We start from the raw sequence: 222,472 nt of genomic DNA, 5'->3' as shown, positions 1-222,472 counted from the left end.
TCGTCTTGGAAGTCTTCCACATGCCTGGTGACCCGCTTCATGATGCGAAGGCACAAGTAGGGATGGGCTAGGGCGAGGTAGGCAGCAAACTTCCGCGACGAGAGCAAACTTGTCAGGATGCCTTGAGCCCGGCCACGAACCTTATCCGAAGGCGTGATGGCGTCGGCCGCTTTTTCCCGTGCGGCCCGCCACCGCTTGGCGAGACCGGACATCGGAGCATCCACCGTGGAAATGGTTCCGTTTGCGTCACGGGTGAACATCGGCAGCACTAGGCTTGGACGCAACCAATCCGCAAGACGGCGCCGAACGCCTTCGCGGGAGGCTAGCTCCAACACAGAGTCGAGATGGCGATCGAGAAGACCAGCTAGCTCTTCGAAACGCCGCGCATGCAGGAGCGCCGCCGCCAACTTCGCGAAAAGCGGCAGCTTCCTGCGACTCACCGTGGTCCGACGCGACCTGATGTAGACGAAGGCCGCCAAGCCAAGGAAAAGCGAATACTGCAGTGCGCTCTTGTCGAAGCCCCACTTCCATGGCCCGAGCACCGGGAAAAGATGCAGGGATCGGAGGACGGCCTCAAAGAAGAAGGTATGGATAAGGCCCAAGAAGGACCAGATAACGGCCCAGTCCAACCAAGAAAGGCTGAGCCGGAATCCGAGCTTTGTGGTGGCGGGAACGACGGACCATACGGCGGCGATGAGCCCCGCCATGGTGAGCATTGCGCTGGTGTCAATGCTTGGTAGGACTACCGGCAGTGCCGCACAGGATGCACAGGCGCTCATGACTACTGCAGCAGCAACACGAAGGGCGTCACGACTCCAGAGACCGTCGCCCCGATAGCGACGACGTCCTCAACGCCTTTCTTCACCTTTGACGTGTTGTCGGCGAACTTGGCCAGCTTATCCACCGCCGTAGCGATCCGGGAGATTGCGCTTTTCGCAGGTGCTGTTCCCGACTCCAGGTTCTGCTTAAGGACTTGGTCCTTCACCATGAACTCTCCGGCCACCGTTGCCAACGCCTCCCGAATGGGCGCCACGCCCCTCACGCGGTACATCCGTAACGCATTTCGGATGGTCTTGATCTGCCTGTCGATGAAAGCGCGGAGGTGGCCCGGCACGCTGGCGTCCGCGAGCGCGTTCTCCAGATCCTTCAACTCTTCCACGAGGGCTCTCATGGCCTCGGTCTCCATGTCCGCCTCAGCTTCTTCCCGGAGCGCCCAAGCCACCCAGTCAAATATCTTCCGGCACTCTGGAGGCGTAAGGTTTCCTCGATGGCTTCGCCATGGAGCGAGGAACTGCGTAGGCGACGCGACATCGTGCAGCCTGCCAAACGCCGGCTGAGTGAGGTCGGCCGGTACATCCAGAAAGTCGAGTCGCTCCCTGGCCAGAGCGATCTCTCGCCTTAAACCGAGAACCAGGAATGACATCTCTTCTTCTAGGTGAGGCGTGTCAGTTTCGACTTCGAACACTGCAGCCCACGCGTGCAGCATTTGCAGGTCATCGAGCTGCCGCATCAGCGAGTCATAGATGTGCAGCAACCTATCTCCAACGTTCATGGTTTCTCCCTCACATTTCCGATAGCGTATCCGGCTTCATCCCTCCGGCGCACCACGGGCCGGGGTCCCGCTTGCTCATCGTCCATGCTCGGCGATCAGCCTTGACCGGAAGGCGATGGAGTCCACGAGGGCGTGATATCGACCCAAGCATGATGGCCGCATCCCGCCAGCTGTTTAAATGAGGGCCGCGATGGTTCCCAAAATGATCACGGCCTCCATGTAAGTGTCTTGTGGATCATGACGTGAACCATCCATAAGCCTCGACAAATCAGGTCACCTCGGGATGACCCTCTCCCCCGTAAAGGGGAATAGGGCACGACCTGTGCGATCAGCGCAACAACTTGTTGCACCTCGTCGGTGCTCTACCGCACAGTCGGACAGGCGCTCTTGCGCGCTCCGTTCCGCCTGTTGGAGAAGGTCTGTATGTCTGGAGAGAAGGAAGCCATCGCGATGATGGCTAAGTACGTCTCGGATGAATTGTTTAGCTGGTTCAAATGGCAGCGCGTTGAACTTCAAAACTTCAACTTCGCATGCGTAAAGCAGACGGCTCATGCGCCTACCAAAGCCGCAGAACATACCCATCCCGTAGATGCTGTGTTCCATTACCACGACCCTTACCAGAATAAGGACGTTTTTCTAAATACTGATCTGAAGAGCTACGCGAAGGGAAGTATCACCGTCGCGCAGATCGTTCCTGCTCTTCGATCTCTGGCACAAACAATCGACTGCGCTCGGGTGTCTGAGGAATGGCATGATCGTTATGTACCTCATGACTCCGCATATGAAGTTCGAGGCCTGCTGTTCGTCTACAACCACGACAACGAATACGACAGATCGTTTTACGATCTCTTGTTCGAACCGGTTAAGGGCCGCGGCAATAAGGAGCCCAAACAAGTCAAGCTCGAAGCGCTACCGATTGCCGCCGGACAATCAGTTCACATATACGAACCTCAACTCATCAGTTACTTGAGTTCGATGGTGGTAGACGCCGCGATGCTGCATAAAAACGGAACCTTTCCGGAAACACAGTACGAATTTGTGTATCCGGAAATGCGACTTCATAAAACTAGCGGCGAAAAGTACAGTCGCGCGGCAACCGTGGAGATGCTAGCAGGTCCTTATCTGATAATTCGCCACGACAAGGTGGTGAAGTACAACGAGAAAACCGGAACACCCGAAGAACGGTACCCGGAAGGATACGTAATCTACTACCATCGGAGCGGTGCGAGCTCCGAAGAATTTTCGTATTTTCTCGATATTCTGTCAGGCTTTCAGATTCTAGATGGCGGCCATAAGATCCGGGTTCGAATGATCCATCACGAGCCCGCTTCGGATCCGAAAAGCAACTTCAAGAGGGCGATTCACAACTATGCGCAAGAATGGGGCTATGACAAGTACAAACTGGATCGCTTGAAAGAAATTGAGTTTGAATTGGTAGAGATGACCAAATACTCATTCTCACAAACGCCCATCGCGTGGGAGCGGGAATGATGATGGGGAAGATTTACAGTGCGAGCGACAAGTCGCTCTTTGATGCACTGAATCAAAAGAAGGTCACTAATGCCGACTTACGGGAACTGTTTATTTCCCGGGGGATCTTAGTTTCGAAAGAGACAAGTCGTAGGGAATTGGCAAAACACTTTGCGCGACTCTTTCATGATTACTACGATTACGACGCTCTGGCCAAGCTATTCGGCAACAACAGCAGCCAGCGCGACAAACTATCGAGCGTACGACTGAACACTGCCGCCACCCTCGCAAATTTCGAAGAGGGAGCCCTAGAACTGAGAGCCCAACTGCAAGAGAGCGGCGGTGCTGAGGTGAAGGTTCACACTGCCAAGGGCACTCGGCTTGATATCGAATTTAGGTACAGCAAGACGGAGTTTAACCGTAGCGAATTTCGGCAGGTTAGAACGCGCACCGCCCTCATTTCCATATATCAGGAGAACGGTGGATTCGTGGTCCACGCCCCGCATTCTGAAGAATCAGATGAATGGATTAATGAGATCGTCAAGTCGGTAATTGAGAAAACCGAGATGCCGGTTGACTTTGACGAAATCAGACTACCGCCCACAATGGAACCAAAGGTCAAAACCAAATTCTTTACTCATCTCATTCGCGCCCTGCCGGGATTAAAGTTGCGCGACGTGTCGGACGTGTACGTCACCAAGCCGAAGGTGGAAAAAAGCGACGGCGATGACCCGGACGACAACGGGAATCCAGAAATCCGGATCGACAAAGCCTCGCTGAGAGGTCAGGGAGTTTTGGAATCGGATGAGCTAGATCTCCTTCAAAAGAAGGGATTCTATGTCTCGAGGATTATCTGGACTTGTAAGGAGGACCACGACACAGCGGACCTCCTTGAATTCGAGGCGCAATTTGCCTCGCCAGACGACTGCTCCGAATTCACATTCCTACCTAGAGGCTTCTACCGGAGTATCGAGCTTAATCGTTATAACGAGAGCAGGACGGGCTTCTCGGGCGAGCAAGAACGCACTTTGGGCAAGCTCGTAGAAGAAGCAGCTAGGGCAACTTTGAAAACTCTGCCTGGACACAATGCTTAAGTCGAAATGGCTTCAAATCCGGAGCGATGTGGCGCCAAAGGAGGCACTCCGTCTTCTTGGTCAGGCGCAGTTCACCGCTGAAAGCGGGAGCGGATTTGATCCAGTTTCGCGCGAGCCAAGTTTTCTCCACTGCCGATACATCGAGCGAGTGACCACGACAGAGAAGGTGGTTGACCCTTTTGGCGAGACCAGTGAACTGCAGACGGTGCGGTACGCCATCACCATCTTTCGTTTGCACCATTCAATCGACACGCCCGGCGCTTACCTATTAGAGATTTCAAACCCTCCAAGGACTGTCCGACCGCTCATTTCGGCTTTGAGCGGCGCTTTCGACGGCATATCTGTAGTTGAGCCGGAGTGGCCCGTCCTCGATCTGTACAAGGTCGTAAAACGGAGTTCCCCGCGAGCTCGCGTCGTGCGTCTGCGTGCGTGCGGAATTCCTCTCAGCGAAACCACCATCAGTAAGGTTGATCTCACGTCGTCCGACAACGCCGTGGCCGACTTTCGCGCCGTCTTTCCGAAGTCGCTCGGCAAGATCGACCGAATCCGCATAGATCGTCCATTTGCGGGTGAAGTGGGGGCGCTTGACTTGTCGGCGAGTGGAGTTTGTGGCTTCGAGGAGAATGCGGAGCACCTAGTGCGCGCGTTGATCCTGAGCGCTGCCACCAGGCCACTCGAACCTTAAGCTTCGCGATAGGCGAGGGTGCTTGGCGCGCGCCCGAATTGACTGCTCGGTCCGTTGAAAGCGCGGTCACGTATGCGTTTGGCGTGCGACGGTCAAGAGTTGGTGAAACTCTAGATCTTCGCGCGAATTGTTCATGCAATTCAACGACTTAGTATTTCACCAAAAGCCGGTCAACAGACGGTGTAAATCTGAAGCCCAAACCTCCGATAAGGACGGGAAACTGCCATCGGAATCCGGACTCCACAAAGCGCCTCACCCGGCCAGACAGCCCGGCAACGCCCGGGCTTTTTTGCGCCTGGACGCGCGCGGCCCGCGTGTCGCATTTTCCTCACCTGGATGAGGATCGGCACGCCGCGATGAAGGCACACTCAGCAGACACCATGGCAGCAACCGCGCTCTTCACCTTCGGCTATGAGGGCCTGACCATCGAGGCGTTCATCGCGCGCTTGAAGCAGGCGCGCGTCCAACTGGTCGTGGACGTGCGTGAATTGCCGCTGTCGCGGAAGAAGGGGTTCTCCAAGACGGCGTTCCGCGAGGCGCTGGCCGCAGCAGACGTCGCCTACGAGCACCGCCCTGCATTGGGCTGCCCCAAGCCCGTTCGGAACCGCTACAAGGCCGACGGCGATTGGCAGGCGTACACGGATGGCTTTCATGCGCACCTGGCGCTTCAGACGGCCGTCATCGAAGACCTGGCCCTGACGACGTCGGCGCAGACAACCTGCCTCGTCTGCTTCGAGGCGGATTTCGGCTTCTGCCATCGCACCTACGTCGCGCGCGCGGCACACGAGGCGGGGGCGCCGTCGGTGCAGCATCTGACTGCCAAAACAGTGATTGCTGACGTGCCAACGCGTCTGGCAGCCTAGGCGGATACAGCACGCTGACGATCAGCCACTGCTTGGGAAAGCGGTGAATGGTGCTGGACGAACCACGGCCACATCTACCCGAGAGATCCCCCATCGGCGGGCCCACCGACACGCAAATTCGCTCATGCGGGTGCCGCCATTTGTGCGATTGCTCCGCGAACGGATTTCCCTAGAGTTCCTCACCTCTGCTCCAGCGCGACGGCCAGGTCAGCGCCTCGCTGGAGCTGGCTTCACGCCCGCCAAGAGGTCTTCGGATGGAACTGCTCAAAGAGAACTGGATCAGGCTCGCCTACGGCGCGGCCAGCATCGGCATCGTGTGGGCCGCGTATCACTTCCGCGTCGAAGTGCTGTCGGACAAGGACACCTTCGACCGCTTCAGCTACGTCGGCGGTGTCGCGACCTTCATCGGTCTGCTGATCACGGTGTCTGAAGTACTGCAAGCGATCAGCATCTCCAAGGGCATCCGCGCCGAGGCGCGGGCGCTGCTCGCCGAAGCGCGGAAGGTGGATCGCGCAGCGCTCCTGAGCGAGTGCCTGTTGTTGATCGATCGCATCAACGACGACCTCATCGACAACCGGAGGTCCACAGCCCTGCAATGCGTCCAGCAGGCTCGGCGGTCTTTCTTGCGGGCCGTGCCGCCTGGCCCTGAGACCGACGAGTTGTCCATCGGGCTTGTGGGACTTGAGGCGCATCTTCAGGACGCCATCCGATCCAACGATCGAGACGAACGTCTCTCCAAACGCGTTCTGACCGACATCCAGGAGCGTTCCCTGGATGTGAAACAAGCCCTTGAACAACTCATATCCGGAAGGAGCAAACCCCATGTTTCCTGAGAAGGTCCGACACTTTGTGTCCGAGCTCGTGCAGCGCACTGAAGCCGGAGAGCTCCCGTGGACGTACGACTATTTCGACGCTGTCTTCTGCACGGCAAAAAACTTCTCTGCGAGGCTGCTCTTCTCCCAGAACTCGCGGGAGTCTTGCACCCAATTCGTCCTGGTCTATCGCGACGCCGAAGACAACCTCTACGACTTCTGCGTCACAAGCCTTGCCAGTGACATCACCGATTACCACCTCGCGAAGCAGCTCTTCGACACGGCCCGCGCCAGCGGGATGGCGCTCCCGTTCTGACATCCCGAAAGATGGACACTGAGGCGACCCCTTCCAAGGAACAGAACGCCATGCGCCTGCTCATCCTCGGCGGCACCGTCTTCCTCGGTCGCCACGTCATCGACGCCGCGCTGGCGCGCGGTCACACGGTCTCGATGCTGAATCGCGGGCGGCACGGCCCGGGTCTGTTCCCCGAGGTCGAGCGCCTCATCGGCGATCGCGACGGCGACATGAGCGCGCTGCGCGGTCGCGAGTTCGATGCGGTCATCGACTGCACCGCCTTCAACCCCGCGCAGATCGAGCGCACCCTCGCCGCGCTCGACACAGGCGCGCCGCACATCGTCCTCGTGTCCTCGATCTCGGCGTACGGCGTGTTCCCGCCGCATCGCGTCTTCGACGAATCAACGCCGCTTGCTGAAGGCAACGAAGGCTACGGTCCGCTGAAGGCCCGTGCCGAGGAAGCACTCGCCCGCGCCCTGCCCGACCGCCACGCGATCGTGCGCCCGGGGTTGATCGTCGGCCCGCATGACCCGACCGGTCGATTCACCTATTGGCCGACGCGCGTCGCGCGCGGCGGCGAGGTGCTCGCGCCGGGGCGGCCCGAGCGGCCGGTGCAGGTCATCGATGTCCGCGACCTCGCCGCGTTCTGCGTGACGCTCGCGGAGTCACGGACCACCGGCGCGTTCAACGCGGTCGGCCCGCAGCTGGCGATGCAGACGCTGCTCGACGCTTGCCTGCAAGCCGCGCCGGGCAGCGATGCCCGCTTCCACTGGAAGCGGGACGCCATGCTGCTCGTGCTCGGCGTGGCGCCGTGGACCGGGCTGCCGCTGTGGCTGCCCGAAGAGGATCCGACCCACGGCGGCATGCTGCTGGGCGACGCATCCCGCGCCGTCGCCGCGGGTCTCATGACCCGCTCGATCCGGGACACCGCGGCGGACACGCTCGCCTGGGCGAGAGCGCCGCGCGAGCCGGGCTGGGATGCCAGCAAACTCGTCACGACGCTGGCGCCGGAGCGCGAGGCCGAGATCCTCGCCGGCCACTCCGCCACGAGCCGGCCGAGCGGCCCGGGCGGCGCCGGCCACATCACGTCAACCTGAACACCCCGATCGCCGTCGACAGACGCAGCGACTGGTCCTTGAGGCTCTCCGCCGCCGAGGCCGCTTCCTCGACCAGCGCCGCGTTCTGCTGCGTCATCTGATCCAGCTGACCCACCGCGGCGTTCACCTGGTTGATGCCGTCGCTCTGCTCCTGCGACGCCGCGCGGATCTCGGCAATGATGTCCGTCACCCGCTGCACGCTGGTCACGATGTCGTTCATCGTCGAACCCGCGTCGCTGACCAGCCGCGATCCGGATTCCACGCGGTCCACGCTCGTGGCGATCAGCGTCTTGATCTCCTTGGCCGCCTGCGCGCTGCGCTGCGCCAGCGAGCGCACCTCGCTCGCCACCACCGCGAAGCCCCGGCCCTGCTCGCCGGCCCGCGCCGCCTCGACCGCCGCGTTCAGCGCCAGGATGTTGGTCTGGAACGCAATGCCGTCGATCACGCCGATGATGTCGGCAATGCGCCGCGAGCTGTCGCTGATCTCGCCCATCGTCGCCACGACCTGACCCATCACCGCGCCGCCGCGCTGCGCCGTCTCCGCCGCCGATCCGGCCAGTTGATTGGCCGTCGTCGCCGCGTCCGCGGTCTGCCGCACCGTGCCCGTCAGCTGCGTCAGCGACGCCGCCGCCTGCTGCAGGTTGGACGCCGTCTGCTCCGTGCGCGCCGACAGGTCCATGTTGCCCGTGGCGATCTCCGCGCTCGCCGTGCTGATGCTGTCCGTCGATCCGCGCACCTCGCCGATCAGGCGGACCAGCGCGCCCTGCATCTCGCTCAGCGACCGCAGCAGCTGGCCCGTCTCGTCGCCGCCCGTCGTCTCGATGCGGCCCGTCAGGTCGAAGCGCGCGATGGCATCGGCCACCTCCGCCGCCTGGGCGAGCGGACGCGTGATCGATCGCGTCAGCCACACCGCCAGGGCCCCGCCCGCCACCAGCGCCACCAGCCCGAACACCACCAAGGCGGTCCGCGCCCGCGCGTTGGTCTCCGCCAGCGCCTTCAGCGCCGAGTCGAGCTGATCACGCTGCTGCTGCGCGATCACGCGGATGCTCTCCAGATACGCCGCCGCGGCCGGCTTGAACTGCTCGTCGAAGAGCTGCTTCGCCCGCGCCGGATCGCCTTGCTTCTTCGCCTCGGTGATCGTGTCGCGCACCTTGATGTAGGTCTTGCGCAGATCGATCACGCGGTCGAAGGCGGCGCGTTCCTCCGGCGAGTTCAGCAGCTTGTCCATCCGACCCTGCAGCTCCGTCGAGGACTTGGTCGACTCCGCCGCCTGCTCGGCGAAGAAGGTCGCCAGGGCCGGGTCCGCGCTCACGGCGATCGCCGTCGTGCGCGTCCCGCCGTTGAAGACGTTGCGGTACCAGTCGGAGGCCACCCGCTCGGTGACGATGGTCTCCTGGTACATGGACTCCGTCTGCGCCGCCACGCGGCTCAGACCCAGATATCCCATCGCCGATCCGATCAGCGCAATCACCAGCACCAGGGCCTGCACCAAGCCCAGTCGCCGGCCGATGGACCCGCGGACGTTCACGTTGGACGCCATGTTTTTTCTCCTCGGTCGCCGGCCCGAAGGGAGATCGGACCCCGCGCGGCACGATGTTGGCACCCCCACCGTACACCCATCTCAAGCCGCCGTTAAGAGGCGTCGGCCCTGTGGAAAGCTTGGCACAGGTGTGGGCGATGCTCAGATCCGGGGCGTCAATCGCACCTGAGGGAGGGGCTTGAGCGAGCCGACATCCAGCGTGCGCGGCTGACCCGAAAGCTTGCGCGGCGTCGCGGCGCCGATGCCGTCCAGGCCGGTGAGGAACCGCGCCGCCTCGGCCCGCATCGCCGACGAGCGCTGGTAACGCGTATCCGTGTCGAGCAGCACCAGCCAGTCCGCCACCGTCCCCGACCCGGTGCTCCTGCTCGTGCCTGTCGCCATCACCGACGCCATCACCGACGCCAACTCCACGGTCGCCGGCTGCATCACGCCGAGGAAGGTCGTCAGCCTGGCGCGCCGATGGCTGTCCCAGCCTGCCCCGCCCTCGGCGCCCGACGGGTGGAAACGCGCCACCAGGCGCCGAGCCGCCATGTCGCCCGCCTCCGCCAGCGCGGCGATCGTGCCGGCGGGCATCGCGAGGTTGAGCCCGCCCTCGTCGGCCTTCTGGCTGATCTGGACGATGCGGTCGCGGAAGCCCGGCGTGGGGAACAGGATCTCGTCGCGCCAGTTCTGCATCGTCGCGACGATGCTCCACAGGAAGCCGGCCAGGCCCGCCAGCGGCGCCTTCTCCCGCGCCTGCGGCGGGTGTTGCTCCCAGCCGTCGACCAGGTCCGGCTCCGGCCAGTAGCGCAGGCGGCCGCCGCGGTCGTCCTCGGGCAGGTAGATCCGCCCGCCCTCGTTGCCCGGATCCTCGGGTCGGATCACGTGGTCCGGATGCGGGCGCTTCAGGTTGACCGCGAAGGTTGGATGGCGCGGCAGCATCGCGTCGAACAGGTGCAGCGGCAGGTTGCTGCCGATGCCGCCGTCCGAGAACCAGATGCGCGTCGCCCGCAGTCTCAGGCCGCGGCGCTCCTCGGCCGTCACCGCGGCGCGGACCGCGGCCTGCGTGCGCTGGTTGGCCGTGCGCGACCAGTCCACGGCGTACAGCGGTACCGCCGACAGCAGCAGCGGAAAGCTGAGGCTCATCCGGATCGCCACCACCACCGGCAGATCGCCATGCCGGGGCAGCGGGCGCAGCTCGCGGCCCTGGGCGCTCTCGATCACCGGACCGTCATGGCCATTGCCGAACGGGGCCGCCAACGCCGCCATCACCGCGGGCGGGAACAGCCGCGACCACTCCGCCGGGTCGTAATAGAACATCGGCGTCCCGGGCCGGAACGGGATGCTGTAGACCATCTGCTGGCTGACCGCGCTGGTGATCACCTCGAGGTTGATGCGCCGCGTCGCCGGGTCCGGTCCCCACAGCTCGCCGAAGCTCAACGGCGGGCCATCGACGCTCTTGCCGGCGAGCTCGTTGAAATAGACGTGGAGCCAGTCGGTGAGCGCGGCTGGTCCCTCGTGGCCCGGCTGGGTCTGGCCGCTGCACAGGCCATAGCCGTTGTCCTTGAGCCCGCGGAGCAAGCCTCGGGTGAAGAGCAGCAGCACGGTCCCGGCAACGGCTGCCGCCACGAGTGCCACGATCACCGCCAGCCCCGCGACCGCGAGCAGCTTCTGCCAGGGCCCGGTCCCTGCGTCCGGCATGAGCAGCCCGGCATAGGGCACGAGCAAGGCGGCGCCAATGCCGGCGATCGCCAGTGCCGCGAGGCCGTGCATCGCGACCATCCCGCCGAGGACCGACGCCACCGCCGCGCCCACCGGCTTGCCGAGCGCCCGCGTCAGCACATCGAAGTGGCGGCGCAGCGCGGGGACCGGCTGGAAGAGCGTGAACAGCCGGCTGCGAGCGGGGCCACGTCTTGCCCCCGGGAGTTCGGCGCCGAGTTCCTCCGGCAGCCGGGCCAGCCGCTCGAAAGCGCCGGCATGGCCGCGCTGACGGCCGAATTCCGCCGCGGCGCTCGCCCCGGCCGCGATCGCGCCGGCCGAGGTGCCGCCGATGTTCTTGAACCGGTATCGATCGGAGAGCCCGGCCACCAGCCGCGGATAGATGACGCCGCTGGTGACACCGCCCTTCATGACAAGGTCGCAATGACTGACCCCGTCCGCCTCCGGCCCCGCCTCTGACTGCCGCATGTCGTCGCTTCCCACGTCGCCCTCCATGACGCCTGATTCTCAGGGTCCGGACGACGAGCGCTGTCAGGATCCTTCGGACTCGGCCTCGCGCACCCTGCCGTCGCGGAGCATCACGCGGTGGTCGCCGAAGCGCGCCAGATCCTCGGGGTCGTGCGTGATCATCAGCATCGGCACGCCGACGCGCTCGAGCAGCGTATCGAGCTCCGTCCGCATGCGGCCGCGCAAGGCCGGATCCAGCGCGGAGAACGGCTCGTCGAGCAGCAGCGCGCGCGGCTCGTTCACCAGCGCGCGCGCCAGCGCGGTGCGCTGACGCTGTCCTCCGGACAACTGGTGCGGTCGCTGCTGCGCGACGCGTTCCAGCTCGAAGGCCTGGATCCAGCGGTCGACCGCCTCGCCGCCCTCGTGGCGTGACGGGTTCCGCCAACCGCGCTTCAGGGCGAAGGCGATGTTCTGCCGCACCGTCAGCCGCGGGAACAGCGCGTAGTCCTGGAACAGATAGCCCAGCCGCCGCTCGCGGGCCGGCACGTCGATGCGCGATGCGCTGTCGAAGACCGGATGACCGTCGATGTGGATCGTGCCGGCGTCGGGCTTCAACAGGCCCGCGATCGCCTGCAGCGTCAGGCTCTTGCCGGCGCCCGAGGGCCCGTAGATCACCGTCCGCCGCGCGTCGGTGCGGAAGGCGACATCGAGCTCGAAGCGACGCCCGCCGCCCTCGACGTGCTTGCGGATGCGCACCTCGAAGCTCATGCACCGCTCCTCGGTCCGGCCAGCCGGCCGGCGGCCAGCAGCACCACGACGCAGGTCAGCGACACGATCAGCACCAGCAGGTTGGCGGTGTCGTCCTGCCCGGCCTGCACCGCCTCGTAGACCGCGACCGACAGCGTCTGCGTCTTGCCCGGGATGCTGCCCGCGACCATCAGCGTCGCGCCGAACTCGCCCAGCGCGCGGGCGAAGGCCAGCAGCACGCCGGCCAGCACGCCGCGCCACCCCATCGGCAGCGTCACGCGGAAGAACAGCGCCCATTCATTGAGCCCCAGCACCCGGCCGGCGCGCTCCAGCTGCGGATCGACGCCCTCGAACGCGGCACGCGCGGACTTCATGACCAGCGGGAAGGCGACGATCGTTGCCGCGATCACCGCGCCCTGCCAGGTGAAGATCAGGTTGATGCCGAAGGTCTCCCACAGCCACGCGCCCAGCCAGCCGCGCTTGCCGATGACCACGAGCAGGTAGTAGCCGAGCACCGTCGGCGGCAGCACCATCGGGAGCGTCAGCACGGCGTCGAGCAGCTCCCGGCCCGGAAAGCGCAGACGCGCGAGCGCGAAGCCGGCGACCACCCCGAGCACCAGATTGAGCGCGGTCGCCCAGCCGGCGACCTTCAGCGACAAGGCGAGCGCGATCCAGGCAGGTTCCACGGGGGTGCCGCTCCTCAGCCGGATATCAACGGCCGTTCAGGGCTTCTGGAAGCCATGTCTGGCCAGCACCGCCTGACCGGCGGCCGAGGCGACGAAGTCCAGGAACTGCCTGCCGCCCTGGGCATTCGTGCCGCCGTTGGTGACGGCGATCGGATAGGAGATCGGCGTCTCGGTCGGCACGCTGAACAGGATGCGGACCTTGTCCTTCAGCACGAGGGCGTCGGTCGCGTAGACGAAGCCGGCCTCGGTCTCGCCGCGCGACACGTAGTCCAGCGCCTGGCGCACGTTCTGCGCGTAGACCGCCTTCGGCTCGACGGCCGTCCACAGCTTGGCCTTCTCCAGCGCGCCCTTGGCATAACGGCCGGCAGGCACGCCTTCCGGCTTGCCGAGGGCGATGCGCTTCACGCCCGGCTGCTGCAGATCGGCGAGCGTCTTCAGCGCGACACCGTTCTCGGCCGGCGTGATGACGACCAGCGCGTTGCTGACGAAGTTGCGCCGCGTGCCGTCGACCAGCAGCTTCTGCTGCTGGGCCTTGTCCATCGTCTCCTGGTCGGCCGACGCGAAGACGTCGACCGGCGCGCCCTTGGTGATCTGTGCGAGCAGCGCGTCCGACGCGGCGAAGTTGAACTGGACCTTGGTGCCCGGATGCGCAGCCTCGAAAGCCGGGGCCAGTTCCTTGAACGCGTTGGTCAGGCTGGCGGCGGCGGAGACGGTCACGTCCGCTGCTTGCGCGAGGCTGGCGGCCATCAGCGCGAGGCCCAGCACGGCGGCTCGGCGAGCGATCTGGACGGGAAGAATCGAGCGCATGGCGAGTCCCTCGAAGGGCGGACACGGAGGAGGCTCGCAATATATCCCAGGATATTGCGCCTCAGGCGGCTAGGAGCTTCATCAGCTGCTTGATCTCGCCTTTGCAGGCTGCCAGTGCGGTCTCCTCGATCTGCCGATAGAGCGAGATCAGCGCCCGACCGGACTCGGTGAGCGCGCTCCCGCCGCCTTTGGCGCCACCGGCGGCGGTGGCAACGGCGGGTTCCTTGAGCGCGCGGTTGGTCTCATCGATCAGCAGCCACGCGCGGCGATAGGACATGTCCAGCGACTTCGCCGCCGCGGTGATGGAGCCGGTGTCGTCGAGCGCTTCCAGCAACGCGATCTTGCCCGGCCCGATGGCGATGACTTCGCCGATGGTGACGCGCATGCGGAACTTGAGCGCTGGCTTCAGCGCCGGTTTGGGCGTGGACGGAGCGGGAGTCGAGCGGGCAACCATGTCGCGCATTACACCCGAAGCCGCGCCCGGAGCGCGCGCTCAGTCCGCCAACTTCCAGCAGCCTCGTCCGGCCGCCTTCGCGGCATAGAGCGCGTTGTCGGCGCGGCCCAGCAGGGCCACGTCGCCCTCGGCGCCGCCGTCATGGCAGGCGATGCCGATGCTGGTCGACAGCTGCAGGTCCTGCCCCTGCAAGGTCAGCGGCGCCTTCACCACCGCGAGCACCTTCTCCGCGACGAGCGCCGCCTCCTGAGGGGCATGCAGGTTCTCGATGATCAGGACGAACTCGTCGCCAGCCAGGCGGCAGAGCTGGTCGGTCTCGCGGATCGCGCCGCGCACGCGGTCGGCGAAGGCCCTCAGCACCACGTCCCCCGCCGCATGCCCCATCGAATCGTTCACCTGCTTGAAGTGGTCCAGGTCCAGGAACATCAGCGCCATCGTGCGCTCGTTCCGACGCGTGCGGGCGATGGCGTCGGCGAGGCGGGACTCGAACTGGCGCCGGTTCGGCAACCCGGTCAACGGGTCCACGCGGCTGAGCTGGTCCAGTTCCCGCTCCACCTGCTTGAAGGGCGTGATGTCGGTCGCCAGCGTGTACACGCCCGCGACGCTGCCGTCGGGACGCAGGTCGGGCACGTACTCGGCGAGCATGTCGCGCACCACGCCGTTGGATTCGGAGCGCGTCTCGAAACGCTGCCGCGCACCGGCCAGCGCCGCCTTCAGGAAGGGTTGCCGCTGCGCATGCAGCACCGGCCCGATGACCTCGGCCAGCGGCCGGTCCAGCGCGGCCTCCGGCTCCATGCCCATCCAGGTCCGGAAGGTCGCGTTGAGGAAACGCAGGCGCTCCTCCGCGTCGATGTAGGAGATCAGCACCGGGAGGTTGTCCGCGATCGTGCGCAGCCGGCGCTCGCTGGCCTCCTGTCGCAGCATCGCATCGTGCAGCTCCAGCGTGCGCGCCTCGACGCGCAGCTCCAGCGACGCGTTCAGCTCCGCCAGCGAGCGGTCCTGCGCCACCTGCCGTTCCGCCAGCTCGTTCAGCGCGTGCGACAGCACCGCCGCCTCGCGGTAGCCGCCGACAGTGGGGAGCGCGTCCTCGCTCAGGTGACGGCGCTGCGCGATCGCCTTGGCCAGCTGGTGCAGCGGCCGGCTCATGCGCCGCGCCAGCCACCAGCTCAGCGGCACGGCCATCGCCAGCAGCAGCAACGCGCTGAGCATGATCTGGCGCCGCAACCCGTAGTAGTCCGCCAGCGCCACCGCCACCGGCTGCCTCACCAGCACCGTCCAGCCCAGGCCGGGATAAAGGCCGTAACCCTGGCTGGGCACGCTGACGGCGAAGTAGTCGACCCCGTCGGCCTCGTGGTGCCGCAGGCCCTGGCCGTGCTCGGTGCCGATCGGCATCGGCTTGCCCTCTCGGTCCGACGGCCCCAGGATCACCACGCCATCCTTGCCGAGCACCAGTGCATCGGCCTGGTGGGAGGCCATCGTCGCGTCGATCAGCTCGCTCTTGATCTGCCGCGCCCAGCCCCAGCTCAGGTGAACGCCGAACACGCCCTGCAGCTGGCCGCGGCTGTCGAGCAACGGGATCGCGAAGTCGACGAAGCGCCACGGCTCGTTCTGGCGCGGCAGCAGCTTCTCCAGCAGCAGGGCCGCATGCACGTCGCCGACGAAAGGCTGGCCGCCCTTCGCCCCCTGCCACCATGGACGCTTGGAAACGTCGACACCGTCCAGCAGCCCCCCGGCGGCCGCCAGCACCTTGCCCTGCCCGTCGGTCACGCCCAGCCACGCGAAGTGGTCGAAGCCCACCTGCACCTGATCCAGCGCGCGGCGCATCGCCTCGGGATCGTCGAATCGTCGGAAGGGCTCCAGCTGGGCCAGCACCCGGACTTCCTTGAACTGCTGCGCCATGCCGCGATCCAGCGCGTCGCGGAAGTCGACCGCGACCTGCCGCAGCGACTCGACCGCGCGGCGCTCGGCATGGGCGCGGGCGAAGTTCTCGATCAGCACCGCGGAGGTCAGCAGCGCCACCGCCACCGCCGCCAGCACCATGGCGGTCAGCCAGCGGCCCAGCGAGGCGCGCGAGCCGCGCGGGGGGACGAAGCCGTCGGCGTTCACGCCGCCGGAACCGGGGGACCGCCAGGGGCTGGCGGGGAGGTCAGGACCTGCGTGTTCTGATGCATTGCGACAGTTGTAGCGAGAGCCGGGCCGACCCGCAACGCGGGATAGTGCCACTGCACCAGCGGCGGGCAAAGACCGACCCTGTCCGGGCACCGTCGCGGGGCGGGCTTTGCAGGCGCACCAAAAGCGATCAAGCTGGAGGCGTTGCCCGCCCGTCCGCCGGACCGGGGTGGGCACGAGGCTTGCAACCTGCCCTTCCCGACCGCCAACCGGAGGCGGTCCGTCCCCTGGAGACCTCATGCATGCGCTGACCCTTCCGGCCGCTGGCCACTATGACGAGATGCTGCTGCAAAGCGGCGCGATCCGGCCCAGTTACCAGGACTTCGCGGACTGGCTGCACGCGCAGACGCCCGACGCCCTCGCCAAGAAGCGGGCCGAGGCCGACCTGCTGTTCCACAAGGTCGGCATCACCTTCGCCGTCTACGGGGACGAGGCCGGCGCCGAGCGCCTGATCCCCTTCGACACCGTCCCGCGCATCGTGCCCGCCGACGACTGGCGGATGCTGGAGCGCGGTCTGCGCCAGCGCGTCACCGCGCTCAACCGCTTCCTGTGGGACATCTACCACGACCATGAGATCGTGAAGGCCGGCCTGATCCCGGCCGAGCAGGTCTTCGCCAACGCGCAGTACCAGCCGGCGATGCAGGGGCTGGACCTGCCGCTGGGCGTCTACGCCCACATCACCGGGGTGGACCTGATCCGGCACTCCGATGGCGGTTATTACGTGCTGGAGGACAACCTGCGGGTGCCTTCCGGCGTCAGCTACATGCTGGAGAACCGCAAGATGATGATGCGGCTCTTCCCGGAGCTGTTCGCGAAGTATCCGATCGCGCCGGTCGCGCACTACCCGGCGCTGCTGCTGAACACGCTGCGCCAGGCCAGCCTGGCGGACAACCCGACCGTCGTCGTGATGACGCCGGGGCCGTTCAATTCCGCCTACTTCGAGCATGCCTTCCTCGCGCAGCAGATGGGCGTGGAGCTGGTGGAGGGCCAGGACCTGTTCGTCAAGGACGGCTTCGTGTTCATGCGGACCACCGTCGGCCCCAAGCGCGTCGACGTGATCTACCGCCGCATCGACGACGCCTTCCTCGACCCGCTGGCCTTCCGGTCGGATTCGATGCTGGGCGTGCCGGGACTGCTGTCGGTCTACAAGCAGGGCCACGTGGTGCTGGCCAACGCGGTCGGCACCGGCGTGGCGGACGACAAGTCCATCTACCCGTACGTGCCGGACATGGTCCGCTTCTACCTCGGCGAGGAACCCATCCTGCACAACGTGCCGACCTGGCAGTGCCGCAAGCCGCAGGACCTGGACCACGTGCTCGCCAACATGGCCGAGCTGGTGGTGAAGGAGGTGCACGGCGCCGGCGGTTACGGGATGCTGGTCGGACCGGCCTCGACCGCCGCCGAGGTCGCGGCCTTCAAGGAACGCGTCAAGGCCGACCCCTCGAACTACATCGCGCAGCCGACGCTGTGCCTCTCGAGCTGCCCGACCTTCGTCGAGCGCGGCATCGCGCCGCGTCACATCGACCTGCGGCCCTTCGTGCTCTCGGGGCGCGAGGTCAACATGGTCGCCGGCGGCCTGACGCGCGTGGCGCTGAAGGCAGGCTCGCTGGTCGTCAATTCGTCCCAGGGTGGCGGCACCAAGGACACCTGGATCCTGGAGAACTAATGATGAAGCCCCCACGCTCACTTCGTTCGCTGCCCCCCGAGGGGGCGCACGCCCCCCTTGGGTCGGCCCGGCGGGAGGCTTGAATGCTCAGCCGTACCGCCGCACAGCTCTACTGGATGAGCCGCTACATGGAGCGCGCCGAGAACCTGGTGCGCATGCTCGACGTCACGCATTCGCTCTCGCTGCTGCCGCAATCGCGCGGCGCGGCAACGGAACTCGCCGCGCCGCTCGCCGTGACCGGCACGCTCGAGGCCTATCAGGCGCGGCACCCGCAGTTGAGCGCCGCGCAGCTCTTCCGCTTCATGGGGATCGACCTGGAGAACCCGGCCTCGGTGCTGTCCTGCATCCGGCAGGCGCGCGAGAACGCGCACGCGGTGCGCGGCCAGATCACCGCCGAGATGTGGGAAGCCATCAACACCAGCTGGCTGGAAGCCCGCGAGCTCGCACGCAAGGGCGTGGCCGAGCCTTCGTCGTTCTTCGACTGGGTGAAGGAGCGCTCCCACCTGTTCCGCGGCGCGACCTACGGCACGCTGCAGCGCAACGACGCGTACTGCTTCATCCGGCTGGGCACCTTCGTCGAGCGCGCGGACAACACCGCGCGGCTGCTGGACGTGAAGTCGCAGCTGATCGCGCCGGCCGTGGACACGCTGGCGCCGGTCGACGCGCCGAGCGAAAGCGCGCCCGACTTCTACGCCTGGAACGCGCTGCTGCGCTCGCTGTCGGCCTTCGAGGCGTACCACGCCGCCTATCGCGACAGCTTGAACGGCCGCCGCGTGACCGAGCTGCTGATCCTGCGTCCGGACGTGCCGCGCTCGCTGCGCGCCTGCTGCGACGAGATCCGCGCGGTGCTGCCGCAGATCGAAGCGCGCGAGGGCGCCGAGGACGCGGGCCGCAATGTCAAGCAGAGCGCCGGCCGGCTCGCGCTGCGGCTGGAGTATGGTGCGGTGGATGAGATCCTCGACCAGGGGCTGCACCCCTGGTTGACGGGCTTCCTGCAGGATTCGGCACGGCTGGGCCGCGACATCCAGCAGGCCTACTTCGAGGCGCAGTGACGGCAGGCGGGCGACCGCCCGGCCGCACGACCCCTTCGATCCTCCGGATCCGAGGGCCCCACCGCACAGAAAGAGCGCCATGCATCTGCACATCTCGCACGAGACCGTCTACGCCTATGACTCACCCGTGGCGCGCAGCACGCAGTACCTGCGGCTGACGCCGCGCCCGACGCGCGGTCTGCGCGTGCTGCACTGGCAGCTGGAACTGCCGTCGCCCGCCAGCGCCTGCAAGGACGCCTTCGGCAACACCATGCACGTGCTGAGCCTGGACGGGCCGCGGCGCGACATCGTGCTGCGCGCGATCGGCGAGGTCGACACCGATGACGCGCCGCCCACGCCGGACCCCGAGGAAGAGCTGCCCTCCCCGCTGTTCCTGCGCGACAGCGCGCTGACGCGGGCGGACGAGCAGTTGCGGCAGTTCGCCGGCGGCTTCGCGGACGCGGCGAAGGCCGACGCGCACGGCGCGCTGCTGGCGTTGATGGCGGCCATCGGCGAGCGCATGCCTTACGTGCGAGGCTATACCGATGCCGCGACGCCCGCGGCGGAGGCCTTCGAGACGGGTCACGGCGTCTGCCAGGACCATGCGCAGGTCTTTGTCTGCTGCGCGCGGCTGCTGGGGCTGCCGGCGCGTTACGTGTCGGGTTACCTCGCGACGGATTTCGAGCATGTGGCGAGCCACGCCTGGGCGGAGGTGCGCCTGCCCGCGGCCGACGCCACCGCCCCCGCGCACGGCATGGCCGGAGGCTGGCTGGGCTACGACATCAGCAACCAGTGCCTGGCGGACGGGCGCTACGTGAAGCTGGCGACCGGCGCGGACTACCTGGACGCCTGCCCGGTGCGCGGTGTGCGCACGGGGGGCGGACTGGAGACGATGCGGGCGGAAGTGCACGTGAAGCCCGGCACGACCGACCAGCAATGAGCATGCACCACGACGGCGCGCCGCCAGCCTGATGCGCTAACCTTCCGCCCATGACTTACTGTGTTGCCATGCGGCTGCGTGCCGGCCTGCTGTTCGCGTCGGATTCGCGGACGAATGCGGGCGTGGATCACATCGCCACGTTCCGCAAGATGAATCTGTTCGAGCAGCCCGGCGAGCGCCTCGTCACGCTGCTCACGGCCGGCAATCTGGCGACCACGCAGAGCGTGGTGAGCCTGCTGCGCCAGCGCGCCTCGGCCGACGGCCGGCACCTGATGAACCTGACGTCGATGTACGACGTCGCGGAGCTGGTGGGCAAGACGCTGAAGGAAGTCGTCGCGCGCGACAGCGACGGCGTCGGCCAGCTGAACCAGGGCGTGGACTTCGGCGCCAATTTCATCGTCGGCGGGCAGATCCGGGGCGAAGCGCCGCGCGTCTTCCACGTCTATCCGCAAGGCAACTTCATCGAGGCGACGGAGGACACGCCCTACGTGCAGATCGGCGAGTCCAAGTACGGCAAGCCGATCATCGACCGCGTCATCGACTTCGACAGCTCGCTGGCCGAGGCCACGAAGTGCGCGCTGATCTCGTTCGACTCGACGATCCGCAGCAACCTGTCCGTGGGGCTGCCGATCGACATGCTGCTCTACAAGACCGACAGCTTCGCGCCGGCCGAACCGCATCGGATCACCAAGGACGATCCCTACTTCAAGACGATCAGCCAGGGATGGGGCGGCGGCTTGAAGCGGGTGTTCGAGCAGCTGCCGGACGAAGACTGGTTCGCGTGAGCGGACCGGGCCGCTGCTGGCGGCTCAAGAGCGAGAGGCTGTCGACGCCGCCTTGCAGCGGATCGCGAAGTCCACGTGGTAATGCTCGTCATGGCGCACCCACGGCTTGCTTCTCATGAAGCTGAGGTGCTTCTCCAGCCACGGGCCTCGTTTCGTGGCGAAGAGCTTCGGCAGATAGGCACGGTCGAAGATCACCTGCACGATGCCCGTGCCCTCCGCTTTCGCGGCGGCATCGAGCTGGTAGAGATGCTCCGCCATTGCCTCGAAGTCGATGCGGTACTCGCCGTGTCTCGCCTCTTTGTCGAACTCGATGTCGTAGCCGAAGCGCTGCGTGACGGGCGTGGGCAGCGGCACTGACCGGTCCTTGCCGTCCCTGACGGGGACGAAGAAGTCCACCGAGGTGCCGTTCTGATGGGTGCGATGCGGCTTGAAGCGCCCACCGTCGGCGAGGCCGGTTTCGCCATAGACGAAAACGGTGCCCGGGAGCGCGGTCTCCAAGGTCCGGTAGCTGCGCTCGACGATGCGTGCCACCGACGAGTGCACGTAGGTTCGGCCCGCACCGGCGGCGATCGTGCTGTACGCCGAGAAGTTCGGACCGCTCAACGGGAGGCGGACGCTGTCGGCGATGTGCCCGTTGGCCACGGTGCCGAAACAACGGCTTTCGGCGGCGGCTCCGATCGACGGGAGGAAAGCGATCGCCACCGAGACGCCAAGGAGCCACGGCGTCGGTCGCCGCAGTGCTGTCGTGCGATTCAAGGCGCGGACGGTCCGGATGTGGCCGCGCCACCCTCGGCCGCCGGCGGGACCGGCTTCGCGAGCTGCGCGTTGATCTCTTCGAGGATCCGTTCCAGCGAGTCCTCGCCGTAGCCGCGGTGCATCGCGGCGATGCGGCCGTCGCGGTCGATGATGAACAGATGCGGCAGCGCGTTCACGCCGTAGGCCCGCTGCGCAGACTTGTCGGCGTCGTTGACGAGCTGGAGCTTGAAGTCCTTCATGATGCCGGCCACGCGGCGGAAGACTTTCTTGTCCTCGGTGTTCACCGCGATCACCCGCAGACGCTCCTTGGCGACGCCCTGCAGGCTTTCGAGCTGAGGCAGCTCCTTGAGGCAGTACGGGCACCAGGTCGCCCAGAAGGTGACGACGACGATCTGCCCGCGATGCTTGGCGAGGTTCAGCTCGTCCCCGTCCAAGGTGCGGCCGAGCCGTTCAGGCGCGAGGTCGCCGCGCTTCAGGCCTTCGGCATGCACAGTCCCTGCGATCAAGGCGCACGCGGCCAGCAAGGTTCCCGCCAGACGGCGCGCTCCGACCTCGAATCTCATGGGTGACTCCCTGTCACGGCTCGCGGTCGATACGCCGCGTGCGTGGGGAGTGATGCTAACGCGGCGGCTTGCAGTCGCAGACCTCGCTGCCGTTGTCGAAGACGACCCGCCAGCGGCCGTCGGCGTCGAGCCGCCATGTGGAGGCGAAACGCGCGACCAGCTTGTCCTTCACATGCACCGGTCCGGTGGAGTACCCGAGCTTGCCGTCGGGCAGCACTTCGACGAGATCGGGCGCCCAGGAGAACGGCGCTTCTGCGCCGTCGAAGAAGCGCTTCCAGTGCGCCAGCACGGCGGCCCGGCCGCGCAGCGGCTGCTTCCCGTCGATGAAGACGGCGTCCTCGGCGATGAACTCGGCGAAGGCCTTGAAGTCCCGCTTCGCCATCGTGGCCGCAAAGGCGACTTCGGCGGCGCGCACAGGATTGCTGTCGCCGACGCTGGCTTTGGCGGAAGACGCCTCAGCCGTCGAGGAGGTCATGGCGGTCGCACTCAACGCACCGGACGTCAGCGCAAGCGAGGATCGAAGGATCAAGCGGCGGTCGGGCATGGCAGGGCTCCTCGGAGTTCGAGGCGAAGTCTAGGCACGAACCGATCTTCAGCAGGAAGTCAGCTGACGCGCCGTGCCCTTCTTCCAAGGAACGCGGTAGACGCCAGCGCTCGCGGTGCGCGCATGCAGGACGATGAGCGGCCACCAATCGACCAACCGGGAGGCCATCGGCCAGAACGTCTGGGACGCCCATTGGTTGTCGAGCACATAGGCGATCAAACCGTTTCGTCGTATCGCCTTGCGCTCTTCACCCGCCCGCTTGTTCAGCTGATCGCGCGTGATCACGACCCAGCAAGATCCCTGCACTCCGAGTCCATCCATCCATGCCGTGTCGGCCATGTGCGCAGGAAACACTTCCTGCAGATGCACGACCCGCTCCGCGAGATGCTTCTCCTCGGACAGAACCGCCATCGCGCGAGCAATGGTCTCCGAAAGGTTGTTGTCGAACATCACCTTCATGCGGCGACCCTTTGCTCGAACTCGACGGCCGCCATGACTTCCTGAGGTGTCGCACGCCAGAGCCTCGAGACGAAGTCCAAGGCGCCCTTCTCTGCCATGTAGGACTGGTGGACGGTGATGGTCGGAACGCCGGTACGCTCGATGATGGGATGCCCGAACTGGCGGGACGGATCAATCACGATCAGTCGCTTCCTCGGCAACGGAAACCATCGCAAAGGCTGACCGTTGCCGTCGAAGTCGATCTGATCTTTCAAGGCCGGCCTGACGATCCGATCGAAAACGTACTGACGCCGCCGAACATCCACCAGCCGTCGATCCTGCGCGGAGGCGCCGACCACATCCATGAAGATGCGCTTTCCATCTGTCAGGAAGCGCTTGGACTGCAATGGGTATGGACCCAGGTCTTCCCGGGCCACTTCAATCGTCGCGCGGACCGCCTGCAAGGACACGCCTTGCCGGATCAGCTGCGTGACCATCCGCAGTTCCATCAGGTCCTTGAAACCCAGCACGTAGTCGCCGCCGATCTCTTCATCGTCGGCGTACTGGAGAAGCCACAAGGGCTGGGTGATCGACGTCCCTGAGGCCGTCCGGCGCGAATAGCCTTTCAGCCATCGGCGCACGTTGCGCACATCGGCGCCGACCAATTGGGCAGCGCGAGGAATGCGGTAAAGACCGGTACCGACAAGCGAATGACGTTGACTCATGACGAAGCAGTTTAGGAACGCCTCGTGAGTCCGGCATCGAGCCGGCGGGGGATGTTGCCGCTGGGACACGCCCCATCGGGCGCCCCCCTTCAGTGGGTACTCAATCGTCGAGTGATTTCAGGAACTGCTTCAACTCCGGCGTCCTCGGCGAGCCGAACACATCGGCGGGTGTGCCGATCTCGTGCACCCGGCCTTGATGCATGAAGATCACCCGGTCCGCGACCTTGCGCGCGAAGTTCATCTCGTGCGTGACCATCAGCAGCGTCATGCCCTCGTCGGCCAGCGACTCGACGACGCGCAGCACCTCGCCGACCAGCTCCGGATCGAGCGCCGACGTGATCTCGTCGCACAGCAGCACCTGCGGCTCCATGGCCAGCGCCCGCGCGATGGCCACGCGCTGCTGTTGGCCGCCGGACAGCTGGTCCGGCATCGCGTCGAATTTCTCCGCCAGGCCCACGCGCGCCAGCAGCGCGCGTGCCTGCTCGGCGGCGTCCTTCTCGGAACGCCGCTTCACCAGCGTCGGCGCCAGCATCACGTTGCGCCCGACGCTCAGGTGCGGGAACAGGTTGAAGCTCTGGAAGATCATCCCGACCTGCTGCCGCAGCGCGCGCATCGCCATCGCGCTGTCGTGCAGCAGCGGTTTGTCGGCCACGCGCAGCGAGCCGTCCTGGAACTGCTCCAGCCCGTTGATGCAACGCAGCAGCGTGCTCTTGCCCGAGCCGCTCTTGCCGATCAGCGCGATCACCTCGCCGCGCATCACGTCCAGGTCGATGCCCTTCAGCACCTCGTTCGTCCCGTACGACTTGCGCAGCGCGGTGATGCGCACGATCGGCACGCCCGGGGCGGGCATCGTCGTCGGTGCAGTCTCGCCGTCGATGGCGTTGTCGACGGCCCCGTCCATGGCGTGGTCGATCACGTGATCGATCGTCTTGTCAGGCAGTGCGGCCATGCTGCTTCCTTTCGAGGTGTTGGGCGGCCAGGCTCACGGGGAAGCACAGCACGAAATAGAACAGCGCCACGCAGCCGAAGACCAGGAAGGGCTTGAAGCTCGCGTTGGCGATCATCCCGCCGGCCTTGGTCAGTTCCACGAAGCCGATCACCGACGCCAACGCGGTCCCCTTGATGACCTGCACCAGGAATCCGACCGTCGGCGCGATCGCCAGGCGCGCGGCCTGCGGCAGGATCACGTGGCGCAGCTGCTCGCCGAAGCTCATCGCCAGGCTCCGCGCGGCCTCCCACTGGCCGCGCGGCACGGCCTCGACACAACCGCGCCAGATCTCGACCAGGTAGGCGCTCGTGTAGAGCGTCAGCGCCAGCGAGGCCGCCGTCCAGGCCGAGACTTCGATGCCCAGCAACGAGACGCCGAAGTAGGCGAGGAACAGCTGCATCAGCAGCGGCGTGCCCTGGAAGACCGCGACGTAGGCGCCGATCACGCGCTGCGTCTTGGCCCCCAAGCCGATGCGCAGGCACAGCAGCGTCGCGCCGACCAGGCCGCCGCCGATGAAGGCGATCAGCGACAGCGCCACCGTCCAGCGCAAGGCGAGCGCCAGGTTGCGAAGAATGTCCCAGAGGGTGAACTCAATCATGGGCGCCTCCCGTTCCGGTGCCGGCACCTGCCAGCCGTCGCCACAGCGGCGGCTTCGGGGCGACCGGCGTGCCGCCGAACAGCCACTTCGGCCCCGCCCAGAGCAGGAAGCGCCGCGTGATCATCGACAGCGCCAGATAGATGGCCAACGCGACGAAGGTCGCTTCGAACGCGCGGAAGTTGCGGCTGTGGATCAGGTTGGCGGCGTAGCTCAGCTCCTCGGTGGAGATCTGTCCGCACACCGCCGTGCCGAGCATCACGATGACGATCTGGCTGGTCATCGCCGGCCACACGCGCTTGAAGGCCGGCGGCAGGATCACGCGCGTGAAGACCTGCGTCGGACCGAGGGCCAGGCTTTGCGCCGCCTCCCACTGACCCTTGGGCGCGGCCTGGATGCCGGCGCGCAGGATCTCGGTGCCATAGGCGCCGAGGTTCAGCGTCATCGCGATGAGCGAGGCGGCCTCGGGCGACAGCTTCACGCCGAGCGCCGGCAGGCCGAAGAACACGAAGAACAGCTGCACGATGAAGGGCGTGTTGCGCAGCAGCTCGACATAGACGCCGACGCCGCGCCGCAGCGCCGTCGACCCGCAGGCGCGGGCCCACGCGCCCAGCGTCGCGATCAGCAGGCCCAGCGGCACGGCGATCACCGTGAGGCCCACGGTCCATGCGAGGCCACGCAGCAGCAGCGGCCATTCGGCAAGGACGGCACCGAAGTCGAACTCGATCATGGGCGGCTCCCGAAGTGCCTGCTATGCGCAATCAATGCCGGAGGGCAGCAAGCTCACCGCTCAGAGCGGCAGTTCGCCCGCGCCGCGGCCCAGCCACTTCTTGGAGAGCGCCTCGAGTTCCCCGCCCTGCTTGGCCGCCGCGACGATCGCATTGACCTTGGCGAGCAGGGCGTCCTCGCCCTTGGCCACGCCGATGAAGCACGGGCTGTCCTTGAGCAGCAGCTTGTATTCGATGTTCAGGCCGGGCTGGCGCTGCATCAGGTTGCCGGCGACGGCGGCGCTGGTGGCGACCACCTGCGTCTGGCCCGCGGCGAATGCGGCGATGGTGGCGTTGTTGTCCTCGAAGCGCTTGAACTCCAGCGTAGCCGGCGCGACCTTGGCGAGTTCCTGGTCCTCCATCGCACCGCGCGTCACCGCGACGGTCTTGCCGGCGAGGTCGGCGAAGCTCTTGATCGCCAGGCTCTTCGGCGCGAAGACCGCTTGGTAGAACGGCGCATAGGCCGAGCTGAACGAGATGACCTTCTCGCGCTCCGGGTTCTTGCCGAGCGTCGAGATGACGAGGTCGGCCTTCTTCGTCTGCAGATAGGGGATGCGGTTGGCGCTGGTGACCGGCACCAGCTCGACCTTCACGCCAAGCTTGGCGGCGATCAGCTCGGCCATCGCGACATCCAGGCCTTGCGGCTTCATGTCGGGACCGACGAAGCCGTAAGGCGGGTAGTCGGTGGGGATCGCGATCTTGATGGTCTTGGACTTGGTGATCGTGTCCAGCGCGGTCTGCGCGTGCGCGCCCGGCGCCATGACACCGATGCTGAGGCCGAGGCCGGCGGCCAGCAGCAGGCGACGCGGCATGAGGGTGCGGACGGAGGGACGGGCGGCGTGGCTCATAACAGGGCTCCTAGGTAGGGGGCGGGGGCGGAATCGGCGGCGTCGGCCGCCACCGTGCGCGCGCGGGAACGGCGCGCCGGCGCGGCGGGGGAAGCTGGGGAAGACGCGGAGGCACTCGACGCCATTGGCGTGAGCGCCTGCCGCAGGTGATGCAGCGGGTCGTCGGTCTGTGTCTCGAGCTGCAGGCCGGCCTGCACGCTGGCGAGGTGCTCGGCCATCAGCGCCTCGGCGCGGACGGCGTCGCCCTGCTCGAGCGCGGCCACGATGGCGACGTGCTCCTGGCAGGACTGCGCCGCGTCGTGCGACGACTGGTAGAGCATCGCGATCAAGGTGGTGCGCGCGGTGTAGTCGCGCAGCGTGTCGGCGAGCAGGCTGTTGCCGAGGCACTCGGCCAGACAGACGTGGAAGTCACCCAGCAGGAAGCTGCGCGCGCCGATGTCGTCGCCGCGCAGCGCGGCCTTCTCCTGCGCGAGGTGCTTCTTCAGACGCGTGAGCGCGGGCTTGTCGAGCGGTCGCCGACCGCGCAGCAGGCCGAGCTCGATGACGCGGCGGGCCTCGAAGGCTTCACGGGCTTCGTCGCGGGAGGGGGCAATGAGGTACCAGCCGCGGCGCGCGCTGACGGTCACGATGCCGCGCGCGGCGAGCCGCGTCAGCGCCTCACGGACGATGGTGCGGCTGCAGTCGAAGAGCAGCGCGAGCTGCTGCTCGCCGAGGCGGGTGCCCGGCGCCAGCTTCTGCGCGAGCACCGCATCGATGATGCGCTGGCTGATGTCGGTGGCGGTGATGCCCATGCACGGGGCTTTGCAGCTTCCGTGCCAGCGCGGGTACTCCCGACCTTCCCAGGCTCATCTGTCTTGTATGCAAGCCAGAACGACACCCGCGCACCGCCGTTGCGCACAAGATTGGTGTGGTGGGCACTGTCGCAGTGCCTGCCTGGCCGTCAATGCGGCCACGGGGCTTCAATTTCGTTCATTGCAGGCGGGCGAGGACGCTGGTCTTCTTCGGACCGTTCCGTCTGGTCCATCAAGAATGGAGCGTGCTTGATCTTCTCGTACAGATTCAGCAGTCGACTCTCCGCCCTCTCGAGAAGGGTGTCGTAACGCATCAGCGTGACAGTGGTCTGGGGCCCACTACTCCAGGCCTCCTCTTCCCCGCGTTCGATGTCTTCCCCGAGAACATAGCAATCGATCTTCGTATGCGCCTTGAAGCATCCGCGATTCCGAAGCTCCTTCACGTACTTCAACACCTGCGACCGCTCGGTATCCCCGATCTCCGTGCCGGTCGTCTTCAGTTCAATGATTGCGAGATGCTTGATGCCGTTGACCTCATGGGTGCCGTCAAAGGACGGGCAGGCATAGAGCCCGATGCTGCTCTCGGGTAGAACCACGAAATCAGGACGATTTCGGGAGCCGACTGCCATCGGATCCTTGAGGAATTTCCGGATCACTCGCGTCATGCCGACGTTCGCCGTGAATTCAGCCGACTCGAACTCCGGGCCGAACATCCACAACCCGTGCGCGAAGAGCGGCTGCAGTTCGTGGACTTCATCGACGCCCACCACGTCGAGCTTGCCGCGAAGCTCGGCCATCAGTCGCAGACGGCACTCGACCTCATTGAGCACCAGCATCGCCATGCTGGCCGGCCAGCGGCTCAGGATGTCGCGGAGCGCGCCCGCATTCGCATTGGGCACGTGTTCATCGTTGCAAGCTTCCATCAATACTGTCTCCTTCGGTTGGGAAGGAAGCCAGTGTCAGAAAGAAGTTCGGCGCCGAAAATGGCGCCGAATTGCAGGAGTCGCTGATATCTGAGTCAGCGTCAGCCGTCGACCCGCATCGAGTAGTCAACCGCCTTCGCGTCTTTGGTCAGGCGTCCGACCGAGATGCGGTCGACGCCCGTCGCCGCGATCCAGCGCAGCTGGTCGATGGCCACGCCGCCGGAGACTTCCAGCAAGGCCTGACCCCCGGCGATCGCCACCGCCTCGCGCATCATCGGCTCGCTGAAGTTGTCCAGCAGCACGCTGACCGCGCCGGCCTTCAGGGCTTCGCGCAGTTGCTCGATGGTCTCGACCTCGACCTGGATCGTCACGCCGGCGTCCAGCGCCTGCGCCTGCTGCAGCGCCTGCGTCACGCCGCCGGCCGCGGCGATGTGGTTCTCCTTGATCAGGATCCCGTCGTACAGGGCCAGGCGTTGATTCGCCCCGCCGCCCACACGCACCGCGTACTTCTGCGCCAGTCGCAGGCCCGGCAGCGTCTTGCGCGTGTCCAGCACCGCGCAGCCGCGCGGGTTCGGGCTGGCGCCTTCGATCGCGCGCGCATGCGCGCGCGTCGTCGTCGCCGTGCCCGACAGCAGCTGCAGGAAGTTCAGCGCCGGCCGCTCGGCCGACAGCAGCGAACGGCCTTCGGCCTCGATGCGGCAGACCACCGTGTCGGGCGCCATGTCGGCGCCTTCCTCATACGACCACTCGATCCGCGACGACCCGTCCAGCGCCAGGAAGACGCCCTCGAACCAGTCGCGGCCGCACAGCACCGCCGCCTCGCGCACGCGGACATGCGCCGTCACGCGCCGGCCCGCCGGCACCAGCCGCGCGGTCCAGTCGGCGACGCCGATGTCCTCGAACAGCGCATCGCGGATGTTGCGCGCGCGGGCTTCGTCCAGGGTCTCGTTGTGATCGAACATCGTCGCGGGTCTCTGACTGGCGCCGGGTTACTCGGCCTCGCCGATCGAGATCGACAGCTCGCCGAAGCCCTCGATCACGCCGACGATCTTGTCGCCCGGCTTCACCGGACCGACACCTTCCGGCGTGCCCGTGTAGATCAGGTCGCCCGGCTCCAGGTGATAGAACTGCGACAGGTTGGCCACCAGCTCCGGAATGCTCCAGATCATGTCCGACAGGTCGCCGCGCTGCTTCTCCACGCCGTTCACCGACAGCGTGATCGCGCCCTTGCTCAGCTCGCCCTGCTCCGAACGCGGCACCAGCTCGGTGATCACCGCCGAGTGCTCGAAGCCCTTGCCCAGGTCCCAGGGCCGGCCGATGGCCTTGGCCTCGTTCTGCAGGTCGCGGCGCGTCATGTCCAGCCCGGCGGCGTAGCCCCAGACCGCATCGCCGGCCTGCTCGGGCGTCGCCTTGAACACCGGCTTGCCGATCGCGACGACCAGCTCCATCTCATAGTGCAGGTTCTTCGTGCCCGGCGCGTAGGGGATGGTGCCGCCCGACGGCGCCAGCGCGCTGGCCGGCTTGGTGAAATAGAACGGCGGCTCGCGATCCGGATCGCTGCCCATCTCGCGGGCGTGGGCGGCGTAGTTGCGGCCGACGCAGAAGATGCGGCTGACGGCGTAGAGCGCGTCGGTGCCGCGCACGGCCACGGCGGCCTGCGGCGCTGGGGGGAAGAGGTAGTTGCTCATGACGGTGCGGACGTAACGATCGAAACGAACATGAAAGGAAAGAAGGGTGCGCGCAGCATAACCTTGGCAAATCCGCGCCGCATTGCTAGGGTTGCGGCCATGTTTGAAGCCCGCCCCGCCGGTCAGCGCCTGACCGTCCTGACGTGTGCCCTGATCCTGGCCGCCTGCGCCAGCCCTGGCCCCTCCTCCACCCGTCCCTCCTCCGGCGGCGCCAAGGTCTCCTCCTGGCCCGACCGGGACGGCCCCGACGCCGTCGTTCCCCCCGATCTCAAGAAGGTCCCCGATGCGGTGCCCCGCCTGGAGTCCATCCGCAAGGGCGGCCCCAACAAGCCGTACGAAGTGCTCGGCGAACGCTACGAGCCGATCGCCGAGGACAAGCCGCTGGTGCAGAAGGGCCTGGCGTCCTGGTACGGCCGCAAGTTCCACGGCAAGCCGACGTCCAGCGGCGAGATCTACAACATGTACGCGATGACCGCCGCGCACGCGACGATCCCGATCCCGAGCTACGCCCGCGTGCGCAACCCGAAGAACGGCCGCGAGATCATCGTGCGCATCAACGATCGCGGCCCCTTCCACAAGGGCCGCATCATCGACCTGAGCTACACCGCCGCGCTCAAGCTGGACGTGCTCAACGGCGTGGCGCCGGTGGAGATCGAACGCATCACCTACGAGGACATCCGCACCGGCGCGTGGACACGCGACCGCGACACCCTCTCGCCCGATCCGAAGGTCGCCCCCGACACGCCGGTGTATGCCGCCGCCACGCCCAGCGGCGCGCCCGACCTGACGACCACCGCCCAGATGCGCCCGCCGGTCACGCCGGTGCCGGCGCAAGTGCCGCTGCCGGCGCCGCTGATCCCGCCGGTGGCCAAGGCGGACCGGCCCGCCGCGTCCTCGACTTCCTCGACGGCGACGGCCTCTCCGTCGACGCTTCCTTCGACGTCTCCGTCAGCGGCGCCCGATGCGGGCATGACGCCGATTCCGATCACCGCGCTGCCGCCCGGCAGCGACCTGCCGCCGTCCGGCCAATCCAAGGCCGACGCGATGGCGACCGCCACCGCCGGCGCGATCGCCGCGACCGACTCGCAGGCGCCGGTGCCCGCGCTGAAGATCGCCGCCGCGCAGGGTTACTGGCTGCAGTTCGGCGCGTTCTCCCGCATGGAAGGCGCCGAGCAGCTGCGCGAGCGCTTCACGCGCGGCATGGAAGAACTCGCGCCGATGCTGACGATCTTTAAGGACAAGAACCTGCACCGCCTGCAGGCCGGCCCGTTCGCGAGCCGCGAAGATGCCCGCGCCGCCGCGGACCGCGTCCGCACGTCGATGGCGCTGACGCCGATCCTGGTCGAGCGGCGCTGAGGACTCAGCGCCCGCCGGCCACGTCCAGCGTGGCACCGACGGTGTAGCTGGCCGCGTCGGACATCAACCAGACGATGACTTCGGCGATCTCCTCCGCGCGGCCGAGCCGGCCGATCGGAATGCCCTTGGCCGCCTCCGCCAGCCGGGCCTGCAGCGTTTCCGCCGGAAGGCTGTCGGCATGGATGTCGGTCTCGATGACGCCGGGGCGTACACCGTTGACCCGGATGCCCTGTCCGATCAGCTCATGCCCGAGGCTCAAGGTCAGCGTGTCCACCGCGCCCTTGCTGGCGGCGTAATCCGAATAGAGATTCGCCGATCCGCGCTGCGCCGCGCGCGACGACAGGTTGACGATCGCGCCGCCGCGTCCGCCGTGCGCGGTGCTCATCCGCACGGCGGCCTGCTGCGTGCAGTAGATGAGCCCGAAGACATTGACCTCGAAGACACGCCGGATGCGGTCGGGGGTCAGGTCGGCCAACGAGGCCATGCGTCCCACCATGCCGGCGTTGTTCACCAGCCCGGTGAGCCGGCCGAGCCGCGCATCGACCTGCGCGAACATCGTCGACACCTGCTCCGGATCGGCAACGTCGGCGCGGATCGTCACCACCCGCCGTCCCAGCGCCTGCACACGCCGCGCCGTGTCTTCGACGGCATCGACGTCCTGCCGATAGTTGAGTGCGAGGTCGTGGCCACGCGCCGCCAGCAGCAGCGCGGTCGCCGCGCCGATGCCGCGGCCGGCGCCGGTGATCAGCGTGATCGGGCGATCGGCCTCATCGGTCGTCGCGGCGGGCCCGCCGGCCCCCTCGGAGTCAGGGACATCATTCGTCATGCGCGCGATTGTGCGCGCGGCATCGCTTTGCGATGATGATCCGCATGCCGCCGCTCGACGCCGCCACGCTGCTGATGGTGATCGCCGTGATCGACGCCGTCGCGTGTGTCGTCTGGCTCGCGCTGGGCGAGGCGCTGCGCATCGCGCCGCGGGCCTCACGGCGGATCTCGGCGTATCACGGCCTGCTCGCACTGGCCTGGTGGCCGACGCTCCCGGACTCGATGGAGCGGCTGGTCGCGCTGCCGCTGGACCTGGTCTCCGCGGGCCTGCTCACCGCCGGCGTGCGCGCGCTGACACGGGTCCGCGACGGCGCCTGGGACATCGTCGCCATCGTCGGCCTCGGGCTCGTCGCCACCGCCTTCACGGCCGGCGATCCGGACCTGGCGACCGCGCGCGCCATCTCCAACCTCGTCGGCGGGGTGCTGGCGCTGATGGCCGCATGGGACGTCGCCATCGGCGCGGGCTTCCGGATCGGACTCACCAGCGTCGTCGTGCTGCCGTACGGCGTGCTGGCCGCCGGCTGCTTCTGGCGCGCAGGCGGACTGCTCGGCTGGCTCCCGGCGGGACTGAGTCCCGCGGGCCTGGGCGCCAATGCGCCACTCGCGCTGTTGCGCCTGGTGGTGGATCTGTCGATCGCCACCGGCCTGGTCGCGCTCGTCATCCAGCGCCTGATCGCGCGGGTGCGCCATCTGACCCGCCGCGATGCGTTGACCGGCCTGCTCAACCGCCGCGCGCTGGAAGAGCACCTCGCCCGCCTGCAGGCGCAGGCCGAGCGCGGCCGCCGCCATGCCGTGCTGGTGCTGGACGTCGACCACTTCAAGCGCATCAACGACGAGCTCGGTCACGCCGGCGGCGACGCCGCGCTGCAGCACCTGGCGGGCGTGCTCGGGGCGACGCTGCGCGACACCGACTGTTTCGGGCGTCTGGGCGGCGAGGAGTTCGCCGTGTTGCTGCCGGACTCCGACCTGGACGGCGCGATGCTGGTCGCCGAGCGCCTGCGCGAATTGCTGCAGAAGCAGCCGCTGGCGTGGGGCGACAAGCTCTGGCCGATCAGCGCGAGCTTCGGCGTCGCAACCATGCATCCGGGCGACGCCAACGGCCACGGCGCGCTGTCGCGGGCCGACGCGGCGATGTACGCGGCGAAGGCGCGCGGACGCAATCGCGTGCTGCGCGCCGCCGGCGAGCCGGAACTCGCCTGATGCTGCCCGTCGCCGATCCCGTCACGCTGATCGCCGCACTGGTGGCGCTGTTCGGCGTCGCAGCGGTGGTCTGGCTCATGCTCGCCGTCGGTCTGCGCGAGTCGCCCTGGGCATGCGCCAGCGTGGCCGGCGCGAACGCGGCGCTGGCGGGCTCGTTCCTGCTGCATGAGGCGCTGGGTCTCGCACCGCGCATGAACGACGGGTGGTCGGACTTCCTGTCGCTGGCGGCCTTCGGCCTGGTCCGCGTGACGGTGCCGCTGGTCGGCGAGCGGCCCGCGCCATGGCGTTCGACCGCGCTGCTGATCGTGGCTGTCGGACTCGGCACGGCGCGGTTCACGGGCGGACCGGGGACGCTGCCGCACACGCTGGTGCTCTTTGGTGCCATGAGTGCGCTTGCGCTGCTGTCGGCCTTCGACGCCTGGCGGCTGATGCGCGCACGCGGGCTGAATGCACGGGCGGCGCTGGTGCTCGCCTCGCCGCTGGTGGTCGTCGGGTTGCTGCTGCTCTCGCGGCCGGTGGAAGCCTCGCTCGCGCCGGGCCGCACCGGGGACATCGACGTCGCCAGCGCCTTCAACATCGCGTGGTTGTGGGCCTCGTTGGTGCTGGCGCTGTTGATCAACGGCTGGATCGCGTTCCTGCTGCTGATGAAGCTGGTGCTGGAGATCCGCCGCCTGACCGAGCGCGACCCGCTGACCGACGCGCTGAACCGGCGTGCGCTGTCCGAGGCCGTGGACCTCGAGCATTCGCGCCAGATGCGCGGGCACGGCTACGCGCTGGTGCTGCTGGACATGGACCGCTTCAAGCAGCTGAACGACACGCTCGGCCACGCGGCCGGCGATGCGGCGCTGAGGTCGCTGGTGACGCTGCTGAAGCCGTGCCTGCGCGAGGTGGACCGCTTCGCGCGCCTGGGCGGCGAGGAGTTCTGCGTGCTGCTGCCCCACACCGGCATCGCCGGCGCCGCCCTGGTGGCGGAGCGGATGCGGACGCTGCTCGCGGAACACCCGTTCGCCTGGGAAGGACAAGGCTGGCCGCTGACGGCCAGCTTCGGCATCGCCGAGTCCATGACTGGAGACGCCACCGCCGCCGACGTGCTGCGACGCGCCGATCAAGCGCTCTACCGCGCGAAGGCGCAGGGGCGCAACGTGGTGCAGGCGGTGGAACTCGAACTGGCACAGAGGCCGGAGCGCTGATCTGCTCCGGCGATCCGCTTCAGGGGTCCGCTTCAGGGATCCTCTCTCGGCCCCCTTCAGCGAAGTGCCAGTGTGAAGCGCTCAGGTGCAGCCCCCGTCAGAACCGGCCGCGCACGCTCAGCATCACGCTGCGCGGATCCCCGTAGTTGGGATAGTCGAGGTTGGCCCAGTAGGTCTTGTCCAGCGCGTTGCGGACCGACAGGCCGAGGCTGAAGTGGTCGTTCAACTGGTAGTTGGCATGCAGGTTCAGCAGCACGTAGCTGCCCTGCGTGACGGTCACCGTGCCCAACGTGGGATGCGGGATGCCGTAGCCCGCCACCGTGCTCTGCGCGTTCACGCCGGCGCCGACGGTGAGCCGCTCCCACGCGCCGCGCAGGCGGTAGCTGGTGCTGATCTGCACCGTGTGACGCGGCAGGTTCGCGTAGATCAGGTCCAGCGCGTTGCGCGTGATGCGCGTGTTGGCGTAACCCGCGTTCAAGGTCCAGCCCGGCGCGAGCTGGCCGGCAACGTCGAGCTCGAAGCCCTTGGTCTTCGTCCCGTTGACGCCGATGTAGGCGGAGCCGCCGTCGGGCAGCGTGCCCTCCGGCACCGACGAGTCGCGCACCGCGTAGTGGTCCTGCTTGGCCTCGAACACCGCGGCCGACACCGCCAGGCGCTTGTCGAGGAACTCGCCCTTGATGCCGAACTCGGTGTTGCTGCCGCGGATCGGCGCGAGCAGGTTGTCGTTCTTGTCCTTGTAGTTCTGCGGCTTGAACAGGTCGGTGTAGCTCGCGTACAGCGAGACCGCGTCGTTGATGTCGTAGACGACGCCGAAGTACGGCGACACCTCGTCGGTCACCTTGTAGGCGCCGGTCCGGGCCGTGAAGTTGCCGGCCGCGTTGAAGGCGTCGGTGCCGGTCTTCCAGTAACTCAGCCGCGCGCCGGTGATCACCGACAGCGGCTCCAGGATCTTCCATCGGCCCATCGCGAAGACGCCGCTCTGTTCGGTCTCGGCGACGCGCTTCGCGCCGGTGGCGCTGAAGGTCGGCGCGGGCGCGTTGCCGTCCCAGTTGTGGATGTCGGGGATGTTGTAGCTCCACGAGGCGACCGAGGTCAGCGTCGGCGTGGTCGTCGTCGTCTTCACGCCGTTGGCACCGATCACCAGGTCGTGCTGGCGGCCGAACAGCGTCAACGTGCCCGAGGCGTAGAGATCCAGGCTGTCGCGCTTCTCCCAGCTCTTGCCGACGGCGGCGAGCAGCTTCAGCCCCGCGCCGGTCTTCGGGTCCGGATAGCCGCTGGCATAGGTGCGCAGGCTGAAGGTGTTGCCTTCGCTGTGGTTGGCGATGGCCTTCAGCGTCCAGTCGCCGCCGAGCTTCTGCTCGAGCTGCGCGTAGCTCGTGCCGTTGTGGCGCGACCAGCGCGTCCACGGCGGCGAGAAGCTGGTCTCGCGTGGCAGGTCGGCGAGCGAGCCGTCCGACGCGAAGCGCGGGATCGTGCCCCAGATCGGGCCCTTGGGCACGTTGTTCTGGTCCTGGTAGCCGAGGGTCAGCGTCGTGCTGTCCGTCAGGTCGGCTTCGACGGTGGCCATGAAGGCGGTCTTGGTCTCGCTGTGCCGATCGCGGTAGCCGTCCTTCTCCTGCGCCGAGGCGATCAGGCGTGCCCGCACGCGGCCGTCGCGGGTGATCGGCGTGTTGAGGTCGGCCTCGACACGATGGAAATCCTCGGAGCCCATCACCAGCCCGCCGTAGGCCGAGAACGCCTTCTCCGGCCGCTTGCGGATCATGTTGACCGTCGCGGACGGAATGCCGGCGCCGGTGGTCAGGCCGTTGGCGCCGCGCACGACGTCGATGCGGGAGTAGAAGACGGTGTCGTACTCCTGCTGCGTGCCGCCGCTGTAGGTGGGCACGCCGTCGATCTGGAAGTCGGTGATCTGGAAGCCCCGCGCGAAGTACAGCGGACGCTGCGTGTCGTAGAAGGACACGTTCACGCCGGTGATGTTCTGCATCACGTCGTTGATGCTGATCAGCGTCTCGTTCTCCAGGCGGCTCGCGTCGAGGCTGCTCATCGACTGCGGCGTCTCGCGCGCGGTCAGCGGCAGGCGCGTGCTCGCTCCCTCGAGCTTCTTGCGCGCGGCGCTGATGGTGACGCGGTCCAGCGCACGGCGGCGATCGGCGCGGGTCGCGCCCTCGCCGGTGGATTCATTGGCAGCTTCGGCGGCAGGTTCAGCCGCAGCTTGGGCGGCATCAGCGTCGACATGCGGGACATCGGCATCGCGGCCGGACGCCGGCATCGACTGGGCCATGGCGGCACCGGCGGACAAGAGCAATGCGACCGCAGCCGCAACGGGGGTTCGAGAGGAGCGTGACATGGGAAGGAGCAGCAGCAAGCAGGCGTGAGCCCGCATACCGGCGCGCGCAAGCGCACCGGCCCCGGGAGGGAGGTGAATGACGGAGGCTTGCGGGATCGGCTCCAGCGTCGCGCGGCGTGTGCAACGGACGTTGCCAGGCGCGGGGAGCAGAAGATCAGGCTGGCGGGAGGTTCATCGGCGGGGATTTACCCGACAGATGAGAACTGTTCTCATTGTAGAAACAGATTCGGCCAGCAGTCGGGCAAGACCTGTCACCGTGTGCGGGCTTCAGGCTGGGCCTCATTCGAGTCGCCAAGCGCGGGCTCTCCACGGGGCATGGGGGATCCCTCCAGGACCCCCAAGCCCCATTCCGGCCCCAGTGACGTTCGAGCGTTCGAGCGTTCGAGCGTTCGAGCGTTCGAGCGTTCGAGCGTTCGAGCGTTTGTGGCGTTCGTGGCGGCAGGTGTGTTCGTCGACGGCCGTGCTCAGGCCAGGGCGACACGGTTGCGGCCCAGGTGCTTGGCGCGTTCGACAGCGGCGTTGGCGCGCGCGATGAGCAGGTCGGTCGCGTAGGGCGGCGCGCTCGCCAGGCCCATGCTGAGCGTCACGTCCAGGCCCGGTGCGAGCTCATGCCACGGGTGCACGGAGACGCTGGCGCGGATGCGCTCGCAGACCTCGAAGCCGCGGTCCGCGATGGTGTCGGGGAACACGACGAGGAACTCCTCGCCGCTCCATCGCAGCAGCAGGTCGGAGCCGCGCGTGTTCTCGCGCAGGAGTTCGGCGAGCTCCTGCAGCACACGGTCGCCGATCTCGTGGCCGTGGCGTTCGTTGATGTTGCGCAAGCCGTCGGCGTCGATCAGGGCGACGGTCAGCGGACGCGCCTCCTGCTCCGCCGTGCGCAGCAGCGGCGGCAGGCGGGTTTCCAGGCAGCGCCGGTTGCCCAGGCCGGTCAAGGGATCCTTGAACTCGGCGGCATCGCGCGCGGCGACACTCGCCGGGTCGGTGGCGAATTCCGCCTCCATGCGCGAGACGAAGTACTGCGATTGCGCCATCAGCTGCGAGACCGCGCGCCGACGCTCCAGCGTGCGCGCCTGTTCGAGGTGGAACAGCGACGGCCCGAGCAGCGCGAGCGCCTTCGCGGCCCGATAGCTGGCCTGGTGCAGCCGCACGCGCAGGAACAGCGGCACGTCGTGAAGCGCGGGACTCGTCGCCGCTGCCGGTGCATCGGCGGTCGCGACGTGCTCGGTCTCCGCGCACAGCACCTGCAGTTGCTGCCAGGCCATGCGGGCCTGTCCGCGCGCGAGCTGCAGCTCGGCGAGCATGCAGCGCAGGCGCCAGTCCAGCAGCCGGAAGCCGGCGCGCTCGCATTCGTCGCGGGCCTCGATCAGCATCGGCTCGGCCTCGTCGAGGCGCCCCATCAGCAGCAGCACCTCGGCGAAGTTGGACGCGGTCAATGCGATGCCGTAGCGGTCGCCGAGCTGCAGCGAATGGGGACGCGCCTCGCGGGCGAGTTCCAGCGCGCGTTCGAGCGTGCGCGTCGCCTGCGCCGGCGCGGCGCCGTCGCGTTGCAGGTGGTAGGCGCCGAGCGCGACCGTGCACAGGTTGGTCAGCGTGACGACCTGCTCGAACGGCGTGGCATTGCTGCGGAGCAGGCCCGCGGCCTCGCTCATCAGGCGCTCGGCCTGCCAGGGATCGCCCATGCGCTCGAAGCAGGCGCCGAGGCCGTTCAGCGCGACCGCATGCAGCCGCATGTCGCCGAGCTCGCCGGCGAGCTTGAGCGCCTCATGCGCGCAGGCCAGCCCTTGTTCGTACGCGCCGAGCTCGCAGGCGGCGAGGCTCATCCAGCGCAGCAGCTCGCACATCGCGGGGCTCGCGCCCAGCGGACGCATCAGGCGCAGCGCACGCTCGCCGACATCGAGCATGCCGGGCAGATCGCCCATGCGCAGCCGGAAGAAGCTGCGCAGCTTGCCGGCCTCGGCCTGCTCGTTGATGAAGCCTTCGGCTTCGGCGCGATCCCAGATCGCATCGGCCAGCGCAACGCCGTCGTCAAGCCGCGCCTGCTGCTGCGCGAGCCGCGCGCGCTCGAGCAGCTCGCTCAGCGGAACGCCGTCGAAGGCGGGCGCCGGAACCGGGACGGAAGAGGAAGCACCATGCGGAAACATCCGGCAAGGTTAGCCGATCAGGCGGCATGCGACGGCTGCTGGCCCTGCGGGGCCTACTTGCTCGTGGGCATCACGAACTCGGCACCCTTGGCGATGCTGGCGGGCCAGCGCTGCATGACGCTCTTCTGCTTCGTGTAGAAGCGGACGCCCTCTTCGCCGTAGGCGTGCATGTCGCCGAAGAGGCTCTTCTTCCAGCCGCCGAAACCGTGCCAGGCCATCGGCACCGGGATCGGCACATTGATGCCGACCATGCCGACCTGCACGCGGCGCGCGAACTCGCGCGCGACGTTGCCGTCGCTGGTGAAGCACGCGACGCCGTTGCCGAACTCGTGCGCGTTGACGAGGTCCAGCGCCGCGCCGAAATCCTTGACCCGCACGCAAGCCAGCACGGGGCCGAAGATCTCTTCCTTGTAGATGCGCATCGACGGCTGGACGTGGTCGAACAGCGTGCCGCCGGTGAAGAAGCCGTCGGGCAGGCCGTCGACGCGGTGGCCGCGGCCATCGACGACCAGCGTGGCGCCTTCCTCGACGCCATGGGCGATGTAGCCCTCGATGCGGTCGCGCGCTTCGCGCGTGACGATCGGCCCCATCTCGGCGTCGAGCGCCATGCCGTTCTTGATCTTGAGCGCCTTCGCGCGCTCGGCGAGCAGCGGCACGATGCGGTCGGCGACGTCGCCGACCAGCACGGCCACCGAGATCGCCATGCAGCGCTCGCCGGCCGAGCCGTAGGCGGCGCCGATCAGCGCATCGACGGCCTGGTCGATGTCGGCATCGGGCATGACGACCATGTGGTTCTTCGCGCCGCCGAGCGCCTGCACGCGCTTGCCGTTGCGGGCGCCGGTCTCGTAGATGTACTGCGCGATCGGCGTGGAGCCGACGAAGCTCAGCGCCCGCACGTCGGGGTGATGCAGCAGCGCATCGACGACCTGCTTGTCGCCCTGCACGACCTGGAAGATGCCGTCGGGCAGACCGGCCTGCTTGAAGAGTTCGGCAACGGCGAGGCTCGGCGACGGATCGCGCTCGCTGGGCTTGAGGATGAAGGCGTTGCCGGTGGCGATGGCCAGCGGGGCCATCCACATCGGGACCATGAAGGGGAAGTTGAACGGCGTGATGCCGGCGACCACGCCCAGCGCCTGGCGCGTGGTCCAGTTGTCGATGCCGGTGGAGACCTGCTCGGTGTAGTCGCCCTTGAGCAGTTGCGGCACGCCGCAGGCGAACTCGACGACGTCGATGCCGCGGCTCACCTCGCCCTGCGCGTCGGTGAAGACCTTGCCGTGCTCGGCGGTGATCATCGCGGCGAGGCGGTCGCGATGCTGGTTCAGCAGCTCGAGGAACTTGAACATCACGCGCGCGCGGCGCAGCGGCGGCGCATCCGCCCAGGCGGGGAAGGCGGCCTGCGCGGCAGCGACGGCGGTGTTCACGTCCTCGACGTTGCCGAGCTGGAGCTGGCGGGCGACCTGGCCCGTGGCGGGATTGAAAACCGCTTGGCTGCGACCCGATGTCGCCGGGACTCGCTCACCAGCGATGAAGTGGGTGATGTCGGCGCTGTCGGTGAAGGCGGCGGGGGCATGGGCGGACGAGGTCACGGCGGTCTCCTGCTTCTTGGGGGTTGGGATGAGTCTAGGCACCGGGCCCTCCCCTGCCTAGCCCAGATCACCAATCACATTGTTCGATAGACTGAACAATCATGGCCACCCGTCCCTCCCCCCGCTCCCCCGCTCCTGCTGTGCCCGCCCCCTCAAGCCCGCCCTCGAAGGGTGTTGGTCCTTCGTCCATACGGGGGGACGCGCGCGATGAATTGCTGTGGTCGCAGCTGCAGGCGCTGATCGCGGTGGCGCGGCTCGGCAGCTTCACCAAGGCAGCGCAGCGGCTGGGGCTGTCGAAGGCGGCGATCAGTCAGCGGGTGGCGGAGCTGGAACGCCACCTCGACCAGCAGCTGGTGCAGCGCACGACGCGCTCGGTGCGCCTGAGCGAGGCGGGGTTGCGGCTCGTCGAGCAGGCGGAGCCGGGCCTCGTCCTGCTGAACCGCAGCCTGAGCGAAGCGCGCGAGGCGGCCGGCGCGCCACGAGGATTGCTGCGCGTCACGGCGCCGGTGGCACTGGGACGGCAACACGTGGCCCCGGCGTTGCCCGCCTTCTTCGAGCGCTATCCGGAGTTGCGGATCGAGCTCGACTTGTTGGACCGGCTGGTGCCGCTGGCGCAGGAGGGCTTCGACCTGGCGATCCGGCACACGAGCGCGCCGCCGGAGACGCATGTGGCGTTCAAGCTGTGCGCGTCGCGGGCGCTGCTGACGGCGAGTCCGGCCTATCTGGAGCGGGCCGGCGTGCCGCAGCATCCGGCGGAACTGGCGCAGCACCGCTGCCTGCCGTATCTGCGGTCGGGCCCCGCGCAGTGGTTCTTCGAACGCAGCGCGGGCGACGCAGAGCCCGAGCGCATCCGCGTGCCGGTCCAGGGTCACTTCCGTGCCAGCAACAGCGAGGTGCTGCGGGACGGCGCGCTGTCGGGGCTGGGCATTGCGCTGTTGCCCGACTTCAGCGCGCGCGATGCGATGCGGGAGGGTCGGCTGGTCGAGGTCCTGCCCGACTGGCGCGCGGTCGGCTTCTTCGGTGATGCGATCTACGCGATCCACCCGTGGAGCAGCCACACCCCGCAGGGGGTGCGATTGCTGATCGACCACCTCAAGGGCGTCATGAGCGAGGGGTATTGACCGCGGCCCCGATCCCCGAAAGGGCATCCAGCCGCGCGCGGAGGTCGGCGATCTCGGCGGCGAAGTTGTCACGGGCGGTGGTGGCGCCGACGAGCTCCATCTCGGCGGCGAGGCGCTTGTCGGATTCCGCGGCGGAGGTCGCGACCTGGCGCTCCAGCTGCTGGCGGAGGTCGGCGAGTTGCCCGTCCTTGCCCGCGATGGCGAGCTGGTCCTTGGCCTTGCCGACGAGCGCGTCCGAGGCGATGTCGCGCGCGTGGCGCAACTCGATGGTGAGGCGCTCGATGCTGGCGTCGCGTTCGGCGACGCGGGAGAGCGCTTCGTCCCGGTCGGCGGCGGCCCGGTCCAGATGCGCCTGCAGCTCGTCGCGCTCGGCTTCCGCGCGCTCGTTCAGGTGCAGCAGCGCGGCGAGGTCCGTCTCCGTCCGCGCGAGGCTGTCGCGCCAACGGGCGGCGACGTCCTCCATCAGATGCCGGGCATCGCGGAAGGTCGCGGAGATGCCGGAGGTGGCGGCCGGCGCGGCGACGGCCGCGTCGTCGAGTGTCGTGTCCATGTCGGTTCCCAATGAGATCCGTGAGCCGGAGGGATCACGGCGGCGACCGAGTCGTGTGTCGGGCGCCCATGGACGTGAAGGCGACCGTGGGATGTCGATGCTTTAATCGCCCCCTCCTGGAGGCTGACGTTTGGTTGGCGAGCCCGTCACTGCCAAGATGACGACCAGCCGACGCCCGTCGCAGGCCGACCGCCAAGGAGTGACCGACCATGAGCACCGTCTCCATCCTGTCGAAGCTGTTCCGCCACCAGGCCTGGGCCCATGACGGGTTCCTTCAGGTCCTCGAGACGCCCGACGCCGGGCAGCACCCCGAAGAGCGCCAGACGGCCCTGCGGATCCTGAATCACTGCTACGTGGTCAACCAGATCTTCACGGGGCACCTGACGGGCCGGCCGCACGGGTACACGGCCAGCAACACCGTCGAGACGCCGACGCCGGAGGCGCTGCGTGCGGCGCACGCGGCGTCGGATCGATGGTTCCTGGACTACGTCGCGTCGGTCACGCCGGAGCAACTGGCCGAGCGCATCGCATTCACCTTCACCGACGGCGATCGTGGCGCGATGACGCGCGAGGAAATGCTGTTCCACGTCGTGACCCATGACGGGTTTCATCGTGGCGAGGTCGGGCGCCTCCTGAAACAGATCTCGTTGTCGCCGCCGCGGGACACCTTGGCCGTGACGCTGCACCGGGAAGAGCCGGAGCGGCGCGAGCACGGCTAAGCCGCGATGTCCCGGTCCAGCGGGCGGAGGTAGTAGCAATCGAACTCGCCTTCGTCGACGAGCTCGAATCCGTGCCGCTGGTAGAAGCGATTCGAGTCGCTCTGCTTCAGTGCCCCGACCCGCACCGGCAGGCCGAGCCGCCGCGATTCATCGAAGACGTCCGCCAGCACCGCAGCGCCGATGCCGCGACCTTGGCTCGACGGATCGATGTAGAGGTGATCGAGCGACAGCCATTCCGCCTGCGGCGTCGTGACGACGAAGCCGACGCGATGTCCGTCGACGACGATGTGCCGCGTGCGCGTCGGATCGAAGCTCGACAGGAAGCGCTCGCGGGCGCGCTGGGGATCGAAGCGCCCGATGCGCTCGAGGCTTTCGCGCATGGCGGCGATGCGCAGGGCCACCAGAGCATCGGCGTCCGTGGACTCAGCGCGCTGGAACTGAACGATTGGCAGGGAGCCAGGAGCGTGGATCATGGCGACGGATTCTCCGCGCGTCCTCAGCGGTCATCCGGTCATCCGGTCATCGCGGAAGAACAGTCCGAGCCGCCTCCCCAGGCTCGCGATCCACAAAAAAGGACGCCCGACCAGCAGAGCTGACCGGGCGTTGCAAGTCCTAGAAAGGACGTCGTTGGGATCGGTGCCGTCCATCGGGGCCTTGCGGGCCGCGCCGTTGGAGGGCGTAGATGCACTCTAGGGCGAACCCTGAGCATGCGGCATCCCCTCAAGGTGGGATACATGCGAAAAATGGTCAGCAGGTGTAAGAGCGACTCCGCATTACGGAAAACTGCACGCTACCGCCTTGTTCGCACCATGACTTTCGTGCGGTGGCGAACAGAAGCCACGTGACAGACCTGCCGTGACGGGCCCACCCGGATAATCGCCCCCATGACCGCGCCCAAGCACCCCAACAAGTCCGCGCCTCGCCGGCCCGCTCCCAAGACTTCCGGGAGCCCCGCCAAGGCTGGCACGCCAGCGCGGGGTCCGCGGCCGCAACAGGGATTCGCCGGCCCGGGCCCGTCCGCTCCGCCCGCCGCAGCGCCTGGCGCGCCGCCCGAGGCCTGGAGCGATGCCGATCTCGAGGAGCTGCAAGCGCTGCTCGACGAGGTGCCCGCGCCGCTGGAACCGCTCGACGTGTCGATGCTCGACGGCTTCCTCGTCGCCGTGATCCTGCAACCCAAACCGGTCCCGCTGTCCGACTGGTGGCGCTGGGTGCTCGACTCCGAGGAGGGCCGGCCCGCCCCCGCCCGCTACGACGCGCGGCCGCTGCTGCAACTCGTCCAGCGCCGCGAGCACGACCTCAAGCAGGCCATCGCCGATCGCCAGTGGTTCGATCCGTGGGTGTTTGAACTCGACGAGGACGCCTCCGCCTCGGAGACGGTGCTGCCCTGGGTCGCGGGCTTCGCGCTCGCGGCCGATCTGTTCCCGGCATTGATGAACCTGGACGAGACCGAACTCACCGAACCGCTCGCCCAGCTCTACATGCATCTGGATCCCGAGGACCTCGAGGACGCCGATGCGCTGCTCGAGGAGATCGAGAGCCTGGAGCCGCCGGAAGAGCTCGACGACGCGGTCGAGAGCCTGGTGCGAGCCAGTCTGCTGCTGGCCGACGTCTCCCGGCCGCAGCCCGCCCCCAAACCGCAACGGCCAGGCGGCCATCGCGGGGGGCCCGGCGGTCCGGGCGGCCCGCGCCGCGGCGGACCGCCGCCCCGTCGCCTGCGCTGAGGTCGTCAGCGCAGCGCGACTTCAGCGCTCAGCGCTGAGGAATCGCCGCGCCGGGTCCGACCTGGCGTTTCATCCACTCGCTCATCTCCCAGAGCGTGTGTCCCACCGATTCGCGCGCCGAATAGCCGTGCGACTCGAACGGCAGCGTGACGTAGCGCACCGTGCCGCCCGTGCCCGCCAGGGCCTGGTACAGCCGCGCGCTCTGGATGGGGAAGGTGCCGGAGTTGTTGTCCGCCTCGCCGTGGATCAGCAGCAGCGGCTCCTTCAGCTTGTCGGCGTAGTTGAACGGCGAGAGCTTCTGGTAGACGTCCTGCGCCTCCCAGTAGGTGCGGCGCTCGCTCTGGAAGCCGAACGGCGTCAGGCTGCGGTTGTACGCGCCGCTGCGCGCGATGCCGGCCTTGAACAGGTGGGTGTGCGCCAGCAGGTTGGCCGTCATGAACGCGCCGTAGCTGTGTCCGCCCACGACCATGTGCTCGCGGTCGCTGACACCCAGCTCCACCGCCTTGTCGATGACCGCCTGCGCGTTGGCCGTGATCTGCGCGATGAAGCTGTCGTTGACCGTCTTCGGGTCACCGACCACCGGCATCGTCGCGTCCATCAGGACCACGTAACCGTCCAGCAGCAGCATCAGCGGGCTGGTGGCTGCGAAGCTGTTGAAGCGGTTGCCGGAGCCGCTCACCTGACCCGCCGTCGACGCGTCCGTGTACTCCAGCGGATAGGCCCAGACAAACGTCGGGCGACGCTCGCCGGCCTGGTAGCCCGGCGGCTTGTAGAGCCAGAACGACAGCTCGACGCCATCCGCGCGCTTGAAGCGGACGAACTCGCGCTGGATGTCGCGCAGCTGCGGCGACGGGTCCTTCACCTCCGTCAGCGCCTGCGCCGTCGCGAGCGCAGCGCCGCCGCGCAGCATCACGTTGCCGGGCTCGCTGACGCTCTCGCGTACGGTCAGGACGCGGGCGCCTTCGGTGTCGAGCACGGCCAGCGGGCGCTCGTAGTGCGCGCTGTCGCCACCGTTGGCCTCGGCGCCGGACTGGAACACGCGCGTCCTCTTGTTGTCCGCGAGCACGAGCCGGTCGATGAAGGGCTTGTCGCCTTCGGGGCTCGCACCCGTGCCGAAGTACCAGATCGCATCGCCGTCCAGGCGCACCACCGCGCGACCCGTCGGCTGCATCCGATGCACCGGCGTGCCCGGATCGCGATAGCGGTCGCGCACCGAGCGCTCGACCAGGCGTTGCGCCGGCGACGTGCCGTCCGTCGTGACGAGCTCCGTCGACGTGCGCATCTTCGTCAGGTCGAAGTCCTGCACCAGCGCTTGCTTGCCGCCTTCGAGGAACTCAAGCCGCGACAGCCGCTGCGGGACGCGATGCACCTCGCGCGCCTCGCCGGTGTAGGGCGCATCCAGGCGCATCAACCGGTCGCGATGGGGCACCTGCGCGCGGTTGTCGCCGCCGTCCAGCGCCTCGACCCAATAGACCGCGCCGTCCGCGCCGGGCGATGCGAAGAAGTGGCGCGGGCCGGTGATCACGCCTTCGACCGGCACGCCTTCCTTCAGCTTCACCTTGCCGATCGCCGCGACCTTGCCGTCGATGCCGCGGACCTCGGCCTGCGCGGCGAAGTCATCCCAGCCGACCTGGTAGCTGAACGGGGGCAGCAGCCGCATCGTCAAGACCTGACCCGGCGTGCCCAGCGCCTCGAGGTGACTGAAGAGGCCCGGCTCGCCGACCGGACGCACCGCGCCGGTGTTCAGGTCGATGCGCGCCAGCTGCGAGGTCGCGTGATGCGCGAAGACGGTCGCCTCCTGCGCATTGGTCAGCAGGTCCTGCTGGGTGCGCTCCGGCGAGTTGCGTGCGATGGATTCCTGGATAGCCGGACCCGACGGCGCGGCGAAGGTCGGCGCCGGACCGCGCCTGGCCGGCACCGTCAGCGTGACGAGCTCATGATCATTGAGCCACACGACGTCGTTCTCGAGCATCGTGTGCAGCTTGAGCTTGGGCACGGCCTTGAGCTTGCCGGTCGCGATGTCGCCGACCCACAGCTCGACGGCCGTGTCGGTGCGCCGGTTCAGCAGGAAGCGCTTGCCGTCCGGCGAGAAACGCAGGTGATGGAAGGCGCCGCCCGCGGGCAGCACGACGGGACGCGCGACGCCGTCCGCGCCGTTCTGGAGCGGGCGCAGCGACAGCGATTCGATCGTGGTGATCAGCTGCGGGCTGTCGGTCGCCGGGTCGTAGCGCAGGCCGGCCTGACGCAGCACCGGCCACGCGAGCTCGGCGATCGCGCGCGACTTGCGGTTGACGACGATCGCCAGCGTGCGCCGGTCCGGCGAGACCTGGAAGACCGGCAAGGCCTTCGCGTCGAGCACCGCGCGGATCGCCTCGGACGGCTGCTGATAGATCTGCGCCAGCGTCGCGGCGGAGGTCAGGGCCGAGGTCGACGCGGCCTCGTCCGCCGGCGCCGCGATCGCGGAGAGACCGCCGAACGCGGCGGACAGGGACAGGGTCAGCGGGATCAACGACGAGGCGCGAGGCGTGGGCATGTGTCGGCACCGTTAAGCAGAGGAAGGCGGCAATCTAGCAGCGCCCTCCCCCGATGTCCGACGTCAGCCCCCCGGGTGATCCCGAGGTTTCAGGCTCCCGGCCTCACGTCCGAATCACGCAGCGAACAGACGCGCCGCATGCAGGCCCAATCCGGTCGCGACTGACGCGAAACGGTCGCCGCGCACCGTCTTGGCGTCGGGGTAGTCCGCCGCGATGCGGTCGGCCAGCACGGTCAGGCCGGTCGAGCCGCCGGTGAAGTACAGCGCATCGATGTCCGACGGCTTCAGCCCCGCGCGCTCGACCGTCTCGCGACCCGCCTGCGCGATGCGCTCGATGTCGCCGCGCAGCGCATCCAGCGCCACGGCTTCCGAGAGCGGCACCGTCAGGCCGGACTCGATCAGCTGCAGGTCGATCGTGCAGTCGCCGCCGCCGGCGACTTCGATCTTGGCGTCTTCCGCGCGGTTCGCGAGCTCGTGGCCGAGCCGCTCGTCCAGCACCGTCATCAGTCGCTGGTGATGGCGCGGATCGCCGTAGAAGCCCTTCATGTTGCGCAGCTCCAGCACGCGCTGCGGGCTGTAGCAGGTGTTGATCAGGTGCCAGGTCGCGAGGTCGAAGTAGACGCCGCTGGGCACCTCGCGCGGCGTTTGGCCTGGCTTGGCGGGGCCGAGCGCGCGATAGCCGAATTCACGCAGGATGCCGGTCAGCTCGATGTGGCGGTCGAAGTCCGTGCCGGCGATGTGCACGCCGTGGTTGGCGAGGATGTCGTCACGGCGATCCAGCCGCTTCGCGCGGTCGGGGCCGACGCGCACGAGCGAGAAGTCGGAGGTGCCGCCGCCGATGTCGGCCACCAGCACGAGCTGCTCGCGGTCGGCCTGCTGCTCGAAGTCGAACGCCGCCGCGATCGGCTCGAACTGGAAGTGCACGTCCTCGAAACCCACCGCCCGCGCGGCGGCGGCCAGCGAGGCCTGCGCCGCGGCGTCGCGCTCAGGCTCGCCGTCGACGAAGTAGACCGGCCGGCCGAGCACGACGCGGCGCGGTTCGTGGCCGTGCGAATCGGACAGGCCGGCCTGCTTGCGCAGGCGCTTCAGGTAGCCGCTGAGCATGTCGATGTACTTCACGCCGCGGCCGCCGCCGACGTCGGTGACCTGGTCGATCAGGCTGGTGCCGAGGATGCTCTTCATCGAGCGCATCAGCCGGCCGTCGACGCCCTCGACATAGGCGTTCATCGCCGCGCGGCCGAAGGCGCGCGGCGGGCCGTCGGCGTCGTGGCGCCCCTCGGCGAAGTAGAAGACCGCCGTCGGCATGGTCACGTTGCCGCCTTCGAGCGGCACCAGGCGCATCGCGCCGGGGCGTTCGATGTCGGGCACGGCGACCGCCGAGTTGGAGGTGCCGAAGTCGATGGCGCAGAAATCGCGCGGCAGGTCGGAAAGCAGAGAGGACATGGCGGCGCGGCGGAAATGCGAAAAGGGCGCGGATTCTAGCCGCGCCCTGGTTTCGGGGCTCCGGCGCTCCGATGACGCCGGGAGGGGTTCCGCCGGATCAGGCGGGCTGCAGGCTCCGCACGGCCTGGGCAGGCAACGCGTCGCCATAGAAGCCGAAGTCCAGTTCGGGCCGCTTGCCGCTCATCAGTTCCGCCAGCGCACGGCCAGAGCCGGCGCCGTGCGTCCAGCCCAGCGTGCCGTGACCGGCGTTGATCCACAGGTTGGACGCCTTCTGGCTGCGGCCGATGTAGGGCACGTTGGTCGGCGTGCTCGGGCGCAGGCCGGTCCAGAAGTTCGGCTCGGACAGGTCGGCGACGCCCGGGAACAGCTCTTCATAGCGACGCACCAGCGACTCGCAACGGACCTTGGAGGTCGGGCTGTCCAGGCTCGTGTCCAGGCCCACCAGTTCGGCGGTCCCGGCGATGCGGACGAAGTCGCCCAGACGCGAGATCGCGATCTTGCGCGCGTCGTCCAGCAGGCTCACGGTGCTGGCCTGCTCCGGCTTCTTCAGCCGCAGCGTGGCCGAGTAGCCCTTGGCCGGATAGATGTTGAGGTGCTCGCCCAGGGACTTCGTCAGGGCCGGCGCATACGACGCCAGCGCCACGACGTAGGCGTCGCCCTTGAGCCATTGCGTCTGGCCGGTCTCGCGCGACTGGATCTGCACGCCCGCGATCTCGGTCCCCTGCGCACCGCCTTGCGACTGCAGGGTCACGATGTCGTGGTTCCACAGGAACTGCGCGCCGCGCTTCTCGGCCAGCTTCGCCAACGCCTGCGTGAAAACGCGCGCGTCGCCGGATTCGTCGCTCGGCGTGTAGGTGCCGCCGAACACCGCATGCTGGGCCGAGCGCAGCGCGGGCTCGATCGCCAGGACTTCGTCGCGGCTCAGCACGCGACGGTCGACGCCGTGACGGCGCATGATCTCGGCGCCCTGCGCGCCGGCCTCGAAGTCGGCTTCGCTGCCGAAGAAGTGCAGGATGCCCTTCTGGAGGCGGTTGTATTCGATGCCCGTTTCCGCGACGAGCGATTGCAGCGACTCATGGCTGTAGCGGCCCAGGCGCACGAGCTGCTCGACGTTGCGCTCGAACGCGGCCGTCGTGCACTGGCCCAGGAAGGACAGGCCCCAGCGCCACTGCGCCGGATCCAGCCGCGGGCGGAACAGCAGCGGCGCGTCGTCCTTCAACAGCCACTTGGCGACCTTGAAGGGCGCCCCGGCGTTGGCCCAGGGCTCGCAGAAGCAGACCGAGATCTGCGCGCCGTTGGCGAAGCTGGTTTCCAGCGCCGCATCGGGCTGGCGGTCGACGACGACGACATCGTGACCCTGGTCCAGCAGGTACCAGGCGGTATGGATGCCGATGATGCCGGCGCCGAGAACGATGACCTTCATGGAGAGCTCCAGGTGAACTTGTGGTTCTGCTGCGGTTCAGCGTTGGACATGCATGCTTCAGGCCAGCGGGCGCAGGATCAGCTGCAGTCCCAGCACGGCCATCACGACGGCGATCAAGGCATCGATGCTGCGCCAGACCGCCGGCCGGCGCAACGCCGGCGCGACCGCCGCCGCGCCGAAGCCCAACAGCGAGAACCACATCCAGGACGCCACCGAGGCGCCCGCCGCGAACGGCAATTGCAGGCCCGCCGGCTGCTGCGCACCGACGGTGCCCAGCAGCACCACCGTGTCCAGGTAGACATGCGGGTTCAGATACGTCATCGCCAGCGTGCTGCCCAGGACCGTCGGCAGCGAGGCACTGCCCGCCTGCGCCTGCAGACCGGCCCGGGGGGACAGCGCGCGCAGCGCCGCCTTCGCGCCGTAGGCCAGCAGAAAAGCGGCACCACCCCAGCGGAAGGCTTCCATCAGCAGCGGGCTGGCGGCGATCAATCGGCCCAGCCCGAACACGCCCAGCCAGATCAGGAGCATGTCCGACAGCGCGCACACCACCACCACCGGCGCCACGTGCTGGCGCATCAGGCCCTGCCGCAGCACGAGCGCGTTCTGCGCGCCGATGGCGACGATCAGACCGGCTCCGGTGAGCCAGCCTTGCAACAGGGCTGCGCTGGACGATGACATCGGAGGGATCCGCCTGAAACGGAGCGGGAGAAAGAAGGTGTTGGGGCGAGCGTTGCCACCCGTCCGAAGGAACGGTTCGCCGGATTGTCGGGAGCACACCCGCTTTCATGAAGCGGGATTAATATCTCAGCGTCTCCATTAGGAACGCTTATGAAAGACCTGGACGCCGCCGGCCTGGATTGCCTCGCCGCGCTGGCCGACGAACGCAGCTTCGAACGGGCGGCAGAGACGCTGGCCATCACGCAGAGCGCCGTGTCGCAGCGGCTGCGCAGTCTGGAAGCGCAGGTCGGACAGCTGCTGGTCGTGCGCTCCCGGCCGTTGCGGCTTACCGAACCCGGCAAGCGCCTGCTGCGTTATGCGCGCCAGCTGGCGGCGCTGCGCTCCGACGTCGTCCGGGAACTCGGCGTGCAGGCGGCCCAGGCCGAGCGGCTGCCGATCGCGGTGAATGCCGACAGCCTGGCGACCTGGGTGCTCCCGGCGCTGGACCCGCTGGTGCAGCGCGGGATGCGGGAGGGGTTCGGGCTGGAGCTGGTCGTCGACGACCAGGACTTCACCCATGACTGGCTGCGCCAGGGCGAGGTGCTGGGCTGCGTCACGACCGTGCCCCAGGCCCTGCGCGGATGCATCGCCCAGCCGCTGGGCGTGATGCGCTACATCGCCGTCGCCAGCCCCGACTTCGTCGCGAGGATGCTGCCCGACGGCCTGGGGGCGGCCAACTTCGCGCAGGTGCCCTTCCTGGTCTTCAACCGCAAGGACGACGCCCAGCAGCAGTGGGTCCGCCAGGCAATGGGGCTGCGCTCGGCGCGGCTGAACGCCCGATACGTGCCATCCAGCGAGGGCTACGTGAACGCGGTGCGGATGGGCTGGGGGGTCGGCGTCGCGCCGGAGCTGCAAGTCCGGCCGCTGCTCGCGAGCGGGGAACTGGTGGCATTGCGACCGGAGGTGCAGGTGGAGGTCGCCCTGTACTGGCACCAGTGGAAGCTCGGCGGGGAGACCGCCGCCGGCGCCGCGGGCGTCGCCAACGCCGCAAGAACCGGGAAAGCCGGACAGGCCTCAGCGCCGGAAGGCGGTGCGCCTCCGGCGTTGCTGGACCAGATCGGAGAAGCGCTGGCCCGGGGTGCCCGGGACGCCTTGATCAGCGCTTGAGCGACGCGACCTGCACCTGGGTGTCGGCTTGCGCCTTCAGATGCGCGGGGACCACGGCCGGCGCCGCCGATGCGGGCGTGGCGCGCTGCTCGGCCAGACGCAGCCGGTAACCGCCGCGCTCGTGCTTGTCCTGCACGGAATTGGCCAGCCAGGCGGAAGTCAGCACGACGCTGCTGACGATCGCCCAGGTCATCGATTTGTGAATCAGTGGAGACATGAGAAAGCAATGGCTTCCACGAACTAGGGAAGGTCCGGAGCATAGTCACCCCTGAATGAGGGGGGCATCACACCTAAGAGGGGCGCGTGGTTATTTCGCCGCACCTGTGGTGGGCACGCCCCAATCTGTGTGTATTTGTGAACGCGATTCCACCGCACCCGCGATCTGGGGATTTGCCTGAAGACAAAGACGCGCAAACTGTGTTTCACCGCGCGGCGCAGCATCGGCACCGGGCGGCGGTCACACCCCGTGCTTTTCGACGAGGTCCATCATGCGAATCACGTCCGCCCTGCGCCTTTTCCGTCGCAACTCGTCCGGCACTCACGAACCGGAGCCGGCCGACATGGGCACCGCCTTCGGGATGGAAGCCAGCTTTGGCGACGACAGCGAGTACGAGGACTTCCGGCGCAGCGACTACGGCCTGGAGTCCGAATCCGCCCCGCCGGCCACGATCGAGTCGCCCCTGTCCTGGATGGCCGCCCGGCGCGGCTGACGCGGCAAGGCGCCCTCTGCGGGCGCCTTTTGCATTCCAGTGACGCCGCCCATGCGGCTCTGGGCGCGGATCAGCGGATCAGCAGCACCGGCACGTCGCTGTGGGCCATGACCTTCGTGGCGACCGAACCCAGCACCAGCTTGCCCAGCGCCGTGTGGCCGTGCGAGCCCATCATCAGCAGATCGAAGCGACCCTTTTCGGCAACGGCCGTGATCGCTTCCGACGCATGCCCGGTCTTGACGACGTACTGGGCCTTGATGCCGCGCTTGTCCATGAACGTGCGGATCGGTTTGAGGACCTTCGCGGCCTCGTCCTCGTAATACTCGGCGAGCACGGCCTTGTCGAGGACCGCGGCGGCGCGCGGCGGCACGCCCGGGACCACGTGCACCACCGTGTAGTCATGCGATCCGCCCAGCCACTCGTCGTGGGCGGAGAGATAGGCCAGCATGCGCTTCGAGTACGTGCTGCCATCGACGGCGACGAGGATCTTCATCGTGGGGTCCCTCTCTGACGGCCGACGTCCGGCCACGGAACAGTGTGGCACAGGGTCGGTTCCGGAAAGCCGCTTGCGAGCCGCAGGTTGCTTCGTCCTTGACGTTGGACAATCGCGCTTTCCGCCCTCCGCTGATCCGCCGTGCGCCTGCAACTGATCTCCGACCTCCATCTCGAGCGCCAGACCGACTTCCAGACCGTGGCCGCGCCCGACGTCGACCTGCTGGTGCTGGCCGGCGATGTCGGCTCGTACCAGGCCGGCTCGCGGCTGGTGACGGACGACTTCGGCCTGGGCCGCTTCTCGCCGAAGCGCGACGGCACGCCGTGGTCGCGGGTGCTCTACGTGCCGGGCAACCACGAGTACGACGGCATCGACTTCGCCACCGCCCATGCGCGGCTGCGCCAGACCTGCGCCGATCTCGGCATCGAGTGGCTGGACCGCGAGGAGATCGTCATCGGCGACGTGCGTTTCCTCGGGACGACGCTGTGGGCGGACTTCGACGCGCTGGCCGCGCGCGAGGCGACGCCGACCAAGCAGCTCGCGGCGCGCGAGAAGGCCTTCCGGGCGGCGAATCATTACCTGCGCCGGTTCTCGACGCTGGTCGACGGGCAGCACATGCTCGCCGAGCGGCAGCGCGACCTGGCGCTGGAATGCCAGGCCTGGCTGCGGGAAGCGCTGGCGCGGCCTTTCGACGGCCGGACGGTGGCGGTCACCCATTACGCCCCGACCCTGCGCAGCGCCGACCCGCGCTACGGTCTGACGCCGGGCACGGCCGGTTTCTGCAATTCGCTCGACGACCTGCTGCCCTTCGCGGACCTGTGGCTGCACGGCCACCTGCATTGCGGCCACGACTACGTCGTCGAATCGCCGTCCGGGCCGCGCGGCGAGGTACCGCATCGCTGCCGCGTCGTCGCGAATCCGCTGGGCTACGCCAACAAGGGCGAGCAGGAGGACTACCGGCCGGACCTCGTCATCGAGGTCTGAGCCCAGGCCTCAGCTCGCCGAGCCCGACCGCACTCGGCCGGATGTGGCTCAGCCTCAGCGCTTGGCCGGCGGACCATCGTAGGTCCACAGGTACTCGCGCGGCATCGGGCCCTTGTTGCGGCCGCCTTGCTGCGTCTGTTCCCACGCGTGCGCCAGGATCCCGACCGAGCGCGAGATGCAGAACAGCCCCCGCGCCAGGGGCGCCGGGAAGCCGAGTTCGGCGTAGATCACGGCCGTCGCGCCGTCGATGTTCATCGGAATGCGGCGGCCGTCCTTGCGCCTTCGCAGTTCCGCCTCAACGGCCCGGCCGATGGCCGCGAAGCGGCCCGACACGACGCCGAGCTGGGCCGCCTCGTCGACCAGTTCCAGCAGACGGGGCGCGCGCGGATCCACCGGATGAAAACGGTGCCCGAAGCCCGCCACGAACTTGCCGCGCAGCTCGATCGCCTCGTCCAGGCCCGCGACGGTCGCGTTCTCGAGCGAGGCGCCGGCGTCCATCCGCGCCGCGATCGACTGCAGCATCTCCACACACTGCTCGCCCGCGCCGCCGTGCACGTCGCCGAGCACGTTGATCGCCGACGCCATCGCGTTGTTGAGTCCGATGCCGCAGGTCGCCGCCATGCGCGCGATGGCGATGCTCGGTGCCTGCGGGCCGTGGTCGACCGCGGCCATCAGCGCAACGTCCAGCAGCTTGGCCTGCTCCGAACCGGGCAGCTCGCCGCGCGTCATCAGCCAGATCATCTGCGCGAAGCTGACCTGTCCGATCAGGTCCTGGATGGCGTGGCCGCGATAGCGGATGACGCCCGGCGACATCTCGATGATCGAGGTGCGCCACCAGTCCGGCACGCGTTGGTCGTGCACCGGCCCGTCGCCTGCGGGCGCCTTGTCGTCGTTGGTGCTCATACGGCTTTCTCCTCTTTCAGCGCGGCGCGCTCGGCGGCGCCATAGCCCAGTTCTTCCAGGATCGCTTCCGTGTCCTGACCGAGCCGCGGTGGCGGCGTCGACACCGACGGCGCGTGGCCATTCAGCTTGAAGCCGGTGCGGAGCACGCGGACGTCCCGGCCGACGCCAGGCACGTTCTCGAAGTGGGCGACCATCCCGCGATCGGCCACCTGCGGATGCGCGAGCGCCTCCTTGACCGAGTACACCGGCCCCGCCGGCACGCCCGCGTCGTTGAAGCGCTGCCACCAATCCGCAGCGGGGCGGTCGCTCATCGCGGCCTCCAGCAGGTGCTTGAGTTCGGCGCGGTGCTTCAACCGCGCGTGCCGATCGACGAAGCGCGCATCGGTCCTCCATTCCGGATGACCGACGGTGTCGCAGACCGCCTCGAACTGCTCCTGCTTGTTGGCCGCGATGTTGAGCAGGCCCTGCCCCGTCCGGAAGGTGCCCGAAGGACTGGCCGTCACGTTGTCGTTGCCCATCGGCTGGGGCTCGCGTCCTGCGACGAGCAGGTTCGACACCGCCCACCCCATCGTCGCCATCGCGGCCTCGAGCATCGACACGTCGATGAAGGTCGCCTCGGCGCGTTCCTTGTCGGCCAGCGCCGCGGCGATGGCCATCGCCGCGGTCAGGCCGCCGATCGTGTCCGCCACCGGATGGCCGACGCGATAGGGCGCGGTGTGCGGATCGCCGGTGATGCTCATCATCCCGGACATGCCCTGGATGATCTGGTCGTAGGCGGGCAGGTCGCGCAGCGGGCCGTCCTGGCCGAAGCCCGAGATCGCGCAATAGACCAGCCGCGGATTCACCTGTCGCAGCTCGTCGAATCCGACGCCCAGGCGCTGCATCACGCCGGGTCGGAAGTTCTCGACGACGACGTCCGCCGTCGCCACCAGCTTGCGGAACACCGCCTTGCCGGCGGGCCGCTTGAGGTCGATCGTGATCGAGCGCTTCCCGGGGTTCTGCGCCAGGAAGGACACGCCCATGTGCGCCTGGTTCAGCGCCGTGTCGGCGCCGAGCTGGCGGGCGAGGTCGCCGGTCTCGCGCGCCTCGACCTTGATCACGTCGGCGCCCAGGTGAGCCAGCTGGTGGCAGGCGAAGGGGCCGGCCAGCACATTGGTCAGGTCGAGGACGCGGACGCCGCGGAGCGGAGATTGACTCATGCGAGGCTCCGTCGCGCGCTCAGTCGACCTTGACGTTGCCGTTGCGCACCACGTCGCCCCAGCGCTTCTGCTCGCGCAGCAGGAACTGCGCGGCCTGCTGCGGCGTGCCGGCCATCGGCACGCTGCCTTCGGACTGCAGCTGCCCGATCATGGCCGCCTTCGAGAGCGCCTTCTGCACCTGCGCGTTCATCCGTGTCACGACTGCTGCCGGCGTGCCGGCAGGCGCGACGATCATCTTCCAGTCCGAGGTGTCGAAGCCCTTGAAGCCGCTCTCCGCCACCGTGGGCACGTCGGGCAGCACCGGCAGCCGCGCGGCGGAACTGATCGCCAGCGCGCGCAGCTTGCCGGCCTTGATGAAGGGCACGACCGTCTGCGGCGTCGCGAAGTAGTAATCGACCTGCCCGCCGAGCAGATCCGTCGCCGCCGGGCCGGCCCCCTTGTAGGGGATGTGGGTCACCTGGATGGCGGCCTGCCTGGAGAACAGCTCCCCCGTCAGATGGCCCACCGTGCCATTGCCGGCGGAGGCCATGGTCAAGGTGCCAGGTTTTGCCTTGGCGGCGGCAACGAGATCGCCCACGGTCTTGAAGCTCGAGGACGACGAGACCACCAGCACCACCGGCTGCCCAGCCACCAGCGCGACCGGCGTGAACGCCTTGGCCGCGTCGTACGGCATCTTGGGATAGAGCGTGGGGTTGATCGCCAGGTTGGCGGTCTGGCCCATGCCCAGCGTGTAGCCGTCGGCCTTGCTCTTGGCGACGGCATCCAGCCCGATGTTGCCGCCGGCGCCTGCCTTGTTGTCCGCGACGAAGGTCCAGCCGGTGTCCTCGCGCACCTTCTCGAGGATCAGCCGCGACACGATGTCGGTTCCGCCGCCCGGGGGGAACGGAACGATCAGCTTGATGGGCTGCGTCGGGAACGCCGCATCGGCAGCCAGTGCCGCCGTCGTGGTCACGCCCGCGCTGGCTGCGGCGATCAGGGTGAAGGCGGTGCGTCGAATCAGGAACTGCGTCATGTCGCGTCTCCGTGTTTGTTCTATCTAGCAGAACATCGGTTTGTTTGATAGAACTGTAGGACGTCTCACCGGGCATGAGACGAGGGATTACCCGTGGCCGACAACGACGACTCCTCTTCCGACACCGCCGACAGCACAGCCGCATCGAGCGGCGTGGCCGTGCTCGATCGCGCGTTCGCGCTGCTGGGCGCGTTCGGCCAGGACGACGACGCCCTGTCGCTGGCGGAGCTGTCGCGGCGCACGGGCCTCTACAAGAGCACCGTGCTGCGGCTGCTGGCCGCGCTGGAGCACGGCGGCTTCGTGCGGCGGCTGCCGGACGGCCAGTACGCGATCGGACCCGCGCCGCTGCGCCTGGCGACGATCTATCAGCGCTCGTTCCATGTCGGGCCGATCGTGGAACCGCTGCTCAAGCAGCTCAGCACCGACACGGGCGAGACCGCGTCCTTCTACGTCCGTCATGGCGAGGCGCGGATCGCGCTCTATCGCTGGGAGCCGGCGCGCTCGGTGCGCGCGGCGGTGGCAGTGGGGCAGCAGTACGCGCTGCACCAGGGCGCGTCGGGCAAGGTGCTGTGCGCGTTCTCGGGCGCCTTGAGCGATCGGGGCGAGGGCCTCGCGGCCATCCGCGAACGCGGATGGGCCGCCTCCTATGGCGAGCGCGAGCCGGATACGGCCTCGGTCGCCGCGCCGGTGTGGGCCATCGACGGGCGCGTGCAGGGCGCGATCGCCCTCTCCGGACCGCGCGTGCGGCTGTCGCCGCCGGAGACGATGCTGGTCGCCTGCCGCGCCGTGCTCGGCGCCGCGCGCGAGGCCAGCCGGCTGCTCGGCGGCGATGTCGCGTTGCTGGAAAACGCGCTGCGCACGGTGTCGGTCGCCGATTTCGCGGCCGGCGGCTGAGCATGAAAAACGCCGGCAGAAGGGCCGGCGTCGGGAGTCTCTACCGCCCCCTGGGAGCAGCGCGACGATCAGCGGCGATCAGGCCGCGCCGTGGCAGTTCTTGAACTTCTTGCCCGAGCCGCAGTGGCACGGATCGTTGCGACCCAGCTTGGGCGTGTCGCGGCGCACCTGCTCGACGTGGTAGCGCTGCTGCTCCGTCGCTTCCTGCAGGTCGACGACGGTCAGGATCAGGTCTTCGATGGCCTCGTCGATGTTCTTGAGCGGATGCTCCTCGTTCAACAGCTCGACGATCTCCACCTCTTCCGGCGTCTCGGCTGGCAGATGGCGATACAGGCGCGCCAGCAGCGCGTTGATGTTGTCGTCGGCCTGCTCATGCAGGTCGGGGAAGGTCACCGCGGCGTACTCGAAGCCGCCGACCCACGGCAGCAACGCCTGGGTGATCGGGTCTTCGGGCAACTGCGGCGCGTCCGGATCGACGGGCTCTTCAGCCTCCGCGTCGACGGCGGCGTCGGCAGAAGCCTCCGCGGCGCCCTCGGCGGGGGCTTCGCCGTCTTCCGCAGCCGCTTCTTCGGCCTCCAGGTCCAGCACCACCGGGTAGAACCAGCCCTGCTCCAGCATGCTCTGGTTCAGCGAGGCGAAGCGGCGCTCCACCAGCGAGCGGATGCGCGCCAGCCAGGCGGGGTCGATGTCGTCGGGCAGCGCGCGGCCTTCGTAGTCGAAGATCGGCGGCAGCCATTCCTCGATCGGGATCAGGCGGGGCTGCACCAGCACGCCGGCCAGGTAGCCGTCCAGCATCGAGGCGTCCAGCGGCTCGAGCGGCTCGGGCGTGATGGCGAGGAGTTCGTCGAGTTCGTCGAACTCGGCGTCGGAAAGGTCGTGGGCAATGCTCATGGGGCGCGATTGTCGCCGGTCGCGTCGGCAGGGGTGTCGACGGACGGCGGCCGCACCGCGTCGATCAGCCGTTCGCGCATCCAGCGCTGGGCGCTGCGGTCCTCGTTGCGCAGGTGCCAGAGCACGTCGACGTGCACCGGCGACAGCGGCATCGGCAGCGGCCGGTAGATCAGCGCCTCCTGGTAGCCGGTGGCGCTGATGAAGGACTGCGGCAGCACCGTCAGCAGGTCGGAATGCGCCACCACGCGGCCGGCGGTGAAGAACTGGTTGACGGTCAGCGCGATCCGGCGGCTGCGCTTGAGCGCCGCCAGCGCCTCGTCGACGAAGCCGTAGGGCCGGCCCGAGAAGCTCACCAGCAGGTGATGCGCCTGGCAGAAGGCGTCGAGCGTCAGCTCCTGATCGGCCAACGGATGGCCGCGCCGCATCACGCAGACGTAGTACGAGTCGTACAGCCGCTGCTGCCGGATCGCCGCCATGTCGCCCTGCCCCTTCAGCGCGGCGACCGCGTTCGGGAAGTAGCCGAGCGCGAAATCCGTCTCGCCCTGTTCCAGCAGCAGGCGCGGGTCGCGGGTCGTCAGCGGCAGCACGTGGACGTTGGCCAGGGCCCGCATGCGCTCCAGCTGCTGCATCAGCGGCGGCAGGATCAGCGCGGCCGTCGCGTCGGCCATGGCGAGGCGGAAGGTGTATTCCTCCGACGTCGGCTGGTAGTCGCCGGGATCCAGCGCCACGCGCAGTCGCGTCAGCGCCGAACGGACGTCCGGCCAGAGCCCTTCCGCCCGCGATGTCGGCTTCATCCCGAAGGCCTGGCGCACGAACAGGTCCTCGCCGAGCGCCTCGCGCAGCCGCTTCAGCGCATGGCTGACCGCCGGTTGCGTCATCGACAAGCGCTCCGCCGCGCGTGTCATGGAGCGCTCGGCCATCACGGCGTCGAACACCTTCAACAGGTTCAGATCGAGGTTCCGGAAGCTCATGGAAGGCACTTTTTCACGGAAAACGCGCGAAGGTGGCGGTGGCGCAACGGGACGAAGAAGGCCCTCAAACAGGTCATCGTGGCCCCAGCTTGCGCATTCCTTGGCACTCGGCGCGGGGCGGCGTGACGGCCATCACGGGTTGAACGCGATCCGCCCAATGATATGCACGCTGTTTATACATTCGATGCCCATCTTTCATTGGCGGCATGCCTAGGGGAAACCCTATAGTTCGCTCATCGGTTCTACAGAGCCGACCCAACAAGCCAATCAAAGGAAATCGCCATGAGCGTCGCTACCCAAACCTTCGGTCTTCCGCTGAGCCGCACGGTGCGTCGCGGCGGCACGTTCGCCACCATCGGTGCCCGCGTCTGGGCCCGTACGATCACGAACGTCAAGGCCCGCATCGAGTCCGCCAAGATGGCTCGCGCCGAGCGCGAGATCCTGGCCCTCGCCGCCCAGTACGAAGAGAGCATGCCCTCCTTCGCCGCTGAGCTGCGCGCCGCGAACGCCCGTCGTAACGGCTGATCAGCCGACCCCGCCGGGCGCCGTATGGGCCCGGTCGCTGGTCCGGAGACGATGTGATGTGAGCGCAGGCTCTCATTAGACATCGCACTCGGACTAAGCAAAAGAAAAGCCCGCTTCGAATCACTTCGAGCGGGCTTTGCCTTTTCGGGCTTCCCCGGACCCGCCTCTTTCGAGGCGGTCGCCGGGTGGAATTCGGGGAACGATCAGGCCTGGGCCAGACGCTGTTCGATCTTGGACTTGGTGGCGGGCAATTCCGCCGGCAGGCCTTGGGCCAGTTGGACGAACAGTTCGTCGTGAAGCTTCAGCTCCGTCGCCCAGTCCTCGTTCGAGATGTGGGTGACGGTCTTGTACTGTTCCGGCGTGAAGGCCAGGCCTTGCCAGTTCAGGTCCTCGTAGCGCGGGCTGGTACCGAAGGCGTGTTCGACGCCCTGACCCTGGCCGTCGACGCGCTCGAGCATCCACTTCAGCACGCGCATGTTCTCGCCGTAGCCGGGCCAGACGAACTTGCCGTCGGCGCCTTTGCGGAACCAGTTGACGCAGAAGATGGCCGGCAGCTTGGCGCCGGACTGGGCCAGCTTGGCGCCCAGCGTCAGCCAGTGCTGGAAATAGTCCGCCATGTTGTAGCCCATGAAGGGCAGCATCGCGAACGGGTCGCGGCGCACGACGCCCTGCTGGCCGGCGGCCGCGGCGGTGGTCTCGGAGCCCATGGTCGCGGCCATGTAGACGCCTTCGGTCCAGTCGCGGGCCTCGGTCACCAACGGCACGGTCGTCGAGCGGCGGCCGCCAAAGATGAACGCGTCGATCGGCACGCCGGCGGGGTTGTCCCATTCGGCGTCCAGCGCCGGGTTGTTGGTCGCGGCGACGGTGAAGCGGGCGTTCGGGTGGGCGGCCTTGGCGCCGGTTTCCTTGGCGATCGCCGGGGTCCAGTCCTTGCCCTGCCAGTCGACCAGATGGGCCGGCGGCGTGTCGGTCATGCCTTCCCACCAGACGTCGCCGTCGTCGGTCAGCGCGACGTTGGTGAAGATGACGTCCTTGTCCAGGCTGGCCATGCAGTTCGGGTTGGTCTGCACGTTGGTGCCCGGGGCGACGCCGAAATAGCCGGCTTCCGGGTTGATCGCGTACAGGCGGCCATCCTTGCCGGGCTTGATCCAGGCGATGTCGTCGCCGATGGTGGTGACCTTCCAGCCTTCGAAGCCGGTGGGCGGGATCAGCATCGCGAAGTTGGTCTTGCCGCAGGCGCTGGGGAAGGCGGCGGCGACGTGGTGCTTCTTGCCTTCGGGCGAGGTCACGCCCAGGACGAGCATGTGCTCCGCCAGCCAACCCTGATCGCGACCCATGGTCGACGCGATGCGCAGTGCGAAGCACTTCTTGCCCAGCAGCGCGTTGCCGCCGTAGCCGGAGCCGTAGGACCAGATCTCGCGGGTCTCAGGGTAATGGACGATGTACTTCGTCTTGTTGCAAGGCCACTTGACGTCGGCCTGACCGGCTTCGAGCGGCGCACCCACGGTGTGGACGCAGGGGACGAATTCGCCGTTGTCGCCCAGCGTGTCCAGGACCGCGCGACCCATGCGGGTCATGATGCGCATGTTCACGGCGACATAGGGGCTGTCGGACAGCTCGACGCCGATGTGGGCGATCGGGGAGCCGATCGGACCCATCGAGAACGGCACGACGTACAGGGTGCGGCCGCGCATGGCGCCGCGGAACAGGGCGTTGTCGCCGTTCTGCAGCAGCGCGCGCATCTCGGCGGGTTCCATCCAGTTGTTGGTGGGACCGGCGTCGAGCTTGTTCTTCGTGCAGATGAAGGTGCGGTCCTCGACGCGGGCAACGTCGCTCGGATCGCTCCACGCGAGGTAGCTGCCCGGGCGCTTGGCCGGGTTCAGCTTCTGGAAGGTGCCGGCATCGACGAGCTGCTGGCACAGGCGGTCGTACTCGGCCTGGCTGCCGTCGCACCAGTAGACGTCCTTCGCCTCGGTGAGGGCGGCGATCTCGGCGACCCAGGCGACGAGACGCTGGTGTTTGACGTAAGCCGGTACGTTCAGGCGCAAGCCTTCCATTACGGGTTGGTTCATGGCGGTTCCCAATTTGAGGATATGAAAAGCGGAATTGGGTCAGCTCCGTTCCGGTGGCTCCCGCCCCTGTTTTTCAGAGGAGGAGACCGCGGAGCTGACCCAATGCCGCGCCTCAGCGTGGTGCTTCGCCGAACACTGCTTCCAATGTAATCACGCCGTAACTCCAACGCGCGCGGGGGTTATGCGTTTCTGGAATGGTTTGATGCTCGGCTTGCCAAGGCCGCGCGCGAAGGCGTGGGCAAGCGGGGTGCCAAAGCCCCCAATGCCTCGGGGATCGGCTCCCCCATCGAAACACCCTATGCTCGGCGCCTCCTCCGCGAGGTCTCCGACGCCCATGTCCGCACCCACCGGCCTCTCGCTCCGCGCCCGCCTCTACCTGGTCCTGGGCCTGGCGCTCGCCTTGGTTGCCGCTTCCGCGCTGCTGGGGTGGTGGCAGTCGAAGCGGCTGGCCGGGATCGCGCAGTCGCTGTATGAGGACCGCCTTGTCCCCGTCGACCTGCTCCGCGAACTCGAGCACGCGCTCGGTCCCCACCAGTTGGGCACGCTGCTGATCACGCAGACGCAACAGCCCGATGCCGGCAAGCTGGACAGCGGCGGCCGCCGTCTCGCCGACACGACCCGCCAGCTCTGGACCCGCTACCTCGCCACGCGCATGACGCCGGCCGAGAGCGCCCTCATCGCCCGCACGCAGCCGCTGCTCGACCAGCTCTGGGCCGCCCTCACCGCGAGCCAGGGGGCCACGCCGGACACGCTGCGGGAGCTGAACCAGCGCCGGCTCGCGACGACGCGGATGCTCGACGAGCTGATCGCCTTCCAGCTCAGCCAGGCCCGCGTCGACACCGAGCGCGCCCAGCAGGCCGCCACGGAGGCCGCGCACCTGGGCCTGCTGCTGGTGCTGCTGACCGCCGGCCTGTGCAGCGTCGTCGTCTGCACCGTCTGGACGCGTTACGACGACGAGCGCCGCCTCAGCCAGGATTCGCGCGAGCAGCTCCAGCGGCTCTACCTCGCGCTGTCGCAGACCAACCAGCTCATCGTGCGCCGCGAGGCCGAAGCCTTCGATGATCCGCGGGCCGAGCAGCATCTGTTCGAGGGCCTCTGCCGCATCTGCGTCGAGACGGGTCATGCCCGCTTCGCGGCCGTGGTGCTGTTCGATGGCGATCACTTCGAGCGTGTCGCCGAGCACGGTCCCGGCGACCGACTGATGCCCGGCGCGCCCCGCGAGTGGTCGCGCGACTCGCCCTTCGCGCGCAGCTCGATGGCAACACGCGCGATCCTCGAAGGCACGCACCAGGTCAGCAACCGGGCGCTGGAGGACCCGAGCCTCGCCGTCCCCGGCGCGCCGCTGATCCCGCCCGGCGTCGAGGCCATGGCCGCCTTCCCGCTGCGCCGTCGCGGTGAGGTCGTGGGCGCGCTCACCCTGCTCGCCGGCGAGCCGGGCTACTTCAGCCTGCAGGTGCTCGGGCTCATGGACGAGATGGCCGGCGACCTGTCCTTCGCGCTCGACCATCTGCGGCGCGAGCGCGATCAGGCGCGCGAGCTCGACGGCCTGCGCGACGCGCTGCGTCGACAAGAGGCCGGTCTCGTCGAGACCACGCCGGCCGCCTTCCGCCCTCCGATGCCTCCGCCGCCGCTGAGGCCTGCGGCAGAATCGCCCGATGCAACTGATCAGTCTGAACACGGCCCGCGCTGAACCGCTGCTCATCGACGGGCGCCCGGTCATGACGGGCATCCGCAAGCGTCCGGTGGACGGCGCGATCGAAGTCCGGCCCCTCGGCCTGGAGGGCGACGAGCAAGCCGATCCCAGCGTCCACGGCGGCCTGTCCAAGGCTGTCTACGCCTACCCGTCCGAGCACTACGCCTTCTGGCGCACCGTGCGCGCGCAGGCGCAGGTCGCGGGCTGGGACGACGCGCTCCCGTGGGGGGCGATGGGCGAGAACCTGACGATCTCCGGCCTCGCCGAGGGCGACGCCTGGATCGGCGACGTGCTGGTCTTCCCGGACTGCGAGCTCGCCGTCAGCGAGCCGCGCTATCCCTGCTTCAAATTCAACGCGGTGATGGGCTTCAACAAGGCCGCGAAGATGATGACCCAGAGCGGATGGTGCGGCTTCTACCTCGCGGTGCGGCAGCCCGGCACGATCACGGCCGGCCAGACCTTCACCGTGCGCCCCGGCCCGCGCGAGGTCTCCATCGCGGAACTCTTCCGGGCCAAGACCCAGCGCTGATCGCCCTTCTTACTCCCTCTCCCGCTTGCGGGAGAGAGTGGGGGTGAGGGCCAGCGGCGGTGGCAGTACTGAAGCCCTCAGTCCGCCAACGCCGGATAGTCCGTATACCCCTCGGCGCCACCGCCATACATCGTGGCCGAGTGGGCCTTCTGCAGCGGGGCGTTGAGCTTCAGCCGGCGCACCAGATCCGGGTTGGAGATGAAGCTGCGGCCGAAGGCGACCGCATCCACATGGCCCTTGGCGACAGCGTCGATCGCCATCTCGCGGGTGTAGCCGTTGTTGGCGATGTACACGCCCTTGAAGCGCTCGCGCAGCGCGTCGTAATCGAACGGCGCGACATCGCGCGGCCCGCCGGTGTGACCCTCGATGACATGCAGGAAGGCCAGCTTCATCGGCGACAGCTGCTCGACGACATGGTTGAAGAGCGCCTGCGCATCGCTGTCCTGACCCGCGTCGTTGACCGGCGTGACCGGGGACAGGCGCAGCCCGGTGCGGTCGGCACCGATCGCGCCGGCGATGGCCGCCATCACTTCGAGCAGCAGGCGGGCGCGGTTCTCGATCGAGCCGCCGTAGGCATCGGTGCGGTCGTTGATGCTGTTGCGCAGGAACTGGTCCAGCAGGTAGCCGTTGGCCCCGTGAACCTCGACGGCGTCGAAGCCCGCGGCCATCGCCGCCTTCGCCGCATGGACGTAGGACTGGACGACACCGGGCAGTTCCTCTGTCTTCAGCGCGCGCGGCGCGGCGACATCGACGAAGCCATCCTTGGTGAAGGTCTTGCTATTGGCCTGACGATCCGTCGCCGACAGCGGCTTGGCGCCGCCGGGCTGGAAGTCGGCATGGGAGATGCGGCCCACGTGCCACAGCTGCACGGCGATCTTGCCGCCGGCTTCATGGACAGCGTCCGTCACCTTTTTCCACGCGGCAATCTGCTCGGGCGAGTGGATCCCGGGCGTGTCGAGGTAGCCCTGCCCCTCCTGCGTGATCTGGGCGCCTTCGCTGATGATCAGGCCGGCGCTGGCGCGCTGGCGGTAGTACTCGATCGCGAGCGGTCCCGGCACCAGGCCGACGGAGCGGTTGCGCGTGAGCGGCGCCATGACGATGCGGTTGGCCAGGGAGACGGCGCCGACTTGCAAGGGATCGAAGAGACTGGGCATGTCGATATCGAGGATGCGGAATGGATGTGGCGTGAAGCCCGGCGGGGGCCGGACAAGGATGGACCGCAGCTTAGCGAGCGAAAGGGTCCGTCGCAGCGCCTAGGCGACAGCCCGGACGCCGGCTGGGGCCTTGCGTGACCTTCACGGCCGCGCTGAAACGCTTGGCTACACTCGCCCGGCTGCCGGGGGACGCCGTCCCCCTCCGCGCGGCGCCCCTCCTCCACCGCCACGACTCGGGAGCCTGTCGATGCCCTTCGGTTCCTCGCTCGAATCTCGACGCCGCCGGCTTCTGCAGGCCGGCGCCTCGCTGGGGCTGGCGCCCTGGCTGCTGTCGGCTCGCGCGCAGCGAGGCGGCGCGTCGGGCGCCGTGATGCACGTGGGGCCCGACCATCCGGTGAAGACGCTGGCGGCGGCCGCCTCGCAGGCGAAGGCCGGCATGACGATCGAGGTGCAGGCCGGTGACTATGCCGGCGACGTCGCCGTCTGGCCGCAGGACGACCTGACCCTGCGCGCCGTCGGCGGCCGCGCCCGGATGGTGGCCAAGGGCGCGCATGCGCAGGGCAAGGGGATCTTCGTCACGACCGGCAAACGGATGACGATCGAGGGCTTCGACTTCGTCGGCGCGCGTGTGCCGGACCGCAACGGCGCGGGCATCCGCCTGGAGCGGGGCTCGCTGACGCTGCGCGACTGCCGTTTCCAGGACAACGAGAACGGCCTGCTCGCCGGCAACGACGCCGGCATCGAGCTGCGCATCGAGTCCTGCGACTTCGGCCCGATTGCGCCTGGAGAGGGCCGCACGCACACCTGCTACGTCGGGGCGATCGGCAAGCTGTCGGTGGTCGCAAGCTACTTCCACCACGGCGCATCGGGTCATCTGCTCAAGTCGCGCGCCGCGGTGAACCACCTCTTCTACAACCGCCTGACCGATGAGACGGGCCGCGCGAGCTTCGAGCTCGAGTTCCCCAACGGCGGCGTGGCGCTGGTGATGGGCAACGTGATCCAGCAGAGCCCGTCGAGCGAGAACTACCACCTGATCGCGTATGGCAGCGAGGGGCTGTCCAACCGCCGCAACGAGCTGCACCTGATCAACAACACGCTGGTCGACCGGCGCCAGGCCGGTGGCGTGTACCTGCGCATGGCGCAGCAGGCGCAGAAGCTGCGGCTGATCAACAACCTGCTGTGCGGCAAGCACGAGCTGCCGGCCGGACCGGACCGCGAGCAGCACCACAACTACTTCGTCGAGCTGGACAGCTTCGTCGACGCGGACCGCTACGACTTCCGGCTGCGGCCGGACTCGCCGCTGATCGGGCGTGCGGTGGATGCGGGCGTCGTCGACGGACAGGTGCTCAAGCCGGCGATGCAGTACCAGCACCCGTGCGGGCTCAAGGAAGTGCCGGCGGGGACGGCGTATTCGCCGGGGGCGTTTCAGCTTTGAGGCCGATGGGCAGCTGACCCGCGGCCTGCACCGGGTACAGTGCCGGACATGCTCGCTTACCGACACGCCTTCCACGCCGGCAACCACGCCGACGTGCTCAAACACCTGGTGCTGGCCGAGGTCCTCCGCTACATGGGGGAAAAGGACAAGCCCTACACCGTCGTGGACACCCACGCCGGCGCCGGCGGATACGCCCTCGACGGCCGCTACGCCCAGAAGAACGCCGAACACGCCGGCGGCATCGCCGCGCTCTATTCGCGCAAGGACCTGCCCGCGCCGCTGCAGCAGTACGTGCAGCTGGTGCACGACTTCAATCCCGGCAAGAAGCTCGAGCAGTACCCCGGTTCGCCGGCCATCGCGCGCATGCTGATGCGCTTCGACGACCGCCTGCGCTGCTATGAGCTGCACGGCACCGACCACCGCATCCTCGCCAGCTACCTCGAGGACCGCGCCAACACGCAGGTCCTGCAGCAGGACGGCTTCGCGTCGCTGAAGGCCGAACTGCCGCCGCCCTCGCGGCGCGGCGTCGTGCTGATGGACCCCTCCTACGAGATCAAGGCCGACTACGGCAAGGTCGTCGCCGCGTTGCGCGAAGGGCTGCAACGCTTCGCCGACGGCACGATCGCGATCTGGTATCCGCAGCTGCAGACCGTCGAGTCCGCGCAGCTCGTGCAGCGCCTGAAGTCGGCCTCCGAGCCCGTCGCGAAGAAGGGCTGGCTGCACGTGCGCCTCACCGTCACGCAGGCCGACGAGCGCGGCTTCGGCATGATGGGCAGCGGCATGTTCGTCGTGAACCCGCCGTTCGTGCTCCACGACAAGCTGGCCGAATGCCTGCCCACGCTCGTGGACACGCTCGGCCAGTACGACGACGCCAACTACCTGCTGGAACAGCAGACCGCCTGATCGCGCTCCCGCGCGCATCCGGGCTCGAGGCCCCGGGCTCCGGGCTTTGGGCTTACACGAAGTTCTCGCTCGGAGCAGCGGAGGCCGGTGCCCCTGGGAGCGAATTCCGAGCAGCGAGGAGGAGATTGAGCGGACAGGGGCACCGGCCTCCGCTGCGATCTCCTGCAGCGATCAATACCCGACCGTGAACCGCCGACGGATGTGCTGCGGGCGTTCGAGCTCGTCGACGATGGCGACTGCCAGGTCGGCTGTCGACACGTGCGCCGGGCCGTTGGCGTCCGTCACCGGCGTATCGAGGCTGACGCGATAGCTGCCGCGGCGCTCGCCGGGTTCCAGGTGGGGTGCGGGCGACAGGAAGGTCCAGTCGAGCGACGACTCCAGGCGGATCAGGTTCAGCGCTTCACGCGCGGCCAGGGCGCCTTGCTTCCATTGGTCCGGGAATTCCGGCAGGTCCACGATCTGCACGCCCGGGGCCGCATACAGGCTGCCCGCGCCGCCGACCACCAGCAGGCGCTTCACGCCGGCGCGTTTCACGCCCTCGTAGATCGCGCGGGTGCCGTCCAGGAACTCGGTGTGGATGTCCGGCACCGACCAGCCCGGGTTGTAGGCGCTGACGACCGCGTCGCTGCCTTCGACGGCGGCGGCGACCTGGTCCGCCTGCTTCGCGTCGGCCTTCACCACGGTCAGGCCGGAACGGGTTTCCAACTTCGACGGATCGCGCGCCAGGGCGACAACCTCGTGGCCGCGGGACAGCAGTTCCTTGAGCACTTCCTTGCCGACAAAGCCGGTCGGTCCGATCAGGGCGACTTTCATGGGGATTCCTTTCGAGGGAGATTCCGAGGGATTCGGGGGAGCGACGGGGTGTCGCGATGAAGTGAACTGTAGAAACTTCACAATCGCCGCAGAAGTCCTCAGAATCCGACTCCATTCTTTAGACCATCTACACAATCCCCGATGCTGGACCAACTCCGCCGGATGGCCGTGCTGGCGACCGTCGTCGAACAGGGCAGCCTGGTCGCCGCGGCGCGGCAGCTCCAGACCACGACCTCCGCGGTCAGCCAGCAGCTGCGCGCGCTGGAGCGCGACATGGGCGTGACGCTGCTGCACCGCTCGACGCGGCGCATCAGCCTGACGCCCGCTGGCGAGCGCTTCGTGCAAGGCTGTCAGGCGATGCTCGCCGCCGCGCGCGAGGCGCAGACCCAGCTGCACCACCTGCGCGACGCGCCCGAAGGCGAGCTGCGCATCAGCGCGCCGGTAGGCGCCGCGCGGCAGATCGGGCCGGCGCTCGGGCCGCTGCTCTCGGCGAACCCGGGGATGAGCCTGCACCTGGAAGTCGACGACGGCTTCACCGACCTCGTCGCCAAGCGCATCGACCTGGCCGTGCGTTTCGGCCGGCTGCCCGACAGCAACTGGGTCGCGCAGCGCATCGGCCAGCGGACGGTCGGTCTCTATGCGGCGCCCGCTTATCTGGCGCGGCGCGGCGTGCCCACCTCGATGTCGGACCTGACGCGGCACGACTGGGTGTTCCTGCGTTCCGACAGCGGCGCGATGCGCAGCCTCTCGCTCGTCGGCCCCGAGGGGCGCGAAGAGGTGCTGCGCGTCAGCCCACGCGCGAGCAGCAACAACCAGCTCAGCCTGCAGCAGTTCTGCGAAGCGGGCATCGGGCTGGCGCTGCTCAGCGCGGAAGATGTGGATGAGTCGCAGGCCCAGGGCCGCCTGTGGCCGCTGCTGCCGGGCTGGTCGCTGCCGACGCTGCCGGTCTACGTGATGACGCCGCAGCGCGATGCGCAACCGGCCAAGGTCCGGCATGCCATCGAGGCGCTTCGTCCTGCGTTTTCGGGCTCGCCCTCGACAGCACATCCGACATCGTCGGCATCCTCCGCATCGTCGACCGCATCCGCCAGGAGCGCCCCCGATGGCCGATGACCACTGGATCCAGCTGCGCCGCGACCCGCGCACCGGCATCGAGACCGTGCGGGCGCACTTCACCGGACATGCTTACGACCCCCACGGCCACGACGAGCTCCTGATCGGCATCACGCAGCAAGGCGTGCAGCGCTTCCGTTGCCAACGCGCGCTGCACACGAGCACACCCGGGCGCGCGATCCTGATCGAACCGGGCGCGGTCCACGACGGCCATGCCCCGGAGGATGCCGGCTTCACCTACGCGATGCTCTACCTGCCGCAGGACTGGACGACACGGTTGCTGGCGCAGCACGGGCTCGGCGGGTTGTCCGCGATCCAGCCGGCGTTTCGCGACACGCTGGCGGAGGATCCGCGCCTCGTCTCGGCGATCGGGCAGGCCTTCGACGCCCTGCACGCCGGCGAGTCGCGCCTGGGCTGCGACCAGCACCTCGACCGCCTGATCGGGCTGCTCGCGCGGCATGTCGGTGTCTCGGACGAACCGGTCCGCGGGGACTCCACCCGGCTCGCCGAGCGCGCCCGCGAGTTCCTCCATGACCGGATGGCCTGGGACGTCGGCCTCGACGATCTGGTCGCGCACACCGGGATGGATCGCTTCCGGCTGACGCGGCAGTTCAAGCAGTCCTTCGGGCAATCGCCGCATGCCTACCTGGTGAGCCTGCGGCTGCGTGCCGCGCGGGCCCTGCTGGCGCGCGGCCATCGTCCGTCCGAAGTGGCGACCGAGGTCGGCTTCTCCGACCAGAGCCACCTGGGCCGCTGGTTCCAGCGGGCCTATCGCCTCACGCCGGCGGACTACCGGCGCCGCTGCACAAACGTTCTAGACCGGGATCCGGGGCCACCGTGAGGATGCGGTCTTCGCAGTTGAAGCACGCAGTGCGACGTCCATGTTTGATACGAAAGTGGCGATCATCGTCCGGAACGACCTGGCGACCTGGCAACGGCTGAACGTGACCGCGTTCCTCGCGACGGGCGTGGCGGCCTCCGCGCCGGAGGCCATCGGGGAGCCGTATGTCGATGCCCTGGGGCGCCGGTTCGCGGCCATGCTCGGCCAGCCGATGCTGGTCTTCGAAGCCGACCTCGCCGGCCTGCAGACCGCGCACCGCCGGGGCATCGACAGCGACCTGACCCTGGTGCCCTACGTCCATGCGATGTTCTCCACCGGCCATGACGAAGCCAACCGCAACGTCTTCCTCGCGGAGGACGCCCACCACCCCGACCTCGTCGGATTGGCGCTGCGGGGACCGAAGAAGGCGGTCGACAAGGCCGTCAAGGGCCTCTCGCTGCACCGCTGACGGTTCCTCGGTTGTCCGCATGGCACGGTCACGGCTCGCCGGTACATTCGCCGGATGCCATTGAGTCAAGCCGCCTGGGCCCGCATCGTCCCCTTCGCCCTCTTCATGTTGCTGCTGGCGCTGCGGGGCGCCTTGCCGGAGCAGAACACGCTGGGTCTCGATCCGCGCTGGATCTACGCATTGAACCTGGTGGTGGTCGGCGGCGCGCTGGCCTTGTTCTGGCGCGGCTACGGCGAATTCGACCGGCAGAACCGGCCGCGTCTCGGCGAGGCCGGGTTGAGCATCGCCGTCGGGTTGATCGTCTTCGGGCTGTGGATCCATCTGGACGCGCCATGGATGCAGCTCGGCGAGGCGACCGCCGCCTTCGTGCCGATGACGGCGGACGGTCGCGTGGACTGGCCGCTGATCGCGGTCCGCTGGCTCGGTGCGACGCTGCTGGTGCCGGTGATGGAGGAGCTGTTCTGGCGCAGCTTCCTGATGCGCTGGATCGCGAGCCCGCAGTTCGAGACCGTCGATCCGCGCGCCGCCGGCCTGCGCGCGCTGGTGCTGTCGACCTTCGTCTTCATGCTCGCCCACACGCTGTGGCTGGCGGCGATCGCCGCCGGCGCGGCCTATGCATGGCTCTACATCCGCACCGGCAAACTGTGGTGCGCCGTCATCGCGCATGCGGTGACGAACGGGGTGCTCGGGATCTGGGTCGTCTACAGCGGACGCTGGGAATTCTGGTGACCGGCCCGAAGGCGCCGCCGCTCAGCGCTTGAGCGCCTTCGTCACCGCCGCCGGCCGCTGCAGGTGCTTGAAGCGCTCGAACAGCCAGCAGCGCATGCCCATCACGAGCGTGAACTGGCGCTTCTCCTCATCGGGCAGCTTCTGGTCGAGCAGGTGCTGGCGCGCGAAGTCCTCGGCGACGCGCTGAAGCCGGTCGCGCAGTTCGCGCGCCATGCCGGGGCTGAGCTGGCCGTGGACCAGCATCAACAGTTCCGCGTCGTTGTCGAAGCCTCCGGCGAAGAAGTCCTGCATGACGTTCTCGCGGAAGAAGGCCATTACCGGACCTTGCGGCCGCCAGCGGAAGGTCTTCGCCACCTGCAGGCGATAGCGGTTCAAGGGCCGCAGCTCGATGATGCCGAGCCGGTCCAGTTGCGCCAGCGCGCGCGTCACGTCCGGCTCGCCCATGCGGTAGGTCGCGACGATCTGCTCGAAGCTCCACTGGCTCAGGCAGCAGATGGCGGTCAGCAGCAGCTTCTCGTCGGCGACGACCTCGCGCTCCTGCTGCAGCGTCAGCTCGCGGCGCAAGGGCTGCGACTGCGCCAGGCGCTGCGAGAGCTCGGCGAAATCGGTCTTCAGCACGCGGCAGATCTCGTCGATGCGCGACAGCGGCATCTCGCCGCCCGACGCGAACATGCGCTTCACGCTGGACTCCGACAGGTCCAGCGCCGTCGCCAGCTGCGCATAGCTGATGCCGGACTGCTTCAGCTCGGCCTTGATCAGATCGATGAGGGATTGCGTGCTCGCCATGGGGGCGGACGTTAGCGCAACTCGCTGGCACGACCGGGTACCGGGATTCGAGACCGGCCGGCCCGCGCCGCGATACCGCCGCACATGAAGCGCGTCATGGCCGGCGTGCGTCCCGACCATCGCGTCCGTTCCAACTTCCACGGGCGCCGACCATGCTCAGCCGACGTCATCTCCTGTGCTGCGGCGCCGCCGCGGCGGCGGGTCTCTTCAGCGCGCTCGCGGCCGATGCGGCCGGTCCGTTGCGCAATCCCTGCGGCCATGCCTCTCTGCCGATTCCGGGCGTCGATCCGCAGTGGCTCGAACGGATCTGGGACGGCCTCGACCTCCAGCAGCTCTGGGACGTCCACGCCCATCTGATCGGCACCGGCGATTCGGGTTCGGGCTGCTGGATCGCGCCGTCGCTGTCGCAGTGGTGGCATCCGGTCGAGTTCGCCCGCAAGCACGCGATCCTCAACGGCGCCTGCGTCGATCCGCTCGCCGTCGCCGCGGGCGATATCGACCGCGCGTACGTCCGCCGCCTCACCGCGCTGGCCGATGCGTTCCCGGTCGGCGCACGCTGGCTGCTCTTTGCGTTCGACGAGGCCGTGGACGCCGCCGGCCACCGACGGCCCGACTGGACGACCTTCCACGTGCCCGATGCGTATGCCCGCGCCGTCGCGGCCGCACGACCCGACCGCTTCGGTTGGGTCGCCAGCATCCATCCGAACCGCGAAGACGCACTGGCACGGCTGGACCGCGCAATCGCCGGCGGCGCGCTGGCGATCAAGTGGCTGCCCAGCAGCATGGCCATCGATCTGCGCGACGCCCGGTTGCGGCCGTTCTACGACCGTCTCGCCGCGGCACGCCTTCCGCTCATCGTCCATTGCGGGGAGGAGCACGCCGTCCCCGGCGCGGACCGCCAGGACCTCGGCAATCCGCTGCTGCTGCGCGAACCGCTGCGCCACGGCGTGCGCGTGATCGCGGCGCACTGCGCCTCGCTGGGTCACGCGATGGACCTGGACCTCCCCCGCCCCCGCTCCGTGCCCGCCTTCGAACTCTTCGCCCGCCTGATGGACGAACCTGCCTGGCAGGGCCTGCTGCTGGGCGACGTCTCCGCGATGTTCCAGTTCAACCGCCGGCCCGAGGTCTGGCGGACCGTGCTGCGTCGCCAGGACTGGCACGACCGGCTGCTGCACGGCTCCGACTACCCGCTGCCGGGGGTGCTGCCCCTGGTCCGGCTGGCCCAACTCGTCCGGGCGGGTGTACTGGACGAGGCCCACGTCGCTCCTTTGGGGGCATTGCGCGACCACCACCCCCTGATGTTTGATCTCGCCCTCAAGCGGCTCGCCCGGTGGCAGGGAGACGCACTGGCCGCCCCGGTCTTCGCGACCGCCCGGCACTTCCCTGTGCAGGCGGCGTGAAGGACACCCCGGAACCCCGGGGCCTACCCAGGCGATCGGGGCCGGACCAAGCGGTAGCACCGATCGATACCGGGATAGGCGGCGGGTGATACTCGCCGCAAATCTGCAGGGGGACCGGACCGCTCGCGACGACAGTCGCGCCATCGCCACCGGAAACCACTCAAAGGGGCGATGACCCCGGCAAACACACCGGTCCTGACCGACCGGCCCACAGGAGGAAACGTAGACATGAGCACCCCGCACATCCGCATCCAGCGCGACACGCAAGCCTGGCGCTACCAGGTGTGGATCTCCTTCGGCATCAGCGTCGCGCTGTGCGCGATCGGTCTGGCCTGGCTGCCCGGCGCCGACCTGGACCGCGCCTTCATGGTCATGGGCTACGTGTTCTGCCTGTCCGCCGCCTTCGCGTTGTCCAAGTACATCCGCGACAACCAGGGCGCCCGCACCGACACGCCGATGTGGGGCCTGGTCGTCTGGAGCGGCTTCGCGCTGGCGATGTCGCTCACCGGCTGGGGCCTGTGGCGCATGGAGGTCCAGCCGGTCTGGAAGGCCTACCTGCTGGTCTGCTGGCTCTACCTGATCTCCAACGTCTTCACCCTCGCCAAGATGCTGCGCGATGCGCACGAGGCCGACCTGGCCGAGGCGCGCCAGCAAGGCCGCCGCGAGGCCCAGCGCGAAGCCGTGCCGGCCGCCGCTCAATGAGCGCCGCCGCCGACCTCGCACCGATCCCCTCTTCGACCTTTCCGACCGCAAGGAGTCTTCCCATGCGTCCCCGTTCGTCCCTCATCACCCTGCTGACTGCCGCCGCCCTCGCCTTCGGGGCGACCGGCGCCGCCCGCGCCCACGGCGGTCCCAGTGACGCCAGCGTCGCGTTGTCCGCCGTCCCGGTCGCCATCTCGGTCGTCGCGCCCTCCGCGGTGCTGGCCGGCGGCGCGGCCTTCGTCGTCGTCGCGGTCGAGAGCACCGCCCGCGGCACCGTCTGGGTCCTGGAGCGCGCCTCCGACGGCGTGCGCATCAGCGTCGAGTTCTCCGGCAAGGTGGTGGTCGGCGCCGCGACCTCCGTCGGCACGGCCGTCGTCGTCACGGCGATCAGCACGGGCTATGTGATCTCCGCCGCGGCCGAGGCCATCGCCTTCATCCCGAACGAGATCGGCGCCTCGCTGCTCTACAACGAGCGCGTCACCAACAAGGACCGCGTCACGCGATGAGCGGCGGCCCTGCCATGAAGGCGGTCCTGGCGGCTGCCGCGCTGGCGGCGACCCTCGCGACGGCACCGGCCCACGCGGGCCGGCCCTGCGAGGACAAGCAGCCCACGCTCGACCAGATCCGGCGCGGCATGGACCTGGCGCAGGCGACCGCCGCCGCGCTGGACCGCAGCGGCGCGGACGTGGTGCTGCTGGCGCGCGCGGGCCAGAACCTCAGCGAGTACGGGCTGCGCTGGTCGCATGTGGGCTTCGTCTATCGCGACACGATAGGCAGCGGCGCCGATGCCAAGCCGGTCTGGCGCGTGATGCACAAGCTCAACCAGTGCGGCACGGCGCTGGCCGACCTGTACCGGCAAGGGCTGGGCGAGTTCTTCATGGACAGCCCGTTCCGCTACGAGGCGGCGTACTCGGTGCTCAAGCCCGAACTGCAGCAGGCGCTGCTGCCCTTGCTGCGCGAGAACGCCCGCGTCGCCGCGCTGCACACGCCGGCCTACAACATGGTCGCGTACCCGTGGTCCCGCGAGTATCAGCAGAGCAACCAGTGGGCGCTGGAGACCCTGGCGGCGGCCGCGGCGCCGCGCGAGGTCTTCAACCGAGCGCAGGCGCAGGACTGGCTCAAGCGCCAGGGCTACGAGCCGTCGGACCTGCGCCTGTCGACCGCGAAGCGCCTGGGCGCGCGCATCGGCATGGCCAACGTGGCCTTCGACGATCATCCGTCCGCGAAGCGCTTCTCCGGCCACATCGAGACCACCACCGCCGACACCATCTTCAGCTGGCTAACCCGCAGCGGCTACGGCCAGGCGCCGCAGAACGTCAAGGCCGCGCCCTGACGACCGCGCGCCAGGCCACTGATCGATCTCCTCCCCCGACTTCCACAGCGAGCCCTCCCATGAGCGACTCTTCCCACACCAGCCAGTTCGCATTGCTGAGCCAGCGCCGCTTCGCGCCGTTCTTCTGGACGCAGTTCCTTGGCGCGGGCAACGACAACCTGTTCAAGTTCGCCTTCACCGTGCTGGTGACCTACCAGCTCAACGTGAGCTGGTTGCCGGCGGCGCAGGCCGGGCTGGCGATCGGCGCGCTGTTCATCCTGCCGTTCGTGCTGTTCTCGGCCACCAGCGGCCAGCTCGCCGACAAGTACGACAAGGCGCGGCTGATGCGCCTCGTGAAATCGCTCGAGATCGTCATCATGGCGCTGGCCGCCTACGGCTTCTACGCCGTCAACGTGCCGGTGCTGCTGGGCTGCGTGTTCCTGATGGGGCTGCACTCGACGCTGTTCGGGCCGGTCAAGTACGCCTACCTGCCGCAGCATCTGAACGATCACGAGATCACCGGCGGCAACGGCATGGTGGAGATGGGCACCTTCGTCTCCATCCTGCTGGGCAACCTGGCGGGCGGCCTGCTGGTCGCGACGCCGATCGTCGGGCCGCAGCACGTCGCGATCGCCTGCGTGGTGGTGGCGCTGCTCGGTCGCGCGACGGCGCAGGCGATTCCCGCCAGTCCGTCGACGGATCCGAACCTCGTCATCAACTGGAACCCGGTCAGCGAGACCTGGCGCAACCTGAAGCTCGCGCACGGCCAGCTGGCGGTGTTCCGCTCGCTGCTGGGCATCTCGTGGATGTGGTTCTTCGGCGCGGTGTTCCTGGCCAACTTCCCGTCGTTCGCGAAGGAAGTGCTGCACGGCAACGAGCAGGTGGCGTCGCTGCTGCTGATGGTGTTCTCCGTCGGCATCGGCGTCGGTTCGCTGCTGTGCGAGGTGCTGTCGCGCCGACAAGTCGAGATCGGCCTGGTGCCGCTGGGCGCGATCGGGATGAGCGTCTTCGCGATCGACCTGTACTTCGCGTCGCGCGGGCTGCCGCCGTCGGCGCCGATGAGCGTGGGCACCTTCCTCGCGAATCATGCGCACTGGCGCGTGCTGGCCGACCTGGGCCTGCTGGCGCTCTTCGCCGGCCTGTACAGCGTGCCGATGTACGCGCTGATCCAGATGCGCGCCCAGCCGTCGCACCGCGCGCGGATCATCGCGGCCAACAACATCCTCAACGCGCTGTTCATGATCGCCAGCTCGATCCTGGCCGGTGCGCTGCTGGGCGCCGGGCTGTCGATCCCGCAGCTGTTCCTGGTGGTCGGCATCGCCAACGCGCTGGTCGCGTTCTACATCTTCCTGGTGGTGCCGGAATACCTGCTGCGCTTCTTCGCCTTCGTGCTGTCGCGCGTCATCTACCGCTTCCGCGTCAGCGGCGATCAGCACATCCCGACGCAAGGCGCGGCGGTGCTGGTGTGCAACCACGTGAGCTTCGTCGACGCGGTGCTGCTGATGGCGGCGAGTCCGCGGCCGATCCGCTTCCTGATGGATCACCGCATCTTCCGGGTGCCGGTGCTCGGCTGGCTGTTCAAGCTGGCCAAGGCGATCCCGATCGCGCCGCAGAAGGAAGACGCCGCGACCTACGACGCCGCGTTCGCCGCCGCGCAGGCGGTGCTCGACGACGGCGAGCTGGTGGGGATCTTCCCCGAGGGCGGCCTGACGCGCGACGGCTCGCTGCAGACGTTCAGGGGCGGCGTGATGAAGCTGCTGGAGGGGCGCCCCGACATGCCGGTGGTGCCGATGGCGCTGCAGAACCTGTGGGGCTCGTTCTTCTCGCGCGTCGAGCAGGGGCAGGCGATGGTGCGGCCGTTCCGGCGCGGGCTGTTCAGCCGCGTGGGGCTGGTGGCGTCGGCGCCGATCGCGGCGAAGGATGTGACGCCGGAATTGCTGCGGGAACGGGTGGCGGCGCTGCTGGGCCCGGAAAGCGCTGTGGTGGCTCAGACAGCGAAGGCGTGAGCTGACATGAGGCTTGTGGCATCACAGCGTTGGAAGCTATGGCTCTGCGCAGCGAGCGTAGCGGCGGTTGGTGCTTGCTACCTCATCCCAGATGCTCTTGCCACTCTGCTCGGTACGAGTCCAGCCATGCTCAAGCTCGCGGCGTCGCTTACTGGGCTTTTCGTGCTCGTCGGGGCCTGTCTGGCCATCCGGTGCCCCTCCTGCGGCTTGAGCCTTGTCTGGCATGGGATCTCGAAGATGTCGAGCAACGACTGGCTCGCTTGGCTGCTTGACGTTCGAACCTGCCCCCGCTGCGGCCACGAAGCACCGGATCGCCAATGAGGAAAGGCCGCCGTTCCGAGGGAACAGCGGCCTTTGAAGATGCCAACGGGCGGCGACATGTTGTCAACACGCTTACCGAACGCTTGATCCGCAAGAGGGCCTTCTGCTCTTGAGCCTCACAAGGCTCTTCGAGGCGAAATCAACGGCAGCTCGCCGACGCCATCTTGAAATCGCTGTTCTTCGAGCGCTTGTAGACCACTTCGCAGCTGGAGTAGCCGTCGAGCGAGCGCGCCAGCTCCACGCGAGTGCGGAAATAGCTGCAGACGGCGAAACCGCCGGTCATGCCTTGCAGGTTCCAGCTCTGCGTGCGAGTCGCGCCGCCCTTGCCGTCCTTGCGCTCTTCTTCCTTGTCGTAGATCTCGCCGTTGGGCGAGCCGACTGGTCCGGCGTTCAGGGCGAAACCGGTGAGTTGGTGTTGCGTACGCTCGGAGCCTGCGGTGGTGGCTTCCCAGCCGGCGGGAACGGTGGTGAGCGACTGATTCGTGAGGGGCAGTTGCGCCGGGCAACTGAAGGGCTCCGGCGCAGCGGCCGCCTCCAATCCGAAGCCGGCAGACAGCATCGCGAGGGTGATGAAACGGACGGGCGACAAGGCGATGCGCATGATGGAGAGGCAGTCTAGGAGGCCTGAGCGCCGAAGCCACTGACCATGGTCATCCCGCTCAATATCACGCGCTACGCGCGCCTCGCCGCATCAGCCGCCTGATCCTCAACTTGATCGCCCTCGCCGAGCGCCACACCGCGCTCGCGCGCACCCAGACCAGCAGGCCTTCCTTCCATACAGTCCAGCGGTCGTAGAGGCGCGCGAACCAGGGCAGGCTCATCAGCGCGGGCTGCGTCAGCGCGAAGATCCGCGCGACCACCGCCGTGCCGACGACCTTGGCGAGGACGATGACGGCGAGCCCCAGACCCGGCCGGCCGATGCCCATGAGCCAGAGCGCCAGCAGCTTGATCGGCAGCAGCAGCAGGCCCGGCAGGAAGAAGACGACGAGCGCCACATACGGCGGAAGCCGTCTCACGACGGCTTCCAGCTGGCGCAGCACCGGCAGGCGGCCGATGGCGCCCATCACGCGCTGCAGCGGCTCCCAGCCCCATTCCTCGAAGAGGATGATGATGGCCAGGACGACGCGGATCAGCCAGCGGAACGGCGCGACGAGCAACTTCAGCATCACGCCATCTTTGCACGCCCGAACTTAGGACCTTCTGAAGTCCCCGGTCGCAAAACCGTGGAAGGACGGCGTTGATGGGGGACGGCGATGCGTGGGGTTTTGGCGCTTGCCGCCAAGGCCCCATGCATCGGCGGCCAACGCCCCATCCTCAGCAGGTAGGCGCCTTCAGCAGGCAGGCGGTCTCACACCCCGCGCGCCCGATCCGCCGCGAACCGCTGCCGGAACCCTTCGAAGTCGCCGGCATCCAGCGACTCGCGGACTTCCTTCATCAGGTTGAGGTAGTAGTGCAGGTTGTGCACGCTCGTCAGCATCGGGCCGAGCATCTCACCGCAGCGGTCGAGGTGATGCAGGTAGGCGCGGCTGAAGTTCTGGCAGCAGTAGCAGCTGCAGGTCTCGTCGACCGGCTTCTCATCGGACTTGTAGCGCGCGTTGCGCAGCCGCAGGTCGCCGAAGCGGGTGAACATGTGGCCGTTGCGCGCGTTGCGTGTCGGCATGACGCAGTCGAACATGTCGACGCCCTGGCGCACGCCTTCGACCAGGTCCTCCGGCGTGCCCACGCCCATCAGGTAGCGCGGCTTGTCCGCCGGCAGCTGATGCGCGATGTGATCGAGGATGCGGAGCATGTCCGCCTTTGGCTCGCCCACCGACAGCCCGCCGATCGCGTAACCCGGCAGGTCCAGGTCCTTGAGCCCGGCCAGCGACACGTCGCGCAGGTTCTCGAACATCCCGCCCTGCACGATGCCGAACAGCGCGTTCGGGTTCTGCAGCTTCGTGAACTCGTCCTGGCAGCGCTTGGCCCAGCGCAGGCTCATCTCCATCGACAGCCGCGCTTCCTTCTCGGTCGTCAGCTGGCCCTTGGATTCATACGGCGTGCATTCGTCGAATTGCATGACGATGTCGCTGTTGAGCACCGTCTGGATCTGCATCGAGATCTCGGGCGTCAGGAACAGCTTGTCGCCGTTCACCGGCGACGCGAACTTGACGCCCTCCTCGCTGATCTTGCGCATCTCGCCCAGCGACCAGACCTGGAAGCCGCCCGAGTCCGTGAGGATGGGCTTGTTCCAGCTCTCGAAGCGGTGCAGCCCGCCGAACTGCTTCATGATGTCCAGGCCCGGCCGCATCCAGAGGTGGAAGGTGTTGCCCAGGATGATCTGCGCGCCCATTTCCTCGAGCGACCTCGGCATCACCCCCTTGACGGTGCCGTAAGTGCCCACCGGCATGAAGATGGGCGTCTGCACGACGCCGTGGTTGAGCGTCATGACGCCGCGTCGCGCGCGGCCTTCGGTCTTGAGCAGTTCGAACTTCAGCATGGGCGCGATTATCGGGCCCCGCGTCCGATGGGGGTCGCGCCGTGGCGAGGCGTCACGGCCGCGGCGTAGACTCCTCTCGCAATCGGGAGCGCAGACTCCCCGGAGAAGCATCTTGAGGTCCTGGATCGCCGCCCTTGTCGCGACGGCCGCCGGCACCATCGCGCCGGCGCCCGCGCTCGCCTGCGGGCCGTACACGGTCGGCCTCTACGAGTACAGCGGGCTCTACTACCGCGACGCCCAGGGACATTGGACCGGCATCGACAAGGACGTCGTCGACGAAGTGGCCCGCCGCAGTGGCTGCAAGCTCTCGGCCATCACCGAATCGCGCGTGCGCATCTGGGCGCGGCTCGCCTCCGGCCAGATGGACATGACGGTCTCCGCGATGATGACGAAGGAGCGGGAGCTCCTCGTCGAGTTCATCCCGTACATCGAGTCGAAGCAGTTCGTCGTGATGCGCCCGGCGCTGGCGGCCTCAAGCGGAACGCCCGCGGCCTTCCTCGCCGACAAGCGGCGCCGCGTCATCGTCGTGCGCGGCTACGTCTTCACGCCGACGGTGGAATCGTGGCTCACGACCCTGCGCATCCAGGGCCGCGTCGACGAGGCGCCCGATCAGCCCACCGCGATCCGCATCTTCAAGGCCGGCCGCGGTGACGCCGTCGTGCTGGGCGCGCACAGCCTGGCCCTCGCGCGGCGCGCGGATCCGGTGTTCGCAGCCTTCACCGCGCTGTCCTTCGCGCCGAACGAGCGCAGCATCGGCGCGCTGGCGCTGTCCCGCGAACGCATTCCGCAGGCCGATCGCGACCTCATGCGGCATGCCGTCGACGAGATGCTCAAGGATGGGACCATCGAGGGCTTCAAGCACAAGCATCTCGGCGATCTGTCCCAGACCCCGTGAGGCAATCGCGTCGGACGACGCGGACGCGACAATCCCGCCCATGCCCCACAGCCTCGCCGCGCCGGTCCACGCCGAACTGATCATCAAGAAGAGCCGCTTCATCGGCTGCGTGGAATCGGTGCCCGATCGCGCCGCGGCGCTGGCGCGCGTCGAGCAGCTGCGCACCGAACACCCCGGCGCCGCCCATGTCTGCTGGGCGCTGATGGCCGGCGGGCAGTCGGCCGCCAACGACGACGGCGAGCCCGGCGGCACCGCCGGCCGCCCGATGCTGGAGGTGCTGCGCCACCAGGACCTGGAAGGCGTGCTGGCGACGGTGGTGCGCTACTTCGGCGGCGTGAAGCTGGGTGCGGGCGGACTCGTGCGCGCCTACACCGACGCCGTCGCGCAGGCGCTGCTGAAGGCCGACAAGGTGCCGGTGATCCGGCTGCGGACGCTGCGCTGCACCCTGCCCTACGCGCAGGAAGGCCTGCTGAGGCGCGAGGCCGAGAAGGCCGGGGCGCAGCTGGTGGACGTGGCGCATGGGGCGCTGGTCGAGGTCACGCTGCGCTTGCCGGAGAGCGCCGCTGAGGGCTTCATCGCAGTGCTCAACGAGGCCGGGCAAGGGCGGATCGGCTGGCTCAAGGAAGCCTGAGTTGCCCGTTGGCGGAGCGATAAGCGCGCTGACCTTCGAAGTAAGCACGCTAACATCGCAGGTTGCATTTTCCCCTACCGTGAGGCGTACCGTGGCCGCAACCATCCTCCAAAAGATTCCCGCCGGCGAGCGCGTCGGCATCGCCTTCTCGGGCGGCCTGGACACCAGCGCCGCGGTGCACTGGATGCGCGGCAAGGGCGCCGTCCCCTGCGCCTACACCGCCAACCTCGGCCAGCCCGACGAGAGCGACTACGACGAGATCCCCCGCAAGGCCAAGGCCTACGGCGCCGAGATCGCCCGCCTGGTCGACTGCCGCGCGCTGCTGGTCGCCGAAGGCATCGCCGCCCTGCAGTGCGGCGCGTTCCACATCAAGAGCGGCGGCGCCACCTACTTCAACACGACCCCGCTGGGCCGCGCCGTGACCGGCACCGCCCTGGTCGTGGCCATGCGCGACGACGGCGTCAACATCTGGGGCGACGGCTCGACGTTCAAGGGCAACGACATCGAGCGCTTCTACCGCTACGGCCTGCTGGCCAACCCGGCGCTGAAGATCTACAAGCCCTGGCTGGACCAGACCTTCATCGACGAGCTCGGCGGCCGCAAGGAGATGAGCGAGTACCTCATCGCCAACGGCTTCGACTACAAGATGAGCGTGGAGAAGGCCTACTCGACCGACTCCAACATGCTGGGCGCCACCCACGAGGCCAAGGACCTGGAGTTCCTGAACAAGGGCATGAACATCGTCACCCCGATCATGGGCGTGGCCTTCTGGCGCGACGACGTGGCGATCAAGGCGGAGACGGTGACGGTGCGCTTCGAGGAAGGCGTGCCGGTGGCGATCAACGGCCAGACCTACGCCAACCCGGTCGACCTGTTCATGGAAGCCAACCGCGTCGGCGGCCGCCACGGCCTGGGCATGTGCGACCAGATCGAGAACCGCATCATCGAGGCCAAGTCCCGCGGCATCTACGAAGCCCCCGGCATGGCGCTGCTGCACATCGCCTACGAGCGCCTGGTCACCGGCATCCACAACGAGGACACGATCGAGCAGTACCGCATGAACGGCATGAAGCTCGGCCGTCTGCTGTACCAGGGCCGCTGGTTCGACCCGCAATGCCTGATGCTCCGCGAGACCGCCCAGCGCTGGGTCGCCCGCGCGATCACCGGTGAAGTGACGCTGGAGCTGCGCCGCGGCAACGACTACACGATCCTCGACACCGTCAGCCCCAACCTGACCTACGCGCCGGAGCGCCTGTCGATGGAGAAGGTCGAGGACGCCGCCTTCACGCCGGCCGACCGCATCGGCCAGCTGACGATGCGCAACCTGGACATCGCCGACACCCGCGAGAAGCTCGGCGTCTACAGCCGCAGCGGCCTGCTGGGCAAGAACTCGGAAGGCTCGATTCCGCTGCTGACCGGCGGGGGCGAATAAGCACCGAGTCGGCACCGAGCCGGAAAGCAAAAAGCCGCTGATCGCTCAGCGGCTTTTTTCATTCGCGGGGCCGACGCCCCGATCCCGGCGATCAGCCGCGGCGGCGGCGCACCAGGAAGCCCAGCGCGCCCAGGCCCGCCAGCATCAGCGCGTAGGTGTGCGGCTCCGGGACGGCCGGGGCAACCGCGGCGTTGACGTTGGAGCTCAGGAACTCCGCGCGCAGGCCGGTGAAGTTGTAGGTCTGGTCGACCGTGTCGGTCACGACGAACTGCAGCGTGTTCACGCCCGCGAGGAAGCCGCTCGAGGCCGCGAACGAGGTCCAGTCCGCGTAGCCGCGCTGGCCGGAGATCGTCGAGATCGCCACGCCGTTGAGCAGCAGCACGCCGTTGTTGTCCGCCGCCCAGTGGCCGCTGAACGAGGCGCTGCTGGCGTCGAAGCCGGTCAGGTCGAAGTTCAGCGTCCAGGTGAACGTCGAATTGCCCGTCGGGCTGTAGTTGGTGTTCTGGTCGGCACCGGGGATCAGCCACGACGAGGTCGCCGTGTTGGGCAGCCAGCTCGGGAACGGATCCGCGCTGCCGTTGCTGACGACGCCGAAACCGGACAGGCCGGCCGCATTGCCGGTGGCCGTGTACTTGTAGTTGGTGTCGGTGCTGCCGGTCGACTGTCCGGCGCCGGTGTTCACCAGGCCGCCGATGGAGGCGGCGGCGGCCAGGCCGCTGAACAGCGCGGCGGCGGCGGCGATCGAAGTACGTGCGAACAGCGTCATGGTGAATCCCGAGCAGAGGTAGATCTTGTAGGCTCGATTGTCCCTAAACATAGGGATTCCCAAACACGCCCAACCCCCCGTGGGCACGGGGGGACACCACAGTCCGAAGGAGGGGGTCGGGTGTTGCCTCCCCGGTCATATCGCGCCAGAACGGCGCGGAACTGCGCTGTGTGGGCGCATCGCGCCCATTTTCGGCTCACGCCGCACCGTCGCCGGGCGGGGCGGAAACGGACGGCGGCACGGCCCCGGAAACCACGAGCGGCTCGATCCTCGGCAGGTGACCGAGCTTGTCGGGATTGCGCTGGACATAGATCGCGCTGACCCGGCCCGGTTGCGGCGCGGGTCGCAGCGCGACGGTCTGGATCGGTTCGCCGGCGACGTCGTAGACGATGTAGCCCGGCAGTCCGTTGACCCGCGCCGGGCGGACGCGCCAGTCCCGGGCGGTCGGCATCTTCACGAAACCCACGAAGGTCCTCGCCACCAGGGCGCCGCCTTCGAGCATGCGCGGCACCGCCGAGACCTTGCCGCCGCCGTCCGCCAGCAGGATCGCGTCGTCGGTCAGCACCTTGGCCAGGCCCTCGACGTCGAAGGACTGCAAGGCCCCCATGAAGGCCTGGAACAGGCGCTGGCGCTCCTCATCCTCGACCTCGTGGCGCGCGTAGTCGGCCTTGACGTGCTGCCGCGCGCGGCTCGCCAGCTGGCGGCAGGCCGCGGCGCTGCGGCCCAGCCGGCGCGCGATCTCGTCGAAGTCCAGCTCGAACACCTCGTGCAGCAGGAAGGCGGCGCGCTCCAGCGGGGAGAGCCGCTCCAGCGTCAGCATGAACGCCACCGACACGTCCTGCGCGAACTCGGCCTGCGCCTCGGGGCTCGGCGACCAGTCGCCGGCCTCGTCGACCAGCGGCTCGGGCAGCCAGACGCCGACGTACTGCTCGCGCCGCATCGCCGCCGACTGCAGCCGGTCCAGGCAGAGGTTGGTCACCAGCCGCGACAGGAAGGCGCCGGCGTGGCGCACGGTCGACTCGTCGACATCGGCCCAGCGCAGCCACGCTTCCTGGACGATGTCCTCGGCCTCGGCGCGCGATCCCAGCATCCGGTAGGCCAGCGCCCGCAGCGATCGGGCGTGATCGCGGTCGTAGCGCAGCGCGCGCGCGGCGGGCGAAGGGTCGAGCGCCGGGCCGTTGGCGGCGGGAGCGTCGGGAGCAGGGTCGGGAACGTGATCGGTCATGGCGCGTCGTCCGGAGTCGTCTTGCTCACAAGACGACGCAGCCTACTCCGATGTGACACGACCGGTGAGCGCAGCCGCCCCTCGTCGGCCGACGGAGGGCGGGCCCGGGAACGGGACCCGCGTCGATCAGCGCCCGGCGCGCTCCAGCAGCATGGCGTCGCCGTAGCTGAAGAAGCGGTAGCGCTGCGCGATCGCATGGCGGTAGAGCGCCATGATGGGCTCGTAGCCGGCGAAGGCCGACACCAGCATCATCAGCGTGCTCTTGGGCAGGTGGAAGTTGGTCACCAGCCGGTCGACGACCTGGAAGTCGAAGCCCGGCGTGATGAAGATGTCGGTCTCCCGCGCGCCGGCCTTCAGCCCGCCGCCGAGCGCCGCCGACTCCAGCGCGCGCAGCGTCGTGGTGCCGACGGCAGTCACCTTGCCACCCGCGGCGCGGCAGCGCGCGATCGCGTCGACGGTGTCGGACGTGACCTGGAACCACTCGCTGTGCATCTTGTGCTCGGCCAGCGATTCGACGCGCACCGGCTGGAAGGTGCCGGCGCCGACATGCAGCGTCACGTGCGCCGTGCCGACGCCGCGTTCTGCCAGCCGCGCCAGCAGGGCTTCGTCGAAATGCAGCGCGGCGGTCGGCGCGGCCACGGCGCCGGGCTCGCGCGCGAACACGGTCTGGTAGCGCCGCACGTCGTCCGCCGAGTCGCCGTGCTCGATGTAGGGCGGCAGCGGCACATGGCCGTGCTGCTCGAGCAACTCGAACGGGTCGCCGGACAGGCGCAGGTGGAAGAGACCGTCGTCCGGTCCGCAACGGCCGAGGACCTCGGCGTCGAAAGCGTCGGCGAAGCGCACCACGGCGCCCGCCTTCGGGCTCTTGCTGGCGCGCATGTGGGCCCAGACCTCGCGGGTGCCGGGCAGCACGCGCTCGACCAGCGCCTCGACCGCGCCGCCGCTGGCCTTGGCGCCGTACAGGCGGGCCTTGATGACCTTGGTGTCGTTGAACACCAGCAGGTCGCCGGGATTCAGCAGATCGGGCAGTTCGCGGAACACGCGGTCGACGGGCGGATCGGACCGGCCGTCGAGCAGACGCGAGGCGCTGCGTTCCGCGGCGGGGTGTTGGGCGATGAGGTCGGGAGGCAGAGCGAAATCGAAATCGCTCACCGAGAAGGTTCGGGACATGGGAACGATTTTCCCACTACTGCCAGCGCGCCCCCTGCTGCAGCAGCATCGCCAGCCGCCCGCTGCCCTGCAGATCGCCGATGCCGCGGCTCAGCGCGGCGGCGAAGCGCTCGCCTTCGGGCCGGATCTTCGAAAACACCGTGAACAGCGGGATCTCCGACACCGAGGGCTCCAGCCACACCAGCTTGCCGGCGGCCTCGCGCAGGTGCGTCTCCAGCAGATGGGCGCCGACGCCCTTGTCGATCAGCGCCAGATCGACGCGACCGGCCAGCAGCTTGCGCAGGTTGGCGAGGTCGTCGACGGCGCTCTCGATGGGCAGGTTCGCGGCGTCGAAACGGGGCGGATTCGCGTAGCCGTTGACGACGCCGATGCGCACCTCGCGCAGCGCGGCGAGGTCGTCGACGCGAAGCCTGTGATCCGCGCGCGCCATGAAGCCGACCTGGTTGAGGATGCCCAGCGCTTGCGGGAAGCGCATCGTGCGCTCGCGCTCCGCCGAGCGCCACGCGCCGATGACGCCGTCATGTTCGCCGCGCTGGAACTCGAGCAGCGCCCGCGCCCAGGGGCGGAAGGTGAGCGTCATCGACCGGCCCGACTGACGCAGGGCCGCGCGGGTGACCTCGCAGGCGATGCCGCCGCCCGGCAAGGTGCTGCCGGTGTAGGGCGGGAATTCGGTGGCGACCATCCGCACCGGCGCATCCTCTGCCTGCGCCGGCAGCGCCGGCATGGCGGTGGCGGCGAGCCAGAGCAGGCTCTTGCGGCGGGTGGTCATGGGCGGACGGGGTGAGTTGGATCGATGAGGGCAGACGGCCGGCAGGCGCGTCTGGGCCAGCCTAGCAGCCGTGAGTGGCGAGCGACTCCCCTCCGACCCGGGTGCGAACGCCAGAACGGCGGGCCTAACGGGCAATCGGTCACGGCCACGCGCGAAATGCATCGGTATCGGGCCGGCGTTCGATGTGCCCATCCGCCGTCGTCCGCCCTCCCTGGTCACGTCCGGGACAGGGCGGCGTCCGAGGCAGAATCCTGCCCATATGTCCGAGGCCAGCACCGCTCCATCGTCGCCGCCGCCGCCCGCGAAACCGGGTCGCGCGGGAGCGGGCGGAGAGGCCGCGCCGTCCAAGTCCGCGCCGCAGAAGGCGATGGAAAAGATGGGCCTGACGCGCGACATCGACCTCGCGCTGCACCTGCCGCTGCGCTACGAGGACGAGACCACGCTGACGCCGCTGGACCGCGCCCGCGATGGCGACACGCTCCAGTGCGAAGGCGAGGTCATCGAGAGCCGCATCGAGATCCGCGGCCGCCGGCAACTGCTGGTCAAGCTGCGCGACGACGACGGCGCGCTGCTGACGCTGCGCTTCCTCCACTTCTATCCCGCGCATCAGAAGACGATGGCGGTCGGCACCCGCGTGCGGGTGCGCGGCGAAATCCGCGTGGGCTTCTTCGGTCGCGAGATGGTCCATCCGAGCTTCCGCAAGGTCGACGTGGACACGCCGCTGTCGACCTCGTTGACGCCGGTCTACCCGACCAGCGCCCAGCTGCCGCAGGCCTACCTGCGCAAGGCCGTCGCGTCCGCGCTGCGCAGAGCGCCGCTGGACGAGGTCCTGCCGCTGGCGCTCGTCCCCAAGGGGCTGCCCGCGCTGCGCGACGCGCTCAACTTCCTGCACCACCCGCCGCCGTCGGCCGGCCTGTCGACGCTGGAGGACCACACCCATCCGGCCTGGCAGCGGCTCAAGTTCGAAGAGCTGCTCGCACAGCAGCTCAGCCAGCAGCGGGCCCAGCGCGAGCGGGCCCATCTGCGCGCACCGCCGCTGCGTGGCAGGCCCGGCGGCCTGCATGAACGGCTGCTCGCCGCCCTGCCCTTCGCGCTGACCGGCGCGCAGCACCGTGTCGCCGAGGAGGTCGCCGCCGACCTGGCCCGCCCGCAACCGATGCACCGCCTGCTGCAGGGCGACGTCGGGTCGGGCAAGACCGTGGTGGCCGCGCTCGCGGCCGCCGTGGCGATCGACGCCGGCTGGCAATGCGCGCTGATGGCGCCCACCGAGATCCTGGCCGAGCAGCACTTCCGCAAGCTCATCGGCTGGCTGGAGCCGCTGGGCATCCGCGTCGCCTGGATCACCGGCAGCATCAAGGGCAAGGCGCGGCAGAAGATGCTCGACGCGGCCGCCTCGGGCGAGGCCACGCTGATCGTCGGCACGCACGCGGTGATCGAGGACAAGGTGCGCTTCCACCGGCTGGGGCTGGCGATCATCGACGAGCAGCACCGCTTCGGCGTCGCGCAGCGGCTGGCGCTGCGCAAGAAGCTCGCGGACGAGGCCACCGGCGCCGCGGGCGCGGGCGCCTCGGGCTCAAGCCCGCTCGAGCCGCACCTGCTGATGATGAGCGCCACGCCGATCCCGCGCACGCTGGCGATGACCTACTTCGCCGACCTGGACGTGTCGACGATCGACGAACTGCCGCCGGGACGCAGCCCGATCGTCACGCGCGTCTTCGCGGACAGCAGACGCGACGACGTCATCGAGAAGATCGCCGCCGCCGTCGAGGACGGGCGGCAGGTCTACTGGGTCTGTCCGCTGATCGAGGAGTCGGAAGCGCTCGATCTCAAGAACGCCACCGAGACGCATGCCGAACTCGGGGCCGCGCTGCCGGGGAAGATGGTCGGACTGCTGCACGGCCGCATGCCGTCGGCGGAGAAGGCCGCGGTGATGTCGCTGTTCAGCGGCGGGCAGATGCAGATCCTCGTCGCGACGACCGTCATCGAGGTCGGCGTCGACGTGCCCAACGCCAGCGTGATGGTCATCGAACACGCGGAGCGCTTCGGCCTGTCGCAGCTGCACCAGCTGCGCGGCCGCGTGGGGCGGGGATCGGTCGCCAGCGTGTGCGTCCTGATCTACACCGGGCCGCTCTCGGACACCGGCAAGTCGCGCCTGCGCGCGATGGCCGAGACCACGGACGGCTTCGAGATCGCGCGACGCGACCTCGACATCCGCGGACCGGGGGAATTCATGGGCGCGCGCCAGAGCGGCGCGCAGTTGCTGCGCTTCGCCGATCTCCAGGAAGACGCGCCGCTGCTGAGCGCGGCGCGGGCGCTGGCGCCCCGTCTGCTCGACGAGCAGCCGCGCGCCGCGCAGCTGCAGGTCGAGCGGTGGCTCGGTCACAAGACCGAGTACCTCAAGGCCTGATCGCTCAGGGCCGGATCGCTCAGGGCAGGATCACTTCAACTGGATGGCCCAGTACAGCAGGACTTCGGTCGCCGGGGTCTCGGCGCCGCTGTAGAGCTGCGGCTCGGCGTTGATCTTGTCGACCGTGGCCTGGCCCGAGATCACGCGGCCGAAGGCGGCATAGCCCGGGTCGGCGGCGGTCTTGTAGTCCAGCGTCGCACTGTTGTCGACGGAGTTGAAGAAGAACTGGCTGGTCGCCGAGTCGGCCACCGAGGTGCGCGCCATCGCGATCGTGTACTTCACGTTGGACACGCCGACGTTGGTCTCCAGCTTGATCGCGCCGCCCAGGTCGGTGCCGGGGGTCTTGGCCACGTAACCCGTGATGAAGCCGCCGCCCTGCGCGACGAAGCCCGGCACGACGCGATGGAAGATCGTGTTGTCGTAGTACTTCGCGTTGACGTACTTCAGGAAGTTGGCGGTCGTGATCGGCGTGCGGGCGTCGAGCTCGACGACCATCTCGCCGTCGCTCGTCAGCATGCACACGACGCGCGCGGCCGTGCTCGCGTTCGACGCGGCGATGCCGGCGGCGCTGCAGGACGTGGTCGGCGCGACCGGCACCGGGTTCGGCTTCGGCGTCTGCACCGGATTGCCGCTGTCGTTGTCGCTGCCACCGCCGCAGGCGGCCAGCATCAACGCGCCGCCCAGCGCGGCGGACAGTGCCAGCAGACGGGGCTTGGAGGAGATCGGGGAGAGGAGGGTGATCGACTTCATGTGGGCTCGCGATGGAAGCTTGTGGCTCCCGCTTTCTGGCAAAGAAGGGCGAAGTATCGTGGGCGCGCTGACACAAGTCATGGGGCCCGGTGCGGGCGCCGCACGAAATGAGGCGGTGCTTTCCCTAACGCCGCGTTTACAGAGTGTCGGACCTCACTCTGGCGGTTCTGGAGTGCCCAGGATTCCCGCCGGAAAGACACGTCCCGTTTCAGAACTCGAGGTTGTCGATCAGGCGCGTTTCGCCGATCCGCGCGGCGGCGAGCGCCACCAGCGGCTCGCCCTCGCGCGCCGCGCCGAGGTCGTGGCGACGGCGCAGCGTCAGATAGTCCGGCGCCCAGCCGGCGTCGCGCAGCGACGCCATCGCGTCGGACTCGATGCGGTCGAGCTGGCGCTCTCCCGCCTGCCAGCGCGCGATCATCGCTTTCAGCGTGCGCGACAACAGCAGCGCGTCCTGCTTCTGCTGCTCGCTCAGGTAGCCGTTGCGCGAGGACAGCGCCAGGCCGTCGGCGTTGCGCTCGGTCTCGCCCGCCAGCACGCGGATCGGCATGGCCAGCTGGTCGACCATGCGGCGGATCACCATCAGCTGCTGATAGTCCTTCTTGCCGAAGACGGCCACGTCCGGCTGGACGATCTGGAACAGCTTCGCGACCACCGTGCAGACGCCGATGAAGAAGCCGGGCCGGAAGTGGCCCTCGAGGATGTCGGCCAGTTCCGCCGGCGGATGCACCTTGTAGCCCTGCGGCTCGGGGTACATCTCCCGTTCGTCGGGCGCGAAGACCAGGTCGCAGGTGGCGCCTTCCAGCAGCTCGGCGTCGCGCGGGAGCGTGCGGGGGTAGCGGTCGAAGTCCTCGTGCGGCGCGAACTGCAGCCGGTTGACGAAGACGCTGGCGACGACCAGGCCGTCCGGACCGACCGCGGCGCGGGCCTGGCGCACCAGCGCCAGATGGCCGTCGTGCAGGTTGCCCATCGTGGGCACGAACGCGACCGGGCGGCCGCCCGCGAGCGCGGCGCGCAGGCCGGCGATGTCGTGGTGGATCTTCATGATCAGTAGGTGTGCTCGGCGGCGGGGAAGGCGCCGGACTTGACCTCGGTCACGTAGCGCGAGAAGGCGTCGCCGATCGAGGCCGCGCCCTGCATGAAGTCGCGCACGAAGCGCGGCTTGCGGCCGCCGCCCACGCCCAGCATGTCGTGCATCACCAGCACCTGGCCGGAGCACTCCGCGCCGGCGCCGATGCCGATGACGGGCACGCCCAGCGAGCGCGTCAGCTCGCCGGCCAGCGCGGCCGGCACCATCTCCAGCAGCAGCATCTGCGCACCCGCGTCGACGAGTTCGCGCGCATGCGCCTTGATGCGCGCGGCGCCGGCTTCATCGCGCCCCTGCACCTTGAATCCGCCCAGGGCGGTCACGGTCTGCGGCGTCAGGCCGAGGTGGGCGCAGACAGGGATGCCGCGCTCGGTCAGGAAGCGGACCGTCTCGGTGGTCCAGCCGCCGCCTTCGAGCTTGATCATGTGCGCGCCGGCCTGCGCCAGCTGCATGGCGTTTTTCCAGGCCACCTGCGGGGACTCGTGGTACGTGCCGAACGGCAGGTCCGCGATGACCCAGGCGACGCGACGCGCGCGCGCCACGTTGGCCGTGTGATAGACCATCGCCTCCAGCGTGACGGGGACCGTCGTCTGCAGGCCTTGCACCACGTTGCCCAGCGAATCGCCGATCAGGATCGAGTCCACGCCGGCGTCTTCCATCGCGTGCGCGAAGGTGGCGTCGTAGGCGGTCAGCATCGCGATCTTCTCGCCGGCGGCATGCATGTCGAGCAGGCGCTGCAGCGTGACGGGCTTGCGGTCGGGCGACGAGCCCGCGGGCCGCGGCACGGCGTAGAGGGAGGTCGGGGGGGAGGTCTGGTCGGTCATGCGTGTCCCCTGGAGGCAGGTCCGGGGAGGGTCCGGGGGGTGGGGCGGCAGTGTACCGGGACGGTGCCACGATGCCGCTTTCTGAGGACAATGCCGGCCATGACCCTGACTGAACTGCGCTACATCGTCGCCGTCGCCCGCGAGCGCCATTTTGGCCGCGCCGCGGAAGCCTGCTTCGTCTCCCAGCCGACGCTGTCGGTGGCGATCAAGAAGCTGGAGGAGGAACTCGACGTCAAGATCTTCGAGCGCGGCGCCAACGAGGTGACGATGACGCCGCTGGGCGAGGACATCGTGCGCCAGGCCCAGTCGGTGATCGAGCAGGCCAGCGCGATCAAGGACATCGCCAAGCGCGGCAAGGATCCGCTGGACGGGCCGCTGCGGCTGGGCATCATCTACACGATCGGGCCCTACCTGCTGCCGGAGCTGGTCAAGCACTGCATCGACCTCTACCCGCGCATGCCGCTGATGCTGCAGGAGAACTTCACCCAGAAGCTGCTGGACATGCTGCGCACCGGCGAGCTGGACTGCGCGATCATGGCCGAGCCCTTCCCCGACGCGGGCCTGGCGGTGGCGCCGCTGTACGACGAGTCCTTCGTCGTGGCGGTGCCGGCGGTGCATCCGCTGGCGAAGAAGCCGCGCATCAGCGCCGAGGAGCTCAAGGCCGAGACGATGCTGCTGCTGGGCAACGGCCACTGCTTCCGCGATCACGTGCTGGAGGTCTGCCCGGAGTTCGCGCGCTTCTCGACGGACGCCGAGGGCATCCGCAAGAGCTTCGAGGGCAGCTCGCTGGAGACGATCAAGCACATGGTGGCGTCCGGGATGGGCGTCACCGTGGTGCCGGCGCTGAGCGTGCCGGACCACGTCCCGCCGCACCTGCGCTACGTGCCCTTCGAGGACCCGGCGCCGACGCGTCGCGTCGTGCTTGCCTGGCGCCGCACCTTCACCCGTTACGAGGCCGTCGCGGCGCTGCGCAACGCAGTCTATGCGTGCACGCTCAAAGGGGTGACGTTGCTGTCGTGACTTGCCGCAAGACCCGACCCCTTGCCTAAGCCGCCCTCGGGCGGCTTTAGTTTTTCCTTATCGCGACACTTAAGCTATCCAAATATCGCCATCGATAGCAATTCTCTAAAGTCCTCCTCATGCGCCGTCGCCGTCCTCCTTCCGGGAGAGTTCAGCGCCGGTCCGGACCTCTACAAAAGCGTCCCTGTCTGAAGCATCGAGGAGTGCCCCGAATGAGCGCCAAGCCCCAACATCCCGCCCAGTGCCCGGTCATGACGACGAGCGCCGGCGCGCCGATCGCCGACAACCAGAATTCGCTGACCGCCGGCCCGCGCGGCCCCGTCCTGATGCAGGACTACCAGCTCATCGAAAAGCTGGCCCACCAGAACCGTGAACGCATTCCTGAGCGCGTCGTGCATGCCAAGGGCTGGGGCGCCTTCGGCACGCTGACCGTCACGCAGGACATCACCCGATTCACCCGCGCGAAGCTGTTCGGCGAGGTCGGCCGGCAGACGCCGATGCTGGCACGCTTCTCGACGGTCGCCGGCGAGCTGGGGGCCGCCGACGCGGAACGCGACGTCCGCGGCTTCTCGCTGAAGTTCTATACCGGCGAAGGCAACTGGGACCTGGTCGGCAACAACACCCCGGTGTTCTTCATCCGCGACCCGCTGAAATTCCCCGACTTCATCCGCACGCAGAAGCGTCACCCGGTGTCCAACCTGCGCTCCGGGACCGCCGCATGGGACTTCTGGAGCCTCTCCCCCGAGAGCCTGCACCAGGTCACCATCCTGATGAGCGACCGCGGCATCCCCGTCAGCCCGCGCTTCATGGACGGCTTCGGCTCCCACACCTACAGCTTCTGGAACGCGGACGGCGAGCGCTTCTGGGTGAAGTTCCACTTCAAGACCCGCCAGGGTCATCGCACCCTGACCAACGCCGAGGCGAGCACGGTCATCGGACAGACCCGCGAGAGCTACCAGGAAGACCTCTTCGGCGCGATCGAGCAGGGGCAGTTCCCGCAGTGGACGATGTCCGTGCAGGTGATGCCGGAACTCGACGCCGACAAGACCTCGTACAACCCCTTCGACCTGACCAAGGTCTGGCCGCATGCCGACTATCCGCTGATCGAGGTCGGCGTGCTCGAGCTCAACCGCAACCCGGAGAACTACTTCGAGGAGATCGAGCAGGCCGCGTTCTCGCCGAGCAACATCGTGCCCGGCATCGGCTTCAGCCCCGACAAGGTCCTGCAGGCGCGCATCTTCAGCTACGCCGACGCGCACCGCTACCGCCTCGGCACGCATTACGAGGCGCTGCCGGTGAACGCGCCCAAGTGCCCCGTCCATCACTATCACAAGGACGGCGCAATGAAGTTCTTCCGCACGCCGACGGGCAATCCGAACGCGTACTACGAGCCCAACAGCTTCGGCGGCGCGACGCAGGATCCGTCCGTGGCCGAACCGCCGCTGCGCCTGCAGGGCGACGCGGCGCGCTTCGACCATCGTGTCGGCAACGACGACTACGCGCAGCCCGGCGCCCTCTTCCGCCTGCTCGGCGAAGAACAGCAGCAGCGCCTGGGTCGCAACATCGCCGAATCGATGCGCGGCGTGCCGGCCTTCATCATCGATCGGCAGCTGGGCCACTTCGACAAGGCCGATCCGGCCTACGGCCGTGTCGTGCGCGCCGCGCTGAGCGCGCTCGACATCGAGTTCACCGTCTGACACCGCCGGATTTCATCTGTAAGGAGCAAGACATGACCCCACGATCCGGACAACGCACACTGGGTTGGTTGCTGGTGGCCGCCGGCGCCGCGCTGAATGCACAGTCATTGATCGACTGGATGCAACACAGCGTCGCCTGAGCAGCACCCGCCTCGCGCCCCACGGTCATGTTGCCGATCACCTGGATCGGTTAGGCTGCGGGGCGTCTTTTGTCTTCCATTCCCGTAAGGAGTCCCTCGATGGCCAAGAAGAGCCCCTCGCCCGCCAAAGCCGCCTCCGCCAAGGGCGCGCCGTCCATCCAGATCGGCATCAGCGACAAGGACCGCGCCGCGATCGCGCAGGGCCTGTCCAAGCTGCTGGCCGACACCTACACCCTCTACCTGACCACGCACAACTTCCACTGGAACGTGACCGGGCCGATGTTCAACTCGCTGCACGCGATGTTCATGGCCCAGTACACCGAGCTGTGGAACGCCGTGGACCCGGTCGCCGAGCGCATCCGCTCGCTGGGTCACAAGGCGCCGGGCTCCTACGCGCAATTCGCGGCGCTGAGCTCGCTGCCGGACGCACCGACCACGCCGCCCAAGGCGCTGGACATGGTCCGCATCCTGGTCGACGGTCATGAAGGCGTCGCCCGCACCGCGCGCGCGCTGTTCGACCTGGTCGACAAGGCCAGCGACGAGCCGACCGCCGACCTGCTCACCCAGCGCCTGACGGTGCACGAGCAGACCGCGTGGATGCTGCGCTCGCTGCTGGAAGAGTGATCAGCCCACGGCCTTGATGCGCCCGTCCCGCCGGGCTTGCGCCAGCATCGAGGCCAACGCGCACGACGCGAGCCGCGCCGTGCGCGAATCGGCGCGGCTGGTCAGCACGATTGGCACCTTCGCGCCGAGCACCACCCCCGCCGCATAGGCCTGCGCCAGGAAGCTCAGGCTCTTGGCGAGCATGTTGCCCGCGTCCAGGTCCGGCACGATCAGCACGTTGGCCCTGCCCGCCACCGGCGACACGATGCCCTTGATGCGCGCGGCCTCGGGATCGATGGCGTTGTCCATCGCCAGCGGGCCGTCCAGCACCGCGCCGGTGATCTGCCCGCGGTCGGCCATCTTGCACAGCGCCGCCGCGTCCATCGTCGACGACACCTTCGGATTCACCGTCTCCATCGACGACAGCAGCGCCACGCGCACCTCCGGCAGACGCAGCGCATGCGCGAGGTCGATCGCGTTCTGCACGATGTCGACCTTCTCCTCCAGCGTCGGCTGGATGTTGATCGCCGCGTCCGAGATGATCAGCGGCTGCGCATGCCCCGGCACGTCCATCACGAAGCAATGGCTGATGCGCCGCGCGGTGCGCAGGCCGCCTTCGCGCCGCACCACCGCGCCCATCAGTTCGTCGGTGTGCAGGCTGCCTTTCATCAACGCGTCGACCTCGCCCTTGAGCGCCATCGCCACGCCCATGTCCGCCGCAGCATGGCTGTGCGGCACGTCGACCAGCGTGTAGCGCGACAGGTCCACGCCGGCCGCGGAGGCAGCCTCGGACACCTTGCCCGCCGGGCCGATCAGGATCGGTTCGATCAACCCCAATGACGCGGCCTCCGTCGCCGCGAGCAGGGACACGTCGTTGCAGGGGTGGACGACCGCCATGCGCAGCGGCGGCAGGTGGCGCACCGCCTCGATGAGGCGGTCGTAGTGCGGATGGGCACTGGGCGCTTGTTCGGTCATTGTTCGATCACCCTGCGTCTCCCTGGGACATTGGCAACGAGTCGCGGTCGATGATGCATGCTGCGGTGCAACAAATCAAGCCGAGCGGACCTCGCGAGGCAGTGCTGGGAGCAAAGCGAATGTCCGGAACGTCCGACTGGATCCACGACTGGCAAGCGTACGCGACCGACGCGTGGCAGCGCACGCTGCTGACGCTGGACACGATGCGCGAGCGCGGCAACGTGTTCCTCGACCATCTGCAGGCCGGCAAGCCCGCGCTGCTCAAGTTCGAACATGAACTGCTCATCGACGGCCGCGACCTGCCGCAGCCCTGCAACTACGCGCTGCTGCGCATCCTGCCGGCCGACGGCGACATCGTCGATCCCGCGCGCCGGCCCATCGTCGTCATCGATCCGCGCGCGGGCCACGGCCCCGGCATCGGCGGCTTCAAGCCGGACTCCGAGATCGGCGTCGCGCTGCGCGCCGGCCATCCGGTCTACTTCATCACCTTCGAGCCGGAACCGGTCGAGGGTCAGACCTTGCTCGACGTCGCCCGGGCCGAGGCGCAGTTCATCGAGGAAGTCGCCCGCCGCCATCCGAAGGCGCCGGGACTGCCGGCGGTGATCGGCAACTGCCAGGCCGGCTGGGCCGTCGCCGCGCTGGCCGCCGTGCGCAGCGACCTGATGGGCCCGATCGTGCTGAACGGCGCACCGCTGTCGTACTGGGCCGGCTCGCCCGAGCAGAACCCGATGCGCTACGCGGGCGGCGCGCTCGGCGGCGCCTGGATGTCGGCGCTGTCGGCGGACCTCGGCGGCGACCGCTTCGACGGCGCGCACCTGGTCTCCAACTTCGAGAACCTCAACCTCGCCAACAGCTGGTGGGACAAGTACTACCACCTCTATGCCAACGTCGACACCGAGCGCGAGCGCTTCCTCGACTTCGAGCGCTGGTGGGGCGGCTACTTCCGGATGACCGGCGAGGAGATCGAGGCCATCGTCGAGAACCTGTTCATCGGCAACCGCCTGGCGCGCGGCGAAGTCGAGCTGGAAGGCTATCGCCTGGACCTGCGCAACATCACCGCGCCCATGGTGATCTTCGCGTCCTGGGGCGACAACATCACGCCGCCGCAGCAGGCGCTGGACTGGATCATCGACGTCTGGGGCAGCGAGAAGGCGCTGGTCAAGGCGGGCCGCACCATCGTCTACATGCTGCACCCGAAGATCGGCCACCTGGGCATCTTCGTCGGCGGCGGGATCGCGCGGCGCGAGCATGAGCAGATCTTCGACACGCTCGAGCAGATCGCCGCGCTGCCGCCCGGTCTCTACGAAATGAAGATCGACGCCCGCGATCCCGACGCACCGCTGGCGGCGCTGGAATCGGGCGACTACTCCGTGAGCTTCGAGACCCGCACCGTGGACGACCTGCGCGCGCTGAATCCGGAATGCCGCCGCGACGAGGCGCTGTTCAGCACGATCGCGCAAGTGTCGGAGATGAACATGCGCCGCTACCGCCAGTGGCTGCAACCGGCGGTGCGCGCGGTCGGCAGCAAGGCGCTCGGCGAGTGGCTGCGCTGGACGCACCCGCTGCGCCTGCAGCATCTGGCGATCTCCGACCTGCATCCGCTGGCGCCGTGGCTCAAGCAGGCCGCCGACCACGCGCGGACGCAGCGCCAGAACGTCGATGCCGACAACCCGTGGCTGAAGTGGGAGCAGCTCGGCTCCCGCGCGATCAGCGAATCGCTGGACCGGCTCGGCCACCAGCGTGACGCGACGCTCGTGCACTGGGTCGAGGCGGTGTATGGCCCGAGCGGGCTGGGCGCGGTGCTGCCACCGCGTGACTCGGACCTCGCGTCCGGCGTCGCGCACGCGGCCGCCGACGAGCGCGAAGGCCGTCGCATGGCGCTGGAGCAGGTCGAACAAGGCGGATTCGCGGACGCGGTCTGCCGCATCCTGTTGGCGGGGCTGGCCCACCGCGGCGTCGTCCAGCGACGCGGGCTGGTCCTGGGCCAGCTGCTGGCCGATTCCCACCGCCGCATGGCCGAGGAGGCCGAAGGTGCCGTCGCCGCCGAGGCGGTGCCCGGCGAGGACTGGGCGACGCTCCTGCATCGGCAGGCGCTCATCGTGACCTTCGCGCCCGACGAGGCGATGGCCGCGCTGCCGACGCTGCTGCCGACGCTCGAGGACCGCGAGCAGGCGGTGGCCCTCGCGAGCGCGGTGCTGATGGCCGAATCCGAGCTCGCCGACCCGCAGTCGCCCGCGGCGCGTTACGTCCACGACCTGCTGCACGTCGATCCGGCGCGTGTCGCCGACATGGCGCTCGCGTTGTCGGCGCCCATCGCAGCGACCACGGCGACGGTCTCGATCGCGGCCTCGACGGCGGCCAAGCCCGCGCGTCGCCGCAAGGCGGTGGCATGAACTCCGCCGCCGTCCAGTTCGGCCGCCTGCTGGCCGGGCGCAAGGTGCTGATCACCGGCATCGCCAACGACCAGTCCATCGCCTACGGCTGTGCCCGGGCCTTCCGCGCGATGGGCGCGGACCTGGCGCTGACCTACCTCAACGACAAGGCCCTGCCGCACGTGAAGCCGCTGGCCGACGCGCTCGGCGCCGAGCTGCTGCTGCCGCTGGACCTGCGCGAGCCCGAATCGCTCGACGCCGTCTTCGCCGCGGTCTCCGAGCGCTGGGGCGTGCTGCACGCGGCGTTGCACTCGATCGCGTTCGCGCCGAAGGACGACCTGCACGGGCGACTCGTCGACAGCAGCGCGGCCGGTTTCGCGCTGGCGATGGACATCTCGTGCCACAGCTTCATCCGCATGGCGCGTCTGGCGGAGCCGCTGATGCGCGTCTCCGGCGGCACGCTGTTCACGATGAGCTTCCAGGGCGCGAGCCGCGTCGTCGAGCACTACAACCTGATGGGCCCGGTGAAGGCCGCGCTGGAAGCCTCGGTGCGCTATCTGGCGCACGAGCTGGGTCCGGCCGGGATCAGAGTGCACGCGATCTCGCCGGGGCCGATCGCGACGCGCGCGGCCTCGGGCCTGGAGGAGTTCGACCAACTGCTCGCCGATGCCGCCGCCCGCGCGCCGGCCCACGCGCTGGCGACGATCGACGACGTCGGCTACGCGACCGCGATGCTCGCGGGCGACCACGCGCGGCTCATCACCGGCTCGACGCTGTACGTCGACGGCGGCTATCACATCATGGGGTGAGCGATGGATCCACGACTGGAAGGCGAATTCATCGCGGTGGTCAACGCGGGCTCATCCAGCATCAAGCTGTCGATGTTCTCGCTGCACGACGACCGACGGCTGGGCCCGTTGCGGCTTGAGTTGCGCGCGCAGGTCGAAGGGATCGGCACCGCGACGCCGCACTTCGAGGCCTCGCATGCCGACGGCTCGAAGGCCGGCTCGCGCGACTGGCCGGTCGGCGAGACGCTGACGCACGAGGGGGCGCTCGATCACCTGGTCGAGTTCGTCACCCACGAGTTCCCCGGCATCGAGATGCTGGGCATCGGCCACCGCGTCGTGCACGGCGGGACCGCGTTCGCGCAGCCGGTGCGGGTGACGCCGCCGGTGCTGGCGCAACTGGAGACGCTGGTGCCGCTCGCGCCGCTGCATCAGCCGCACAACCTGGCGCCGATCCGCCGCGCGTTCTCGGCGCTTCCGGGGCTGCCGCAGGTCGCGTGTTTCGACACGGCCTTCCATCGCGGCCAGTCCGACGTCGCCGACGCCTTCGCGCTGCCCTACGCGCTGTTCGAGGCCGGCGTGCGCCGCTACGGCTTCCACGGGCTGAGCTACGAGTACATCGCGTCGCGGCTGCCGGCACTGTCGCCGCGGCTGGCCGACGGACGCACCGTCATCCTGCACCTGGGCAACGGCGCCAGCGCCTGCGCGCTGCACCGCGGCCGCAGCATCGCCAGCAGCATGGGCTTCACTGCCGTCGACGGCCTGCCGATGGGCACGCGCAGCGGCGCGCTCGATCCCGGCGTGCTGATCTACCTGATGGACGAGCAGCGCATGGACGCGCGCGAGCTCGAGACCCTGCTCTACAAGCAGTCCGGCCTGCTGGGACTGTCCGGCATCTCCAGCGACATGCGCCAGCTGCTGGCCAGCGACGCGCCGCGGGCGCGTTTCGCGATCGATGTCTTCGTCCACCGCGTCGCCCGCGAGATCGGCGCGCTGGCGGCGGAAATGGGCGGCCTGGACGGCCTGGTGTTCACCGCCGGCATCGGCGAGCACGCCGCGGAGATCCGTCGGCGGGTGCTGTCGCGCTGTCTGTGGCTGGGGGTGTCGACGCAGGAGGCCGCCAACCGCGAGGGGCCGGCCGAGCGCCGGATCAGCACCGTCGACAGCCGGTGCGAGGCCTGGGTCATCCCCACCGACGAGGAGCTCATGATGGCCCGCCACACGTTCCGGCTGCTCGCCGGGGAGGAGTGACCATGCGAACGCCCAAGCAACGCTACAGCCACGAGGAGTGGGAGAAGACCGTCGAGGACGTGGACCTGCAGATCGCGCAGCTGGCGATCATGTGCCACGTGCGGCTGCTCGATCCCGGCGTCATCGAGCGCGTGCTCGACAACGACCTGCGCATCTGCGGCGACGGCCACGAAGGCGGCTTCGAGAAGCTGCGCGGCATGCTCTACCTGCACTACGAGGTCCAGGCCCGGCTGGCCGAGGAACTGGGCCCGGTCGACGCGGCCGAGGTTGTCCAACGCGTGCGCCAGCACCTGCTGGTGCGCATCGGCACGCAGCTCGGCACGCTGGGCACGCCGCAGGCGCAGGGCGGCGGCAACGGCGGCGGCGCCAGCAGCCAATAACCCCGACGGCTTGGGCCGGGCGGGCGGCGGCGCTACAGTGGGCCGCATCGCCTTGCGGGCCTCTCGAGTCTTCCCCCATGCGCATCGCCATCCTCTCCTTCGACGGCTTCAACGAGATCGACAGCTTCATCCCGCTGGGACTGCTGAACCGGCTCAAGCCGCTGGGCTGGTCCGCCGAGCTGTGCGGCCCGGGACCGGCGGTCACCTCGATGAACGGCGTGACCGTCCAGCTGAAACATCCGCTCGAATGGGCCAACGAGGCCGACGCCGTCTGGTTCGGCTCCGGCATCTACACGCGGGCGATCGCGGAGAACTCGGCGCTGCTGGACCGGCTGCAGCTCGATCCGACGCGGCAACTGATCGCGTCGCAGTGCTCCGGCGCCTTGCTGGTGGCACGGCTGGGCTTGCTCGGCGATGCGCCGGCCTGCACCGATTCGTCCACGCGACCCTGGCTGGTCGAGGCCGGCGTGCGCGTCCTCGACGAGCCCTTCCACGCCCGCGGCCCGGTGGCGACGTCGGGCGGCTGCCTCGCGTCGCAGTACCTGTCGGCGTGGCTGATGTGGAGCAAGGCCGGCGAGTCCGCCGCGCGCGATGCGCTGACCTACGCCGCCCCGGTCGGTGAGAAGGACGAGTACGTCGAGCGCCTGCTGGCCCGTGTCCGCCCGTTCATGGCGCCCGCATGAAGGGTCCCAGGACACCCACCCTCTGGAGTCGGCGGCAGCCGGCCCCGGGGGATGCGACCTGCGGTTAAGCCCCGCCAGCGCGGGAGCAGACCCCGGGGCCGGCTGCCGCCGACGGGCGCGGTCAAAGAAGGAAGACTGTCCGATAATCGCGGGTTCGCCGCCCCACAGCCGCCATGTCCACCGACCCCTCCCGCATCCCCGCCGAAGTACGCCGCCGCCGCACCTTCGCCATCATTTCCCACCCTGACGCGGGCAAGACCACGCTGACGGAGAAGCTGCTGCTGTTCTCCGGCGCGATCCAGATCGCGGGCTCGGTGAAGGCGCGCAAGGCCTCGCGGCATGCGACGTCCGACTGGATGGAGATCGAGAAGCAGCGCGGCATCTCGGTGGCCTCGTCGGTGATGCAGATGGAGTACCGCGACTGCGTGATCAACCTGCTGGACACCCCCGGCCACCAGGACTTCTCGGAAGACACGTACCGCGTGCTGACCGCCGTCGATGCGGCGCTGATGGTGATCGACGCGGCCAACGGCGTCGAGCCGCAGACCCGCCGGCTGATCCAGGTCTGCCGCGCGCGCAACACGCCGATCCTGACCTTCGTCAACAAGATGGACCGCGAGGTCCAGGAGCCGCTGGCGCTGATGGACGAGATCGAGCGCGAGCTGGGCATGACGGTGGTCCCTTTCACCTGGCCCGTGGGCATGGGCAAGCACTTCCACGGCGTGATGGACTTGCGCCAGCAGCGCATGCGCGTCTTCGCGCCCGGCGAGGACCGCGCCGCCGGTACCGAGGAGGTGCTGGACGGGCTGGACAACCCGGCCTACGCCGAGCGCTTCGGCATGCAGTACGACAACGCGCAGGGCGAGATCGAGCTGGTGAAGGAAGCCGCGCCGGCCTTCGACGAGGAGGCCTTCCTCGCCGGCCAGCAGACGCCGATGTTCTTCGGTTCCGCGGTCAACAACTTCGGCGTGCAGGAAGTGCTGGACGCGCTGGTCGAACTGGCCCCCGCGCCGGCCGAGCGCGCCGCGATGCAGCGCGTCGTGCAGCCGGAAGAGCCCAAGTTCACCGGCGTCGTCTTCAAGATCCAGGCCAACATGGACCCGGCGCACCGCGACCGCATCGCCTTCCTGCGCGTGGCCTCGGGCCACTTCGAGCGCGGCATGCGCCTGAAGGTCGTGCGTTCCGGCAAGGAGCTGCGTCCCAACACGGTGGTGAGCTTCCTGTCGCAGCGCCGCGAACTGCTGGACGAGGCTTTCGCCGGCGACATCATCGGCATCCCCAACCACGGCGTGCTGCAGCTGGGCGACACGATCACCGAGGGCGAAGCGCTGCAGTACACCGGCCTGCCCTTCTTCGCGCCGGAAATGTTCCGGTCGGTGGAAGTGGCGGATCCGCTCAAGACCAAGCAGCTGCGCGAAGGTCTGCGCCAGCTCGGCGAGGAAGGCGCGATCCAGGTCTTCCGCCCCGAGGCCGGCAGCGTGCTGCTGCTGGGCGCGGTCGGTCAGCTGCAGTTCGAGGTCGTCGCCCATCGCCTGGAGCATGAATACGGCGTCAAGGCCCGCGTCATGCCGGCGCGCTACAACGTCGCGCGCTGGGTCACCTGCGACGAGGCCGACGGCGGCGAGAAGGAATTGCGCCGCTTCATCGACCACAACGCCCACCGCGTCGCATGGGATGCGGTGAACGCGCCGACGGTGCTGCTCGAGTACGCCGGCGAGCTCCGCGCGATGCAGGAGAACTGGCCCAAGATCAAGTTCCACGCGCTGCGCGAGCACGCGGGCCTGGTCTTCCAGAAGCAGATGGACGCCTGAGGTTCACGACCCGTCGGCGAACGGATCGGATCAGGAAACGGAACAGGGGTCAGGTCTTTCGTCCGCCGTCCGGGTGTCGTGACCTTGTTGGCGTTTATGCAACGACATCGTTGTCGGCCTGTCATCGCCCCTTCCTACACTGCCGCGATGCCCCACGAGATCCAGCCCCTGCCGGAGCGCCGTCTGTGCTGCCTCCTGCTGGCGGCGGGACTGCTGCCGGGCGCGCTGCCCGCGGCGCTGGCGGCGCCCGCGGCCCGCGCGCGGACGATCGCGGGCATGGCGGCGGGGCCGACCGAGCTGGTCGCGTTCACCGAGAACCTGCCGCCCCTGAACTACAACGAGGGCGGCGCGGCGCGCGGCTTCAGCACCGAGCTCCTGACGCTGATGGCGGCCGACGCCGGCCTGCCCTTGCGCGTCCAGGTGCTGCCGTGGCAACGGTCGGTGCAGGAGGCCGGTCGGCACCCGGACAGCGTGCTGTTCTCGCTGACCCGCACGCCCGAGCGCGAGACCCAGTACCGCTGGGTCGGACCCATCAGCCCGCGACGCATCCTCGTCTATCGGCTGAGCCACCGCACCGACGTGCGCCCCGCCAGCCTCAAGCAGCTCAACGGCTTGCGTCTGGGCGTGTCGCGTGATTCGGCCGCCGCGAAGCACCTGATCGCCGAGGGGCTGCGGCCCGAGACCGAGCTGGAACTCGGCCTCGACGACGCGACCAACCTGCGCAAACTGTTGGCCGGCCGCATGGACCTGATCGTGTTGCTGGACTGGGCCGCGGCCTGGCACCTGCGCGAGCTGAAGCTGCCCTACGCAACGCTGGCGCCCGTGCTGCCGATGGACGTCGACAAGTCCTACTGGTACGGGCTGCCGGCGGACAGCGATCCGGCCTTGGCTCGACGCCTGCAGGCCGCGCTGGACCGTCTCAGGCGGGATGGGCGCTACGAGCGCCTGCGGCAGCAGTATTTCGATTGAGCGCCGCCGCACCGGCCGCCCCTGCGGCGGCAGGCGCGGCGGGCAGGCAGCCCAGTGCTTCCAGGGTGCGCTCGATCGCCACATCGAGCGGCGTGTGCGGCACGCCGCCATCCCTGGCCAGTTCGGCCGCGAGGCGCGCTTCGTCCATGCGCAGCGGCTCGCGCCACAGGTAGCGCATCTCGGCCAGCTCGCGGAACAGCGGCACCACCGGCTGGGCCAGCCGCACCGCCCACCACGGGAAGCGGGTGACCCGCGGCTGCGTGCCGGTGCGCCGCCGGACGACGCGGCGGATCGCCTCCGCCATCTGGCGTCCGTCGGCATCCCAATGGCCGGCGAAGTGGAAGCGGGCGAAGGCCGGCAGCGTGTCGCAGCGCTCGATCAACGCCGCCATGGCCGTCGCGACGTCGGGCAGATAGGCCCATTGATGGCCCACACCGTCCGTGCCCGCCTGCTGGATCCGCGTCACCGGCTGGCCCGGCGTCACGAGCCCCTGCGAGAACCAGCTGTTCGCCGCGCCCGGGCCGAAGAAGTCGCCGGCCCGGAGCACGATCGCCCGGAAGGCGCCCCGCTCGGCGCCTTCCTGCAGGCGGCGTTCCATCTCGACGCGGATCGCGCCCTTGCGCGTCAGCGGGCGCTGCGGCGAGTCTTCGACCGGGTGCGGCATCGCCTCGGGCCCGAAGTTGTAGACAGTGCCGGGCAGCACGACGGTCGCGCTCCGGGCCGACGCGGCGGCGATGGTGTTGTCGAGCATCGGCAGCACCAGCTCGTTCCAGCGGCGGTAGCCGGGCGGGTTCACGGCGTGGACGATCACGCTGCAACCCGCCGCGGCGCGCTGGACGTCCTCGGCCTCCAGCGCATCGCCGCGCAGCCACTGCAGGCCGTCGCGGTGTTCCGATTCGGTGGCCAGTCCGCGCTTGAGCGCGCGCACCGTCCAGCCCGCGTCGCGCAGGGCCTTGGCCACCGCGCCGCCGACACCGCCGCTCGCGCCGAGCACCAGCGCCGTCCGCCGCGCCACCGCCGTCATCGCGGCCAGCACACCGATCGCATCCATCGAAGTCATCGCATCCATCGTCTGCTCCTGTTGGACCGCGCCGGTCCTGTTGGGTGAAGGCATGGGACGGATTCTGGAAAAGAGCGGCTTTCCTGAAAATTACCGAGCATCGACAGGCGGCTATACATTTCTGCATGGCTTCGAAGACTTCCTTGCGGACGACGGATACCCCCTCTCCTGCCGGCGCCGCCGACTCCGCCGGTGCGTCCAGTGCCGGCATCGCCTGGGAGTGGTATCGCTCTTTCCTGGGCGTGCTGCGGGAGGGCTCGCTGTCCGGGGCGGCGCGGGCGCTGGACCTGACCCAGCCGACGGTCGGCCGGCACGTGACGGCGCTAGAGGCGCGGGTGGGGCAGTCCCTCTTCGTGCGGACGCCCGCCGGCCTGCTGCCGACCGAGGCAGCGCTGGCGCTGCGGCCTTACGCCGAGGCGATGGACAGCACGGCGGCCGCGCTAGAGCGCACCGCGCGCAGCCACGGCGACGGCGTGCGGGGCATCGTGCGGGTGACCGCGAGCGAGGTCATCGGCGTGGAGGTGCTGCCGCCGCTGATCGCCGAACTGCGCGAGCGCCACCCGGCGCTGATCGTCGAACTGGTGCTGAGCAACCGCGTGCAGGATCTGCTGAGACGCGAAGCGGACATCGCGATCCGCATGACGCCGCCGAAGCAGGAGCAGCTGATCGCGCGGCGCGTCGGCGTGATCGAGGTCGGTCTGCATGCCCACGAGCGCTACCTGGCAGCGCATGGGACGCCGGGCTCGATGAAGGCGCTGGTCGCGGATGGTCACGCGCTGATCGGCTACGACCAGCCGGCCCCCTACGTCCGCGAGCTGGCGCGGCGCTACCCGGTGATGGACCGCGAGCACTTCGCGCTGCGCGCCGACAGCGACCTGGCGCAACTTGCACTGATCCGGGCGGGCGCCGGACTCGGGCTGTGCCAGGTCGCGCTCGCGAAGCGCGATCCGGCGCTGCATCGTGTGCTCGAGGACGAGCTCAGCATCCCGCTGGAGACCTGGGTCACGATGCACGAGGACCTGCGGGACAGTCCACGATGCCGGGCGGTGTTCGACGTGCTGGTGGCCGGCCTCGCGCGTCATGTCGAGGCCGGCGGCGGCGCCGCGCTCAGCTGATCACGGCTTGATGCTGTAGTTCGCCGGCACCCAGCGATAGCCCTTGCCGTCCGCGGCCACGTGGCCGAGGCCCGGGAAGGACACGTGCGCGATCGCGACCCAGTAGCCGTTCTTCGCCGCGTCCGCATAGGCCTTCTGGCGCTGCGGCATCGCCAGCTTCGAGTCGCTGTCGAAGTTGATCGTGACCGTCGGATCCGGGAACTGCACCGCCGCGACGTGCATCAGGTCGCCCCACACCGCCAGCTTCTGGCCCTGGCTCTCCACCATGTAGACCGTGTGCCCCGGCGTGTGGCCGTAGGCCGCGTGCGTGCGGATGCCCGGCACCAGCTCGGTCTCGCCGCTGAACGGCTTCAGGCGGCCCGCGTCCTGGTACGGCTTCAACGCCGCGATCGCCGCGCCGAAGAAGTCCTTGTGGCCGGGCGCGGCCTTGGCGGCGTTCGCCGCATTCAGCCAGTAGTCGACATCGTGCTGGTCCATCCGCACCACCGCGTTCGGGAACACCGCCTGGCCGTCCTTCGTCAGGCCGGCCGCGTGATCCGGATGCAGGTGGGTGATGTAGACCTCGTCGACCTGCTCCGGCTGGTAGCCCGCCGCCTTGAGGTTGGCGAGCAGCTTGCCCGTCGTCGGGCCGAACGCGCCGTTGGCGCCGGTGTCGATCAGCACCAGCTTGGTGCCGGTGTTGATCAGGTAGCCGTTGATCGAGGTCTCCACCGGCGGCTTCAGGGCGTTCTTCGCCAGCGCCTTCACCACCGTGCCGGGCTTGGCCTTGTCCATCAGCTGGTCGACCGGCAGATCGATCGTGCCGTCGCTCAACGCGGTGATCTCGAAGTCGCCGAGCATCAGCCGGTAATAGCCCGGCGCCTGTGTCTTCACCTGCGGCGCGGCCGCCTGCACGCCAGCGGCGGCCAGCGCGAGCGCCAGTCCCAGCGCGGCGAATTTTCCGGAACGGATCATGGGGAATCTCCTGTGCATGTGATGCGTGTGTAGGGCGTGATGAGTGTGTTCCAAGCGATGCGTGCGTTGTTGGAACCGCTGTGTTCGAGCTGGCGCGCAGCATAGCCACGCCGCGCGCGCGCCGCCCTCCCCGTTCGGAAGAAGCACCCTTCTCCCGCAGGAGATTCCGGTGACACGCGCTCTTCAAGACGGCGTTGTGGCATGTCCTGGCCCCCTTCTGAAAAGCGCCCCGGCGACGCTGCACGTCAGCCTCGTGAAAGACGCGTGCGGCGTCATGTGGAACCCCCGCGTCGCCTCGACCACAGAGGCCCGAGGGTTAGCCCTTGCGCAATGCTGCTTAAAGGGTTTTACGCTGTCGACGGGACCTCGCCGGGGCCCTAAATTCCTGGCTCCACTACAGAGGCACCGGACCACCGGCGCCCACCCTTGCGCCGATGAGCAACCTCATCCTGGAGACACGCAAACTGACCAAGGAGTTCAAGGGCTTCACCGCCGTGGACTCGGTCGACCTGCAAGTGCAGCGCGGGCATATCCACGCCCTCATCGGCCCCAACGGCGCCGGCAAGACCACCTGCTTCAACCTGCTCACGAAGTTCCTGACGCCGACCCGCGGCCAGATCCTCTTCAACGGCCACGACATCACCGGCGAGAAGCCCGCGCAGATCGCCCGGCGCGGGGTGATCCGCTCGTTCCAGATCAGCGCGGTGTTCCCGCACCTGACGGTGCTGGAGAACGTGCGCATCGGCCTGCAGCGCTTCACCGGCACGAGCTACCACTTCTGGAAGGGCCTCGGCGGCCTGTCCAGGCTGGACGGCCGGGCGCTCGAGCTGCTGGAACTCGTCGACCTGCGCGACATGGCCGCGCTGCGCGCCGCCGACCTGCCCTACGGCCGCAAGCGCGCGCTGGAGATCGCCACGACCATGGCGATGGAACCTGAACTGATGCTGCTGGACGAGCCCACGCAGGGCATGGGCCACGAGGACGTGGACCGCGTCACCGCGCTGATCAAGCGCGTCGCCGAAGGACGGACCGTGCTGATGGTGGAACACAACATGAAGGTGATCAGCAGCATCGCCGACCGCATCACCGTGCTGGCCCGCGGCGCCGTGCTGGCTGAAGGCGACTACGCCACCGTGTCCCGCCATCCGAAGGTGCTGGAGGCCTACATGGGCTCCGAGGCCACCGAGCTGCAAGGAGCACATGCATGAAGCCGACGTGCCGTTGCCGCTCGGCGTGCGCCGCGCCGGGCCGCCCCAAGCAAGCACGCGTCCCCTCGGGGGACCGGCCGATGCTGGCATCGGACGAGGGGCTCCAATGAACGCACTCGAGATCAAGGGACTGCAAGCCTGGTACGGCGAAAGCCACATCCTCCACGGCATCGACCTGGCGATCCCACAGGGTCAGGTCTTGACGCTGCTGGGCCGCAATGGCGCCGGCCGCACGACGACGCTGCGCGCCATCATGGGCCTGACCGACCGCCGCAGCGGCTCGATCAAGGTCCACGGGCAGGAGAGCGTGACCCTGCCCACGCATCGCATCGCGCGCCTCGGCCTGGGCTACTGCCCGGAGGAGCGCGGCATCTTCGCGTCGCTCAGCACCGAGGAGAACCTGCGCCTGCCGCCCGTCTTCAAGAGCGGCCGCGGCAAGGTCATGTCCGAGGACGAGATCTACGCGATGTTCCCCAACCTCTCCGAGCGCCGCCACAGCCCGGGCACCCGGCTGTCCGGCGGCGAGCAGCAGATGCTGGCCGTGGCCCGCATCCTGCGCACCGGCGCGGACATCCTGCTGCTGGACGAGATCTCCGAGGGCCTGGCCCCCGTCATCGTCCAGGCGCTGGCCCGCATGATCACCGCGCTGAAGGCGCAGGGCTTCACCATCGTGATGGTGGAGCAGAACTTCCGGTTCGCCGCGCCGCTGGCGGACCACTTCGTCGTGATGGAACACGGCCAGGTGGTCGAGTCCTTCAGCGCGGCGCAGCTCGACAGCAAGCGCGCGCTGCTCGACGAGCTGCTGAGCGTGTGACGGACGCGCGCCGCCTCCGTCACGCACGATCCCGACAGCCGACATTTCCAGGATTCCGAGCTTCGAGTCTGAAACCCGCATGGGCCCGTTGAGGCCGTTAGAACAAGGAGACAAGCGATGAAGACGACCCTCAAAACCGTTGCCCTGGCCTCGGTGCTGGCCTGCGGCAGCCTCGGCGCGCAGGCGCAGATTTCCGGCGACACCGTCAAGATCGGCATCATCACCGACATGTCCAGCGTCTACGCCGACATCGACGGCGCCGGCGGCGTGGAGGCGATCCGCATGGCCATCGCCGACGCGAAGGGCATGGCCGCCGGCAAGAAGATCGAACTGGTCTTCGCCGACCACCAGAACAAGGCCGACGTCGCCGCCTCCAAGGCGCGCGAGTGGTTCGACACGCAAGGCCTGGACCTGCTGATCGGCGGCACCAACTCCGGCACCAGCCTGGCGATGGCCAAGGTCGCGGCGGAGAAGAAGAAGCCCTTCATCTCGATCGGCGCCGGCACCTCGCGCCTGACCAACGAGGAATGCACGCCCTACACCATCCACTACGCCTACGACACGGTGGCCCTGGCCAACGGCACCGGCGCGGCGGTGACCAAGTCCGGCGGCAAGACCTGGTTCTTCCTGACGGCGGACTACGCCTTCGGCACCTCGCTGCAGTCCGACACGTCGGCGGTGGTGACGAAATCCGGCGGCCAGGTACTGGGCGCGGTGAAGCATCCGCTGAACGCGAGCGACTTCTCCTCCTTCCTGCTGCAGGCGCAGAGCTCCAAGGCGCAGATCCTGGGCCTGGCCAACGCGGGCGGCGACACCATCAACGCGGTGAAGGCGGCCAACGAGTTCGGCATCACCAAGACGATGAAGCTGGCCGGCCTGCTGATGTTCATCAACGACGTGCACTCGCTGGGCCTGAAGACCACCGAAGGCATGTACCTGACCGACAGCTGGTACTGGAACCAGAGCCCCGAGGCGCGCGCCTGGGCGCGCCGCTTCTTCGAGAAGATGAAGCGCATGCCCTCGTCGCTGCAGGCGGCGGACTATTCGGCGGTGTCGCATTACCTGAAGGCGGTCGAGGCGATCAAGTCCGACGACGGCGACAAGGTCGTGGCGCAGATGAAGGCCACGCCGATCAACGACTTCTACACGAAGGGCACGATCCGCAAGGAAGACGGCCGCGGCGTGCACGACATGTTCCTGCTGCAGGTGAAGTCGCAGAAGGAATCCACCGAGCCGTGGGACTACTTCAAGGTCGTGACCCGCATCGCGGGCGACGACGCGTTCACCAAGCTGGCCGACTCCAAGTGCCCGCTGGTCAAGAAGTGAGCTGAGGCCGGAGACACCGCATGACCGACTTCTTTGGCGTCCCGTTGCCGGCGCTGCTGGGCCAGCTCCTGCTGGGGCTGGTGAACGGGTCCTTCTACGCGATGCTGTCGCTCGGGCTTGCGGTGATCTTCGGCATGCTGAACATCATCAACTTCGCCCACGGCGCGCTCTACATGATGGGCGCGTTCCTGGCGTGGATGGGGCTGGAGTACTTCGGCATCAACTACTGGGCGATGCTGCTGATCGCGCCGCTGATCGTGGGCGTGTTCGGGCTCGTCATCGAGCGGCTGCTGCTGCAGTGGCTCTACAAGCTGGACCACCTCTACGGCCTGCTGCTGACCTTCGGGCTGACGCTGGTGATCGAGGGCGTGTTCCGCTCCTTCTTCGGCGTCGGCGGGCAGCCGTACGCGGCGCCCGAGGCGCTGTCGGGCGCGACCAACCTGGGCTTCATGATCCTGCCGAACTACCGGGCCTGGGTGGTGGTGGCCTCGCTGGTGGTGTGCCTGGGCGTGTGGGTGCTGATCGAGAAGACCTCGCTGGGCGCGACGCTGCGCGCCGGCACCGAGAACCCGAAGCTGGTGCAGGCCTTCGGCGTCAACGTGCCGCGGCTGGTGTCGCTGACCTACGCCGGCGGCGTGGCGCTGGCCGGCTTCGCCGGGGTGCTGGCGGCGCCGATCCTGCAGGTCAACGCGCTGATGGGCTCCAACCTGATCATCGTCGTCTTCGCGGTGGTGGTGATCGGCGGCATGGGCTCGATCCTGGGGTCGATCCTCACCGGCCTCGGGCTGGGCGTCGTCGAGGGCCTGACCAAGGTCTTCTATCCGGAGGCGTCCAACACGGTGGTGTTCGTCGTCATGGCCCTGGTCCTGCTGGTGCGTCCCGCCGGCCTGTTCGGCAAAGAGAAATGAACAAGAAACCGCTGGGCTACGTGGCCCTGTTCATCGCCATCGCGCTGCTGCCCTTCCTGGGCGTGTATCCGATCTTCGCGATGAAGGTGATGTGCTACGCGCTGTTCGCGTGCGCCTTCAACCTGCTGATCGGCTTCACGGGGCTGCTGAGCTTCGGCCACGCGGCCTTCCTGGGCGCGGCGGCCTACGGCGCCGGGCATGCGCTGAAGGTCTGGGGCTTCCCGCCGCTGGTGGGCATCGCGTTCGGCACGCTGATGGCGGCGCTGGCGGGGCTGGTGTTCGGGCTGCTGGCGATCCGCCGGTCGGGGATCTATTTCTCGATGATCACGCTGGCGCTGGCGCAGATGCTGTTCTTCTACTTCCTGCAGGCGCCGTTCACCGGCGGCGAGGACGGCCTGCAGTCGGTGCCGCGCGGCAGCCTGCTGGGCATCAACCTGGAGAACGACAGCGCGCTGTACTACCTGGTGCTGGCGATCTTCGTCTTCGGGTTCTGGTTGATCTACCGGACGGTGCATTCGCCGTTCGGGCAGGTGCTGACCTCGATCCGCGAGAACGAGGCACGCGCGACCTCGCTGGGCTACGACGCGGCGCGGTTCAAGCTGATGGCCTTCGTGCTGTCGGCGGCGCTGGCCGGGCTGGCGGGCGCGACCAAGACCCTGGTGCTGGGCTTCGCGACGCTGACCGACGCGATCTGGACGACGTCCGGCCTGGTGATCCTGATGACGCTGGTGGGCGGCATGGGGACGATGGTGGGGCCGATCGTCGGGGCGCTGGTGATCATCGCCCTGGAGAACAAGATCGGCGACCTGGGACAGTGGCTGGCCAGCCTGACCGGCATCCAGTGGTTCGGCGGCCTGGGCGAATCGGTCAGCCTGGTCACCGGGCTGATCTTCATCGTCTGCGTGCTGGCGTTCCGGCGCGGGCTGGTGGGCGAAGCGGGGGCCTTGTGGGAGCGGGTCCGGAAGACCTGAACGCTTGACTGTCCGCGACGCGCATGGCCGCGCGCATGGTGACGAACTGGAGCGCACCGGGCATCGTCACGGCGCGACAATGAGCGTCATGACCTCCGCAGCCCCCGCTCCCGCCGCGCCGTCGCGTCTGTCGCTCTACCTGAACCTGATCCGCTGGGACCGCCCGGCGGGCACCTACCTGCTGCTGTGGCCGACGCTGGCCGCGCTGTGGATGGCCACCGACGGCTGGGCCGGCTGGCCGGGCTGGCACCTGCTCCTGGTCTTCTGCCTCGGCACCTTCCTCATGCGCAGCGCCGGCTGCGCGGTCAACGACGTCGCCGATCGCGACTTCGACAAGCACGTCAAACGGACCGCCCAGCGCCCGGTCACCTCGGGCCTGGTCTCCGTCAAGGAGGCCCTGGTGCTCGGCGCCGTCCTGGCGCTGATCGCCTTCGCGCTCGTGCTGACGACCAATCCGCCGACCATCATGCTGTCCTTCGCCGCGCTCGCGGTGACGGTCCTCTACCCCTTCACCAAGCGCTGGGTGTCGATGCCGCAGGCGGTGCTGGGCGTCGCCTTCTCCTTCGGCATCCCGATGGCCTTCTCCGCCGCGCAGGGCGGGCGCGAATGGGGATGGCACGCGATCTCAGCCTCGGTCCCGGTCGAGGCGTGGGGGCTGCTGGTCGCCAACCTGTTCTGGGTGCTGGCCTACGACACCGAGTACGCGATGGTCGACCGCGACGACGACATCCGCATCGGCATCAAGACCTCCGCGCTGACGCTGGGCCGCTTCGACGTCATCGGGGTGATGGCGTTCTACGTCGCGTTCCTCACGCTATGGGCCGCGCTGGGACTGCGGCTGGGCATGGGCCACTGGTTCCTGGCCGGCCTCGCGGTCGCGGCGGCGCAGGTCGTCTGGCACTACACGCTGATCAAGGACCGCAGCCGCGAGGGCTGCTTCAGGGCCTTCCGCGAGAACCACTGGGTCGGCTTCGCGATCTTCGCCGGCACCGCAGCCGACCTGGCCCTGCGCTGAGACAGGGTCGGCAAGGTCGGCGAGGGTCCGCACGGGCCCTCGCGTTCACAGCATCCGGTGCTGCTTCAGGTAAGCGCCGACATCGCGATAACTCGCGTCCTCGCCGGCGTACTTGACCACGTTGCGCACCGTGCGCAGCCACTCCAGCGTCGACGGTTGCTGCGTCTGCAGCGCGGCATCGAAGTCCGCCATGCGCAGCCCCCGCTCGTCGCCCGCCAGACCGTCCAGGACCGCCGACTCCTTGGCCAGGTCGATCAGGCCGTCGATGTCCGCGCCCGAGCAATGCGGCGTGCGCGCCGCCAATGCCGCGAGATCGAGCGACTCCACCGGCACGCCGGTGAGCTTGATGCGCAGCATCTCCTCGCGCGCCGGCTCGTCCGGCGGCGGCACGAAGACCTGCCGCGCGAAGCGGCCCGGCCGCTTCATCGCGTCGTCCACGTCCCACGGCATGTTGGTCGCGGCCAGCACCAGCACGCCCTGGTTGTTCTTGCCCAGGCCGTCGAGCTGCGTCAGGAACTCGTTGACCACGGTCCGCGTGCTCGCGCTCGACGACTTGGACCGCGCATAGGCCAGCGCGTCGAGTTCGTCGAAGAACAGCACGCACGGCGTCTGGCTGCGCGCCCGCTCGAACATCGCCGCCAGGTTGCGCTCGCTCTCGCCCTGCCACATCGTCAGCACGTCGGACACGCCGACGGAGATGAACTCCGCATTGCATTCGTTGGCCACGGCGCGCGCCAGCAGGGTCTTGCCGCAGCCGGGCGGGCCATAGAGCAGGATGCCGCCGCCGCTGTTCATGCGGAAGCGCTGGAAGAGCCCGGGTTTGAGGAAGGGCTCGATGATCTTGAGCCGGATGGTCTTCTTCAACGCCTCCATGCCCACGATGCTGGAGAAGCGCACCTTGTCCTCAGGCACCTGCTGGATCGCCGCGACCTTGGCGGACTGGCCGCCGCCGACCAGCTGCAGCCGCGGCACTTCGGCCGCCGGCACTTCGCCGCGCGCCGGATGGGCATGCGCGGCGAGATCCTCCAGCGCCGCCTCCGGCTCGAAGCCGGGCGCGCGGCGCGCGCGCAGGTACAGGTCCAGCGCGGCGGCGGGCTCGCGCTCGAGCCGACACAGCGCCTGGATCACCAGGGCCGCCGCCTCGTCGGGCCGCTGCTGGGCCAGGAGGCCGGCCTGGACCTCCGCCTCGTCGATGCGGCGCGCGTCCAGCAGCGCGCGCGCATAACGGGCGCGCAGCCCATGATCGAAGGGCGCCTTCAGCAGCGCCTGTTCAAGTTCCTGCATGGCAATGAATCCGGAATTCCGAGATGAGACGAAGCGCGGCGATGGCCGCTCAGCGGGCCGCCAGACGACGCACCAGGGGCGGAGCGATCCAGCTGTAGACCGCATAGACCAACCAGCAGATCCAGAAGGTCGCCGCCCATTCCGGCGCCTGCCGCTCCAGCAGCCGGCCGATGGCGACCGCCGCAACCCACAGGGCGACCGAGGCCTGCCAGCCCCAGCGCTGCAATGGCCACAACGGCCGCAGCGCCCAATGGGCCTCGCCGGCGAGCGCCTTCACGCGCTGCAGCGCGAAGGGGTCGTCGGGCTGCGCGCGCAGGAGTTCCTTGGACAGGCGGTAGGCCTCGCGGATACGACCGCGGTCGATCAGCGCGTTGATGACCAGGGACAGTGTCTCGCGGCTGCCCGGATCCTCGACCAGCAAGCGCCGCATTGCGGCCGTGTCACCGCGCCGGCCGTCGACCAGGTCACAGAGCGCGGCGGCCTGCAGTGCGCCGTGGCTGTCCGGAGCCAAGCGCAGCGCTTCCGCCACCAGGCCGCGGGCCTTGTCCACCTGCAACGCTCTCAGCATCAGGCGGGCGTAGGACGTGTAGAACCCGGGGGCGCCCGGGAACTCGCGGATCAGGGCGAGGATCACCGCTTCGGCCTCCGCCGCCTCGTCCATGTCGGTGAGGACGTGGAACAACAGGTACCGGCCCTCGAAGTGCGACGGGTCCTTGACCAGGACGCCGCGCACCAGGTGCAGCGCCTCGTCGTTGTCGTTCTGCGCGAAACGCGTGCGGGCCAGCTCCGTCAGCAGGGTCAGGTTCTCGGGTTCGAGCGCGAGTCCCTGGCGCAGCACGGTTTCGGCCTCGCGCCAGCGGCGGCGCTCGATCAGCAGTTCGGCGCGCTCGATCAGCGCGTCGACGCCGGGTGGCTCTTGGATGGCGGGACGCAGGTCGGAGACGTCCGGATCGACGGGTTCCATCAGGACATCCTCATGACGGCGTTGAACAGGTAGGACAGACCCGCAGCGACCACCACCATCGCCAGGCACGCGGCGAAGGCGCCTTCGACGCGCAGGCCCATCAGGTCCGCGGCGCGGCGCTGACGATGGTGGCGATGGATGGCCGCGAGCGCGGCCAGCGACGTGCACAGCGTGGTCCAGGTGCCTGGACCGCTGCGGCCCAGCAGGTCGACGAGCCAAGCGCGCAGCGGTGCGCCGGCAGCCGTCTGGGGCAGCAGGACGGCGCCGAACAGGATCACGATCAAGGCGGCGAGGAACAGTGCGTCCTGGCGCCAGCGGCGCAGGCGATGGATGCTGCCGACGAAGCAGAACACCAACCCCAGCGGACCGCCGAAGACACCGGTGAGGAACTGGGCGCTGGCGGAAAACGGCGCGCGGGCGGGGGGTTCGGCGTGGTCCAGGCTGGGCTGGAGAAGCCGCTCGATCGAGGCATCGGACATGGCTGGAGACTTGTTCTCGTGTGAGCGCCGGCGTCCTCCCTGGACCGCCTTCGACGGGCGCGGGCGCGATTGTGCCCGGCCTCGCGGCGCATCCGCACCGGCGCCGACCCTCATGGGCGATCAGGACACGAGGTTCCCCGCGCTCAGCCCTTCATCCCCTCATCCCCGGGGACTCACGACAGCCATTGCACGATCGCGTCCGGATGAAGCGGCCAGCCGCCGAGCCCCGCCAGCCCCATCAGCAGGCCGAAGACCGTCGGCACCATCGCCGCGGCGTACAGCCACCACAGCTGCGTCAGCGCGGTCACCGCCAGCATCGCGATCGCGATGGCCAGCAGCGCATCGGACAGGTCGAACTGGTCGTCCCGGTAGTTGAGCGCGTCGTAGCGTTGCTGGTCAGCCTCCGCCTGCTTGCGCAGCTCGTCCTTCTTGGCGGCCTGGTCGGCGGCAAGCGTCTCGTAGTGCGCGATCGCCTGCCGGTAGCCGTCGGCGGCCGAGGCCGGCGCGCCGATCGCCTGCAGCTTCAGCTGCGTCAGCGCGGCCTTGGCGACCTCCTCCCGCGCATTGCGCGCCTGGTAGAAGGCCCAGTGGTCGATCTTGTCCGCCTGCGCCTGCTGCATGCCCTGGCCGATGTTGTCGTCCTTGATCTTGCACAGGCCCATGAAGGTCGCCAGCAGCGCCACGGTCAGCGCGACCGCCACGTTCAGCCGCGATTGCGGCGCCGCGGTCTCCGTCCGCTCGTTGGCCTGGCGGGCGGTCTCGATCAGTTCGTCGGGGTCGATGTCCATGGGCGGCACGGTCTTCATCAAAGGCCGCAGCAGCATACCGAGCGAAGCTGAGCGGGACCTGTACGTCCGCTTAGCCCGTGCTTAGCCCATGCTCAGGCTGTCCGGCCCCGGGGTCCGCGCGCGGCCCCCCCTGGGAGCCCTTTGCTCAGAGCCCGTCCACCCGCGCCAGCGCCGCCACCAGGTCCGACTGCGTCAGGATGCCGACCAGCCGTGCCTCGTCGCCGACGATGGGGATGTGGTGATGCCCGGTCGCCGCGAACAGCGGCACCAGGTCGGCCAGTGGCCGGTCCGCGCTGGCCACGCGCACCTGCCGGCTCATGATCTGGCCGACCACTTCCGGCTTGTCGCTGTGCGTGGTCGGCGTCGGGCGGATCAGATGTCGCAGCCGCGTCGCCCAGTCGTCGTGCACGTCCAGCGACGCGCCGCGCATGAAGTCCGCCAGCGTCACGATGCCGACCACCCGCCGGGCGCGGTCCACCACCGGCAGCGCCTTGATCTGATGCGTCCGCATCAGCGACCACGCCTCCTGCAGCGGCGTGCCCCACTCGACCGCCTTCACGTCGCGCGACATCACGTCGGCGCAGCGGAGCGTCGTCATCCGGCGCCGCGCGGCGAGCAGACCGGCCTCATCGACGATCGCCTGCAGATCGTCACGGGGAACGTCCAGGACCTGGTTGTAGTGCGCCAGCACCGTGTCCAGGTCGACACCGCTGAAGACGGCGGTTCCGGGCTCCGTGCCGCCGGGCCCGCTCGTCGCGCCCGTTGCCGGCCCCGCGGCGGGCACGGTCATCTGCGGGTGCGGGTACCTGCGGCCGGTGACGCCGTTGTAGGCCATGCCCGCGAGCACCATCAGCACCGAGTTCAGCAGCACGGGGTCGAGCGCGAAGTGCCAGTCGTGCACGCCGGTGAGCACCATCAGCAGCGCCGCGGCGCCACCGGGCGGGTGCAGGCAGCGCAGCAGGAACATCAGCCCGATCGCACCGCCGACGGCGATCGCCGCGGCCAGCTCCGGTGTGCCGCCGAAGAGGTGCGCGCACGCGATGCCGACCAGCGCCGACGAGGTGTTGCCCATCACCACCGCCCAGGGCTGCGCCAGCGGACTCGCCGGCACGCCGAACACCAGCACCGCGCTCGCGCCGAGGGGCGCCACCAGCCACGGCACGCCGGGGACATGACGGGACAGCAGTTCCGTGAGCACCCCCGTCAGCAGCAGCCCGACGATGGCGCCGGCCACCACGCGGAGCCGCTCGCGCGCGTCGACGCGCATCGGCGCGGGACGGAACGCCTGCAGCCAGCGGCGGAGTCTGCTCATCACCGACGCGGCCTCGACTTGCGCCGCAGCGGCCCGGGATCGCGCAGCGCGACGTCGGGCACAAACATTTCCATCACCCGCAGCTGCTGCCCGTGGCGGGTGAAGACCGAATTGCGCGACCACTGCATCGACGCCGGTGCCTCGGTTCCCGTGGCTGCCAGCCATTGGCGCTGCATCTGGTGGTGCGTCGCACCGTGCCGCGTGACGCGTCGCGGTTGCAGCTCGCTGCGATGGATGCGGGGATCGTCGTACAGCAGATGGCCGAGCGGCCGGCTGCCCAGACCTTTCAACGCCTTCCACGGACCGGCCACCGCGTGGCCGTGCACCGCCGACCGCGCCCACACGAGCGGTTGGCCGTCGACGCGCAGCAGCACTTCGCGCACGAGCGTCAGCCCCCGCTTCGGCAGGCCGAGCGCGGCGCGCTCCTGCGGACGCAGCGGCGCCGTCGTCTGGCGCAGCACCTGCACCTCATAGCGGCGACCGGTCGCGGCCAGGCGCTTGCTCAGCGAGCCCGGCGCACGCAACCACGCGCGCAGGCCCCAGCGATCGGCGATCCCCATCGGTTGCAACAGCTCTCGGAAGTCAGGAAGTCGGCGGCACGCCGGCGGACGATCGTGAGGCGGCGCGCATCAGGCGCGGCCGAACTCGTCGCCCAGCTCGCCCGCGCGGCGGTGCGCGGCCTTCACGGCGCGCTCGACCGCCTCGCCGACGCCGTCGGCCTGCAGGCTGGTGATCGCGGCGTGCGTGGTGCCGCCCTTTGATGTCACCTTCTCCCGCAGCGCGGTCGGCGAGTCGCCCGACTGCAGCGCCAGCGCCGCCGCGCCGCCGCAGGTGGCCAACGCAAGCTCGCGCGCCTTGGCCTCGTCCAGGCCCAGCGCGCGCGCCGCTGCGACCATGTGCTCGACCAGGAAGAAGAAGTAGGCCGGCCCCGAGCCCGACAGCGCGGTGACCGTGTCGAGGTCGCCCTCGTTGTCGACCCAGACCGTCCGGCCGGTGGGCTGAAGCAGTTGCTCGACCAGCGCGCGATCGTCGGCCGTGACGGCGGCGCTCGCGCAGAGGCCGGTGATCCCCTGCCCGATCAGCGCCGGCGTGTTGGGCATGCCGCGCACGACGCGCGCGGCACCGGTCGCACGCGCGATCGCGTCACTGCGCAGACCCGCCATCACCGACAACTGCAGCGCACTTGCAACGTGCGGCGCCACCGGTACGGCGGCTTCCTGGAACAGCTGCGGCTTGACCGCCCAGACCACGGCGCGGGCCCGCGACAGCGAGGCCTCCGCCGCGGCGAGCGGCCGGATGCCGAAGTCGGCGGCGAGACGCTCGCGCTGCGCCTCGAAGGGCTCGACCACCAGCAGATCCTCCGCCGGAAAACCGGCCCGGCGCAGGCCACCGACGATGGCGCTGGCCATGTTGCCGCCACCGATGAATGCGATGCAGGAATTCATGGGCGGGCAGTGTAGTCCCGCCTCATGGCGGGTGCGCCCTGGATCCGGGCGTTCAACGCGCTCTCAACATCGACGTGCAGAGCTCGCCCAGCGTCGCGATCGCGCGCCGTTGCGCGTCGTCCATCGGATTGCCGGCGTTGATGCGGATGAAGTTGTCGAAGCGCTCGGAGTTCGAGTACATCAGCCCCGGCCCCAGCCGGATGCCCTTCTCCAGCGCGGCGTCGAACAACGCAAGCGAGGACAGCCCCTCGGGCAATTCGACCCACAGGCTCGGGCCGCCTGGCGGCAGGCTGAGCCGGGTGCCGGCCGGCAATTCGTCGGACAACGCCGCCACCATCTGCTCGCGCTGCGTGGCGAGCTTCGCCCGCAGCGCGCGCAGGTGGCGCTCGATCTGGCCGCCGGCCAGGAACTCCGCCAGGATGGCCTGACCCAGCATCTCGTTGGGCCGGCTCTGCGCGTACTTGAGGATCTCCACGCGCGGCTGCCAGCGCCCCGCCGCGATCCAGCCCACGCGCATGCCGGGCGCCAGCGTCTTGTGCAGCGACGAGCAGAAGATCACCCGCCCCGTCGTGTCCCAGGACTTGATCGCGCGCTGCGGCGTGTCGCACAGCAGCGCGTAGGTGTCGTCCTCGATGAGGGCGAGATCGCGGGCTTCGCAGACCGCCAGCAGCGCCTGCTTGGCATCGTCCGGCATCACCGCGCCGAGCGGGTTCTGCAGGTTGGGCACGACGACCACCGCCTTGAGCCGGGGCTCGTGCATCGCGGCGGCCTCGAAGGCCTCGACGGACAGGCCCGTGTGGGGACTGGTCGGGATCTCCAGCGCGCGCAGGCCCAGGCTCTCCAGCAGCTGCAGCAGGCCGTAGTAGGTCGGCGACTCGACCGCCACCGCGTCGCCGGGCGTCGTCACCGCGCGCAGCGCGATGCCGAGCGCCTCGGTGCATCCGTGGGTGATCACGAGCTGCGACGGGTCGAGCTGGATCTGTGCGTTCAGCGCCAGGCGCGACAGGCCCTGTCGCAGCGCGAGCAGGCCTTGCGGATCGGGCTGGATGCCGAGGATCTCGGGCCGGCGGCGCAGCAGCCGCTGGCCGTGCAGGGCCAGCGCGCGGGTCGGATACAGCGACGCATGCGCGCAGGCGCCGGACAGGTTGACCTCGGGCTTCGCGGCGATGCCGCGGGTGAGGATCTCGGAGATGCGCTCGTGCACGCCGACGAAACGCGCCGGATCGGCCTGCGTCTGGCGCGGCTCGGCGGCGCGCGCCAGCCGGTTCGGGCGCGGCGGTCTCACGAAATAGCCGGCGCGTTGACGGGCCTGCAGCAGGCCCTGGCTTTCAAGCAGACGGCAGGCCTGCAGCGCGGTGCTCAGGCTCACGCGGTGCAGACCCATCAGCGTGCGCACCGACGGCATCCGGCTCCCCGGCGGCATCGTGCCGGCCGCGATGGCCTGGCGGTAGTGCGCGGCGACCTGCGCGTACAGAGGGTCCGAAGCGTCCATGCCGGCGATTCTGCGCCCGCAGGCGCGCGCGACACCGGAACAGCCGGCGCCCCGTCGATACGGAACAGCCCGGCGACGATGGCTGTTACGCAGAACAAAGGGCGCCGCTGTGCCTGTCACACCGCGTCGTCGATGGGAACACTGGACACCCATCCCATCGAGGCGCCTTCGGGCGACGCCGTCATGTTCCTCGCCGCCGTCCTGCGATCCTTGCCCATCCCCTGGCCTTGGCAGGCCACGCCACCGCACACCGTGCCCGCGCTGGCCGCGCCCACCCGCGTGCGGCAGCCTTCGACGGCACCGCAGGAACTCCGGCTGGTCGCCGGTCAGTCGCTGATGCTGAAGCTCGCACGAGGCACCGTGATGCACGTGCAGGCCGGCGTCGTCGATGTCGAGGACGCGCCCGCGCTCTGGGCTGACCACTGCTGGCCGCAGGCGCGCCGCTTCAGGAGCGGCGAGGTCTGGGTCGTGCCGCGCACCGGCTGGTGGCGGCTGGAGGGCCGGGTCTCGCGCGACCCGGCCAGCCTGATCAGTGCACGCCCGCCAGCAGCGCGGCGTTCCCGCCCGCGGCCGCCGTATTGATCGTCAGCGTCTGCTCCGCGACGAGGCGGTAGAGCTGGCGTGCATCGGCCAGCTCGACCATCGGCACGACCGGCAGGATCGCGCCATCACGGCCCGCGAGCTCGCGCTGCACCGGCACCTGCAGCGCCGCCGGCGCGATGACGCCCGCCAGTCGCGTCGCGCGCAGCACCGCTCCCAGCTGGTCCGCCGGCAGCAGTTGCATCGCCGCCGCGGTCACGCCGCCACGCATCAGCGCCGTGCGCAGGTCCTGCGCCACGTCGCCGCCGCCCACGATCGCGACCGCGTTGCCGGCCACCAGCGCCGCACCGAGCGCACGCGCCAGCTCCTCCTGCGACGCGCCCTGCGCCAGCACCGCGATCACACCGCGGCCGTGCAGGCGCAGTTCGTTGCTCTCCCCGGTCGGGCCGGGCAGCTTCACGTCGACCAGCGAGCGCCGGGCGCCCGCGGCCAACGTGCGCCAAGCCCCGGCGACCACCGGCGACTGGCCGGCCGCGGAGCGTTCCAGCGCCGTCGCGCGCTCGTCGACCGGGCGCTCGGCCCAAGCCTCGTGCGCGGTGAACAGCGGCGACAGGTCCGCGCCCGCGCCGGTCGTCGACAGCGCCGGCGCGTCGGCTGGCGCTTCCACCTTCGGCTGTGCGACGAAGCGCAGCAGGTAGTGCGGACCACCGGCTTTCGGACCGGTGCCGGACATGCCTTCGCCGCCGAACGGCTGCACGCCGACCACCGCGCCGATGATGTTGCGATTCACGTAGACGTTGCCGATGCGCGCTTCCGACGCAAGCCGCAGCGCCCGACTGTCGATGCGGGTCTGGATGCCCAGCGTCAGGCCGTAGCCCAGCGCGTTGATCTCGCGCACGACGCCGTCGACGTCGCCGCTCCAGCGCACCACGTGCAGCACCGGACCGAAGATCTCCTTCTTCAGCGAGGCGATCGTCGGCAGCTCGACCGCCACCGGCGGCAGCAGGCGCGGGCAGCCGTCGGCCGGCACCGCCTCGGCGATCAGCGTCGCTTCGCGCTTGAGGCGCTGGACGTCCTTGGACACGCCCTCGAAGGCTTCGTCGTCGATCAGCGGGCCGACATCGGTCGACAGGTCCGCGGTAGCGCCGACACGCAGTTCCTTGACCGCGCCGCGCAGCATCTCGATGACGCCGTCGGCGACCGCCTCGTGCACCGCCAGCAGTCGCAGCGCCGAGCAGCGCTGGCCCGCGCTGCGGAAGGCCGATTGCACGACGGCATCGATGACCTGCTCCGGCAGCGCCGTCGAGTCCACGATCATTGCGTTCAGGCCGCCGGTCTCGGCGATCAGCGGCAGCGCCGCGGCGCCGGGCTTGGCCGCGAGCTGGCGGTTGATGATCTGCGCCACCTGCGTGGAGCCGGTGAAGCACACGCCCGCCGTCTGCGGCGCGGCCACCAGGCGCGCGCCGACGGTCTCGCCGCGGCCGTGCACCAGTTGCACCGCGTCGACGGGAACGCCCGCCGCGTGCAGCAGCGCGACGCACTCGCGAGCAACGGCCGGGGTCTGTTCCGCGGGCTTCGCGGCGACCGCGTTGCCCGCGGCCAGCGCCGCGACCACCTGGCCGGCGAAGATCGCCAGCGGGAAGTTCCACGGCGAGATGCAGACGAACACGCCGCGCCCGTTCAACGCGACGCCGTCGGCCGCCAGGCGCTCGGCCTCGTCGGCGTAGTAGCGCAGGAAGTCGATGGCCTCGCGCACTTCGCTGATCGCGTCGCCCAGGCTCTTGTAGGCCTCCTTGACCAGCAGCGCGCAGTACTGCGGCAGCTGCGCCTGCAGCGCGTCGGCGGCGCGGCGCAGCACGGCGGCGCGCTCGGCCACGGGCGTCGCGTTCCAGCCGGCGAAGCCGCCTTGCAGTCGCGCCATCGCGGCGTCGACCTCCTCCGGCGAGGCCTCGACCATCACCGGCACCGTGCACTGCGCCAGCGCATCCAGCAGCGTCTGGCGCTGCTCGGGCACGGCGAGGTCCAGGCCCGACGAGTTGTCGCGGCCGCGGCCCGCCGCGTCGCGGTACAGGGCGATCGGCAGCGGCAGCGAGGCTTCGTCGCGGATCTCGGTCATCGGCGACGCCAGCAGCTCTTCCGGCGCGACGGTCGGATCGGCCAGCTGATGCACGAAGGACGAGTTGGCGCCGTTCTCCAGCAGGCGACGGACCAGATAGGCGAGCAGGTCACGGTGCTCGCCCACCGGCGCGTAGACGCGGCAGGGGATCGAGCCGTCCTTCAGCACTTCCCGATAGACGCCCTCGCCCATGCCGTGCAGGCGCTGCATCTCGAACTTGGCGCCCAGCGAGCGCGCCATCTGCAGGATGGCGGCGATGGTGCCGGCGTTGTGGCTCGCGAACTGCGGATAGATGACGTCGTGATGCCGCAGCAGCGCCTGTGCGCAGGCCAGGTAGGAGACGTCGGTATGCGGCTTGTGCGTGTAGACCGGGTAGAACGGCAGGCCCTGCTCCTGGGCGCGCTTGATCTCGCCGTCCCAGTAGGCGCCCTTCACGAGGCGCACCATGAATTTCAGCCCGTGTTGGCGGGCGATCGCGGCGACCGCCTCCACGACGTCGCGGGCCCGCGTCTGGTAGGCCTGCACCGCGAGGCCGAAACCGCGCCATTGCGGGAAGTGCGTCGCGATGCGCGCGGCCAGGGCGTCCAGCAGCTCGAGCGAGATCTCGAGCCGGTCGACTTCCTCGGCATCGATCGTCAGGTTGATGTTGGCCTGCGCGGCCTTCTCGACGAGTTGCCACACGCGCGGCAGCAGCTCGGCGTAGACGCGCTCGCGCTGCAGGACCTCGTAGCGCGAGAACAGCGCCGAGAGCTTGATCGAGATGCCATCGCTGCCTTCCGGCGACTCGGCCTTGCGGCCGGCGGCGATGGCGGCGATCGCGTTGAGATACGAGGCCTGGTAGCGCTCGGCGTCGCGCTCGGTACGGGCACCTTCGCCCAGCATGTCGTAGGAGAAGCGCAACTGGGCCTGCACCTTGCGCGCGGCATCAGCCTCCTTCATCGCTTCCTGGATGTTGCGACCCAGCACGAACTGGCGACCCAGCAGCTGGATCGCGCGCACCGTGGCGGCAACCACGGTCTGCGCGCCCAGGCGCTTCATCAGGCCGGAGTCGGCCTCGGCATCCGGGAGGAATTTCTTGGACAGCGAGATCGCGCTCGCCGCCAGACCGGCCAGCATCTTGTGCGGGCCGTCCGAGGCGCCGTCGAAGTCGGCGCGGCCGAGCTGGTCGGCCGTCAGCGCGATGGCGGTCTCGGCATCGGGCACGCGCAGCAGCGCCTCCGCCAGACGCATCAGCGCCAGACCTTCAGCGCTGGTGATCGGGTACTCGCGCAGCAGCGATTCCATGGCCCAGAACGGCGCCGGATTCCCGCGCACCTGCTGCACCCAGGGGCGCGCCTGGTCGACGATCGCCTGCCAGTTCAGCGCCTGCATTTCCGCGGCGAGCGCGCGCACCAGCGGCAGTTCCTCGCGATACGGGTCCGGCAGGCGGGAGGTTTCCGGCGGGAGGGGGAAGGCGGTCATAGAATCCTCGGATGTTCGTGCGAGGGGCGCTCCCCTAGCGAATGGCGGGAGTTTAGGAAGTAACGCGCCGAATTACTCACCAATGTTGTCGACCTTCGCCGGATGGAATCCAGCATGAGCAGCCTTGAAGACCTGGACAAGATCGATCGCCGCATCCTGGGGCTGCTGCAGCAGGACGGCCGCATCAGCAACCTGAAGCTGGCCGAGGAAGTGCAGATGTCCGCGACGGCGGTGCTGGAGCGCGTCCGGCGCCTCACCCGCGACGGCTTCATCCTCGGCTACGAGGCGCGGCTGAACCCGGCCAAGCTGGGCGCGCAGATGCTGGTGTTCATCGAGATCCTGCTCGACCGCACGGTGCACGACGTCATGGACAACTTCCGCGCCGCCGTGCAGGCCCGGCCGGAGATCCTGGAATGCCACCTGGTGGCGGGCGGCTTCGACTACCTGCTCAAGACCCGGGTGTCCGACATGACCGCCTACCGGGAGTTCATCGGGGCGGTGATCTGGACCCTGCCCGGCGTCCGCGAGACGCGGACCTACGCGGTCATGGAAGAGGTGAAGAACACCACCGCGCTGCCGCTGTGAACGGGATCGCGCTGTCCCTGTGATTTACACACACCGCCGACAGTTGCAAGCGAATTCAAGGGGGAGATGTCCTCCCCCTTCAGCCCCTCCATCTGCGGGCTGACGGTCGGGCTGCGACAGGATCACCATGGAGTGCCTCTCCCGTGATTCCGAGGTTTCCGAGATGAAGTACCGGCCCTCCCAGACCCCGTCCCAGCTCCCGCGCGCCGCGTCCAGGCCGTTCGTGGGCGCCGGCGGCCCCGACAGCGAGCTGCCCAGCCACTACGGCGACAGCCGGTTCAGCCATGGCGACAGTCGCTACTCCGACAGCGGCAGCAGCTTCGGCGATTCCGACTTCGGCGCGGAACCACCGCCACGGCGAACGCTCGCCGGACCGGTGGAAAGCTGGCATGACTCCAGTTTCATCCTGCGCCGCGGCCTCGAGGTCCGCGAAGTCAGCGCGAAGGAATGGCGCGTGTGGGCGGAAGCGCCCTCGGCGACCGCCGCGCCGGCGACGCCGCGACGTCGGATGAATGGCGATGGCGACGCGTGATCGGGCCTCGGCCCGCAAGCAAGGCGATCAGGCCAGCTGCAGACGCTTGGGCGCGCGGCGCAGCGGCTCGGGCGGCGGCGTGACGACGAAGTCTTCCGGCGGCATCGGGCGGCCGTAATACCAGCCCTGCGCCCAGTCGCAGCCCTCGCGGCGCAACCACTCGGCCTGCTCGATCGTTTCGACGCCCTCGGCGAGCACGTCGAGGTTCAGGCTGCGCGCCAGCACGATGACCGTGCGGGCGATCGCGGCGACGTTGGCATCGCTGCTCAGCTCGTTGACGAAGCTGCGGTCGATCTTCAGCGTGCTGACCGGCATCCGCTTCAGGTAGGCCAGCGACGAGTAGCCGGTGCCGAAATCATCGATGGCGATGCGCACGCCGCGGTTGGAGATCCGCGTGAGCAGGCTGATGGCCTGCTCGGCGTCCTCGAGCAGGAGGCTCTCGGTGACCTCGAGCTCCAGCGCGCTCGGCGGGCAGCCGGTCTCGCCGAGGATGAAATCCAGCGTCTCGATGAAGTCCGGCTGGCGCAGCTGCCGCGCCGAAACGTTGACCGCGACCTGCTGCGGCTTGCCCTCCTGGCCCTGCCAGCGCGCCACCTGCGCGCAGGCCTGCTCCAGCACCCAGCGGCCGATGGGGATGATCAGGCCGGTCTCTTCGGCCAGCGGGATGAAGTCCGCCGGCGAGATAGGCCCGCGCGTCGGATGGCGCCAGCGCAGCAGCGCCTCCGCGCCGATCAGCGCGCCGTCGCTCAGCCGCACCTGCGGCTGGTACTCGAGGCGGAACTGCGCGGCCTCGTTGGCCTGCCGCAGCGCGTGCGTCAGCTCGAAACGCTGCTGCACCGCCTGCGTCAGCTCCGGCCGGTAAGCCTGGACCGAACCGCGCGCGTGCAGCTTGGCGCGCACCATGGCGACCTCGGCGTTGCGCAGCAGCTCGTCGACGTGCGTGCCGTCGGCCGGGAACAGCGCCAGGCCGATGCTGGCGCCGACGTTGAAGCGGTGATGGTCGATGATGATCGGCTCGTCCATCGCCTGGATCAGCCGGTCGCCGAGCCGCATCGCGGTCTCCTCGTCGACCAGGCCCGACAGCACGACGACGAATTCATCCGCGCCGACGCGCGCCACCGAGTCGCTCAACCGCGTCACGTTGGCGAAGCGCGCCGCCGCGGTCAGCAGCACCTGGTCGCCCGCGGCATGGCCGGCGATGTCGTTGACGTCGCGGAAACCGTCCAGGTCGATGTACAGCACGGCCACGCAGGTGTGCTCGCGCTGCGCGTTGCCGACCTGGCGCGAGATGCGATCGCGCAGCAGCGCCGCGTTGGGCAGGCCCGTCAGACTGTCGTGCAGCGACTGGTGCAGCAGCTCGGCCTCGGTCTGCTTGATGCGGGAGATGTCGGTCAGCACGCTGAGGTACTGCACCTGCTCCGGATCGCCCGACGGTGCCGGCACCTTCACGAAGGTCGCCCACATCGGGATCGAGTCGCCGTTCTTGTGGCGCTCGGTGACCTCGCCGCTCCACTTGCCGCGGGTCTCGATGTCGGTCCACAGGGCACGGAGCTTTTCGGGGTCCTGTTCGGCGTCGCGCAGCAGCAACGGGCGCTTGCCCAGCAGCGTCTGCCGGTCGTGGCCGACCATCGCCACCAGGGCCGGGTTGACGTCGACGATGCGCAACTGGTGGTCGATGACCATGATGCCCTCGCCGCAGTGCTCGTACACGGTGGCGGCGCGGCGGGCGGCGTCGGTGGCCTGCTGCAGCTGGGTCACGTCGCGCGCGATGGCGACCTGGCCCAGGTACTGGTCGTCGTCGAACACGCGGGCACTGGAGACGTCCAGGCAACGTGTCCCGCCGCCGGTCTCGCTGCTGTCGTCGCGCCAGGTCAGGAGGCGGCCGTCGGACTGCGTGTCCACCCAGCCCGGAGGGTTCGGCAGGTCGGCGTCGCGGCGTCCGATCAGTTCCTGCTCGGTGAGGCCGACAGCCCGCTCGAAGGCCGGATTGCAGCCCTCATAGGCGCCGTTGGCATCCTTGAAATACATCGGATCGGGAATCGCGTTCAGCAGCGCGCTGAGCCGGGCGCGCTCGCGGCGCACGCGTCGGAGTTCCTCGCGGCGGCCTTGCAGACGGCCGCGCTGCTGCACGAACAGGCTGACCATCACGCCCAGCGTCAGGCCGCCGATCACGCAGCCGGCGCCCAGCCAGAACACGGTGGAGCCGGAATCGATCCACGTCGGCAGATGCGCCGCCATCGACCGCGCCGCGGACGGCACCGCCGCGGGGACGGACGCGGACGCACCCGCCCACGCCGACGTGCTCAGGCACGCAGGCAGCAGCGCGGACACGACAAGGCATCCCCAACGACGGTTCAGGCGAAGACGCATGGCTCACCCAAGGATCTTTTTATGAATGGAGGGGCAACAGCTGGCCCCATGTCGGCGCCGCCCGCGGGTCGCGGGCGTTCCCTCATGCACGACCGCCGGAGTATCGACGCCGGTAAGAAAACGTTGCTAGGGGTTACAGCGAGGCCGCCACACGCGTTCCCTGCAGGATTGCACGCTTTGCATCCAATTCTTTGGCCTCGGCCGAACCGCCGATCAGCTGCACCGACCGGCCCGCCGCGCGCAGCGGCGCTTCGAGTTCCCGCAGCGGTTCCTGACCCGCGCACAGGACGATGGTGTCGCAGTCGATGCGCTCGGGATCGGTGCGATCTTCGCCCTGGCTGATCCACAGGCCGTGCTCATCGATGCGCTCGTACTGCACGCCGCCGACCATCCGTACGCCGTGCGTCTTCAAGGCGGCGCGATGGATCCATCCGGTGGTCTTGCCCAGGCCCGCGCCGAGCTTGCCGGCGCGCCGTTGCAGCAAGGTGATCTCCCGCTCGGCGGGCTCGGGTTGCGGACGTGCGAGCCCGCCTCGCGTCTGCTCCGGATCGCCGACACCCCAGTGCTTGCGCCACGCCGGCGCGTCGAGCGCCAGCGAGTGCCCCTGCTCGAGCAGGAACTCCGCCACGTCGAAGCCGATGCCGCCCGCGCCCACGACCGCCACACGACGCCCGACCGGCTTCTCGCCGCGCAGGACCTCGAGGTAGGTCAAGACCTGGCCCCGGGCGATGCCTTCGTCCTGGCCGGGGATGCGCGGATCGCGCGGCGTCACGCCGGTGGCGAGGAGCACCTCGTCGTAGTCCATCAAATCACCGGCGCTCACGCGACGGCCCAGTCGCGGCGTGACGCCGAGCAACTCCAGCCGCCGCTTGAAGTAGCGCAGCGTCTCGTGGAACTCCTCCTTGCCCGGGATCCGCTTGGCCAGGTTGAACTGGCCGCCGATCTCCTGGGCGGCGTCGATCAGCGTGACGTGGTGGCCACGCTCGGCGAGCGTCGTCGCGGCCGCCAGGCCGGCCGGTCCCGCGCCGACGACGGCGACGCGCTTGCGCAGCTGCCCGGCGGCAACCGGGACGATGCGCAGCAGGGTCTCGTGACCGGCGCGCGGGTTCACGAGGCAGGACGCCACCTCCTGCTTGAACACGTGATCGAGGCAGGCCTGGTTGCAGGCGATGCAGGTGTTGATCTCGTCGGCCCGCCCCTCCGCGGCCTTGCGCACGAAGGCCGGATCGGCCAGCAGCGGGCGCGCCATCGACACCATGTCCGCCGATCCGTCGGCCAGCACCGACTCGGCGACCTCGGGCGTGTTGATGCGGTTGCTGGTGATCAGCGGCGTGCGGATGCCCTCGGCATGCAGCTGGTCGCGCAGCTTCTTCGTGACCCAGGCGAAGCCGGCACGCGGCACGCTGGTCGCGATCGTCGGGATGCGGGCCTCGTGCCAGCCGATGCCGGTGTTGATGATGGTGGCGCCGGCCTTCGCGACGGCCCTCGCCAGCTGCAGCACCTCGTCCCAGTTGCCGCCCTCCGGCACGAGGTCCAGCATCGACAGGCGGTAGATGATGATGAAGTCGGGGCCGACGGCCTCGCGCATGCGGGTGAGGATCTCGACGGGCAGCCGCATGCGGCGTTCGAAGTCGCCGCCCCACGCATCGGTGCGCTGGTTCGTGGCGGCGATCAGGAACTGGTTGATGAAGTAGCCCTCGGAGCCCATCACCTCGACGCCGTCGTACCCGGCCTCGCGCGCCAGCACGGCGCAGCGGACGAAGGCGCGGATCTGGCGCTCGATGCCGCGCTCGCTCAACGCATGCGGCGTGAACGGCGAGATCGGCGACTTCAACGCCGACGGCGCGACGTTGAACGGGTGGTAGCCGTAGCGGCCGGTGTGCAGGATCTGCAGCGCGATCTTGCCGCCCTCGCCATGCACGGCCCGCGTGATGGCCTGGTGCCGGCGCGCGGCCCCGCCCGTCATGAGCGTGCCCGCGAAGGGCTTGGTCCAACCGGCGATGTTGGGCGCGTAGCCGCCGGTGACGATCAGGCCGACCTGGCCGCGGGCGCGCTCGGCGAAGTACTCGGCCAGGCGGTCGATGTGCTTGCGCGAGTCCTCGAGCCCCGTGTGCATGCTGCCCATCAGCACGCGGTTCTTGAGGGTCGTGAAGCCCAGGTCCAGGGGCGACAGCAGCTGCGGGTAGGCGTTCATCGCGCGGATGCTAGCGCCGGAGCCCGCGCGCGTTTAGAGAGGCGATACCAAGAGGCCCGGCGCCCAGACCTCGGCACCGATACCGGAAACGGACACCCGAGGCGCCGCGCAACTCTGTGTCGGCCTTGATATGGAAGTTCACAAAGCTGGCAATCGGCCACAAGCCCCAGCAACACGGCCCGCGTTCAATCGCCGCATTCTCAATCGGAGTGTCGGACGATGCGATTCAAGACCTGGGCCTGGGGCCTGAGCGTGGCCACCGCCGCCCTGCTGACCGCTTGCGGCGGCGGCAGCGACAGCAGTTCGGCGCAGATGCGCCTCCTCAACGCCAGCATCGGCTACGCCGCGCTGGACATGGCCGTGGACAGCACGACGGTGAACTCCGGCGTGGCCTATGCCGGCGTGGGCAGCTATGCCGACGTGAAGACCGACGCCACCGGCACCGAAGTGCAGAGCAACAACGTCGGCAGCACGCTGGCGTCGTCGACGCCGACGCTGGCCGCCGGCAGCCACTACACGATGATCGCGTACGGCTCGGCCGGCTCGGTGCGCACGACGCTGCTGCAGGAAGACCAGGACGCGGCGGCCACCGGCAAGTCCAAGCTGCTGGTGCTGAACCTGGCGCCGGACGCCGGCGCGATGGACGTGTACGTCACCGGCGCCGACGACTCGCTGGACACCGCCTCGACCGTGGCGAGCGGCATCGCGACCGGCTCGGGCAGCGGCTACATCACGCTCAACAGCGGCACCTTCCGCGTGCGGATCACCGCCGCGAGTTCCAAGACCGACCTGCGGCTGGACATCCCCAGCATCACGCTGCCATCCGCCGGTGTCTCGACGCTGATCCTGACGGGCAGCACCGGCGGCGTGCTGGTCAACGGCATCCAGCTGCTGCAGCAGGGCGCGACGTCCAACTTCCCCAACTCGACCGTCCGGGCCCGCCTGGTGGCCGCGGTGGGCGGCAGCGCGCTGGTCTCGGGCTCGATCGGCCAGACCTCGCTGATGCCGACCTCCGTGGCGCCGACGATCGGCGACTACACGACGGTCGCGGCCGGCACGGCGGACCTGTCGGTCTACGTCAACGGCGCGCTGATGTCGTTCACGAAGCCGGCGCTGACCGCGGGCAGCGACTACACGCTCATGGTGTGGGGCACGGCGGCGGATCCCAAGCTGGCGGTCCTGACCGACGACAACCGCCTGCCGACCAGCCCGACCACGACGGCCAAGATCCGCCTGGTCAACGGCGTGGCGAGCGCCACCACCGGACTGACGCTGAACGTCGACTACAGCGCGCTGGCCTCGAACGTGGTGGCCGGCACCTCGTCGTCGCCGCAGGCGACCGCCGCCTCGACCTCCGCGCTGCTGACGGTGACCTCGCCGTCCTCGACGACGCCGGTCTACAGCCTGAGCGAACTGGGCATCCAGGCGGGCTACGTCTACACCGTGTTCGTGATGGGCGACAGCAACGCAATGGTCGGTTCGCTGCGTCGCGAGCGCTCTTCCAACTGATCCGACCGAACCCATGATGCGTCGCTGAGCGCATCGGCCGGGAACAACGCCCGGCCCCGGGACCACTGAATGCGCGTCACAGCGCGACGGTCACCACGACCGCGGCCCGGTGCACCCTCCTCCCTGTTGGCCACGTCCTCTCACGAGGCGTGGCCTTTTTTTCGTCCTTCGGAAACGTCGCCCGCCCTTTCCAGTCATTTGGGTCAGCAGACTCATTCATTTGAGTCAGCGGACACCTTCTTTCACTAGAAGCCGTCGGCAGTTCCACCCATCCGAGTTGATGTGTCGGCAAAGCCTGCCCCCTAGTCTGCGGAGACCTCATCCACTCGATGTCCGCTGCCCGGGCGGCCACTCCGACCATGCACATTCCCGACCGCACCACACGATGGCTGATGCCGCTCGGCGTCATCGCCGCCACACTGCTGACCGCTGCCTGCAATGGCGGTGACGACAAGGACGCGCAGATCCGCCTGCTCAACGCGAGTCCCGAGTTGGCGAGCGCCGATCTGGCCGTCGACAAGGACAAGGTGGCGGGCCCGGTGTCCGCGCTCACGCTGGGGTCCTATGCGAACCGCGGCGATGGCCCCGTGTCCCTGCAGGTGCTCAACAGCAACGGAAGTGCCACCGTGGCCACGTCGCCCGCGACCTTGAAGGCGGACACGCACTACACCTTGATCGCGTACGGGCCCGCAGGCGCGGTGCGCACCAGCCTGCTGGAGGAGGAGCAGGAAGCGCCTGTCTCCGGCCAGAGCAAGCTGCTGGTCCTGAACGTCGCACCGGACGCCGGCCCGGTCGACGTCTTCCTGACCGAGCCAGCGGCCGACCCAGCCGACGCGCCGCCGTTCGCCACCAACGTGCTCGCCGGCGGATCCAGCGGGTTCCTGATGCGCAGCAGCGGCACCTACCGACTGCGCGTCACCGGCGCGGGGAAGCGCGACGATGTGCGGCTGGACCTCCCCGCCGTGACACTGGACTCGGCCAAGGTGTCGACGCTGGTGTTGCGAGGGGGAGCAGGTGGCGTTCTGGTCCACGCGTTGATGCTCCCGCAGCGCGGCGAGCTCACGCGCCTGGACAACGTATCGGCGCGCGTGCGGATGATCGCGGCGATGCCGGACGGGCGCGTCGACGGTGCCCTCGGAGGACAACCCCTGTTGGCCGGTCAGGCCTCGCCGACGATCGGCGACTACCGCATGGTGCCGGCCAGCGCGCCGTCGCTGACGGCTTCGGTCGACGGTCGTCCTGTCGCGGCCACGCTGCCGGCGCTGGTGGCAGGCGGGGACTACACCGTGATGCTGCGCGGCGTGTCCGCCGCGCCTGTCGTGACCGTGCTGACCGACGACAACCGCCTGCCGGCGGTGCCCGGCCAGGCGCGTCTGCGGCTGGTCAACGGTCTGGACATTTCGACCACGATGAACTTCGACTACAGCCCGGTCGTGGCCGCCGTCGATCCGGGCAGCTCGGGCTACGCCACCGTGGAGCCGGCCAGCGCCGCGTTGTTGACGGTCACCTCGACCCAGTCCATCGCGCCGCTGTACGCCGCGCGCGACGTCGCGATCGGCGCCAACGGCGTGTATGCCGTGTTCGTGGCGGGAGACCCCGCCGCACCCGCCGGCATCCTGCGGCGCGAACGCTGACCGGCCGCGGGTCCGGGCCGCCGGAGGGATTCCCCGTCGCGCATCGCTCCTCCTGACGGTCCCTGGCGGGGACATGCGGCAACATCGCTGCATGTCCCTGCCCGTCTACCGTCCCACCGTGACACAGGTCCGCCGCCTGCGCCAGCTCTGGCGCTCGGCCGGCTGGCCGTGCCAGGACATGCTGGAGGTGGAACTGCTGGCGCTGGGCTGGCTCGAGCGCCGGGTCGATCCCCACGGCCGTGAGACCTTGCGGCTGACTGAGGCCGGCATCGAGGTGCTGCACCTCGGACTCCAGAAAAACCGCACCGCACGCCACCGCCACGAGGATCTGGTCGCCCGCATGGCCGTCGAGCTGCAACGCGCGGGGCGTGTCGTCTGGCGGGGGCTGTCGCTGCGCGCCGGCCTCCCGCGTGAGGACGAGCCCGAGCGGATGCGATGGGTCAACGCGATGCCGGACGTCTACTCGGTGCGCAACACCACCGTCGAGGATTACCTCGAACCCGCCGTGCACGAGATCAAGGTCAGCCGGGCCGACCTGCTGTCGGAGCTGCGCCGCCCCGCCAAGGCGCAGGCCTACCTCGCACTCAGCGGCCAATGCTGGTACGTGCTGCGCGCCGGCATCGCGGAGGTCGAGGAAATTCCGCCGGCGTTCGGCGTGCTGTTCGCGCACGACTTGAACGGCGGCGAGGGTTTCCGTTTCGAGCTCGGCCGCCCGGCGCCGCGCCGGTCGATGAAACCGGACTTCGGCACGTGGATGACGCTCGCCAAGGCATATCCGGAGCCCGCGCCGCTCGACGAGGGTCAGGACTTGCTGGGCGAGGTCTGAGGTCCGGCGACGGGTGACCTCCGTCGTCCCCGGTTCTTGTGGCCGGGCGGCGGTGCAATGGCCGTTTTCGGACCGCTATCCTGCGCGCTCGCATCACGAGGGAGACGCCATGACCGACACGCCTGACACGCCTGACATCTTCGAAGGCGGCTGCGACTGCCGCCAGGTCCGCTACCGCATGACCGGCCGACCGCTGATCGTCCACTGCTGCCACTGCCGCTGGTGCCAGCGTGCGAGCGGCGCGGCCTTCGCGCTCAACGCGATGATCGAGGCCGACCGCGTCGAGCTGCTGGCCGGCGAACCGGTGCCGTTCTTGAACCCGAGCGAGAGCGGCAAGGGCCAGAAGATCTGGCGTTGCCCGAGCTGCGCGATCGCCGTCTGGAGCAATTACGCCGGCGGCGGCGACGCCGTGCGCTTCGTCCGCGTCGGCACGCTCGACGAGCCCGACCGCCTGCCGCCGGACATCCACATCTTCACCGCCTCCAAGCAGCCCTGGGTCCAGCTGCCGCCCGAGGCCGTCGCCGTGCCGGAGTACTACGACGTCCGTCAGCACTGGTCCCCCGAAAGCCTCGAGCGCGGAGCGATCCTGCGGGCGAAGCGTCCGTCCGGCACGGGGACGGCCCCCACGACTCAGGATCCGCCGCGCGGGGCCTGAGCGTCGTCGGGCGGGCCCAGGAAGCGCCGGAGAAAGCGCACCGCCCGATGATCCGTCGGCCAATGTCCCGTCAAGGCGCGGGCGAGGAGCCACACGGCGAGCGCCTCCCGGGTGGGTGCCTCAGCCGCGTCGCGCCCACGTTCTTCCAGGTGGAGGGCGCGCAGGAACTGATCCTCGCGGCCACGCGGCGATGCGACTGCTTCCAGCATGTGCGCCACCGCGAGCCAGATCGCGGACACCTCGGCACAGTCCGGCCGCGCGCGCTGGAGGCTCTGCTCGACGTCCAGCGCTTTCCACTGTCGACTCGTACCCGCGACAAAGATCCGCCGCTGCCCTTCATCAAGCGAGACCTGCGGCCCATGGGTCAGGACCGTCCCGATCGATGTGACCGGCACCATCCCCCGAGCGATGTCCGCCGACGGGACGGCAATGAAGCGCACCTCACGCAACAGGTCCTTGGCCGGCGCCGGCAGGTTCGATCTGAACTTCAGGATCGCACTGAGCGCCTCGCCGCTGACTGTCGAGCGAGCGGTCGTCGCCATGGCCGTCGCTCCAGGAACAACGCCATCGCGCGCCGGGTCCTTGCCCTCCGGGTCGGCCGCTGAATCTCGCTGAGGCTGCAAGGCACCGACGTCGCGCCGGACATCGTGCAACCACGCCCGGATCGACGCGATCGTGGCAGGGTCCGGGTGGTCCCTGTTCAGGTCCGACTGGGCCTTCTTCGCCCGCAAGGCGTGATGGCACCACGGCTCACCTTCGTAGCGGCGCAGGGTCATGAGCATCACGACCCAGACCCAGCGCTGCAGTTCGACCAACGTGCATCGGTCGAAATCGTCCGAGCAACGATGCCAGTCCGAGTTCGACTGCCAGTTTGGCCGGGACAAGGGCGCTTGAGACGGGTCGGATGCGGGCGCCGAGCCCGATTCGGTCTCGTCAGGCGAGGCAGGTGGCAGAGAAGGCAGGGAGCCAGGAATCATGGCGAATGCCAGGCGCGTCTTGCGCCCAGGGAAGGGGGAGAGGGTCCCTAGTGCCGTGCAAGATTAGAAGCGTCCCGCATATCGGGTTCTGCGGCGCGGCGCCACAATGCCAGCTTCCTCGACATCGACCGGCTCACGAGGCCGCGATTCCTGCCATGACCTTTCCCACCTCGATGGCGCGTCGTCTCCGCTCGGCCGCCCGTCTGACCGCCCTCGCCGCCGCGTTGTCCACGATCGGCGCGCTGCCGGCGCTGATGCCCACGGCCATGGCCGCGAGCGCCTCGGCCTCGGTGTCGTGGCAGGAGGCCTCCGGCGACGCCGACATCGAGCGCGCCTTCACCCAGGCCCGTGGCGAGAAGAAGCCGGTGCTGCTGTACTGGGGCGCCAAGTGGTGCCCGCCGTGCAACCAGCTCAAGGCGACGCTGTTCAACCGCGCCGACTTCATCGAGCAGTCGCGCGCCTTCGTCGCGGTCCACATCGACGGCGACAACCCCGGCGCCCAGCGCCTGGGCGCGCGTTTCAAGGTGCGCGGCTACCCGACCATGATCCTGTTCAGCAACGACGGTCAGGAACTCACCCGCCTGCCGGGCGAAGTCGATGCGCCGCAGGTGCTGCGCGTGCTGCAGCTGGGCCTGGCCGGCGGTCGTCCGGTGAAGACCGTGCTGGCCGACGCGCAGGCCGGCAAGAAGATCTCCGCCAACGAGTGGAAGCTGCTGGGCTTCTATTCGTGGGAAACCGATGAGCAGCAGCTGGTGCCCGCCGCGCAGCGTCCGGCGTTGCTCGCGAAGCTGGCTGCGGCGAGCCAGGGCGTCGATGAGGAGACGACCACGCGCCTGTGGCTGAAGGCGCTGGCCGCCACTGAAGGCGGCGGCGCCCTGAAGGCCGACGCCGCCCTGCGGGCGCGTGTCGATCAGGTGCTGGCAGACCCGGCCGCCGCCCGTGCGCAGATGGACGTGCTGAGCAACAACGGCGACGACATCGTTCGCGCGCTCTCCCCCGCGGCTGGCGCGGACCGGCAGGCACTGGTCGCGAAGTTCGATGTGGCGCTGAAGCGCTTCGAGGCCGACGCCTCGCTGTCGCGCGCCGACCGGCTGCAGTCGCTGCTGGCGCGTGTCGAGTTGGCCCGCCTCGACCAGAAGAAGGATGAGCTCGCTCCCAAGCTGCCGGCGCCGCTGCTGGCCGAGGCCAAGGCGCATGCCGCCAAGGTCGACAAGGAAGTCACCGACGGCTATGAGCGCCAGGCGGTGATCACGTCGGCGGCCTACCTGCTCGGACGTGCCGGCCTGTGGAGCGAGAGTGACGCGCTGCTGAAGGCCAGCATCGCCAAGAGCCACAGCCCGTACTACCTGATGAGTTCGCTCGGCAGCAACGCCCGCAAGCAGGGCAAGAAGGACGAGGCACTGCGCTGGTACGAGGAGGCCTTCAACAAGAGCGAAGGCCCCGCCACCCGCCTGCAATGGGGATCGAACTACCTGAGCGCGCTCGTCGAGCTGGCGCCGCAGGATTCGGCCCGCATCGAGAAGGCCGCGGCGCAACTGCTGGCCGAGGCCGAGAAGGACAAGGGCGCCTTCTACGAGCGCAGCGCGCGCTCGCTGCAGAAGGTCGGCAGCCAGCTGGTGGCGTGGAACGCGAGCGGGCAGCACGACGCCTCGCTCACTCGTCTGCGCGCCCAGCTGGACGGCGTCTGCGCCAAGCAGGACGCCGGCGACAAGGGCGCCTGCGAGTCGCTGCTGAAGAAGAAGGGCTGAGGCCCCTCCTCGTCCCGAGTTACTTCAGCAGGCCCTCAGCCTTCATCGCTTCCTGGACCGCCGGCCGCGCCGCGATGCGGCCGCGGTAGGCGACCAGGTCCGGATAGCCGGCCAGGTCGACGCCAACGTGCTGGCCCCAGTTCGAGACGGTGAACAGGTAGGCATCCGCCACCGAGAACTGGTCGCCCATCAGGAACTGCTTGCCCGCGAGCTGCCCGTCGACCCACTTGAAGCGCTCGTGCAGCTTGGTCCGGAAGACGCCCTTGGCGTCCTCGGAGATCGCCGGATTGAACAGCGGGCTGAAAGTCTTGTGCAGTTCGGTGGTGATGAAGTTGAGCCACTCCTGCAGCCGGTAGCGCGCCATCGTGCCGTTGGCCGGCGCGAGCTGCTTGTCCGGCGCCTGGTCGGCGATGTATTGGATGATCGCCGGCCCTTCGGTCAATCGCTGGCCGTCGTCCAGCTCCAGCAGCGGCACGTAGCCCTTCGGATTGATGCCGTAGTAGTCGGTGCCGTCCTGCAGCTTGTGGGTCTTGGTGCTGGCCATCACCGGCTCGAAGGCCAGGCCGGCCTCGCGCAGGACGATGTGAGGGGACAGCGAGCAGGCGCCGGGACTGTAGTAGAGCTTCATGGGGGGTCTCCTTCTGACTTGTCGATCGTACTCGTACAGTCTGCCAGTCCCCACCGCGTCCAAGGGCCTCCTCCATGAGCACTGCTTCCTCCGCCAAGACCTACGCGTTCGAAGACTTCACCGTCGGCCAGGTGCGCGAGTTCGGCTCGCGCCTGGTCGACCGCGAAGAGGGTCTCGCCTTCGCCGCCGCCTACGACCCGCAACCGCTGCATCTGGATGAAGCCGCCGCCGATGCCTCGGTGCTGGGCGGCCTGTCGATCAGCGGATGGCAGACCTGCGCGCTGGTCATGCGCATGATGTGCGACGCCTACCTCCTGGACTCCACCAGCCAGGGCTCGCCCGGCATCGACAACCTGCGCTGGCTCAAGCCGGTGCGCCCCGGCGACACGTTGCGCGTGCGCATGACCGTGCTGGAGACGAAGGCCAGTCGCAGCCGTCCGCAGATCGGCCTGGTGCGTTCGGGCTGGGAAGTCTTCAACCAGAAGGACGAGCAGGTGATGAGCATGGAAGGCTGGGGCATGTTCGGTCGCAGGGAAAGCGGGTCGGAAAGCTGACCGAAGGCACCCGCCCGCGCGCCTCCCGCTCGCCATAATCGCCGGGCACCAAGGAGGAGCGAGTTGATGACGATGCGTCCCGGGGCAAGCCCTGTCCCCCGAGCCTGGCCGATCCGCGCCCTGGCCCTGATGGCGATGGCCGCCGTGGCGGCCTTGTCCGGCGTCGAAGCGCGGGCCGATGCTCCTGGCCGAGCGCTGCAACCCTGCCGCGTCGAGGGCGTGCCCACCGAGGTCCTGTGCGGGAGCCTCAAGCGCCCGCTTGATCCCGCCCGACCGGATAGCGTCCGCATCGACGTTCACTACGTCGTCGTGCCTGCGCTGGCGCGCAACAAGCTGCCGGATCCGGTGCTGCTGCTTGCTGGCGGGCCCGGTCAGAGCGCCATCGCGCTGACGGCCACGGTGATGCCCCGCCTGTCCCGGCTGAACTACCGCCGCGATCTCGTGTTCATCGACCAGCGGGGCACGGGACGGTCGGCACCGCTGGCCTGCCCGGACAACAGCGGGCGCAGCCTCGACGAACTGCTGAAGCCCGGCGCCAAGGTCCGGCTGCTGGAACAGTGCCGCGATGCGTTGAAGCAGCTGCCCTACGGCGACTTGCGCTTCTTCACGACGACGATCGCGATGCAGGACATGGACGCGGTCCGCGCGGCGCTTGGCGTCGAGCGCTGGAACCTGGTCGGTGCGTCCTACGGCACGCGGGCGGCGCTCGAGTACCAGCGTCAGTTCCCTGATCGCGTGCGCCGCAGTGTCATCGACGGCGTCGCGCCACCCGACATGGTGCTGCCGGTCACGTTCTCGCAGGACTCGCAGCGGGCGCTGGACACGGTGTTCAGCGCTTGCGCGGCCGATGCGTCCTGCGCCTCGCGTTTCCCCGGTCTGCAATCCGAGTGGCAGGGGCTGCTCAAGAGTCTGCCGCGCAAGGTCTCGTTCACGCATCCGCTGACCGGCCGGCCGGAGGAGGCGACGCTGACGCGTGAGGGCCTGCTCGGGCTGGTCCGGCCGCCGCTGTATGCCCCCAGCGTCGCCGCGGCGCTTCCGGCCGCGTTGCACGAGGCCTCGCTGGGTCGCTTCGACGCGCTGGCCGGTCTGGCCGGTCAACTGGGCGGCGGATCGCGGGCGATGCGGATCTTCGAGGGCATGCACTTTTCCGTCGTCTGCGCCGAGGACGCGCCGCGCATCGCGGCCTCGACCGAAGCGCCCGCGCCCGACTTCGGCACCCTGGACCGGGACCTCTATGCCCGTGTCTGCGGCGCGTGGCCGCGCGGCGAGGTGCCGCCGGCTTTCTACACGATCCCGACGGCCAGGTCCCCGGTCCTGCTCACCAGCGGCGGGAACGATCCCGCCACGCCGGAGCGGCACGGGCAACGCGTGAAGGTGGCGCTCGGTGACCAGGCGCGTCACGTCGTCGTCGGTGCCGCCGGCCACGGCGTCGCGCTGACCCTGCCCTGCATGCGCGACGTGCTGTTCCGCTTCATCGACGCGCCGCGCGACGCCGACGCGCTTCAAGTGGATGCGAGTTGTGCCAAGGGCGTGCCCCGTCCGCCCGCGTTCCTGCCCCCCACGCCGGCCGCCATCGCGGCCGCCGCCTCCGCCGCCCGGGAGTCCGACCGATGATCCGCCTGCATGCGCTCCACAAGACCTTCCAGACGCGCGGCGGAGGGTCGCTGGCGTCGATGTTCGGAAAGAAGGCCCAGGCCCGTACGGTCATCGCCGTGGAGCACCTGAACCTCGACGCACCCAACGGTCGCATCACCGGCCTGCTCGGCCCCAACGGCGCCGGCAAGACCACGTCGTTGCGGATGCTCGCGGGCCTCTTCCCGCCCGACCGCGGCACGATCGAGGTCGACGGCCTCGACGTGCTGAAGCAACCGCGCGCGGCCTTGGCGCGGATGGGCATCCTTGGTGACGCGCACGGCCTGTACCCTCGACTCACGGCACGCGAAAACATCGTCTACTTCGCGCGGTTGCAGGACATGCCGATGGACGAGGCGCAGGCACGGGCCGAATCGCTGGCCGAGTTGCTGGACCTTCGCGCGATCCTTGATCGCCGCGCCGAAGGCTTCAGCCAGGGCGAACGGATGAAAACCGCTCTGGCCCGCGCGCTCGTCCACGACCCGGCCAACATCGTGCTGGACGAGCCCACCAACGGTCTGGACGTCGTCGCCACGCGCGCGTTGCGCGAGGTCCTGCGCCACCTGCGCTCGCCCGAAGGCGGTGGCAAGTGCATCGTCTTCTCCAGCCACATCATGCAAGAGGTGGAACAGCTCTGCGACCAGGTGGTCGTGATGTCCCACGGCCGCTCGGTGGCCACGGGCACCGTCGACGGACTGCTGGCGCAGACCGGCCGCCAGCGCTTCGAGGACGCCTTCGTCGACCTCGCCTTCCCTGAAGCCGCGCCCGCGCGCCTGGAGTCCGCATGAACGGTCCGTTCTTCAAAGCCTTCCGGACGGTCTTCGCCAAGGAGGTCCTCGATGCCCTCCGCGACCGCCGCACGCTGCTGCGCCTGCTGATCCCGTCGGTGCTGATGGGCCCGCTGATGCTGACCCTGATGTCGGGCTTGGCGGCCTCGCTGCAGGAGCGCGCGGAGCAGCGCGAGGTGCTCGTCGCGGGCATCGAGCACGCGCCGACCCTGCGCAACTACATCGAACGCCAGACCTACACGATCAAGACCGCGCCCGTCGACTACGAAGCGCGGCTGCGCGATTCGAAGCTCACCGATCCGGTCCTCGTCGTGCCGGCGGACTTCGAGACGCTGCTCGCAGGCGGCGAGCCGGCGACGGTGGAGATCGTGAGCGACAGCGCCAACCAGCGCGCGGAGGCCGGTGTCGGCGCGCTCGGCCGCCTGCTGCAGGGCTTCAGCAGCGAACGCGCGACGCTGACCCTGGCGATGCGCGGCATCGGCGCGCAGCAGCTCCGCCCGATCGACGTCCAGGAACGCGACCTCGCCAGCATGCAGGCGCGCTCCACGCGGCTTACTCAGATGTTGCCGATGTTCATCATGATGGCGGTGCTCTACGGCGCGCTGACCGCGGCGCTCGACAGCACCGCCGGCGAACGCGAACGCGGTTCGCTCGAACCGCTGCTGGTCAACCCGGCGCCTCATTCAGCGATCGTCGCGGGCAAGTGGGCCGCCGTGCTGATGGCCGGGCTGCTGGTTGCGGTGCTGTCCAACCTCAGCTTCCTGCCCGGCCAATGGTTGATGCGCAGCGACGCGCTCGCCGCGATGTTCCAGTTCGGCTGGGGCGAGGCGTTGCGCTTCCTGCTGCTGCAGATCCCGCTGGGCGCGGGGCTGTCCGCCGTGCTGATGGCGCTGGCGATCCGCACCAAGACCTTCAAGGAGGCGCAGGCGAGCACGACGCTGGTCATCACCGCCATCGCCCTGACGCCGATGGTGGCCATCGTCAATCCAGGGGGAGAGGCCTCCTGGCACTTGTGGGTGCCGGGGCTCGGTCAGAACCAGCTCATGATGCAGGTGCTCAAGGGCGAACCGCTGACCTTTGCGAAAGTGATGCCGACGGTGATCGTCGGTGCCGCGCTCACGTTCGGCGGACTCGCGCTGGTGGCCCGCTCGATGCGCGCCGCGGTGGCGCGATGAGCGGCACCAGGGTACTCAGTGGCGCGTGGCGAGCGCCAGCTGGACCTGCTCCTGCCAAGGCAGCATGTGCACGATGCCATTGAGCTGGATCGCCGATTCGATCGGCGCGAGCACCTCGCCCTCACCATTCAGGAACTGCATGTTGGTCACGAGCGCCATCGGATCGACCATCGACACCACCCCGTAAGGCATGCGCACCCAGTCCCACGCCACACCGGCTGCACCGAATTCAGATTCGCCGCTCCACAGGGTTTGCCCCATGGCCGGGTGATCCTCGTCTCCCGTCACCAACACGCGCGTGCTCAAATGCGCGAACTGTAAGCGGGGCAAACGCTGGACATCACACAATATTCGTGGCCACGCGTACACAATCCAAGCTGGTGTCATTGTCAGAATTGTTTGGTTTGGCTATTGCGGATCGGCGGTTGCTGCTTCTCCCCTTGACCAGAAGTGTGGTCACGAAGCGGTCGGCTCGCCAGCTGTAAACCCTGTCAGGGGCGTGAATGCGTCACGTGACCTATGCGGCCCGATGGGGCGCGTGGCGGATCACAGACAGGCGAGCAGGTCCGCCACAGCGACCGAAGAGGCCCACTAGGCCGGCCACGGGCCGGAGCGATCAATGCTGCAAGGCGGTTATCAATCAGTCCTGGAAGCGCGCTCACGCGAAGAGTTCCGCAGTGAGGTGATCCGCTTCGCGCATAAGCTGGACTTCCAGACGGTGTCGGCCATCACGGTCGTCGATCACACGCTGGCCGAGACCGAGTTCATCACCATCGACAACTGCCCCGTGGGCTACGCCGAAGTGATGCACGCACCGGAGTTCGGCCGCCGCGATCCGGTGATGCAGCATTGCAAGCGCAACAGCATGCCGATCGTCTGGGACCGTCAGACCTACGCCCGTCACGGCGCGAGCGACATCTGGGAATCGCAGGCGCAATTCGGCTACAGCACCGGCATCTGCCTGGCGCTGCATCTGCCCGAGGGGCGGCATTTCGTGCTCGGCGTCGATCGCGATCAGCCATTGCCCAGCGACTCGGGCCAGTTGACGCGCATGGTCGCGGATCTTCAGCTGTTCGCCGTGCACGCGGTGGACACCGCGCTGCGCGTGCTGCTGCCGGAAGAGAAGGTCATCGAATCGCCCCGGCTCACGCCGCGCGAACTCGAGTGCCTGCATTGGACGATGGAAGGCAAGACCGCCTGGGAAGTCGGCGCGATCCTCAGCATCACCGAGCGGACGGCCGTGTTGCACATCAACAATGCGATGCACAAGCTGGCCTGCTCGAACAAGCACCAGGCGGTGCTCAAGGCCCTGCGGCTGGGCCTGATTCGCTGATGCTGCCTTCGGCGCCAGCTTGTAAACACTGTAAGAGCTGACAGTTATGCGGGCGTCCGCACGCTGCTTCAATCCGTTCCGTGCTCAACACATTCCTGGGCACGTCACCGAATCTGGAGCCTCTCATGCAAGCCCAACCCCAAAACATCGCCGTCAACACGCAAGTCGAAGAAGGTCTGGTCGAGTTGGACCTGCAGTCCCTGGTGCATGTCGGCGGTGGCGCTCCGAAGGGCACGTGGCTGGTGGGGCAGACTGTCCTCGTCGATGTGTCCGCCGCGGAAGTCGAACCCGCACCCAAGGGCACTTGGTAAACCCTCCATGTTTCGCGAACCGTCAGGTTCGCAACAAGGCGTAGCAAATCGTGGTGGCGCTGTTCCGCGCCGAGGCGCAGGCCTCGCAACAGCAGGCCTGGCTGGGTTCGGTGCAATTGCATCGACCGACCACGTTGAAGTGGCTGAGCATTCTGGCGCTGGGCGGTGTGATCGCAGTCGGTGCCTTCCTGTTCAGTACCGAATACACCCGCAAGGCCCGCGTCAACGGCTTGCTGGTGCCCGAGCGGGGCGTGATGCGGCTGAGCGTGCCGCAAAGCGCCACCGTCATGGCACGACCCGTCCAGGACGGGCAGCAAGTCCGCGAAGGTGACGTGCTGTTCGTGCTGTCGCTCGACAGCGCCAACCCGACTGGCGATGGCCTGTCGCGGACCTTGAAGGATCGTGAGCAATCGCTGGGTGCCGCGCAGGCGCAGCAGCGGGAACTTGCGCAGAGTCAGGCGGCGTCGCTGAAGGCGCGGGTCGCCACGCTCGCATCCACACTGCAGCAGGCAGACGCCGAGCTGCAGCTGCATGCCCAGCGCGAAGCACTGGCGCAGCAGAGTCTGGGACGGCTCGAATCGCTGGCGAAGGACCAGTTCGTTTCGAGTGCCCAGGTCCAGACCAAGCGGGAGGAGTTGCTTGGCTTGCAGGCCCAACGGCAGGCGCTGGCGCGAGAGCGCGAGAACCTGCAGCGGGAGGCGTTGGGCTTGCAAGCTGAGCTTCAGTCGATTCCGTTGAAGGCGCAGGTCCAGCAAGGGGAACTCGCACGCGACATCGCCGCGCTGCAGGCGCAAGGCGTCGAAAACGAAGCGCGCCGACGACTGGTATTGCGTGCGCCCAGCGACGGTCAGATGAGCACCGTGCTCGCCGAGCCTGGCCAGGTCGTTCAGGCCGGCACGCAACTCGCCGCCCTGCTGCCAGCGCGCACGCAACTGCAGGCCCACCTCTACGCACCGTCCAGCGCCGTCGGCTTCCTGAGACCACATCAGGCGGTGCTGCTGCGCTACCAGGCGTTTCCGTATCAGAAGTTCGGCCAGCAGCAAGGCGAGGTGCTGCAGGTCTCGCGTACGCCGCTACAGGCAGCGGAACTCGCGCAACTCGGTCTGCCTGCCGCGATGGCGCAAGGCGAGCCGATGTATCGCATCACGGTGCAGCTCCAACGCCAGTCGGTCGAGGCCTACGGGCAGGACCAGACGCTCAGCCCCGGTATGCTTCTCGAAGCCGACGTGCTTCTCGAGCGGCGCCGTCTGATCGAATGGATCTTCGAACCGCTGTTGAGCCTCGTCCGCCGTGTCTGATGCCCCCTCTTCCGGCGCCCCTGTCGCGGGCGCCACGCCCGACGGCATCCTGTCGCGGCTGAACCTCGGCTGGCGCCGCCGCCGTCCCGTCATCCTGCAGACCGAGGCCGCCGAGTGTGGCCTCGCGTGCCTCGCGATGGTCGCCGGCGCGCATGGCCAGCGCTGGACGCTCGGCGAGCTGCGCGACCGTTTCGCGGTCTCCCTCAAGGGTCTGACCATGGCGGATCTGGTCCGCATGGGCGCGCAGCTGGGTCTCACCGCCCGCGCCCTGCGCGCCGAGCCGCAGACGCTGCACAAGCTGCAGACGCCCTGCATCCTGCACTGGGACTTCAACCACTTCGTCGTGCTGGAACGTGTCGACGGCGACCGTGCCGTCGTCCTCGATCCCGCGCATGGCGAGCGCAGGCTGATGCTCGCCGAGGTCTCCAAGCATTTCACCGGGGTCGCCCTCGAATTACGCCCGGGCATGGACTTCGCGCGCAAGGCGCCTGCGCCTGCGCCGAAGTGGCGCCAGTTGCTCGGTCACGTGACCGGCCTGAAACGCTCGATCGCGCAAGTCCTGGCCCTCGCCCTGGGGCTGGAGCTGCTCGGCCTCCTCGCGCCGTTCCTGCTGCAATGGACCGTCGACGGTGTCATCGTCAGCGCCGATCGCGACCTGCTCGTGACGCTGGGCATCGGCTTCGCGCTGCTGGTCCTGCTGCAAGTGGGTGTCGGGCTGCTGCGCTCGTGGGCGGTGATGATCCTGTCCGCATCGCTGAACCTGCAGTGGCTTTCCAACGTGTTCTCGCATCTGCTGCGGCTGCCGCTCGCCTGGTTCGAGAAGCGCCACCTGGGCGACATCTGGTCTCGGTTCTCCAGCGTGCAGGAGATCCAGAAGACGCTCACGGGCAGCTTCATCGAGGCCATCCTCGACGGTCTGATGGTGCTGCTGACGCTGGCGATGATGGTGCTTTACAGCGGTCGTCTGACGTCTGTCGCGCTGGCCGCAGTGGCCGGCTATGCGCTGCTGCGCTGGGCCTGTTTCCGACCGCTGCGCGACGCGCAGGAAGAAGCGTTGACCCACGAGGCGCGCCAGAACACGCATTTCCTCGAATCGCTGCGCGGCGCGCAGGCGATCAAGCTCTTCAATGCGCAGGCGGATCGCGGCGCGCGCTTCGCCAACCTGATCGTCGAGCAGATGAACGCGTCACTGACCGGCCGCAAGCTCGAACTCGGCATGACACAGGGCAACAAGCTGCTGTTCGGTCTGGAACGCGTGGTCATCGTCGCAATGGGCGCGATGCTGGTGCTGGACAACGCGCTGTCGGTGGGCATGCTGTTCGCTTTCCTCGCCTACAAGGACCAGTTCAGCCAGCGCATCGCCGGGCTGATCGACAAGGTGGTCGCGCTGAAGATGCTGCGGCTCCAAGGCGAGCGCCTGGCCGACATCGTGCTGACCGCACCCGAGGCGGAGTTCGAAGCACCCGGCCGCGCGGTGCCGCACGACGCGGCGCTGGAACTCGACGGCCTGCGCTTCCGCTACGCCGATGGTGAGCCGGAGGTCATCGCCGGCTGCTCTCTTCGCATCGAACCCGGGGAGTCGGTCGCGATCGTCGGGCCTTCGGGCTGCGGCAAGACGACGCTGATGAAACTGATGCTGGGCATCCATGCGCCGCAGCACGGTGAGATCCGCATCGGCGGCGTGGCGCTGACGCAGTTGGGCGCGAACGCCTGGCGCGAACGCATCGGCACGGTGATGCAGGACGACCAGCTTTTCGCCGGCAGCATTGCCGACAACATCAGCTTCTTCGACCTTGACGTCGATCCGGACTGGGTGCGCGAGTGCGCAAGGCTGGCCTGTGTGCTCGAGGACATCGAGGCCATGCCGATGCGCCTGCAGACGCTGATCGGCGACATGGGCTCAAGCCTGTCTGGCGGTCAGCGCCAGCGCATCCTGCTGGCGCGCGCGCTGTACAAGCGGCCGAGTTTCCTGTTCCTGGACGAGGCCACCAGCGCACTCGACGTCGAGCGCGAGCGGCTCGTCAACGCGAGCCTTCGCCAGCTGTCGCTGACGCGCATCGTCATCGCGCACCGCCCCGAAACGATCGCGGCGGCGCAGCGCGTCGTCAGCCTGCAGGGCGGACGGGTGGTGCAGGACCTCCGCTCGGTCCAGCACCGCTGAGCTGCGCCCCGCAGACGCCGTCTCTTCCGTTCAATCCGGCTTGATCTTCGCGCGGGCCACGACCTGCTTCCAGCGCTGCTGCTCCTGCGCGATGAATGCCGTGAACTGCGCGGGCGTGTTGCCCACAGCCTCGGCCGCGTCATGGCTCAGACGCTCCCGGGCCGACGCGGAACGGATCGCCTTCACCGATTCGACCGCCAGCTTGTCGACGTTGGCTTGCGCCAGGTTGGCCGGCGCGCACAGCCCGTACCACTGCGTCATCTCGAAGCCGGGGTAGCCCTGTTCCGCGACCGTCGGCACATCGGGCAGTTGCGGCAGGCGCTCCTTGGAGCCGGTCGCGATGCAACGCAGCTTGCCCGCCTTGATGAACTGCATGATGGCCGGCGCGCCCACGGAGGCCGCCTCGAGGCGCCCCGCGAGCAGGTCCGTCAACTGCGGGCCGGTACCTCGATACGGCACGTGCAGGATGAAGAGATCGGCGACCATCTTCAGGTATTCCATCGCCAGGTGCCCCGCACTACCGTTGCCCGCAGAACCGTAGCTGAACTTGCCCGGGTTCTTGCGCACGAGAGCCACCCACTCCTTCAGGTTGCGCGCCGGCACGTCGGGGTGGACGACGTAGAGGCTGGGCACCTTGGCCAGCAGCGTGATGGGCTTGAAGTCGCGGTTGGGGTCGTAGGGCAGCTTGTCGTAGATGTACGGGTTCACCGCCAGCGTGCCGATGTGGCCGAGGATCAGCGTGTGCTGATCTTCCGCGCGGGCAACCTCGCTCATCGCGATGTTGCCGCCGCCGCCGGGCTTGTTGTCGACGTAGACCGACTGCCCCAGCGTCTTGCTGAGTTCGGCGGCGGTTGCGCGGGCGACGATCTCGCTACTGCCACCCGGAGCGAAGGGCACGACGAAACGCACGTTCCGCGATGGCCAGGTCGATTGCGCAAAGGCAGGGAACGACGCGCCGAGGGCGGCACCCGCGGCGCCGAGCGCAGTGGACTGCAGGAGGAAGCGGCGGCGGTCCTCGTCGATGGGGATCATGCGGAGTCTCCGATAGGTTCTTCTGGAAAGTCCGACTCTACGCGGGGCCCGCTGTCAGCGTGCTTTCAGGGCCCTGGGCCGGGCGGCGGCCGCCCCACCCCGGAGAGAGGGGTCGACAGGACGCTCAAAAGGGTCGCGTCTCTTCTTCCATCCAGCCCAGCCAGCGCATCGCCTGTTCGCGGGAGTCGCCGCACATGTCTTCGGAAGGGGGCAAGGAACCGCACACCGCGGGCCGCTCCGGTTGGCCAAAGATCCTGCAGCGCAGCGCTTCATCGAGCTGGATGCAGCGCACCCCGGCCGGCTTGCCGTCAGGCATGCCGGGGATCGGACTGCTGATCGACGGCGCGATGCAGCAGGCGGCGCAGGAGGGGCGGCAATTCATGGGAGACAGATTGTCGCCGCCCGCCCGTGAATGGCGCCAACAAGGTCCTTGGCGATGCCCATGAGGCAGTGACTTATCCACAGCCCCGCGTAAAATCACGCCCTTCCCTCATCTGAACGCCAGCCGGCTTCCATCGCCTGATTTCGCGCCTTGGGCGCGTCGCGATGGCCTTGATCCATCTGATCGCCGATTTCGCTGGACGCCTTGCCATGCTTTATCCGAAAGAGTTCGACGTGATCGTGGTCGGTGGCGGCCATGCCGGTACCGAGGCCGCGCTGGCAGCCGCCCGCATGGGCGTCAGCACATTGCTGCTGACCCACAACATCGAGACGCTGGGGCAGATGAGCTGCAATCCGTCGATCGGCGGGATCGGCAAGGGCCATCTGGTCAAGGAAGTCGATGCGCTCGGCGGAGCGATGGCCGCGGCGACCGACGAGGGTGGCATCCAGTTCCGCATCCTGAACGGCTCCAAGGGTCCGGCCGTGCGCGCCACCCGCGCGCAGGCCGATCGCATTCTCTACAAGGCGGCCATCCGCCACCGGCTGGAAAACCAGCCCAACCTGATGCTGTTCCAGCAGGCCGTGGACGATCTGATGGTCGAGGGCGACCGCGTCGTCGGCGCCATCACGCAGTCGGGTCTGCGCTTCCGCGCCCGCGCCGTGGTGCTGACCGCAGGGACCTTCCTCGACGGGAAGATCCACATCGGTCTTGAGAACTATGCAGCCGGCCGCGCCGGCGATCCGCCGGCGGTATCGTTGTCGGGACGGCTCAAGGAGCTCAAGCTGCCTCAAGGCCGCCTCAAGACCGGCACCCCGCCGCGCCTGGATGGCCGCACCATCGATTTCTCGAAGTGCGCGGAGCAGCCAGGCGATCTGGACCCGGTGCCTGTGTTCAGCTTCATGGGGAACGCCGCGCAGCATCCTCGGCAGCTTCCCTGCTGGATCACGCATACCAACGAGCGCACCCACGAGATCATCCGGTCCGGCTTCGATCGCAGTCCGATGTTCACGGGCGTCATCGAAGGCGTCGGCCCGCGCTATTGCCCGTCCATCGAGGACAAGGTCAATCGTTTTGCCGACAAGAACTCGCACCAGATCTTCCTGGAGCCCGAGGGTCTGACGACCCACGAGTTCTATCCGAACGGCATCTCGACCTCCCTGCCCTTCGATATCCAGTTGGCCGCCGTCCGGTCGATCCCCGGCCTGGAGAACGCGCACATTCTTCGGCCCGGGTATGCGATCGAATACGACTACTTCGACCCGCGTGAACTGAAGTCCAGCTTCGAGACCCGCGCCATCGGGGGCCTGTTCTTCGCCGGTCAGATCAACGGCACGACCGGCTATGAAGAGGCGGCTGCCCAAGGGCTGTTCGCCGGCTTGAACGCGGCGCTTCATGTCCAGGGCAAGGACAACTGGCTCCCGAGCCGCGACCAGGCCTATCTGGGCGTGCTGGTCGACGACCTGATCACCAAGGGCGTCACCGAGCCCTACCGGATGTTCACGAGCCGTGCCGAGTTCCGCTTGCAGCTCCGAGAAGACAACGCCGACATGCGCCTCACCGAAGCTGGCCGCCAACTGGGGCTGGTCGACGATGCTCGCTGGGATGCCTTCAACCGGAAGCGCGATGCTGTTTCACGTGAAACAGAGAAGCTGAAATCGACCTGGGTGAATCCGAACATCCTTCCGGCAGCCGATGCCGAGCGGCTGGTGGGCAAGGCGCTGGAGCGTGAGTACAACCTCATCGACCTGCTGCGTCGACCGGGGGTCACATTCGACACCATCGCTGAGGTGGCATCCATCGCACGCCCTGGCGCTGACGTGACACGCGCTTCCCTTGCTGAATCGCTGGGAACCGATCTCGCCGCGGCGGTCATTGAGCAATTGGAAGTTGGCGTGAAGTACGCTGGCTACATCAGCAAGCAGCAGGAAGATGTTGCCCGTGCATCGAACTACGAGCACCTGAAGCTGCCCGACGACCTGGACTACAGCTTGGTCACCGCCCTCTCCTTCGAAGCTCGCCAAAAGCTGGGCAAACATCGTCCGGAGACGCTGGGCCAAGCATCGCGGATTTCCGGCATCACGCCAGCGGCGATCTCGCTCCTATTGATCCATCTCCGGAAGGGCCGCTTCAAGGGCTTCACCGATCACACCTTGGTCGACTCGACTGCCGCCTGATTCCTTCCTCATCCGCTCATCGATGACCGACCTCGACCGCCGTTCCCGCCTCGCCACCGCCGCTGAAACACTCGGGCTCGCCCTCACCGACGAGCAACTTGACCGGCTGATCGCTTATCTCGACCTGCTGTCGAAGTGGAACAAGGTCTACAACCTGACTGCCGTTCGCGATCCCCAGGCGATGCTGACTCAGCATCTGGTGGACAGCCTCAGCCTGATCCCGCCGCTGCGGCGGCATGCCGCCGGGGAACCGCTCCGGCTGATGGACGTGGGGAGCGGCGGCGGGCTGCCGGGCGTGGTCATCGCCATCTGCGACGCGACCTTCGATGTCACGTGCGTGGACACCGTCGGCAAGAAGGCTTTCTTCATCGCCCAAGTCGCTGCGGAGATTGGATTGCCCAATCTGCACGCTGAGCACTCTCGGGTAGAGCAACTGAAGACGGCGCCCTTCGACGTCATCACTTCGCGGGCGTTCGCCTCGCTCGCCGACTTTACCGAGTGGACCCGGATGCACTTGAAGCCGGGGGCTGTGTGGGCAGCGATGAAGGGTCAGCATCCCACTGAAGAGCTCGCGGAACTCGCTCAGCGTGCCCCGGACCTGTCGGTGTTTCACGTGGAACAGCTGAACGTTCCGGGTCTCGACGCTCAACGTTGCCTGCTGTGGATTCGTCCGATGGCCGCCATCGGTTAAGCTGCGCCCCTCTCCAGAGCCCTGCCCACCGACCATTCATGGCCAAGATTTTTTGCGTTGCGAACCAAAAAGGCGGCGTCGGCAAGACGACCACCACCGTGAATCTGGCTGCCGGACTCGCCAAGGTCGGGCAGCGCGTGCTGGTGGTCGATCTTGACCCCCAAGGTAACGCGACGATGGGCTCGGGCATCGACAAGCGAGCACTGTCGCTGACCGTCTATGACGTCCTGCTGGAGTCGGCCACCATTGCCGAGGCGAGGCAGCGGAGCGAGAAGGCCGGCTATGACGTGCTGGGCGCCAATCGTGAGCTGGCTGGTGCCGAGGTGGAGCTGGTAGAACTCGACCGCCGCGAGCAACGCTTGAAGACGGCATTGGCTGCCTCGGCACAGGATTACGACTTCATCCTGATCGACTGCCCTCCCTCGCTGTCCATGCTGACGCTGAACGGACTGTGCTCGGCGCATGGCGTCGTCGTCCCGATGCAGTGCGAGTACTTTGCGCTGGAGGGCCTCACCGACCTGGTCAACACGATCAAGCAGATCCACGCCAACCTGAATCCGGACCTGCAGATCATCGGCCTGCTGCGCGTCATGTTTGACCCGCGCATCACGCTGCAGCAGCAGGTCAGCGAACAGCTGAAGGCGCACTTCGGCGAGAAGGTGTTCGACACCGTCATCCCTCGCAACGTCCGCCTGGCCGAAGCCCCCAGCTATGGCCTGCCTGGCGTCGTTTTCGACGGAGGCTCCAAGGGGGCGCACGCCTTCATCGATTTCGCCAAGGAAATGGTGACTCGCGTCGGCGCGATGCGCTGAACGATGTCGGCCGAGCTGCACGCCCTCGCCCGCCGTGCGGAACTGGCCGGCTTGAACGCGGCGTCCTCGCCACGTGAAGCACACGTCGAGGGTTGGCTGCTGCGACTCTCCCCGGGCAAGGCCAAGCGCTCGCGATGCGTGAATGCGCTCGCGGGGGGCACCCTTCCCCTCGACGACCTGCTGCGCCGCTGCCGCGCCAGCTTCGAGCAGGCGGGACTGCCGCTGATCCTTCGGCTCACCCCATTCAGCCAACCCGCCGATCTTGACGATCAACTCGCCGCCAAGGGGTGGATCCGGTTTGATCCCGCCGACGTGATGGTGCTGCCATCATTGGACGCCTTCGCTGACGCGTACGGGTTGATGTCGCTGTCGCCCGTCGAGTACGCCGCATTGATCGGCGCACTGCGCGGCTCCAGTGCCGAAGAGATCGACGGCCATGCGCGTCGCCTTGAGCAGGCCAGCGTCCCGCATCAAGCCTTCAAGATGGAGCACGACGGCGTGCTGCTCGCCTGTGGTCAAGTGGCCATCGATCCGGGTCCCGACGGAGCGCCGGCAGGCGGAATGGCGGGGCTGTTCGACATCTTCACGCCCGAGGACCAACGCGGTCGCGGTCATGGCCTCCGGCTCTGCGCGGCCCTCCTGGCCGAGGCGCGCCGCCAGGGCGCCCTGAGCGCGTATCTGCAGGTGGGAGCCGACAACGCGGCCGCGCAGCGGCTGTACGACCGCCTGGGCTTCCTACAGGCCTATCGCTACCACTACCGCAGCGACGACCCTCGCGCCTGGGCGTGAGCGCCTAGTCGCGCGGCTGCCAGACCTTCAACAGCGTGTGGCGGGTGAAGCCCGGCACGAAGTCGTGCACGTGGCTGATGCAGGCGTAGCCCAAGTGCTCGTACATCTCGGCGGTCTCGTCCAGCAGCGTCTCGATCAGCGCGTCGACGCACCCTCGTTTCAATGCCATTGCTTCGAGCTGGCGCAGGCAATCGCCGCCGATACCCTGCCCACGACGGTCCGCGTGGACCCACAGGTAGTTGACGTAGAGGCGCTGGAACTCGGTGCGCCCGGAGGCGCCGGCGATCAACTCCTCGACGTCATACAGCGCCACGGCGATGTCTTGCGCATCGCTGCCCTGCGCCTGTTGACGTCCGTAGCGGATGACGCCGTCGCGAAGCAGCTCGAGGTCGCGCTGGGTGACGGCGCCATCCCGGCGCCATTCCCAGCCAGCGCCCTTCGTCGATGCCATCAGATGTCGTTGACGTCCGGACCGGTCAGGCCCAGCGACTCGTCCACGCCCAGATGCACATTCATGCTCTGCACCGCGGCACCGCTGGCGCCCTTGCCCAGGTTGTCCAGACGGGCCATCACGAGGATCTGCTGCTCGCTGCCGAACACGAACAGGTCGACGTTGTTCGTGTCATTGCAGGCCTGCACATCGAAAAAGCCCACGGCCAGCGTGTCCGCATCGCGCAGCGGTTTCACGTGGATGAAGCGCTCGCCTTCGTAGTGGGCGGCCAGGGCGTCGCGGACCTGTTGCGGCGTCGTGCCGGCGCGAAGCTGGCTCAGGTGCAGCGGCGCGGTCACCGCCAGGCCCTTGTAGAAGTTGGAGACGATGGGCATGAACACCGGCGCCGTCTTCAAGCCGGTGTGAGCCATCATTTCCGGCAGATGCTTGTGGGCCAGGCCCAGCGCGTAAGGCCGCGGCGCGATCAGCTTCGGATTCCCGCCCGCCTCGTACTCCGCGATCATGGATTTGCCGCCTCCCGAGTAGCCGGTGATCGACGTCGCCGTGACCAGCGCGTCGGGCGACAGCAGGCCGGCATCGACCAGCGGGCGCACCGCCAGGATGAAGGCGCTGGCGTGGCAGCCCGGGTTGGCGATTCGCTTCGAATCGCGGATCGCGGCACGCTGGCCCTTTGCCAGTTCCGGAAGACCGAAGGCCCAGCCCGGCGCGGTACGGTGCGCGGTGCTGGCGTCAATCAGACAGGTCTTGGGATTACTGACCATGGCCGCGGCTTCCCGCGAGGCGGCGTCGGGCAAACAGAGGAAGGCGACATCGGCGGCATTCAGCAGTCGCGCGCGCTCGGCGCCATCCTTGCGCTTGTCGGCGTCGATGCGCAGCACCTCGATGTCGGCGCGCTGCGCCAGATATTCATTGATGCGCAGGCCGGTCGTGCCTTCCTGCCCGTCGACATACACCGCGTACTTCATCGCCGCTCCTGCAAAATCCGCTGCCTCCGGGACCCTCCCGAAGAAAGCGCGAAGCATAAGGCCAACCGATGTCAACACACGCCATTCCGCCGAATGACCCGGACCTCTCCCCGATCACGCGGCCCGTCTACCTGCTGCCGGGGTGGTTGAACTCCGACCCCGATCACTGGCAGAGCGAATGGCAACGCCTTCACGGCGACAGCCGGGTCGAGCAGAACGACTGGGAGTGGCCACGCCGCGGCGACTGGATGGCCCGGCTTGACGAAGTGCTGCAGCAGGACGGTCGCCTGCACGACCAGCCGGCGCTGCTGGTCGCGCACAGCCTCGGCTGCCAGCTGGTGGCGGCATGGGCGGAGCATTCGGCCCACACGCGGCTGGTGGCCGGCGCGCTGCTCGTCGCGCCTCCCGACACCGAGCGCGAAGAGATGCCTCCGCAGCTGCACAACTGGAGGCCGATCCGACGCCCGCGGCTGCCCTTCCCCGCGATCGTCGTCGCATCGAACGACGATCCCTTCTGCACACCGGAACGTTCCGCCGGCATGGCGGCAGACTGGGGCGCGGAGTTCGTGCTGGCAGGACCGCTGGGACATCTCAACGCCGCGTCCGGCCTCGGCGCGTGGCCGCAAGGGCGCGAGATGCTGAAGCGTCTGGCCGGCTGAAACAGCGGATCAGGCGACATCCGACGTCGGGCCGACGGCCCTCCCCCGGAATCACGGAGAATCGCGCCCCATGGCGACAAAGAAACCCAAGGGCCTGGGCATGGGCCTGGAGGCCCTGCTCGGCCCCAAAGTGAGCGACGCACCGGCGGTGCGCGAAGGCGAACCCGGCGTGCTCCCGCTGGCGCAGATGCAGGCCGGCAAATACCAGCCTCGCACCCGCATGGATGAAGGCTCGCTCTACGAGCTGGCCGAAAGCATCAAGGCGCAAGGGATCATGCAACCGATCCTGGTGCGTCCGATCGCGCCCAACGGCGCGGTCCGCTACGAGATCATCGCGGGCGAACGGCGCTTCCGCGCCGCGAAGCTGGCCGGCCTGGCCGAGGTGCCGGTGCTGGTCAAGCCGGTGCCCGATGAGGCCGCCGCCGCGATGGCGCTGATCGAGAACATCCAGCGCGAGGACCTCAACGCCCTGGAAGAGGCCCAGGGCCTGAAGCGGCTGGTCGATGAATTCGGACTGACCCACGACCAGGCGGCGCAGGCGGTGGGCCGCTCGCGCAGCGCGGCCTCCAACCTGCTGCGCCTGCTGAACCTGGCCGAACCCGTCCAGAACATGCTGATGGCCGGCGACATCGACATGGGCCACGCACGCGCGCTGCTGGCGCTGGACGGCGCCCACCAGATCACCAGCGCCACCGAGATCGCCGCGAAGAAGCTCAGCGTGCGGGAGGCCGAGAAGCTGGTCCAACGTCAGCAGGGTGGCGGCCGGCAGGCGCCGCTGCTGCGGGTGAAGGCGAACAAGAGCCGGGACGTGCTCCGACTCGAGGAAGAACTTTCCGACCTGCTGACGGCGCAGGTGGAAATCCGCGTCAAGAAGAAGACCAAACGCGGCGAACAGGGTGAGGTCGCGATCAGCTTCGGCTCGCTCGATGAACTGAACGGCTTGCTGCAAAAACTGCGTCCCGCCGGCGCGGACGAGTGACGCCGCGCGCGGCCTCCCACGGAGGCTCGCCGATCGGCCAATCCGCAAGAATGGCACGCGGGATGCGTGCTGTCTTCTTCGTACTTCCCACAGGTGCCCCACGTCGGGGGATCGTCAACTTTCGCGCTTCACAGGCGTTGGACATGGGAGTACAACGGGGTCATGTCTTGCTATCGCGCATCGCTTCCGATGGGCGTAGCATGACCCGGTAAAGCCGCACCGCGCTCAAGGTCGTCGATCGGGACCTTGCACAGGACGGCGGACTTTGGACCAGCATGGGCTGGCCGTTTGCTGAATGCTTGCTGAGCTCGGAAAGCTCTGATGACGCCTTGAGTCATGGACGTCGCCAGAACTTCCTGGACGATGCGAGGTCCGTTGTCGCACGGACGCGCGTCGCCTCCCAATGAACCACCCTGGAGGTCAGCATGGATGTGATCAGCCATTTCGCGGCACGCTACGAACGCAGCAAGGTCGAAGAACTCACGCTGGAGGAGTACCTCGACGAGTGCAAGCGCAATCCCCTCGCCTACGCCACCGCCGCCGAGCGCATGCTCAAGGCGATCGGCGAGCCGCAGATGCTGGACACGCGCAATGACTCGCGCCTGTCGCGGATCTTCCAGAACAAGGTCATCAAGATCTATCCCGCCTTCGCCGAGTTCTACGGCATGGAGGACGCGATCGAGCAGGTCGTCAGCTACTTCCGCCACGCGGCGCAGGGGCTGGAAGAGAAGAAGCAGATCCTGTATCTGCTGGGCCCGGTCGGCGGCGGCAAGAGCTCGATCGCCGAGCGCCTCAAGCAGCTGATGGAGCACGTGCCGTTCTACGCGCTCAAGGACAGCCCCGTGAACGAGAGCCCGCTCGGGCTGTTCGATGTCGTCGAGGACGGGCCGCTGCTGGAACGCGAGTACGGCATCCCGCGCCGCTACCTCAACCGCATCCTGAGCCCGTGGGCGGTGAAGCGCCTCGACGAGTTCGGCGGCGACATCCGCAAGTTCAAGGTCGTCAAGCGGCTGCCGAGCGTGCTCAAGCAGATCGGTGTCGCCAAGACCGAACCGGGCGACGAGAACAACCAGGACATCAGCTCGCTGGTCGGCAAGGTCGACATCCGCAAGCTCGAGACCTACGCGCAGGACGATCCCGACGCCTACAGCTATTCCGGCGGCCTGTGCCTGGCCAACCAGGGCCTGCTGGAGTTCGTCGAGATGTTCAAGGCGCCGATCAAGGTGCTGCACCCGCTGCTGACCGCGACGCAGGAAGGGAACTTCAAGGGCACCGAAGGCTTCGGCGCGATCCCCTTCGACGGCATCGTGCTGGCGCACAGCAACGAGAGCGAGTGGAAGACCTTCCGCAACAACAAGAACAACGAGGCTTTCCTCGATCGCATCTACATCGTCAAGGTGCCCTACTGCCTGCGCGTCAGCGAGGAAGTGAAGATCTACGAGAAGCTGATCCGCGGCTCCTCGCTGGCCGAGGCCAAGTGCGCCCCCGGCACCTTGAAGATGATGGCGCAGTTCGCGGTGCTGACCCGGCTGAAGGACCCCGAGAACTCCAGCGCCTTCAGCAAGATGCAGATCTATGACGGCGACAACCTGAAGGACACCGACCCGAAGGCCAAGTCGATCCAGGAATACCGCGATTACGCCGGCGTCGACGAGGGCATGGCCGGCATCTCGACGCGGTTCGCGTACAAGATCCTGTCGAAGGTCTTCAACTTCGACTCGACCGAGGTCGCCGCCAATCCGGTCCATCTGATGTACGTGCTCGAGCAGCAGATCGAGCGCGAGCAGTTCCCGCAGGAGTCGGAACAGAAGTTCGTCGGCTTCATCAAGGAGGTGCTGGCACCGCGCTACGCCGAGTTCATCGGCAAGGAGATCCAGACCGCCTATCTGGAAAGCTACAGCGAGTACGGCCAGAACATCTTCGACCGCTACGTGACCTACGCCGATTACTGGATCCAGGACCAGGAGTACCGCGACACCGACACCGGCGAGGTCTTCGACCGGTCGGCGCTGAACGCGGAGCTCGAGAAGATCGAGAAGCCCGCGGGCATCAGCAACCCGAAGGATTTCCGCAACGAGATCGTCAACTTCGTGCTGCGCGCGCGCGCCAACAACGCCGGCAAGAACCCGCTGTGGACCAGCTACGAGAAGCTGCGCACGGTGATCGAGAAGAAGATGTTCTCCAACACCGAGGAACTGCTGCCGGTGATCAGCTTCAACGCCAAGGCCAGCGCCGACGAGGCGAAGAAGCATGAGAACTTCGTCCAGCGGATGGTCGACAAGGGCTACACGCCGAAGCAGGTCCGGCTGCTCTGCGAGTGGTATCTGCGCGTGAGGAAGTCGAGCTGAGTCGAACGAATGCCACCGGAAAGGTCCCCCTCATGACAGGCCTTCAACAAATCATCGATAGACGGCTGTCGGGCAAGAACAAGTCGATCGGGAATCGGGAGCGCTTCCTGCGCCGCTACAAGGACCAGATCCGCGACGCGGTGCGGCGCGCGGTGGACAAGCGCGGCATCCGGGACATGGAGCGCGGCGAGGATGTCCAGATCCCCAAACGCGACCTGAGCGAGCCCGTCTTCAGCCACGGCGACGGCGGGACCCGCGAAGTCGTGCGGCCCGGCAACACGGAGCACATCAAGGGCGACCGCATCGGCAAGCCGCAGGGCGGCCAGGGCGGGGGCGGCGGCTCTCAGGCGAGCGACTCCGGCGAGGGCGAGGACGACTTCGTCTTCCACCTCAGCAAGGAGGAGTTCATGCAGGTCTTCTTCGAGGACCTGGCGCTGCCCAACCTCGCCCGCACGACACTGGCCGAGACCCCCGAGTACAAGACCGTGCGGGCCGGCTACGTCACCGACGGCACGCCGACCAACCTGCACGTGGTGCGCTCGATGCGCGGCGCGTTGGGGCGCCGGATCGCGCTGGGCATGGACAAGCGGCGCGAGCTCCACGAACTCGAGACCCGGCTGCTGACCCTCCAGCAGGAAGAGGACCAGCGCCGCCCCGAGATCCAGGCGCTGATCGCGGAGACCGAGGCGCGCATCGTGCTCCTGCGCCAGCGCCTGTCCAACATCCCGTTCCTCGACCCGATCGACCTGCGCTTCCGCAACCGCATCAAGGTGCCGCAGCCGACGACGCGCGCGGTGATGTTCTGCCTGATGGATGTCTCGGGCTCGATGGACGAAAGCCGCAAGGACCTGGCCAAGCGCTTCTTCATCCTGCTCTACCTGTTCCTGACGCGGCACTACGAGAAGATCGAGGTCGTCTTCATCCGCCACCACACCCAGGCGCAGGAAGTCGACGAGCAGAACTTCTTCCACGCCACGGAGACGGGCGGCACGGTGGTGTCGTCGGCGCTGGTGATGATGGAAGAGATCATCCGCGCGCGTTATCCGGCCGGCGATTGGAACATCTACGGCGCGCAGGCCAGCGACGGCGACAACTGGCACCACGACAGCGGCCGCTGCCGCGAATTGCTGGCCGACAAGATCCTCCCGCTCTGCCGCTACTACGCCTACGTGCAGGTGGCGGAGGCCGAGCAGAACCTCTGGGAGGAGTACGCCAAGCTGGAGCAGGAGGTGCATCACTTCGCCATGCGCAAGGCGGTCGACGTGGCGCAGATCTATCCGGTCTTCCGCGACCTGTTCAAGAAGGAAGGGGCGACCGCGTGACCGCGGCGCCGGAGGGCATCACCATGAGCAGCCTGGAGAATCGCCGCAATGTCGGTGTCGGCGTCGGTGCCAACGAATACGGCGGCCGCCGTGTCCGCGCGCCATTGACGCAGATGCGGCCGCTGGAGAAGCGGCCCGACCATCCGCTCCCGTCGCCGAGCGACTGGACCTTCGAGCTCGTCGAGCAGTACCACGACGTCATCCGCCAGACGGCCGAGCGCTATGGGCTGGACACCTATCCGAACCAGCTCGAGGTCATCACCGCCGAGCAGATGATGGATGCGTATGCGTCGGTCGGGATGCCGGTGAACTACCGGCACTGGAGCTACGGCAAGGAGTTCATCTCCACCGAGCGCAACTACAAGCGCGGCCAGATGGGTCTGGCCTACGAGATCGTCATCAACTCCGACCCTTGCATCGCCTACCTGATGGAGGAAAACACGATGGCGATGCAGGCGCTGGTGATTGCGCATGCCTGCTACGGCCACAACAGCTTCTTCAAGAACAACTACCTGTTCCGGATGTGGACCGACGCGTCGTCGATCATCGACTACCTGGTCTACGCGAAGAACTACGTCGCCGACTGCGAGCAGCGCTACGGCCTCGACGCGGTGGAGTCGACGCTGGACTCGTGCCACGCGCTGATGAATCACGGCGTCGACCGGTATCGCCGGCCAGCCAAGCTCTCGCTCGCGCAGGAGCAGGCGATGCGCAAGGACCGCGAGTCCTATGCGCAGCTGCAGGTCAACGACATGTGGCGCACGCTGCCGCGCCGTATGGAGGACGAGGCCAAGGAAGAAGAGAAGCGCCGCTTCCCCAGCGAGCCGCAGGAGAACCTGCTGTACTTCATCGAGAAGAACGCGCCGCTGCTGGAGCCGTGGCAGCGCGAGATCGTGCGCATCGTCCGCAAGATCGCGCAGTACTTCTATCCGCAGCGTCAGACGCAGGTCATGAACGAAGGCTGGGCGACGTTCTGGCATCACAAGCTGCTCAACACCATGTACGACGACGGCTACCTGTCGGACGGCATGATGATCGAGTGGTTGAAGTCGCACACCAACGTGGTGGCGCAGCCGGCGATGGCGCAGCTCAATCCGTATGCCTTGGGATTCGCGATGTACACGGACATCAAGCGCATCTGCGAGAAGCCGACCGACGAGGACCGCGAGTGGTTCCCCGCGATCGCCGGCAGCGACTGGCTGCCGACGCTGGACCACGCGATGCGCAACTTCAAGGACGAGAGCTTCATCGCGCAGTACCTGAGCCCGAAGATCATGCGCGATTTCCGGCTGTTCTCGATCCTCGACGACGAGCACCAGGCGGAGTACGAGATTTCCGCGATCCACGATGAACAGGGCTACCAGTACGTGCGGCAGGCGCTGTCCCGGCAGTACGACCTGTCCACGCGCGAGCCCAACATCCAGGTGTGGAACGTCAACCTGCGAGGCGACCGTTCATTGACGCTGCGCCACCAGCAGCATCAGGACCGCCCGCTGCATGACGGCGCACAGGAAGTGCTGAAGCACGTCGCCCGACTCTGGGGATTCGGCGTCCAGCTCGAGAGCGTGAATGCACGCGGCGACGTGTCACGTCGCTGGAGCGTGCCGGCACCTCAGCACTGAAATTCCTGGCCCGTCAGGCGAAGATCTTCCCGGGATTCATGATGTCGTTCGGATCGAGCGCCCGCTTGAGCGCTCGCATCTGATCGACCGCGCCCTCCCCCGCCTCCTGCAGCAGGAAGCCCTGCTTGTGCAGGCCGATGCCGTGCTCGCCGGTGCAGGTGCCTTCGAACGCGATGGCCCGAGCCACCATCTGCGCGCTCAGGCGCTCGGCGGTGTCGCGCTCCGCGGGAATGGCCGGATCAATCAGGTACCCCATGTGGAAGTTGCCGTCGCCGACATGGCCGACGATGAAGTACGGCAGCCCGCTGGCCTCGACCTCCTCGACCGAGACGTTGATCGACTCCGCCAGTCGAGAGATCGGCACGCAGGTGTCCGTCGTCACCGCCCGGCAGCCGGGCTTCGTCTGCAGCGCCGACAGGTAGGCGTGATGCCGCGCGGTCCAGAGTCGCGTGCGCTCCTCCGGCGTCGTCGCCCATTCGAAGCCGGTGCCGCCGTGCTCGGCCGCGATCTCCTGCACCGTCGCGGCCTGCTCCGCGACACCGGCCTCGGAGCCGTGGAACTCCATCAGCAGCATCGGCGCCTCGCGCAAGCTCAGCTTGTCGTGGCGGTTGACCGCCCGGACGGCATGCGCGTCGAGCAGCTCGCAGCGCGCGATCGGCACGCCCATCTGGATGATCTCGATCGTCGTCCGGACGGCGGCGTCGATCGATTCGAAGGAGCACACCGCGGCCGACACCGCTTCCGGCAACGGATACAGCCGCAGCGTGATCTCGCAGATCGCGCCCAACGTCCCCTCGCTGCCGACATACAAGCGCGTCAGGTCATACCCCGCGCTGCTCTTGCGGGCCCGGGAACCGGTACGGATCAGCCGGCCATCTGGCGTCGCGACGGTCAGCCCGAGCACGTTCTCCTTCATCGTCCCGTAGCGCACAGCGTTCGTGCCACTCGCGCGCGTCGCCGACATCCCGCCGATCGAGGCATCCGCGCCCGGGTCGATCGGAAAGAACAAGCCCTGATGACGGACCTCGGCATTGAGCTGATTGCGGGTCACGCCGGCCTGGACGGTCACCGTCAGATCCTCGGCATTGACCCGCAGGATGCCTTTCATCCGCGACAGATCCAGGCTCACGCCGCCCTGCACCGCCAGCAGATGCCCTTCCAGCGAGGTCCCGGCGCCGTAGGGAATCACCGGCACGCGATGCGCGTTGGCCAACGCCAGCACCGCCGCCACCTCTTCGTTGCTCTCGGCGAAGACGACGGCCTCCGGCGGTGGCACGTCGAACGGCGACTCGTCGCGACCGTGCTGCTCGCGCAACGCCATTGCGGTGCTGCAGCGATCACCGAACTGCGCCTTCAACGCGTCCAGCATCGCCGCCGGCATTGGCCGCGGCGCATGGGACGGCTGATGGGTCGACGCGTGTAGCGTCGGAGGGTCACCGAGTTCTCGAGGCGCATTCATCGCTGTCTCCTGGTTCCACGCGGTCCGATGCGGAGGAACTCCGCGGCCGGTGTTGTCCGGTCGATTCTAGGAAGCGCGGTCGCTGCATCCGCTTGCATCGTCACGCTTGCGTCGCGACCCGCACAGTGACAGCATGGATGGACCGCGCGCTGGCTCGCGCGACATGAGGAGTCCGCCATGTCCCATCTGTGGTTATGGACGATCTGGGCCCTGCTGCTGGCGCTGCTGGTGGTCGCCACGCTGCGCATGGATTGGCTGAAGGTCTGGTGGATGGATCAGCTCCGCCACCTGCCCAACGACGCGGCAGCCCGCGACATCGATCCCGGCGTTCCCGCCGACGCGCCCGAACCGGGCACGCGCCCGCAGGCGCATCACGTGCCGAGACCCGTCGGCATTCCGCGCCACGCGGTCCACGACATCCACGGCCATTCGACCGGCATGTCCCACCACCGCCCGGTATTCCATCGCAGCGGCAGCCGGAACTGACGGATCTGACGACGCTCGGTCCACGGGTCGGACGAGTTGCGGCAAGATGCCGGGTTTGCACTCCGCAGCCCGCGCGGCACCCGCCATGGCCAATCGACTCTCCCAGATCGCGACCCGCACCGGCGACGACGGCACGACCGGCCTCGGCGACGGCACCCGCGTCCCCAAGGACCATCTGCGCGTGCAGGCGATGGGCGATGTGGACGAACTGAATTCCCAGATCGGCGTGTTGCTGGCCGAGCCCCTGCCCGACGACGTCCGCGACCTGCTGGTCACGATCCAGCACGAGCTGTTCAACCTCGGCGGGGAGCTCTGCATGCCCGGCTACAGCCTGCTGAAGGAAGCCGCGGTCCTGCATCTCGACCAGGCACTGGCCGATCACAACGCCGCCCTGCCCCGCCTGGCGGAATTCATCCTTCCCGCCGGCACCCGCAGTGCCGCCATTGCCCATGTCTGCCGCACGATCGCCCGGCGCGCCGAGCGCGCCGTGGTCACGCTGGCAGCGCACGAGACGATCAACACCGCGCCGCGCCACTACCTGAACCGCTTGTCGGACCTGCTGTTCGTGCTGGCGCGCGTGCTGAATCGGGCCAATCTCGACGGCAAGGGCGGCGATGACGTCTACTGGAAAAGCGAGCGTCTGGCCCGATACGCGGCCGAAGAGGCCGCGGAACAAGCCCAGGAAGGCCCCGAGAAGGCCTCCTGAGCGCCTGAACGGCCTCCCTCAGGCCACGGCGGCCGCCGCGGTCCTGAGGCGCTTCACGTAGGCCTCGCGCAGCGCGGGCGGCGCCACCACGTCGACCTGGCCGGCGTGCCGCAGCAAGTCCATGAGCAGCTCTGTCGCATCGACGAAAGGCAGCTCCAGCCGCCAGCGTCCATCGGGCAACCATTCGCTGCGCTGTGCCGGATGCCATTCCTCGCTGGAGACCCAGGCCGCGATCTGCTCGCTGAAGATCACCGTCGCCCACTGCGGATCGCCGCCGGCGAAGATCCCGTAACCCTGGTCGAGTTCTCCCTCGAGTTCCTTGAGCGGCAGGCTGCGCGCCGCCTGATCCTCCAGCACGGCCGCATCCTCCATCGCATCGAGCGCGAAGCGTCTCAGCCCGTCGCTGGCGTGACACCACGCATCGAGGTACCACGTGTTCCGGTAGTGGACCAGGCGCTGAGGGGACACCTCGCGCTCGCTGACCGACCCGCCGCCGGGTCCGCGCTTGCGGTATCGCAGCTTCAGCCGTCGACGCTTCACGACGGCGCTTCCGACCGTCTCGAAATGCTCTGACGGCACCCGCCGCCGCGCCGTCGAGATCAGCTTGATGCGACGCGTCATTTCCTGCGCCTCGACCTCGTCGCCGCCGAGCATGCCGGTCAGCTTGTCCAGCATCGGCTGCAGGTGCCGGCTCAACAGTCCGTTCTCGTCGAGCCCGGCCATCATCTGATGCATGGTCAGCAGCGCGTGCAGTTCCTTCTCGCTGAACCAGACGCCGGGCAACTCGTGCCGCTGGCCGCGCCACTGCTGGCCGAAGCGATAGCCGTTCTCGGTGGCGTCGTACTCGATCGGGGCATCCATGCGTTCACGCAGGTACTGCAGATCGCGCTTGAGCGTCGCCGGCGACACCTCCAGCAGCTCCCGCATCTCTGCGAAGCTCACGCAGCCGCGACTGCGGATCAGCATTTCGATCTTGTAGAAGCGCTCGGTGCGGTCCATGCGGGTCCTCTCCTGACAGATCTGGGCAGTCGACCCTCAACTTTCTGTCGACTGGGGATGGGATGGCTCATTCTATGAGCCACCCAACTTGAATACTTGATCCCAAGCCTGAAGCAGTCATGCCCCAGGTCCCGGTTTCCAAGTCCTCAAGGAGAACTCACATGGTCGCCACGATCCACCGCAACGCCGACGACATCGCCATCCAGCAACTGCCCTTGCCGATGACCGCGGTCGACGACCTGGGTGACACGAAGGAGGAGACCGGGGCCTCGAGCCATGAGCGCGTCGGATTCGAACTGGGCTGGGACTACGCCCACCACGGGCTGACGCCGCCGGTCGAGCAGCTGTTCCGTCAATCGCCGCTGCAGCAAGGCTGGCAACTGGGCCGGTCGACCTTCGGCGCGCGCACGCTGAAGTCGCACCGCCATACGCAGCTGTGGCTCTCGCTGCGCCTGCATGCCTGGCAACGCGGCCGCAGCTTCGAGACGCTGCTGGTCACGCCCAACTACCTGCAGCAGTTGGACACGACGCACTGCCCGGTCAGCCGCCTGGGGTTCAGTGACGAGGACGGGCACCCGCAGCGACGCTCGATCGACCGCGTGCGCGACGACGCCGGCTATGCGGCAGGCAACCTGGCCTTGATGAGCCACGCGGCCAATGTCGCGAAGCTCGACCGCGGATGGCAGCAATGCTGGGCGATGGCTCAGAGCCTGCGCCAGGGACCGATGACGATGGCCGGCGGGCTGAACGCCGACGCCTGGGAACGCATGGCGATCCTGACGAGCTTCGTGACGCCGATGTCGCATGAACTGGCCGCACAGCTGCCGATGCTGGCCCTCCCGCCGAACCGCCTGCGGATGTTCAACCCGGTGCAGGCCTTGCAGGCCCTGGTCACGCGCCAACTGGCCACACCCGGATGGAGTCAGCGCCTGACGCGTCTCGAAGCACTGATGGCCGCGCAGCAACGCGCCGACTTTTCGAAGTTCGTCCTGGCGCTGGTCCCCCGCGTGCTGCGCTGCCAGTCGCTCACCGACCCGATGGAAATCCGCTGGGCGCTGGAGGATGCGTGGCGCGATCCGCTGCTGCAGAAGCGCTGGACGCACTTCGCGCAACAACTGACCCCGGAACAGGCGGAACAGCTGGTGCAACGCGCCGCCAGCAAGCGGCTGAGCACCGTGCGCGTCCAGAGCCACGTTGCCCCCACGGACGGTTGGGCGCTGGAACGTCAGGGATTCCGATCGGCGGCCTGAACCCCACCGCGAGCTTCAGCCCGGAAGCCCCACGTGCAGCTTTTCAAGGCTGCCGTTCTGGTCCTGGAGCGCGACGTGGTAGCCCTGCTCCTTGAACCAGTCAGCCCATTGCCGGGCGTGCGATTTCTGAGGGAGCCAGGGCCCGGTGCGGTCGAGGTGGACGCGATTGCCGCGGCGTTCGTAGAACACCACGCGCCACATGTTGCTGGGGATGCGGTCGTGGAAGCTGGACATATGCGACCGCGGAATCTAGCAAAGCAGCATGTCGCGATGGGAGGGGGGCAACACCTGGAACCATGCCGACATCGCACGGACCGTGCAGAGTTGCCGAGCCGCCTGGCTGCGACTGTTCGCAGACCATGCCGACAGCACCGAGTCGTCGCACAACAGCAGTGAAGCACCACCTTGCAGCGCGAGTTCGACGAGCGATTGCATGGACTCGGAAATGCCCGCGATCCTTGGTCCGCGCGCCGGCTTCACGACCTCGGCATACGGCAGGAAGTCCGCGAGCAGTTCCTGCTGTTGCACTTCGGACAGCACAAGCTTCGGATAGGCCAGTGCCCGCATCAGCGTCGCCGCGAGATCAGGACTGACCAGTGGCCGCAGCACACCTTGCTGCCACGCACGGCGCAGGCCGAGCGCTTCACCCCCCGACATCAGCAACGCGCGCAGGATCAAAGCCGGATCGATGACGGCGAGCTCCGGCGCCGTCTTTTTCGATCGACGCGTCATGCGGATCTGCGAGCGGTCTTGCGAACGGCGGTCTTGCCCGTGGTGGCGGGCGCTTTCACGGCCTTCTCGACCTTCACGGCCTTGGCGGCAGGCTTCGCTGCCTTCGACGAGAACGCCATTGCCTTGGCGATGACGCCATCATCGAGCTCGAGTTCCGCCAGCTTGGCCCGGACCGCATCGCCGCGCTGGATGCGCACCGGCGTCAGCACCACCTGCCCCGCCTGCAACAGCACTTCGAAGTACTGCACGGGACCGAGCTTGTCGGTGACGCTTTTCGGCAGGGTCAGCTGGTTCTTGGACGTCAGCTTCGCCAGCACGGGCTCAGACCAGCGAACGTTGCAGGCGGAGCTGTTCCAGCGCGCGGCCTTCGACGTCGACGGCCTTGACGCTGTCCGTCTCGGCGCGGAAGCCGGCGAGCTCGAAGAATCGCATCGCACGCTCGTTGTTCTTGTAGGTCCACAGCGTGACGCGGGTGCAGCCTTCTTCCTGAAGACCTTCCTGAGCCGCTTCGACCAGCGCCTGACCGACGCCCTTGTCCCAATGGGCAGGCATCGCGTACATGGCCCAGATCTCACCGGTCGTGGAGGGCGTGCCCTTGTCGCGGGAGCGGTCGAAGCCGACGAAACCCATCACCTCGTTGTCCAGGTGCGCGACCAGCACCTGCGGTTCGCACATGTTGATGGCTTCGCGCCAGTAGGCCTGGCGTTGGGCGACGGACAAGCCGTTCAGGGCGGTATCGGGCCAGAACTCCTTGTACGCGTCCTGAGCGGAACTCACCTGGATCTGGGCGATGGCCTTGGCATCACGCAGTGTGGCCGGGCGAATCTGAATACTCGACATACTTGGAGAACAAACGCATTTCGGGGAAAGGGCGGGATTGTCCCAGTCAATGCGACCAAACGGGGACCTTGACAGCAAATGTTTTGCTGATCTTGATCGCCGCAGGGGCGCATCGAGCCATATCGCGCCACCAGGCTAACGACAGGCGAACTTCAAACCAGTGAAACCTGCAGATGACGCCGGAAGTCGCGGGCAAAACCGGTGGCGGCCTTATGCCAGTGAGGACGCGCCACGGCTTGCAAGCGCAGCAACAGCTCGTGTTCGACGCTCAGTTCCCCGAGAAATTCGGCGAGTTCGACGCCGATGTCGCGCTGCATCCGTTGCACCAGTTGAGCGGTGGTCAATGCGTCTGCGAGCGCGCGGTGGGCACGACCGTTATCTGGCAGGCGATGAAAGCGGGCGAGCGTACCCAACTTGCAGTTCGGAGAATCCGGATAGAGGCGGCGAGCCAGCTTCACGGTACAGGCGAACTCGGGCGCAATGCGCGGCGAAGCGTCGGCACGATCAAGCTCATGCAGCCAGAAGCCGCGATCGAAGCTCGAGTTGTGCGCAACGAAGCCGCAGCCTTCGGTGAACGTCGCGACCTCACGCATGACCTTGGCCGCATCGGGTGCGTCCTCGACCATCTCGTTGCTGATGCCGGTGAGGCGCTCGATCATCGGGGGGATCCACGCGCCGGTGTTCATGAGGCTCTGGTACTGGCCGACGATCTCCCCGTCGCGAAGCAGCACGGCGGCGATCTCGGTGGCTCGGCCTCCGCCTTGCGGGGAGTTGCCCGTGGTCTCGAAGTCGATGACGGCGATGGTGCGCTTCATGCGGTCGGAGCGGGATATTTCTTGGCGTTCATCGCGATCTTGCGATCGACCGCGGCCGGCACATCGATGCCGGCACGATCGGCGATCTGCAGCAGGTACATCAACACGTCGGCGATTTCCTCGCCCAGATGCTGATGCTCCTCGGGCGACAGCTGCCGAGACTCCTCGGCGGTCTTCCACTGGAAGATCTCGACGAGCTCGGCTGACTCCACGACCAGCGCCATCGCCAGGTTCTTCGGCGTGAGGTAGGGGTCCCAGTCGCGAGCTGCGGCGAAGTCGCGCAGCCGTCGTTGCAGGTCGGCTATGTCCATGGCTTCGCAGTGTGCAAGTCCGACGCGGCCTGCTCAAGCGCCGTGTGCGCTGCAGGCACACGACAGCAACGTCGCAAAGATTTTCTCGCCTCTGTTTTCAACATCAAGGTTTTAAATATCTCTTTAGTCGTCTTAGTAGAGGGACGATCTTTTTGTGGACAAGTCAGAAATTCCCTTTAGAACCAAAGACTTGAGCTGACTGAAACCTTGTGTGTGGAGGACCTCGTTGGCGTTGCACGGATCGACAACAACAGGTGACTCCCCGTGCCGGCCTGTGGAGAAGTGGCCAGTTGCCAGAAAGTTTTCCACAGCGTTGTTGGCTATACAGCGGCGTCCGACTTGCGCTAGCACCGACGGAAACGGGGATAACTTCCCCGTTCGCCTCAATCGATCCCGACCACCTTGTGCATCTGGATCGACAACTTCCATTGCGGATGGTCCATGCAATACGCAATGGCCGCCCTGGTGTTCTGCTTCTGCAGGATCGAGTCCATGGGCTGGAGGAAGAAGTGGTCGAAGGCCAGATCCGCGAAGCGTTCCGGCAAGGCCAAGGGCTGTGGATAAACCAGCTTCAACTCGTTGCCCCGGGTGAGCACGACTTCCGCATCCGCCTTGGGGCTGACGCAGATCCAGTCCAGGCCTTCAGGTGCGGGCTGGGTGCCGTTGGTCTCGACGGCGATCTCGAAGCCGTGAGCCTTCAACGCGGTGATCAACGGGCCGTCGAGCTGCAGCAGCGGTTCGCCGCCGGTACAGACGACGTACGGCGTGCCGGTCTTGCGGCCATGCTCGTCCTTGGGCCACTTGGCGTCGATGGCTTCCGCGAGGGCATCGGCCGCAGCGAACTTGCCCCCACCCTGCCCGTCCGTGCCGACGAAGTCGGTATCGCAGAAGGTGCAGACGGCCTTCTCCCGGTCCTGCTCGCGACCGGTCCACAGGTTACAGCCGGCGAAGCGGCAGAACACGGCCGCGCGGCCGGCCTGAGCGCCCTCGCCCTGCAGCGTGTAGAACATTTCCTTGACGGCGTAGGTCATACCGGAATCAGCTCCTCGAACGGACCATGGCTGACGATCGCTCCGCTGCCACGGGTCTCGTACAGGTCGACGCGCTCCAGGGGCGGCAGCTGCGCCTTGGCCTGCTGCAGTACCCAGGCCGCCAGGCTGGCCGTGTCGGAATCCGGCAGGCCGGCGAGTTCATGCAGCGGGTGATGGTCCATCGCCTTGAAGATGGGATCGAACAGCAGCTTCACATCGCTGAAGTCCATGGCCCAGCCGTAGACCTGGTCCAGCGGCGCACTCAGGTGCAAGCGCAGGGTGAAGGTGTGGCCGTGGATGCCCGCCAGCGGATGCCCCGCCGGCGCGCGATCGAGCTTCACCGCGCTGTCGAGGGTGAACTCCTTCCAGATCCGGTAGCGCTCGCCGTCGAAGTTGGCGCCGCTCGAACCGGTTTCGTAGACGGTGACCCAGCTCAGCTCAGGCAGCTGTGGCTTCAGGCGTGCCCACAGCCAGGACGAGATCAACTCGCTGGTCGGATTGGACAGGCCTTCGATCTCGTTCAGGCACTGGTAGTTCAACTGCGCATGGAACGGTGCCCACAGCTCGTCGAGGTGGTCGTAGTCGATGCTCAGGTCGCGCTCACCGAGGTCCTGGTTGGCATGCAGGATCAACTCGAAGCCATGACCGTGCATGCGGCCGCACTTGTGGCCCATCGGGACGTTGGGCAACTGATGGGCGGCCTGGAAGCGGTATCGACGCCAGACATGCGCGTGGCCGTTGGCGTCCAGGTCGACGCCGGAGTTCGATGTGCTCTGGATCCCGACCTGCGTGATGCCGGGAACCTTGAACTCGGTCTCGAGACGGTGCCGGATCCAACGCGCGATGTTTTCGTCGGTCGGTTGCGTGATGTGCTGGTTCAGCAGCGCATGGTCGAGCGGGGCGATGCAGCGTTCGAGGCAGTCGCGCAGCGCGCTGACTTCGCCTCCGGGGAACGGTGCCCAACCGGCGGGCAGTTCGGCGCGGACCGTGGCCAGATAGCTGTGACCATGCAGACCGCGCGAGCGGTGTCCTGGGGGGAGCGCGTCGATCTGACACGCTGACTCGAACCCCGCCGAGGCGGTGAAAAGTGAAGCGGGAGAGGCAGGTAAAGCAGACATTCCGAGAGTGTGACATGCCCGCTTTTCTTATCTTCTTGTATTGAATATCTCCTTGGTCGTATTAGTAGGTGTTCGCGGGTTCGTGTGGACAACGCCCGAATTGCTTGTCGGAACAAGGACTTGCGAGCAGGGCAATGGTGTGGGCCGAACCCGGTGCAACTGCGGGATGGAAAGACAACAAGTTCTGGCGCCGCGGAACCGATGTGGACAACCTGCCAGTTGTTCATCGCTTATCCCCAGGGTTGTGCACAGGCCTGCCCATCAAGATCAAAAGCGCAGATTTGAGCCAGCGACAGCGTCGAACCTAAAGGCCAGACTATGGCACTTGGTGCTACAGTTTGGAGGTCAGGTGAAGAGGGTTTTCAAGACGCGTGCGTTCGATCGATGGGCGAAAAAGTTGATTCCTGATTGCCTTTTGTGTCTGGCTGCCCGGGACATCGAGGCCGGTCGCTTCGAGGCGGATCTGGGCCATGGCTTGTGCAAGAAGCGGATTGCGGTGGCAGGTCGCGGAAAGCGTGGAGGCCTTCGGGCGCTCGTCGCCAAGCGACATGCAGGTGCTGTCTTCTTCGTGGCGGGTCGGGAGAAGAACGAACCTGGATTTGATTTTTCTGATGAGGCGATTGACGTCGCGCTGGCGATTGCAGTTCAGCTGCAAGGCATGAGCTTGGCGGACCTCGCTGCGTCGATCCTTGATGGCCGCTTGAAGGAGATCTGCAATGGCAACGAAGGACCCTGAGAACGCGCGCATCTTGCGCGATTTGCTCGAGTTCGCTGAGGATCTGAATTCCTATGGGCTGATGTCGAAGTCCAGCATGGCAAAAATCAGGTCACTTTGCGTGCCGCCACCGGCGTACACCTGCGAACAGATCGCGGCCATTCGCACTCGTGTGGCGAAGATGAGCCAATCAGTCTTTGCGGCATTCCTGAACGTCAGCGTGTCGACGGTCCAGAAGTGGGAGTCTCCCAAAGCGAACAAGCAACCGACGGGCACCGCGCTCCGTCTCCTGCAACTTGTCGAATCGAAAGGGGTCGAAGCGCTGATCGCTTGAGGTCCACCTTGGCCCACAAATGAAAAAGCCCCGCAATGCGGGGCTTTCGGTCATCTGGGTTGGGCGATCACTTCTTGTTCGTCGTCTCAGCCTTGTCCGGCCAGATGCTCTCCAGCATCTGCGCCAGGCGGGCGCCGCCTTTGATGACGTTCAGACGCGTCTGCTCGAGGCTGCGAGCGTCGTAGCCCGCCGGAGGCGTGGCCAGCCAGCGTGGACCTCGCAGGCTCTGCTGGCGGGCGCCGAAGCTCATGCCGTCGAACGCATCGCGCGCCCCCAGCAGCGACTCGCTTGCCCACTGCACGGGCCAGTCGTCCGGATTGCCCGTTGAGGGCGGCACGTCCTTGGCCAGTGCGGGCATCGCCGCCAGTTGCTCGGCGCTCAGCCGACCCGGCAGCCCGTCCCAGAAGCTGTGCAGGTTGCCGCCCGGGGTGCCGTCCGGCTTCGGCAGCGTGATGGCGTTTGCGCCCACCGTGTGCGTCTGCGCGTCCGCCCCCTGCGTGTCCGGGTCATACGGCTTGCCGTCCGCGTCCAGGTACAACGAACCCATGTGCAGTGGCTGATGCATGTCGCCAATCGCATGCACGACCAGCGCCAGCGCCTCCCGTTCGTTGAAGTCCATCGGCGGTGTCTGTTTGCCAGTCTTCAGCACCAGGATCGCCGCCTTCAGCGCCGGCACCAGGTCATGATCGCTGGTGCCGATCGCACCGGGGATGTAGCGGCCACGCTGGATGGCGACGTTGGCATAGTGGTACTGCTTGTTGCAGGACTCCTCGCCCGGCTTGGGCTGGCACTGCTCGAAGTTGCGCTTCACGTAGTCGCGCATCCGGGCTTCTTCCTCGGCGTTGTTCTCGAACACCGCGCACTCGGCGAAGCGACCGGTCACGGCGTACTTGAAGTCGTTGCCGGTGTCGATGCCTTTCACGCAGTCGTCCCACACGGCGATGTCACGCAGCGAGACCGGACCGAGGATGCGCTTGACCTCGGTTTCGGCGCGGTGGCCCTTGATCAGCTGGGCGGCGATCTCACCGACGGTGTTGTGGCCGACGGCCCCGAATCCGAAGGCCTGACCGCAACAAACGGCCATCAGCGACAACGCGGCCAGGCCGCGCGCAAACGATTTGGTCATGACAAGAAACCCATGTCGAACGATGCGCCGGCGGCGGCCGGCAGGGGATGGCGGATTGTGCACGGGGCTCCGTGACAGCCTTCAACGGAGATTCCCGCGTGACGGCGCCGGCGGGGCGCATCGCGCAGCGGCGACACCGGCTTTACCTCCGCTTTACCGCTCTCGCCCTCCCACGCCCTCCCACGCCTCTTATGCGGCCAGCGCATGTTGATCCATCAAGCGCTTCGTTCGGCAAATGAGCCCCGCTGCCTAAGCTGGTCCCCATCTTTTCAGGAGCCCCTCACATGACCATCACCGCCATCAACGTCCGCAACCAGTTCCGCGGCACCATCAAGGAAATCGTCGAAGGTCCGGTCGTTTCGGAAGTCGACGTGCAGACCGCCGGCGGCCTGATCGTCACGTCGGTGATCACGACGCGCTCGGTGAAGGAGCTCAACCTGACCGTCGGCAAGGAAGTCGTCGCGCTGGTGAAGTCCACCGAGGTGTCGATCGCCACCCTGTGAGCCGCTGGCCCGAGTCAAGCAGGAGATCGCCATGGCGCTCTACCCTCTCCGTGCGACACAGCACAACGGCAGCGCCGAGCCGCGCCTGCTGATCATCCCCGGCCTGCACGACAGCGGGCCGGCGCATTGGCAGAGCTGGCTCGAGCAGCAGTACCGCGACGCGCACCGGGTGCGCCAGCGCGATTTCAGCCATCCGGATCTGGAGCGCTGGTCGGAGCGCATCCATGCGCGCATCGACAACGCCGGCCCCGGCGAATGGATCGTCGTGGCGCACAGCTTCGGCTGCCTGGCGCTGGCGCATCACCTGCAGCGTCATCCGGACTCGCCGGTGCGCGAGGCGCTGCTGGTCGCGCCGGCGGAGCCGGACAAGTTCGGCCTGGCGGAGAGCCTGCCGCACCAGCGACTGGGTCGTCCGACGGCACTGATCGCCAGCCAGAACGATCCCTGGATGAGCGCATCGAGCGCGTTGCGCTGGGCCACGCGCTGGGGCAGCAGCTACAGCAACATCGGCCTGGTCGGACACATCAACACGGAGTCCGGCTTCGGACCGTTCCCGCTGGCCAAGCGCTGGGTCGAGGCCGCCAAGGCGCGTGCCGCGCGAGAGCGCCGGCCCGAGCGCGCCGGCATCCTGGAGTGGTCGTTCTCGGTCTGAGCAAGGCCTGACCCGCGGTCAACCGCGGTGAGCCGCGGTCAACCGCGGTGAGCCGCGGTCGCAAGACACCCTCCTCCGTGGAATCCCTGTCAGGGGCGCGGGGTCTCGCGCCGGACACGTTCCGAGGCTATGGTGATTCTCCATTCGCGAACGAATCCAGGAGACACCGATGCCCTTCACCATCCGTCTGCACCGCGTCCTGAAAGCACCGCCGGAACGCGTCTATCGCGCCTTCACCGATGCGGCCGCGATGTGCAAATGGCTGCCGCCGCATGGGTTCACCGGCACCATGCATCACATGGATCCGAGGGTCGGCGGCACCTGGCGCATGTCGTTCACCAATCTCTCGGCCGGCGGGTCGCACAGCTTCGGCGGGGAATACCTCGAGCTCGAGCCCGGGAAGAAGCTCCGCTACACGAGCCGTTTCGACGACCCCAATCTGCCCGGCGACATGACGACGACCATCGAGCTGACGGCCGTTTTCTGCGGGACCGAAATGAACGTCACGCAGGAAGGCATCCCCGATGTCATCCCTGCCCAAGCCTGCTATCTGGGCTGGCAGGAGTCCTTGACCCTGCTTGCCCAACTTGTTGAACCGGATATTCCGAACGGCTGATTCCAGCGTTCATTCCTGGCAGGGGTTGTCAGGCTCTCAGCGTTTTTGTGCGCTGGTTTTTGCGCTTTTTGAGGTCCCTGGACACCGCTTGGCCAAGCGCGGGCTCTCCACGGGGCATGGGGGATCCCTCCTGGACCCCCAAGCCCCATTCCGGCCCCACTCGCACCCGCTGACCTCCCCTTTCTTGGCGACTTCACGGGTGGCGTGGATCGCGGATGTCGGCTTTTCCGGTTTCCTCGAATCGTGGAAGTAAGGAAACAAGGAAGGTCGACGCCTTGTGAGGGTCAGGACCATTGCCTAGCATCGCGCCCATGCGACTTGTTCCCTTGAACCTCCTGCGATCGGCAGCGGCAACGACGTTCGTCGCGCTGGTCACCCTCGCGTCCGCCGCGGACGCCGCACCTCCGACGGATCGCTCCGCCACCGACGAGGTCCAGGTCCGGCTGATCAGCGCGTCCTCGCAGGTGGCACCAGGCCAGACGCTGCTACTCGCGCTCGAACAACGCATCGCGCCCCATTGGCACACGTACTGGAAAAATCCCGGCGACTCCGGCCAGCCCACCAGCATCGAATGGACGCTCCCCAAGGGCGCGACCGCCGGCCAGATCCTCTGGCCAGCACCCAAACGCTTCGACGTCGGTCCCATCACCAACTACGGCTACGAGGACCAGGTCCTGTTGTTGACCGAAGTCCGCCTGCCGCAAGACCTGACCCCAGGACAGACGACGACCGTGACCGCCGAAGCCTCCTGGCTCGTCTGCCGCGAGGAATGCATCCCGCAGCAGGCGACGCTCGCGTTGTCGATTCCCATCGGTGCCGCAGCGAAGGACTCGGCGGAAGCGACCACCTTGTCCACCGCGCACGCCGCCCTGCCCGGCAAGGCATCGTTCCAGGCCGCTGCCCGATTGGAGGGAAAGGACCTGCTCGTGACGTGGCCCGCGTCGGCCACGCCCGAGGTCAAGCAGGCGCTGTTCATGCCGCAGGACTGGGGTCGCGTGCAGCATGCCGCGAAGCCGCAGCTCGACCGCGTCGGTGATGACTGGCGATTGCGCGCGCCGGTCGGTGAAGCACCCGCCCCTGCCGGCAAGCCGTTGAACGGGCTGCTGCTGGTGGATGGCCAGGCATGGGAAGTCAGCCTGCCGGTCAGCGGCACGGCAACGGCGCCGACGTCGACGACGCCTGCAACGGTCGTGACATCGGTGGAGGCGTCAACGGCGGGCACATCCTCCGCCAGCGGATCCAGCATCAGCCTTTGGGGAGCAATGGGTCTAGCGTTGATCGGCGGTCTGATCCTGAACCTCATGCCCTGCGTGTTCCCGGTGCTGGCGATCAAGGCGTTGGGCTTTCTGCATGGCAATGCCGGCGAGCATCGCCGCCAGGGTCTGGCCTATACCGCAGGCGTGTTGATCGCTTTTGCCGCGCTCGGCGGCGTGCTACTGGCGTTGCGCGGCGCGGGCGGCAGCGTGGGCTGGGGCTTCCAGTTCCACTCGCCGCTGTTCGTGCTGTTGCTGGCCTGGCTGATGTTCGTGCTGGGCCTGTCGCTGGCAGGCCAGCTGCAGATCGGTGCGGGTTTCGCGGGCGTGGGACAGGGCTTGGCGAGCAAGCCCGGCCTCTCCGGCAGCTTCTTCACGGGCGTGCTCGCGACGGTGGTCGCGACACCGTGCACGGCGCCGTTCATGGGCGCGGCGATGGCGTATGCGCTGGCGCAACCAGCGGCGGAACTGATGGCCGTCTTCCTGTCGCTCGGACTGGGTCTGGCGCTGCCCTATCTGGCCCTGGCCTGGTGGCCCGCGCTGCAGCGACGCATGCCTCGTCCCGGTGTCTGGATGGACGTGCTCAAGCAGGCGCTTGCATTCCCGATGTTTGCGGCGGCCATCTGGCTGGTGTGGGTGATTGCGCAGCAGGCCGGACCGATGGGTGTGCTGGTGGCGCTCGCGGGCATGGGCCTGCTGGCGCTGGCCGCCTGGATCCGTTCGGTGAGCCGGAATGCGTCGTCGCGCTGGCAATGGACCGGCACGGGCGCAGCCATCGCGTCGCTGGTGGCGGCCGCGGCGCTGTTGCCGATGCTGTCGGCGATCGGCGGCACCGAGTCACCAGACGCGGCGACATCGGGCGGTCCCCAACGAGCCGCAGCTGCCGATCACGAGCCCTACTCGCCCGAACGTCTGGCCCAGCTGCGCGCGCAAGGCAAGCCGGTGTTCGTGAACCTGACCGCGTCGTGGTGCATCACCTGTCTCGTGAACGAGCGCGTCGCGCTGTCCACCGACGAAGTGCGCGATGCCTTCGAGAAGCAGGGCGTGACCTACCTCAAGGGCGACTGGACCCGTCAGGACCCCCGCATCACCGAGCTGCTGAAGCAGCACGACCGCAGCGGCGTGCCGCTGTACCTGTTCTATCCGGCCGGGACGGGCAGCGGCGCGCAGGTGCTGCCGCAGCTGCTGACGCCCGGCATCGTCACCACGGCCCTGAGGGCTGGCACTTCCTGAGCCGCCGGCCCACGCCGTTCCCGTCCTATCGCTGTTTTCATCCTGGAGACCTCGCCATGAATCACCCGATGACTTCCATGACCTCCTCGTTCCGCGGCGCGCTGTCGCGGCGCGCCGTGCTGGCCGGTGCCGCGATCGCGGCGTCGATGGCCATGACCGGACTGGCGCATGCGCAAGCGCAGATCGACCAGCCCGCGCCCGCCTTCAGCGCGACCACGGCAGACGGCAAGACGGTCACGTTGGACAGCTACAAGGGCAAGACCGTCGTGCTGGAATGGACCAACCACGACTGCCCCTTCGTGAAGAAGCATTACGGCAGCGGCAACATCCCGGCGCTGCAGAAGGAGGCCACCGCGCAAGGCGTCGTGTGGCTGCAGGTGATCTCGTCGGCACCCGGCCAGCAGGGCCATGTCGACGGCGCGACGGCGACGAAGCTGAACAAGGATCGCGGCGCGGCGCCGACGCAGGTGCTGCTCGATCCGAGCGGCCAGCTGGGCAAGACCTACGGCGCGCAGACCTCGCCGCACCTGTTCATCGTCAATCCGCAAGGCGTGCTGGTCTACAAGGGCGGCATCGACAGCATCGCGACCGCCAAGGCCGACGACATCGCCAAGGCCGATCCCTACGTGAAGACGGCGCTGGGCGAGCTGGCCGCCGGCAAGAAGATCACGCACGCGAGCACCAAGCCCTACGGCTGTTCGATCAAGTACGGCAGCTGAAGCCGATTGCAACGGACAGTGCCGCCAGGCGCCAATGAACGAGGGCCGCATCCAGTGGTCCTCGCCGCTTCGTTTCTTGATCGAATCGGTGATCTGCCGCGGGTCCCGTGCCCGCACGCGGACAGCGCCGTGCACGCCACGCCACGAAGCCGGGCGGATCTGTCGCTTTCTTCCGCTTCCTGCCGCGGGCGTCGTCGCCTTGACGGTGGAGGAAGGCTGGCCCGTCGTAGCCAGCCGTTACAGTCCGTGGACAACAGAGAGCGGATGGGATGAAGGACAGACGAGCGTGGGAGGCGACCGACCCAGGTGCCTGGCAGGCCGAGCAGATGCTCCACCAGGGCCGCCGGAGCGAGGTTGTCCGGGTCGGCGATGGCCAAGGCGGCACGGCGCTGCTCAAGCGCCTTCGGGACGCCCGCGCCGATGCCGCCGCCGTGGCCCGGCTGCGCCGCGAGTTCGAGCTGGCCCAGCGCCTCGACCCCGCCTTCATCCTGCGTCCCTCGGCGTGGATCGCGCCTGACGGCCGTCCGGCGCTGCTGCTGCCCGATCTCGGCGCGGAGACCCTGCGACACCGCCTGCGCCGCGGCACGCTGGGCAACGATGCGCTGATCCGCATCGCGCTCGACCTGGTCGAGGCGCTCCAGCACCTGCACGGACAGGGCCTCATCCACCGCAATCTCGGACCCGGCCAGATCGTGCTGCTGCCCGGCGCGGGCCGTGACGCGCGCAAGGTGCTGATCGCGGACCTCGGGCTCGCCGCCGAGATCGAGCGCGAGCGACCGCTGGTCCAGCGGGCTGAACTGATCGAGGCGTCGCTCGCGACGCTCGCGCCGGAGCTGACCGGTCGCATGAGCCGCGATGTCGACTACCGGGCCGATTTCTACAGTCTCGGTGCCACGCTGCTGGAAGCACTGACTGGCGCGCCGCCATTCGACATCGACGATCCCGCGCGCGCCGTGCATGCGCATCTGGCGCTCGCGGCGCCGATGGCGACGACGCGCAATCACCAGGTTTTCGCGCCGCTGGCGCAGGTCGTCGCGCACTGCCTGCACAAGGAGCCCGAAGGCCGCTACCAGAGCCACCAGGCGCTGCGGCACGACCTGCAGCTCTGCGAGGCGGCGCTGGAGCAGGGCCGCGGGTTGCCGGGCTTCGAGGCCGGACAGGGCGACGCGGCCGTGCGCTTCCAGCCGAGCGGGCGCCTCTACGGCCGCGAATCGGCGCAGGCGCAACTGGGGCTGGCCTTCGAGGACGCCGCCCAGGGGCAGGCCGGCGGTGCGGGACTGGTGGCCGTGTCGGGCTTCTCCGGCATCGGCAAGACCGCGCTGGTGCTGGCGGCGCAACGCAGCCTGCTCGCGCAGCGCGGGCACTTCGCGGCTGCCAAGTTCAACCAGTACGGCCAGGACCGTCCGTACGGTCCGCTGCTGCACCTGCTGGTCCAGCGCGCCGCGCAGGTGCTGGCGTTGCCCGCGCCTCAGCAGACCGTCTGGCGCGTTCGGCTGCGCGAGCGCCTCGGCGCGAATGCCGCGCTGCTCTCGCAGGCGCTGCCGGAGATGACGCCGTTGCTGGCCCTGGATGCACCGCTGATGCCGGTCGGCCCGGCTGAGGCGGAGAACCGCTTCCTGCGCGCCGTCAGCCAGGGCTTCGCCGCGCTGGCGCGCGAGGGAGAGCCGCAGACGCTGTTCCTCGACGACTGGCAATGGGCCGACCGCGCCTCGCGCCGACTGCTGCGCGAATGCCTGCACGACGCGACCTTGCGCCACACGCTGTTCGTCGTGGCCTATCGCGACAACGAGGTCCCGCCCGGTCATCCGGTCGCGCAGGAACTGGCGGAACTGCGTCAGCAACTCGGCGAGCGCTTCATGCCGTTGCGCGTCGGCCCTCTCGGACTCGACGACACGCGCCATCTGCTGGCCGACAGCCTGCGTCGGGATCCGGCCGAGGAGGACGCGGGACTCGACGAGCTCGCGCGCCTCTGCCAGACCCGCACGGCGGGGAATCCGTTCTTCCTTCGCCGGCTGCTGGAGGACCTGGTCCGTCGCGGCCTGATCCACTACGACGCCACCGCGCAGCGCTGGGATCACGCGCTGGAGCGCATCGCGGCCACGCGCACGGCGGACAACGTCGTCGCGCTGATGCTGCAGCAGCTCGAGCGTCTGCCCGACACGACGCGGCAGGCACTGAGCGTGGCGGCGCTGCTGGGCGCAGGCTTCGGGCTCGACAGCCTGGCCACCGCGCTCGATGTCCCGGCCGATCTGCTCGCCACCGATCTGCTGCCGGCGCTGCAGGCGCAGCTGCTGGTGCCGGCGAGCGCGCTGTACCGCTACGCGCCGCAGCTGCAAGGCCATGCCAGCGAGTCGGTCCGTTATGCCTTCGCCCATGACCGCGTGCAGGAGGCGGCCTTGCAGCGCATCGCGGCCGACCAGCGTCCCGCCCTGCAGTTGCGCATCGGCCGGCTGCTGCGCGACGGTCATCGCGCCTTGCATCCGGATGTGCCGCTTCCCTACACGGTGCTGCATCACCTGAACGCGTCGCGCCTGCTGTTGCACGAGGCCCACCACGACGCGGAACGCCAGGCGCTGGCCGGCTTCAACGCCCTGGCGTCCCGGCAGGCGATGGACGCCGCCGCTTTCGAGCCGGCGGCGGATTACGCGGAGCTCGCGCTCGAGCTGGCGCCCAACTCGCCGCATCGTGCCGCCTGGCTGCATCACGCGGCGCGGATGGCCTATCTGGCCGGGCGTCCGGCCCGCATGGACGCGCTGCTCGAATCGGCGATCGCCGATGCCGAGGACAACGCGCAACGCGCGCGGCTGCTGGAAGTCCGCATGGAGGCCTTCTACGCGCAGGGTCGGCTCGCGGAGACCGTCGACCTCGGACTGGAGCTGTTCCTGCTGCTCGGTGCGGAGCTGCCGCGCGCCGGCGGTCCCGACGCGATGGGGCAGGTCATGCAGCTGCTGGCCGCCCTGCAGCAGGAGATCGCCGCCATCGGCCTGGACACGCTGGCCGAACGCGGACCGATGCGCGACGAGCAGCGGCTGCTGCTGATCTCGATCGCCGCCAAGATGACCGCCGCGGCCTACATCGTCCGGCCGGCGCTGCTGCCGCTGCTGACGCTGTTCCAGGTCCGGCTGATGGTCGACCACGGCCACGTGCCGCAGGCGCTGTCGGCGTATTCGGTGCTGGGCCTGATGTGCGCGGAATTCCTCGGCGACTACCGCTTCGCCCACGACCTGGGCCGCATGTCGACGGCGCTCGTGGAGCGGCACGGCTGGATGCAGGTCTTCGCGCACGCGGGCTTCTCGTTCCACGCCTTCCTCAGCCATTGGGTGCAGGGGCTGCGCGTCAGCATGGACGGCCTGATGCAGACGCATCGCAACGGGCTGGAGTTCGGCAACCTGCGCCATGCGGGCCTCGGCCTGTACGTCCACGACGTGCATGCGCTGCTGTCGGGCATGCCGCTGCCGGCGCTGGAGGATCAGCTGGTCACGCACGGGCAGCGCCTGCGCGCGATGCGCCAGCCGGTCGCGGCGGACTATGAGGACGCGCTGCTCGGACTCGTGCGCGCGTTGCGGCAGCCCCGGTTGCCGGAGGATGGCTTCGAGGGGATGGAGGCGCTCGCGCGGACCTACGGTGAGCGTCAGGACCAGACCGGACTGATGTTCCTGCACGGCTGGCAGGCGGTGCTGCATTTCATCGCCGATCGGCCCGAGCCCGCGCTGCGCCTGGCGCTGGAGGCGCGAGCGCGCTTCGCCGCGGGGCGCGGCATGCATGCGCAATCGCTGCTGCTCTTCATCGCCGCGTGGGCCGCGCAACGCGTTGCGTTGGCGGGCGGTGCGCGCGATCAGGCGCTCGAGGACGACGCGCTGCGTCGCCTGCAACGCTGGTGCGACGCGGGTCCCGGTCATCTGCACGACCGCATCGCGCTGCTGCTGGCGCAGCAGGCGATGCTGGCGGCCGCGCCGGAGGAAGAGATCGATCGGCTGCTGGCCCAGGCGCTGGCAGCGGCGGAGGGACCGCAGGGAACGCCGCTCGACGTGGCGGCCGTCCTGCGGGCGCAGGTCGACGCGTGGCGAGACCGCGCGCCGGCGCGCGCCGGTCAGGCCCGATGGCGGCTGCAGAAGACCTGGAAGGACTGGGGCATCACGGCGCTCGCGGGCGAGGCGATGTCGCTGCCGGCCGAAGACCGGGACGCCTCGATCGACGCAGGCGCCGAGGGGGGCGAGATCCGCGCCGATGCCGCCGATCTCAGCACGCTGACGAAGGCGGTGCAGGCGATCAGCAGCCAGCCCGATCTGCCGCGCCTGTTGCGCCGCCTGCTGGAGGTCGTCGCCGAGAGCGCCGGCGCGCAGCGCGCGGCGATCGTGCTGGCGAGCGGCACGGCGGGCGCCTCGCGCTGGGTGCTGCAGGCGGAAGCGACGCTCGGCGAGTCGCCGACGCTGCACCTGCTGGAGCAACTGCCGCTGGAGCGCGCGGGCCAGCAACTGCCGCTGACGCTGATGAGCCGCGTGCTGCGCGACGGCCGGCGCGAGTTGATCGTCGACGCGCGCGGTCTGTCGACGATGGAGGACTACTTCCAGCGCCACCCCTCGCCGCCCCGCTCGGTGCTGGCGCTGCCGCTGCTCAAGCAGGGGCAGACGGTGGGCGCGCTGTACCTGGAGAACGCCGCCGCGGCGGGCGTGTTCACCGAGGCGCGCGTGAGCTTCCTGGAGCTGCTGTGCGCCAACGTCGTGAACGCCGTGGACAACGCGCGGCTGGTGGCCGAGCTGCAGGAGCTCAACGCCAACCTCGAGCGCCGCGTGGCGCAGCGCACGCGCGAACTCGCCGACAGCGAGGAGCGTCTGCGCGCGGTGCTGGATCACGCGCCGATCCCGATGGTTGTGACGCGCGAGCACGATGCGCTGATCGTGTATGCCAACGGACCGTCGGCGGCGATCGTGGGACGTCCGCTGGACGACCTCGTCGGCAAGCCGGCGATCAGCTTCTACCGCGAGCCCGGCGAGCGGGACCGCATGCAGGTGAAGTTCAAGGAACAAGGCCGGCTGCAGGGCGAGGAGATCTGCCTGCTGGCGGCCGACGGCAGCGAGCTGTGGATGCTGCTGTCGATGGTGCCGGTGGTGTACGACGGCGCGCCGTCGGTGCTGAGCACGCTCGTGGACTTCACCGACCGCAAACGCCTGGAGATCGAGTTGCAGCGGCTGGCGACGACGGACGCGCTGACCGGCGCGGCCAACCGGCGCTGCTTCCTGGAGCATGCCGACGCGGAACTGGCGCGCAGCCGGCGCTACGGGCTGGAGATGTCGCTGGTGATGATGGACGTCGACCACTTCAAGCGCATCAACGACACGCTGGGCCACGCGCGCGGCGACGCTGCGCTGTGCCACCTGGTGCAGCTGTGCGCGCAGATCGTGCGCAAGCAGGACCTGCTGGGCCGGCTCGGCGGCGAGGAATTCGGACTGCTGCTGCCCCAGACCTCGCTGGAGGACGCGACGCACCTGGTGGAGCGCCTGCGGCATCACATCGAGATCAGCGGGCTGGCGCTGCAACCGGGCTCGCCGCTGGCGTCGCTCACGGCCAGCTTCGGCGTGACGGCGCTGCGACCGGAGGATCTGCGGGTGGAGGAGCTGCTCGGTCGTGCCGACCAGGCGCTGTATCGCGCGAAGGACGGCGGTCGCAACCGCGTCGAGCGGCAGTCCTGAGCGTCACCAGCGCCGCGCGCGGCGGCCTTGGACCTGTCGGCGGCCACCGGCGTTCACACGACCGCCGACGACGATCGACGGCGTCGATCAGGGGTCGATGCGGGACGGCTTGCTGCGTTCGCGATAGAACGCATCGAAGCGGGCTGCGTAGTGGGCCTTCGTTTCCGGCGTGAGCCAGCGCATGAGGCCGCGCCGCAGGGTGGCGGCGCCCTCGGGTCGGCCGTAGGCCTTGTCGATGCCGCGGATCGCGGCGAGTCCCCATGGCGTGCGCGGACAGGCGATGCCGGCCATCACCAGTTCGCTGGCGCCCTGGATCGGCACGCTGACCAGGTCCTCCGGATTCCCGGCCATGACGAGCGCCATGTCCATCTCCACCGAATAGTCGGCGCGCCCGAGGCTGAGCATCTGCAGCAGACGCGCGCCGAAGTCCTTGGGCGAGTAGAGCGAGACCGCGCTGTCGGCGGGTCGCGCGGCGAGCATCTCGTCGAGCACCGGACCGTAGCTGCGGCCGTCGATCAGCGCGCCGCGCAGCGACGGATCGGCGAGCAGCCGCGCCAGCTGCACTTCACCGGCGGCGTTGCGCGGGAGGCGCTTGAGCTTGTCGCGGCGCACGATCAGGCCCGGCGGCGGCGTGAGCTGGGTGTTGATGAAGTAGGCCGCCTTCTCGCGATCGGGCGTGCGGACCACGTTGGCGCGGCACACCTCGTCGCCGTTCTCGATCATCTGCCAGCTGCGTTTGGCGTTGGCGAAGACGATCTCGTGCCGGACGCCCGGCCATTGCTTCTCGAGATAGGCGATCACGCGCCCGGTCACGCCGCTGGCGTCGGCGCCCGTCATCTGCGGCGCATGGTCGGAGGCGAGCCAGGTGATCCTGGTGACGGCCGGCGCGGGGGCAGGTGTTGCGCCGGGCCCTTGCGCGCCCGCGTGCGGCGCCGCCAGCAGCAGGACGGTCGACGGCAGGAGGGCGACAAGGCGCGAACGGATCGGAGCGAGGAACTTCACGGGCCACAGCATACGGGGATCGTTGCTGGCCGCTGTCGCACGGCGCCCCTGTCCTGCGCCGTGGAGCGGTAGTTGGTCACTGCCCGGCACGTTCCGGCGGGGCGGACGAAAAAAGGCCCCGCCGACTTGCCGCCAGCGGGGCTGCTCGCACAGAGCGAACGGTCTGGTTGCCTATGACGCCGCTTGCGCGGCGCCCGAGACCGACCGAGGAGACAAACGTTGACAGCGTGAAGCGCGGTACCGTCGGGACTCAGCGCACCGCGCTGATCTGGTCGAAGACGCCGCCGTCGTCGAAGTGCGTCTTCTGCGCGTTGCGCCAGCCGCCGAAGACCTCGTCGATGGTCACCAGCTTCACCGGCGCGAAGGTCTTGGCGTACTTCGCGGCGATCTTGGGGTCCCGCGGGCGGTAGTAGTTCTTGGCCGCGATCTCCTGGCCTTCCGGCGAGTACAGGTACTCCAGGTAGGCCTGCGCCACCTTGCGCGTGCCCTTCTTGTCGACCGTCTTGTCCACCACCGACACCGGCGGCTCGGCCAGGATCGACAGGCTCGGCGTGACGATCTGGAACTTGTCCGGACCCAGCTCCTTCACCGCCAGGTAGGCCTCGTTCTCCCAGGCGATCAGCACGTCGCCGATGCCGCGCTCGACGAAGGTCGTCGTGGCGCCGCGGGCGCCGGAGTCCAGCACCTTGGTGTTCGCATAGATGCGCTTGACGAAGGCCTTGGCCGAATCGGCGTTGCCGCCCGGCTGCTTCAGCGAATACGCCCACGCGGCCAGGTAGTTCCAGCGCGCGCCGCCCGAGGTCTTCGGATTCGGCGTGATCACGTCGATGCCGCTGCGGGCCAGATCCGGCCAGTCGTTGATGTGCTTCGGGTTGCCCTTGCGCACCAGGAACACGATGGTCGAGGTGTAGGGCGACGCGTTGCTCGGCAGGCGCTTCTGCCAGTCGGCCGGCACCAGCTTGCCGTGGTCGTGCAGCGCGTCGATGTCGTAGGCCAGCGCCAGCGTGACGACGTCCGCATCCAGGCCGTCGATCACCGAGCGCGCCTGCTTGCCCGAGCCGCCGTGCGAGTTCTTCACCGTGACGGTCTCGCCGGTCTTGGCCTTCCAGTACTTCGCGAACGCGGCGTTGTAGTCCTGGTAGAGCTCGCGCGTCGGGTCGTACGACACGTTGAGCAGCGTGACCGAGCCCTGCGCGTGGGCCAGGGGCATCAGCGCGGCACCGCCAAGCAGGGCGGCGGTGGCGAGCAGCGAGACGGTGCGACGGAGACGGCGAATGGGGTTCACGGGATTCTTCTCATCACGGGGGTTGAGGGGAGCGCTCAATGTAGGCAAGCGCACAGTCAAAGGGAACGAAGAAGATCTGCTTTGCTTTGCACCGTTGCCGGAAAAAAGGGCCGCCCCCTCGTGAGGGGCGGCCCGCAAGCCGGGGCGGGGTCGCCGCGGCAGTCGGAACCGGTGGAACGGCGCGGTCACCCGCGTCGTCCGAGGGCTTGGGTCGGTCTCAGGCGCCGAAGCGGTGTTCCAGCTCGATCCAGCCTTGCCGCCCGTGCGGCGAGTAGTAGCCGACCGGGTAGTACGGCCAGGTGGCGCTCGGATCGCGGCGGATCTTGTCGAACAGGTTGTTGACGATCAGGCTGACGCGCGTCTGCTTGCCGATCTGCCACGCGGTGCTGGCGTTGAAGTTCCAGTAGAGGCCCAGCGTGCCCTCGTGGTCCTCGCGTGCGATGCGGCCGTTGCGCTGCGCCGAGACGGCGTGCGTCCAGTCGCCGGTCTGCCAGACCACGCTCGCGTTGAGCCGGCTGGGCCAATCGCTGAAGTCTGCCGTGCCCACGACGTTGCGGTTCTCGTCGCCGGCGAACTGCTGGTACTTGAAGCTCTTGACCCGCGTGTACTTCGCGTCGACCGTCCATTTGCCCCACGTGGCCGTCGCCCAGGTGTAACGCGTGCCGACGTCGAGGCCCCAGGTCGATTCGCTCGCCGCGTTGATCGGATTGACACGGACTTCCGCGACCTCGCCCGGGCGGACCAGCGCGTCGGCCGGGTTGCGGCGCACGCGGGCGATCGCGTCCACGCAGGTCGGCGACTGGATGTCCTTGATGCCGGTGCGGCAGTCCGACTCGTCGCGCAGCACGCCGTCGGCGCTGAGGTCGGTGACCAGGTCGCGGATCGCGATCTTCCACAGGTCCAGCGACACGTCGAAGGACGAGGCCGGTTGCCACACCGCACCCACGCCCCACGAGCGACCTCGTTCCGACTTCAGGTCCGACGAGCCCGTGCGCACGAAGTTGAAGCCGGGCGAGACGTCCGCGAAGTCGCAGGTCGACAGCGGCTGCCCGGTCTGCGCGCAGCGGTAGTAGTCCGTCGACGACGAGTAGTAGCCCTTCGTCTGCTGCGCGAAGATGTAGTTCATGTCCGGCGCGCGGAAGCTGGTCGCGTGCTGCGCGCGCAGCAGCAGCGTCGAGAGCGGTCGGAACTCGAGGCCCGCGTTGTAGGTCGTGCTGCCGTCGCTGCGGCCGGCGAATTCGTAGCGGTCGTGCCGCGCGGCCAAGGTCGCGGTCAACTGCTTCGTGATCGGCGCATTGAGTTCGCCGCCCAGCGCCAGCCGCTCGCGCGTGCCGCGCACGGTGGGCGAGGTGCTCGTGTTGTAGAAGATGCCTTGGCCCAGCCGCGGGTCGGCTTCGTTGCGGAAGCCTTGCGTGCCTGCCTCAGCCACGACGGCCGCGCGCACCGGACCGCCGGGGAGCTTGAACCACTCGCCGCTGGCGGACGCGCTCAGCTGCTGGTTCCAGCTGGCGTTGCGCGTCCAGCTGCGGTCGGTGACGCCGTCGATCTCCTGCGGCGTCAGCGGGCGGAACAGGCGTGCCGGATCGGCCGAATAGATCGCCGTGCCGTCTGCCTCGGTGCCGAGCTTCTGTCCGAGCAGCAGCTGTTCGATGCCCGCCGTCAGCCGCGGCGTCGTGGTGCGGTTCAGGTAGTAGGAGCTGTTGGCCGCCACCTCGAAGGTCCAGGATCCGGCCAGCTCGCCACGCGCGCCGACGGCGACGTTGTGCGTCGAGTCCTGCCACTTGCGGTTGAAGCGGTCCACGCCGCCGATTTCCTCGGGCGCGAAGCGACGCGTCCAGATCTCCAGCTGGCCCGTCGTGGCATTGCGGAAGTAGCCCTTGCCCGCGATGTCCGAGGTCCAGCTCGGTCCACGCGTGTTGTTCTCGGTCCGCGCCCAGCCGAACTGGCCCTCGGCGAACAGCTCGAGGCCGTGGTCCAGCGCGAGCGTCAGCGCGCCTGCCGCCTGCGCGCTGCGGTTGCCGGTCTGCGTCGTCCAGTACGTTGGCGACGCGCGGCCGCTGCCGCAGTAGGTGCCGTTCCTCGCCGTGTAGGCCGAGACCGAGCCCTCGAACAGCGTGCCCGCGCCCGCGCAGCCGTCGGTCGGCGTGAGGTAGGCGCCGCCGGTCGCGTTGCGCCGGCCGAAGACGACCGTCGGCGCGGCGCCCTGCAGCGTCGTGTCGGCCATGAAGTCGCGTTGGCGGCTCCAGATCGGCTCGCGGCCGCTGAGCTCGACGCCCCACACGCCCTGCAGGGCGCCGGCATCGAGGCCGCCGGTGATCTGCGCGCGCGCGTTCTCGCCGCCGCCGCGTTGGGTGCTGCCGGCGCGCAGGTTGACGGTGACGCCGTCGACGTGCTTCTTCAGCACGATGTTGACGACGCCCGCGATCGCGTCGGAGCCGTACACCGACGAGGCGCCGCCGCTGAGGACCTCGATGCGGTCGATCAGCGCGGACGGGATGTTGGCGATGTTGACGAAGTTGACCGAGCCCTCATAGGCGGTCGGGTAGTCGGCCACGCGCCGGCCGTTGACCAGCACCAGCGTGTGGTTGGGGCCGAGGCCGCGCAGGCTGATCGCATTGGCGGCCGGCGTGAAGGTGTTGCCGAAGTCCTCGCCCTGCGTGAAGCCGGTGTTCTCGGTCAGGCTGCTCAGTGCGTCGGAGACGTTCTTGTAGCCGAGCCGGTCCAGGTCTTCCGACTTGATCACGGTGATCGGACTCGGCCCCTCGCTGTTGACGCGCGAGATGCGCGAACCGGTGACGACCACCGACGGCAGCGGCGCGTCCTTGGCCGTGTCCTGTGTGGACGCGGCGGCCGGTGCGGACACAGTGGGCCCAGCGGGCGAAGCGGGCGGCTGGGCCTGTGCGAAGGCGCCGGTGACGGGATAGGCCGCGGCGAGGGCCGCGGCCAGCGTGGCGGCCGGTCCGGTCAGGCGGGCCACGTGGTCGACGAACTGCTTCAAGAGACTTCCTTGTGGGAGTGAACAGGTGAGCCCGTCACTCTAGGAAGCGCCCTCTCCGCGTTGAACCAATGCTTTCTGCGTTGCTTAGCTGTGCACCCGGACTATGCACATGCGGAATTTCTTTTGGCACGGTCAATCCGAGCCGTTGGGCGCGACGCGCGCCTGCTCGACCAGCTCGCGCGACAGCGGCGGCGCGAAGGTCTCGATGAACGCGTAGACGTAGTCGCGCAGGTAGGCGTCGCGGCGCACGGCGAGCCGCGTCAGGTTGTCGGCGAACAGGTGCCGTGCGTCGATCGAGCGCAGGTGGCGGTCGCGTTCCTCGTCGTAGGCGATCGCGGCGACGATGCCCACGCCCAGGCCCAGCTCGACGTAGGTCTTGATCACGTCCGCGTCCATCGCGACCAGCACGACGTTGAGGTCCAGCCCCGCCGCCGCGAAGGCATCGTCGATGTGCGAGCGGCCGGTGTAGCCGGTCTCGTAGGTGATGACCGGGAACTCGGCCAGGCGCTCCAGCGACAGCGGCGTGCCCGCGTTGGCTTCAGCTTCCAGCGGATGGCCGGGCGGCACCAGCACCGTGTGGGTCCAGCGGTAGCAGGGCAGCGTCAGCAGCTGCGGATGCAGCGCGAGCGCTTCGGTCGCGATGCCGATGTCCGCCTCGCCGTCGATCAGCAGCCGCGCGACCTGCTGCGGCGAGCCCTGCGTGAACTGCAGGCTGACCTCGGGATGCGATTCACGGAAGTCGCGCACCGCCGGCGGCAGCGCATAGCGTGCCTGGCTGTGCGTCGCCGCGATGCGCAGGTGGCCGCTGTCGGCGCGGGCGAAGTCCTCGCCGGCGCGGCGCAGGTTCTCGGCCTCGCGCAGCAGGCGCTCGACGATGGGCATCACGTTGCGGCCCGGCTCGGTGAGCCCGGTGAGCCGCTTGCCGGCACGGATGAAGATGTCGATGCCGAGCTCGTCCTCGAGCTCGCGGATCTGGCGGCTCACGCCGGGCTGCGAGGTGTGCAGCGCCTGGGCGACCTCGGTCAGGTTGAAGTTGCGGCGCTGGGCCTCGCGGACGGATCGGAGTTGCTGGAAGTTCATCGTCGGCCACACATCGGGGGGAACGTCAGCCGATGCGGGAGACATCGGAAAGCGTCGGAGACGTCAGGAAACGTCGGGAAAGCGGATTGCTTATGCGGATTGATTATTCGAATCCGCGACCCCGGTGTCCTCCAACAAAAATCGATAAGCATTCCCGCGCTGGAGGCATGTGGATAGAAAGCCCAAGCTGCAAACCTTGCCCGCCGTCGCGCAGGGATGCGCGCGTGGGCTCAGGCGTCCGGATCCATCGCCTCGCGCACGGCGTCCTCGGTCAGCTCGGCCACGCATTCCTGCAGGAAGCGATAGGCGAAGCCGCGCAGGTAGTGGCCGCGCTTGAGCGCGATGCGCGTCGTGTTGGGCGGGAACAGGTGGGTCGCATCGATCAGTTGCAGGCCGGAGTCGCGCGCGGGCTCGAAGGCCATCGCCGCGATCACGCCGACGCCCAGCCCGATCTGCACGTAGGTCTTGATGACGTCCGCATCCAGCGCCGACATCACCAGGTCCGGCGCCAGGCCGGCCGCGGCGAAGCTGGCGTCGATGCGCGCGCGGCCGGTGTAGCCCTCGTGATACGTGATCAGCGGCTGCTCGGCGAGGGCTTCCAGCGTCAGCGGCTGGCGCGTCAGCGCGTGCCCTTCCGGCACGACCACCGCGTGGCGCCACTCGTAGAACGGGAAGGTGACGAAGGCGTCGTCCTTGCCGAGCGCCTCGGTGGCGATGCCGATGTCGGCCTCGCCCGATTGCAGCAACGAGACGATCTCCGACGGACTGCCCTGGTGCAGCACCAGGTGCACGCGCGGATAGGCCGCCTTGAAGCGCGCCACGACCTGCGGCAGCGCATACCGCGCCTGCGTGTGCGTCGTCGCGATCGTCAACTGACCCTGGTCGGCGCTGCTGAACTGCTGCGCCAGACGCTTGATGTTGCGCACGTCCTGCAGCATGCGGTCGACGACGACCGCCAGCTCCTTGCCCGGCTCGGTCAGGCCGAGCAGGCGCTTGCCGCGGCGCTGGAAGAGCTCGACGCCGAGTTCGTCCTCCAGGTCCTTGATGTGCTTGCTCACCCCCGACTGCGAGGTGAACAGCGCCGCCGCCACCTCGGTCAGGTTGAAGTTCTGCTGCACCGCCTCGCGGACGATGCGCAACTGCTGGAGGTTCATGCCGCCTGGTCGATGCCGAAGAGACTCAGGCGCGAGGCCTGCAGACGCACGTGCTGACCGGCGGACAGCTGCAGCGCCTCGGCCTGCTCGCGGCTGAGTTCCGCTTCCAGGTGCTCGCCCTGCGCGCCGCGCAGCTCGACACGCGCGGCGGCGCCGAAGGCGAGCACGCGCTCGACCGTCGCCGGCAGCCCCGGCGCATCCTGCGACGGGATGATCACCAGCTCATGCGGACGCGCATACGCCTGCACCAGGCCATGCTGGGCGCCTTCGATCGAGGCCGCGGCGCCCTGCGCCAGCGTCTGGTCGCCGACGCGCACGATGCCGCTGTCCACGCGGCCTTCGAAGCGGTTGACCGCGCCGAGGAAGCCGTAGACGAAGGGCGTCGCCGGGCGCTGGTAGACCTCGATCGGCGAGCCGACCTGTTCCACGCGCCCGTGATCCATCAGCACGACGCGGTCGGCGACTTCGAGCGCCTCTTCCTGGTCGTGCGTGACGAAGATGCTGGTGATGTGCAGCTCGTCGTGCAGGCGGCGCAGCCAGCGGCGCAGTTCCTTGCGGACCTTCGCATCCAGCGCGCCGAAGGGCTCGTCCAGCAGCAGCACGCGCGGCTCGACGGCCAGGGCGCGGGCCAGCGCGATGCGCTGACGCTGGCCGCCGGACAGTTGCGGCGGATAGCGATCGGCCAGCCAGTCCAGCTGCACCAGCTGCAGCAGCTCATGCACCTTGCGCTTGATCTCCGCTTCCGGCGGACGCTGCTTGCGCGGCTTCACGCGCAGGCCGAAGGCCACGTTGTCGAAGACCGTCATGTGGCGGAACAGCGCGTAGTGCTGGAAGACGAAACCGACTTCGCGCTCGCGCACATGCGTGTCCGATGCGTCGGCGCCGTCCAGCAGCACCTGGCCGCGGTCGGCCGTCTCCAGCCCCGCGATGATGCGCAGCAGCGTGGTCTTGCCGCATCCCGACGGGCCCAGCAGCGCGGTCAGTTCGCCGGTGGGGAAGTCCAGGCTGACGTCGCCCAGCGCGGTGAAGCTGCCGAAGGACTTGTGGATGTTGCGGACCTGGATGCTCATGCTTCTTCCTTCACGACACTACGCGTCGCTTGCCATTCCACGAGCTGCTTGAGCCCGAGGGTGACCAGCGCCAGCAGGGCCAGCAGCGATGCGACCGCGAATGCCGCGGCGAACTGATATTCGTTGTAGAGGATCTCGACCTGCAGTGGGAGCGTGTTGGTCTGGCCGCGGATGTGGCCCGACACCACCGACACCGCGCCGAACTCGCCGAAGGCGCGCGCGTTGCACAGGATCACGCCGTAGAGCAGGCCCCACTTGATGTTGGGCAGCGTCACATGCCAGAAGGTGCGGAAGCCGCTGGCGCCGAGCACTGTGGCCGCTTCCTCCTCATCCCGGCCTTGCGCCTGCATCAGCGGGATCAGCTCCCGAGCGACGAACGGGAAGGTCACGAACACGGTGGCCAGCACGATGCCGGGCACGGCGAAGATGATCTTGACGTCGTGCTCCTGCAGCCACGGGCCGAACCAGCCCTGCGCGCCGAAGATCAGCACGTAGATCAGGCCCGCGACCACCGGCGACACCGAGAACGGCAGGTCGATCAGCGTGATCAGCAGCTGCTTGCCGCGGAAGTCGTGCTTGGTGATGGCCCACGCGGCGCAGACGCCGAAGACGATGTTCAGCGGCACCGAGATCACCGCCGCCAGCAGCGTCAGCTTGATCGCGGACACCGCGTCGGGCTCGATCAGCGAGGTGAGGTAGGTGTCCCAGCCCTTGCGCAGCGCCTCGGTGAAGACGGCCGCCAGCGGCAGCAGCAGGAACAGCGCGAAGAAGGCCAGGCCCAGCGTCAGCAGCGTGTAGCGCACCCAGCGCTTCTCCGCCGTGGCGGGGTTCCCCTGGTAGTGGCCGGCGGTGCGCCCGCGGCCCAGCGTTGCGGTGGATCCAGCCATGTCAGCGCTTCCCGTCCACACCGTTGCGGCGCAGGCTCCAGGCCTGCAGTCCGTTGATGCCCAGCAGCAGCAGGAACGAGAACACCAGCATCACGACCGCGATCGCGGTGGCGCCGACGTAGTCGTACTGCTCGAGCTTCGTGATGATCATCAGCGGGGTGATCTCGCTGACCATCGGCATGTTGCCGGCGATGAAGATCACCGAGCCGTACTCGCCCACCGCGCGCGCGAAGGCCAGCGCGAAGCCGGTCAGCAGCGCCGGCGTCAGCATCGGCAGCACCACCAGGCGGAAGGCCTGCCAGCGATGCGCGCCCAGCGAGGCGGCGGCTTCCTCGAGCTCCGTGTCCAGGTCCTCCAGCACCGGCTGCACCGTCCGCACGACGAAGGGCAGGCCGATGAAGATCAGCGCGATCAGCACGCCCAGCGGCGTGAAGGCGACCTTGATGCCCAGCGGCTCCAGCCACTTGCCCATCCAGCCGTTGGGCGCGTACAGCGCCGTCAGCGCGATGCCGGCGACGGCGGTGGGCAGCGCGAAGGGCAGGTCGATCAGCGCGTCCACCAGCTTCTTGCCCCAGAAGTCGTAACGCACCAGCGACCAGGCCAGGATGAAGCCGAAGATCACGTTGATGAACGCGCCCAGCAGCGCCGCGCCGAAGCTCAGCCGGTACGAGGCCAGCACGCGCGGCGACGTGGCCGCGGCCCAGAAGGCCTCGGCGCCGTGGCCGGCGGACTTCAGGAACACCGCGCACAGCGGGATCAGCACCAGCAGCGAGAGATAGAAGAGCGTGAAGCCCAGCGTCGGCGCGAAGCCGGGCAGCACGCGGCGACGCTTGCGGGCGGGCGCGGGCGCGGCCTGCGTCGCGGGGAGCACGGCGGTGTTCATCGTCGGGTCAAGGAAGCGGAGATCGGGGTCGGACGATCAGCGGCGCGAGGCCATGATCTGGTCGTAGGTGCCGCCGTCGGCGAAGTGCGTCTTGCCGACCTTGGCCCAGCCGCCCAGCGTTTGGTCGACGGTGAAGAGCTTGATCGGCGCGTAGCGCTTCTCATGCTTCTTGAAGATCGCCGCGTCGCGCGGACGGAAGTTGTTCTGCGCGATGATTTCCTGGCCTTCCGGCGTCCACAGGAAGTCCAGGTAGGCCTTGGCCAGCGCGGCGGAACCGCGCTTGGCGGCGACCTTGTCGACCACCGCGACCGGCGCGTCGGCTTCGATCGAGATGCTGGGCGCGACGACCTCGAAGTTGCCCTTGCCGAATTCGTTCTCGATGAGCTCGGCTTCCGACTCGAAGGTCAGCAGCACGTCGCCGATGCCGCGTTGCGTGAACGTGGTCGTCGCGCCGCGGCCGCCGCCGTCCAGCACCGGCACGTTGGCCAGCACCTTGGAGACGAAGTCCTTGGCCTGGGCGTCCGTGCCGCCCTTGGCGATCACGCTGCCCCACGCGGCCAGGTAGCCGTAACGGCCGTTGCCGGTGACCTTGGGGTTGGGGATGATCACGGACACGCCGGGACGCGCCAGGTCCGCCCAGTCCTTGATGCCTTTCGGGTTGCCCTTGCGGACCAGGAACAGCATCGTCGAGCTGTACGGCGCGGCGGCGTTCGGGAACTTGCTGCGCCAGTCGGCGCCGGTGAGGCCCTTCTCGGCCAACGTGTCGACGTCGGTCGCCTGGTTCATCGTGACGACGTCGGCCTCCAGGCCGCCGATCACCGAGCCGATCTGCTTGGACGAGCCGCCGTGCGACTGGTTCACCGTGATCGTCTGGCCGGTCTTGACCTTGTACGACGCGACGAACGCCGGATTGACCTGCTTGTAGAGCTCACGCGCCACGTCGTAGGAGACGTTCAGCAGCGTCGTCGGCTGATCGGCCGCGGCCGCCAGCATCGGCACGCCCAGCAACGGCACCGCCGCGGCCAGCATCAGCGCCTGGCGGCGGGAGGCGGAGAACAGGGAACGGGTGTTCTGGCGGGCGTTGTTCTGGGTCATGGCGGACTGGGCAAGCGGGCGTGGGCCGGCGACGTTGAGGGTCGGGCTGCGAAGCTTGCCAAACAGTCCTTATTCCAGGAACGATTGTTTGGGCATTTGCTTATCTCGCATAACGCATATGCAAGAAATGCAGAAGGCGGAGGCAGAAGAAAAGCGCCAGGACCGCGATCGGACACCGCCGGAAGCGCCTCCCCCAAGACCCCGAGGGCGGCCCCCGGTCGCGACCTGGGCTCTCACCATGCCTTCCCGGCGGCCGTACTGCCGCCGCCGGCGGGGGCGACATGGGCGCGCCCCGTGGAACGGAGTCTGGGCGCGCTCGGCGCTCGCCGCCAATGCGCATTGGGCGCAAGCTGCTGCGCCGCCCTCATATGGGGCGGCGCAGCGGCGGAGGTGCTCGTCTTGTCTGGCGTTGCGCTGACGGGGGACTCGGGTGGCGCCCCGTGGGCAACTCGGATAGTCTGGTGCTTCGACGGCGTGGTCGCAGTCCGTCCGCGCAGGGAGAAGACAACATCGGAAGAGCGAGGAACCGCCTCCATGATGAATGCCCCGATTCCCGACAACGAAACCGAACGGCTGCAGGCGCTGCACGACCTGCTGATCCTGGACACACCGTCCGAGGAGCGCTTCGACCGCATCGTCGAGTTCGCCGCCGAGGAGTTCGGCGTCCCGATCGCCTTGATCAGCCTGGTCGACGACGATCGCCAATGGTTCAAGGCCCGCTTCGGCCTGGCGGTCTGCGAGACCGACCGCAAGAGCAGTTTCTGCGGCCACGCGATCCACGTCCCCGAGGTGATGGTGGTGGAGGACGCGACGCAGGATCCGCGCTTCGCGGACAACCCGATGGTGCTGGGCCCGCCGAACATCCGCTTCTACGCGGGCGCGCCGCTGGAGGTCCGTCCCGGGGTGCGCATCGGCACGCTGTGCCTGATCGACCGGCGGCGACGCACGCTGGACGACACCGATCTGGCCATCCTGATGAGCCTGCGCGACCTGGTGGTCTCCGAGCTGCTCGGGCAGGCCGTCGAGGAGGACCGCTGATGCCGGGTCCCCAGCGTCAGCTCCTGCTGGTCGATCCCCACTCGCTGTTCCGCCGCACCGTCGCCATGGTGGCCCGGCAGCTGCAGATCGCGGAGGTCCACGAGTCGAGCAGCCTCGAGGCGGCCCATCGCCTGCTGGAGAGCCAATCGATGGACGGCCTGCTGCTGGACATCGGCCAGGGGCTGGACGCCCTGGCGCTGCTGCAGAGCGTGCGGGCCGGGGCGTTGCGGTGCGCCGCCGACACGCCGGTCGCGCTGACCGCGGAGGCCTGCGACCTGCCCACCGCCCAGCTCTACAAGGAGCTCGACGTGCGGCGGATCATGCTCAAGCCGTTCAAGGTGAAGACGGCGCTGGAGGTGATCCAGGACCTGGCGCGGCCGGGCTCGCCGCCCGGCACGCCGCACTAGCCCGCGAAGGGCCTTACTCCACCCAGTGCTGCGCCACCCACGGGGGCGGCAGCACGAAGCTGCGCAGATGGCGCCAGCGGTGCTTCACGCCGCCGGCGAAGGCCGCGCGGAAGTGGTCCCACGGCTTCTCGTGCGGCGGGTCCTGGGTGTTCCAGCGGCCCAGCAGCACGTCCGCCGGGTTCGGGCCGCCGGGGAAGGTCACGATGCGCGCGCCCGAGGGCAGGCGCGCCGGCTTGAAGTAGCGCAGCGGGAACGGCGGCAGGCAATGCAGGCGGAAGTGCCGCGTCCACAGGTGCGGCCAGAACTTGATGCCGCCGGGCACGGACGCGGTGACCCAATGCTGCTCGAAGCCATGCTTGTCCGCGACCGCCTGCGGGTTGGCGCGGAAGTTCTCGATGATGTGCGGGTACTTGCCGACCGGGAAGCGGAACACCGAGGTCTGACCCAGGCGCTGCATCGGCTTGGCCCAGTTGCGAGCCAGGATGACGTCGTCCGGATGGCCGTGGCTGAAGTAGCCGTCGATGTTGTCGACGATCACCGAATCCAGGTCGACGAACAGCACCGGACCCGACAGGCCGGTCTTCTCGCCCATGTCGGCGCTCCACATCACGAGCTTGCGCCACTTGCCCAGCGACTTCTTGGGCCATTCGCAGCCCAGCTCGGGCAGGTCGTAGGCATCGACCTCGGGGCGAAGGCCTTCGGCGTTGTCGGTCAGGCAGACCAGACGGAAGTCGCCGGTGATGTGCCGACGCAGCATGCCGTACAGACGGTTGACGTACTCAGGGCCGTAGGCGGTTCCCCATTTGACGCAGATGACTTGTTTCATGGGGCTCGTGCTCCTCTGGTTGTTATCCCTACTGGCTTCGGGGAAGTCCGTCACTATACGCATGCAGTTGTAAATGGTTTGCAAACGGGGCATTCCGAGGCGTGACGCCTGGCATCCCGAGATGGCGTCGTCCTCGCCCAACGGGGCGATCCTCGGAACGCGTGGCATTCGGGACGTCGCTTATTCGATTTCTGCGCTTGGACATGCCGTCAGCTTCGTTCCGGCCAGGAAGTCCGATGCCTAGAGTCGGCGACCATGACAGTCCTCGCCCCGCCCCTTTCCACCGCGGCTGCGGCCCACGCGACCGTCCCGGTGACGCCCGCGTCGGCGGCCTTCGCCGATGCGCCGTCGCAGCACTTCGAGATCAACGCCTTCGATGAGCCGCTCGGCGCCGAGGTGGTGGGGCTGGACCTGACGCGAGCGCTGAACGACGCCGACTTCGCCCGGCTGCATCGCGCGCATCTGGATCAACACGTGCTGGTGTTCCGCGACCAGCGCATCACGCCGGCGCAGCACATCGCGTTCAGCCGCCGCTGGGGACCGCTGCAGATCCACGTGCTGCGCAACTTCCAGCTGGCGGGTCATCCGGAGATCCTGCAGGTCTCCAACGTGCGCGACGCGCAGGGCCAGCCGGTCGGCCTGGGCGACGCCGGGCAGTACTGGCACTCGGACCTCTCGTACAAGGAGCGCCCCAGCCTGGGCTCGCTGCTGCACGCGCAGGAGCTGCCGTCGGAAGGCGGGGACACGCTCTTCGCCAATCAGCATCACGCCTACGACGGCTTGCCGCTGGCGCTGAAGACCGCGATCGCCGGCAAGCGCGCCGAGCACAGCTACCTCGCGAAATACGAGGAGCTCCGCGCCCGCAACCCGTGGCGCCCGAAGCTGACGCCCGAGCAGATCGCCGAGGTGAAGCCGGTCCCGCAGCCGATCGTGCGCACGCACCCGGAGACCGGACGTCGCGCGCTCTTCGTCAGCGAGCACTTCACGACGCGCATCCTCGACGTGCCCGAGGACGAAAGCCGCGACCTGCTTGCGCAGCTCTTCGAGCACAGCAGCCGCAAGAGCATCGTGTACCGCCACCAGTGGCTGCCCCACGACCTGGTGTTCTGGGACAACCGCTCGCTGCTGCATCTCGCCACGGGCTGCCCCGATCACCTCCGGCGCCACCTCTACCGCACCACCATCGAAGGCGACGTCCCGGCATGAAGCTCCAGAAACTTTCCTCCCTGCTGCTCTCGGGCGCGCTCGCCGCGACCGTGGCGTTGTCGGCGACCTCCGCGCATGCGGAAGGCAAGATCCGCATCGCCGAGCAGTTCGGCATCGTGTACCTGCTGCTGAACGTCGCGCAGGACCAGCAGCTGATCGAGAAGCACGGCAAGGCCGCGGGCGTCGACATCCAGGTCGAGCGCGTGCAGCTCTCCGGCGGCCCGGCGATCAACGAGGCGCTGCTGTCCGGCAGCATCGACATCGCCGGCGCGGGCGTCGGCCCGCTGCTGACGCTGTGGGACAAGACGCAGGGCAAGCAGAACGTGCGCGGCATCGCCTCGCTGGGCAACTTCCCGTACTACCTGACCAGCAGCAACCCCGCCGTCAAGACCATCGACGACTTCGGCGACAAGGACCGCATCGCGCTGCCGGCGGTGGGCGTGTCGGTGCAGTCCCGGATCCTGCAGCTGGCCTCGGCCAAGCGCTGGGGCGACGCGCAGTTCAACAAGCTGGACCGGCTGCAGGTCGCGCTGCCGCACCCGGAGGCGACGGCGGCGCTGATCAAGGGCGGCACCGAGATCAACGCGCACTTCGGCAATCCGCCGTTCCAGGAACAGGGCCTGGCGGGCAACCCGAACGTCCACATCGTGCTGAACAGCTACGAGGTGCTCGGCGGGCCGGCGTCGGCGACGGTGCTGTACACGACGGAGAAGTTCCGGCGCGACAACCCGAAGACCTACAAGGCCTTCATCGGCGCGCTGGCCGAGGCGGCGGACTTCATCTCGAAGAACCCGGAGCGCTCGGCGGACATCTACATCAGGAACGAGAACTCCAAGGTGCCCAAGGAACTGCTGCTGAAGGTGATCAAGAACCCGGAGGTGCAGTTCAAGATCACGCCGCAGAACACCTTCGCGCTGGCGTCGTTCATGCATCGCATCGGCGCGATCAAGAACAAGCCGGCGTCGGCGAAGGACTACTTCTTCGACGACCCGCACAACGCGGCCGGAAGCTGAGCATGAGCGCGGTGCTGGAGCAGCTCGACGCGGTGCCCGCCTGCGAGGCGTGCGGCGACCTGGCGGGCGCCCGCCCGCAGGACCGGCAGGCACGCCTGCGGGTCGACGGCGTCAGCCTCGACTACCGCAGCGATCGCGGCGTGGTCCGCGCGACGCATCGTGTCGGTTTCGACGTGCTGCCTTCGGAGCGCTTCGTCCTGCTCGGCGCGTCGGGCTGCGGGAAGTCCTCGCTGCTGAAGGCGGTCGGCGGGTTCGTCACGCCGGCGGAGGGGCGCATCCTCGTCGACGGCAAACCCGTGAACGGCCCGGGGCCGGATCGCATTGCGGTGTTCCAGGAATTCGACCAGCTGCCGCCGTGGAAGACGGTGCTGGAGAACGTCGCGTTCCCGCTGATCGCGTCGGGCACTGCATCGCGCAAGCAGGCGCTGGAGCGTGCGCGCGACTGGCTGTCCCGCGTGGGACTGGCCGACTTCGCGTCGGCCTATCCGCATCAGCTGTCGGGTGGCATGAAGCAACGTGTCGCAATCGCGCGCGCATTGGCGATGAAGCCGCGCGTGCTGCTGATGGACGAGCCGTTCGCGGCGCTCGACGCGCTGACGCGTCGCCGGATGCAGGACGAGCTGCTCGCGCTGTGGGAGCAGGAGCGCTTCACGCTGCTCTTCGTGACGCACTCGATCGAGGAAGCGCTGATCGTGGGGCACCGGGTGCTGGTGCTGTCGCCGCACCCGGGCCGGGTGCGCGCGGAGCTGAATGCGCAAGGCCTGACACCGGCGCAACGCGTTGCGCAGGCGCAGCGCATTGAGCATCTGCTCTTTGGCGATGAGCCGATCGCGGAGTCGGCGACTCCCATTGCCGCCACTGCCACCGGCGCCGCCACGGCAGCCGCCGCTGCGGCCGTGGCGCTGAACTGAGGATTCCTCGATGACCGTCACCGTGCTGCCGACGCAGCGGCCGCTCGATCCGCCCCTGCGCGCCGAGCGCGAAGAAGCGCTCGCCGATTACGTGCCCGTACAGGTGGCGTCGATTCCGCTGTGGCGCCGCGCGCTGGATTCCAGCGCCTGGCGTCAGGCGGCGTTGCTGGCATTGCTCGGCGGGCTCTGGGAAGTTGCCGCACGCGCGGCCGACAACGACCTGCTCTTCCCCTCGTTCTTCGCTGCGGCGCGGGCACTGTGGGACGGCCTGTACGGCGGCGAACTGCTGGTGCGGGCGGGGATCTCGCTGAAGCTGCTGCTGCAGGGATACGCGCTGGGTGTGGTGCTGGCGCTCGGACTGACGGCGCTGGCGACCTCGTCGCGCTGGGGTCGGGACTTGCTCTCGAGCCTGACGGCGATGTTCAACCCGCTGCCGGCGATCGCCTTGCTGCCGCTGGCGCTGCTGTGGTTCGGCCTGGGATCGGGCAGCCTGATCTTCGTGCTCGTGCACGCGGTGCTGTGGCCACTGGCCCTGGCCGCATCGGCGGGCTTCTCGTCCGTGCCGGAAACGCTGCGCATGGCGGGCCGCAACTACGGGCTCACGGGACCGCGCTACGTCGCGCAGATCCTGCTGCCGGCGGCGCTGCCGTCGATCCTCTCGGGCCTGCGCGTGGGCTGGGCCTTCGCGTGGCGGACGCTGATCGCCGCCGAGCTGTTCTTCGGCGCCTCCTCGGGCCAGGGCGGCCTGGGCTGGTACATCTTCCAGAACCGCAATGAACTGCAGACCGATCGGGTCTTCGCAGGGCTGGCCCTGGTCATCCTGATCGGATGGCTGGTCGAGCGGCTGGTCTTCAGCACCATCGAGAAGGCGACAGTCACGCGGTGGGGCATGCAGCGGTGAGTTCGTCCCGCCGTTCAGTTCTGCTTGTGGGGTCGCCGTTCATCAACGGGATTCCCAACAGCGTCGCAAGTCGTTCCATCTTCTTGTCACGAGACCAAAGCTTGGCTTTGGGAGTCCTCATGGTGGCGACCAGGACGGCAATGTCGATCAGTCCGCAGCCTTTTCCATAAATCTCCTCATCCTCGACAAACGCCAGAACTTCGTCGAGGTCGACGGGTTCCATGTGAAAGAGATCGGAGAAGAAGCGTAGCGAAGACGCGCGCGGATTCGGCGGGGTGCCGCAACGCAGTTCACCGATGAGCAGTTCATGCGTGAGGACGCGGTTCTCGCTGATGAGCTTCAGCAGCGTCGGATTGCGTTCGCGGAAATGCGCGATCCAGACGGAGGAGTCCACGACGATTCGAGTGGTCATCAGGAGTCCTCCTGGGGGTCCCAACGACGACGGGGGATGTCTTCCATGTCAGGTGCACAACCTCCCAGTTCACCCAGACGGTAGCCAGCCTGGAGTGCGATGTAGGTCTTCATCGCCAAGGTCACGAGCTCGTCCGGACTCATCGGAGAGTCGGAGAGTTCGAGTGCGCGTTGATAGAGGGCCTCGTCAACCATGATCGTCCTTTGCATGACCTCGCTCCGATGTGCCGCCACGGAAATCGCTTCAGTGTCTCGACACACATCGGATCGCGAAGTCATCAGGTTGATCTCATTGCCCTCCGACGTCACTGGCTGGTTCTTGTGTTCCTTGCCATCGCGCTCACTGAGTTCCGTAGTCCGCATCGCATAAAGGCGTAGAAGCGGTCGGCGGCGGATGGCGTGACGACGAGAGTGGCGCGCTGGCGACTGCTTCTCCGCTCCACCGCATGGGCGAGTCGCGACAGCCCGAAGCACATCACGAAGTAGCACCCGGCCAGCGTGCCGTAGACCGCGACCGGCTGCACCAGCACCTGCGCGTTGACCTGGCCGGCGATGAAGGACAGTTCCGACAGCCCGATGATCGTGCCGAGCGAGGTCTCCTTGATCGTCGACGCGAACTGGTTGACCAGCGAGGGCAGCATGTGCCGCAGCGCCTGCGGCAGCAGCACCAGACGCAAGGACTGACCCCGCGATAGGCCCAGCGCCTCCGCGGCCAGGCGCTGGCCGGGCGGCAGCGACTGCAGTCCCGCACGCACGATCTCGGCCAGGTAGGCGGCGTCGAAGATCACCAGCGCCGCCAGCATCGTGTTGAACTGGTCCGTCTTGTGGCCGGTCACCGCCGGCAGGAAGAAGTAGGCCCAGAACACCACCATCAGCAGCGGCGTCCCGCGCACCACATAGACCAGCGCGGTCACCGGCCACCGCAGCCAGGCGCGGCGGCTCACGCGCGCGATGCCGAGCAACACGCCCAGCGGCAGCGCCAACAGGAGGCCGAGCGCGGCCATCAGCACGGTCAACGCCAGCCCGCCGAGAGGCCCGTTCGGGTACTGCCCCACCAGCACGTACAGCCAGTAGGTGTCGATCATCTCGGCGATGCTCATCGCGATGCGCTCCTCTTCATCACGATCGCTTCAATGGCCTGCGGGCCGGACCGGATAGCGCCGCTGGTACAGAACGCCGGCGCCGGTGATCAGCATCGACACGCCGAGGTAGGTCGCCGTCGCCATCGCGAAGGTCTCGAAGCCGCGGAAGGTCGCGGACTCCACGCGCTGTGCCTGGTACATCAGTTCGGCGGCGCCGACGACCGTCGCGATGCTGGTGTTCTTCCAGAGATTCAAGGTCTGCGAGATCAGCGGCGGCACCGTCGCCCGCAGCGCCTGCGGCAGCACGACCCATCGCACCGAACCGGCGAAGCGCAGACCCATCGCGCGTGCAGCCTCCCACTGTCCGGGCGGCACCGACCGCAGGCCCGAGCGCACGTCCTCGGCCATGAAGGCTGCGGTGTAGACCACCAGCGCGGCCAGCGCCGCCGCCGCTTCGATGTTGCCGGCGTAGAGCCAGGCCTTCACGCCGTCGGGCAGCAGCTCCGGCACCGCGAAGTACCAGAACAGCATGTGCGCCAGCAGCGGCACGTTGCGCACCGCTTCGACGTAGGTCCAGGCCAGCGCGCGCAGCGGCGGGAACGGCGCCAGCCGCGCCAGCGCGATCAGCGTGCCCAGCGGCAGTGCGATCACCAGCGCGAGCAGCGTCAGCGTCAGAGACAGCCGCACGCCGGCCAGCAGCCAGTCGAGGAACTGCCCTTGCAGCAGCACCGAGAAATCGAGATGAGGCATGGAATCAACGCGGCTCGCAATAAACAACGCCCCGGCCGAAGCCGGGGCGTGCTCGCATCGGATGACAAGGTAGATCAGTTCATCTGGGTCGTGCTCAGCCCTCCACTTGGTCGCTATCGATCTTGAAGCTGCGCGTCTGGAACTTCAGACGCGTCGCCGGTCCGTACCACTTGTTGAACAGCTGCTCGGCGGTGCCGTTGGCCTCGAGCTCACGCAGCGCGCCGTCCACCTGTGCCTTCAACTTGGTCTCGCCCTTGCGCAGACCCAGCGCCAGCGGTTCGACGCTGAGGTTGGCCGACAGGATCTCGTACTGGGACGCCGCCGGGCCGAGCTTGGCGTACTGGTCCAGCAGCGACACCTCGTCGTTGACGAAGGCCACGCCCTTGCCCTGCTGCAGCGCCTGGAAGGCCTGCGGACCGGTGTCGAAGGTGACGACGTCGACCGTCGGCACGGCCTTGCGGACGTTGGGCTCCTGCGTGCCGCCCTTGATGGTCACGACCTTCCTGCCGGCCAGCTGGTTCAGCGCCTTGATGCCGCTGTCCTTCTTGACCAGCACCTTCTGCCCGGTGACGAAGGTGGTCAGCGAGAAGTCGATCACCGCCTCGCGTTCCTTGTTGTGCGTCAGGCTCGCGGCCAGCACGTCCACGTGGCCCTGCTGCAGCTCGGGAATACGCGCCGCCACCGCCAGCTGCTTCAGCCGCAGCTTCACGCCGAGCTTCTGCGCCACCGCCTTCGCGAGATCGACCTCGTAGCCGACGATCTCGCGCGTCTTCGGATCGATGAAGCTGTTGGGCTCGTCCGTGCCCAGCACGCCCACCACGAGCTCGCCCTTCTTCTTGATGTCGTCCAGCTGGTCCGCATGGGCGATGCCCAGCATGGCGGCCGAGGTGGCGATCACGAGCAGGGCGCGGCGGGTCACGTTCAGGGTCATGGCGTCGGTGTCCTTTTTTGGGAGCAGTGGAACGGTGGAGCGGTGGTTCACGATGGACATCAGCTTAGGAAGCTCGACCTTCACGCGGAACGAACGGATGGGCATATGCAAACGCGGCTTTCGCACGTCCCCCGTCCCGTCCCCTTCATCAACGCGGGTTCGCGCTTGCGGCATGCTCGACCCATGACCCTCCTCCACGACCGCGTGCCCGTCATCGACATCTCCGGGCTGCACGATCCGGCGTCCAGCGATCCCGCCTCGCCCGGCGGCCATCTCGCGGCCGTGCAGATCGGCGAGGCCTGCCGCGCGCACGGCTTCTTCTACGTCAGCCATCACGGCGTCGATCCCGCGCTGATCGCGCGGCTCGACCGGCTGGCGCGCATGTTCTTCGCGTTGCCTGGAGAACAGAAGCAGCGCTGGCCGATGAGCGACGGCGGCAGGGCCTGGCGCGGCTACTTCAGCACCGGCGGCGAGCTGACCTCGGGCCGGCCGGATTGGAAGGAGGGGCTGTACCTCGCCGCCGAACTGCCGCCCGACGACCCGCGCGTGCTGGCCGGCACGCCCTTGCATGGCGCCAACCTCTGGCCCGACGTGCCGGGATTGAGGGACACGGGGCTCGAGTACCTCGCCGCCGTGACCGCCGTCGGCCAGCGCGTGCTGGGTGGCATCGCGCTCAGCCTCGATCTGCCGCCCGCCTATTTCCTGGCGCATGCCACCGCGGACCCGCTGGTGCTGCTGCGGCTCTTCAACTACCCCGCGGTGCCGGCCGGGGCCGACGTCGGCGCGCCCTGGGGCGTCGGCGAGCACACCGACTACGGCCTGCTCACGCTGCTGTACCAGGACGACAGCGGCGGCCTCGAGGTCCATGGCCGCCGCGGCTGGATCGATGCGCCGCCGCTGCCCGGCACCTTCGTCTGCAACATCGGCGACATGCTCGACCGCATGACCGCCGGGCTCTATCGCAGCACGCCGCATCGCGTGAAGCTCAACCGCGGCGCGCACGACCGGCTGTCGGTGCCGCTGTTCCTCGATCCGTCCTTCACCAGCCGCGTCCAGCCCATTCCCGGCCTGCCGCCGGCCGAAGACGACAGCGCGTCGCGCTGGGACGCGAGCAACCTGCACGTCTTCGCCGGCACCTACGGCGAGTACCTGATGGGCAAGGTCGGCAAGGTGTTCCCGGCGCTGGGCGCGGCGGTGCTGCCATGAGGGCGTTGGCCGCTCATGCCATCCGCGGATAAGCTGCTGCGACAACCGCGCTTGGAGGCCATCGCTTCCAGCGGATAACCTACGCGGTTTGCCCGCGCCCGGCACCACCCCCGCCGGACGCGTCGCCCGACCATCCCACCAGGATCACAAGGAGCGCCCATGAGTGCCAAGGAGACTTCTTCCACCCCCGTGCAGCAACCGCCCGAGCGGCCTGCGGTGCTGGACCTGATCGGCAACACGCCGCTGGTCCCCGTGCATCGGCTCGACACCGGCCCCTGCCAGTTGTTCCTGAAGCTCGAATCGCAGAACCCCGGCGGCTCGATCAAGGACCGCATCGGCCTGTCGATGATCGAGGCCGCCGAGCGCGACGGCCTGCTGCCGCCCGGCGGCACCGTCGTCGAGGCGACCGCCGGCAACACCGGCCTCGGGCTCGCGCTGGTCGCGCGCGCGAAGGGCTATCGCGTCGTGCTGGTCGTGCCGGACAAGATGTCCGCCGAGAAGGTGCTGCAGCTGAAGGCGCTCGGCGCCGAGGTCCACATCACGCGCTCCGACGTGGGCAAGGGCCATCCCGACTACTACCAGGACCGCGCCGCGCGCCTGGTCCAGGACATCCCCGGCGCCTGGTACGCCGACCAGTTCAACAACCCCAACAACCCGCTCGCCCACGAGACCACGACCGGTCCGGAGATCTGGCAGCAGGTCGGCCACCGCATCGACGCGATGGTCTGCGGCGTGGGCTCCGGCGGCACGATCACCGGGCTGTCGCGCTTCTTTGCGAAGGTGCGCCCGGGGCTCGACATGGTGCTCGCCGATCCGGCGGGTTCGATCCTGAAGGACTTCATCGAGACCGGCAGCTTCGGCGAGGCCGGATCGTGGGCCGTCGAAGGCATCGGCGAGGACTTCATCCCGCCCATCGCGGACCTGAGCGGCGTGCGCCACGCCTACTCGATCACCGACGAGGAGAGCTTCGCCACCGCGCGCGACCTGTACCGCGCCGAAGGCATCCTGGCCGGTTCCTCGACCGGCACGCTGCTGGCCGCGGCGCTGAAGTACTGCCGCGCGCAGACGACACCCAAGCGCGTCGTCACGCTGGTCTGCGACACCGGCACCCGCTACCTGTCCAAGGTCTACAACGACCCGTGGATGTTCGACCAGGGCCTGCTCAAGCGCGCGACCAAGGGCGACCTGCGCGACCTGATCGCCCGCCTGCCCGAGGACGGCGCCGTCATCAGCGTGAGCCCCGAGGACACGCTGGCCACCGCCTTCTCGCGCATGCGCCAGGCCGAGGTCTCGCAGCTGCCGGTGCTCAAGGACGGCAAGCTCGTCGGCCTGCTCGACGAGTCCGACCTGCTCGCCCAGATGCACATGGACGCGCGCCACTTCAAGGACAGCGTGGACAGCGCGATGAGTCATGATGTGCAGACCCTGCCTCCCGGCGCGCCGCTGTCCGACCTGATCGCGCAGCTGCGCAAGGGCCTGGTGGCCGTGATCGCCGACGATCGCGGCTTCCACGGCCTCGTCACCCGTTTCGACCTGTTGAACCACCTGCGAAAGGGCTTGTCATGAGCCACGACTCCGACAACGACAACAAGTACTCCCACGGCGCGGATCTGCGCTTCGACACCCGCGCGATCCACGGCGGCCAGCATCCCGATCCGACGACCGGCGCGGTGATGCCGCCGATCTACGCGACCTCGACCTACCGCCAGCAGAGCCCCGGCGTGCATCAGGGCTACGAGTACGGTCGCACGCACAACCCGACCCGCCAGGCCTACGAGCGCGCGATCGCCAGCCTGGAAGGCGGCGTGCAGGGTTACGCCTTCTCGTCGGGCCTGGCCGCGATGGCCACGGTGCTGGACACGCTGGACGCCGGCTCGCACATCGTCGCCGGCGACGACCTCTACGGCGGCAGCTACCGCCTGTTCGAGCGCGTGCGCAAGCGCAGTGCCGGCCTGCAGGTCACCTACGTCGACAGCAGCAAGCCGGAGAACGTCCGCGCCGCGCTGCGTCCCGAGACGAAGATGATCTGGATCGAGACGCCCAGCAACCCGCTGCTGACGCTGACCGACCTGGCGGCCGTCGCGAAGATCGCGCGCGAGCATGGCGCGCTGGCCATCGCCGACAACACCTTCGCCAGCCCCTGGTCGCAGCGCCCGCTGGAACTGGGCTTCGATGCGGTGATGCACTCGGCCACCAAGTACCTGAACGGCCACAGCGACGTGATCTCGGGTGTGGTGGTGGTCGGCGGCGAGCAGCGCCAGGCGGCGCTGCGCGAGCAGCTCGAGTTCCTGCACAACGCCGTCGGCTCGATCGCCGGGCCGTTCGACAGCTTCCTCGCGCTGCGCGGGCTGAAGACGCTGGCGCTGCGCATGGCGCGGCACAACGAGAGCGCGCTGGAACTCGCCGGCTGGCTGGAGGCGCAACCCAAGGTCCGCCGCGTCTACTACCCGGGCCTCGAAAGCCACCCGCAGCTCGCGCTGGCCAAGCGCCAGATGCGCGGCGGCGGCGGGATGATCAGCGTGCAGCTGGACACCGACCTGGCCGGCGCGCGCCGCTTCCTGGAGCGGGTGCAGATCTTCTCGCTGGCGGAAAGCCTGGGCGGCGTCGAGAGCCTGATCTCGCTGCCCGCGCTGATGACGCACGCGTCGATCCCGGTCGAGACGCGCGAGCGTCTCGGCATCACCGACTCGCTGGTGCGGATCTCCGCCGGCATCGAGGACATCGAGGACCTGCGCGATGACTTGAAGGCGGGTCTCGCCGCCATCTGACGAGGCGATCGGACGATGCCGCTCTGACGACCACGCGGACGACAGCGTCCGTGACCCAGGGGAACGCGCCGGGGCCGAAAGGCCGCCGGCGCGTTCTGCTTTTCCGAACCGCAGTCCGCACAAGAAACGAAGTGTGGCGTGAAGAATGCGTGAAGATATGCGCGTCAACCGCGCGCTGAACTCAACCGCCAGGGGCATGGACTCCACCTGACCGGACCGACGCGCTGTCGGAAAAACCTTCGCTTGGCTCGTCTTAACTTCCGTTTAAGCGAAGTTCGTTATCATCCAGCTTCGTCTTTCTCGGAGGCCCTGCCATGTCCACCCTCAACTACCGTCACCTCCACTACTTCTGGGTCGTCGCCAAGGAGGGCGGCTTCGCCCGGGCGGCCGACCGCCTGGGCATGGCGGTGCAGACGATCAGCGCGCAGGTGCGTGAGCTGGAGCGCTCGCTGGGCCACCAGCTGCTCAAGCCCGAAGGTCGCGGCCTGGTGCTGACCGAAGCCGGCCAGGCCGCCTTCGCGAGAGCGGAGGAGATCTTCCAGATCGGCCAGATGGTGCCCAACGAGGTCCACGAAGCGGCCACGCAGCGCGTGCAACGGCTGTCGGTGGGCCTGTCGGACGGGTTGTCGAAGCTGGCCGCGCACGCCCTGCTCGCGCCGGTGCTGGACACCCCGCAACTGCGCCTCGTCTGCCATGAAGGCGAGGTCGACCAACTGATCGGCGAACTCGCGCTGCACCACCTGGATCTGGTGCTCACCGACCAGCCCGCCCCGGTCAATCCGACGCTGCGCATCACCAGCCAGCTGCTGGCGAGCACGACCGTCGACTGGTACGGCCCGTCGGAGTTGATCGAGCGCGCCCGTCGTGCGCCGAACAAGGGCTTCCCGTACGTGCTGGAGACGCTGCCGGTCCTGCTGCCGACCCGTCACGCGTCCCTGCGATCGGGCCTGGAGCGCTGGTTCGAGCAGCACCACATCCGTCCGCAGATCGTCGGCGAGTTCGAGGACAGCGCGCTGATGAGCGTCTTCGCCGCCCGCGGCCTGGGCGTGTTCCCGGTCAGCCGCCTGGGCGCCGACGACCTCTCGCTGATGGCCGGCCTGCACCTGCTGGGCCAGACCGAAGTGGTCGAGGACGTCCACGCGATCTACTCGCGCCGCGGTCAGAACCACCCCCTGGTGGCCAAGCTGCTGGAGCGTCGCGGCACCCCGATCCCCCTGAACGAACTAGAAACGGAAATTGCTTCAGCAAAATGAGCAATAAGCAGGTTTATTCGATGTGATGATGGCGTTAAGGTCGGGTCCTCATGCGCGCGCGAGCGCGCTTCCCGTTCAACGGTCTACACGGCTTCCACGGCTCCAGGAGAACTTCTCATGAGCGACTTCCAACGACAACCGGCGTCCCCCTCGAGCTGGACGCCCGCCACCGCCCACGGCGGCGATTCGGTCTTCACCCAACGCGCCGACGTGGCGCGCGTGCTGCGCAACACCTACGCGCTGCTGTCGATGACGCTGCTGTTCAGCGCCGCGGTGGCGGCCGCCGCGGTCGCGTACCGGCTGCCCGCGCCGGGCATGATCCTGACGCTGATCGGCTATTTCGGCCTGCTGTTCGCGATCCATAAGACGCAGAACAGCGCGGCTTCGGTGCCGCTGGTGTTCGCGCTGACCGGCTTCATGGGCTACACGCTGGGCCCCTTGCTGGGCGCGATCCTGAAGATGGCGGGCGGCGCCAGCATCATCGCCATGGCGATGGGCACCACCGGCGCGACCTTCCTGGTGTTGTCGGCCTACGTGCTGGCGACCAAGAAGGACTTCAGCTTCATGGGCGGCTTCCTGTTCGCCGGCATGATCATCGCGATCCTGGCGTCGCTGGCCAACCTGTTCTTCCAGCTGCCGCTGCTGTCGGTGGTGGTCTCGGGCGTGGTGGCGCTGCTGTCGGCGGGCATGATCCTGTTCCACACCAGCATGATCGTGAACGGCGGCGAGCGGAACTACGTGATGGCCACCGTCAGCCTGTTCGTGTCGCTGTTCAACCTGTTCACCAGCCTGCTGAGCATCTTCGGCTTCGCCGGCTCCAGCGACGACTGATGCGGACCGGGCAGGACACGCGATGAAGACCTTCCTGTGGTCCGTGACCGGGCTGTTCGCGCTGCTCTGGAGCGGACTGGCCTGGGCCACGGCGGGACTGGTGCGCTGGACGGTGGAGGCCCTCTCCACCGGCCGCGCGGCCGAGCTCGGCAAGGGCGCGGTCGAGTTCAAGTTCCCGGCCTGGGTCGAGCCCTTCCTCGACACCGGCCTGCTCGAGGCCGTGCAAGGCGCCGTGCAGTGGTTGATGGCAATGGCCGGCACCGGCGCGCCGATGGCGGGCACGGCGATCGGCTGGCTGGTCCCGGTGGTCTGGGTGGCCTGGGCCTTCGGGCTGACGGTGCTGCTCGTGATCGCGCTGGTGCTGAATCACCTGATCAAGCGCCTGCCTCGCACCGGCGTGCCGCTGGCCGCGGCGCCGCGCTGAAGTCGTCGGGCGTTCAGCCCCCGCAGGGCTGGACGATGCCGTCGCCGTGAGGCGCGGCCCGGAACTCCGGCAACTGCTCCACCGCGCTCGCATACGCGATCAGCGTCTGCAGCCGGTCCGCCGGCGGCAGCAGCTCCGGCGTCATCTGCCGGACGAACTCCCACATCACGCCGATCGTCACGCCCGCCAGGCCGATGCCATCGCGGGCGGCGGACAGCGGCGCCTTCGCCATCTCGGCGTCCAGCTCGATCAAGGCCGCGCGCAGCTGGCCGCCGACGCGCTCCAGCCAAGGCGCGTGCTGCTTGTCGTCGGGACGCAGCTGCTGCTCGTAGACCGCCTGCACGCTCTTGTGAGGCCCGTCAGCCGCAGCGCGCGCTTGAGCGCCGGATCGCTGGGCGGCAGCAGGGCGCGGCCGGGCGACAGGGCCTGCGCGTATTGCAGGATCAGCGTGGAGTCCATCAGCACCGTGCCGTCGTCGCAGACCAGGGTCGGTGCCTTGACGACGGGATTGATGCGGCTGAACTCGTCGAAGGTGCGGAACACCGAGAGCGACTGGTGCTCGAAGTGCAGGCCGAGCAGCTGCATCGCGATCGCGGCGCGGCGGACGTAGGGAGAGTCGAGCATGCCGATGAGCTGCATGGCGGATCCTTTCGGCGGTTGAGACAAGGACGCGGTGGCGCCGTCCGGCTCGCTCGGCGCGCTCAGGCGCCGGGCGGCAGCACCACGGTGAAGCGGTAGAGGCAGCACTCGTCCTCATGGAGCGTGCGGACCTCGCGGGTGATCTCGCCGACGGCCTGGCCGCGGATGACGCCCGGCCAGAACTGCGCGGCCGGCGTGTTGGCCATCAGGTGGTAGACCTCCCAGCGACCAGGGAAGCGGGCCAGCACCTCGCCCGCGGCACGCGCCGCTAGGCCGTGGCCGCGGTAGCCGCGCGCGAGGAAGAAGTAACCCATGTTGTGGTCCGAGTCCGGCTGCTCGCATTCGCCGTCGACGACGGCGAAGCCCGCGAGTTCATCGCCCACCCAGATCAGGAACGGATGCACATCGGCCTGCGCCCAGTACGGGGCCTTGGGTCGCAGTTGATAACGGCCCTCGTGCGCGAACGCCACCGGCGTCCACTCGCTGAGGTCGTAGTTGTAGAACTGCATGAGGTTCTCGATGCGCGGCAGGTCGTCCGGCGCGGCGCGCTCGATCCTGAGCGTCGGCGTGTCCGGCAGCGGGACCGGGATCGAGTCGTCAAAGGACGCGGGTCGTGTCTCCATCGTGGCTCTCTTCAAGCGCTTGTCGGGAACGCGTCGTCGAACGGAGACCTCACGCCGGCGAGCGCGCGGATGCGGTCCATCCAGCCCAGCACCGCGAGCGTCTCCGCATGCGGCACCACCGGACTCTCGATCTCGCCGGCATGCACGCAGCGCATCGTCTCGCGGATCTCGTACTCGAAGCCGTTGATCTCGAAGCGGCGCTCGATCGTCTCGGGCGTGCCGCGCGCCGGCAGCCACTGGGCACGCGTCGCCTCCCAGAAGGTCTCCGGCAGCACGATCGCGCCCGCCCCGCCGAGGATGTGCATCGTGTTCGGCGCGAAGGTGTCGATGGCGCACTGGAACTGCGACGTCAGTCCGTCGCCGAAGTCGAGCGTCACCGCCAGTCCGGCGTCGACGCCGGTCGGCGCGAGCCGGGCCTTCACGGCCAGATCTACCAGGGGCGGGACTTCGCCGAGCGCGTGCTGCAGCACCCATCGCGTGGCGGTCAGGTTGTAGATGCCGATGTCGAGCAGTGCGCCGCCCGCCAGCGCGGGGCTGAAGATGCGGCTGTCGGGGTCATAGGGCGCGGGGAAGCAGAAGCTCGACTGCATGCCGCGCAGCGCGCCGAGCCGGCCTTCGCGCAGCCAGGCCGCCAGGTCCTGGTACAGCGGCAGGAAGCGCGTCCACACCGCCTCCATCAGGAAGACGCGGTGCGTGCGCGAGGCCTCGACCAGGCGCCGGCCCATCTCCCGGTTCGGCACCAGCGACTTCTCGCACAGCACGGCCTTGCCGGCCTGGAGCGCGGCCAGGACGTACTCGTAGTGCTGACCGTGCGGTGTCGCGACGTAGACGCCATCGACGGCCGGGTCGTTCATCACCGCGGCGGGATCGGTGTGGGCGAGCACGGCGGGCTCGCCCACCGTCGACCAGCGCTCGGCGAACTGCCGCGCGCGATGCGCGTCGCGGCCGCAGACCGCGTGGAGACGGCAGCCGTCGAGTTGCGCGACGGCTTCGGCGAAGCGCTGCGCGATCGAGCCGGGGCCGATCACGGCCCAGTGGAAAGTGCGTTCGGACATGAGCGGTGATGCTAATCGGGCGGACCCGTCGCGGGCGGCCGACGGACCCGGAACGCGAGGCTCTCAGGGTTGTCCCGGGGCGGGTTCTCCACGGGGCGGACGGCGCCCATGGCGTTCGGCTTCGAGAGGCGCTTCGGCTAAGGTGACGGACTCGCACAACACGAATGCCCGCCCACAAGACGGGCCGTCTCCCATGAGGATTCCCTTCGTCCTGGCCGCCACCGTGGCCCTCGCCGCTCCCGTGATGGCCCAGACGGCCGCGCCCGCCGCGGCCGCCGTGTCCACCAACGCCTCCGCCGGCAAGTCGGCCACGGACACGACCGCGGCCAGCGTCGCGAACCCGCTGCTCGCGCCGAGCACGCTGCCGCTGCAATACCCGCCCTTCGACAGGATCCGGGACGCCGACATCGGTCCCGCGATCGACCAGGGCATGGCCGAGCAACTGGCCGAAGTCGCCGCGATCGCCGACAACCCCGCGGCCCCGACCTTCGACAACACCATCGTCGCGCTGGAGCGCGGCGGTCGCACGCTGGGGAGAGCCACCACGCTGCTGATGAGCCTGACCGGCGCTGACGCCAATCCCGCGCGCCTGAAACTGCAGGCCGACTACGCGACGAAGCTGGCCGCGCACCGCGACGCGATCCAGCTGAACCCGACGCTGTTCGCGCGCATCGAGTCGCTGTACCAGCGCCGCGCGTCGCTCGGCCTGGGCGCGCAGGAGCAGCGGCTGATCGAGCGCCAGTACAACCAGTTCCTGCGCGCCGGCGCGAAGCTGGACGAGGACGGCAAGGCCCGCATGAAGGCCATCAACGCCGAGATGGCCCAGCTGGGCGCGCGCTTCAACCAGAACGTGCTGGCGGAGGTGAACGACTCGGCCGTGATCGTCGACAGCCTCGACGAGCTGAAGGGATTGAGCGATGAGCAGATCTCTGCCGCCGCATCCGCCGCGAAGGAACGCGGCCTGGACGGCAAGTACCTGATCGCGCTGCTGAACACGACCGGCCAGCCGGTGCTGGCGCAGCTGGAGAACCGCGCGCTGCGCCAGCGGATCTACGAGGCCTCGGTGGTGCGCGGCTCGCGCGGCAACGCCTACGACAACACCGCGCTGGTGTCGCGCGTCGTTTCGCTGCGTGCCGAGCGCGCGAAGCTGCTCGGCTTCGCGACGCATGCGGACTTCGTGCTGAAGGACGAGACCGCCCGGAACCAGCAGGCCGTGAACGGCATGCTGCGCCAGCTGGCGCCGGCGGCGGTCGGCGCCGCGCGCCGCGAGGGCGCGGAACTGCAGGCCATCATCGACCGCGAGCAGAAGGCGAAGAAGCAGCCGTCCTTCCAGTTGGCGGCGTGGGACTGGAGCTTCTACAGCGAGAAGCTGCGGGCCGAGAAGTACGGCTTCGACGAGGCGCAGCTCAAGCCCTACTTCGAGATGAAGCACGTGCTGGAGAACGGTGTGTTCTACGCGGCGGGGCAGCTGTACGGCCTGAAGTTCAAGCAGCGCCACGACCTGCCGGTCTACCACCCGGACGTGCTGGTCTACGACGTGTTCAATGCGGACGGGTCGCAGCTGTCGATCTTCATCGCCGACATGTACGCGCGGCCGTCCAAGCGCGGTGGCGCGTGGATGAACGCGTACGTCGACCAGAGCGGGCTGATGAACCAGAAGCCGGTGGTGGCGAATCACCTCAACATCCCGAAGCCGGCGGACGGCAAGCCGACGCTGCTGACGTGGGACGAGGTGACGACGATGTTCCACGAGTTCGGGCATGCGCTGCACGGCATGTTCTCGAACGTGAAGTACCCGAGCATGGCGGGCACCAAGGTGCCGCGCGATTTCGTCGAGTACCCGTCGCAGGTCAACGAGATGTGGGCGGACTGGCCGAGCGTGCTCGCCAACTACGCGAAGCACTACAAGACCGGCGAGCCGATGCCGCGCGCGTTGCTGGACAAGGTGCTGGCGGCCAAGCAGTTCAACCAGGGCTTCGCGACGACGGAGTACCTGAGCGCGGCGAGCCTGGACCAGCGCTGGCACCAGCTGCCGCTGGACCAGGTGCCCGACGCCGACGGCGTGATGGCCTTCGAGGCCAAGGCGCTGCGCGAGGAAGGCTACGACTACGACGCGGTGCCGCCGCGTTACCGCACGCCCTACTTCAGCCACATCATGGGCGGGTACGCGGCGGGTTACTACGCCTATGTCTGGTCGGAGGTGCTTGACGCCAACACGGTGCAGTGGTTCAAGGCCAACGGCGGCCTGAAGCGCGAGCTGGGCGACGCGTTCCGCGCGAAGCTGCTGTCGCAGGGCGGCAGCCAGGACGCGCTGACACTGTTCCGCGGCGTCGTCGGCCACGAGCCGCAGATCCAGCCGCTGCTGGAGCGCCGCGGTCTGGTCATCGAGAAGACCCGGACGGCGGGCAAACCGCAGGCATCGACGCCACAGTAGTCTGGGGAAGACGGCCCACCCGGAGGTGGGCTGTCACCTGTGGTTCGTCAAAGGGCGCTCATCGAGGCGCCCTCTTTCGTTTTTGAGAGGCCTCACCCGCCCGTCTTGTCCAGATCGCTCGCGTCTTCGTTCCCCTGCTGCGTGATCAAGCGCTGCATCAACGCGAAGAACCGGTCGTAGAACTGCCCGGCCGGAATGGTTTCGGAGGCGACCTTCACGAGCGACTCCGTCGACGACGACAGCGGCACCGAGATCGAGCCGATCGCGCTCACGCCCAGGCTGGTGGAATTCGCGCTGCGCTTGACGTTGTAGCGGTCCTGCAGGGCCGAGACATAGGCCGTCGCCAGCTTCCCGCTACCGCCTTCCGGCACGCACACCACGGTGAAGCTGATCTCCACGTGCACCTCGCCCTCGGGCTGGAAGCGCTTGGTGCCCGAGATCGAATCCGGCAGCGCCGCGTTGATCACGTAGCCCTGGCTCAGCAGCGCGCGCCGCGCCGCCTCGCAGGTGTCCTGCACGCTCGAATCGAACAGGCGCGAGAAGGTTTCGTCCGACGAGAAACGCTCGTTCTGATAGACGGAGTTCTTGCGCTCGGCGCTTGTCCCGAAGGTGCCGCAGCCCGTCATCAAGGTCGCGGCCAAGGCGGCCATCGCGAACGGGCGCAGCGATGCGGGGAGAAAGAAAAAGGGCGTCGGATCATCGTCGTCAGGCCGTGATCGGCCAGCGACAGATTATCCGCGCCCTCACTTAGGGGAGGTTGAGGCGATGGCTCAGTGCGTGCTCAGCGTGCTCGACGCGCGCTCAATGCGTCGTCTGCGCGGTCAGCAAGGTCTGCCAGTCGCCGTCGACGCGGGCCGACAGCCGACGGGCGCAGCCCGGGCAACGTTGCCAGTGCTCGGTCGCCGCGGACAGCAGGGCGGGCCAGTAAGGACGGTCGCCTTCGCAGCGGCTGCGCGGGATGACCAGCGCGATCTCCTGATCATCGGCCTGACCGTTCGCGTCGATGTAGGACAGCTGCGCGCGCACCACCACCGTCAGCGGCGTGGAGAGCAGCAGCTCGGCGTTCACGCAATGGGAGGGGCGGAAGTCGGGATGGATGGGGGCCGGAGCCCGGGGAGCGCTTCCAACGGCGGCGGAGAAGGTGTTCATCTTGTTCTCGTCTCGGGTCTTTGTTCGATGCCCACATCCTAGGGAGAGAGGCTCGCGACGCCTGTGAGGCCCCCGCGCGACGCCCTGTAGGACAACGCCGCATTCGGCCCGTCGGCAACGTCGTTTCCGCTTGTCCTACAAGACATCGCGGACGCGGACGACAGGGCGGACTGTTCGGGATACGTAGAGTCAATCCCAGCGCACCACGGGGTGCACAAGGAGCTGACAGATGGGCATCGCCGACCACCATTCCCTCGCCTTGCACGTTCATGAATTCGCCTGCCAGGTCCAATGGACCGCGGTCAGCGACCACGAACCGGTGCTGGGTCTGGAAGCGGCGCTTCCTTATCTGCTGGACCACGCCCCCGCGACGTTCGCCGAGCCGGCCCCTGCTGTCGTGTCGTCAGACCGCCACGCCGCGTGAGTCCGAGCCTTTTCATCAATCGAAGGAGATCAACATGATGATTCGAGCCACCGTTCTCGCCCTGGCCACCGCTGTGGGCGCCCTGACCCTGCTGCCCGGCTGCGCCGTGACGCGCGGTCAATCCTCCGTCGGCGAATATGTCGACGACGCGGCCGTCACCACCGCGGTGAAGTCCAAGTTCGTCGAGGCCAAGTCGGTGGACGCCAGCTCCATCCACGTGGAGACGCTGCAAGGCGAGGTGATGCTGACCGGCTTCGCCAAGAACGCCACGGAGAAGTCCGACGCGGAACGCCTGGCGCGTGAAGTCAAGGGCGTGAAGCGCGTCAAGAACGAGATCGCGATCCGCAACTGATGCGCTGACGCGATTCCCCTGAACGTGTGTCCGACGGCGGCTTGACCACCCGCCCCGGGCGCACCGCGCGAACGGACGGTCTGCCCCTGCAACCCGTCCGTTCGCGCTTACCCGCTTGTGGTTTCGAGCAGTTCACGAGCCCGCCATGGATGTCCAGCCCGCCAGCGCCGCCCTCACCTGCTTCCTCGTCGAGGACAACGCCGTCATCCGGGAGAACCTGGTGGCGACGCTCGAGGAGATGGTGGACCTGCGCGTCCTCGGCCATGCGGTCGACGAGAACGGCGCGCTGAACTGGCTGTCGGAAGACCATCCCGGCTGCGACCTGCTGATCATCGACATCTTCCTCGCGCAGGGGACCGGACTGAACGTGCTGCGCGCCGCCGGCGAGCGCATGCCCGGAGCACGCCGCGTCGTGCTCAGCAACTACGCCACGCCGGACATGCGCCAGCGCTGCTTCGCGCTGGGCGCCGACAAGGTCTTCGACAAATCGGCCGAGCTGGAAGACCTGCTGGCCTACTGCGGCGGCCTGGTCGACGCGGCCAACCGGGACGCCGGCGATGCGGCTACTCGATCAGCCCGTTCTTGAGGGCGTAATACGTCAGCTCGCTGTTGGTGCTGAGCGAGAGCTTCTCCAGCACGCGCGAGCGGTAGGTCGACACCGTCTTCACGCTCAGCGACATGCCGTCGGCGATGTGGCCCACGGTCTCTCCGCGCGCCAGGCGCAGGAAGACCTGCAGCTCGCGCTCGGACAGCGTGTCGTGGGCGGCCTGGTCGGCCGGCGCGCCGAGGCCGTCGGCCAGCAGCTCCGCCACGGCCGGCGTGATGTACTTGCGGCCGCGGAAGACCGTCCGGATCGCCGTGGCGATCTCCTCGGGGTCGCATTCCTTGTTGAGGTAGCCGCTGGCGCCCTGGCGCAGCAGCGTGGTCGCGTAGTGCGTCTCCGGGAAGCCGCTGAGGATCAGCACCGGCAGTTCCGGCTTGCGGGCCTTGATGGCGGCGAGGGTCTCGACG

Annotated in this window: 213 protein-coding genes and 1 pseudogene (2 of these 214 running past the window's edge); 108 read left to right on the top strand and 106 right to left on the bottom strand. The window is 68.4% G+C overall.

The window, feature by feature from the left end:
* Both AC1VNM_RS22930 and AC1VNM_RS22925 read right to left on the bottom strand, forming a co-directional pair.
* A protein-coding gene (locus AC1VNM_RS22930) for a hypothetical protein (protein WP_483108424.1) crosses the window boundary here: on the bottom strand, window positions 1–716 show its 5' portion. It extends 880 nt beyond the left edge of the window; only the first 716 of its 1,596 coding nucleotides appear in the window; the start codon lies at window positions 714–716; the stop codon falls past the left edge of the window.
* A 65-nt stretch (window positions 717–781) separates the two neighbouring features.
* A complete protein-coding gene (locus AC1VNM_RS22925) occupies window positions 782–1,552 on the bottom strand; it encodes a hypothetical protein (RefSeq protein ID WP_483108423.1) in 771 nt (256 codons plus the stop codon).
* A 423-nt stretch (window positions 1,553–1,975) separates the two neighbouring features.
* Between AC1VNM_RS22925 and AC1VNM_RS22920 the strand changes: the two genes are divergently transcribed.
* From AC1VNM_RS22920 to AC1VNM_RS22890, 7 genes are all read left to right on the top strand, one after another.
* Window positions 1,976–3,043 (top strand): PD-(D/E)XK nuclease domain-containing protein, encoded by a 1,068-nt coding sequence (locus tag AC1VNM_RS22920; protein WP_483108422.1) that lies wholly within the window; start codon window positions 1,976–1,978, stop codon window positions 3,041–3,043.
* Window positions 3,040–4,116 carry a hypothetical protein gene (locus tag AC1VNM_RS22915; RefSeq protein WP_483108421.1) on the top strand — a complete coding sequence of 359 codons (1,077 nt, stop codon included), beginning with the start codon at window positions 3,040–3,042 and terminating at the stop codon, window positions 4,114–4,116. Before AC1VNM_RS22920 ends, AC1VNM_RS22915 begins: the two co-directional genes overlap by 4 nt.
* Window positions 4,109–4,801, top strand: a complete 693-nt coding sequence (locus AC1VNM_RS22910) for a hypothetical protein (RefSeq protein ID WP_483108420.1) — start codon at window positions 4,109–4,111, stop codon at window positions 4,799–4,801. The genes AC1VNM_RS22915 and AC1VNM_RS22910 overlap by 8 nt, the downstream gene beginning before the upstream one ends.
* Window positions 4,802–5,181: 380 nt before the next feature.
* Window positions 5,182–5,664 (top strand): DUF488 domain-containing protein, encoded by a 483-nt coding sequence (locus tag AC1VNM_RS22905; protein WP_483108419.1) that lies wholly within the window; start codon window positions 5,182–5,184, stop codon window positions 5,662–5,664.
* A 254-nt stretch (window positions 5,665–5,918) separates the two neighbouring features.
* Window positions 5,919–6,497, top strand: coding sequence for a hypothetical protein (locus tag AC1VNM_RS22900; protein ID WP_483108418.1), 579 nt, complete (start codon window positions 5,919–5,921; stop codon window positions 6,495–6,497).
* Window positions 6,487–6,792 (top strand): hypothetical protein, encoded by a 306-nt coding sequence (locus AC1VNM_RS22895; RefSeq protein WP_431101054.1) that lies wholly within the window; start codon window positions 6,487–6,489, stop codon window positions 6,790–6,792. The genes AC1VNM_RS22900 and AC1VNM_RS22895 overlap by 11 nt, the downstream gene beginning before the upstream one ends.
* Before the next feature lie 50 nt (window positions 6,793–6,842).
* Window positions 6,843–7,868, top strand: coding sequence for an NAD-dependent epimerase/dehydratase family protein (locus AC1VNM_RS22890; protein WP_483108417.1), 1,026 nt, complete (start codon window positions 6,843–6,845; stop codon window positions 7,866–7,868).
* Here AC1VNM_RS22890 and AC1VNM_RS22885 read toward each other — a convergent pair.
* The 7 genes from AC1VNM_RS22885 to AC1VNM_RS22855 all read right to left on the bottom strand — a co-directional run bounded on the left by AC1VNM_RS22885 (window position 7,855) and on the right by AC1VNM_RS22855 (window position 16,353).
* Window positions 7,855–9,408 carry a methyl-accepting chemotaxis protein gene (locus tag AC1VNM_RS22885; RefSeq protein WP_483108416.1) on the bottom strand — a complete coding sequence of 518 codons (1,554 nt, stop codon included), beginning with the start codon at window positions 9,406–9,408 and terminating at the stop codon, window positions 7,855–7,857. The two genes, AC1VNM_RS22890 and AC1VNM_RS22885, sit on opposite strands and share 14 nt — an antisense overlap.
* Window positions 9,409–9,549: 141 nt before the next feature.
* A complete protein-coding gene (locus AC1VNM_RS22880; protein ID WP_483108415.1) occupies window positions 9,550–11,517 on the bottom strand; it encodes a hypothetical protein in 1,968 nt (655 codons plus the stop codon).
* A 120-nt stretch (window positions 11,518–11,637) separates the two neighbouring features.
* Window positions 11,638–12,321 carry a sulfate/molybdate ABC transporter ATP-binding protein gene (locus AC1VNM_RS22875; RefSeq protein WP_377158643.1) on the bottom strand — a complete coding sequence of 228 codons (684 nt, stop codon included), beginning with the start codon at window positions 12,319–12,321 and terminating at the stop codon, window positions 11,638–11,640.
* The gene (gene modB / locus AC1VNM_RS22870; protein ID WP_483108414.1) at window positions 12,318–12,986 is read right to left on the bottom strand and encodes a molybdate ABC transporter permease subunit; all 669 of its coding nucleotides are present in this window, start codon (window positions 12,984–12,986) and stop codon (window positions 12,318–12,320) included. The genes AC1VNM_RS22875 and modB overlap by 4 nt, the downstream gene beginning before the upstream one ends.
* 36 nt (window positions 12,987–13,022) lie before the next feature.
* Entirely contained in the window at window positions 13,023–13,793 is a 771-nt protein-coding gene (modA, locus tag AC1VNM_RS22865; protein ID WP_483108413.1) for a molybdate ABC transporter substrate-binding protein, read from the bottom strand.
* 61 nt (window positions 13,794–13,854) lie between these two features.
* Window positions 13,855–14,178, bottom strand: a complete 324-nt coding sequence (locus tag AC1VNM_RS22860) for a winged helix-turn-helix domain-containing protein (RefSeq protein WP_483108412.1) — start codon at window positions 14,176–14,178, stop codon at window positions 13,855–13,857.
* Window positions 14,179–14,286: 108 nt separating this feature from the next.
* Window positions 14,287–16,353 (bottom strand): diguanylate cyclase domain-containing protein, encoded by a 2,067-nt coding sequence (locus tag AC1VNM_RS22855; protein ID WP_377158651.1) that lies wholly within the window; start codon window positions 16,351–16,353, stop codon window positions 14,287–14,289.
* Between the two features lie 301 nt (window positions 16,354–16,654).
* Between AC1VNM_RS22855 and AC1VNM_RS22850 the strand changes: the two genes are divergently transcribed.
* The 4 genes from AC1VNM_RS22850 to AC1VNM_RS22835 all read left to right on the top strand — a co-directional run bounded on the left by AC1VNM_RS22850 (window position 16,655) and on the right by AC1VNM_RS22835 (window position 20,838).
* The gene (locus AC1VNM_RS22850) at window positions 16,655–18,082 is read left to right on the top strand and encodes a circularly permuted type 2 ATP-grasp protein (protein WP_377158653.1); all 1,428 of its coding nucleotides are present in this window, start codon (window positions 16,655–16,657) and stop codon (window positions 18,080–18,082) included.
* Between the two features lie 83 nt (window positions 18,083–18,165).
* A complete protein-coding gene (locus AC1VNM_RS22845; protein ID WP_377158654.1) occupies window positions 18,166–19,134 on the top strand; it encodes an alpha-E domain-containing protein in 969 nt (322 codons plus the stop codon).
* Window positions 19,135–19,213: 79 nt separating this feature from the next.
* Window positions 19,214–20,053 (top strand): transglutaminase family protein, encoded by an 840-nt coding sequence (locus AC1VNM_RS22840; protein ID WP_483108411.1) that lies wholly within the window; start codon window positions 19,214–19,216, stop codon window positions 20,051–20,053.
* A gap of 50 nt (window positions 20,054–20,103) precedes the next feature.
* Entirely contained in the window at window positions 20,104–20,838 is a 735-nt protein-coding gene (locus AC1VNM_RS22835) for a proteasome-type protease (protein WP_377158657.1), read from the top strand.
* Between the two features lie 24 nt (window positions 20,839–20,862).
* On the opposite strand, the gene AC1VNM_RS22830 is transcribed toward AC1VNM_RS22835, so the two are convergent.
* From AC1VNM_RS22830 to AC1VNM_RS22770, 13 genes are all read right to left on the bottom strand, one after another.
* A complete protein-coding gene (locus AC1VNM_RS22830) occupies window positions 20,863–21,594 on the bottom strand; it encodes a penicillin-insensitive murein endopeptidase (RefSeq protein WP_483108410.1) in 732 nt (243 codons plus the stop codon).
* On the bottom strand, window positions 21,591–22,157 hold the full coding sequence (locus AC1VNM_RS22825; RefSeq protein WP_377158659.1) for a TlpA family protein disulfide reductase: 567 nt from the start codon (window positions 22,155–22,157) through the stop codon (window positions 21,591–21,593). The genes AC1VNM_RS22830 and AC1VNM_RS22825 overlap by 4 nt, the downstream gene beginning before the upstream one ends.
* 55 nt (window positions 22,158–22,212) lie before the next feature.
* Window positions 22,213–22,632 carry a YybH family protein gene (locus AC1VNM_RS22820; RefSeq protein WP_483108409.1) on the bottom strand — a complete coding sequence of 140 codons (420 nt, stop codon included), beginning with the start codon at window positions 22,630–22,632 and terminating at the stop codon, window positions 22,213–22,215.
* Window positions 22,633–22,749: 117 nt separating this feature from the next.
* Window positions 22,750–23,160, bottom strand: a complete 411-nt coding sequence (locus AC1VNM_RS22815; protein ID WP_377158662.1) for a PIN-like domain-containing protein — start codon at window positions 23,158–23,160, stop codon at window positions 22,750–22,752.
* Window positions 23,157–23,864 carry a DUF433 domain-containing protein gene (locus tag AC1VNM_RS22810; protein WP_377158663.1) on the bottom strand — a complete coding sequence of 236 codons (708 nt, stop codon included), beginning with the start codon at window positions 23,862–23,864 and terminating at the stop codon, window positions 23,157–23,159. Before AC1VNM_RS22810 ends, AC1VNM_RS22815 begins: the two co-directional genes overlap by 4 nt.
* 100 nt (window positions 23,865–23,964) lie before the next feature.
* Entirely contained in the window at window positions 23,965–24,714 is a 750-nt protein-coding gene (locus AC1VNM_RS22805; protein ID WP_377161652.1) for an amino acid ABC transporter ATP-binding protein, read from the bottom strand.
* A gap of 82 nt (window positions 24,715–24,796) precedes the next feature.
* Window positions 24,797–25,450, bottom strand: a complete 654-nt coding sequence (locus AC1VNM_RS22800; protein WP_377158664.1) for an amino acid ABC transporter permease — start codon at window positions 25,448–25,450, stop codon at window positions 24,797–24,799.
* Window positions 25,443–26,177, bottom strand: coding sequence for an amino acid ABC transporter permease (locus AC1VNM_RS22795; protein ID WP_483108408.1), 735 nt, complete (start codon window positions 26,175–26,177; stop codon window positions 25,443–25,445). The genes AC1VNM_RS22800 and AC1VNM_RS22795 overlap by 8 nt, the downstream gene beginning before the upstream one ends.
* A gap of 60 nt (window positions 26,178–26,237) precedes the next feature.
* The gene (locus tag AC1VNM_RS22790) at window positions 26,238–27,062 is read right to left on the bottom strand and encodes a transporter substrate-binding domain-containing protein (RefSeq protein ID WP_483108407.1); all 825 of its coding nucleotides are present in this window, start codon (window positions 27,060–27,062) and stop codon (window positions 26,238–26,240) included.
* The gene (locus AC1VNM_RS22785; RefSeq protein ID WP_377158667.1) at window positions 27,059–27,853 is read right to left on the bottom strand and encodes a GntR family transcriptional regulator; all 795 of its coding nucleotides are present in this window, start codon (window positions 27,851–27,853) and stop codon (window positions 27,059–27,061) included. Before AC1VNM_RS22785 ends, AC1VNM_RS22790 begins: the two co-directional genes overlap by 4 nt.
* A 149-nt stretch (window positions 27,854–28,002) precedes the next feature.
* Complete coding sequence (locus AC1VNM_RS22780) at window positions 28,003–28,776, bottom strand: hypothetical protein (RefSeq protein WP_483108406.1); 774 nt, start codon at window positions 28,774–28,776, stop codon at window positions 28,003–28,005.
* A 101-nt stretch (window positions 28,777–28,877) separates the two neighbouring features.
* Window positions 28,878–29,738, bottom strand: a complete 861-nt coding sequence (nadC, locus tag AC1VNM_RS22775) for a carboxylating nicotinate-nucleotide diphosphorylase (RefSeq protein WP_483108405.1) — start codon at window positions 29,736–29,738, stop codon at window positions 28,878–28,880.
* 27 nt (window positions 29,739–29,765) lie between these two features.
* The gene (locus AC1VNM_RS22770) at window positions 29,766–30,464 is read right to left on the bottom strand and encodes a fumarylacetoacetate hydrolase family protein (protein WP_483108404.1); all 699 of its coding nucleotides are present in this window, start codon (window positions 30,462–30,464) and stop codon (window positions 29,766–29,768) included.
* Between the two features lie 99 nt (window positions 30,465–30,563).
* Between AC1VNM_RS22770 and AC1VNM_RS22765 the strand changes: the two genes are divergently transcribed.
* On the top strand, window positions 30,564–31,820 hold the full coding sequence (locus AC1VNM_RS22765) for a septal ring lytic transglycosylase RlpA family protein (RefSeq protein WP_483108403.1): 1,257 nt from the start codon (window positions 30,564–30,566) through the stop codon (window positions 31,818–31,820).
* 4 nt (window positions 31,821–31,824) lie between these two features.
* Here the strand turns inward: AC1VNM_RS22765 and AC1VNM_RS22760 are convergent, their stop codons facing one another.
* Complete coding sequence (locus AC1VNM_RS22760; RefSeq protein ID WP_483108402.1) at window positions 31,825–32,646, bottom strand: SDR family oxidoreductase; 822 nt, start codon at window positions 32,644–32,646, stop codon at window positions 31,825–31,827.
* Between the two features lie 44 nt (window positions 32,647–32,690).
* Between AC1VNM_RS22760 and AC1VNM_RS22755 the strand changes: the two genes are divergently transcribed.
* Both AC1VNM_RS22755 and AC1VNM_RS22750 read left to right on the top strand, forming a co-directional pair.
* Window positions 32,691–33,845 carry a GGDEF domain-containing protein gene (locus AC1VNM_RS22755; RefSeq protein ID WP_483108401.1) on the top strand — a complete coding sequence of 385 codons (1,155 nt, stop codon included), beginning with the start codon at window positions 32,691–32,693 and terminating at the stop codon, window positions 33,843–33,845.
* Entirely contained in the window at window positions 33,845–35,035 is a 1,191-nt protein-coding gene (locus AC1VNM_RS22750; RefSeq protein WP_483108400.1) for a GGDEF domain-containing protein, read from the top strand. The genes AC1VNM_RS22755 and AC1VNM_RS22750 overlap by 1 nt, the downstream gene beginning before the upstream one ends.
* 97 nt (window positions 35,036–35,132) lie before the next feature.
* Here the strand turns inward: AC1VNM_RS22750 and AC1VNM_RS22745 are convergent, their stop codons facing one another.
* The 3 genes from AC1VNM_RS22745 to AC1VNM_RS22735 form a co-directional block, all read right to left on the bottom strand.
* Complete coding sequence (locus AC1VNM_RS22745; protein ID WP_483108399.1) at window positions 35,133–37,316, bottom strand: TonB-dependent siderophore receptor; 2,184 nt, start codon at window positions 37,314–37,316, stop codon at window positions 35,133–35,135.
* Between the two features lie 530 nt (window positions 37,317–37,846).
* Window positions 37,847–39,523, bottom strand: a complete 1,677-nt coding sequence (locus tag AC1VNM_RS22740; protein ID WP_483108398.1) for a diguanylate cyclase domain-containing protein — start codon at window positions 39,521–39,523, stop codon at window positions 37,847–37,849.
* Window positions 39,524–39,576: 53 nt separating this feature from the next.
* Window positions 39,577–41,109, bottom strand: coding sequence for a CoA-acylating methylmalonate-semialdehyde dehydrogenase (locus AC1VNM_RS22735; protein WP_377158678.1), 1,533 nt, complete (start codon window positions 41,107–41,109; stop codon window positions 39,577–39,579).
* Window positions 41,110–41,321: 212 nt separating this feature from the next.
* Between AC1VNM_RS22735 and AC1VNM_RS22730 the strand changes: the two genes are divergently transcribed.
* Window positions 41,322–42,230: a LysR family transcriptional regulator gene (locus AC1VNM_RS22730; RefSeq protein WP_483108397.1), complete on the top strand. Its 909-nt coding sequence runs from the start codon at window positions 41,322–41,324 to the stop codon at window positions 42,228–42,230.
* Here AC1VNM_RS22730 and AC1VNM_RS22725 read toward each other — a convergent pair.
* Window positions 42,211–42,780 (bottom strand): hypothetical protein, encoded by a 570-nt coding sequence (locus AC1VNM_RS22725; RefSeq protein WP_377158680.1) that lies wholly within the window; start codon window positions 42,778–42,780, stop codon window positions 42,211–42,213. The genes AC1VNM_RS22730 and AC1VNM_RS22725 overlap by 20 nt on opposite strands.
* Window positions 42,781–42,989: 209 nt before the next feature.
* Between AC1VNM_RS22725 and AC1VNM_RS22720 the strand changes: the two genes are divergently transcribed.
* Window positions 42,990–43,499 (top strand): DinB family protein, encoded by a 510-nt coding sequence (locus AC1VNM_RS22720; RefSeq protein WP_483108396.1) that lies wholly within the window; start codon window positions 42,990–42,992, stop codon window positions 43,497–43,499.
* Here AC1VNM_RS22720 and AC1VNM_RS22715 read toward each other — a convergent pair.
* Window positions 43,496–43,972, bottom strand: a complete 477-nt coding sequence (locus AC1VNM_RS22715) for a GNAT family N-acetyltransferase (protein ID WP_483108395.1) — start codon at window positions 43,970–43,972, stop codon at window positions 43,496–43,498. The genes AC1VNM_RS22720 and AC1VNM_RS22715 overlap by 4 nt on opposite strands.
* A gap of 411 nt (window positions 43,973–44,383) precedes the next feature.
* On the opposite strand from AC1VNM_RS22715, the gene AC1VNM_RS22710 reads away from it, so the two are divergent.
* Window positions 44,384–45,220 carry a YecA/YgfB family protein gene (locus AC1VNM_RS22710; protein WP_377158684.1) on the top strand — a complete coding sequence of 279 codons (837 nt, stop codon included), beginning with the start codon at window positions 44,384–44,386 and terminating at the stop codon, window positions 45,218–45,220.
* A gap of 28 nt (window positions 45,221–45,248) precedes the next feature.
* Here the strand turns inward: AC1VNM_RS22710 and AC1VNM_RS22705 are convergent, their stop codons facing one another.
* The 4 genes from AC1VNM_RS22705 to AC1VNM_RS22690 form a co-directional block, all read right to left on the bottom strand.
* Window positions 45,249–47,753, bottom strand: coding sequence for an alpha/beta hydrolase family protein (locus tag AC1VNM_RS22705; RefSeq protein ID WP_483108394.1), 2,505 nt, complete (start codon window positions 47,751–47,753; stop codon window positions 45,249–45,251).
* Window positions 47,754–47,867: 114 nt separating this feature from the next.
* Window positions 47,868–49,196: an Hsp70 family protein gene (locus tag AC1VNM_RS22700; protein WP_483108393.1), complete on the bottom strand. Its 1,329-nt coding sequence runs from the start codon at window positions 49,194–49,196 to the stop codon at window positions 47,868–47,870.
* 97 nt (window positions 49,197–49,293) lie between these two features.
* Entirely contained in the window at window positions 49,294–50,619 is a 1,326-nt protein-coding gene (locus AC1VNM_RS22695) for a D-amino acid dehydrogenase (RefSeq protein ID WP_377158688.1), read from the bottom strand.
* A gap of 57 nt (window positions 50,620–50,676) precedes the next feature.
* Window positions 50,677–51,297, bottom strand: a complete 621-nt coding sequence (locus AC1VNM_RS22690; protein WP_483108392.1) for a LysE/ArgO family amino acid transporter — start codon at window positions 51,295–51,297, stop codon at window positions 50,677–50,679.
* Between the two features lie 150 nt (window positions 51,298–51,447).
* Here AC1VNM_RS22690 and AC1VNM_RS22685 point away from each other — a divergent pair, with 150 nt between their 5' ends.
* Window positions 51,448–52,443 carry a LysR family transcriptional regulator ArgP gene (locus AC1VNM_RS22685; RefSeq protein ID WP_483108391.1) on the top strand — a complete coding sequence of 332 codons (996 nt, stop codon included), beginning with the start codon at window positions 51,448–51,450 and terminating at the stop codon, window positions 52,441–52,443.
* Here AC1VNM_RS22685 and AC1VNM_RS22680 read toward each other — a convergent pair.
* Window positions 52,433–52,660, bottom strand: coding sequence for a hypothetical protein (locus AC1VNM_RS22680; RefSeq protein ID WP_483108390.1), 228 nt, complete (start codon window positions 52,658–52,660; stop codon window positions 52,433–52,435). The genes AC1VNM_RS22685 and AC1VNM_RS22680 overlap by 11 nt on opposite strands.
* A gap of 271 nt (window positions 52,661–52,931) precedes the next feature.
* Here AC1VNM_RS22680 and AC1VNM_RS22675 point away from each other — a divergent pair, with 271 nt between their 5' ends.
* Entirely contained in the window at window positions 52,932–53,153 is a 222-nt protein-coding gene (locus AC1VNM_RS22675; protein ID WP_377158694.1) for a hypothetical protein, read from the top strand.
* A 70-nt stretch (window positions 53,154–53,223) separates the two neighbouring features.
* On the opposite strand, the gene AC1VNM_RS22670 is transcribed toward AC1VNM_RS22675, so the two are convergent.
* Window positions 53,224–53,646, bottom strand: a complete 423-nt coding sequence (locus AC1VNM_RS22670; protein ID WP_483108389.1) for a universal stress protein — start codon at window positions 53,644–53,646, stop codon at window positions 53,224–53,226.
* A 141-nt stretch (window positions 53,647–53,787) separates the two neighbouring features.
* On the opposite strand from AC1VNM_RS22670, the gene AC1VNM_RS22665 reads away from it, so the two are divergent.
* A complete protein-coding gene (locus AC1VNM_RS22665; protein WP_483108388.1) occupies window positions 53,788–54,630 on the top strand; it encodes a metallophosphoesterase in 843 nt (280 codons plus the stop codon).
* 54 nt (window positions 54,631–54,684) lie between these two features.
* On the opposite strand, the gene AC1VNM_RS22660 is transcribed toward AC1VNM_RS22665, so the two are convergent.
* From AC1VNM_RS22660 to AC1VNM_RS22650, 3 genes are read right to left on the bottom strand one after another with little or no spacing between them, the layout of a single operon-like run.
* Complete coding sequence (locus AC1VNM_RS22660) at window positions 54,685–55,533, bottom strand: citryl-CoA lyase (RefSeq protein ID WP_483108387.1); 849 nt, start codon at window positions 55,531–55,533, stop codon at window positions 54,685–54,687.
* Complete coding sequence (locus AC1VNM_RS22655; protein ID WP_483108386.1) at window positions 55,530–56,732, bottom strand: CaiB/BaiF CoA transferase family protein; 1,203 nt, start codon at window positions 56,730–56,732, stop codon at window positions 55,530–55,532. Before AC1VNM_RS22655 ends, AC1VNM_RS22660 begins: the two co-directional genes overlap by 4 nt.
* Before the next feature lie 19 nt (window positions 56,733–56,751).
* Entirely contained in the window at window positions 56,752–57,744 is a 993-nt protein-coding gene (locus tag AC1VNM_RS22650) for a Bug family tripartite tricarboxylate transporter substrate binding protein (RefSeq protein WP_483108385.1), read from the bottom strand.
* Between the two features lie 93 nt (window positions 57,745–57,837).
* Here AC1VNM_RS22650 and AC1VNM_RS22645 point away from each other — a divergent pair, with 93 nt between their 5' ends.
* On the top strand, window positions 57,838–58,638 hold the full coding sequence (locus tag AC1VNM_RS22645) for an IclR family transcriptional regulator (RefSeq protein ID WP_483108384.1): 801 nt from the start codon (window positions 57,838–57,840) through the stop codon (window positions 58,636–58,638).
* Between the two features lie 78 nt (window positions 58,639–58,716).
* On the opposite strand, the gene AC1VNM_RS22640 is transcribed toward AC1VNM_RS22645, so the two are convergent.
* Both AC1VNM_RS22640 and AC1VNM_RS22635 read right to left on the bottom strand, forming a co-directional pair.
* Window positions 58,717–59,529: a UPF0149 family protein gene (locus AC1VNM_RS22640; protein WP_483108383.1), complete on the bottom strand. Its 813-nt coding sequence runs from the start codon at window positions 59,527–59,529 to the stop codon at window positions 58,717–58,719.
* Complete coding sequence (locus tag AC1VNM_RS22635) at window positions 59,526–60,500, bottom strand: LysR family transcriptional regulator (protein WP_483108382.1); 975 nt, start codon at window positions 60,498–60,500, stop codon at window positions 59,526–59,528. Before AC1VNM_RS22635 ends, AC1VNM_RS22640 begins: the two co-directional genes overlap by 4 nt.
* A gap of 282 nt (window positions 60,501–60,782) precedes the next feature.
* Here AC1VNM_RS22635 and AC1VNM_RS22630 point away from each other — a divergent pair, with 282 nt between their 5' ends.
* Complete coding sequence (locus AC1VNM_RS22630) at window positions 60,783–61,025, top strand: hypothetical protein (protein WP_067279865.1); 243 nt, start codon at window positions 60,783–60,785, stop codon at window positions 61,023–61,025.
* A gap of 203 nt (window positions 61,026–61,228) precedes the next feature.
* Here AC1VNM_RS22630 and AC1VNM_RS22625 read toward each other — a convergent pair whose 3' ends face one another.
* Window positions 61,229–63,097, bottom strand: coding sequence for a phosphoenolpyruvate carboxykinase (GTP) (locus tag AC1VNM_RS22625; RefSeq protein ID WP_483108381.1), 1,869 nt, complete (start codon window positions 63,095–63,097; stop codon window positions 61,229–61,231).
* Window positions 63,098–63,431: 334 nt separating this feature from the next.
* On the opposite strand from AC1VNM_RS22625, the gene AC1VNM_RS22620 reads away from it, so the two are divergent.
* Together AC1VNM_RS22620 and AC1VNM_RS22615 are read left to right on the top strand one after the other, a co-directional pair.
* Window positions 63,432–64,787 (top strand): GAF domain-containing protein, encoded by a 1,356-nt coding sequence (locus tag AC1VNM_RS22620; protein WP_483108380.1) that lies wholly within the window; start codon window positions 63,432–63,434, stop codon window positions 64,785–64,787.
* Window positions 64,753–65,319 (top strand): MOSC domain-containing protein, encoded by a 567-nt coding sequence (locus tag AC1VNM_RS22615; protein WP_377158711.1) that lies wholly within the window; start codon window positions 64,753–64,755, stop codon window positions 65,317–65,319. Before AC1VNM_RS22620 ends, AC1VNM_RS22615 begins: the two co-directional genes overlap by 35 nt.
* Before the next feature lie 77 nt (window positions 65,320–65,396).
* On the opposite strand, the gene AC1VNM_RS22610 is transcribed toward AC1VNM_RS22615, so the two are convergent.
* The gene (locus AC1VNM_RS22610; protein ID WP_483108379.1) at window positions 65,397–66,473 is read right to left on the bottom strand and encodes an alkene reductase; all 1,077 of its coding nucleotides are present in this window, start codon (window positions 66,471–66,473) and stop codon (window positions 65,397–65,399) included.
* Window positions 66,474–66,720: 247 nt separating this feature from the next.
* Here AC1VNM_RS22610 and AC1VNM_RS22605 point away from each other — a divergent pair, with 247 nt between their 5' ends.
* Window positions 66,721–67,908 carry a hypothetical protein gene (locus AC1VNM_RS22605; protein ID WP_483108378.1) on the top strand — a complete coding sequence of 396 codons (1,188 nt, stop codon included), beginning with the start codon at window positions 66,721–66,723 and terminating at the stop codon, window positions 67,906–67,908.
* A gap of 48 nt (window positions 67,909–67,956) precedes the next feature.
* Window positions 67,957–68,811: a 23S rRNA (adenine(2030)-N(6))-methyltransferase RlmJ gene (locus tag AC1VNM_RS22600; protein ID WP_483108377.1), complete on the top strand. Its 855-nt coding sequence runs from the start codon at window positions 67,957–67,959 to the stop codon at window positions 68,809–68,811.
* A 171-nt stretch (window positions 68,812–68,982) separates the two neighbouring features.
* Here AC1VNM_RS22600 and AC1VNM_RS22595 read toward each other — a convergent pair whose 3' ends face one another.
* Complete coding sequence (locus AC1VNM_RS22595; protein WP_483108376.1) at window positions 68,983–69,624, bottom strand: NAD(P)-dependent oxidoreductase; 642 nt, start codon at window positions 69,622–69,624, stop codon at window positions 68,983–68,985.
* Between the two features lie 141 nt (window positions 69,625–69,765).
* Here AC1VNM_RS22595 and AC1VNM_RS22590 point away from each other — a divergent pair, with 141 nt between their 5' ends.
* The 4 genes from AC1VNM_RS22590 to AC1VNM_RS22575 are packed head-to-tail and all read left to right on the top strand — an operon-like array spanning window position 69,766 to window position 72,755.
* Complete coding sequence (locus AC1VNM_RS22590; RefSeq protein ID WP_483108375.1) at window positions 69,766–70,737, top strand: LysR family transcriptional regulator; 972 nt, start codon at window positions 69,766–69,768, stop codon at window positions 70,735–70,737.
* Entirely contained in the window at window positions 70,727–71,578 is an 852-nt protein-coding gene (locus AC1VNM_RS22585) for an AraC family ligand binding domain-containing protein (RefSeq protein WP_483108374.1), read from the top strand. Before AC1VNM_RS22590 ends, AC1VNM_RS22585 begins: the two co-directional genes overlap by 11 nt.
* A 40-nt stretch (window positions 71,579–71,618) precedes the next feature.
* Window positions 71,619–72,026 (top strand): DUF2000 family protein, encoded by a 408-nt coding sequence (locus AC1VNM_RS22580; RefSeq protein WP_483108373.1) that lies wholly within the window; start codon window positions 71,619–71,621, stop codon window positions 72,024–72,026.
* A gap of 54 nt (window positions 72,027–72,080) precedes the next feature.
* Window positions 72,081–72,755: a CAAX prenyl protease-related protein gene (locus AC1VNM_RS22575; protein ID WP_483108372.1), complete on the top strand. Its 675-nt coding sequence runs from the start codon at window positions 72,081–72,083 to the stop codon at window positions 72,753–72,755.
* Window positions 72,756–72,776: 21 nt separating this feature from the next.
* Here the strand turns inward: AC1VNM_RS22575 and AC1VNM_RS22570 are convergent, their stop codons facing one another.
* Complete coding sequence (locus tag AC1VNM_RS22570) at window positions 72,777–73,541, bottom strand: helix-turn-helix domain-containing protein (RefSeq protein WP_431100988.1); 765 nt, start codon at window positions 73,539–73,541, stop codon at window positions 72,777–72,779.
* Between the two features lie 152 nt (window positions 73,542–73,693).
* On the opposite strand from AC1VNM_RS22570, the gene AC1VNM_RS22565 reads away from it, so the two are divergent.
* The 5 genes from AC1VNM_RS22565 to AC1VNM_RS22545 all read left to right on the top strand — a co-directional run bounded on the left by AC1VNM_RS22565 (window position 73,694) and on the right by AC1VNM_RS22545 (window position 78,961).
* Window positions 73,694–74,941: an amidohydrolase family protein gene (locus AC1VNM_RS22565; RefSeq protein WP_483108371.1), complete on the top strand. Its 1,248-nt coding sequence runs from the start codon at window positions 73,694–73,696 to the stop codon at window positions 74,939–74,941.
* Between the two features lie 228 nt (window positions 74,942–75,169).
* Window positions 75,170–75,643: a YiaA/YiaB family inner membrane protein gene (locus AC1VNM_RS22560; protein ID WP_377158725.1), complete on the top strand. Its 474-nt coding sequence runs from the start codon at window positions 75,170–75,172 to the stop codon at window positions 75,641–75,643.
* A 62-nt stretch (window positions 75,644–75,705) separates the two neighbouring features.
* A complete protein-coding gene (locus tag AC1VNM_RS22555; protein ID WP_377158727.1) occupies window positions 75,706–76,149 on the top strand; it encodes a hypothetical protein in 444 nt (147 codons plus the stop codon).
* Complete coding sequence (locus tag AC1VNM_RS22550; RefSeq protein ID WP_483108370.1) at window positions 76,146–76,976, top strand: DUF2145 domain-containing protein; 831 nt, start codon at window positions 76,146–76,148, stop codon at window positions 76,974–76,976. Before AC1VNM_RS22555 ends, AC1VNM_RS22550 begins: the two co-directional genes overlap by 4 nt.
* Before the next feature lie 59 nt (window positions 76,977–77,035).
* On the top strand, window positions 77,036–78,961 hold the full coding sequence (locus AC1VNM_RS22545) for an MFS transporter (protein WP_377158730.1): 1,926 nt from the start codon (window positions 77,036–77,038) through the stop codon (window positions 78,959–78,961).
* A 460-nt stretch (window positions 78,962–79,421) separates the two neighbouring features.
* Here the strand turns inward: AC1VNM_RS22545 and AC1VNM_RS22540 are convergent, their stop codons facing one another.
* From AC1VNM_RS22540 to tgt, 3 genes are all read right to left on the bottom strand, one after another.
* Window positions 79,422–79,883 (bottom strand): STY0301 family protein, encoded by a 462-nt coding sequence (locus AC1VNM_RS22540; protein WP_483108369.1) that lies wholly within the window; start codon window positions 79,881–79,883, stop codon window positions 79,422–79,424.
* Between the two features lie 64 nt (window positions 79,884–79,947).
* Complete coding sequence (locus AC1VNM_RS22535; RefSeq protein WP_483108368.1) at window positions 79,948–80,448, bottom strand: hypothetical protein; 501 nt, start codon at window positions 80,446–80,448, stop codon at window positions 79,948–79,950.
* A gap of 182 nt (window positions 80,449–80,630) precedes the next feature.
* Window positions 80,631–81,758 (bottom strand): tRNA guanosine(34) transglycosylase Tgt, encoded by a 1,128-nt coding sequence (tgt, locus tag AC1VNM_RS22530; RefSeq protein ID WP_483108367.1) that lies wholly within the window; start codon window positions 81,756–81,758, stop codon window positions 80,631–80,633.
* Between the two features lie 112 nt (window positions 81,759–81,870).
* Here tgt and AC1VNM_RS22525 point away from each other — a divergent pair, with 112 nt between their 5' ends.
* The 3 genes from AC1VNM_RS22525 to argG all read left to right on the top strand — a co-directional run bounded on the left by AC1VNM_RS22525 (window position 81,871) and on the right by argG (window position 84,716).
* Window positions 81,871–82,653 (top strand): substrate-binding periplasmic protein, encoded by a 783-nt coding sequence (locus AC1VNM_RS22525; protein ID WP_483108366.1) that lies wholly within the window; start codon window positions 81,871–81,873, stop codon window positions 82,651–82,653.
* A gap of 40 nt (window positions 82,654–82,693) precedes the next feature.
* The gene (locus AC1VNM_RS22520; RefSeq protein ID WP_483108365.1) at window positions 82,694–83,284 is read left to right on the top strand and encodes an IMPACT family protein; all 591 of its coding nucleotides are present in this window, start codon (window positions 82,694–82,696) and stop codon (window positions 83,282–83,284) included.
* A 91-nt stretch (window positions 83,285–83,375) separates the two neighbouring features.
* On the top strand, window positions 83,376–84,716 hold the full coding sequence (gene argG / locus AC1VNM_RS22515) for an argininosuccinate synthase (RefSeq protein ID WP_483108364.1): 1,341 nt from the start codon (window positions 83,376–83,378) through the stop codon (window positions 84,714–84,716).
* A gap of 91 nt (window positions 84,717–84,807) precedes the next feature.
* Here argG and AC1VNM_RS22510 read toward each other — a convergent pair whose 3' ends face one another.
* The 4 genes from AC1VNM_RS22510 to AC1VNM_RS22495 all read right to left on the bottom strand — a co-directional run bounded on the left by AC1VNM_RS22510 (window position 84,808) and on the right by AC1VNM_RS22495 (window position 88,646).
* Window positions 84,808–85,482, bottom strand: a complete 675-nt coding sequence (locus AC1VNM_RS22510) for a PEP-CTERM sorting domain-containing protein (protein WP_377158740.1) — start codon at window positions 85,480–85,482, stop codon at window positions 84,808–84,810.
* 196 nt (window positions 85,483–85,678) lie between these two features.
* On the bottom strand, window positions 85,679–86,707 hold the full coding sequence (gene sigJ, locus AC1VNM_RS22505) for an RNA polymerase sigma factor SigJ (protein WP_483108363.1): 1,029 nt from the start codon (window positions 86,705–86,707) through the stop codon (window positions 85,679–85,681).
* A gap of 126 nt (window positions 86,708–86,833) precedes the next feature.
* Window positions 86,834–87,877, bottom strand: a complete 1,044-nt coding sequence (gene queA, locus AC1VNM_RS22500; RefSeq protein ID WP_377158742.1) for a tRNA preQ1(34) S-adenosylmethionine ribosyltransferase-isomerase QueA — start codon at window positions 87,875–87,877, stop codon at window positions 86,834–86,836.
* Window positions 87,878–87,893: 16 nt separating this feature from the next.
* On the bottom strand, window positions 87,894–88,646 hold the full coding sequence (locus AC1VNM_RS22495; protein ID WP_377158743.1) for a substrate-binding periplasmic protein: 753 nt from the start codon (window positions 88,644–88,646) through the stop codon (window positions 87,894–87,896).
* 259 nt (window positions 88,647–88,905) lie between these two features.
* On the opposite strand from AC1VNM_RS22495, the gene recG reads away from it, so the two are divergent.
* On the top strand, window positions 88,906–91,053 hold the full coding sequence (gene recG, locus AC1VNM_RS22490) for an ATP-dependent DNA helicase RecG (RefSeq protein WP_483108362.1): 2,148 nt from the start codon (window positions 88,906–88,908) through the stop codon (window positions 91,051–91,053).
* 30 nt (window positions 91,054–91,083) lie between these two features.
* On the opposite strand, the gene AC1VNM_RS22485 is transcribed toward recG, so the two are convergent.
* From AC1VNM_RS22485 to panB, 3 genes are all read right to left on the bottom strand, one after another.
* Complete coding sequence (locus AC1VNM_RS22485; RefSeq protein ID WP_377158747.1) at window positions 91,084–91,803, bottom strand: peptidylprolyl isomerase; 720 nt, start codon at window positions 91,801–91,803, stop codon at window positions 91,084–91,086.
* 208 nt (window positions 91,804–92,011) lie between these two features.
* Window positions 92,012–92,845: a pantoate--beta-alanine ligase gene (panC, locus tag AC1VNM_RS22480; protein WP_483108361.1), complete on the bottom strand. Its 834-nt coding sequence runs from the start codon at window positions 92,843–92,845 to the stop codon at window positions 92,012–92,014.
* A 2-nt stretch (window positions 92,846–92,847) separates the two neighbouring features.
* A complete protein-coding gene (panB, locus tag AC1VNM_RS22475; RefSeq protein WP_431100971.1) occupies window positions 92,848–93,711 on the bottom strand; it encodes a 3-methyl-2-oxobutanoate hydroxymethyltransferase in 864 nt (287 codons plus the stop codon).
* A 99-nt stretch (window positions 93,712–93,810) separates the two neighbouring features.
* Here panB and AC1VNM_RS22470 point away from each other — a divergent pair, with 99 nt between their 5' ends.
* The 3 genes from AC1VNM_RS22470 (at window position 93,811) to AC1VNM_RS22460 (ending at window position 97,192) form a co-directional block, all read left to right on the top strand.
* On the top strand, window positions 93,811–94,731 hold the full coding sequence (locus AC1VNM_RS22470; RefSeq protein ID WP_297532779.1) for a hydrogen peroxide-inducible genes activator: 921 nt from the start codon (window positions 93,811–93,813) through the stop codon (window positions 94,729–94,731).
* A gap of 212 nt (window positions 94,732–94,943) precedes the next feature.
* On the top strand, window positions 94,944–96,428 hold the full coding sequence (locus tag AC1VNM_RS22465; RefSeq protein WP_483108360.1) for a catalase: 1,485 nt from the start codon (window positions 94,944–94,946) through the stop codon (window positions 96,426–96,428).
* A gap of 239 nt (window positions 96,429–96,667) precedes the next feature.
* On the top strand, window positions 96,668–97,192 hold the full coding sequence (locus AC1VNM_RS22460; RefSeq protein WP_067280034.1) for a Dps family protein: 525 nt from the start codon (window positions 96,668–96,670) through the stop codon (window positions 97,190–97,192).
* On the opposite strand, the gene AC1VNM_RS22455 is transcribed toward AC1VNM_RS22460, so the two are convergent.
* Window positions 97,193–98,146: a phosphate acetyltransferase gene (locus AC1VNM_RS22455; protein WP_483108359.1), complete on the bottom strand. Its 954-nt coding sequence runs from the start codon at window positions 98,144–98,146 to the stop codon at window positions 97,193–97,195.
* Window positions 98,147–98,265: 119 nt separating this feature from the next.
* Between AC1VNM_RS22455 and AC1VNM_RS22450 the strand changes: the two genes are divergently transcribed.
* The 7 genes from AC1VNM_RS22450 to AC1VNM_RS22420 all read left to right on the top strand — a co-directional run bounded on the left by AC1VNM_RS22450 (window position 98,266) and on the right by AC1VNM_RS22420 (window position 106,397).
* Window positions 98,266–100,539, top strand: a complete 2,274-nt coding sequence (locus AC1VNM_RS22450) for a DUF3141 domain-containing protein (protein ID WP_483108358.1) — start codon at window positions 98,266–98,268, stop codon at window positions 100,537–100,539.
* On the top strand, window positions 100,536–101,327 hold the full coding sequence (fabI, locus tag AC1VNM_RS22445) for an enoyl-ACP reductase FabI (protein ID WP_483108357.1): 792 nt from the start codon (window positions 100,536–100,538) through the stop codon (window positions 101,325–101,327). Before AC1VNM_RS22450 ends, fabI begins: the two co-directional genes overlap by 4 nt.
* Window positions 101,328–101,330: 3 nt before the next feature.
* Window positions 101,331–102,554 (top strand): acetate/propionate family kinase, encoded by a 1,224-nt coding sequence (locus tag AC1VNM_RS22440; RefSeq protein ID WP_483108356.1) that lies wholly within the window; start codon window positions 101,331–101,333, stop codon window positions 102,552–102,554.
* Window positions 102,555–102,556: 2 nt separating this feature from the next.
* Window positions 102,557–102,934 carry a hypothetical protein gene (locus AC1VNM_RS22435; RefSeq protein WP_483108355.1) on the top strand — a complete coding sequence of 126 codons (378 nt, stop codon included), beginning with the start codon at window positions 102,557–102,559 and terminating at the stop codon, window positions 102,932–102,934.
* 77 nt (window positions 102,935–103,011) lie between these two features.
* Window positions 103,012–103,617, top strand: a complete 606-nt coding sequence (locus AC1VNM_RS22430; RefSeq protein WP_483108354.1) for a DJ-1/PfpI family protein — start codon at window positions 103,012–103,014, stop codon at window positions 103,615–103,617.
* A 173-nt stretch (window positions 103,618–103,790) separates the two neighbouring features.
* On the top strand, window positions 103,791–105,428 hold the full coding sequence (locus AC1VNM_RS22425; protein ID WP_483108353.1) for a peptide chain release factor 3: 1,638 nt from the start codon (window positions 103,791–103,793) through the stop codon (window positions 105,426–105,428).
* 147 nt (window positions 105,429–105,575) lie between these two features.
* Window positions 105,576–106,397: a substrate-binding periplasmic protein gene (locus tag AC1VNM_RS22420; protein ID WP_377158757.1), complete on the top strand. Its 822-nt coding sequence runs from the start codon at window positions 105,576–105,578 to the stop codon at window positions 106,395–106,397.
* Here the strand turns inward: AC1VNM_RS22420 and AC1VNM_RS22415 are convergent.
* The gene (locus tag AC1VNM_RS22415; protein ID WP_483109318.1) at window positions 106,348–107,430 is read right to left on the bottom strand and encodes an NAD-dependent epimerase/dehydratase family protein; all 1,083 of its coding nucleotides are present in this window, start codon (window positions 107,428–107,430) and stop codon (window positions 106,348–106,350) included. The genes AC1VNM_RS22420 and AC1VNM_RS22415 overlap by 50 nt on opposite strands.
* Window positions 107,431–107,582: 152 nt before the next feature.
* Here AC1VNM_RS22415 and AC1VNM_RS22410 point away from each other — a divergent pair, with 152 nt between their 5' ends.
* Window positions 107,583–108,572, top strand: coding sequence for a LysR family transcriptional regulator (locus AC1VNM_RS22410; protein WP_483108352.1), 990 nt, complete (start codon window positions 107,583–107,585; stop codon window positions 108,570–108,572).
* Here the strand turns inward: AC1VNM_RS22410 and AC1VNM_RS22405 are convergent, their stop codons facing one another.
* Window positions 108,573–109,526 carry an MBL fold metallo-hydrolase gene (locus tag AC1VNM_RS22405; RefSeq protein ID WP_483108351.1) on the bottom strand — a complete coding sequence of 318 codons (954 nt, stop codon included), beginning with the start codon at window positions 109,524–109,526 and terminating at the stop codon, window positions 108,573–108,575.
* Window positions 109,527–109,960: 434 nt separating this feature from the next.
* Between AC1VNM_RS22405 and AC1VNM_RS22400 the strand changes: the two genes are divergently transcribed.
* The 6 genes from AC1VNM_RS22400 (at window position 109,961) to ubiA (ending at window position 115,768) form a co-directional block, all read left to right on the top strand.
* The gene (locus AC1VNM_RS22400) at window positions 109,961–110,734 is read left to right on the top strand and encodes an ABC transporter ATP-binding protein (protein ID WP_431100960.1); all 774 of its coding nucleotides are present in this window, start codon (window positions 109,961–109,963) and stop codon (window positions 110,732–110,734) included.
* A 106-nt stretch (window positions 110,735–110,840) separates the two neighbouring features.
* Window positions 110,841–111,548 (top strand): ABC transporter ATP-binding protein, encoded by a 708-nt coding sequence (locus tag AC1VNM_RS22395; protein ID WP_377158760.1) that lies wholly within the window; start codon window positions 110,841–110,843, stop codon window positions 111,546–111,548.
* A 117-nt stretch (window positions 111,549–111,665) separates the two neighbouring features.
* Complete coding sequence (locus AC1VNM_RS22390; RefSeq protein ID WP_431100958.1) at window positions 111,666–112,874, top strand: ABC transporter substrate-binding protein; 1,209 nt, start codon at window positions 111,666–111,668, stop codon at window positions 112,872–112,874.
* 20 nt (window positions 112,875–112,894) lie between these two features.
* Window positions 112,895–113,782: a branched-chain amino acid ABC transporter permease gene (locus AC1VNM_RS22385; protein ID WP_431100957.1), complete on the top strand. Its 888-nt coding sequence runs from the start codon at window positions 112,895–112,897 to the stop codon at window positions 113,780–113,782.
* Window positions 113,779–114,753, top strand: coding sequence for a branched-chain amino acid ABC transporter permease (locus tag AC1VNM_RS22380; protein ID WP_483108350.1), 975 nt, complete (start codon window positions 113,779–113,781; stop codon window positions 114,751–114,753). The genes AC1VNM_RS22385 and AC1VNM_RS22380 overlap by 4 nt, the downstream gene beginning before the upstream one ends.
* 88 nt (window positions 114,754–114,841) lie before the next feature.
* Window positions 114,842–115,768, top strand: a complete 927-nt coding sequence (gene ubiA / locus AC1VNM_RS22375) for a 4-hydroxybenzoate octaprenyltransferase (protein WP_483108349.1) — start codon at window positions 114,842–114,844, stop codon at window positions 115,766–115,768.
* A 45-nt stretch (window positions 115,769–115,813) separates the two neighbouring features.
* Here ubiA and AC1VNM_RS22370 read toward each other — a convergent pair whose 3' ends face one another.
* The 8 genes from AC1VNM_RS22370 to AC1VNM_RS22335 all read right to left on the bottom strand — a co-directional run bounded on the left by AC1VNM_RS22370 (window position 115,814) and on the right by AC1VNM_RS22335 (window position 123,532).
* Window positions 115,814–117,052 (bottom strand): ATP-binding protein, encoded by a 1,239-nt coding sequence (locus AC1VNM_RS22370; RefSeq protein WP_483108348.1) that lies wholly within the window; start codon window positions 117,050–117,052, stop codon window positions 115,814–115,816.
* A gap of 49 nt (window positions 117,053–117,101) precedes the next feature.
* Window positions 117,102–118,016, bottom strand: a complete 915-nt coding sequence (locus AC1VNM_RS22365; RefSeq protein WP_483108347.1) for a tetratricopeptide repeat protein — start codon at window positions 118,014–118,016, stop codon at window positions 117,102–117,104.
* Complete coding sequence (locus AC1VNM_RS22360) at window positions 118,016–118,495, bottom strand: hypothetical protein (protein WP_483108346.1); 480 nt, start codon at window positions 118,493–118,495, stop codon at window positions 118,016–118,018. Before AC1VNM_RS22360 ends, AC1VNM_RS22365 begins: the two co-directional genes overlap by 1 nt.
* A 173-nt stretch (window positions 118,496–118,668) precedes the next feature.
* Window positions 118,669–119,283, bottom strand: coding sequence for a DUF4337 domain-containing protein (locus AC1VNM_RS22355; RefSeq protein WP_377158771.1), 615 nt, complete (start codon window positions 119,281–119,283; stop codon window positions 118,669–118,671).
* Between the two features lie 145 nt (window positions 119,284–119,428).
* Window positions 119,429–120,595, bottom strand: a complete 1,167-nt coding sequence (locus AC1VNM_RS22350; RefSeq protein WP_483108345.1) for an HPP family protein — start codon at window positions 120,593–120,595, stop codon at window positions 119,429–119,431.
* Complete coding sequence (locus tag AC1VNM_RS22345) at window positions 120,595–121,155, bottom strand: chorismate--pyruvate lyase family protein (protein WP_483108344.1); 561 nt, start codon at window positions 121,153–121,155, stop codon at window positions 120,595–120,597. The genes AC1VNM_RS22350 and AC1VNM_RS22345 overlap by 1 nt, the downstream gene beginning before the upstream one ends.
* Window positions 121,156–121,224: 69 nt before the next feature.
* Window positions 121,225–122,040 (bottom strand): pyrroline-5-carboxylate reductase, encoded by an 816-nt coding sequence (gene proC, locus AC1VNM_RS22340; protein ID WP_483108343.1) that lies wholly within the window; start codon window positions 122,038–122,040, stop codon window positions 121,225–121,227.
* Window positions 122,041–122,092: 52 nt separating this feature from the next.
* Window positions 122,093–123,532 (bottom strand): aminotransferase-like domain-containing protein, encoded by a 1,440-nt coding sequence (locus tag AC1VNM_RS22335; RefSeq protein ID WP_483108342.1) that lies wholly within the window; start codon window positions 123,530–123,532, stop codon window positions 122,093–122,095.
* A 132-nt stretch (window positions 123,533–123,664) separates the two neighbouring features.
* Between AC1VNM_RS22335 and AC1VNM_RS22330 the strand changes: the two genes are divergently transcribed.
* On the top strand, window positions 123,665–124,114 hold the full coding sequence (locus AC1VNM_RS22330) for a hypothetical protein (RefSeq protein ID WP_483108341.1): 450 nt from the start codon (window positions 123,665–123,667) through the stop codon (window positions 124,112–124,114).
* On the opposite strand, the gene AC1VNM_RS22325 is transcribed toward AC1VNM_RS22330, so the two are convergent.
* Window positions 124,062–127,649, bottom strand: coding sequence for an L-glutamate gamma-semialdehyde dehydrogenase (locus tag AC1VNM_RS22325; protein ID WP_483108340.1), 3,588 nt, complete (start codon window positions 127,647–127,649; stop codon window positions 124,062–124,064). The genes AC1VNM_RS22330 and AC1VNM_RS22325 overlap by 53 nt on opposite strands.
* A 114-nt stretch (window positions 127,650–127,763) precedes the next feature.
* Between AC1VNM_RS22325 and AC1VNM_RS22320 the strand changes: the two genes are divergently transcribed.
* Window positions 127,764–128,234, top strand: a complete 471-nt coding sequence (locus tag AC1VNM_RS22320) for an Lrp/AsnC ligand binding domain-containing protein (protein ID WP_377158776.1) — start codon at window positions 127,764–127,766, stop codon at window positions 128,232–128,234.
* 127 nt (window positions 128,235–128,361) lie between these two features.
* Window positions 128,362–128,766: a hypothetical protein gene (locus AC1VNM_RS22315; protein ID WP_483108339.1), complete on the top strand. Its 405-nt coding sequence runs from the start codon at window positions 128,362–128,364 to the stop codon at window positions 128,764–128,766.
* A 27-nt stretch (window positions 128,767–128,793) separates the two neighbouring features.
* Here AC1VNM_RS22315 and AC1VNM_RS22310 read toward each other — a convergent pair whose 3' ends face one another.
* Entirely contained in the window at window positions 128,794–131,097 is a 2,304-nt protein-coding gene (locus AC1VNM_RS22310; RefSeq protein ID WP_483108338.1) for a sensor domain-containing protein, read from the bottom strand.
* Between the two features lie 172 nt (window positions 131,098–131,269).
* A complete protein-coding gene (locus AC1VNM_RS22305; protein ID WP_483108337.1) occupies window positions 131,270–133,330 on the bottom strand; it encodes an FAD-dependent oxidoreductase in 2,061 nt (686 codons plus the stop codon).
* 219 nt (window positions 133,331–133,549) lie between these two features.
* Here AC1VNM_RS22305 and AC1VNM_RS22300 point away from each other — a divergent pair, with 219 nt between their 5' ends.
* The 4 genes from AC1VNM_RS22300 (at window position 133,550) to AC1VNM_RS22285 (ending at window position 137,954) form a co-directional block, all read left to right on the top strand.
* Entirely contained in the window at window positions 133,550–134,839 is a 1,290-nt protein-coding gene (locus AC1VNM_RS22300; protein WP_483108336.1) for a DUF4397 domain-containing protein, read from the top strand.
* 392 nt (window positions 134,840–135,231) lie between these two features.
* On the top strand, window positions 135,232–136,473 hold the full coding sequence (locus tag AC1VNM_RS22295; RefSeq protein WP_483108335.1) for a DUF4397 domain-containing protein: 1,242 nt from the start codon (window positions 135,232–135,234) through the stop codon (window positions 136,471–136,473).
* 91 nt (window positions 136,474–136,564) lie between these two features.
* Entirely contained in the window at window positions 136,565–137,299 is a 735-nt protein-coding gene (locus AC1VNM_RS22290; RefSeq protein ID WP_483108334.1) for a hypothetical protein, read from the top strand.
* 109 nt (window positions 137,300–137,408) lie between these two features.
* On the top strand, window positions 137,409–137,954 hold the full coding sequence (locus AC1VNM_RS22285) for a GFA family protein (protein WP_377158788.1): 546 nt from the start codon (window positions 137,409–137,411) through the stop codon (window positions 137,952–137,954).
* Here the strand turns inward: AC1VNM_RS22285 and AC1VNM_RS22280 are convergent.
* Window positions 137,930–138,769 carry a hypothetical protein gene (locus AC1VNM_RS22280; RefSeq protein ID WP_483108333.1) on the bottom strand — a complete coding sequence of 280 codons (840 nt, stop codon included), beginning with the start codon at window positions 138,767–138,769 and terminating at the stop codon, window positions 137,930–137,932. The genes AC1VNM_RS22285 and AC1VNM_RS22280 overlap by 25 nt on opposite strands.
* 317 nt (window positions 138,770–139,086) lie before the next feature.
* Between AC1VNM_RS22280 and AC1VNM_RS22275 the strand changes: the two genes are divergently transcribed.
* The gene (locus tag AC1VNM_RS22275; protein ID WP_483108332.1) at window positions 139,087–140,679 is read left to right on the top strand and encodes a thioredoxin family protein; all 1,593 of its coding nucleotides are present in this window, start codon (window positions 139,087–139,089) and stop codon (window positions 140,677–140,679) included.
* Window positions 140,680–140,698: 19 nt separating this feature from the next.
* Here the strand turns inward: AC1VNM_RS22275 and gstA are convergent, their stop codons facing one another.
* Window positions 140,699–141,307: a glutathione transferase GstA gene (gene gstA / locus AC1VNM_RS22270; RefSeq protein ID WP_483108331.1), complete on the bottom strand. Its 609-nt coding sequence runs from the start codon at window positions 141,305–141,307 to the stop codon at window positions 140,699–140,701.
* A gap of 74 nt (window positions 141,308–141,381) precedes the next feature.
* Here gstA and AC1VNM_RS22265 point away from each other — a divergent pair, with 74 nt between their 5' ends.
* From AC1VNM_RS22265 to AC1VNM_RS22250, 4 genes are all read left to right on the top strand, one after another.
* Window positions 141,382–141,861 carry a MaoC family dehydratase gene (locus AC1VNM_RS22265; protein WP_483108330.1) on the top strand — a complete coding sequence of 160 codons (480 nt, stop codon included), beginning with the start codon at window positions 141,382–141,384 and terminating at the stop codon, window positions 141,859–141,861.
* A 66-nt stretch (window positions 141,862–141,927) separates the two neighbouring features.
* Window positions 141,928–143,475 (top strand): alpha/beta hydrolase, encoded by a 1,548-nt coding sequence (locus AC1VNM_RS22260; RefSeq protein ID WP_483108329.1) that lies wholly within the window; start codon window positions 141,928–141,930, stop codon window positions 143,473–143,475.
* Window positions 143,472–144,281, top strand: coding sequence for an ABC transporter ATP-binding protein (locus AC1VNM_RS22255; RefSeq protein WP_483108328.1), 810 nt, complete (start codon window positions 143,472–143,474; stop codon window positions 144,279–144,281). The genes AC1VNM_RS22260 and AC1VNM_RS22255 overlap by 4 nt, the downstream gene beginning before the upstream one ends.
* Window positions 144,278–145,456 (top strand): ABC transporter permease, encoded by a 1,179-nt coding sequence (locus AC1VNM_RS22250; protein ID WP_483108327.1) that lies wholly within the window; start codon window positions 144,278–144,280, stop codon window positions 145,454–145,456. The genes AC1VNM_RS22255 and AC1VNM_RS22250 overlap by 4 nt, the downstream gene beginning before the upstream one ends.
* Window positions 145,457–145,471: 15 nt before the next feature.
* Here AC1VNM_RS22250 and AC1VNM_RS22245 read toward each other — a convergent pair whose 3' ends face one another.
* Window positions 145,472–145,717 (bottom strand): hypothetical protein, encoded by a 246-nt coding sequence (locus AC1VNM_RS22245; RefSeq protein ID WP_067280137.1) that lies wholly within the window; start codon window positions 145,715–145,717, stop codon window positions 145,472–145,474.
* 358 nt (window positions 145,718–146,075) lie between these two features.
* Between AC1VNM_RS22245 and AC1VNM_RS22240 the strand changes: the two genes are divergently transcribed.
* The 4 genes from AC1VNM_RS22240 (at window position 146,076) to AC1VNM_RS22225 (ending at window position 150,559) form a co-directional block, all read left to right on the top strand.
* Window positions 146,076–146,789 carry a helix-turn-helix transcriptional regulator gene (locus AC1VNM_RS22240; protein ID WP_377158805.1) on the top strand — a complete coding sequence of 238 codons (714 nt, stop codon included), beginning with the start codon at window positions 146,076–146,078 and terminating at the stop codon, window positions 146,787–146,789.
* 125 nt (window positions 146,790–146,914) lie between these two features.
* A complete protein-coding gene (locus tag AC1VNM_RS22235; protein WP_377158806.1) occupies window positions 146,915–147,100 on the top strand; it encodes a hypothetical protein in 186 nt (61 codons plus the stop codon).
* Between the two features lie 50 nt (window positions 147,101–147,150).
* A complete protein-coding gene (locus AC1VNM_RS22230) occupies window positions 147,151–148,398 on the top strand; it encodes an HlyD family secretion protein (RefSeq protein WP_483108326.1) in 1,248 nt (415 codons plus the stop codon).
* Window positions 148,391–150,559, top strand: coding sequence for a peptidase domain-containing ABC transporter (locus AC1VNM_RS22225; RefSeq protein ID WP_483108325.1), 2,169 nt, complete (start codon window positions 148,391–148,393; stop codon window positions 150,557–150,559). The genes AC1VNM_RS22230 and AC1VNM_RS22225 overlap by 8 nt, the downstream gene beginning before the upstream one ends.
* 30 nt (window positions 150,560–150,589) lie before the next feature.
* On the opposite strand, the gene AC1VNM_RS22220 is transcribed toward AC1VNM_RS22225, so the two are convergent.
* Both AC1VNM_RS22220 and AC1VNM_RS22215 read right to left on the bottom strand, forming a co-directional pair.
* Complete coding sequence (locus AC1VNM_RS22220; protein ID WP_377158812.1) at window positions 150,590–151,591, bottom strand: Bug family tripartite tricarboxylate transporter substrate binding protein; 1,002 nt, start codon at window positions 151,589–151,591, stop codon at window positions 150,590–150,592.
* Window positions 151,592–151,715: 124 nt separating this feature from the next.
* Window positions 151,716–151,973, bottom strand: coding sequence for a YkgJ family cysteine cluster protein (locus AC1VNM_RS22215; protein ID WP_483108324.1), 258 nt, complete (start codon window positions 151,971–151,973; stop codon window positions 151,716–151,718).
* Window positions 151,974–152,182: 209 nt separating this feature from the next.
* Here AC1VNM_RS22215 and mnmG point away from each other — a divergent pair, with 209 nt between their 5' ends.
* The 4 genes from mnmG to AC1VNM_RS22195 are packed head-to-tail and all read left to right on the top strand — an operon-like array spanning window position 152,183 to window position 156,439.
* Window positions 152,183–154,147, top strand: a complete 1,965-nt coding sequence (gene mnmG / locus AC1VNM_RS22210) for a tRNA uridine-5-carboxymethylaminomethyl(34) synthesis enzyme MnmG (RefSeq protein WP_483109317.1) — start codon at window positions 152,183–152,185, stop codon at window positions 154,145–154,147.
* Window positions 154,148–154,169: 22 nt separating this feature from the next.
* Window positions 154,170–154,838 (top strand): 16S rRNA (guanine(527)-N(7))-methyltransferase RsmG, encoded by a 669-nt coding sequence (rsmG, locus tag AC1VNM_RS22205; RefSeq protein ID WP_483108323.1) that lies wholly within the window; start codon window positions 154,170–154,172, stop codon window positions 154,836–154,838.
* 38 nt (window positions 154,839–154,876) lie between these two features.
* On the top strand, window positions 154,877–155,650 hold the full coding sequence (locus AC1VNM_RS22200; protein ID WP_483108322.1) for a ParA family protein: 774 nt from the start codon (window positions 154,877–154,879) through the stop codon (window positions 155,648–155,650).
* A gap of 3 nt (window positions 155,651–155,653) precedes the next feature.
* Window positions 155,654–156,439, top strand: a complete 786-nt coding sequence (locus tag AC1VNM_RS22195; RefSeq protein WP_483108321.1) for a GNAT family N-acetyltransferase — start codon at window positions 155,654–155,656, stop codon at window positions 156,437–156,439.
* Window positions 156,440–156,443: 4 nt separating this feature from the next.
* Here AC1VNM_RS22195 and AC1VNM_RS22190 read toward each other — a convergent pair whose 3' ends face one another.
* Window positions 156,444–156,890 (bottom strand): GNAT family N-acetyltransferase, encoded by a 447-nt coding sequence (locus AC1VNM_RS22190; protein ID WP_483108320.1) that lies wholly within the window; start codon window positions 156,888–156,890, stop codon window positions 156,444–156,446.
* On the bottom strand, window positions 156,890–157,855 hold the full coding sequence (gene argC, locus AC1VNM_RS22185) for an N-acetyl-gamma-glutamyl-phosphate reductase (protein WP_483108319.1): 966 nt from the start codon (window positions 157,853–157,855) through the stop codon (window positions 156,890–156,892). Before argC ends, AC1VNM_RS22190 begins: the two co-directional genes overlap by 1 nt.
* Before the next feature lie 68 nt (window positions 157,856–157,923).
* Here argC and AC1VNM_RS22180 point away from each other — a divergent pair, with 68 nt between their 5' ends.
* From AC1VNM_RS22180 to AC1VNM_RS22160, 5 genes are all read left to right on the top strand, one after another.
* Window positions 157,924–158,514 carry an RBBP9/YdeN family alpha/beta hydrolase gene (locus AC1VNM_RS22180; RefSeq protein ID WP_377158823.1) on the top strand — a complete coding sequence of 197 codons (591 nt, stop codon included), beginning with the start codon at window positions 157,924–157,926 and terminating at the stop codon, window positions 158,512–158,514.
* 70 nt (window positions 158,515–158,584) lie between these two features.
* Window positions 158,585–159,493 carry a ParB/RepB/Spo0J family partition protein gene (locus tag AC1VNM_RS22175; protein WP_331614092.1) on the top strand — a complete coding sequence of 303 codons (909 nt, stop codon included), beginning with the start codon at window positions 158,585–158,587 and terminating at the stop codon, window positions 159,491–159,493.
* A 425-nt stretch (window positions 159,494–159,918) separates the two neighbouring features.
* Window positions 159,919–161,841 carry a PrkA family serine protein kinase gene (locus tag AC1VNM_RS22170; protein ID WP_377158825.1) on the top strand — a complete coding sequence of 641 codons (1,923 nt, stop codon included), beginning with the start codon at window positions 159,919–159,921 and terminating at the stop codon, window positions 161,839–161,841.
* Window positions 161,842–161,873: 32 nt separating this feature from the next.
* Window positions 161,874–163,163, top strand: a complete 1,290-nt coding sequence (locus tag AC1VNM_RS22165) for a YeaH/YhbH family protein (RefSeq protein WP_431100919.1) — start codon at window positions 161,874–161,876, stop codon at window positions 163,161–163,163.
* A gap of 113 nt (window positions 163,164–163,276) precedes the next feature.
* On the top strand, window positions 163,277–164,785 hold the full coding sequence (locus AC1VNM_RS22160; protein ID WP_377161664.1) for a SpoVR family protein: 1,509 nt from the start codon (window positions 163,277–163,279) through the stop codon (window positions 164,783–164,785).
* A 13-nt stretch (window positions 164,786–164,798) separates the two neighbouring features.
* Here the strand turns inward: AC1VNM_RS22160 and AC1VNM_RS22155 are convergent, their stop codons facing one another.
* On the bottom strand, window positions 164,799–166,244 hold the full coding sequence (locus tag AC1VNM_RS22155; protein WP_483108318.1) for an FAD-binding oxidoreductase: 1,446 nt from the start codon (window positions 166,242–166,244) through the stop codon (window positions 164,799–164,801).
* 177 nt (window positions 166,245–166,421) lie between these two features.
* On the opposite strand from AC1VNM_RS22155, the gene AC1VNM_RS22150 reads away from it, so the two are divergent.
* Both AC1VNM_RS22150 and AC1VNM_RS22145 read left to right on the top strand, forming a co-directional pair.
* Window positions 166,422–166,730, top strand: coding sequence for a hypothetical protein (locus AC1VNM_RS22150; protein ID WP_377158831.1), 309 nt, complete (start codon window positions 166,422–166,424; stop codon window positions 166,728–166,730).
* Between the two features lie 85 nt (window positions 166,731–166,815).
* Complete coding sequence (locus AC1VNM_RS22145; protein ID WP_483108317.1) at window positions 166,816–167,436, top strand: cob(I)yrinic acid a,c-diamide adenosyltransferase; 621 nt, start codon at window positions 166,816–166,818, stop codon at window positions 167,434–167,436.
* Window positions 167,437–167,454: 18 nt separating this feature from the next.
* Here the strand turns inward: AC1VNM_RS22145 and AC1VNM_RS22140 are convergent, their stop codons facing one another.
* Window positions 167,455–168,435, bottom strand: a complete 981-nt coding sequence (locus AC1VNM_RS22140) for a helix-turn-helix transcriptional regulator (RefSeq protein ID WP_483108316.1) — start codon at window positions 168,433–168,435, stop codon at window positions 167,455–167,457.
* A 161-nt stretch (window positions 168,436–168,596) separates the two neighbouring features.
* On the opposite strand from AC1VNM_RS22140, the gene AC1VNM_RS22135 reads away from it, so the two are divergent.
* Window positions 168,597–169,685 carry a hypothetical protein gene (locus tag AC1VNM_RS22135; protein WP_483108315.1) on the top strand — a complete coding sequence of 363 codons (1,089 nt, stop codon included), beginning with the start codon at window positions 168,597–168,599 and terminating at the stop codon, window positions 169,683–169,685.
* Between the two features lie 15 nt (window positions 169,686–169,700).
* On the opposite strand, the gene AC1VNM_RS22130 is transcribed toward AC1VNM_RS22135, so the two are convergent.
* From AC1VNM_RS22130 to AC1VNM_RS22095, 8 genes are all read right to left on the bottom strand, one after another.
* On the bottom strand, window positions 169,701–169,919 hold the full coding sequence (locus AC1VNM_RS22130) for a hypothetical protein (protein WP_377158843.1): 219 nt from the start codon (window positions 169,917–169,919) through the stop codon (window positions 169,701–169,703).
* Between the two features lie 15 nt (window positions 169,920–169,934).
* Window positions 169,935–170,417, bottom strand: coding sequence for a PIN domain-containing protein (locus AC1VNM_RS22125; protein ID WP_483108314.1), 483 nt, complete (start codon window positions 170,415–170,417; stop codon window positions 169,935–169,937).
* Complete coding sequence (locus AC1VNM_RS22120; protein WP_483108313.1) at window positions 170,414–170,734, bottom strand: AbrB/MazE/SpoVT family DNA-binding domain-containing protein; 321 nt, start codon at window positions 170,732–170,734, stop codon at window positions 170,414–170,416. The genes AC1VNM_RS22125 and AC1VNM_RS22120 overlap by 4 nt, the downstream gene beginning before the upstream one ends.
* Window positions 170,735–170,738: 4 nt before the next feature.
* On the bottom strand, window positions 170,739–171,257 hold the full coding sequence (locus AC1VNM_RS22115; RefSeq protein WP_377158852.1) for a GNAT family N-acetyltransferase: 519 nt from the start codon (window positions 171,255–171,257) through the stop codon (window positions 170,739–170,741).
* Window positions 171,258–171,409: 152 nt separating this feature from the next.
* Window positions 171,410–172,072 (bottom strand): 3'-5' exonuclease, encoded by a 663-nt coding sequence (locus tag AC1VNM_RS22110; protein ID WP_377158854.1) that lies wholly within the window; start codon window positions 172,070–172,072, stop codon window positions 171,410–171,412.
* Window positions 172,069–172,383 (bottom strand): nucleotide pyrophosphohydrolase, encoded by a 315-nt coding sequence (locus tag AC1VNM_RS22105; protein WP_377158857.1) that lies wholly within the window; start codon window positions 172,381–172,383, stop codon window positions 172,069–172,071. Before AC1VNM_RS22105 ends, AC1VNM_RS22110 begins: the two co-directional genes overlap by 4 nt.
* Before the next feature lie 383 nt (window positions 172,384–172,766).
* Window positions 172,767–173,414 (bottom strand): 7-carboxy-7-deazaguanine synthase, encoded by a 648-nt coding sequence (queE, locus tag AC1VNM_RS22100; RefSeq protein ID WP_483108312.1) that lies wholly within the window; start codon window positions 173,412–173,414, stop codon window positions 172,767–172,769.
* Window positions 173,411–174,532, bottom strand: a complete 1,122-nt coding sequence (locus AC1VNM_RS22095) for a 6-pyruvoyl trahydropterin synthase family protein (protein ID WP_431100907.1) — start codon at window positions 174,530–174,532, stop codon at window positions 173,411–173,413. The genes queE and AC1VNM_RS22095 overlap by 4 nt, the downstream gene beginning before the upstream one ends.
* Window positions 174,533–174,881: 349 nt before the next feature.
* Here AC1VNM_RS22095 and AC1VNM_RS22090 point away from each other — a divergent pair, with 349 nt between their 5' ends.
* Together AC1VNM_RS22090 and AC1VNM_RS22085 are read left to right on the top strand one after the other, a co-directional pair.
* Window positions 174,882–175,268 carry a type II toxin-antitoxin system RelE/ParE family toxin gene (locus AC1VNM_RS22090; RefSeq protein WP_483108311.1) on the top strand — a complete coding sequence of 129 codons (387 nt, stop codon included), beginning with the start codon at window positions 174,882–174,884 and terminating at the stop codon, window positions 175,266–175,268.
* Entirely contained in the window at window positions 175,249–175,581 is a 333-nt protein-coding gene (locus tag AC1VNM_RS22085) for a helix-turn-helix domain-containing protein (protein ID WP_483108310.1), read from the top strand. The genes AC1VNM_RS22090 and AC1VNM_RS22085 overlap by 20 nt, the downstream gene beginning before the upstream one ends.
* Window positions 175,582–175,648: 67 nt before the next feature.
* Here AC1VNM_RS22085 and AC1VNM_RS22080 read toward each other — a convergent pair whose 3' ends face one another.
* Window positions 175,649–176,707 (bottom strand): S1/P1 nuclease, encoded by a 1,059-nt coding sequence (locus AC1VNM_RS22080; protein WP_483108309.1) that lies wholly within the window; start codon window positions 176,705–176,707, stop codon window positions 175,649–175,651.
* Window positions 176,708–176,991: 284 nt separating this feature from the next.
* On the opposite strand from AC1VNM_RS22080, the gene AC1VNM_RS22075 reads away from it, so the two are divergent.
* The 6 genes from AC1VNM_RS22075 (at window position 176,992) to AC1VNM_RS22050 (ending at window position 187,373) form a co-directional block, all read left to right on the top strand.
* Window positions 176,992–177,210 carry a TOBE domain-containing protein gene (locus AC1VNM_RS22075; RefSeq protein ID WP_377158865.1) on the top strand — a complete coding sequence of 73 codons (219 nt, stop codon included), beginning with the start codon at window positions 176,992–176,994 and terminating at the stop codon, window positions 177,208–177,210.
* A gap of 31 nt (window positions 177,211–177,241) precedes the next feature.
* A complete protein-coding gene (locus AC1VNM_RS22070) occupies window positions 177,242–177,862 on the top strand; it encodes an RBBP9/YdeN family alpha/beta hydrolase (protein ID WP_377158868.1) in 621 nt (206 codons plus the stop codon).
* A gap of 169 nt (window positions 177,863–178,031) precedes the next feature.
* Window positions 178,032–178,478, top strand: coding sequence for an SRPBCC family protein (locus AC1VNM_RS22065; protein WP_483108308.1), 447 nt, complete (start codon window positions 178,032–178,034; stop codon window positions 178,476–178,478).
* A 311-nt stretch (window positions 178,479–178,789) separates the two neighbouring features.
* The gene (locus tag AC1VNM_RS22060; RefSeq protein WP_483108307.1) at window positions 178,790–180,964 is read left to right on the top strand and encodes a protein-disulfide reductase DsbD family protein; all 2,175 of its coding nucleotides are present in this window, start codon (window positions 178,790–178,792) and stop codon (window positions 180,962–180,964) included.
* 68 nt (window positions 180,965–181,032) lie between these two features.
* A complete protein-coding gene (locus tag AC1VNM_RS22055) occupies window positions 181,033–181,683 on the top strand; it encodes a redoxin domain-containing protein (protein ID WP_483108306.1) in 651 nt (216 codons plus the stop codon).
* 269 nt (window positions 181,684–181,952) lie between these two features.
* The gene (locus AC1VNM_RS22050; protein ID WP_483108305.1) at window positions 181,953–187,373 is read left to right on the top strand and encodes a diguanylate cyclase; all 5,421 of its coding nucleotides are present in this window, start codon (window positions 181,953–181,955) and stop codon (window positions 187,371–187,373) included.
* 87 nt (window positions 187,374–187,460) lie between these two features.
* Here the strand turns inward: AC1VNM_RS22050 and AC1VNM_RS22045 are convergent, their stop codons facing one another.
* From AC1VNM_RS22045 to AC1VNM_RS22005, 9 genes are all read right to left on the bottom strand, one after another.
* Window positions 187,461–188,387, bottom strand: a complete 927-nt coding sequence (locus tag AC1VNM_RS22045) for a TIGR02285 family protein (RefSeq protein ID WP_483108304.1) — start codon at window positions 188,385–188,387, stop codon at window positions 187,461–187,463.
* Window positions 188,388–188,625: 238 nt separating this feature from the next.
* Window positions 188,626–189,585, bottom strand: a complete 960-nt coding sequence (locus AC1VNM_RS22040; RefSeq protein WP_377161668.1) for a sulfate ABC transporter substrate-binding protein — start codon at window positions 189,583–189,585, stop codon at window positions 188,626–188,628.
* A gap of 292 nt (window positions 189,586–189,877) precedes the next feature.
* Window positions 189,878–192,658, bottom strand: coding sequence for a TonB-dependent receptor plug domain-containing protein (locus tag AC1VNM_RS22035; RefSeq protein ID WP_483108303.1), 2,781 nt, complete (start codon window positions 192,656–192,658; stop codon window positions 189,878–189,880).
* 132 nt (window positions 192,659–192,790) lie between these two features.
* Window positions 192,791–193,738 (bottom strand): CysB family HTH-type transcriptional regulator, encoded by a 948-nt coding sequence (locus AC1VNM_RS22030; protein WP_377161670.1) that lies wholly within the window; start codon window positions 193,736–193,738, stop codon window positions 192,791–192,793.
* Between the two features lie 230 nt (window positions 193,739–193,968).
* A complete protein-coding gene (locus AC1VNM_RS22025) occupies window positions 193,969–194,892 on the bottom strand; it encodes a CysB family HTH-type transcriptional regulator (RefSeq protein WP_483108302.1) in 924 nt (307 codons plus the stop codon).
* A complete protein-coding gene (locus AC1VNM_RS22020) occupies window positions 194,889–195,962 on the bottom strand; it encodes a sulfate/molybdate ABC transporter ATP-binding protein (protein ID WP_377158882.1) in 1,074 nt (357 codons plus the stop codon). The genes AC1VNM_RS22025 and AC1VNM_RS22020 overlap by 4 nt, the downstream gene beginning before the upstream one ends.
* A complete protein-coding gene (cysW, locus tag AC1VNM_RS22015; protein ID WP_377158884.1) occupies window positions 195,959–196,849 on the bottom strand; it encodes a sulfate ABC transporter permease subunit CysW in 891 nt (296 codons plus the stop codon). Before cysW ends, AC1VNM_RS22020 begins: the two co-directional genes overlap by 4 nt.
* A 1-nt stretch (window position 196,850) precedes the next feature.
* Window positions 196,851–197,732, bottom strand: a complete 882-nt coding sequence (cysT, locus tag AC1VNM_RS22010; protein WP_377158887.1) for a sulfate ABC transporter permease subunit CysT — start codon at window positions 197,730–197,732, stop codon at window positions 196,851–196,853.
* Window positions 197,733–197,768: 36 nt separating this feature from the next.
* The gene (locus AC1VNM_RS22005) at window positions 197,769–198,761 is read right to left on the bottom strand and encodes a sulfate ABC transporter substrate-binding protein (protein WP_483109316.1); all 993 of its coding nucleotides are present in this window, start codon (window positions 198,759–198,761) and stop codon (window positions 197,769–197,771) included.
* A 600-nt stretch (window positions 198,762–199,361) separates the two neighbouring features.
* On the opposite strand from AC1VNM_RS22005, the gene AC1VNM_RS22000 reads away from it, so the two are divergent.
* The gene (locus AC1VNM_RS22000) at window positions 199,362–199,865 is read left to right on the top strand and encodes a GAF domain-containing protein (RefSeq protein ID WP_483108301.1); all 504 of its coding nucleotides are present in this window, start codon (window positions 199,362–199,364) and stop codon (window positions 199,863–199,865) included.
* Window positions 199,865–200,272, top strand: a complete 408-nt coding sequence (locus tag AC1VNM_RS21995; RefSeq protein ID WP_377158892.1) for a DNA-binding transcriptional response regulator — start codon at window positions 199,865–199,867, stop codon at window positions 200,270–200,272. Before AC1VNM_RS22000 ends, AC1VNM_RS21995 begins: the two co-directional genes overlap by 1 nt.
* Before the next feature lie 13 nt (window positions 200,273–200,285).
* On the opposite strand, the gene AC1VNM_RS21990 is transcribed toward AC1VNM_RS21995, so the two are convergent.
* The gene (locus tag AC1VNM_RS21990; RefSeq protein WP_377158894.1) at window positions 200,286–201,098 is read right to left on the bottom strand and encodes a glycosyl transferase; all 813 of its coding nucleotides are present in this window, start codon (window positions 201,096–201,098) and stop codon (window positions 200,286–200,288) included.
* 255 nt (window positions 201,099–201,353) lie between these two features.
* Between AC1VNM_RS21990 and AC1VNM_RS21985 the strand changes: the two genes are divergently transcribed.
* The 4 genes from AC1VNM_RS21985 to AC1VNM_RS21970 are packed head-to-tail and all read left to right on the top strand — an operon-like array spanning window position 201,354 to window position 205,129.
* On the top strand, window positions 201,354–202,304 hold the full coding sequence (locus tag AC1VNM_RS21985; protein WP_483108300.1) for a TauD/TfdA dioxygenase family protein: 951 nt from the start codon (window positions 201,354–201,356) through the stop codon (window positions 202,302–202,304).
* Complete coding sequence (locus AC1VNM_RS21980) at window positions 202,301–203,317, top strand: ABC transporter substrate-binding protein (RefSeq protein WP_483108299.1); 1,017 nt, start codon at window positions 202,301–202,303, stop codon at window positions 203,315–203,317. The genes AC1VNM_RS21985 and AC1VNM_RS21980 overlap by 4 nt, the downstream gene beginning before the upstream one ends.
* A gap of 2 nt (window positions 203,318–203,319) precedes the next feature.
* Window positions 203,320–204,228: an ABC transporter ATP-binding protein gene (locus AC1VNM_RS21975; protein WP_483108298.1), complete on the top strand. Its 909-nt coding sequence runs from the start codon at window positions 203,320–203,322 to the stop codon at window positions 204,226–204,228.
* Between the two features lie 10 nt (window positions 204,229–204,238).
* The gene (locus AC1VNM_RS21970) at window positions 204,239–205,129 is read left to right on the top strand and encodes an ABC transporter permease (RefSeq protein ID WP_483108297.1); all 891 of its coding nucleotides are present in this window, start codon (window positions 204,239–204,241) and stop codon (window positions 205,127–205,129) included.
* On the opposite strand, the gene AC1VNM_RS21965 is transcribed toward AC1VNM_RS21970, so the two are convergent.
* From AC1VNM_RS21965 to AC1VNM_RS21945, 5 genes are all read right to left on the bottom strand, one after another.
* Window positions 205,104–205,541 (bottom strand): type II toxin-antitoxin system VapC family toxin, encoded by a 438-nt coding sequence (locus AC1VNM_RS21965; RefSeq protein ID WP_483108296.1) that lies wholly within the window; start codon window positions 205,539–205,541, stop codon window positions 205,104–205,106. The two genes, AC1VNM_RS21970 and AC1VNM_RS21965, sit on opposite strands and share 26 nt — an antisense overlap.
* Window positions 205,541–205,750: a type II toxin-antitoxin system VapB family antitoxin gene (locus AC1VNM_RS21960; RefSeq protein WP_377158912.1), complete on the bottom strand. Its 210-nt coding sequence runs from the start codon at window positions 205,748–205,750 to the stop codon at window positions 205,541–205,543. The genes AC1VNM_RS21965 and AC1VNM_RS21960 overlap by 1 nt, the downstream gene beginning before the upstream one ends.
* A gap of 95 nt (window positions 205,751–205,845) precedes the next feature.
* Window positions 205,846–206,640 (bottom strand): amino acid ABC transporter permease, encoded by a 795-nt coding sequence (locus AC1VNM_RS21955; RefSeq protein ID WP_483108295.1) that lies wholly within the window; start codon window positions 206,638–206,640, stop codon window positions 205,846–205,848.
* A 30-nt stretch (window positions 206,641–206,670) separates the two neighbouring features.
* A complete protein-coding gene (locus tag AC1VNM_RS21950; protein WP_483108294.1) occupies window positions 206,671–207,372 on the bottom strand; it encodes an amino acid ABC transporter permease in 702 nt (233 codons plus the stop codon).
* Between the two features lie 94 nt (window positions 207,373–207,466).
* A complete protein-coding gene (locus AC1VNM_RS21945; protein WP_483108293.1) occupies window positions 207,467–208,303 on the bottom strand; it encodes an ABC transporter substrate-binding protein in 837 nt (278 codons plus the stop codon).
* A 183-nt stretch (window positions 208,304–208,486) separates the two neighbouring features.
* Between AC1VNM_RS21945 and AC1VNM_RS21940 the strand changes: the two genes are divergently transcribed.
* The 6 genes from AC1VNM_RS21940 to AC1VNM_RS21915 all read left to right on the top strand — a co-directional run bounded on the left by AC1VNM_RS21940 (window position 208,487) and on the right by AC1VNM_RS21915 (window position 214,785).
* Window positions 208,487–209,509 carry an isopenicillin N synthase family dioxygenase gene (locus tag AC1VNM_RS21940; RefSeq protein WP_483108292.1) on the top strand — a complete coding sequence of 341 codons (1,023 nt, stop codon included), beginning with the start codon at window positions 208,487–208,489 and terminating at the stop codon, window positions 209,507–209,509.
* A gap of 159 nt (window positions 209,510–209,668) precedes the next feature.
* Entirely contained in the window at window positions 209,669–211,075 is a 1,407-nt protein-coding gene (locus tag AC1VNM_RS21935) for a pyridoxal-phosphate dependent enzyme (protein WP_483108291.1), read from the top strand.
* Window positions 211,072–212,277: a trans-sulfuration enzyme family protein gene (locus AC1VNM_RS21930; RefSeq protein ID WP_483108290.1), complete on the top strand. Its 1,206-nt coding sequence runs from the start codon at window positions 211,072–211,074 to the stop codon at window positions 212,275–212,277. Before AC1VNM_RS21935 ends, AC1VNM_RS21930 begins: the two co-directional genes overlap by 4 nt.
* Before the next feature lie 314 nt (window positions 212,278–212,591).
* On the top strand, window positions 212,592–213,530 hold the full coding sequence (locus AC1VNM_RS21925; RefSeq protein WP_431100878.1) for a LysR family transcriptional regulator: 939 nt from the start codon (window positions 212,592–212,594) through the stop codon (window positions 213,528–213,530).
* A 117-nt stretch (window positions 213,531–213,647) separates the two neighbouring features.
* The gene (locus tag AC1VNM_RS21920; RefSeq protein WP_483108289.1) at window positions 213,648–214,361 is read left to right on the top strand and encodes a Bax inhibitor-1/YccA family protein; all 714 of its coding nucleotides are present in this window, start codon (window positions 213,648–213,650) and stop codon (window positions 214,359–214,361) included.
* Between the two features lie 22 nt (window positions 214,362–214,383).
* Window positions 214,384–214,785 carry a hypothetical protein gene (locus AC1VNM_RS21915; RefSeq protein ID WP_377158932.1) on the top strand — a complete coding sequence of 134 codons (402 nt, stop codon included), beginning with the start codon at window positions 214,384–214,386 and terminating at the stop codon, window positions 214,783–214,785.
* A gap of 13 nt (window positions 214,786–214,798) precedes the next feature.
* Here AC1VNM_RS21915 and AC1VNM_RS21910 read toward each other — a convergent pair.
* The 3 genes and pseudogenes from AC1VNM_RS21910 to AC1VNM_RS21900 form a co-directional block, all read right to left on the bottom strand.
* Window positions 214,799–215,424: pseudogene (locus AC1VNM_RS21910) on the bottom strand (glutathione S-transferase family protein).
* Between the two features lie 62 nt (window positions 215,425–215,486).
* On the bottom strand, window positions 215,487–216,047 hold the full coding sequence (locus AC1VNM_RS21905; RefSeq protein WP_377158937.1) for a GNAT family N-acetyltransferase: 561 nt from the start codon (window positions 216,045–216,047) through the stop codon (window positions 215,487–215,489).
* Between the two features lie 11 nt (window positions 216,048–216,058).
* A complete protein-coding gene (locus AC1VNM_RS21900; protein WP_483108288.1) occupies window positions 216,059–217,102 on the bottom strand; it encodes a Gfo/Idh/MocA family protein in 1,044 nt (347 codons plus the stop codon).
* 193 nt (window positions 217,103–217,295) lie between these two features.
* On the opposite strand from AC1VNM_RS21900, the gene AC1VNM_RS21895 reads away from it, so the two are divergent.
* Window positions 217,296–219,536 carry a M3 family metallopeptidase gene (locus AC1VNM_RS21895; protein ID WP_483108287.1) on the top strand — a complete coding sequence of 747 codons (2,241 nt, stop codon included), beginning with the start codon at window positions 217,296–217,298 and terminating at the stop codon, window positions 219,534–219,536.
* Window positions 219,537–219,628: 92 nt separating this feature from the next.
* On the opposite strand, the gene AC1VNM_RS21890 is transcribed toward AC1VNM_RS21895, so the two are convergent.
* Complete coding sequence (locus AC1VNM_RS21890; RefSeq protein ID WP_483108286.1) at window positions 219,629–220,186, bottom strand: DUF2242 domain-containing protein; 558 nt, start codon at window positions 220,184–220,186, stop codon at window positions 219,629–219,631.
* Window positions 220,187–220,337: 151 nt separating this feature from the next.
* A complete protein-coding gene (locus tag AC1VNM_RS21885) occupies window positions 220,338–220,685 on the bottom strand; it encodes a hypothetical protein (protein ID WP_377158949.1) in 348 nt (115 codons plus the stop codon).
* 229 nt (window positions 220,686–220,914) lie between these two features.
* Between AC1VNM_RS21885 and AC1VNM_RS21880 the strand changes: the two genes are divergently transcribed.
* From AC1VNM_RS21880 to AC1VNM_RS21870, 3 genes are all read left to right on the top strand, one after another.
* Complete coding sequence (locus AC1VNM_RS21880) at window positions 220,915–221,109, top strand: hypothetical protein (protein ID WP_377158952.1); 195 nt, start codon at window positions 220,915–220,917, stop codon at window positions 221,107–221,109.
* Between the two features lie 37 nt (window positions 221,110–221,146).
* A complete protein-coding gene (locus tag AC1VNM_RS21875; RefSeq protein ID WP_297524751.1) occupies window positions 221,147–221,461 on the top strand; it encodes a BON domain-containing protein in 315 nt (104 codons plus the stop codon).
* A 145-nt stretch (window positions 221,462–221,606) separates the two neighbouring features.
* Window positions 221,607–222,047 carry a response regulator transcription factor gene (locus AC1VNM_RS21870; protein WP_377158955.1) on the top strand — a complete coding sequence of 147 codons (441 nt, stop codon included), beginning with the start codon at window positions 221,607–221,609 and terminating at the stop codon, window positions 222,045–222,047.
* On the opposite strand, the gene AC1VNM_RS21865 is transcribed toward AC1VNM_RS21870, so the two are convergent.
* A protein-coding gene (locus AC1VNM_RS21865; RefSeq protein ID WP_377158957.1) for a response regulator crosses the window boundary here: on the bottom strand, window positions 222,025–222,472 show its 3' portion. Its footprint extends 185 nt past the window's final position; the window shows 448 of its 633 coding nt (coding positions 186–633); its start codon lies off the right edge, out of view — the gene reads right to left on this strand; it ends in the stop codon at window positions 222,025–222,027. The two genes, AC1VNM_RS21870 and AC1VNM_RS21865, sit on opposite strands and share 23 nt — an antisense overlap.

Source organism: Mitsuaria sp. MSU3D, from assembly GCF_056867975.1.
Note: the sequence above shows the minus strand (reverse complement) of the source record. Positions and strands in the feature narration are given on the sequence as shown.

Coding starts and splice junctions, on each gene's coding strand:
- AC1VNM_RS22925 (WP_483108423.1), bottom strand. CDS start 1,552: ATGAACGTTGGAGATAGGTTGCTGCACATCTATGACTCGCTGATGCGG.
- AC1VNM_RS22920 (WP_483108422.1), top strand. CDS start 1,976: ATGTCTGGAGAGAAGGAAGCCATCGCGATGATGGCTAAGTACGTCTCG.
- AC1VNM_RS22915 (WP_483108421.1), top strand. CDS start 3,040: ATGATGATGGGGAAGATTTACAGTGCGAGCGACAAGTCGCTCTTTGAT.
- AC1VNM_RS22910 (WP_483108420.1), top strand. CDS start 4,109: ATGCTTAAGTCGAAATGGCTTCAAATCCGGAGCGATGTGGCGCCAAAG.
- AC1VNM_RS22905 (WP_483108419.1), top strand. CDS start 5,182: ATGGCAGCAACCGCGCTCTTCACCTTCGGCTATGAGGGCCTGACCATC.
- AC1VNM_RS22900 (WP_483108418.1), top strand. CDS start 5,919: ATGGAACTGCTCAAAGAGAACTGGATCAGGCTCGCCTACGGCGCGGCC.
- AC1VNM_RS22895 (WP_431101054.1), top strand. CDS start 6,487: ATGTTTCCTGAGAAGGTCCGACACTTTGTGTCCGAGCTCGTGCAGCGC.
- AC1VNM_RS22890 (WP_483108417.1), top strand. CDS start 6,843: ATGCGCCTGCTCATCCTCGGCGGCACCGTCTTCCTCGGTCGCCACGTC.
- AC1VNM_RS22885 (WP_483108416.1), bottom strand. CDS start 9,408: ATGGCGTCCAACGTGAACGTCCGCGGGTCCATCGGCCGGCGACTGGGC.
- AC1VNM_RS22880 (WP_483108415.1), bottom strand. CDS start 11,517: ATGAAGGGCGGTGTCACCAGCGGCGTCATCTATCCGCGGCTGGTGGCC.
- AC1VNM_RS22875 (WP_377158643.1), bottom strand. CDS start 12,321: ATGAGCTTCGAGGTGCGCATCCGCAAGCACGTCGAGGGCGGCGGGCGT.
- modA (WP_483108413.1), bottom strand. CDS start 13,793: ATGCGCTCGATTCTTCCCGTCCAGATCGCTCGCCGAGCCGCCGTGCTG.
- AC1VNM_RS22860 (WP_483108412.1), bottom strand. CDS start 14,178: ATGCGCGTCACCATCGGCGAAGTCATCGCCATCGGGCCGGGCAAGATC.
- AC1VNM_RS22850 (WP_377158653.1), top strand. CDS start 16,655: ATGCATGCGCTGACCCTTCCGGCCGCTGGCCACTATGACGAGATGCTG.
- AC1VNM_RS22845 (WP_377158654.1), top strand. CDS start 18,166: ATGCTCAGCCGTACCGCCGCACAGCTCTACTGGATGAGCCGCTACATG.
- AC1VNM_RS22840 (WP_483108411.1), top strand. CDS start 19,214: ATGCATCTGCACATCTCGCACGAGACCGTCTACGCCTATGACTCACCC.
- AC1VNM_RS22835 (WP_377158657.1), top strand. CDS start 20,104: ATGACTTACTGTGTTGCCATGCGGCTGCGTGCCGGCCTGCTGTTCGCG.
- AC1VNM_RS22825 (WP_377158659.1), bottom strand. CDS start 22,157: ATGAGATTCGAGGTCGGAGCGCGCCGTCTGGCGGGAACCTTGCTGGCC.
- AC1VNM_RS22820 (WP_483108409.1), bottom strand. CDS start 22,632: ATGACCTCCTCGACGGCTGAGGCGTCTTCCGCCAAAGCCAGCGTCGGC.
- AC1VNM_RS22815 (WP_377158662.1), bottom strand. CDS start 23,160: ATGAAGGTGATGTTCGACAACAACCTTTCGGAGACCATTGCTCGCGCG.
- AC1VNM_RS22810 (WP_377158663.1), bottom strand. CDS start 23,864: ATGAGTCAACGTCATTCGCTTGTCGGTACCGGTCTTTACCGCATTCCT.
- AC1VNM_RS22805 (WP_377161652.1), bottom strand. CDS start 24,714: ATGCCCGCCCCGGGCGTGCCGATCGTGCGCATCACCGCGCTGCGCAAG.
- AC1VNM_RS22800 (WP_377158664.1), bottom strand. CDS start 25,450: ATGATTGAGTTCACCCTCTGGGACATTCTTCGCAACCTGGCGCTCGCC.
- AC1VNM_RS22795 (WP_483108408.1), bottom strand. CDS start 26,177: ATGATCGAGTTCGACTTCGGTGCCGTCCTTGCCGAATGGCCGCTGCTG.
- AC1VNM_RS22790 (WP_483108407.1), bottom strand. CDS start 27,062: ATGAGCCACGCCGCCCGTCCCTCCGTCCGCACCCTCATGCCGCGTCGC.
- AC1VNM_RS22785 (WP_377158667.1), bottom strand. CDS start 27,853: ATGGGCATCACCGCCACCGACATCAGCCAGCGCATCATCGATGCGGTG.
- AC1VNM_RS22780 (WP_483108406.1), bottom strand. CDS start 28,776: ATGGAAGCTTGCAACGATGAACACGTGCCCAATGCGAATGCGGGCGCG.
- nadC (WP_483108405.1), bottom strand. CDS start 29,738: ATGTTCGATCACAACGAGACCCTGGACGAAGCCCGCGCGCGCAACATC.
- AC1VNM_RS22770 (WP_483108404.1), bottom strand. CDS start 30,464: ATGAGCAACTACCTCTTCCCCCCAGCGCCGCAGGCCGCCGTGGCCGTG.
- AC1VNM_RS22765 (WP_483108403.1), top strand. CDS start 30,564: ATGTTTGAAGCCCGCCCCGCCGGTCAGCGCCTGACCGTCCTGACGTGT.
- AC1VNM_RS22760 (WP_483108402.1), bottom strand. CDS start 32,646: ATGACGAATGATGTCCCTGACTCCGAGGGGGCCGGCGGGCCCGCCGCG.
- AC1VNM_RS22755 (WP_483108401.1), top strand. CDS start 32,691: ATGCCGCCGCTCGACGCCGCCACGCTGCTGATGGTGATCGCCGTGATC.
- AC1VNM_RS22750 (WP_483108400.1), top strand. CDS start 33,845: ATGCTGCCCGTCGCCGATCCCGTCACGCTGATCGCCGCACTGGTGGCG.
- AC1VNM_RS22745 (WP_483108399.1), bottom strand. CDS start 37,316: ATGGCCCAGTCGATGCCGGCGTCCGGCCGCGATGCCGATGTCCCGCAT.
- AC1VNM_RS22740 (WP_483108398.1), bottom strand. CDS start 39,523: ATGTTTCCGCATGGTGCTTCCTCTTCCGTCCCGGTTCCGGCGCCCGCC.
- AC1VNM_RS22725 (WP_377158680.1), bottom strand. CDS start 42,780: ATGGACACGACACTCGACGACGCGGCCGTCGCCGCGCCGGCCGCCACC.
- AC1VNM_RS22720 (WP_483108396.1), top strand. CDS start 42,990: ATGAGCACCGTCTCCATCCTGTCGAAGCTGTTCCGCCACCAGGCCTGG.
- AC1VNM_RS22715 (WP_483108395.1), bottom strand. CDS start 43,972: ATGATCCACGCTCCTGGCTCCCTGCCAATCGTTCAGTTCCAGCGCGCT.
- AC1VNM_RS22710 (WP_377158684.1), top strand. CDS start 44,384: ATGACCGCGCCCAAGCACCCCAACAAGTCCGCGCCTCGCCGGCCCGCT.
- AC1VNM_RS22705 (WP_483108394.1), bottom strand. CDS start 47,753: ATGCCCACGCCTCGCGCCTCGTCGTTGATCCCGCTGACCCTGTCCCTG.
- AC1VNM_RS22700 (WP_483108393.1), bottom strand. CDS start 49,196: ATGTCCTCTCTGCTTTCCGACCTGCCGCGCGATTTCTGCGCCATCGAC.
- AC1VNM_RS22695 (WP_377158688.1), bottom strand. CDS start 50,619: ATGAAGGTCATCGTTCTCGGCGCCGGCATCATCGGCATCCATACCGCC.
- AC1VNM_RS22690 (WP_483108392.1), bottom strand. CDS start 51,297: ATGTCATCGTCCAGCGCAGCCCTGTTGCAAGGCTGGCTCACCGGAGCC.
- AC1VNM_RS22685 (WP_483108391.1), top strand. CDS start 51,448: ATGAAAGACCTGGACGCCGCCGGCCTGGATTGCCTCGCCGCGCTGGCC.
- AC1VNM_RS22680 (WP_483108390.1), bottom strand. CDS start 52,660: ATGTCTCCACTGATTCACAAATCGATGACCTGGGCGATCGTCAGCAGC.
- AC1VNM_RS22675 (WP_377158694.1), top strand. CDS start 52,932: ATGCGAATCACGTCCGCCCTGCGCCTTTTCCGTCGCAACTCGTCCGGC.
- AC1VNM_RS22670 (WP_483108389.1), bottom strand. CDS start 53,646: ATGAAGATCCTCGTCGCCGTCGATGGCAGCACGTACTCGAAGCGCATG.
- AC1VNM_RS22660 (WP_483108387.1), bottom strand. CDS start 55,533: ATGAGCACCAACGACGACAAGGCGCCCGCAGGCGACGGGCCGGTGCAC.
- AC1VNM_RS22655 (WP_483108386.1), bottom strand. CDS start 56,732: ATGAGTCAATCTCCGCTCCGCGGCGTCCGCGTCCTCGACCTGACCAAT.
- AC1VNM_RS22650 (WP_483108385.1), bottom strand. CDS start 57,744: ATGACGCAGTTCCTGATTCGACGCACCGCCTTCACCCTGATCGCCGCA.
- AC1VNM_RS22640 (WP_483108383.1), bottom strand. CDS start 59,529: ATGAGCATTGCCCACGACCTTTCCGACGCCGAGTTCGACGAACTCGAC.
- AC1VNM_RS22635 (WP_483108382.1), bottom strand. CDS start 60,500: ATGAGCTTCCGGAACCTCGATCTGAACCTGTTGAAGGTGTTCGACGCC.
- AC1VNM_RS22630 (WP_067279865.1), top strand. CDS start 60,783: ATGAGCGTCGCTACCCAAACCTTCGGTCTTCCGCTGAGCCGCACGGTG.
- AC1VNM_RS22625 (WP_483108381.1), bottom strand. CDS start 63,097: ATGAACCAACCCGTAATGGAAGGCTTGCGCCTGAACGTACCGGCTTAC.
- AC1VNM_RS22620 (WP_483108380.1), top strand. CDS start 63,432: ATGTCCGCACCCACCGGCCTCTCGCTCCGCGCCCGCCTCTACCTGGTC.
- AC1VNM_RS22615 (WP_377158711.1), top strand. CDS start 64,753: ATGCAACTGATCAGTCTGAACACGGCCCGCGCTGAACCGCTGCTCATC.
- AC1VNM_RS22610 (WP_483108379.1), bottom strand. CDS start 66,473: ATGCCCAGTCTCTTCGATCCCTTGCAAGTCGGCGCCGTCTCCCTGGCC.
- AC1VNM_RS22605 (WP_483108378.1), top strand. CDS start 66,721: ATGCCCTTCGGTTCCTCGCTCGAATCTCGACGCCGCCGGCTTCTGCAG.
- AC1VNM_RS22600 (WP_483108377.1), top strand. CDS start 67,957: ATGCTCGCTTACCGACACGCCTTCCACGCCGGCAACCACGCCGACGTG.
- AC1VNM_RS22595 (WP_483108376.1), bottom strand. CDS start 69,624: ATGAAAGTCGCCCTGATCGGACCGACCGGCTTTGTCGGCAAGGAAGTG.
- AC1VNM_RS22590 (WP_483108375.1), top strand. CDS start 69,766: ATGCTGGACCAACTCCGCCGGATGGCCGTGCTGGCGACCGTCGTCGAA.
- AC1VNM_RS22585 (WP_483108374.1), top strand. CDS start 70,727: ATGGCCGATGACCACTGGATCCAGCTGCGCCGCGACCCGCGCACCGGC.
- AC1VNM_RS22580 (WP_483108373.1), top strand. CDS start 71,619: ATGTTTGATACGAAAGTGGCGATCATCGTCCGGAACGACCTGGCGACC.
- AC1VNM_RS22575 (WP_483108372.1), top strand. CDS start 72,081: ATGCCATTGAGTCAAGCCGCCTGGGCCCGCATCGTCCCCTTCGCCCTC.
- AC1VNM_RS22570 (WP_431100988.1), bottom strand. CDS start 73,541: ATGGCGAGCACGCAATCCCTCATCGATCTGATCAAGGCCGAGCTGAAG.
- AC1VNM_RS22565 (WP_483108371.1), top strand. CDS start 73,694: ATGCTCAGCCGACGTCATCTCCTGTGCTGCGGCGCCGCCGCGGCGGCG.
- AC1VNM_RS22560 (WP_377158725.1), top strand. CDS start 75,170: ATGAGCACCCCGCACATCCGCATCCAGCGCGACACGCAAGCCTGGCGC.
- AC1VNM_RS22555 (WP_377158727.1), top strand. CDS start 75,706: ATGCGTCCCCGTTCGTCCCTCATCACCCTGCTGACTGCCGCCGCCCTC.
- AC1VNM_RS22550 (WP_483108370.1), top strand. CDS start 76,146: ATGAGCGGCGGCCCTGCCATGAAGGCGGTCCTGGCGGCTGCCGCGCTG.
- AC1VNM_RS22545 (WP_377158730.1), top strand. CDS start 77,036: ATGAGCGACTCTTCCCACACCAGCCAGTTCGCATTGCTGAGCCAGCGC.
- AC1VNM_RS22540 (WP_483108369.1), bottom strand. CDS start 79,883: ATGCGCATCGCCTTGTCGCCCGTCCGTTTCATCACCCTCGCGATGCTG.
- AC1VNM_RS22535 (WP_483108368.1), bottom strand. CDS start 80,448: ATGCTGAAGTTGCTCGTCGCGCCGTTCCGCTGGCTGATCCGCGTCGTC.
- tgt (WP_483108367.1), bottom strand. CDS start 81,758: ATGCTGAAGTTCGAACTGCTCAAGACCGAAGGCCGCGCGCGACGCGGC.
- AC1VNM_RS22520 (WP_483108365.1), top strand. CDS start 82,694: ATGCCCCACAGCCTCGCCGCGCCGGTCCACGCCGAACTGATCATCAAG.
- AC1VNM_RS22510 (WP_377158740.1), bottom strand. CDS start 85,482: ATGACGCTGTTCGCACGTACTTCGATCGCCGCCGCCGCCGCGCTGTTC.
- sigJ (WP_483108363.1), bottom strand. CDS start 86,707: ATGACCGATCACGTTCCCGACCCTGCTCCCGACGCTCCCGCCGCCAAC.
- queA (WP_377158742.1), bottom strand. CDS start 87,877: ATGTCCCGAACCTTCTCGGTGAGCGATTTCGATTTCGCTCTGCCTCCC.
- AC1VNM_RS22495 (WP_377158743.1), bottom strand. CDS start 88,646: ATGACCACCCGCCGCAAGAGCCTGCTCTGGCTCGCCGCCACCGCCATG.
- recG (WP_483108362.1), top strand. CDS start 88,906: ATGTCCGAGGCCAGCACCGCTCCATCGTCGCCGCCGCCGCCCGCGAAA.
- AC1VNM_RS22485 (WP_377158747.1), bottom strand. CDS start 91,803: ATGAAGTCGATCACCCTCCTCTCCCCGATCTCCTCCAAGCCCCGTCTG.
- panC (WP_483108361.1), bottom strand. CDS start 92,845: ATGAAGATCCACCACGACATCGCCGGCCTGCGCGCCGCGCTCGCGGGC.
- panB (WP_431100971.1), bottom strand. CDS start 93,711: ATGACCGACCAGACCTCCCCCCCGACCTCCCTCTACGCCGTGCCGCGG.
- AC1VNM_RS22470 (WP_297532779.1), top strand. CDS start 93,811: ATGACCCTGACTGAACTGCGCTACATCGTCGCCGTCGCCCGCGAGCGC.
- AC1VNM_RS22465 (WP_483108360.1), top strand. CDS start 94,944: ATGAGCGCCAAGCCCCAACATCCCGCCCAGTGCCCGGTCATGACGACG.
- AC1VNM_RS22460 (WP_067280034.1), top strand. CDS start 96,668: ATGGCCAAGAAGAGCCCCTCGCCCGCCAAAGCCGCCTCCGCCAAGGGC.
- AC1VNM_RS22455 (WP_483108359.1), bottom strand. CDS start 98,146: ATGACCGAACAAGCGCCCAGTGCCCATCCGCACTACGACCGCCTCATC.
- AC1VNM_RS22450 (WP_483108358.1), top strand. CDS start 98,266: ATGTCCGGAACGTCCGACTGGATCCACGACTGGCAAGCGTACGCGACC.
- fabI (WP_483108357.1), top strand. CDS start 100,536: ATGAACTCCGCCGCCGTCCAGTTCGGCCGCCTGCTGGCCGGGCGCAAG.
- AC1VNM_RS22440 (WP_483108356.1), top strand. CDS start 101,331: ATGGATCCACGACTGGAAGGCGAATTCATCGCGGTGGTCAACGCGGGC.
- AC1VNM_RS22435 (WP_483108355.1), top strand. CDS start 102,557: ATGCGAACGCCCAAGCAACGCTACAGCCACGAGGAGTGGGAGAAGACC.
- AC1VNM_RS22430 (WP_483108354.1), top strand. CDS start 103,012: ATGCGCATCGCCATCCTCTCCTTCGACGGCTTCAACGAGATCGACAGC.
- AC1VNM_RS22425 (WP_483108353.1), top strand. CDS start 103,791: ATGTCCACCGACCCCTCCCGCATCCCCGCCGAAGTACGCCGCCGCCGC.
- AC1VNM_RS22420 (WP_377158757.1), top strand. CDS start 105,576: ATGCCCCACGAGATCCAGCCCCTGCCGGAGCGCCGTCTGTGCTGCCTC.
- AC1VNM_RS22410 (WP_483108352.1), top strand. CDS start 107,583: ATGGCTTCGAAGACTTCCTTGCGGACGACGGATACCCCCTCTCCTGCC.
- AC1VNM_RS22405 (WP_483108351.1), bottom strand. CDS start 109,526: ATGATCCGTTCCGGAAAATTCGCCGCGCTGGGACTGGCGCTCGCGCTG.
- AC1VNM_RS22400 (WP_431100960.1), top strand. CDS start 109,961: ATGAGCAACCTCATCCTGGAGACACGCAAACTGACCAAGGAGTTCAAG.
- AC1VNM_RS22395 (WP_377158760.1), top strand. CDS start 110,841: ATGAACGCACTCGAGATCAAGGGACTGCAAGCCTGGTACGGCGAAAGC.
- AC1VNM_RS22390 (WP_431100958.1), top strand. CDS start 111,666: ATGAAGACGACCCTCAAAACCGTTGCCCTGGCCTCGGTGCTGGCCTGC.
- AC1VNM_RS22385 (WP_431100957.1), top strand. CDS start 112,895: ATGACCGACTTCTTTGGCGTCCCGTTGCCGGCGCTGCTGGGCCAGCTC.
- AC1VNM_RS22380 (WP_483108350.1), top strand. CDS start 113,779: ATGAACAAGAAACCGCTGGGCTACGTGGCCCTGTTCATCGCCATCGCG.
- ubiA (WP_483108349.1), top strand. CDS start 114,842: ATGACCTCCGCAGCCCCCGCTCCCGCCGCGCCGTCGCGTCTGTCGCTC.
- AC1VNM_RS22370 (WP_483108348.1), bottom strand. CDS start 117,052: ATGCAGGAACTTGAACAGGCGCTGCTGAAGGCGCCCTTCGATCATGGG.
- AC1VNM_RS22365 (WP_483108347.1), bottom strand. CDS start 118,016: ATGGAACCCGTCGATCCGGACGTCTCCGACCTGCGTCCCGCCATCCAA.
- AC1VNM_RS22360 (WP_483108346.1), bottom strand. CDS start 118,495: ATGTCCGATGCCTCGATCGAGCGGCTTCTCCAGCCCAGCCTGGACCAC.
- AC1VNM_RS22355 (WP_377158771.1), bottom strand. CDS start 119,283: ATGGACATCGACCCCGACGAACTGATCGAGACCGCCCGCCAGGCCAAC.
- AC1VNM_RS22350 (WP_483108345.1), bottom strand. CDS start 120,595: ATGAGCAGACTCCGCCGCTGGCTGCAGGCGTTCCGTCCCGCGCCGATG.
- AC1VNM_RS22345 (WP_483108344.1), bottom strand. CDS start 121,155: ATGGGGATCGCCGATCGCTGGGGCCTGCGCGCGTGGTTGCGTGCGCCG.
- proC (WP_483108343.1), bottom strand. CDS start 122,040: ATGAATTCCTGCATCGCATTCATCGGTGGCGGCAACATGGCCAGCGCC.
- AC1VNM_RS22335 (WP_483108342.1), bottom strand. CDS start 123,532: ATGGACGCTTCGGACCCTCTGTACGCGCAGGTCGCCGCGCACTACCGC.
- AC1VNM_RS22330 (WP_483108341.1), top strand. CDS start 123,665: ATGGGAACACTGGACACCCATCCCATCGAGGCGCCTTCGGGCGACGCC.
- AC1VNM_RS22325 (WP_483108340.1), bottom strand. CDS start 127,649: ATGACCGCCTTCCCCCTCCCGCCGGAAACCTCCCGCCTGCCGGACCCG.
- AC1VNM_RS22320 (WP_377158776.1), top strand. CDS start 127,764: ATGAGCAGCCTTGAAGACCTGGACAAGATCGATCGCCGCATCCTGGGG.
- AC1VNM_RS22315 (WP_483108339.1), top strand. CDS start 128,362: ATGGAGTGCCTCTCCCGTGATTCCGAGGTTTCCGAGATGAAGTACCGG.
- AC1VNM_RS22305 (WP_483108337.1), bottom strand. CDS start 133,330: ATGAACGCCTACCCGCAGCTGCTGTCGCCCCTGGACCTGGGCTTCACG.
- AC1VNM_RS22300 (WP_483108336.1), top strand. CDS start 133,550: ATGCGATTCAAGACCTGGGCCTGGGGCCTGAGCGTGGCCACCGCCGCC.
- AC1VNM_RS22295 (WP_483108335.1), top strand. CDS start 135,232: ATGCCGCTCGGCGTCATCGCCGCCACACTGCTGACCGCTGCCTGCAAT.
- AC1VNM_RS22290 (WP_483108334.1), top strand. CDS start 136,565: ATGTCCCTGCCCGTCTACCGTCCCACCGTGACACAGGTCCGCCGCCTG.
- AC1VNM_RS22285 (WP_377158788.1), top strand. CDS start 137,409: ATGACCGACACGCCTGACACGCCTGACATCTTCGAAGGCGGCTGCGAC.
- AC1VNM_RS22275 (WP_483108332.1), top strand. CDS start 139,087: ATGACCTTTCCCACCTCGATGGCGCGTCGTCTCCGCTCGGCCGCCCGT.
- gstA (WP_483108331.1), bottom strand. CDS start 141,307: ATGAAGCTCTACTACAGTCCCGGCGCCTGCTCGCTGTCCCCTCACATC.
- AC1VNM_RS22265 (WP_483108330.1), top strand. CDS start 141,382: ATGAGCACTGCTTCCTCCGCCAAGACCTACGCGTTCGAAGACTTCACC.
- AC1VNM_RS22260 (WP_483108329.1), top strand. CDS start 141,928: ATGACGATGCGTCCCGGGGCAAGCCCTGTCCCCCGAGCCTGGCCGATC.
- AC1VNM_RS22255 (WP_483108328.1), top strand. CDS start 143,472: ATGATCCGCCTGCATGCGCTCCACAAGACCTTCCAGACGCGCGGCGGA.
- AC1VNM_RS22250 (WP_483108327.1), top strand. CDS start 144,278: ATGAACGGTCCGTTCTTCAAAGCCTTCCGGACGGTCTTCGCCAAGGAG.
- AC1VNM_RS22245 (WP_067280137.1), bottom strand. CDS start 145,717: ATGGGGCAAACCCTGTGGAGCGGCGAATCTGAATTCGGTGCAGCCGGT.
- AC1VNM_RS22240 (WP_377158805.1), top strand. CDS start 146,076: ATGCTGCAAGGCGGTTATCAATCAGTCCTGGAAGCGCGCTCACGCGAA.
- AC1VNM_RS22235 (WP_377158806.1), top strand. CDS start 146,915: ATGCAAGCCCAACCCCAAAACATCGCCGTCAACACGCAAGTCGAAGAA.
- AC1VNM_RS22220 (WP_377158812.1), bottom strand. CDS start 151,591: ATGATCCCCATCGACGAGGACCGCCGCCGCTTCCTCCTGCAGTCCACT.
- AC1VNM_RS22215 (WP_483108324.1), bottom strand. CDS start 151,973: ATGAATTGCCGCCCCTCCTGCGCCGCCTGCTGCATCGCGCCGTCGATC.
- mnmG (WP_483109317.1), top strand. CDS start 152,183: ATGCTTTATCCGAAAGAGTTCGACGTGATCGTGGTCGGTGGCGGCCAT.
- rsmG (WP_483108323.1), top strand. CDS start 154,170: ATGACCGACCTCGACCGCCGTTCCCGCCTCGCCACCGCCGCTGAAACA.
- AC1VNM_RS22200 (WP_483108322.1), top strand. CDS start 154,877: ATGGCCAAGATTTTTTGCGTTGCGAACCAAAAAGGCGGCGTCGGCAAG.
- AC1VNM_RS22195 (WP_483108321.1), top strand. CDS start 155,654: ATGTCGGCCGAGCTGCACGCCCTCGCCCGCCGTGCGGAACTGGCCGGC.
- AC1VNM_RS22190 (WP_483108320.1), bottom strand. CDS start 156,890: ATGGCATCGACGAAGGGCGCTGGCTGGGAATGGCGCCGGGATGGCGCC.
- argC (WP_483108319.1), bottom strand. CDS start 157,855: ATGAAGTACGCGGTGTATGTCGACGGGCAGGAAGGCACGACCGGCCTG.
- AC1VNM_RS22180 (WP_377158823.1), top strand. CDS start 157,924: ATGTCAACACACGCCATTCCGCCGAATGACCCGGACCTCTCCCCGATC.
- AC1VNM_RS22175 (WP_331614092.1), top strand. CDS start 158,585: ATGGCGACAAAGAAACCCAAGGGCCTGGGCATGGGCCTGGAGGCCCTG.
- AC1VNM_RS22170 (WP_377158825.1), top strand. CDS start 159,919: ATGGATGTGATCAGCCATTTCGCGGCACGCTACGAACGCAGCAAGGTC.
- AC1VNM_RS22165 (WP_431100919.1), top strand. CDS start 161,874: ATGACAGGCCTTCAACAAATCATCGATAGACGGCTGTCGGGCAAGAAC.
- AC1VNM_RS22160 (WP_377161664.1), top strand. CDS start 163,277: ATGCGGCCGCTGGAGAAGCGGCCCGACCATCCGCTCCCGTCGCCGAGC.
- AC1VNM_RS22155 (WP_483108318.1), bottom strand. CDS start 166,244: ATGAATGCGCCTCGAGAACTCGGTGACCCTCCGACGCTACACGCGTCG.
- AC1VNM_RS22150 (WP_377158831.1), top strand. CDS start 166,422: ATGTCCCATCTGTGGTTATGGACGATCTGGGCCCTGCTGCTGGCGCTG.
- AC1VNM_RS22145 (WP_483108317.1), top strand. CDS start 166,816: ATGGCCAATCGACTCTCCCAGATCGCGACCCGCACCGGCGACGACGGC.
- AC1VNM_RS22140 (WP_483108316.1), bottom strand. CDS start 168,435: ATGGACCGCACCGAGCGCTTCTACAAGATCGAAATGCTGATCCGCAGT.
- AC1VNM_RS22135 (WP_483108315.1), top strand. CDS start 168,597: ATGGTCGCCACGATCCACCGCAACGCCGACGACATCGCCATCCAGCAA.
- AC1VNM_RS22130 (WP_377158843.1), bottom strand. CDS start 169,919: ATGTCCAGCTTCCACGACCGCATCCCCAGCAACATGTGGCGCGTGGTG.
- AC1VNM_RS22125 (WP_483108314.1), bottom strand. CDS start 170,417: ATGACGCGTCGATCGAAAAAGACGGCGCCGGAGCTCGCCGTCATCGAT.
- AC1VNM_RS22115 (WP_377158852.1), bottom strand. CDS start 171,257: ATGTCGAGTATTCAGATTCGCCCGGCCACACTGCGTGATGCCAAGGCC.
- AC1VNM_RS22110 (WP_377158854.1), bottom strand. CDS start 172,072: ATGAAGCGCACCATCGCCGTCATCGACTTCGAGACCACGGGCAACTCC.
- AC1VNM_RS22105 (WP_377158857.1), bottom strand. CDS start 172,383: ATGGACATAGCCGACCTGCAACGACGGCTGCGCGACTTCGCCGCAGCT.
- queE (WP_483108312.1), bottom strand. CDS start 173,414: ATGACCTACGCCGTCAAGGAAATGTTCTACACGCTGCAGGGCGAGGGC.
- AC1VNM_RS22095 (WP_431100907.1), bottom strand. CDS start 174,532: ATGTCTGCTTTACCTGCCTCTCCCGCTTCACTTTTCACCGCCTCGGCG.
- AC1VNM_RS22085 (WP_483108310.1), top strand. CDS start 175,249: ATGGCAACGAAGGACCCTGAGAACGCGCGCATCTTGCGCGATTTGCTC.
- AC1VNM_RS22080 (WP_483108309.1), bottom strand. CDS start 176,707: ATGACCAAATCGTTTGCGCGCGGCCTGGCCGCGTTGTCGCTGATGGCC.
- AC1VNM_RS22075 (WP_377158865.1), top strand. CDS start 176,992: ATGACCATCACCGCCATCAACGTCCGCAACCAGTTCCGCGGCACCATC.
- AC1VNM_RS22070 (WP_377158868.1), top strand. CDS start 177,242: ATGGCGCTCTACCCTCTCCGTGCGACACAGCACAACGGCAGCGCCGAG.
- AC1VNM_RS22065 (WP_483108308.1), top strand. CDS start 178,032: ATGCCCTTCACCATCCGTCTGCACCGCGTCCTGAAAGCACCGCCGGAA.
- AC1VNM_RS22060 (WP_483108307.1), top strand. CDS start 178,790: ATGCGACTTGTTCCCTTGAACCTCCTGCGATCGGCAGCGGCAACGACG.
- AC1VNM_RS22055 (WP_483108306.1), top strand. CDS start 181,033: ATGACTTCCATGACCTCCTCGTTCCGCGGCGCGCTGTCGCGGCGCGCC.
- AC1VNM_RS22050 (WP_483108305.1), top strand. CDS start 181,953: ATGAAGGACAGACGAGCGTGGGAGGCGACCGACCCAGGTGCCTGGCAG.
- AC1VNM_RS22045 (WP_483108304.1), bottom strand. CDS start 188,387: ATGCTGTGGCCCGTGAAGTTCCTCGCTCCGATCCGTTCGCGCCTTGTC.
- AC1VNM_RS22040 (WP_377161668.1), bottom strand. CDS start 189,585: ATGCCCCTGGCCCACGCGCAGGGCTCGGTCACGCTGCTCAACGTGTCG.
- AC1VNM_RS22030 (WP_377161670.1), bottom strand. CDS start 193,738: ATGAACTTCCAGCAACTCCGATCCGTCCGCGAGGCCCAGCGCCGCAAC.
- AC1VNM_RS22025 (WP_483108302.1), bottom strand. CDS start 194,892: ATGAACCTCCAGCAGTTGCGCATCGTCCGCGAGGCGGTGCAGCAGAAC.
- AC1VNM_RS22020 (WP_377158882.1), bottom strand. CDS start 195,962: ATGAGCATCCAGGTCCGCAACATCCACAAGTCCTTCGGCAGCTTCACC.
- cysW (WP_377158884.1), bottom strand. CDS start 196,849: ATGGCTGGATCCACCGCAACGCTGGGCCGCGGGCGCACCGCCGGCCAC.
- cysT (WP_377158887.1), bottom strand. CDS start 197,732: ATGAACACCGCCGTGCTCCCCGCGACGCAGGCCGCGCCCGCGCCCGCC.
- AC1VNM_RS22005 (WP_483109316.1), bottom strand. CDS start 198,761: ATGCTGGCCGCGGCGGTGCCGTTGCTGGGCGTGCCGATGCTGGCGGCC.
- AC1VNM_RS22000 (WP_483108301.1), top strand. CDS start 199,362: ATGATGAATGCCCCGATTCCCGACAACGAAACCGAACGGCTGCAGGCG.
- AC1VNM_RS21995 (WP_377158892.1), top strand. CDS start 199,865: ATGCCGGGTCCCCAGCGTCAGCTCCTGCTGGTCGATCCCCACTCGCTG.
- AC1VNM_RS21990 (WP_377158894.1), bottom strand. CDS start 201,098: ATGAAACAAGTCATCTGCGTCAAATGGGGAACCGCCTACGGCCCTGAG.
- AC1VNM_RS21985 (WP_483108300.1), top strand. CDS start 201,354: ATGACAGTCCTCGCCCCGCCCCTTTCCACCGCGGCTGCGGCCCACGCG.
- AC1VNM_RS21980 (WP_483108299.1), top strand. CDS start 202,301: ATGAAGCTCCAGAAACTTTCCTCCCTGCTGCTCTCGGGCGCGCTCGCC.
- AC1VNM_RS21975 (WP_483108298.1), top strand. CDS start 203,320: ATGAGCGCGGTGCTGGAGCAGCTCGACGCGGTGCCCGCCTGCGAGGCG.
- AC1VNM_RS21970 (WP_483108297.1), top strand. CDS start 204,239: ATGACCGTCACCGTGCTGCCGACGCAGCGGCCGCTCGATCCGCCCCTG.
- AC1VNM_RS21965 (WP_483108296.1), bottom strand. CDS start 205,541: ATGACCACTCGAATCGTCGTGGACTCCTCCGTCTGGATCGCGCATTTC.
- AC1VNM_RS21960 (WP_377158912.1), bottom strand. CDS start 205,750: ATGCAAAGGACGATCATGGTTGACGAGGCCCTCTATCAACGCGCACTC.
- AC1VNM_RS21955 (WP_483108295.1), bottom strand. CDS start 206,640: ATGAGCATCGCCGAGATGATCGACACCTACTGGCTGTACGTGCTGGTG.
- AC1VNM_RS21950 (WP_483108294.1), bottom strand. CDS start 207,372: ATGCCTCATCTCGATTTCTCGGTGCTGCTGCAAGGGCAGTTCCTCGAC.
- AC1VNM_RS21945 (WP_483108293.1), bottom strand. CDS start 208,303: ATGACCCTGAACGTGACCCGCCGCGCCCTGCTCGTGATCGCCACCTCG.
- AC1VNM_RS21940 (WP_483108292.1), top strand. CDS start 208,487: ATGACCCTCCTCCACGACCGCGTGCCCGTCATCGACATCTCCGGGCTG.
- AC1VNM_RS21935 (WP_483108291.1), top strand. CDS start 209,669: ATGAGTGCCAAGGAGACTTCTTCCACCCCCGTGCAGCAACCGCCCGAG.
- AC1VNM_RS21930 (WP_483108290.1), top strand. CDS start 211,072: ATGAGCCACGACTCCGACAACGACAACAAGTACTCCCACGGCGCGGAT.
- AC1VNM_RS21925 (WP_431100878.1), top strand. CDS start 212,592: ATGTCCACCCTCAACTACCGTCACCTCCACTACTTCTGGGTCGTCGCC.
- AC1VNM_RS21920 (WP_483108289.1), top strand. CDS start 213,648: ATGAGCGACTTCCAACGACAACCGGCGTCCCCCTCGAGCTGGACGCCC.
- AC1VNM_RS21915 (WP_377158932.1), top strand. CDS start 214,384: ATGAAGACCTTCCTGTGGTCCGTGACCGGGCTGTTCGCGCTGCTCTGG.
- AC1VNM_RS21905 (WP_377158937.1), bottom strand. CDS start 216,047: ATGGAGACACGACCCGCGTCCTTTGACGACTCGATCCCGGTCCCGCTG.
- AC1VNM_RS21900 (WP_483108288.1), bottom strand. CDS start 217,102: ATGTCCGAACGCACTTTCCACTGGGCCGTGATCGGCCCCGGCTCGATC.
- AC1VNM_RS21895 (WP_483108287.1), top strand. CDS start 217,296: ATGAGGATTCCCTTCGTCCTGGCCGCCACCGTGGCCCTCGCCGCTCCC.
- AC1VNM_RS21890 (WP_483108286.1), bottom strand. CDS start 220,186: ATGGCCGCCTTGGCCGCGACCTTGATGACGGGCTGCGGCACCTTCGGG.
- AC1VNM_RS21885 (WP_377158949.1), bottom strand. CDS start 220,685: ATGAACACCTTCTCCGCCGCCGTTGGAAGCGCTCCCCGGGCTCCGGCC.
- AC1VNM_RS21880 (WP_377158952.1), top strand. CDS start 220,915: ATGGGCATCGCCGACCACCATTCCCTCGCCTTGCACGTTCATGAATTC.
- AC1VNM_RS21875 (WP_297524751.1), top strand. CDS start 221,147: ATGATTCGAGCCACCGTTCTCGCCCTGGCCACCGCTGTGGGCGCCCTG.
- AC1VNM_RS21870 (WP_377158955.1), top strand. CDS start 221,607: ATGGATGTCCAGCCCGCCAGCGCCGCCCTCACCTGCTTCCTCGTCGAG.